Source organism: Neobacillus niacini, assembly GCF_048572935.1.
Lineage (GTDB): Bacteria > Bacillota > Bacilli > Bacillales > Cytobacillaceae > Neobacillus > Neobacillus niacini.
Genome location: NZ_CP183883.1, coordinates 5,562,687 through 5,793,372 on the forward strand (window position 1 = coordinate 5,562,687; position 230,686 = coordinate 5,793,372).

General features: G+C 38.6%; 207 protein-coding genes, 17 tRNA genes, 3 rRNA genes, 1 pseudogene and 2 riboswitches (1 of these 230 running past the window's edge). Of the genes and pseudogenes, 50 read left to right on the top strand and 178 right to left on the bottom strand.

The features are described from left to right. The 7 genes from ACN6MT_RS27290 to ACN6MT_RS27320 all read right to left on the bottom strand — a co-directional run. Positions 1–344, bottom strand: partial view of a glycosyltransferase family 2 protein gene (locus ACN6MT_RS27290; RefSeq protein ID WP_063255293.1) — the 5' end (the start) only. Its footprint begins 1,069 nt before the window's first position; the window shows 344 of its 1,413 coding nt (coding positions 1–344); the start codon lies at positions 342–344; its stop codon lies off the left edge, out of view. A 3-nt stretch (positions 345–347) separates the two neighbouring features. Next, complete coding sequence (locus ACN6MT_RS27295) at positions 348–1,385, bottom strand: HEAT repeat domain-containing protein (RefSeq protein WP_419953990.1); 1,038 nt, start codon at positions 1,383–1,385, stop codon at positions 348–350. Then, the gene (locus tag ACN6MT_RS27300) at positions 1,382–1,804 is read right to left on the bottom strand and encodes a response regulator transcription factor (RefSeq protein ID WP_419953991.1); all 423 of its coding nucleotides are present in this window, start codon (positions 1,802–1,804) and stop codon (positions 1,382–1,384) included. The genes ACN6MT_RS27295 and ACN6MT_RS27300 overlap by 4 nt, the downstream gene beginning before the upstream one ends. 228 nt (positions 1,805–2,032) lie before the next feature. After that, complete coding sequence (locus ACN6MT_RS27305; RefSeq protein WP_419953992.1) at positions 2,033–2,428, bottom strand: cytidine deaminase; 396 nt, start codon at positions 2,426–2,428, stop codon at positions 2,033–2,035. Between the two features lie 28 nt (positions 2,429–2,456). Further along, a complete protein-coding gene (locus ACN6MT_RS27310; RefSeq protein ID WP_034675180.1) occupies positions 2,457–2,624 on the bottom strand; it encodes a XapX domain-containing protein in 168 nt (55 codons plus the stop codon). Positions 2,625–2,646: 22 nt separating this feature from the next. Beyond that, on the bottom strand, positions 2,647–3,321 hold the full coding sequence (deoC, locus tag ACN6MT_RS27315) for a deoxyribose-phosphate aldolase (protein ID WP_034675200.1): 675 nt from the start codon (positions 3,319–3,321) through the stop codon (positions 2,647–2,649). A gap of 130 nt (positions 3,322–3,451) precedes the next feature. Next, positions 3,452–4,396, bottom strand: a complete 945-nt coding sequence (locus ACN6MT_RS27320; protein ID WP_419953993.1) for a sugar-binding transcriptional regulator — start codon at positions 4,394–4,396, stop codon at positions 3,452–3,454. Between the two features lie 266 nt (positions 4,397–4,662). Between ACN6MT_RS27320 and ACN6MT_RS27325 the strand changes: the two genes are divergently transcribed. Beyond that, positions 4,663–6,837, top strand: coding sequence for an MMPL family transporter (locus ACN6MT_RS27325; RefSeq protein ID WP_419953994.1), 2,175 nt, complete (start codon positions 4,663–4,665; stop codon positions 6,835–6,837). Between the two features lie 21 nt (positions 6,838–6,858). Here ACN6MT_RS27325 and ACN6MT_RS27330 read toward each other — a convergent pair whose 3' ends face one another. The 8 genes from ACN6MT_RS27330 to ACN6MT_RS27365 all read right to left on the bottom strand — a co-directional run bounded on the left by ACN6MT_RS27330 (position 6,859) and on the right by ACN6MT_RS27365 (position 11,366). Then, on the bottom strand, positions 6,859–7,200 hold the full coding sequence (locus tag ACN6MT_RS27330) for a cupin domain-containing protein (RefSeq protein ID WP_419953995.1): 342 nt from the start codon (positions 7,198–7,200) through the stop codon (positions 6,859–6,861). A gap of 168 nt (positions 7,201–7,368) precedes the next feature. Next, a complete protein-coding gene (locus ACN6MT_RS27335) occupies positions 7,369–7,566 on the bottom strand; it encodes a hypothetical protein (RefSeq protein ID WP_419953996.1) in 198 nt (65 codons plus the stop codon). Positions 7,567–7,611: 45 nt separating this feature from the next. Continuing rightward, entirely contained in the window at positions 7,612–8,163 is a 552-nt protein-coding gene (locus ACN6MT_RS27340; protein ID WP_419953997.1) for a 2-oxoacid:acceptor oxidoreductase family protein, read from the bottom strand. 2 nt (positions 8,164–8,165) lie between these two features. Further along, positions 8,166–8,918, bottom strand: a complete 753-nt coding sequence (locus tag ACN6MT_RS27345; protein ID WP_419953998.1) for a thiamine pyrophosphate-dependent enzyme — start codon at positions 8,916–8,918, stop codon at positions 8,166–8,168. After that, entirely contained in the window at positions 8,915–9,979 is a 1,065-nt protein-coding gene (locus ACN6MT_RS27350; RefSeq protein WP_419953999.1) for a 3-methyl-2-oxobutanoate dehydrogenase subunit VorB, read from the bottom strand. The genes ACN6MT_RS27345 and ACN6MT_RS27350 overlap by 4 nt, the downstream gene beginning before the upstream one ends. Before the next feature lie 19 nt (positions 9,980–9,998). After that, on the bottom strand, positions 9,999–10,229 hold the full coding sequence (locus ACN6MT_RS27355) for a 4Fe-4S dicluster domain-containing protein (protein WP_235847238.1): 231 nt from the start codon (positions 10,227–10,229) through the stop codon (positions 9,999–10,001). Between the two features lie 11 nt (positions 10,230–10,240). After that, positions 10,241–10,918 carry a hypothetical protein gene (locus ACN6MT_RS27360; RefSeq protein WP_419954000.1) on the bottom strand — a complete coding sequence of 226 codons (678 nt, stop codon included), beginning with the start codon at positions 10,916–10,918 and terminating at the stop codon, positions 10,241–10,243. A 127-nt stretch (positions 10,919–11,045) separates the two neighbouring features. After that, positions 11,046–11,366, bottom strand: coding sequence for a hypothetical protein (locus ACN6MT_RS27365; protein ID WP_419954001.1), 321 nt, complete (start codon positions 11,364–11,366; stop codon positions 11,046–11,048). A 201-nt stretch (positions 11,367–11,567) separates the two neighbouring features. Between ACN6MT_RS27365 and ACN6MT_RS27370 the strand changes: the two genes are divergently transcribed. Further along, on the top strand, positions 11,568–12,689 hold the full coding sequence (locus ACN6MT_RS27370) for a metallophosphoesterase (protein WP_419954002.1): 1,122 nt from the start codon (positions 11,568–11,570) through the stop codon (positions 12,687–12,689). Between the two features lie 246 nt (positions 12,690–12,935). On the opposite strand, the gene fabF is transcribed toward ACN6MT_RS27370, so the two are convergent. The 14 genes from fabF to ACN6MT_RS27440 form a co-directional block, all read right to left on the bottom strand. Further along, positions 12,936–14,177, bottom strand: a complete 1,242-nt coding sequence (gene fabF, locus ACN6MT_RS27375; protein ID WP_419954003.1) for a beta-ketoacyl-ACP synthase II — start codon at positions 14,175–14,177, stop codon at positions 12,936–12,938. Positions 14,178–14,342: 165 nt separating this feature from the next. Next, on the bottom strand, positions 14,343–15,830 hold the full coding sequence (locus ACN6MT_RS27380) for a UxaA family hydrolase (protein WP_419954004.1): 1,488 nt from the start codon (positions 15,828–15,830) through the stop codon (positions 14,343–14,345). A gap of 15 nt (positions 15,831–15,845) precedes the next feature. Further along, positions 15,846–17,315 carry a tagaturonate reductase gene (locus tag ACN6MT_RS27385; protein WP_419954005.1) on the bottom strand — a complete coding sequence of 490 codons (1,470 nt, stop codon included), beginning with the start codon at positions 17,313–17,315 and terminating at the stop codon, positions 15,846–15,848. A 27-nt stretch (positions 17,316–17,342) separates the two neighbouring features. Further along, entirely contained in the window at positions 17,343–18,743 is a 1,401-nt protein-coding gene (gene uxaC / locus ACN6MT_RS27390; protein ID WP_419954006.1) for a glucuronate isomerase, read from the bottom strand. Between the two features lie 25 nt (positions 18,744–18,768). Next, positions 18,769–19,626, bottom strand: coding sequence for a sugar phosphate isomerase/epimerase family protein (locus ACN6MT_RS27395; RefSeq protein ID WP_419954007.1), 858 nt, complete (start codon positions 19,624–19,626; stop codon positions 18,769–18,771). Between the two features lie 173 nt (positions 19,627–19,799). Then, positions 19,800–21,362 (bottom strand): response regulator, encoded by a 1,563-nt coding sequence (locus ACN6MT_RS27400; protein WP_419954008.1) that lies wholly within the window; start codon positions 21,360–21,362, stop codon positions 19,800–19,802. Beyond that, positions 21,355–23,160 carry a sensor histidine kinase gene (locus ACN6MT_RS27405; RefSeq protein WP_419954009.1) on the bottom strand — a complete coding sequence of 602 codons (1,806 nt, stop codon included), beginning with the start codon at positions 23,158–23,160 and terminating at the stop codon, positions 21,355–21,357. The genes ACN6MT_RS27400 and ACN6MT_RS27405 overlap by 8 nt, the downstream gene beginning before the upstream one ends. A 141-nt stretch (positions 23,161–23,301) precedes the next feature. Beyond that, a complete protein-coding gene (locus tag ACN6MT_RS27410; protein WP_419954010.1) occupies positions 23,302–24,423 on the bottom strand; it encodes a type I phosphomannose isomerase catalytic subunit in 1,122 nt (373 codons plus the stop codon). 93 nt (positions 24,424–24,516) lie between these two features. Then, the gene (locus tag ACN6MT_RS27415) at positions 24,517–25,629 is read right to left on the bottom strand and encodes a glycoside hydrolase family 88/105 protein (RefSeq protein WP_419954011.1); all 1,113 of its coding nucleotides are present in this window, start codon (positions 25,627–25,629) and stop codon (positions 24,517–24,519) included. An 84-nt stretch (positions 25,630–25,713) separates the two neighbouring features. Next, the gene (locus tag ACN6MT_RS27420) at positions 25,714–27,057 is read right to left on the bottom strand and encodes an ABC transporter substrate-binding protein (protein ID WP_419954012.1); all 1,344 of its coding nucleotides are present in this window, start codon (positions 27,055–27,057) and stop codon (positions 25,714–25,716) included. Positions 27,058–27,198: 141 nt separating this feature from the next. Next, positions 27,199–28,035 (bottom strand): carbohydrate ABC transporter permease, encoded by an 837-nt coding sequence (locus ACN6MT_RS27425; protein WP_034676409.1) that lies wholly within the window; start codon positions 28,033–28,035, stop codon positions 27,199–27,201. A gap of 8 nt (positions 28,036–28,043) precedes the next feature. Then, on the bottom strand, positions 28,044–28,985 hold the full coding sequence (locus tag ACN6MT_RS27430; protein WP_419954013.1) for a carbohydrate ABC transporter permease: 942 nt from the start codon (positions 28,983–28,985) through the stop codon (positions 28,044–28,046). A gap of 147 nt (positions 28,986–29,132) precedes the next feature. Beyond that, the gene (locus tag ACN6MT_RS27435) at positions 29,133–30,467 is read right to left on the bottom strand and encodes an ABC transporter substrate-binding protein (RefSeq protein ID WP_419954014.1); all 1,335 of its coding nucleotides are present in this window, start codon (positions 30,465–30,467) and stop codon (positions 29,133–29,135) included. Positions 30,468–30,623: 156 nt separating this feature from the next. Then, positions 30,624–31,928 (bottom strand): Gfo/Idh/MocA family protein, encoded by a 1,305-nt coding sequence (locus tag ACN6MT_RS27440; RefSeq protein ID WP_419954015.1) that lies wholly within the window; start codon positions 31,926–31,928, stop codon positions 30,624–30,626. Positions 31,929–32,140: 212 nt separating this feature from the next. On the opposite strand from ACN6MT_RS27440, the gene ACN6MT_RS27445 reads away from it, so the two are divergent. Beyond that, positions 32,141–33,151, top strand: coding sequence for a DUF1646 family protein (locus ACN6MT_RS27445; RefSeq protein WP_174524429.1), 1,011 nt, complete (start codon positions 32,141–32,143; stop codon positions 33,149–33,151). Positions 33,152–33,204: 53 nt separating this feature from the next. On the opposite strand, the gene ACN6MT_RS27450 is transcribed toward ACN6MT_RS27445, so the two are convergent. Further along, entirely contained in the window at positions 33,205–34,227 is a 1,023-nt protein-coding gene (locus ACN6MT_RS27450) for a diguanylate cyclase domain-containing protein (protein WP_419954016.1), read from the bottom strand. 221 nt (positions 34,228–34,448) lie between these two features. Between ACN6MT_RS27450 and ACN6MT_RS27455 the strand changes: the two genes are divergently transcribed. Continuing rightward, positions 34,449–35,111 (top strand): FMN-dependent NADH-azoreductase, encoded by a 663-nt coding sequence (locus tag ACN6MT_RS27455; RefSeq protein ID WP_419954017.1) that lies wholly within the window; start codon positions 34,449–34,451, stop codon positions 35,109–35,111. A 37-nt stretch (positions 35,112–35,148) separates the two neighbouring features. Here the strand turns inward: ACN6MT_RS27455 and ACN6MT_RS27460 are convergent, their stop codons facing one another. Beyond that, a complete protein-coding gene (locus ACN6MT_RS27460) occupies positions 35,149–36,150 on the bottom strand; it encodes a DoxX family membrane protein (RefSeq protein ID WP_419954018.1) in 1,002 nt (333 codons plus the stop codon). A 149-nt stretch (positions 36,151–36,299) separates the two neighbouring features. On the opposite strand from ACN6MT_RS27460, the gene ACN6MT_RS27465 reads away from it, so the two are divergent. Together ACN6MT_RS27465 and ACN6MT_RS27470 are read left to right on the top strand one after the other, a co-directional pair. Continuing rightward, positions 36,300–37,451: a diguanylate cyclase domain-containing protein gene (locus ACN6MT_RS27465; protein ID WP_419954019.1), complete on the top strand. Its 1,152-nt coding sequence runs from the start codon at positions 36,300–36,302 to the stop codon at positions 37,449–37,451. Positions 37,452–37,613: 162 nt separating this feature from the next. Next, positions 37,614–38,876: an ATP-binding protein gene (locus tag ACN6MT_RS27470; RefSeq protein WP_419954020.1), complete on the top strand. Its 1,263-nt coding sequence runs from the start codon at positions 37,614–37,616 to the stop codon at positions 38,874–38,876. 44 nt (positions 38,877–38,920) lie between these two features. Here ACN6MT_RS27470 and yhbH read toward each other — a convergent pair whose 3' ends face one another. The 6 genes from yhbH to queG form a co-directional block, all read right to left on the bottom strand. Beyond that, positions 38,921–40,087, bottom strand: a complete 1,167-nt coding sequence (gene yhbH / locus ACN6MT_RS27475; protein ID WP_034674467.1) for a sporulation protein YhbH — start codon at positions 40,085–40,087, stop codon at positions 38,921–38,923. A gap of 282 nt (positions 40,088–40,369) precedes the next feature. Continuing rightward, entirely contained in the window at positions 40,370–42,265 is a 1,896-nt protein-coding gene (locus tag ACN6MT_RS27480) for a PrkA family serine protein kinase (RefSeq protein ID WP_034674469.1), read from the bottom strand. 420 nt (positions 42,266–42,685) lie between these two features. After that, positions 42,686–43,435: an oxygen-insensitive NADPH nitroreductase gene (gene nfsA, locus ACN6MT_RS27485; RefSeq protein ID WP_419956539.1), complete on the bottom strand. Its 750-nt coding sequence runs from the start codon at positions 43,433–43,435 to the stop codon at positions 42,686–42,688. 55 nt (positions 43,436–43,490) lie between these two features. Continuing rightward, positions 43,491–43,964 (bottom strand): tRNA (uridine(34)/cytosine(34)/5-carboxymethylaminomethyluridine(34)-2'-O)-methyltransferase TrmL, encoded by a 474-nt coding sequence (gene trmL / locus ACN6MT_RS27490; RefSeq protein WP_034674475.1) that lies wholly within the window; start codon positions 43,962–43,964, stop codon positions 43,491–43,493. A 66-nt stretch (positions 43,965–44,030) separates the two neighbouring features. Further along, positions 44,031–44,897, bottom strand: coding sequence for an amidase domain-containing protein (locus ACN6MT_RS27495; protein ID WP_419954021.1), 867 nt, complete (start codon positions 44,895–44,897; stop codon positions 44,031–44,033). Positions 44,898–44,985: 88 nt separating this feature from the next. Continuing rightward, positions 44,986–46,119, bottom strand: a complete 1,134-nt coding sequence (gene queG / locus ACN6MT_RS27500; protein ID WP_419954022.1) for a tRNA epoxyqueuosine(34) reductase QueG — start codon at positions 46,117–46,119, stop codon at positions 44,986–44,988. A 315-nt stretch (positions 46,120–46,434) separates the two neighbouring features. Here queG and ACN6MT_RS27505 point away from each other — a divergent pair, with 315 nt between their 5' ends. Continuing rightward, entirely contained in the window at positions 46,435–47,106 is a 672-nt protein-coding gene (locus ACN6MT_RS27505; RefSeq protein ID WP_419954023.1) for a B3/4 domain-containing protein, read from the top strand. An 85-nt stretch (positions 47,107–47,191) separates the two neighbouring features. Here the strand turns inward: ACN6MT_RS27505 and ACN6MT_RS27510 are convergent. From ACN6MT_RS27510 to ACN6MT_RS27550, 9 genes are all read right to left on the bottom strand, one after another. Beyond that, positions 47,192–47,265, bottom strand: a tRNA-Gly gene (locus tag ACN6MT_RS27510). Between the two features lie 285 nt (positions 47,266–47,550). After that, positions 47,551–49,629, bottom strand: a complete 2,079-nt coding sequence (locus ACN6MT_RS27515; protein WP_419954024.1) for a DUF4179 domain-containing protein — start codon at positions 49,627–49,629, stop codon at positions 47,551–47,553. A gap of 145 nt (positions 49,630–49,774) precedes the next feature. Continuing rightward, positions 49,775–50,962, bottom strand: coding sequence for an MFS transporter (locus tag ACN6MT_RS27520; protein WP_419954025.1), 1,188 nt, complete (start codon positions 50,960–50,962; stop codon positions 49,775–49,777). Continuing rightward, on the bottom strand, positions 50,955–51,386 hold the full coding sequence (locus ACN6MT_RS27525; protein ID WP_419954026.1) for a MarR family winged helix-turn-helix transcriptional regulator: 432 nt from the start codon (positions 51,384–51,386) through the stop codon (positions 50,955–50,957). Before ACN6MT_RS27525 ends, ACN6MT_RS27520 begins: the two co-directional genes overlap by 8 nt. Positions 51,387–51,573: 187 nt before the next feature. Then, positions 51,574–53,115 carry a BCCT family transporter gene (locus ACN6MT_RS27530; protein WP_419954027.1) on the bottom strand — a complete coding sequence of 514 codons (1,542 nt, stop codon included), beginning with the start codon at positions 53,113–53,115 and terminating at the stop codon, positions 51,574–51,576. A gap of 164 nt (positions 53,116–53,279) precedes the next feature. Further along, a complete protein-coding gene (locus ACN6MT_RS27535; protein WP_419954028.1) occupies positions 53,280–54,371 on the bottom strand; it encodes a tartrate dehydrogenase in 1,092 nt (363 codons plus the stop codon). A 19-nt stretch (positions 54,372–54,390) separates the two neighbouring features. Next, on the bottom strand, positions 54,391–55,842 hold the full coding sequence (locus ACN6MT_RS27540; RefSeq protein WP_419954029.1) for an aldehyde dehydrogenase family protein: 1,452 nt from the start codon (positions 55,840–55,842) through the stop codon (positions 54,391–54,393). Further along, the gene (locus tag ACN6MT_RS27545) at positions 55,835–56,917 is read right to left on the bottom strand and encodes an aromatic ring-hydroxylating oxygenase subunit alpha (RefSeq protein ID WP_419954030.1); all 1,083 of its coding nucleotides are present in this window, start codon (positions 56,915–56,917) and stop codon (positions 55,835–55,837) included. The genes ACN6MT_RS27540 and ACN6MT_RS27545 overlap by 8 nt, the downstream gene beginning before the upstream one ends. A gap of 87 nt (positions 56,918–57,004) precedes the next feature. Next, the gene (locus ACN6MT_RS27550; RefSeq protein ID WP_419954031.1) at positions 57,005–58,030 is read right to left on the bottom strand and encodes an NAD(P)/FAD-dependent oxidoreductase; all 1,026 of its coding nucleotides are present in this window, start codon (positions 58,028–58,030) and stop codon (positions 57,005–57,007) included. A gap of 235 nt (positions 58,031–58,265) precedes the next feature. Between ACN6MT_RS27550 and ACN6MT_RS27555 the strand changes: the two genes are divergently transcribed. Further along, entirely contained in the window at positions 58,266–59,639 is a 1,374-nt protein-coding gene (locus tag ACN6MT_RS27555) for a sigma-54 interaction domain-containing protein (protein WP_419954032.1), read from the top strand. Positions 59,640–59,737: 98 nt separating this feature from the next. Here the strand turns inward: ACN6MT_RS27555 and ACN6MT_RS27560 are convergent, their stop codons facing one another. Continuing rightward, on the bottom strand, positions 59,738–61,102 hold the full coding sequence (locus tag ACN6MT_RS27560; RefSeq protein WP_419954033.1) for an amino acid permease: 1,365 nt from the start codon (positions 61,100–61,102) through the stop codon (positions 59,738–59,740). A 156-nt stretch (positions 61,103–61,258) separates the two neighbouring features. After that, positions 61,259–61,340: riboswitch (glycine riboswitch) on the bottom strand. Positions 61,341–61,577: 237 nt separating this feature from the next. Here ACN6MT_RS27560 and ACN6MT_RS27565 point away from each other — a divergent pair. Next, the gene (locus tag ACN6MT_RS27565) at positions 61,578–62,480 is read left to right on the top strand and encodes an EamA family transporter (protein ID WP_419954034.1); all 903 of its coding nucleotides are present in this window, start codon (positions 61,578–61,580) and stop codon (positions 62,478–62,480) included. A gap of 133 nt (positions 62,481–62,613) precedes the next feature. Here the strand turns inward: ACN6MT_RS27565 and ACN6MT_RS27570 are convergent, their stop codons facing one another. Further along, a complete protein-coding gene (locus tag ACN6MT_RS27570) occupies positions 62,614–63,528 on the bottom strand; it encodes a proline dehydrogenase family protein (protein ID WP_419954035.1) in 915 nt (304 codons plus the stop codon). 83 nt (positions 63,529–63,611) lie between these two features. Continuing rightward, positions 63,612–65,159: an L-glutamate gamma-semialdehyde dehydrogenase gene (gene pruA / locus ACN6MT_RS27575; RefSeq protein WP_419954036.1), complete on the bottom strand. Its 1,548-nt coding sequence runs from the start codon at positions 65,157–65,159 to the stop codon at positions 63,612–63,614. Positions 65,160–65,335: 176 nt separating this feature from the next. On the opposite strand from pruA, the gene ACN6MT_RS27580 reads away from it, so the two are divergent. Next, a complete protein-coding gene (locus tag ACN6MT_RS27580; protein ID WP_419954037.1) occupies positions 65,336–66,895 on the top strand; it encodes a sigma-54 interaction domain-containing protein in 1,560 nt (519 codons plus the stop codon). A 53-nt stretch (positions 66,896–66,948) separates the two neighbouring features. Here ACN6MT_RS27580 and ACN6MT_RS27585 read toward each other — a convergent pair whose 3' ends face one another. The 4 genes from ACN6MT_RS27585 to ACN6MT_RS27600 all read right to left on the bottom strand — a co-directional run bounded on the left by ACN6MT_RS27585 (position 66,949) and on the right by ACN6MT_RS27600 (position 72,383). After that, complete coding sequence (locus ACN6MT_RS27585; protein WP_419954038.1) at positions 66,949–67,485, bottom strand: DUF2179 domain-containing protein; 537 nt, start codon at positions 67,483–67,485, stop codon at positions 66,949–66,951. Between the two features lie 29 nt (positions 67,486–67,514). Further along, positions 67,515–68,648 (bottom strand): M24 family metallopeptidase, encoded by a 1,134-nt coding sequence (locus tag ACN6MT_RS27590; protein WP_419954039.1) that lies wholly within the window; start codon positions 68,646–68,648, stop codon positions 67,515–67,517. A gap of 102 nt (positions 68,649–68,750) precedes the next feature. Next, positions 68,751–70,799: a CocE/NonD family hydrolase gene (locus tag ACN6MT_RS27595; protein WP_419954040.1), complete on the bottom strand. Its 2,049-nt coding sequence runs from the start codon at positions 70,797–70,799 to the stop codon at positions 68,751–68,753. 45 nt (positions 70,800–70,844) lie between these two features. After that, positions 70,845–72,383, bottom strand: coding sequence for a BCCT family transporter (locus ACN6MT_RS27600; protein ID WP_419954041.1), 1,539 nt, complete (start codon positions 72,381–72,383; stop codon positions 70,845–70,847). A gap of 184 nt (positions 72,384–72,567) precedes the next feature. On the opposite strand from ACN6MT_RS27600, the gene ACN6MT_RS27605 reads away from it, so the two are divergent. Together ACN6MT_RS27605 and ACN6MT_RS27610 are read left to right on the top strand one after the other, a co-directional pair. Then, positions 72,568–73,251 (top strand): TetR family transcriptional regulator, encoded by a 684-nt coding sequence (locus ACN6MT_RS27605; protein ID WP_419954042.1) that lies wholly within the window; start codon positions 72,568–72,570, stop codon positions 73,249–73,251. 198 nt (positions 73,252–73,449) lie between these two features. Further along, entirely contained in the window at positions 73,450–73,722 is a 273-nt protein-coding gene (locus ACN6MT_RS27610; RefSeq protein WP_419954043.1) for a hypothetical protein, read from the top strand. Positions 73,723–73,786: 64 nt separating this feature from the next. Here the strand turns inward: ACN6MT_RS27610 and ACN6MT_RS27615 are convergent, their stop codons facing one another. The 25 genes from ACN6MT_RS27615 to ACN6MT_RS27735 all read right to left on the bottom strand — a co-directional run bounded on the left by ACN6MT_RS27615 (position 73,787) and on the right by ACN6MT_RS27735 (position 87,648). Continuing rightward, positions 73,787–74,731 carry an aminoimidazole riboside kinase gene (locus ACN6MT_RS27615; RefSeq protein WP_419954044.1) on the bottom strand — a complete coding sequence of 315 codons (945 nt, stop codon included), beginning with the start codon at positions 74,729–74,731 and terminating at the stop codon, positions 73,787–73,789. Positions 74,732–74,746: 15 nt separating this feature from the next. Continuing rightward, positions 74,747–76,135, bottom strand: coding sequence for a sucrose-6-phosphate hydrolase (locus tag ACN6MT_RS27620; RefSeq protein WP_419954045.1), 1,389 nt, complete (start codon positions 76,133–76,135; stop codon positions 74,747–74,749). Positions 76,136–76,180: 45 nt separating this feature from the next. Beyond that, positions 76,181–77,575, bottom strand: a complete 1,395-nt coding sequence (locus tag ACN6MT_RS27625; RefSeq protein WP_419954046.1) for a sucrose-specific PTS transporter subunit IIBC — start codon at positions 77,573–77,575, stop codon at positions 76,181–76,183. Between the two features lie 159 nt (positions 77,576–77,734). Continuing rightward, a complete protein-coding gene (locus ACN6MT_RS27630; RefSeq protein ID WP_419954047.1) occupies positions 77,735–78,724 on the bottom strand; it encodes a LacI family DNA-binding transcriptional regulator in 990 nt (329 codons plus the stop codon). 155 nt (positions 78,725–78,879) lie between these two features. Next, entirely contained in the window at positions 78,880–79,515 is a 636-nt protein-coding gene (locus ACN6MT_RS27635; RefSeq protein WP_419954048.1) for a YczE/YyaS/YitT family protein, read from the bottom strand. Between the two features lie 342 nt (positions 79,516–79,857). Next, positions 79,858–79,938, bottom strand: a tRNA-Leu gene (locus ACN6MT_RS27640). Positions 79,939–79,962: 24 nt separating this feature from the next. Continuing rightward, positions 79,963–80,048 (bottom strand) — tRNA-Leu (locus tag ACN6MT_RS27645). A gap of 38 nt (positions 80,049–80,086) precedes the next feature. After that, positions 80,087–80,157, bottom strand: a tRNA-Cys gene (locus tag ACN6MT_RS27650). A gap of 6 nt (positions 80,158–80,163) precedes the next feature. After that, a tRNA-Gly gene (locus ACN6MT_RS27655) sits at positions 80,164–80,238 on the bottom strand. 4 nt (positions 80,239–80,242) lie between these two features. Then, positions 80,243–80,317 (bottom strand) — tRNA-Gln (locus ACN6MT_RS27660). Between the two features lie 35 nt (positions 80,318–80,352). Continuing rightward, positions 80,353–80,428, bottom strand: a tRNA-His gene (locus ACN6MT_RS27665). Between the two features lie 15 nt (positions 80,429–80,443). After that, a tRNA-Trp gene (locus tag ACN6MT_RS27670) sits at positions 80,444–80,517 on the bottom strand. Between the two features lie 63 nt (positions 80,518–80,580). After that, positions 80,581–80,665 (bottom strand) — tRNA-Tyr (locus ACN6MT_RS27675). A gap of 24 nt (positions 80,666–80,689) precedes the next feature. Then, positions 80,690–80,765, bottom strand: a tRNA-Thr gene (locus ACN6MT_RS27680). A gap of 25 nt (positions 80,766–80,790) precedes the next feature. Beyond that, a tRNA-Phe gene (locus ACN6MT_RS27685) sits at positions 80,791–80,866 on the bottom strand. Between the two features lie 29 nt (positions 80,867–80,895). After that, positions 80,896–80,972 (bottom strand) — tRNA-Asp (locus tag ACN6MT_RS27690). A 3-nt stretch (positions 80,973–80,975) separates the two neighbouring features. Beyond that, a tRNA-Met gene (locus ACN6MT_RS27695) sits at positions 80,976–81,049 on the bottom strand. Positions 81,050–81,076: 27 nt separating this feature from the next. Beyond that, a tRNA-Val gene (locus ACN6MT_RS27700) sits at positions 81,077–81,152 on the bottom strand. A gap of 28 nt (positions 81,153–81,180) precedes the next feature. Continuing rightward, positions 81,181–81,255, bottom strand: a tRNA-Glu gene (locus ACN6MT_RS27705). A gap of 23 nt (positions 81,256–81,278) precedes the next feature. Then, positions 81,279–81,370: transfer RNA gene (locus ACN6MT_RS27710), tRNA-Ser, on the bottom strand. A 9-nt stretch (positions 81,371–81,379) separates the two neighbouring features. Further along, positions 81,380–81,454: transfer RNA gene (locus ACN6MT_RS27715), tRNA-Asn, on the bottom strand. A gap of 17 nt (positions 81,455–81,471) precedes the next feature. Next, positions 81,472–81,587: ribosomal RNA gene (rrf, locus tag ACN6MT_RS27720) — 5S ribosomal RNA — on the bottom strand. Positions 81,588–81,717: 130 nt separating this feature from the next. After that, positions 81,718–84,654, bottom strand: a 23S ribosomal RNA gene (locus ACN6MT_RS27725). 296 nt (positions 84,655–84,950) lie between these two features. After that, positions 84,951–86,500, bottom strand: a 16S ribosomal RNA gene (locus ACN6MT_RS27730). The 16S, 23S and 5S rRNA genes sit together here with 16 tRNA genes alongside, the layout of an rRNA operon. 272 nt (positions 86,501–86,772) lie before the next feature. Then, positions 86,773–87,648 carry a nucleotidyltransferase-like protein gene (locus ACN6MT_RS27735; protein ID WP_063255571.1) on the bottom strand — a complete coding sequence of 292 codons (876 nt, stop codon included), beginning with the start codon at positions 87,646–87,648 and terminating at the stop codon, positions 86,773–86,775. A gap of 148 nt (positions 87,649–87,796) precedes the next feature. On the opposite strand from ACN6MT_RS27735, the gene ACN6MT_RS27740 reads away from it, so the two are divergent. Continuing rightward, entirely contained in the window at positions 87,797–88,162 is a 366-nt protein-coding gene (locus ACN6MT_RS27740) for a YgzB family protein (RefSeq protein ID WP_063255570.1), read from the top strand. A 15-nt stretch (positions 88,163–88,177) separates the two neighbouring features. Here the strand turns inward: ACN6MT_RS27740 and perR are convergent, their stop codons facing one another. The 3 genes from perR to ACN6MT_RS27755 all read right to left on the bottom strand — a co-directional run bounded on the left by perR (position 88,178) and on the right by ACN6MT_RS27755 (position 90,506). After that, on the bottom strand, positions 88,178–88,615 hold the full coding sequence (gene perR / locus ACN6MT_RS27745) for a peroxide-responsive transcriptional repressor PerR (protein WP_063255569.1): 438 nt from the start codon (positions 88,613–88,615) through the stop codon (positions 88,178–88,180). A gap of 105 nt (positions 88,616–88,720) precedes the next feature. Next, the gene (locus tag ACN6MT_RS27750) at positions 88,721–89,275 is read right to left on the bottom strand and encodes a cob(I)yrinic acid a,c-diamide adenosyltransferase (protein WP_419954049.1); all 555 of its coding nucleotides are present in this window, start codon (positions 89,273–89,275) and stop codon (positions 88,721–88,723) included. A 268-nt stretch (positions 89,276–89,543) separates the two neighbouring features. Further along, a complete protein-coding gene (locus tag ACN6MT_RS27755) occupies positions 89,544–90,506 on the bottom strand; it encodes an MBL fold metallo-hydrolase (protein WP_419954050.1) in 963 nt (320 codons plus the stop codon). Between the two features lie 249 nt (positions 90,507–90,755). Here ACN6MT_RS27755 and ACN6MT_RS27760 point away from each other — a divergent pair, with 249 nt between their 5' ends. Next, a complete protein-coding gene (locus tag ACN6MT_RS27760) occupies positions 90,756–91,517 on the top strand; it encodes an IclR family transcriptional regulator (protein ID WP_419954051.1) in 762 nt (253 codons plus the stop codon). Positions 91,518–91,607: 90 nt separating this feature from the next. Here the strand turns inward: ACN6MT_RS27760 and bcp are convergent, their stop codons facing one another. Together bcp and ACN6MT_RS27770 are read right to left on the bottom strand one after the other, a co-directional pair. After that, on the bottom strand, positions 91,608–92,078 hold the full coding sequence (gene bcp, locus ACN6MT_RS27765) for a thioredoxin-dependent thiol peroxidase (protein WP_419954052.1): 471 nt from the start codon (positions 92,076–92,078) through the stop codon (positions 91,608–91,610). A 66-nt stretch (positions 92,079–92,144) separates the two neighbouring features. Next, positions 92,145–92,549: an ion channel gene (locus ACN6MT_RS27770; protein WP_419954053.1), complete on the bottom strand. Its 405-nt coding sequence runs from the start codon at positions 92,547–92,549 to the stop codon at positions 92,145–92,147. A gap of 176 nt (positions 92,550–92,725) precedes the next feature. Between ACN6MT_RS27770 and ACN6MT_RS27775 the strand changes: the two genes are divergently transcribed. From ACN6MT_RS27775 to ACN6MT_RS27785, 3 genes are all read left to right on the top strand, one after another. Continuing rightward, entirely contained in the window at positions 92,726–94,021 is a 1,296-nt protein-coding gene (locus ACN6MT_RS27775) for a glutamate-1-semialdehyde 2,1-aminomutase (protein WP_419954054.1), read from the top strand. 299 nt (positions 94,022–94,320) lie between these two features. Next, complete coding sequence (locus tag ACN6MT_RS27780) at positions 94,321–98,790, top strand: glutamate synthase-related protein (RefSeq protein WP_419954055.1); 4,470 nt, start codon at positions 94,321–94,323, stop codon at positions 98,788–98,790. Between the two features lie 191 nt (positions 98,791–98,981). Next, positions 98,982–100,055, top strand: coding sequence for an FUSC family protein (locus ACN6MT_RS27785; protein WP_063254543.1), 1,074 nt, complete (start codon positions 98,982–98,984; stop codon positions 100,053–100,055). 51 nt (positions 100,056–100,106) lie between these two features. Here ACN6MT_RS27785 and ACN6MT_RS27790 read toward each other — a convergent pair whose 3' ends face one another. The 5 genes from ACN6MT_RS27790 to fabL all read right to left on the bottom strand — a co-directional run bounded on the left by ACN6MT_RS27790 (position 100,107) and on the right by fabL (position 104,278). Next, positions 100,107–101,882 carry an ABC transporter ATP-binding protein gene (locus tag ACN6MT_RS27790; RefSeq protein WP_419954056.1) on the bottom strand — a complete coding sequence of 592 codons (1,776 nt, stop codon included), beginning with the start codon at positions 101,880–101,882 and terminating at the stop codon, positions 100,107–100,109. A 113-nt stretch (positions 101,883–101,995) separates the two neighbouring features. Continuing rightward, positions 101,996–102,526: a nucleoside tri-diphosphate phosphatase gene (locus ACN6MT_RS27795; RefSeq protein ID WP_063254541.1), complete on the bottom strand. Its 531-nt coding sequence runs from the start codon at positions 102,524–102,526 to the stop codon at positions 101,996–101,998. 192 nt (positions 102,527–102,718) lie between these two features. After that, positions 102,719–102,976 carry a YgaB family protein gene (locus tag ACN6MT_RS27800; protein ID WP_419954057.1) on the bottom strand — a complete coding sequence of 86 codons (258 nt, stop codon included), beginning with the start codon at positions 102,974–102,976 and terminating at the stop codon, positions 102,719–102,721. 161 nt (positions 102,977–103,137) lie between these two features. Further along, positions 103,138–103,452 carry a gamma-type small acid-soluble spore protein gene (locus ACN6MT_RS27805; protein WP_063254539.1) on the bottom strand — a complete coding sequence of 105 codons (315 nt, stop codon included), beginning with the start codon at positions 103,450–103,452 and terminating at the stop codon, positions 103,138–103,140. A 76-nt stretch (positions 103,453–103,528) separates the two neighbouring features. Beyond that, positions 103,529–104,278, bottom strand: a complete 750-nt coding sequence (gene fabL, locus ACN6MT_RS27810; RefSeq protein ID WP_063254538.1) for an enoyl-[acyl-carrier-protein] reductase FabL — start codon at positions 104,276–104,278, stop codon at positions 103,529–103,531. Positions 104,279–104,395: 117 nt separating this feature from the next. Between fabL and ACN6MT_RS27815 the strand changes: the two genes are divergently transcribed. Next, positions 104,396–104,620 carry a hypothetical protein gene (locus ACN6MT_RS27815; RefSeq protein ID WP_419954058.1) on the top strand — a complete coding sequence of 75 codons (225 nt, stop codon included), beginning with the start codon at positions 104,396–104,398 and terminating at the stop codon, positions 104,618–104,620. A gap of 134 nt (positions 104,621–104,754) precedes the next feature. On the opposite strand, the gene ACN6MT_RS27820 is transcribed toward ACN6MT_RS27815, so the two are convergent. Next, positions 104,755–105,441, bottom strand: a complete 687-nt coding sequence (locus ACN6MT_RS27820; RefSeq protein ID WP_419954059.1) for a YetF domain-containing protein — start codon at positions 105,439–105,441, stop codon at positions 104,755–104,757. A 184-nt stretch (positions 105,442–105,625) separates the two neighbouring features. Beyond that, positions 105,626–106,720: an A/G-specific adenine glycosylase gene (mutY, locus tag ACN6MT_RS27825; RefSeq protein ID WP_419954060.1), complete on the bottom strand. Its 1,095-nt coding sequence runs from the start codon at positions 106,718–106,720 to the stop codon at positions 105,626–105,628. 121 nt (positions 106,721–106,841) lie between these two features. On the opposite strand from mutY, the gene ACN6MT_RS27830 reads away from it, so the two are divergent. Then, positions 106,842–107,822 carry a metal-dependent hydrolase gene (locus ACN6MT_RS27830; RefSeq protein ID WP_419954061.1) on the top strand — a complete coding sequence of 327 codons (981 nt, stop codon included), beginning with the start codon at positions 106,842–106,844 and terminating at the stop codon, positions 107,820–107,822. Positions 107,823–107,912: 90 nt separating this feature from the next. Here ACN6MT_RS27830 and ACN6MT_RS27835 read toward each other — a convergent pair whose 3' ends face one another. After that, positions 107,913–108,182: a YfhJ family protein gene (locus tag ACN6MT_RS27835; protein ID WP_063254534.1), complete on the bottom strand. Its 270-nt coding sequence runs from the start codon at positions 108,180–108,182 to the stop codon at positions 107,913–107,915. A gap of 134 nt (positions 108,183–108,316) precedes the next feature. On the opposite strand from ACN6MT_RS27835, the gene ACN6MT_RS27840 reads away from it, so the two are divergent. Continuing rightward, a complete protein-coding gene (locus ACN6MT_RS27840; RefSeq protein ID WP_063254533.1) occupies positions 108,317–108,490 on the top strand; it encodes a small, acid-soluble spore protein K in 174 nt (57 codons plus the stop codon). 47 nt (positions 108,491–108,537) lie between these two features. Here ACN6MT_RS27840 and ACN6MT_RS27845 read toward each other — a convergent pair whose 3' ends face one another. Beyond that, positions 108,538–108,864 (bottom strand): YfhH family protein, encoded by a 327-nt coding sequence (locus tag ACN6MT_RS27845; protein ID WP_419954062.1) that lies wholly within the window; start codon positions 108,862–108,864, stop codon positions 108,538–108,540. An 85-nt stretch (positions 108,865–108,949) separates the two neighbouring features. On the opposite strand from ACN6MT_RS27845, the gene ACN6MT_RS27850 reads away from it, so the two are divergent. Beyond that, positions 108,950–109,627 carry an SDR family NAD(P)-dependent oxidoreductase gene (locus ACN6MT_RS27850; protein ID WP_419954063.1) on the top strand — a complete coding sequence of 226 codons (678 nt, stop codon included), beginning with the start codon at positions 108,950–108,952 and terminating at the stop codon, positions 109,625–109,627. 9 nt (positions 109,628–109,636) lie between these two features. Here ACN6MT_RS27850 and recX read toward each other — a convergent pair whose 3' ends face one another. After that, positions 109,637–110,446, bottom strand: coding sequence for a recombination regulator RecX (gene recX / locus ACN6MT_RS27855; RefSeq protein ID WP_419954064.1), 810 nt, complete (start codon positions 110,444–110,446; stop codon positions 109,637–109,639). A gap of 143 nt (positions 110,447–110,589) precedes the next feature. On the opposite strand from recX, the gene ACN6MT_RS27860 reads away from it, so the two are divergent. Both ACN6MT_RS27860 and ACN6MT_RS27865 read left to right on the top strand, forming a co-directional pair. Continuing rightward, complete coding sequence (locus tag ACN6MT_RS27860; RefSeq protein WP_082799616.1) at positions 110,590–110,724, top strand: YfhE family protein; 135 nt, start codon at positions 110,590–110,592, stop codon at positions 110,722–110,724. Between the two features lie 97 nt (positions 110,725–110,821). Then, on the top strand, positions 110,822–111,010 hold the full coding sequence (locus ACN6MT_RS27865; protein ID WP_063254529.1) for a YfhD family protein: 189 nt from the start codon (positions 110,822–110,824) through the stop codon (positions 111,008–111,010). Positions 111,011–111,318: 308 nt separating this feature from the next. Here ACN6MT_RS27865 and ACN6MT_RS27870 read toward each other — a convergent pair whose 3' ends face one another. The 12 genes from ACN6MT_RS27870 to argC form a co-directional block, all read right to left on the bottom strand. After that, positions 111,319–111,987 (bottom strand): GNAT family N-acetyltransferase, encoded by a 669-nt coding sequence (locus ACN6MT_RS27870; protein WP_419954065.1) that lies wholly within the window; start codon positions 111,985–111,987, stop codon positions 111,319–111,321. Between the two features lie 13 nt (positions 111,988–112,000). Further along, positions 112,001–112,669, bottom strand: coding sequence for a GNAT family N-acetyltransferase (locus tag ACN6MT_RS27875; RefSeq protein WP_419954066.1), 669 nt, complete (start codon positions 112,667–112,669; stop codon positions 112,001–112,003). An 18-nt stretch (positions 112,670–112,687) separates the two neighbouring features. Beyond that, a complete protein-coding gene (locus ACN6MT_RS27880) occupies positions 112,688–113,548 on the bottom strand; it encodes a carbon-nitrogen hydrolase family protein (protein WP_419954067.1) in 861 nt (286 codons plus the stop codon). Positions 113,549–113,641: 93 nt separating this feature from the next. After that, entirely contained in the window at positions 113,642–115,018 is a 1,377-nt protein-coding gene (gene argH / locus ACN6MT_RS27885) for an argininosuccinate lyase (protein WP_419954068.1), read from the bottom strand. A gap of 59 nt (positions 115,019–115,077) precedes the next feature. Further along, positions 115,078–116,289, bottom strand: coding sequence for an argininosuccinate synthase (locus ACN6MT_RS27890; RefSeq protein WP_419954069.1), 1,212 nt, complete (start codon positions 116,287–116,289; stop codon positions 115,078–115,080). Positions 116,290–116,367: 78 nt separating this feature from the next. Further along, positions 116,368–117,345: an ornithine carbamoyltransferase gene (argF, locus tag ACN6MT_RS27895; protein WP_419954070.1), complete on the bottom strand. Its 978-nt coding sequence runs from the start codon at positions 117,343–117,345 to the stop codon at positions 116,368–116,370. Beyond that, positions 117,329–120,565, bottom strand: coding sequence for a carbamoyl-phosphate synthase (glutamine-hydrolyzing) large subunit (carB, locus tag ACN6MT_RS27900; protein ID WP_419954071.1), 3,237 nt, complete (start codon positions 120,563–120,565; stop codon positions 117,329–117,331). Before carB ends, argF begins: the two co-directional genes overlap by 17 nt. Beyond that, positions 120,552–121,628, bottom strand: coding sequence for a carbamoyl phosphate synthase small subunit (locus ACN6MT_RS27905; RefSeq protein ID WP_419954072.1), 1,077 nt, complete (start codon positions 121,626–121,628; stop codon positions 120,552–120,554). The genes carB and ACN6MT_RS27905 overlap by 14 nt, the downstream gene beginning before the upstream one ends. Positions 121,629–121,633: 5 nt before the next feature. Then, entirely contained in the window at positions 121,634–122,833 is a 1,200-nt protein-coding gene (locus tag ACN6MT_RS27910; RefSeq protein ID WP_419954073.1) for an acetylornithine transaminase, read from the bottom strand. Then, positions 122,833–123,627 (bottom strand): acetylglutamate kinase, encoded by a 795-nt coding sequence (argB, locus tag ACN6MT_RS27915; protein ID WP_419954074.1) that lies wholly within the window; start codon positions 123,625–123,627, stop codon positions 122,833–122,835. The genes ACN6MT_RS27910 and argB overlap by 1 nt, the downstream gene beginning before the upstream one ends. 14 nt (positions 123,628–123,641) lie before the next feature. Continuing rightward, the gene (gene argJ / locus ACN6MT_RS27920; RefSeq protein WP_419956540.1) at positions 123,642–124,868 is read right to left on the bottom strand and encodes a bifunctional ornithine acetyltransferase/N-acetylglutamate synthase; all 1,227 of its coding nucleotides are present in this window, start codon (positions 124,866–124,868) and stop codon (positions 123,642–123,644) included. Between the two features lie 39 nt (positions 124,869–124,907). Next, the gene (argC, locus tag ACN6MT_RS27925) at positions 124,908–125,945 is read right to left on the bottom strand and encodes an N-acetyl-gamma-glutamyl-phosphate reductase (protein ID WP_419954075.1); all 1,038 of its coding nucleotides are present in this window, start codon (positions 125,943–125,945) and stop codon (positions 124,908–124,910) included. A gap of 313 nt (positions 125,946–126,258) precedes the next feature. On the opposite strand from argC, the gene ACN6MT_RS27930 reads away from it, so the two are divergent. Both ACN6MT_RS27930 and ACN6MT_RS27935 read left to right on the top strand, forming a co-directional pair. After that, complete coding sequence (locus ACN6MT_RS27930) at positions 126,259–126,564, top strand: hypothetical protein (protein ID WP_419954076.1); 306 nt, start codon at positions 126,259–126,261, stop codon at positions 126,562–126,564. Positions 126,565–126,580: 16 nt separating this feature from the next. Beyond that, positions 126,581–127,318, top strand: coding sequence for an Mrp/NBP35 family ATP-binding protein (locus ACN6MT_RS27935; protein ID WP_419954077.1), 738 nt, complete (start codon positions 126,581–126,583; stop codon positions 127,316–127,318). A 37-nt stretch (positions 127,319–127,355) separates the two neighbouring features. Here ACN6MT_RS27935 and ACN6MT_RS27940 read toward each other — a convergent pair whose 3' ends face one another. The 6 genes from ACN6MT_RS27940 to ACN6MT_RS27965 are packed head-to-tail and all read right to left on the bottom strand — an operon-like array spanning position 127,356 to position 132,241. Continuing rightward, positions 127,356–127,691: a group I truncated hemoglobin gene (locus ACN6MT_RS27940; protein WP_419954078.1), complete on the bottom strand. Its 336-nt coding sequence runs from the start codon at positions 127,689–127,691 to the stop codon at positions 127,356–127,358. A 14-nt stretch (positions 127,692–127,705) separates the two neighbouring features. Beyond that, on the bottom strand, positions 127,706–127,900 hold the full coding sequence (locus ACN6MT_RS27945) for a hypothetical protein (RefSeq protein WP_419954079.1): 195 nt from the start codon (positions 127,898–127,900) through the stop codon (positions 127,706–127,708). A 12-nt stretch (positions 127,901–127,912) separates the two neighbouring features. Continuing rightward, a complete protein-coding gene (locus ACN6MT_RS27950) occupies positions 127,913–128,416 on the bottom strand; it encodes a ubiquinol-cytochrome c reductase iron-sulfur subunit (protein WP_419954080.1) in 504 nt (167 codons plus the stop codon). Beyond that, on the bottom strand, positions 128,413–128,982 hold the full coding sequence (locus ACN6MT_RS27955) for a 4Fe-4S dicluster domain-containing protein (RefSeq protein ID WP_419954081.1): 570 nt from the start codon (positions 128,980–128,982) through the stop codon (positions 128,413–128,415). The genes ACN6MT_RS27950 and ACN6MT_RS27955 overlap by 4 nt, the downstream gene beginning before the upstream one ends. After that, the gene (gene fdhF, locus ACN6MT_RS27960; protein ID WP_419954082.1) at positions 128,975–131,137 is read right to left on the bottom strand and encodes a formate dehydrogenase subunit alpha; all 2,163 of its coding nucleotides are present in this window, start codon (positions 131,135–131,137) and stop codon (positions 128,975–128,977) included. Before fdhF ends, ACN6MT_RS27955 begins: the two co-directional genes overlap by 8 nt. Continuing rightward, positions 131,138–132,241, bottom strand: coding sequence for an MFS transporter (locus ACN6MT_RS27965; RefSeq protein ID WP_419954083.1), 1,104 nt, complete (start codon positions 132,239–132,241; stop codon positions 131,138–131,140). 166 nt (positions 132,242–132,407) lie between these two features. On the opposite strand from ACN6MT_RS27965, the gene ACN6MT_RS27970 reads away from it, so the two are divergent. Continuing rightward, the gene (locus ACN6MT_RS27970) at positions 132,408–132,971 is read left to right on the top strand and encodes a YdcF family protein (RefSeq protein WP_419954084.1); all 564 of its coding nucleotides are present in this window, start codon (positions 132,408–132,410) and stop codon (positions 132,969–132,971) included. Between the two features lie 422 nt (positions 132,972–133,393). On the opposite strand, the gene ACN6MT_RS27975 is transcribed toward ACN6MT_RS27970, so the two are convergent. The 5 genes from ACN6MT_RS27975 to ACN6MT_RS27995 form a co-directional block, all read right to left on the bottom strand. Beyond that, positions 133,394–134,710: a diguanylate cyclase gene (locus ACN6MT_RS27975; RefSeq protein ID WP_419954085.1), complete on the bottom strand. Its 1,317-nt coding sequence runs from the start codon at positions 134,708–134,710 to the stop codon at positions 133,394–133,396. A 125-nt stretch (positions 134,711–134,835) separates the two neighbouring features. Further along, entirely contained in the window at positions 134,836–135,600 is a 765-nt protein-coding gene (locus ACN6MT_RS27980; RefSeq protein WP_419954086.1) for a MerR family transcriptional regulator, read from the bottom strand. Positions 135,601–135,797: 197 nt separating this feature from the next. After that, a complete protein-coding gene (locus tag ACN6MT_RS27985; RefSeq protein WP_063254512.1) occupies positions 135,798–136,397 on the bottom strand; it encodes a response regulator transcription factor in 600 nt (199 codons plus the stop codon). A 16-nt stretch (positions 136,398–136,413) separates the two neighbouring features. After that, positions 136,414–137,535, bottom strand: a complete 1,122-nt coding sequence (locus ACN6MT_RS27990; RefSeq protein WP_063254511.1) for a sensor histidine kinase — start codon at positions 137,533–137,535, stop codon at positions 136,414–136,416. A 143-nt stretch (positions 137,536–137,678) separates the two neighbouring features. Then, the gene (locus ACN6MT_RS27995; RefSeq protein ID WP_419954087.1) at positions 137,679–138,710 is read right to left on the bottom strand and encodes a fatty acid desaturase; all 1,032 of its coding nucleotides are present in this window, start codon (positions 138,708–138,710) and stop codon (positions 137,679–137,681) included. Between the two features lie 278 nt (positions 138,711–138,988). Between ACN6MT_RS27995 and ACN6MT_RS28000 the strand changes: the two genes are divergently transcribed. Further along, the gene (locus ACN6MT_RS28000; RefSeq protein ID WP_419954088.1) at positions 138,989–139,354 is read left to right on the top strand and encodes a DoxX family protein; all 366 of its coding nucleotides are present in this window, start codon (positions 138,989–138,991) and stop codon (positions 139,352–139,354) included. Between the two features lie 126 nt (positions 139,355–139,480). Continuing rightward, complete coding sequence (locus ACN6MT_RS28005; protein ID WP_419954089.1) at positions 139,481–140,512, top strand: UvrB/UvrC motif-containing protein; 1,032 nt, start codon at positions 139,481–139,483, stop codon at positions 140,510–140,512. A gap of 38 nt (positions 140,513–140,550) precedes the next feature. Here ACN6MT_RS28005 and ACN6MT_RS28010 read toward each other — a convergent pair whose 3' ends face one another. From ACN6MT_RS28010 to hpt, 9 genes are all read right to left on the bottom strand, one after another. Then, positions 140,551–141,159: a methyltransferase gene (locus tag ACN6MT_RS28010; RefSeq protein WP_419954090.1), complete on the bottom strand. Its 609-nt coding sequence runs from the start codon at positions 141,157–141,159 to the stop codon at positions 140,551–140,553. A 33-nt stretch (positions 141,160–141,192) separates the two neighbouring features. Then, complete coding sequence (locus tag ACN6MT_RS28015) at positions 141,193–141,750, bottom strand: hypothetical protein (RefSeq protein WP_419954091.1); 558 nt, start codon at positions 141,748–141,750, stop codon at positions 141,193–141,195. A 3-nt stretch (positions 141,751–141,753) separates the two neighbouring features. Continuing rightward, complete coding sequence (locus tag ACN6MT_RS28020; RefSeq protein WP_419954092.1) at positions 141,754–142,386, bottom strand: SCO family protein; 633 nt, start codon at positions 142,384–142,386, stop codon at positions 141,754–141,756. Positions 142,387–142,456: 70 nt separating this feature from the next. After that, the gene (locus tag ACN6MT_RS28025; protein ID WP_419954093.1) at positions 142,457–144,139 is read right to left on the bottom strand and encodes a cbb3-type cytochrome c oxidase subunit I; all 1,683 of its coding nucleotides are present in this window, start codon (positions 144,137–144,139) and stop codon (positions 142,457–142,459) included. Between the two features lie 15 nt (positions 144,140–144,154). Beyond that, a complete protein-coding gene (locus ACN6MT_RS28030) occupies positions 144,155–144,622 on the bottom strand; it encodes a cytochrome c oxidase subunit II (protein ID WP_419954094.1) in 468 nt (155 codons plus the stop codon). Between the two features lie 15 nt (positions 144,623–144,637). Further along, complete coding sequence (locus ACN6MT_RS28035; RefSeq protein WP_169803730.1) at positions 144,638–144,787, bottom strand: hypothetical protein; 150 nt, start codon at positions 144,785–144,787, stop codon at positions 144,638–144,640. A 387-nt stretch (positions 144,788–145,174) separates the two neighbouring features. Then, complete coding sequence (cyoE, locus tag ACN6MT_RS28040; protein ID WP_419954095.1) at positions 145,175–146,086, bottom strand: heme o synthase; 912 nt, start codon at positions 146,084–146,086, stop codon at positions 145,175–145,177. 151 nt (positions 146,087–146,237) lie between these two features. Continuing rightward, a complete protein-coding gene (locus ACN6MT_RS28045) occupies positions 146,238–146,468 on the bottom strand; it encodes a hypothetical protein (protein ID WP_419954096.1) in 231 nt (76 codons plus the stop codon). Between the two features lie 30 nt (positions 146,469–146,498). Continuing rightward, complete coding sequence (gene hpt / locus ACN6MT_RS28050) at positions 146,499–147,002, bottom strand: hypoxanthine phosphoribosyltransferase (RefSeq protein ID WP_063255394.1); 504 nt, start codon at positions 147,000–147,002, stop codon at positions 146,499–146,501. A 257-nt stretch (positions 147,003–147,259) separates the two neighbouring features. Between hpt and ACN6MT_RS28055 the strand changes: the two genes are divergently transcribed. The 4 genes from ACN6MT_RS28055 to ACN6MT_RS28070 all read left to right on the top strand — a co-directional run bounded on the left by ACN6MT_RS28055 (position 147,260) and on the right by ACN6MT_RS28070 (position 151,395). After that, positions 147,260–148,627, top strand: a complete 1,368-nt coding sequence (locus ACN6MT_RS28055) for a spore germination protein (RefSeq protein WP_419954097.1) — start codon at positions 147,260–147,262, stop codon at positions 148,625–148,627. 32 nt (positions 148,628–148,659) lie between these two features. Then, entirely contained in the window at positions 148,660–149,718 is a 1,059-nt protein-coding gene (locus tag ACN6MT_RS28060) for a GerAB/ArcD/ProY family transporter (protein ID WP_419956541.1), read from the top strand. Beyond that, complete coding sequence (locus tag ACN6MT_RS28065; RefSeq protein WP_419954098.1) at positions 149,715–150,836, top strand: Ger(x)C family spore germination protein; 1,122 nt, start codon at positions 149,715–149,717, stop codon at positions 150,834–150,836. The genes ACN6MT_RS28060 and ACN6MT_RS28065 overlap by 4 nt, the downstream gene beginning before the upstream one ends. 130 nt (positions 150,837–150,966) lie before the next feature. Next, positions 150,967–151,395, top strand: coding sequence for a VOC family protein (locus ACN6MT_RS28070; RefSeq protein WP_419954099.1), 429 nt, complete (start codon positions 150,967–150,969; stop codon positions 151,393–151,395). Positions 151,396–151,452: 57 nt separating this feature from the next. Here the strand turns inward: ACN6MT_RS28070 and ACN6MT_RS28075 are convergent, their stop codons facing one another. From ACN6MT_RS28075 to ACN6MT_RS28095, 5 genes are all read right to left on the bottom strand, one after another. Next, positions 151,453–152,199 (bottom strand): amino acid ABC transporter ATP-binding protein, encoded by a 747-nt coding sequence (locus tag ACN6MT_RS28075; protein ID WP_419954100.1) that lies wholly within the window; start codon positions 152,197–152,199, stop codon positions 151,453–151,455. A gap of 15 nt (positions 152,200–152,214) precedes the next feature. After that, positions 152,215–152,874, bottom strand: coding sequence for an amino acid ABC transporter permease (locus ACN6MT_RS28080; protein WP_419954101.1), 660 nt, complete (start codon positions 152,872–152,874; stop codon positions 152,215–152,217). A gap of 64 nt (positions 152,875–152,938) precedes the next feature. Further along, entirely contained in the window at positions 152,939–153,715 is a 777-nt protein-coding gene (locus ACN6MT_RS28085; protein WP_419954102.1) for an amino acid ABC transporter substrate-binding protein, read from the bottom strand. 119 nt (positions 153,716–153,834) lie between these two features. After that, a complete protein-coding gene (locus ACN6MT_RS28090; protein ID WP_419954103.1) occupies positions 153,835–154,380 on the bottom strand; it encodes a GNAT family N-acetyltransferase in 546 nt (181 codons plus the stop codon). A gap of 13 nt (positions 154,381–154,393) precedes the next feature. Further along, a complete protein-coding gene (locus ACN6MT_RS28095) occupies positions 154,394–155,638 on the bottom strand; it encodes an MDR family MFS transporter (RefSeq protein ID WP_419954104.1) in 1,245 nt (414 codons plus the stop codon). Positions 155,639–155,739: 101 nt separating this feature from the next. On the opposite strand from ACN6MT_RS28095, the gene ACN6MT_RS28100 reads away from it, so the two are divergent. Beyond that, positions 155,740–157,386, top strand: coding sequence for an ABC transporter substrate-binding protein (locus ACN6MT_RS28100; RefSeq protein WP_419954105.1), 1,647 nt, complete (start codon positions 155,740–155,742; stop codon positions 157,384–157,386). A gap of 42 nt (positions 157,387–157,428) precedes the next feature. On the opposite strand, the gene ACN6MT_RS28105 is transcribed toward ACN6MT_RS28100, so the two are convergent. From ACN6MT_RS28105 to ACN6MT_RS28165, 13 genes are all read right to left on the bottom strand, one after another. Further along, positions 157,429–157,602, bottom strand: a complete 174-nt coding sequence (locus ACN6MT_RS28105; protein ID WP_169803753.1) for a hypothetical protein — start codon at positions 157,600–157,602, stop codon at positions 157,429–157,431. An 89-nt stretch (positions 157,603–157,691) separates the two neighbouring features. Next, on the bottom strand, positions 157,692–158,966 hold the full coding sequence (locus tag ACN6MT_RS28110) for a serine dehydratase subunit alpha family protein (protein ID WP_419954106.1): 1,275 nt from the start codon (positions 158,964–158,966) through the stop codon (positions 157,692–157,694). 147 nt (positions 158,967–159,113) lie between these two features. After that, entirely contained in the window at positions 159,114–160,904 is a 1,791-nt protein-coding gene (locus ACN6MT_RS28115) for an ABC transporter ATP-binding protein (RefSeq protein WP_419954107.1), read from the bottom strand. Next, positions 160,901–162,640 (bottom strand): ABC transporter ATP-binding protein, encoded by a 1,740-nt coding sequence (locus ACN6MT_RS28120; RefSeq protein ID WP_419954108.1) that lies wholly within the window; start codon positions 162,638–162,640, stop codon positions 160,901–160,903. Before ACN6MT_RS28120 ends, ACN6MT_RS28115 begins: the two co-directional genes overlap by 4 nt. 150 nt (positions 162,641–162,790) lie before the next feature. Continuing rightward, positions 162,791–165,175, bottom strand: coding sequence for a polyprenyl synthetase family protein (locus tag ACN6MT_RS28125; protein WP_419954109.1), 2,385 nt, complete (start codon positions 165,173–165,175; stop codon positions 162,791–162,793). Positions 165,176–165,315: 140 nt separating this feature from the next. Further along, entirely contained in the window at positions 165,316–166,524 is a 1,209-nt protein-coding gene (locus ACN6MT_RS28130) for an ABC transporter permease (RefSeq protein ID WP_419954110.1), read from the bottom strand. Then, on the bottom strand, positions 166,521–167,201 hold the full coding sequence (locus ACN6MT_RS28135) for an ABC transporter ATP-binding protein (RefSeq protein ID WP_063255391.1): 681 nt from the start codon (positions 167,199–167,201) through the stop codon (positions 166,521–166,523). Before ACN6MT_RS28135 ends, ACN6MT_RS28130 begins: the two co-directional genes overlap by 4 nt. Beyond that, on the bottom strand, positions 167,185–168,414 hold the full coding sequence (locus tag ACN6MT_RS28140; protein ID WP_419954111.1) for an efflux RND transporter periplasmic adaptor subunit: 1,230 nt from the start codon (positions 168,412–168,414) through the stop codon (positions 167,185–167,187). The genes ACN6MT_RS28135 and ACN6MT_RS28140 overlap by 17 nt, the downstream gene beginning before the upstream one ends. Before the next feature lie 113 nt (positions 168,415–168,527). Further along, complete coding sequence (locus tag ACN6MT_RS28145) at positions 168,528–168,620, bottom strand: hypothetical protein (protein WP_419956542.1); 93 nt, start codon at positions 168,618–168,620, stop codon at positions 168,528–168,530. After that, positions 168,584–170,062, bottom strand: coding sequence for a protein adenylyltransferase SelO (locus ACN6MT_RS28150; protein WP_419954112.1), 1,479 nt, complete (start codon positions 170,060–170,062; stop codon positions 168,584–168,586). The genes ACN6MT_RS28145 and ACN6MT_RS28150 overlap by 37 nt, the downstream gene beginning before the upstream one ends. A gap of 99 nt (positions 170,063–170,161) precedes the next feature. Beyond that, entirely contained in the window at positions 170,162–172,072 is a 1,911-nt protein-coding gene (gene abc-f / locus ACN6MT_RS28155) for a ribosomal protection-like ABC-F family protein (RefSeq protein ID WP_419954113.1), read from the bottom strand. A 468-nt stretch (positions 172,073–172,540) separates the two neighbouring features. Continuing rightward, positions 172,541–173,806 carry an MFS transporter gene (locus tag ACN6MT_RS28160; protein WP_419954114.1) on the bottom strand — a complete coding sequence of 422 codons (1,266 nt, stop codon included), beginning with the start codon at positions 173,804–173,806 and terminating at the stop codon, positions 172,541–172,543. Between the two features lie 159 nt (positions 173,807–173,965). Further along, positions 173,966–175,156 carry an NlpC/P60 family protein gene (locus ACN6MT_RS28165; protein WP_419954115.1) on the bottom strand — a complete coding sequence of 397 codons (1,191 nt, stop codon included), beginning with the start codon at positions 175,154–175,156 and terminating at the stop codon, positions 173,966–173,968. A 305-nt stretch (positions 175,157–175,461) separates the two neighbouring features. Here ACN6MT_RS28165 and ACN6MT_RS28170 point away from each other — a divergent pair, with 305 nt between their 5' ends. The 3 genes from ACN6MT_RS28170 to ACN6MT_RS28180 all read left to right on the top strand — a co-directional run bounded on the left by ACN6MT_RS28170 (position 175,462) and on the right by ACN6MT_RS28180 (position 176,966). Beyond that, on the top strand, positions 175,462–175,800 hold the full coding sequence (locus ACN6MT_RS28170) for a YmaF family protein (protein ID WP_419954116.1): 339 nt from the start codon (positions 175,462–175,464) through the stop codon (positions 175,798–175,800). A 222-nt stretch (positions 175,801–176,022) separates the two neighbouring features. Beyond that, positions 176,023–176,646, top strand: coding sequence for a DUF421 domain-containing protein (locus ACN6MT_RS28175; RefSeq protein ID WP_419954117.1), 624 nt, complete (start codon positions 176,023–176,025; stop codon positions 176,644–176,646). Between the two features lie 80 nt (positions 176,647–176,726). Further along, positions 176,727–176,966 carry a hypothetical protein gene (locus ACN6MT_RS28180; RefSeq protein ID WP_419954118.1) on the top strand — a complete coding sequence of 80 codons (240 nt, stop codon included), beginning with the start codon at positions 176,727–176,729 and terminating at the stop codon, positions 176,964–176,966. 246 nt (positions 176,967–177,212) lie between these two features. Here ACN6MT_RS28180 and ACN6MT_RS28185 read toward each other — a convergent pair whose 3' ends face one another. Together ACN6MT_RS28185 and ACN6MT_RS28190 are read right to left on the bottom strand one after the other, a co-directional pair. Then, complete coding sequence (locus ACN6MT_RS28185) at positions 177,213–178,163, bottom strand: carbohydrate kinase family protein (RefSeq protein ID WP_419954119.1); 951 nt, start codon at positions 178,161–178,163, stop codon at positions 177,213–177,215. Positions 178,164–178,296: 133 nt separating this feature from the next. Beyond that, positions 178,297–179,973: a M4 family metallopeptidase gene (locus tag ACN6MT_RS28190; protein WP_419956543.1), complete on the bottom strand. Its 1,677-nt coding sequence runs from the start codon at positions 179,971–179,973 to the stop codon at positions 178,297–178,299. Between the two features lie 380 nt (positions 179,974–180,353). Here ACN6MT_RS28190 and ACN6MT_RS28195 point away from each other — a divergent pair, with 380 nt between their 5' ends. The 4 genes from ACN6MT_RS28195 to pstB are packed head-to-tail and all read left to right on the top strand — an operon-like array spanning position 180,354 to position 183,805. After that, positions 180,354–181,193 (top strand): phosphate ABC transporter substrate-binding protein, encoded by an 840-nt coding sequence (locus ACN6MT_RS28195; RefSeq protein WP_063253108.1) that lies wholly within the window; start codon positions 180,354–180,356, stop codon positions 181,191–181,193. A 59-nt stretch (positions 181,194–181,252) separates the two neighbouring features. Further along, positions 181,253–182,152, top strand: a complete 900-nt coding sequence (gene pstC, locus ACN6MT_RS28200) for a phosphate ABC transporter permease subunit PstC (RefSeq protein ID WP_235847109.1) — start codon at positions 181,253–181,255, stop codon at positions 182,150–182,152. A 1-nt stretch (position 182,153) separates the two neighbouring features. Then, the gene (pstA, locus tag ACN6MT_RS28205) at positions 182,154–182,978 is read left to right on the top strand and encodes a phosphate ABC transporter permease PstA (RefSeq protein ID WP_419954120.1); all 825 of its coding nucleotides are present in this window, start codon (positions 182,154–182,156) and stop codon (positions 182,976–182,978) included. A 41-nt stretch (positions 182,979–183,019) separates the two neighbouring features. Next, positions 183,020–183,805, top strand: a complete 786-nt coding sequence (gene pstB / locus ACN6MT_RS28210) for a phosphate ABC transporter ATP-binding protein PstB (protein ID WP_419956544.1) — start codon at positions 183,020–183,022, stop codon at positions 183,803–183,805. A 299-nt stretch (positions 183,806–184,104) separates the two neighbouring features. Here the strand turns inward: pstB and ACN6MT_RS28215 are convergent, their stop codons facing one another. From ACN6MT_RS28215 to ACN6MT_RS28235, 5 genes are all read right to left on the bottom strand, one after another. Further along, positions 184,105–185,181, bottom strand: coding sequence for an ABC transporter substrate-binding protein (locus ACN6MT_RS28215; RefSeq protein ID WP_419954121.1), 1,077 nt, complete (start codon positions 185,179–185,181; stop codon positions 184,105–184,107). Beyond that, the gene (locus ACN6MT_RS28220; protein WP_419954122.1) at positions 185,178–185,978 is read right to left on the bottom strand and encodes an ABC transporter permease; all 801 of its coding nucleotides are present in this window, start codon (positions 185,976–185,978) and stop codon (positions 185,178–185,180) included. The genes ACN6MT_RS28215 and ACN6MT_RS28220 overlap by 4 nt, the downstream gene beginning before the upstream one ends. Next, positions 185,979–186,782, bottom strand: a complete 804-nt coding sequence (locus ACN6MT_RS28225) for an ABC transporter permease (protein WP_419954123.1) — start codon at positions 186,780–186,782, stop codon at positions 185,979–185,981. Next, positions 186,772–187,869, bottom strand: a complete 1,098-nt coding sequence (locus ACN6MT_RS28230) for an ABC transporter ATP-binding protein (protein ID WP_419954124.1) — start codon at positions 187,867–187,869, stop codon at positions 186,772–186,774. The genes ACN6MT_RS28225 and ACN6MT_RS28230 overlap by 11 nt, the downstream gene beginning before the upstream one ends. A 293-nt stretch (positions 187,870–188,162) precedes the next feature. Beyond that, the gene (locus ACN6MT_RS28235) at positions 188,163–189,143 is read right to left on the bottom strand and encodes a tRNA dihydrouridine synthase (RefSeq protein WP_419954125.1); all 981 of its coding nucleotides are present in this window, start codon (positions 189,141–189,143) and stop codon (positions 188,163–188,165) included. 338 nt (positions 189,144–189,481) lie between these two features. Between ACN6MT_RS28235 and ACN6MT_RS28240 the strand changes: the two genes are divergently transcribed. After that, a complete protein-coding gene (locus tag ACN6MT_RS28240; protein WP_419954126.1) occupies positions 189,482–189,991 on the top strand; it encodes a ferritin in 510 nt (169 codons plus the stop codon). A gap of 113 nt (positions 189,992–190,104) precedes the next feature. On the opposite strand, the pseudogene ACN6MT_RS28245 reads toward ACN6MT_RS28240, so the two are convergent. The 11 genes and pseudogenes from ACN6MT_RS28245 to cax form a co-directional block, all read right to left on the bottom strand. Beyond that, positions 190,105–191,566: pseudogene (locus ACN6MT_RS28245) on the bottom strand (alanine/glycine:cation symporter family protein). Positions 191,567–191,907: 341 nt separating this feature from the next. Then, positions 191,908–192,774 carry a GGDEF domain-containing protein gene (locus ACN6MT_RS28250; protein ID WP_419954127.1) on the bottom strand — a complete coding sequence of 289 codons (867 nt, stop codon included), beginning with the start codon at positions 192,772–192,774 and terminating at the stop codon, positions 191,908–191,910. A gap of 235 nt (positions 192,775–193,009) precedes the next feature. Continuing rightward, the gene (locus ACN6MT_RS28255; RefSeq protein WP_419954128.1) at positions 193,010–194,932 is read right to left on the bottom strand and encodes an FUSC family protein; all 1,923 of its coding nucleotides are present in this window, start codon (positions 194,930–194,932) and stop codon (positions 193,010–193,012) included. Positions 194,933–195,149: 217 nt separating this feature from the next. Further along, complete coding sequence (gene rlmD, locus ACN6MT_RS28260) at positions 195,150–196,529, bottom strand: 23S rRNA (uracil(1939)-C(5))-methyltransferase RlmD (RefSeq protein WP_419954129.1); 1,380 nt, start codon at positions 196,527–196,529, stop codon at positions 195,150–195,152. A gap of 100 nt (positions 196,530–196,629) precedes the next feature. Further along, entirely contained in the window at positions 196,630–197,436 is an 807-nt protein-coding gene (gene pdaA / locus ACN6MT_RS28265; protein WP_419954130.1) for a delta-lactam-biosynthetic de-N-acetylase, read from the bottom strand. Between the two features lie 63 nt (positions 197,437–197,499). Continuing rightward, positions 197,500–198,465: a nuclease-related domain-containing protein gene (locus tag ACN6MT_RS28270; RefSeq protein WP_419954131.1), complete on the bottom strand. Its 966-nt coding sequence runs from the start codon at positions 198,463–198,465 to the stop codon at positions 197,500–197,502. A 479-nt stretch (positions 198,466–198,944) separates the two neighbouring features. Next, positions 198,945–200,489 carry a fumarate hydratase gene (locus ACN6MT_RS28275; RefSeq protein WP_419954132.1) on the bottom strand — a complete coding sequence of 515 codons (1,545 nt, stop codon included), beginning with the start codon at positions 200,487–200,489 and terminating at the stop codon, positions 198,945–198,947. Positions 200,490–200,618: 129 nt separating this feature from the next. Then, the gene (locus ACN6MT_RS28280) at positions 200,619–200,816 is read right to left on the bottom strand and encodes an SE1561 family protein (protein ID WP_310193775.1); all 198 of its coding nucleotides are present in this window, start codon (positions 200,814–200,816) and stop codon (positions 200,619–200,621) included. 99 nt (positions 200,817–200,915) lie between these two features. Then, positions 200,916–201,674: a YfkD family protein gene (locus ACN6MT_RS28285; RefSeq protein ID WP_419956545.1), complete on the bottom strand. Its 759-nt coding sequence runs from the start codon at positions 201,672–201,674 to the stop codon at positions 200,916–200,918. A gap of 141 nt (positions 201,675–201,815) precedes the next feature. Further along, the gene (locus ACN6MT_RS28290) at positions 201,816–202,445 is read right to left on the bottom strand and encodes a YczE/YyaS/YitT family protein (protein WP_419954133.1); all 630 of its coding nucleotides are present in this window, start codon (positions 202,443–202,445) and stop codon (positions 201,816–201,818) included. 344 nt (positions 202,446–202,789) lie between these two features. Next, entirely contained in the window at positions 202,790–203,845 is a 1,056-nt protein-coding gene (cax, locus tag ACN6MT_RS28295) for a calcium/proton exchanger (protein ID WP_419954134.1), read from the bottom strand. A 189-nt stretch (positions 203,846–204,034) separates the two neighbouring features. On the opposite strand from cax, the gene ACN6MT_RS28300 reads away from it, so the two are divergent. Further along, a complete protein-coding gene (locus tag ACN6MT_RS28300) occupies positions 204,035–205,213 on the top strand; it encodes an MFS transporter (protein WP_419954135.1) in 1,179 nt (392 codons plus the stop codon). Positions 205,214–205,389: 176 nt separating this feature from the next. After that, positions 205,390–207,306 (top strand): heavy metal translocating P-type ATPase, encoded by a 1,917-nt coding sequence (locus ACN6MT_RS28305; RefSeq protein ID WP_419954136.1) that lies wholly within the window; start codon positions 205,390–205,392, stop codon positions 207,304–207,306. 206 nt (positions 207,307–207,512) lie between these two features. On the opposite strand, the gene ACN6MT_RS28310 is transcribed toward ACN6MT_RS28305, so the two are convergent. Both ACN6MT_RS28310 and ACN6MT_RS28315 read right to left on the bottom strand, forming a co-directional pair. After that, on the bottom strand, positions 207,513–208,349 hold the full coding sequence (locus ACN6MT_RS28310; RefSeq protein ID WP_419954137.1) for a YihY/virulence factor BrkB family protein: 837 nt from the start codon (positions 208,347–208,349) through the stop codon (positions 207,513–207,515). A 30-nt stretch (positions 208,350–208,379) separates the two neighbouring features. Continuing rightward, the gene (locus ACN6MT_RS28315) at positions 208,380–208,766 is read right to left on the bottom strand and encodes a YtxH domain-containing protein (RefSeq protein WP_419954138.1); all 387 of its coding nucleotides are present in this window, start codon (positions 208,764–208,766) and stop codon (positions 208,380–208,382) included. A 216-nt stretch (positions 208,767–208,982) separates the two neighbouring features. On the opposite strand from ACN6MT_RS28315, the gene ACN6MT_RS28320 reads away from it, so the two are divergent. Next, positions 208,983–209,210 (top strand): DUF1128 domain-containing protein, encoded by a 228-nt coding sequence (locus ACN6MT_RS28320; RefSeq protein WP_034676343.1) that lies wholly within the window; start codon positions 208,983–208,985, stop codon positions 209,208–209,210. 24 nt (positions 209,211–209,234) lie between these two features. Here the strand turns inward: ACN6MT_RS28320 and map are convergent, their stop codons facing one another. Beyond that, on the bottom strand, positions 209,235–209,987 hold the full coding sequence (map, locus tag ACN6MT_RS28325) for a type I methionyl aminopeptidase (RefSeq protein WP_419954139.1): 753 nt from the start codon (positions 209,985–209,987) through the stop codon (positions 209,235–209,237). Positions 209,988–210,193: 206 nt separating this feature from the next. Between map and ACN6MT_RS28330 the strand changes: the two genes are divergently transcribed. Beyond that, a complete protein-coding gene (locus ACN6MT_RS28330; RefSeq protein WP_063253114.1) occupies positions 210,194–210,523 on the top strand; it encodes a helix-turn-helix domain-containing protein in 330 nt (109 codons plus the stop codon). Between the two features lie 57 nt (positions 210,524–210,580). On the opposite strand, the gene ACN6MT_RS28335 is transcribed toward ACN6MT_RS28330, so the two are convergent. Continuing rightward, entirely contained in the window at positions 210,581–210,730 is a 150-nt protein-coding gene (locus tag ACN6MT_RS28335) for an anti-repressor SinI family protein (RefSeq protein ID WP_082799481.1), read from the bottom strand. Positions 210,731–210,762: 32 nt separating this feature from the next. After that, positions 210,763–210,850: riboswitch (cyclic di-GMP riboswitch) on the bottom strand. Positions 210,851–211,460: 610 nt separating this feature from the next. On the opposite strand from ACN6MT_RS28335, the gene ACN6MT_RS28340 reads away from it, so the two are divergent. After that, positions 211,461–211,625 carry a hypothetical protein gene (locus tag ACN6MT_RS28340; protein WP_169803681.1) on the top strand — a complete coding sequence of 55 codons (165 nt, stop codon included), beginning with the start codon at positions 211,461–211,463 and terminating at the stop codon, positions 211,623–211,625. Positions 211,626–211,650: 25 nt separating this feature from the next. Here the strand turns inward: ACN6MT_RS28340 and hutH are convergent, their stop codons facing one another. Both hutH and ACN6MT_RS28350 read right to left on the bottom strand, forming a co-directional pair. Continuing rightward, the gene (hutH, locus tag ACN6MT_RS28345; RefSeq protein ID WP_419954140.1) at positions 211,651–213,168 is read right to left on the bottom strand and encodes a histidine ammonia-lyase; all 1,518 of its coding nucleotides are present in this window, start codon (positions 213,166–213,168) and stop codon (positions 211,651–211,653) included. Between the two features lie 617 nt (positions 213,169–213,785). Next, positions 213,786–215,975 (bottom strand): DNA topoisomerase III, encoded by a 2,190-nt coding sequence (locus ACN6MT_RS28350; RefSeq protein ID WP_419954141.1) that lies wholly within the window; start codon positions 215,973–215,975, stop codon positions 213,786–213,788. A gap of 241 nt (positions 215,976–216,216) precedes the next feature. Here ACN6MT_RS28350 and ACN6MT_RS28355 point away from each other — a divergent pair, with 241 nt between their 5' ends. The 4 genes from ACN6MT_RS28355 to ACN6MT_RS28370 all read left to right on the top strand — a co-directional run bounded on the left by ACN6MT_RS28355 (position 216,217) and on the right by ACN6MT_RS28370 (position 220,234). Further along, complete coding sequence (locus ACN6MT_RS28355) at positions 216,217–217,488, top strand: MDR family MFS transporter (RefSeq protein WP_419954142.1); 1,272 nt, start codon at positions 216,217–216,219, stop codon at positions 217,486–217,488. A gap of 359 nt (positions 217,489–217,847) precedes the next feature. Next, positions 217,848–219,080: an aminopeptidase gene (locus ACN6MT_RS28360; protein ID WP_419956546.1), complete on the top strand. Its 1,233-nt coding sequence runs from the start codon at positions 217,848–217,850 to the stop codon at positions 219,078–219,080. An 80-nt stretch (positions 219,081–219,160) separates the two neighbouring features. Then, the gene (mscL, locus tag ACN6MT_RS28365; protein ID WP_063253119.1) at positions 219,161–219,535 is read left to right on the top strand and encodes a large conductance mechanosensitive channel protein MscL; all 375 of its coding nucleotides are present in this window, start codon (positions 219,161–219,163) and stop codon (positions 219,533–219,535) included. 63 nt (positions 219,536–219,598) lie between these two features. Further along, positions 219,599–220,234 carry a Bax inhibitor-1 family protein gene (locus ACN6MT_RS28370; protein ID WP_419954143.1) on the top strand — a complete coding sequence of 212 codons (636 nt, stop codon included), beginning with the start codon at positions 219,599–219,601 and terminating at the stop codon, positions 220,232–220,234. A gap of 34 nt (positions 220,235–220,268) precedes the next feature. Here ACN6MT_RS28370 and ACN6MT_RS28375 read toward each other — a convergent pair whose 3' ends face one another. From ACN6MT_RS28375 to safA, 11 genes are all read right to left on the bottom strand, one after another. Beyond that, positions 220,269–220,787, bottom strand: coding sequence for an RNA polymerase sigma factor (locus tag ACN6MT_RS28375; RefSeq protein WP_063253121.1), 519 nt, complete (start codon positions 220,785–220,787; stop codon positions 220,269–220,271). An 85-nt stretch (positions 220,788–220,872) separates the two neighbouring features. Next, positions 220,873–222,201 (bottom strand): oligosaccharide flippase family protein, encoded by a 1,329-nt coding sequence (locus ACN6MT_RS28380; RefSeq protein ID WP_063253122.1) that lies wholly within the window; start codon positions 222,199–222,201, stop codon positions 220,873–220,875. 109 nt (positions 222,202–222,310) lie between these two features. Beyond that, the gene (locus ACN6MT_RS28385) at positions 222,311–224,056 is read right to left on the bottom strand and encodes an FTR1 family iron permease (RefSeq protein WP_419954144.1); all 1,746 of its coding nucleotides are present in this window, start codon (positions 224,054–224,056) and stop codon (positions 222,311–222,313) included. 34 nt (positions 224,057–224,090) lie between these two features. Then, complete coding sequence (gene efeB / locus ACN6MT_RS28390; protein ID WP_419954145.1) at positions 224,091–225,383, bottom strand: iron uptake transporter deferrochelatase/peroxidase subunit; 1,293 nt, start codon at positions 225,381–225,383, stop codon at positions 224,091–224,093. Continuing rightward, positions 225,384–226,232, bottom strand: coding sequence for an iron uptake system protein EfeO (efeO, locus tag ACN6MT_RS28395; RefSeq protein WP_419954146.1), 849 nt, complete (start codon positions 226,230–226,232; stop codon positions 225,384–225,386). A 129-nt stretch (positions 226,233–226,361) separates the two neighbouring features. After that, positions 226,362–226,994: a response regulator transcription factor gene (locus ACN6MT_RS28400; protein WP_063253126.1), complete on the bottom strand. Its 633-nt coding sequence runs from the start codon at positions 226,992–226,994 to the stop codon at positions 226,362–226,364. Between the two features lie 18 nt (positions 226,995–227,012). Continuing rightward, positions 227,013–228,038, bottom strand: coding sequence for a sensor histidine kinase (locus ACN6MT_RS28405; RefSeq protein ID WP_063253127.1), 1,026 nt, complete (start codon positions 228,036–228,038; stop codon positions 227,013–227,015). Then, positions 228,035–228,769, bottom strand: a complete 735-nt coding sequence (gene liaF / locus ACN6MT_RS28410) for a cell wall-active antibiotics response protein LiaF (RefSeq protein ID WP_419954147.1) — start codon at positions 228,767–228,769, stop codon at positions 228,035–228,037. Before liaF ends, ACN6MT_RS28405 begins: the two co-directional genes overlap by 4 nt. A gap of 92 nt (positions 228,770–228,861) precedes the next feature. Next, on the bottom strand, positions 228,862–229,506 hold the full coding sequence (locus ACN6MT_RS28415; RefSeq protein WP_063253129.1) for a PspA/IM30 family protein: 645 nt from the start codon (positions 229,504–229,506) through the stop codon (positions 228,862–228,864). Between the two features lie 16 nt (positions 229,507–229,522). Beyond that, positions 229,523–229,870, bottom strand: coding sequence for a hypothetical protein (locus ACN6MT_RS28420; RefSeq protein ID WP_063253130.1), 348 nt, complete (start codon positions 229,868–229,870; stop codon positions 229,523–229,525). Between the two features lie 140 nt (positions 229,871–230,010). Then, the gene (gene safA / locus ACN6MT_RS28425) at positions 230,011–230,625 is read right to left on the bottom strand and encodes a SafA/ExsA family spore coat assembly protein (RefSeq protein WP_419954148.1); all 615 of its coding nucleotides are present in this window, start codon (positions 230,623–230,625) and stop codon (positions 230,011–230,013) included. Positions 230,626–230,686: the final 61 nt, after the last annotated feature.

The following is a 230,686-nucleotide window of genomic DNA, read 5'->3' on the forward strand; positions in this document are numbered from 1 at the left end:
TTCATATCGTACTGGGTAATCATTTTTTCTAAGGTTCGATCCGTTGACCCATCATTGACAACAATAATTTCAAAGGTGGGATAATTCACACTCAAAAGGGATCGTACACTCTGAATAATTCCTGCCTCCTCATTGTAGGCAGGAACAATGATCGAGACAGGTCTTGTGTAAAATTCATCCATATAATCCTCATATGCCTGTATTCGGTCTAATTGGTATTCTTTACGAAGCTGAAACAGTGAAATCATTAAAATAACAGAATAAAAAACAATAACAATTACCATATAAACAGCAATAAACCATCCGAAAACAGAAACAATATCCAGCCAATCCACATTTAACATTTTCTATACTCCTTTATGCAGCCAATCCCATGCCATGTCTCTTGCAAAAGCATCCTTAGATGTTTCTAAAACGGATTGCAAAATTGCCTTTCCATTTGGGAACTGACTAATAGATTGGCCAGCCTGTGAACGAACCCACCAAACCTGATCATGCAGCAGCTCAATTAATCTCGGAATTCCTTTTTCTTCCTTAACAGAACCTATTAGTTTTGCTGCCACCATCCTCTCCTGCCAGCTAGAAGAGTACAGTAATTGCAGATACGGCTCGATATTCCTTACATAGCCTATTTCAGCCAGAGCCTTTAGGGCCCTCAGCTTCACTTCACCTTTATAGGTTAAATAAATATTTTCGGTAAACACCCTATATTTTATTGCTTTATTCAATGAAATTACATCTAGAATGGCGAATTGAAGCGGGGGAGTACTTTTGTGAAAGCTTAATACGAACTGATCAAATAAATCTTGATTTAATCGCATTAATATACCTCGATTTTCATACTCGGATAAATAGTGATAATGATTTTGAAGCAAATCAAGTAAATCCTTAAATTGAAAGGAAGCAAGGATTCTCAAAACATGGATCATTTCTTGATGTGAGATTTTCTTCTTTTTACTTAAAAGAACAACTTCGTTTAAAAGCTTGGTCATATGAAAGTCCTCAATATGATAAAGTGCATTCATACGATAGCTCCACCTTTTGCTTTTAAGACGTCTTTGATAATATCCCTGTAAACAATGAGTTGCCAAATCTGATAATCTTTTTTTCTCTTCCTCCCCTTCTAATATTTTCACATACCTGCTCAGCAGCTCTTCCATTGCCCTTTGTTCTATAGCTGTTTCGCACCCCATTCCCCTGAAAACTTGCCCTTGTGCGATGATTGGAAAAATTTGGTTATTAATTTTATTCTTATAGCTTTCAATCTCTCTTCTTGTTTTAATTTCTCTACTCTTCCGAATGATCAAATACAGCAATAATAAAAATAATAAACACATAAGAGATGAAGTAAGAATAGAAAGAAACAAAATCTCTTGATTAATCATTGCGTGATCCTTTGAATGATTTGTTGTACTCTGATTTGCAGTTCCTTGATACTGAATGGTTTTGTCACATAATCATCTGCACCTAATTTTAGTGCCTTGTCTATTTCGGCTGGACTTTTTCTTCCTGAGAGCATTAATACATAAACGTGTTTCCCCAAGTCACTTTTCACTTTTTGCAATATCTCAATTCCATCCATAACTGGCATAATGCCATCAAGAATTAAAAAATGTTCACCAGTATTATCTAAACGTTGAGATTCAAAAAATTGTAAACCATCTTCATATGCTTTTATATCTAGTTCAAACTGATCAATATTCATCATATTAAGAATTCTTACCAGCATTGTTTGAATTATTGCGTCATTATCGATAATCGAAATAAACAGCTTCTTTTTGTTTTGCTCACTTGTAGTTTCCACTCTTCTTCCTCTTTCGTCTGCATTAAAATAAAAAAAATTTCTTCTATTTATTCTTTTAAATTATGCCCTTTTCAATAAAAAGCATGAAAAGATATAAATAGATTCTAATCTTAATTAACCAGAGGTACAATAAAATTAAATTCAAAAATGACGAAAAATGCAGATTTTTGTCGATTAACACGGTTCTGTAAATAAAAAAAGAAGCAGGATTCTTATCCCGCTTCTAATTTATTTTAAATCCTCCGGTGAAAACGCACCAGGAAGAAGATCTTTCACTAAGATTCTTTGAATATCTCCCTTTAGATTGGTAAGGATAACCTCCATATCAGAATCACAGAGCTCAGAAATTACCTGCCTGCAGGCACCACAAGGAGAAACTGGCCCATCGGTGTCTGCCACCACTACTAGTGAATCGAATTCAGTAACACCTTCAGAGTATGCATTAAATAAAGCTGTTCTTTCTGCACAGTTCGTCATTCCATAAGAAGCATTTTCTATATTACAGCCATGAAATACTTTCCCATCTTTTGCGATAAGGGCAGCACCAACTTGAAATTTTGAATACGGTACATAAGCATAATCTCGTGCTTTCAATGCTTCTTCCCTAAGTTGTTTTTCATCCATCTTATTCACACTCCGCACACAACTTTATTTATTGGAAAAATTTAACCATCCAGCTGGCAATAACTCCTCCAAAATATACCCCGAAAACACCAACTACTGCGGAAAATACAGGAGGTGCAGGCAATGGCAGCCTCATAAATTTAAAAATAATTCCTACAATTAATCCAGCAATTAAGGCCAATACTACTTCTTTCATTTCTTTTCCCTCAAATCGTTAATTAATAATTGTTTTGAGAAATTTCACCTTTACTAATAGACACTCCGGAACTAGCACCGATACGAGTCGCACCTGCTTCGATCATGGCAAGTGCATCTTCACGGCTGCGAACGCCTCCAGAAGCTTTAACACCAATATCAGGACCAACTGTTTCTCTCATTAAACGGATATCTTCAACTGTAGCTCCGCCTGTAGAGAAACCTGTTGAGGTTTTTACAAAATCCGCTCCAGCCTTAACGGATAGTTCACATGCACGTACTTTTTCTTCATCCGTTAAAAGGCAGGTTTCAATAATAACCTTAGTTAAGGCTTTTCCTTTCGCTGCTTCAACAACAGCTCTAATATCCCTCTCAACTAAATCATCTTGTTTATCCTTAAGTGCACCGATATTTATCACCATATCGACTTCATTTGCACCATTTTCAATCGCATTTCTTGTTTCAAAAGCTTTTGTTTCTGGTGTAGATGCCCCTAAAGGAAAACCAATTACGGTACATACTTTTACTTCTGGGGTATCTTTTAACATATCTGCTGATATTTTTACCCAAGTTGGATTAACACATACGGAAGCGAAGGAATATTTCTTGGCTTCTTCGACTAACTTTACGATTTCATCCTTTGTTGCATTTGCTTTTAATAATGTATGATCAATCATGCTTGTTATATTTTGAGTCATCATGTACATCCTCCCTGTTTTACAAATCCGTATAGAATCTTTTATATTGACAAATTAACTATATCAAACCAATTGAACAATTGTAAATATAAAAATGAACAAATGTTAAAAATGTGTCACATAATAAAACCTATGAGTTTTTATCAAGTAAAAATTTGGCGGTGAATTGGTCGGTTATCAAGACATTAGCGTAGTTTCCTTTTAGTGCGCCATAAATGCCTTCAATTTTATTCGGACCACCTGCGACTAGTATTGAATATTCCTTTTTTCGTAAGTCGTCGAGTTTCACACCTAATGTTCTCTCATTAAGGCTTTCATCACATACTTCGCCATTTTTATCAAAGAAACGTGAACAAATGTCACCAACTGCTTTTTCATTTAGGGCCTTTTGGTCACTCTCTGTAAAATAGCCCATCTGAAATAATAACGAATCCGTCTTGATGGAACCGATGGTAAACAGTGCGATATTTGCCTTTTTACCCAATTCAAGAATTTTTTTAATATGGCGGTCTGCTTCCATTGCCTGTTTTACCACAACATGGTCAACAATGGCAGGCAGCGGAAGATTTAAAGGTGTTGTATTGTATGCCTTTCCGAATAAATACAAGATTTCTGAAGCGTAATTGTTGGTTTCTGCGTGACTGACCCCGCCTTTTAGCTGAACTACCTTTACATCTTTAACAAATTTCTGTTTTAGCTCTACTGCGATGTGATATAACGTTGTTCCCCATGTGACACCGATAATGTCCTGATCTTTCACTATTTCATCGAGGAATAATGCCGCTTTTTCTCCCAAATAATTTTTGATAATATGATTTTCAAATTGTGGAATAGATGTGACGATTGCTCTTTTTAAATTGAATTTTTTTTCTAGCTTAGCAGCTAGATTTTCAACATCTTCCGTTGGGTCGATGATATTTATTTGGACGATTCCCTCTTCTTTTCCTAGCTGCAATAATCGGGACACTGTAGGACGAGAAACACCCAAAATTTTCGCAATTTCGTTTTGATTATGATCCAATAAATAATATAATTTTGCTGCTTCAATCACTTTACTTAGTTTCTCTTGATCCACTGTTCATCACCCTCTTCCCTAACTTTTTTTTATTATAGCAAGTAACGATCTTAAATCTCCATATATTTTTTACATTTATAAAATGTATCATGAACAATTTTTCATAGTTAATCACTTCTTCTATATTTGTATTTTCGTTATTAATTGAGGGAATCATTCTTATCATATTTAATCCATTTCATTTGCCACGAAATAGTCAACCAAAACTTTCTATGAGTTCTGATATACTATGGTAAGGGAATTATTTCCTAAAAGGAGGTCTTAAAATGGAGAAACTTGGAGGAATTATATACCGTTATCGAAAATGGGTACTCGCCATTTGGATACTGATCATCATACTATCAGGGATTTTTGCCTTAAAATTACCCTCTGTATTAAGTGGAAATGGTTTTGAGTATAAAGGGGAGTACAATGAAACAAGGAAACTGCTTGAAAAAGATTTTGGGCAGGCGAAATCTTCGATTATTCTTGTTTTCCAAAGAGAAGGCAGCGTGAGTGACACAGAATGGAATCATTTTATCCTGGAAACCTTCGATGACCTTAAAGAATTCGATGGTGCCAAAAGTATCACCACTCCTTATGAGCGTGATGGAATGATAAAAGAGAACTATGCTTATGGGCTTTTGTCCTTTGATAAGAGTGCAGAAGGATTAAGTGATGAAATACACCAATTAAAGAAGATAATAAAAAACAAGAAGGGATTAAAGGTTACAATGACAGGTGAGCCCATCATTGTTCAAGACCTTAATATCGCAAGCCAAGAGGATTTAGCAAAAGCCGAAATGATTGGATTGCCTATAGCCTTGATTGTCTTAGTACTAGCCTTCGGAGGGTTAATCGCTGCCTCCATTCCGATTGTCATCGGGGTTGTCTCGATTTTAACTACCATGGGTGCTGTTTACTTTTTTAGTTATGGTACCGATTTAACGATCTTTATTTTAAATATTGTACCGATGATAGGACTCGCTTTGAGTATTGATTTTGCCCTTTTATTAATAAACCGTTACAAAGAGGAATTACATACCAGGTCCATTGAAGAAGCCATTAAAATTAGCATAGCAACCGCTGGACGTTCCATTATTTTTTCTGGCCTTTGCGTTTTTATTGGTTTATCTGCTTTATGGTTTATTCAAATTGATATATTTCAAAATGTTGCACTAGGCGGCATGGCAGTGGTTTTTATTTCTGCCTTCTGTGCCTTAACCTTTCTCCCTGCTTTACTAGCTGTTCTTGGCGCTAAAATTAATAAGTTCAGTGTCCTACGAATAACCAATAATAAAACTAGTATTTGGCATACATTTGCAAAGTTTGTGATGAAACGCCCAGTAGTTATGGCTGCGGCAGCACTTGCGATACTTCTCGCTGGTCTTATACCTGTTGCTCAGATGACGCTGTCGATTCCAGGGACAGAATCTCTTCCGGCGAAATATCCATCTAGAGTGGCTTTTGAAGCCTTCGAGGAACATTTCATTCCTAAGGATAAACGTAGTGAAAAGAAAGTATCAATCGTACTTGAAACAAATGGAAATGTATTAGAAACTAGTAATCTTGAGAAAGTCAGCAGCATTCTTGATCAGCTTTCAAAGGATGATCTGGTCGATTCTGTAGATTCTGCTTTTTCTGCTACAGGGATTCAGGATGAAGAGAAGTTATCACAACTCCTCCGGTTTGGACAAAAAGAACAGACTGCGCCCATACTTGATTATTTTGTTCGAGACAATAAAATGTTGATCGAAGTTTACTTAAATACAAATGATCATTCCGCGGAAGCGAGAGAGTGGATTCGAGATTGGTCCAGCAGGGACTTAGACTTGTCTGTCCATTTTGGTGGAGCAATAAAATTTGAGCAGGAAATCTTTGATGAGATTTTTGAGAAGGCGCCTTATGGATTGTTGTTAATTGTTGTCTCAACCTTCTTCATACTTATGGCGGCTTTTCGGTCAATCCTAATCCCATTAAAGGCGATTTTAATGAATATATTAAGCCTAAGCTGTACGTTCGGAATTGTCGTCTGGATTTTCCAGCAAGGGCACTTAGAAGTAGAACCTGCAGATATTGCCCTAATTTTACCCGTTTTTGTATTCACCCTCGTATTTGGACTGTCAATGGATTACGAAGTATTTCTGATTTCAAGAATTCAGGAGTTTTATTTGAAAACAGGAAATAATACTGAAGCTACGATATCCGGCTTAACGTATACGAGTAAAATTATTACATCCGCTGCTGCTATTATGATCGTGGTTACAGGAGCATTTGCCTTTACAGGTGTTATGCCAATTAAGCAGTTAGGTGTTGGAATTGCTATTGCTATTTTTATTGACGCCACGATAGTCAGGATGGTTCTTGTTCCTGCTTTAATGAAGTTATTCGGGGATTGGAACTGGTGGTTCTTTGGCTATAAAAATAAAGGCTTAACAAAACAAAAAAAGGAGCCAGTCTAAATTTTAGGCTGGCTTTTGAATCTAGATATTTTTAGCGTATTGTTCGCTTGGTACTTTACTTAAAATAACATATAAGCTTACAGGTTCATTGCCTGTATTATTAAAGGCAAGCTCTTCTTCCCCGCCTACATGTACTATATCTGCTTCGGTTACCTTCGTTTCCTGACCATCAATAATGAATGTCCCACTTCCGGTAACTACATAAAGATATACCTCTGTTCCTGGGTGCTTATGAACTGGAAGCTGCTGTCCAGGCAAGAAATTCAATACAAAAGCTGTCGTTTCACCCTTTTTGTAAATGACTCTTTTAGTGAATCTATCTTCACTGAATTCCTGAAAGGCTTTAATTGAAATTTTCTCCATCCTTATTTCCTCCTAGCAATCTGATACTTATATTTTAACTGAAAATCATTTTCAATGAAGTGAAGCATATCACTATTTATTGTTTCTCATCGCTCCTGGAAAAATTATTGAGATGTTCATTTATGTACGACTCAGATCATTAGAATTGTTAAGCCACTTTTTGTATTCTTAACGTTTCTTGCTGCTGGGAAGCCTTTTAATGCCCTCGGTACAAACAAGACTTCCTAAGAATCCAACTATAATGCTTGATGTAATGATTTTTAATGTATAAAAAATTCCTGTACCCGTAAGACAATCTAGTATTATAAATTTCTTAATCGTTGAACCCTTAATTGAGTAGAAGACAACTTGTTTTTGTTTTTTCATATTTACTAATCACACCCAAATTATTTTTCCTAAAGATATGATTTCTTAAGATTGTCTTATTACAGGAATCACGGAGGCTCCTTTATTGAGTGCTTGTTTATTAACCTCTATTAAATGGTGCTTTTCTTCTGGCAAGACTTTTTTCAATGATTCGATAATGGAATCACAGGTAACTACCTTAGTAAATTCAAGATAGGCACCTAACAAAATCATGTTCGCGACCCGTGTATTCCCCAGGTCAGAAGCCATATCGGTTGCGGTTATTTCAATGATTTCAATATCACGGCGTTTTGATGCTCTTGTCACCAATGATGAATTACTAATCAATAATCCCCCTGGTCGTACGCGGTGCTCGAATTTTTCAAAAGAAGGATTATTTAGAACAATCGCTGTCGAAGGACTTGTGACCAGAGGAGAACCCACGGGTTCGTCGGACACGACGACAGCACAATTTGCCGTTCCGCCGCGTTGTTCCGGACCATAGGATGGCAGCCATGAAACGCCTTTCCCCTCGAGCATACCAGCATACGCTATCAGTTGACCCATTGACATGACACCCTGACCACCGAATCCTGCGATAATGATTTCCTCCAACATGTTTAATTGCCCCCCTGTTTATTTTTGTAAACGCCTAGAGGATAAGCAGGAATCATATTATCTTTAACCCATTCAAGGGATTCATAGGGATCAAGCCCCCAGTTAGTCGGGCAGGTTGACAATATCTCAACCATTGAAAAGCCAAGCCCATTCTTTTGTGCATCAAACGCCTTCCGAATCGCACGTTTTGCCTTTTGTATATGGTGCACATCATGTGCAGAAGCTCTTTCAATGTATGCAGTACCGTCTAAAGTTGCCAACATTTCACAGACTTTAATAGGTGAGCCCTGAATACTTTCATCTCGTCCAAAAGGTGTTGTAGCTGTCTTTTGACCAATCAAGGTAGTCGGCGCCATTTGTCCCCCTGTCATTCCATATATAGCATTATTAACAAAGATGACCGTAATTTTTTCCCCTCTAGCTGCTGCATGAATGACTTCGCTTATGCCGATAGATGCAAGGTCACCATCACCTTGATAAGTAAATACAAAACGGTCAGGCAGCACCCTCTTCACACCTGTTGCCACAGCAGGAGCGCGGCCATGAGCCGCCTGGGTCATGTCACAATTAAAATATTCATAGGATAAAACTGAACATCCTACAGAAGCAACCCCAATGGTATTCTCTAAAATATCCATTTCTTCTAAAACCTCTGCGACAAGCCGGTGAATGATGCCGTGGGTACAACCAGGACAGTAATGTGTAGGGTTATCGGTTAAACCATTTGTTTTGGTAAAAACGGTCTTCATTGTCATACCGTAATCCCCCCTGATACAGATAGTATCTTTTGATAAATCTCTTCCTGTGTTGGTACAACTCCACCGGTTCTGCCAAAAAAGTCAACTGCTGCATGACCGTTAACCGCTAATCTAACATCCTCAACCATCTGCCCGGCACTCATTTCTACGGCAATATATCCTTTTACTCGATCCCTTGTTTCTACGAACGGTTTTTCAGGGAATGGCCACAGTGAAATTGGACGGATTAACCCTACCTTTAAACCTTGCTGTCTTGCTTTATTAATGGCATTCAACGCAATTCGAGCAACTGTACCAAAAGCTACGATTATATAATCAGCATCATGAATTTTATAAGTTTCATAGCGTACTTCATTTTCTTTTATTCTCGCAAATTTCTGCTGGAGTTTATGGTTACGCTGTTCAAGTGCCTCAGCATTAAGTTCAAGAGATGTAATGATCTTAGGAGCTCCATCTCCACGTGTACCAGTAGTTGCCCATTTCTTTTCTGGTAGTTCAGATTCGTTTCGCTCTCCAAATTCAACTGGCTCCATCATTTGCCCAAGCATTCCGTCCCCCATAAGAATAACAGGTGTCCGATAACGGTCAGCAATATCAAATGCTTCACTTGTTAATTCGACTATTTCTTGTAAAGAGGCTGGTGCTAACACTGGAATATTATAGTCGCCATGACCGCCGCCTTTTGTAACTTGGAAATAGTCCGACTGCGCAGGCTGGATATTCCCTAAACCAGGGCCGCCTCGCACAACGTTTACGACAACTGCAGGAAGCTCTGAACCTACTAAATAGGAAATCCCCTCTTGTTTTAAACTGAATCCAGGGCTTGAAGATGAAGTCATTACCCTCACTCCCGTTCCAGCAGCACCATAAACCATATTTATGGCAGCAATTTCACTTTCCGCTTGAAGGAATAATCCTCCAACTTCAGGAAGCCTTCTTGCCATATATGCTACAAGCTCACTCTGTGGTGTAATAGGGTAGCCAAAAAAGTACTTACAACCCGCTTGGACCGCTGCTTCCGCTATTACTTCATTTCCTTTCATTAAAACTTTCCCCATACATAAAGCTCCTTTCACATTAAACAGATTGCAGTACCTTTACCGGTCTATACACTGATATAACAGAATCAGGGCATATTTGCGCACATTTAGCACAGCTAATGCAGTTTTCCTGATTGGTTACAGATGCCGGACGATATCCTTTTCCATTTAAATAGTCTGTTAGAAAGATAATGTTTGTTGGACATACCTGAACACAAAGCCCGCAGGATTTACATATTTCCTTGTTAAAAACTACTCTCTTTTCCACTTTTTTCACTCCTATCCTTCCCAAGGTAATTTCATATAGCGTTTGATAAACATTACCCGATGCTTTTTAGCAAAATAAGAAGCCTCTTTTTCTATATCAACAGAAATAGATGTATAAAGTAGTGGTATTGAAAGCAGATCAGATAGTCTGATGCTAAATTCATAACCTTTATGTATATCCTCCATACTCGTTTCAAATCCAATATTGGTGTTGTTAATCATTCCAGTCACCTGTAAGCGGGCTGCTTGTTCAATCTGTTCAATCGTATCCCTCGCTCCTTCAAACGTACTAACATATGGACGATTAGCATTTAAGACGAATATAAGTTCAGGTTTTAATTCTTTCCACTCATGATAATACTGCCCTAACGCCATTGCTCCGTCTTTATCGCCGCCGGCGTCAATTATCACTCGATAACGCTGATCATGTAAAACACGATAGATTTCTCCCGATACAATGGGTAAATCTGAGGTTGCCAGGCGGTTGGCAGGGGCTATTAATTCAATATCTAGCTGCTCGAAAGTATCCGAAACATCTCTTGAGCGAAAATAGGGGTTAATAATATCTAAGTCGTTAATCGCTATTTTGTTATGTATCTTTTTCTCATTTAATGCAAGATTAATCGCAATTTCAGTTTTTCCGCTTCCAAAATGACCGGTTAGAATGGTTATCCTTTTATTCATTTCCACTAGAAAAGTACCTCCTCGACATTTGTAAGCGTTAACAAAAATATAATTCTCATTTTTATTATAAAGTAACCTATGGTACATCCGCGTTGACCAATATCACAGAAAAAAAGAAGTTCATTGAACTTCTTTATGACATATAGGATATGATAACTTTTTGCGGAACTTCAGTCTCATCTTCATTTTTTGTTTTCAGTCGTCCGCAGGAAGGCATTTCAAATGAGAAATCCTCTACTCTTGAAGGGATAATACCTTCTTGCTTTAATTGTGAGAACACTAGCTGCATCCCATCCTCTGTCGAAAGGGTTTCGTTTGATCCTTCTACCTGAAAACATTCAACACAGGTTTCAATAATATTCTCAGAAATTTGTTCCTCTGCAAACACCAATTTTGCACCGGCAATCTTCTCTACTTCCATATTTTCTAATTCAATGATTGTTGTAATATTCATCTTTCAAAACCTCCACCTTTTGTCTCTTTTATTATAAGTAATCTCCTCAAAGTATTTTTTTGAAACACGCTTTATTCACTTTTTATTCATATGTTTTTGACAAATTCATGTCACGTTTCAAGAATCTTTTACCAATGAATCAACAAGTCAAAATTTCCAAATAATAACACAGGATAAGAATTTTAGGAGGCTGACATCATTATGAAGAATAAAAAGTTATTCCTTTTACTTTTCATTAGCACGATTATATGGTCCCAGTTCCCATCTATTATGTTTGCTGAAGAAAGCAGTACAGTGAACAACAATGGAATAATTGATTTGAGAATCCTTGAGACGACAGACCTCCACGCAGCTTTAGTGAATTATGATTATTATCAAACTAAACCCAACAATAATATCGGGCTTGTAAAAACTGCAAGTCTTATTCATCAAGCAAGAAGCGAAGCAGTCAATTCATTATTGTTTGATAATGGGGACCATTTAAAGGGGAATCCTCTAGGTGAATACTTAGTAAGAATACGCGGGATTCAAAAAGGGAATGTACATCCTGTTTACCGTGCATTTAATTACTTAAAATATGATGCCATTACAATTGGAAATCATGAATTTAATTATGGTTTAAAGTTCTTAACTACTGTCCTTAAAGGATTAAAAATGCCGGTTGTAAATGCAAATGTTTATTCCGTTAAAAAGAATAAACCCTATTTTAAACCTTATGTTATTTTAAAAAGAAGTGTTGTTGACAAGCAGGGGTTGGAGCATGAATTGAATATTGGTGTCATTGGATTTATGCCGCCGCAAATTATGAAATGGGACAAGGCAAATCTAGAGGGAAAAGTGATAGCTCGACCAATCGTCGAAAGTGCAAAGGAATTTGTACCGATTATGAAGGCAGAGGGTGCTGATATTATTATTGCGCTGGCCCATACAGGAATAGACAGTGAACCTTATCACCCTGAAACGGAAAACGCCGTTTATTACCTTAGCGATATTCCAGAGATTGATGCCATTTTAGCTGGACACTCTCATAGTGTATTTCCAGGGCCTGCCTATAAAGACTTACCGATGGCAAACATTGACGAAGGAAAAATCAAAGGAAAGCCAGTTGTAATGGCAAGTGCCTTTGGAAGCCGTCTTGGAATTATTGACCTTCAGCTTGAGGCTAAGGATGGAAAGTGGAAAGTGTTAAACAGCAAATCATTTACTAGACCGATTGCAGATGAATATGGAAAACCTCTTGTAAAAACTGATAAAAAGTTATTCAAACTGATTAAACCTGAGCATCAGGAAACGGTTGATTTCTTAAAGAAGCTTGGTATATAGCAATATTAATTAATCGTTGAGAAATCCAGTTGGATCCTCATAATGACCATAGATCTTACCTTTTTGGGGTTTCGGTCACTATAGAGCTCTTATAGTGACCATGGCTCTTGCCTTTTTTGGGTTTCGGTCACTATAGAGCTCTTATAGTGACCGTGGTTCTTACTTTTTTGGGTTTCGGTCACTATAGAGCTCTTATAGTGGCCGGGACTCTTGCCTTTTTTGGGTTTCGGTCACTATAGAGTTTTTTTACTTAGCAAATTTTTTAAATATTAAAGTCGCATTATGGCCGCCAAATCCTAATGAGTTGGATAAAACTACTTGAACATCCTTATTTTTTGCCGTATTAGGGACATAATCTAAATCTAGTTGTTCATCAGGAGTTTGATAATTGATGGTTGGCGGGATGATTCCATCCTTGATTGCTAATAAAGAAAAAATCGCCTCTATCGCACCAGTTGCACCTAACAAGTGGCCGGTCATCGATTTTGTGGAACTAACAGATAATTTATAGGCATGTTCCTTGAAAACATCTTTAATCGCTAACGTCTCAAACAAATCATTATAATAGGTGGACGTGCCGTGAGCATTGATATAGTCAACTTGTTCAGGGGTAATACCAGCATCGGCTAATGCTAATTTCATTGCTCTGCCTGCTCCTTCTCCTTCGGGTGCAGGAGTAGTTATATGATGGGCATCACCTGTAGCCCCATACCCAACTAATTCTCCGTAAATGGCAGCACCGCGAGCTAATGCGTGTTCTAATTCTTCTAATACGATGATACCTGCGCCTTCCCCAATGACAAATCCATCACGATTCTTATCAAATGGTCTGCTCGCTGTAGCCGGGTCTGGATTTTTTGAAAGTGCGGTCATATTTGAGAAGCCCGCCACCGTCATCCCGGTAATGGTTGCTTCCGTTCCGCCGGCAATCATCACATCCACATCCCCCTTTTGAATCACGCGGAATGCATCACCAATGGAATTAGCACCGGACGCACATGCTGTAACCGAACAATTGTTGATTCCTTTTGCACCAAGTGAAATGGATACTTGTCCTGCCGCCATATCAGGAATAAACATCGGTATCGTAAACGGGTTGACCCTTCTTTGACCTTTTTCAATAAACTTCCGATGTTGTTCCTCGAATTCGGCCAAGCCGCCAATTCCTGATCCAATCCAAACTCCGACCCTTTCTGGTTGAATCCCCTCTCCAATTTGGATTCCTGCGTCTTTAACCGCCATTTGACTTGCTGCGATAGCAAACTGGCTATAACGCCCCATCCTCCTGGCTTCTTTTTTGTCTATAAACTCTTCTGGCGCAAAGCCCTTAACTTCCGCTGCAATCTTGACGTCGACCGTATCTACATCAAAAAGGGTTGCAGGGCCGATCCCGGAAACACCATTCTTAATTTGTTCCCATGATGTATGAGCATCATTTCCCAAAGGAGTGACTGCTCCAACACCTGTAACCACTACTCTTTTATTCATTCAATGCTCACTCCTAAATAGATTTTCGGATGATTCTTACACTCTTTCTCTAGTTTAACGAATTAAGTGTGTCCGGACAAATTAATTTACTCCCGCAAAGTACAATCCATTCACTAGCATACAAAAAAACGATAGGTGTCACCCAATCGTTTTTTCCTCGACCTCCTATAAAGTAACTCCTGTTTTAAAAATAGCAATTTCTCTAAAATCATTTTTTTCGTTGTTCACCCATTCACCGCTTGCCACTTTGATAATGTAATGAATAAATTCCCGCAGTACTTCATTTGCTTCTTTTTCCAACAGTACGCCTGCATTAAAGTCAATCCAATGCGGCTTCACCTCGTAGATTGGAGTATTGGTGGAAATCTTTACTGTTGGAACAAAGGCGCCAAACGGTGTTCCGCGGCCCGTTGTAAATAGTACCAATTGACACCCGGCCGCAGCTAATGCGGAAGATGCTACAAGGTCATTTCCTGGAGCGCATAATAAATTTAGACCCTCTTTTTTGATCGTTTCTCCGTATTTAAGAACATCCGTTACAACCGATGTACCTGCTTTTTGCGTACATCCAAGTGATTTATCCTCCAGAGTAGTAATACCGCCGGCTTTATTTCCTGGTGATGGATTTTCATAGACTGGTTGATTATTTTGTATGAAATATTCCTTGAATTCATTAATTAATTCAACGGTTTTTTCAAATACTTCACCATCTGCCGCCCGTTCCATCAAAATCGTTTCTGCACCAAACATTTCAGGTACTTCTGTCAACACCGTCGTTCCGCCTTGGGATACCAAGAAATCGGAGAATCTACCTAATAACGGATTCGCTGTAATCCCAGAAAATCCATCCGAACCACCGCATTTTAAACCAACCTTTAATTGTGATAAAGGTACTGCTTCCCGCTTGTCGTCCCTTACATTCTCATAAATTTCCTTAAGCAGTTCAACACCGGCCTCAATTTCATCCGTCACTTCTTGAGAGACTAAAAACTTTACTCGATCTTCATCATATTCTCCCAAGCTTTCTTTGAATTCATATAAATTGTTGTTTTCACAGCCTAGACCTAGGACTAATACTCCGCCAGCATTCGGGTGCATCACCGCGTCCCTAAGAATTTTCTTCGTATTTTCATGATCGTCACCTAATTGTGAGCAGCCGTAATTGTGCTTTAAGACTAAGACATTTTCAAAAGGGCTAATATCGCCTACTTCTTTTTCAAACAGCTTAATCATTCTTTCGGCGACACCATTTACACAACCTACTGTCGGGACGATCCACAGTTCATTTCTAATTCCTACATTACCATTTTTTCTTTTGAATCCATTGAATGTTAGGTTTTCTTTTTCATATAGAGTGGTGTTTAGCTTTTGATTATATTGATATTCCTGAATACCATCTAAGTTCGTTTTTGTATTATGTGTGTGTATATATTCCCCTGCAGAAATGTCTTTCATGGCATGCCCAATCGGATAGCCATATTTAATGATATGTTCATTGATTGAAATGTTATTAATGGCTACCTTATGTCCTCTTGGCACATCTTCTTTTAGTGTGATCGCTTCCCCACCTATAGTAAAGGTTTGACCTGCTGATAAATCTTTTAAGGCAACCACAACATTGTCTTGTTTATGGATCTGGATGATATCCAACATTAGATTTCCCTCCCGCTAGTTGGCTGCTTTCTGTCCTAATACGGATTCAAGGGCCTTTTTCATTCCCATTGTTTCAATATCGAAGAGATCCTTCGTTATAGCAGCGGTTAGTCCAGGAACTTGGTTTAAATCCATCTCCCAAACCTTCTCGTACCTTAATACATTCGTTACAATGTCCTTAATGCTGTCGATTGTCCCATTGTATTGACTCCATTGTAAGTTGAATAAATCAAGTACATCCTGGTCATCTGCTAAAGGAATCTCTTCTTCCCCTCTTTTTCCTTTATAAAAAGAAATAAGAGCTGCTAGAGAGAAAACAAGTTTTTTGGGTAATTGACGCTTCCAATTGTAATAGTCCAATAAAGAAGGCAAATCTCTTGTTTTAAATTTAGACATCGAATTAAGTGAAATGCTTAATAGAAAATGCTGCATAAATGGGTTCCTAAAACGTTCTAACACAGCCTCTGTAAATGAATGTAATTCTTCGATTGGAAGGTCCAGCGTCGGAATGATTTCATCATAAATAAGCTCTTTTACAAATTGCCCTGTCACTTCATCTTCAATCGCTTGGGCTACAGTATCAATCCCGTATAAATAGGAAACTGGTGTCATCGCCGTATGCGCACCGTTTAATATACGCACCTTTATTGTCCGATAGGGTGTCAAGTCATCAACCACCAAAGTATTTAGTCCCGCCAAATGTGCTGGAAACTCTTCCGCAATCGATTGCGGACCTTCGATTACCCATAAATGATATTGTTCACCCACCACTAGTAGATTATCTTGATATCCAAGCTCTTCTGTTATTTCCTCAATACTATCCCTTGGGAAGCCAGGAACAATTCGATCAACAAGACTATTACAGAATGTATTACACTCATGTATCCATAGAGCAAAATCATCTCCAAGATACCAAAGGTCTGCATATTTTAGGACGATTTCTTTTAACCTTTCACCATTTCGCTCAATTAGTTCACATGGGATAATAATCAAACCCTTGTCCTTATCGCCTTGAAAAGCATTGTAGCGCTCATATAAAAAGGCAGTTAATTTTCCAGGAAAACTTCTTTGTGGGCGATCATCTAAACAATCATTTTCATCAAATACTATTCCCGCTTCTGTGGTATTTGAAAAAATAAACCTTAACTCCTTATTCGCTGCTAATTGAAGATACTGATCATATTCGTTAAAAAGATTTATGCCTCTACTAATACTGGCAATAATAGAATTCTCCTGTACCGCTGCACCATTTTTCATCCCCTGTAAGTAGAGTGTATACAGTCCATCCTGTGCATTTAATTTCTCAATTTTCTCTTGCCCACGTGGTTGGACAACGACAACACTGCCGTTAAAGATCCCCTTCTTATTCATGACATCAATTTGCCAGTCAACAAAACCTCGTAAAAAATTCCCCTCACCAAATTGCAACACTTTCTCAGCGTATTTTTGGCGTTGCTTTACTAAATTATTAGTTAAAACTTCCATGAATGCTCCTCCTTATAATTGGGGCATTTAAAATTGAAAATACTCTTTTGCATTATCATAAGAAATTCCTTGGACAATCTTGCCTAAGAATTCGGTATCATTCGGAACTTCGCCATTTTCTACCCATTCACCGATGAGATAGCAGACTAATCTTCTAAAATATTCATGTCTTGTGTAGGAAAGGAAGCTTCTGGAATCTGTCAGCATTCCAATAAAACGGCTAAATAATCCCACATTGGCTAATGCCTGCATTTGGTCCAGCATCCCTGATTTATGATCATTGAACCACCATGCGGTTCCAAATTGTATTTTCCCCGGAATGCCGCCGCCTTGAAAATTACCAATCATTGCTGCAATAACCGTATTATCATTTGGATTTAACGAATAAATAATCGTTTTAGGAAGGGCATTGTCCTGCTCCATCGCATTTAATAATTTCGCCAATGGCTTCGCTATTTCTTCATCATTAATAGAATCATAGCCTGTGTCTGGTCCTAATTGGTTAAACATTCTTGAATTATTATTTCTTAAAGCATTTATATGGAACTGCATGGCCCAGCCTAGTTCGGAATATAGTTTTCCGAGGAAAGTTAACGTGTAGCTTTTATATTTCTTTTCATCTTCAATTGAAATTTTCTTACCCTCTAAGGCGTCTTTAAAAATCCGTGCCGCTTCTTCTTTTGTTGTATCAGCATACATCATGACATCAATCGCATGGTCCGAAACTCTTCCGCCAACGGAATGGAAAAACCGAACTCTTGATTCAAGTGCTTGTAAAAAACCTTCATACGTATCAAACAAGCTGCCAGAAACTTCTTGGAGCTTATTCACCCACTCTAGATAGCCATCGCGATTAATTTCAAGTCCTTTATCTGGGCGAAAACTTGGCAGTATCTTTACATCAAAATCGGACTCTTCTTTTAAAAGTTGATGAAATTCAAGGCTATCAATAGGGTCATCAGTGGTACACACCACTTGTACATTCGATTTTTTGATAAAATCCCTAGCACCGTAGCCTTCACTATTAAGTAAAGCATTCACTTTCTCCCAAACAGCCGGTGCACTATCCTCATTCAACAACTGGTCAATTCCAAAGTATCGTTGTAATTCTAAATGGGTCCAATTAAACAATGGATTTCCAATTGTCATTGGAACCGTTTTTGCCCAAGCTAGAAACTTATCATAATCACTGGCACTGCCGGTAATGAACTCTTCATCAATTCCATTGCTGCGCATTAACCGCCACTTGTAGTGGTCTCCAGATAACCAGATATCGGTAATGTTTTTGAACTTCTTATTTTCATATATTTCCTTCGGACTTAAATGGCAATGGTAGTCAATGATTGGCATATCCTTTGCATATTCATGATACAAAATAACCGATGTTTCATTGTTTAGTAAGAAATTATCATCCATGAAGCTTTGCATCGCGGCACCCGGCTTTCTATGTTTTTTATTTTATTTCTAACTTTGCAATTCCGTATTTTTCGATTAAGAAATCAACACTTCCATCTATGTATGGTTCCTGTGTGCTTTCCATTAAAATATTGATAAATGGTTTTTTCTTTTTTAATAAGTTAAATAGAAAATCATAATTTAACAATCCTTGACCTACCGGAACGATTTTGACCTGTTCATCTTCAATGACAAAATCCTTCGCATGTAAAATCACCATTCTGTCTCCAAACAGCTCAAATGCTTCTTGGATAACTTTTTCTTGATTAAGAAAATTATCAATGGATATGAAGTTGGCAGGGTCATATATCACCTGAAGATTATTAGATGGAACAGTATCTAGTAATCTCTTCATCCGCTCAGGCGAATGAATTGGATGATTGATTCCTCCCTCGATACCTACCATTACTCCAAATTTTTCTGCTTCTTCTACGAGCTCCTTGACACTCTCGACTACCTCCAGAAACGGCTGTTCTGTAAAGTTCTCTTCTGTATAAACGATTTCAGCCTGCACGTTTCCTGTCTCTGTTCCGACAATACTACAGCCAAAATCTCTTGCAAATCTAAGGTGTTCCTTGAATCGCGCTATCCCTTTTCTTCTTTCTGTGTGGTCAGGATGAATCATGTTGAAATAGCAGCCTAAAACAGCTATTTGAATACCCTTCTTGTCAAAAAAACGTCGTATCGTTTGAGCAAAACCGGGACTTAAACTTCCTAATTCAGAATTGGTATCCTTTAGGGATTTACCTAGTGCTAACTGAACAGAGCTGAGCCCTTTATTTGCTATTATAGTAACTACATTCTCGATTGATGGGTCTTCAATATCATGTGCCCGGATTCCTATATTTGCAGCCATATCCATCCTCCAGTCATATACCGTTCATTAACTTACAGGTTGATTATATTAATCTATGAAAGGGGTTACAATTCATCTCGACAAAGTCCTTAAAATCTTAAACAATTTTCTTAAAAATTTTATAATGTTAAAAAAATCCGAATGGGATTTTCCACGCGGATTTTTTTGCGCCGTTATTTAAATTTTTTCTTAAATTCAGCTGGTGTAACACCTGTATATTTCTTAAAACAGATTCCAAAATATTGTGGGTTACTATAACCTACTTGTTCACAAACTTCGTATGTTTTAATATTGCCCTCTCCTAATAGTTCCATTGCTTTTTTCATTCGTAACTCTAACAAGTAATCCCCAAAATTAAACCCTTTCTCCATTTTAAAAAGATTACTTAAATAGGGGGTACTAACATGAATTAACTCGGCCACCTTTTGTAGCGTTAAACTACTGTCATGAAAATTTCCCTGCATATACTTGATTGCCTGGTCAACATGACTATAATAATTTTTTTCCTTCTTTTTAAACATGGCCGTAGACCATTGTTGAATAAGACTATTTAGAATATCTGTCATTTCTGTCAGAGCTGATAACTCCATGATATCCTTATAAACATCGGATGAATTAAAGCTATTTGTTGTATCTTCTTTTTTCCATTTTTCGATTTCAAAAAATAACATGGTGCTAAATTTGAAAGCTAGAACTTTTAAATCCGATAAAGCAACACTTTTTCTATCCACTATCGCGGTACTTAAATCTATCAGTGTTTCTTTAGCCTTTTCTGGTAAACCAGCCTTGATATGATTTTCTAATTTCATCTCTAAATCATGGACAAGATTTTCTTTTTTATCACACTTAGAAACGGTTTCATCCAAAGAAATTACTCTGCCCGTACCTATAATATGCCTCATATCCATAGCTACCCTGGCTTCTAAAAAAGATTTACCGACTTCAAATAGATTAGGATATGCTCGTCCATGTGTAATGGTAATAGACTGATCTAGTTCTTTTTTTAGAAAATTAAACAAAGCTTGGGCTAATTCTCCTTTCCTTAAATCATGGTCGTTTTCTAAGGATAAAAGAATTGCATATTCACCTACATCCGCATTCATCACCAAACAATTTAATTCATTAAAATAGGAAGAAGTAAAACTCGTAATCTTTTCTTTAAAACAATGTCCCTCAAGATCGAGTTCAATTGTATTCTTAACAAGAATAACGGCATAGAATGGACCCTCGATTTGAACATCAAGCCTTAGCAGCTCATTTTCAATATCAACCCGGTAATCTCCCTCTCGAATCAACTTTTGAAAAAACTTCTGCTGCAGTAAAGGCATAGACTCTATGATTCTTTTTTCTTTCACTGATTCTTTTTCCCAATCAGCTGCTGCTTCCTTGGCTTTTTTTAGCAAGTATGCCGAATCCACAGGCTTTAACAGATAGTCAAACGCCTTCAACTTAACTGCTTCTTGAGCATATTTGAAATCTTCATACCCCGTCAGAAAAATAATTCTTGTCTCAGGGCTCTTTTCTTTAATCCGTTTCGCCATTTCTAAACCGCTCATAAAAGGCATATTTATATCGGAAACAACGACTTGCGGTTGTTCCTTTTCAATTAACGTTAGTGCCACCTCACCGTCTCCTGCTTCTCCCGCTACAACGAATCCATGCTCTCCCCATGGGATTGCCTGGCATATGCCCCGACGAATAATTCTATCATCTTCTACAACTATTACTTTATGCATACTCATTAATCTCCCCTTTTGTTTTGGGAATCGTAATGCTAACGACTGTCCCATTACCAGGTTCACTTGCAATCGTTAAACCGTATTCGTTTCCGAAGTGAATTTTAATTCGTTCATTTACACTTTGCAGACCAATACCAAGATACTTCTTTTTATCCTGATACGCTGCTTGTATTTCCAGCAAGATATCCTTTAATTTTTGTGGTTGAATTCCATTTCCATTATCACGAACCTCTAAATGGATGGTATCTCCAACTTGATATCCCCGAATCGTTATTTTACCCTGGCCGCGTTTTTGCTTTACCCCATGGTAGATGGCATTTTCAATCAGAGGCTGCAATGAAAGTTTAATAATATTATAGGAAAGAATTTCTTTGTCAATTTCAATTCCATAGGAAAAATCATCACCATAGCGCATTTCTTGAATAAACAAATAATGCTGAATATGCTCCATTTCTTCATGGATTGAAATGATTTCCCTTCCTTTACTAATTCCGATTCGAAAAAAGCTGGCGAGGGCACTAATCATTTGACTAGCGTCTTTATTCAATCCCATATCACATAATCCTTTGATTGAATACATCGTATTATAAAGAAAATGAGGATTTATCTGAGCATGCATGACCGCAAATTCCAATTGTCGTTTCTCTTCTTGTTCTAATCGAATTTGATCCATTAGTGTATGAATTCGAATAATTAATTCTTTAAAGCCCGTATGCAGGATTTTCATTTCTTCAGGACCCGACATTTCAACATCAAAGTCCAGATTTTTTTTATTAATCATTCCCATTTGTTTGGCCATCTTTTTAAATGGATCCGAAATATATTTCCCTACTATGTTTGTAATTATAATCGCACATAGGATCATCAACACGACCAATAGAATGGTGAAATCTTTGATGTAATTTACCTTATTTAAGATTTCATCTTGTGGAATTACAGCTGCTATTTTCCACTTATTTGAACGTAATGTATCGTATATGACAATCATATCTTCCCCAGCGGTATTTTCGTAAGAGAACTCCCCTGCTTCGTCTTTAAGATTTTGCAGCGAGTGAAGAGTTGGGTTATCCAACTTGAATTTCTTTTTTACAGTTTTAGATTCATAGATTCCATCTGGACTTATAAGTGTCAGGTATCCATTCTCTCCGATTAACGATTTATTCAATACCTGTTCAAAAAACTCTGCCCGTAAATTAAATAAAACAATCCCTTTTGAGGATGACTGATTCTTTTCAATCAATCGAAATATTGACATTACCTGATTATTTTTATTAAATTCCTGGTCATCATGAATGTTTCTCCAATAGAAACCTTCTTTGTTTCCATGAAAATTTGTAAAATACTCTTCATAATTTATCGATGGATTAGAATTATAACTGGTATGGTAAAGTAAAAAACCATTTTGCTTATGGTTAACAAGAACGGACTCGAGGATGACATTGTATCTTGAATAAATAAGCTTTAGGTTATTATCTATCTCTACGTAAGATTCCGGATTAATTTCAGAGACCTCTTTATCTACTAATGATAAAATTCTAGGATCATTCGATAAGGAGACTAGCTGCTGAAAAACATCTGCCAGCATGTTATCTAAATAATTCTTCGTTTGAAAAATCGTATCATTTACGTTTTTATAGGCATTTTCTTCTATTTGTGCAGTTGCTAGCAAAGATGAAACCCATCCTGTAATCAATATAAAAAGAATCATGATAGGTAAATAGAGAGTATTAATGGTGGATTTAAAAGAATAGAAGAAATGTTTGCGAATAAAGTTTTTAATCTTTACAGCTGTCATAGAAGAAACTCCCTGCTAGTAAGTAAATTCTCAATATTCTATTATTCTATTGTAACCGTTTTCCGCATTTTATCATAATACGAAATTATCGGTCAATTGGATAAAAAAACAGCAGCCAGATAAAAATCTAGCCGCTAGAGTCTAATTTACATCTGGACCAAATAATCTTAATGCTTTAACTGCTTCCATACCATTATTTACAATAGAAAAACTGGAAACTTGGGCAGGAATAAACAATTGGTCACCTTTTTTTAAAGACAGATGTTCTTCACCTGCTTTGACGGCGGCCTTGCCAGATACTATATATAATCCTGAAAATACTCCGTCCCCCTGTACTTCAGTTTCAGTTTGAAATTCCAATTGAGTCATTCTGAAATATGGTGTCCGATTATAACCAATGAGTTCGATTTCTTTACTGCCCTCTAAATCTGTAACCATTTCAGGAACTACCTGCCAGTTTTCTAGCGTTTCTTCTCTAGTAAATGTGTCGTACTTAAATAGATCAAACATCTTTTCAAATCCCAGGCCTTGATGTATTAAGAACTCATCAATTTTTAATCCTGAAGGTGATGTTTTTTCCAAGCGGATGGTAATATCTGAAGGCTCTTGGATTTCTACCAATAAACAGCCAGAACCAATCGCATGTGGAATACCGGCTTCAATTAAGAACGTATCTCCAGGTTGGACATAGTATTTATGTAAACAAGCAAGCATGCCTTGAACATCTTGTTCTTCAAACAATGCCTTCCATTGTTCTCTCGTGACACCTGGTTTAAAGCCCATATATACATGGGGAGGTTCGCCGTCGATTTCTCTGCCGCCCACAAAATGCCAGCATTCTGTTTTTCCATACAAAGAATGAAAAAGCTCTTGAGCTTGATTTCTGTCGGGATGGGTCTGAATAATTAAACGCTCTGCGGTATCAATCAACTTAACCAATACTCCAGTTTGTTTACCGTACTTTTCGAGATGTTTTTTCCCTAAGAACTCTACAGGATTATTATCCACTAAATCCTTCAAGTAGATGTCCCTGTCAGGCAGGTCTACCTTGCTCAATCCTTCATCTATTAAATGTTGTCGGTCCGCATTTCTATTGGTAGAAATAATCGACATCATCCATTCTTCAGGGTAACGACTATCCTTTGGGTCACTAATTCCATGCAGTTCATCTAATAGTTTTCCACCTAAGTAGGTCCGCCATGACCTAGTAGGCGATAACTTGATTGGCTGAGAGCCATCCATCTTCATTGAAGTAACATCCATAGTAATAAACCTCCTTAATGTAATAGGTTAAAGAGTAGAAAGCTCCCATTTTTTAAATGGAAGCTTTTATTTTATGGCTTTTCTATAAATCTATTAATTTTCTTTATAGAGATCATGTAACGCCATGCTGCCTAAAATAAAGGCACCCATTCCATGAAGGTCATTTTCAGATGTTGGGCGTGATACATAGTAATCGTATGTGCCTGCAGAAGTTCCGATCACAATTCCTTTTAATGTGAAAGAAGAATCATCACTTTCAACCATATGCTCTATTAAACCTGCATAGGCCTGATCACAAACCTCACGATAAGACTCATCTACAATACCATGCTTAACAGCCTTTGCAATAAAGTACAAGAAGAGAGCTGAACATGAGGATTCTAACCAGTTATCTGGACGGTCTCCTTTATCGATCACATTGTACCAAATTCCAGACTGTTCATCCTGGAATTTCACGATAGCAGGAATGAAACTTTGCAGGGAATGAATCCATTCTTCTTGACCACGTTTCTTTTCACCCAAAACCTCTAACAGATCAATCAGTGCAGCCCCGTACCAGCCAACTGAACGACCCCAGAAATCCGGTGAACAGCCTGTTTCTGGATCAGCCCATGGCTGGACTTTTTTCTCATCCCAAGCATGGAATAGCAAACCCGTCTTTGGATCTGTCATATGTTTTCTCATGAGCTTTTCCTGAAGCAATACATGCTGAACCAATTCTTCTTCTTGAAAATGCTTGCTGTACATAAGCATAAATGGTCCACCCATAAAGAGGCCATCTAACCACATTTGATAAGGGTATTTTTCCTTATGCCAGAAACCATTTTCAGTGGTTCGATTGATGGTATCTAAGGCGCTTCTTAATTTCTTTGCCGCAATCATATATTTTGGATTCTTCGTCTTTTCATATAGAGGAAACAAGAGAATCCCCGGCATGATAGAGTCTAATTGATCTCTTTCAAAGACGACATTTCCTTCCTCATCAATTAAATGATCAAAATATGCTTGGATGTAGTTAAAATACTCTTCCTTACCTGTTTCTTGCCATACTCTATACATTCCATATAGGAAAACACCTTGGTGATAATGGAACCAATTTACTGGAGGTAAATCCTCAGCACGGAAAGTCTTCATTAATGTCTGGCATGCTTTTTCGGCCATCATTAGCGGTGTTTCTGTTCTGATTTTATCTGTAGTTTTTCCCATTCTCTTAATCTCCTTCTCTATTTTTTTCTTTTATATAAGGGAACTGGGTGTTAATAGAAATCAACACCCAGAATGTGGATTAAATTACTTTTTAAATGTTTTGTCGTACTTTTCTTTAGAATCTTCAATCGCTTTTGCCCATTCATCTAGGAAGTCTTTTGCTGACATTTTTCCACTCATCACTGCTTGTACCCCTGGGTCTACGACACCATCAAGAATAGCACGATAATCTGGCAGATAGAACGGCGGCTCATATAGTTTTGTATCAGGATCATTGTAAACTTCAAATGCTGTTTTGATATGCTGTGCGTCTTGTACCCATTCATCATCTAACACATCAGAGTTTGTAGGAATTTGACCAGTTTGTTGATTCCAATAACTTTGTGCTTCTTCTGAGTTAACAAATTCTACGAATTTCCATGCTTCATCAGCATGTTCTGTTGATTTGAAGATTGCTAGGTTAACTGCATTGCCACCTTCAGCAACATATTGACCTTTTTCTGTTGTTGGCAGTGGAATTAACTTGTAAGAACCTGCAGGTAATGCTTTATTGTGCTCGCCATAAGAACCTGGATTGTGGTGTACCATTGCTACAACACCAGTATCAAAGCCGGCAATCATTTCTTTATAGCCATTTGTGATATCACTTTTTGGCGTTAATTTGTCATAATAAGAGAAATATTTCTCAACAAATTCTACGTGTTTAGGGTCATTGATGTTTGTCTTACCGTTTTTATCAAAAAAGTCTAAACCGCTATAAGCAAACATTGCTCTTTGAATGGTGAAGGACGCACCTGCACCGCCGCGGATTGTAAATCCATAACGATTATTGGCTTCATCTCTCATCTTTTCGATCACTGTAAAGAATTCATCCCATGTTTTAGGCTCCTGTACACCAGCTTGTTCAAACCAGTCTGTACGAACCCATAAGGCATCTAAATTCTGTGCATATGGAATACCATATAGCTTTCCATCTTGGGTTATTTTCTTATTTACACCAGTAGCACTTGGGTTAATTTTCTTGCTGATTTCAGACTTCTTGAAATAGGAATCTAGTGGCAGCAAAGCCTCTCGAATCGAGAATTCTGGCAGCCAAGTTGTTTGCATAGAGCCAATATCCGGAGTATCATCTGCTGCAATAGCAGCGTCATATTTTGATTTAGCTGAGCTATTCGGAATCCCAACATACTCAACATCAATATTAGGATTCTTTTCTTCAAATCGTTTAATGACTTCTTCCCAAACTGGAGTACGTGCTGGACCAGCATTTTCGTCCCAAAATTGAAGTGTTACAGGTTCCTCAGATTTGGTTTCTGCTTTTTTAGTCGTTTTTGTTGCACCTTTTTCTTCACCACCGCACCCTGCAAGTAACATACTTGTTCCCAGTGTTAGTGCAAGCAACGAGGTTGTCATTTTTTTCTTAAACATGGTAATTCCCCCTTAAATATTTTTATAAGTCTTTGTTTCTTATAATGTTGTTAAAATCCTAAAGCCGATTTTAACGTGGAATAAACTATTTTGATTCATGACATCAAGATTGCAAGCTCTTTTCTAAAGAGCCTTTTATAATTAACCTTTTACAGCTCCACCCATTCCATTTACTAGGTGCTTCTGTGCATAGGCAAATAAGATAACTGCAGGAATTAAAGCGATTACACTTCCAGCTGCCAAAGCTCCATAATTGATACTAAATTCTCCCAGCATGGTACTTAATCCAACAGGGAGCGTAAACTTTGATTGTTGATTTGTCAGCATGAGTGCGATTAAAAATTCATTCCAAGTGTAAATGAAAGTAAATACGCCTGTTGCCACAATACCAGGCAGCAACAATGGGAATACCACATGCCGGAGTGATTGAAGTTTCGAGCACCCGTCAATCATCGCCGCTTCTTCTAACTCCTTCGGAACATTTGAGATAAATCCACTCATCAAGATTGTTGTAAACGGAATTTCAATTGCTGTATAGGTAATAATCAGTGAAAGTGGATTACTGATTAACCCTAGATTTTTGAAAATAACGAACAAAGGAATAATCATCATGGCTCTTGGAATGAATTGAGTACATAACAACATAATCATAAAACTGCGTTTTCCTTTGAACTGATATCTGCTTAATGCATATCCTGACAAAGTCGAACAGATAAGTACAACCAAAACCGTAGAAACCCCAACGATTAAACTATTTTTAAAGAAGGTAGCAAATCCGACATTTGTCCAAGCAGTGACAAAGTTTTCAGTGGTCGGGTTAACCGGCAAGTACTGCAGCGGACGTTTAATGATATCCCCTTCAGGTTTGAAAGCTGTATTTATTGTCCAGTAGATTGGAAAGATGGTAAAACTCAACAACATTGTTAAAGGAAGATATAGAGTTAATAGTTTGTCGACTTTTTTATTTGCTGTTAACATCCTTCAAATCACTCCTTTTCATATCGTGATAGTTTCAGATAAAGGATGGCGAAAACTAGTAAGATTCCAAATGAAACGACCGTTAATGCTGATCCGTATCCAAAATTGCTTCCGTGAACTGCTAAATCTGCAATATACATGGTAAGTGTTGTGGTTGAATGTGCAGGACCACCACCCGTTAAGTTGAACAATAAATCGACGTTATTAAACTCCCACACTACTCTAAGTAATGTTGTGAGAACAATGGTATTTTTTAATTGTGGTAATGTTACATAAATAAATGACTTCCATCTGCTCGCACCATCTACTTTTGCTGCTTCATATAGTTCATTCGGAATACTAGATAATGATGCTAGTAAAGTGATCGCAAAGAACGGAATACCCCTCCACAACTCAGCTATAATCACCGATGTAAAAGCTGTTGAAGTGCTTGCTAAGAATGCCTGCGGCTCATCAATAATCCCTATTTTCATAAGTAAATCATTAAGTACACCCATATGTTCGTTAAACATTAATGACCACATAGTTGAAGCCAGCACCCCTGAAATTGCCCAAGGGATAAAAGCCACCGCACGTACTAACCCTCTAAACTTAAATGTTTGGTTCAACAACAGGGCGAGGATCATACCAAACACTAATTGTAAACCAACTTCCGTTACAACCCATTTCAAACTATTTATTAAACTAGGTATGAACATCTTGTCATTCGTGAATATTTCTTTAAAGTTCTCTAAACCTGCAAAGCCATTATAATAGGGCGCCGACACATCATAGTGTTGAACACTGTAATAGAATACAGTCGCTATCGGATAAAAAAGAAAACCTAAGATAATAAGAAATGAGGGTAGAATAAACAGGTAGGGAACCCATCTATCCTTCTTGATATTCTTTCGTTTTACCATCTTTTCACTGTTAATAACCGTTTCAGTAACACCTTGTGATAAACTCATCTAGTTTCCTCCTCTCTGTTTTTTATAATAAATGAAAACGGTTTCTTAAATAATTAAAGATTTTAAGATGATTGATTAAAATTTTAAGATATTTCAAAATATAACTAAAAAAAGGCACCCGCTGCTTTATTGCTGCGAGTGCCTAAATTAATCTTGACTTAACAAATCATTATCGTATTGTTCCTTAGCCGCTTCCATTGCTTCTGCCCACTTCTCTAAAAACTCTTCCACGGTCATTTTTCCACTTAGTACCGATTGTGTACCCGTATCAACAATCGTATTTAGTATCGTACGGTATTCCGAGAGGTAGAATGGCGGCTCAAAAAGAATGGTATTGGGGTCATTATAAACCTTCTGGGCAGTCCGAATATGCGGTGAGGTCTTAATCCAGTCCTCATTTAGCACATCTAAATTAGTAGGAATTTGACCGACACTTCGATTCCAAAAGCTTTGCGCTTCTTCCGAATTAATAAACGCAATAAATTTCCATGATTCCTGCGGATACTTGGTTCCTTTAAAAATACTAATACCAATGGTGTTGCCGTCTTCTGCTACATAATGACCTTTAACTGATTTTGGTAAGGGAATCGCTTGAAATTGGCCGGAATCCAATGATTCGTTATGTTCCGCAAAAGATCCAATGTTATGTTGTAACATCGCAATTGACCCTGAATCAAATCCAGCAATCATTGCCTTATAATCGTTTGTAATATCGTTAATGGGGGTATAGTGTTGATACAAGGCAAAATATTTCTTTAAGAATTCCACATGCTTCGGGTCATTGATTGTGCTTTTCCCATCTTTGAAGAATGTTCCAATGCCCGAATAGGCATACATCATCCGTTGTAACTGGAAAGAACCACCTGCTCCCCCACGTATAGTATACCCATAACGATTATTCGTTTTATCTGTTAACACTTCAACGGCATGAAAGAACTCGTCCCACGTCTCAGGTGTGTTCAAATTGGCCGCTTTAAACCAATCCGACCGAACCCAGAGGATATCGAGGTTTTGTGTATATGGAATTCCGTATAACTTTTGATTACTCACCATGCGTTTATTAAACCCTATCGCACCTTTATTTATTTTATCCTTTTCACTCCATTTGGAAAAATAAGTATCTAATGGCAACAATGCGTCACGCATCGAAAACTCCGGCAGCCAACTGGCATAAACACTAGCCACATCAGGTGTTTCCCCTGAAGCGATAGCCGCGTCAAACATCGCTTTTGCTGAGTCCTTAGGCAATCCGATGTATTCGACATCAATAGTGGGATTTTCTTCTTCAAACCTAGTAATTAATTTTTCCCAAATCGGCGTCCGTTGTGGTCCTGTATTATCGTCCCAAAAAACGATTTTAATTCGTTGATTTTCATTCGAGTTTGACTTTTGGACTGAGTTTTCACCTCTGCAACCCGTAAGCAACAATCCAAATACTACGATCACAGCCATCACAGAAGTTCTAAGATTCTTCCTAAACATGTTTTAGTCTCCTCTTTCCATAGCCACTATCTAAAAGTATAAAATCATTCTACTCATTTTGAAGCTGCGTGCAAAGGTCATCTCGTTGAAAAATTGAAAAAAACATACTAAAAAGTTCAAATGAACGAATAGTATGTTTTTCTCTCCATTATCGTTCTAAGAATTGGTTAGTTGTTGGTCGGATTGAAACAAGATTTCTTTTATATTAACCGGCTTCTTTTCTGCAACTGAACGCCATACTGCTTCACCGACTGCGATAGAATAGGCACCTGCCTCTGATCCTGCTAATATCTCATATTTACGGGCCGGGTCTGGACCGAGGAATAGGTCGGCTAAAAGAATAGGGTCTCCTCCTCCATGTCCGCCGGGTTCTTTGACAAGTTCTATCGTTTCTTTTCCGCCAAACAGAGGAAAATAATCTATCTTTTGCTCAGGATATTCAAACGGAATACGAGAAGGTTCGTGGTACTCGGTTGTTTCAATTCTTCCTTTGGTACCGTTAATAGTCAAGCGATATCCTTCATATGGTGCTGAAAAATTAATCGAGTAACTCAGCATACTCCCGCCGTCATATTTCACTGCAGCTACATACGTATCCTCAATCGAAATTTCTTCATCAAAAATACATGAGTCCGGTCGATAATTTGTATACGGTACTTCTTTTTCATATACACCTGCTAAAAGGTGGTCGTCCCTAACGGTGGTGGAACCGATTCGGGGATTCCATCGCTTAAAATAACTGCAGTCATTCCTAACATCGCAAGTCCCGCAAAAACGACCAGATTCCTTCTGAGGATTCAATTCACCATCTTGTCCATAGTAATTCAAAGCACCGTAAGCGAATACCTCTTCTGGTTTTTGATTTAACCACCAATTAATAAGATCAAAGTGATGGGTAGATTTATGAATAGATAAGCCACCAGAATTTTCACGGCTCCGATTCCATCTTTTAAAGTAACTAGATCCATGGTACGTATCTATATACCAATTTAGGTCAATAGAAGTGATTCTTCCCACTTTCCCTTCAAGAATCATTTCCTTAATTTTTCGGTGAAATGTACTATACCGATAATTAAATGTAACAATGACTTTCCCTTTGCTTTGCTCTTCAGCCTGCATTACTTTATAGGCATCCGCTGCATTTGTCACCATTGGCTTTTCTGTTATCACATTCACCTGTTTTTGAAGTGCTCTTAAAATATATTCGACGTGCGTATCGTCCCTCCCCGTCACAAGGACATAATCTGGGTTCGTTAGATTGATCATCGTATCAAATTGTTCCGGATTGAAGGTAGGTACATGGTCTAGCTGCGGATATTTTTCTTTACAAATGGTAAATCGCAACGGGTCAGAATCTAGTAATCCAACAATTTCATTTTCTCTTGAAAACTCATTAACGAGTGGTTTAATATACATTTCTAATGCCCGATTGCTGACACCGCAGATTACATACTTTTTCATACTAATATCCTCCAATTTTTAATAAAGGCAAATTTACTTGCCATCATTTTATATGAAAATGATTTCTATCTTAATGGAGAATTTTTAGACTTTTGTGTAAATATTTAAGATAATATAGTTAGATATAATATATAATTATTAATATCCTAGTATTTCACGAGAAGGTTTATAATAGATTATACATATTAGAAAAAGAAAAGGGATTGGTTTGGATGATTGGATTAGTAATTATTTTAATTCTGGTTTTATTTTTGCCTTTTTCTGTAAAAAAGGTTGAACACAATTTAGAAATCTTTTTGTTTGTGATGGGTATTGCAGCGGCTTTGGTTAGTGGAATGATGAATCTCCATTTAATTGAAAAAGCCCTGATTGATCCTATTACTATTACTTTAGCTGTCTTAATCGCAGGATTAGTCTGTAAATGGGGGCAGGTACAGCTGGAAAAGTCTATTTTATGGGTGAACCGAATTCTTTCTCCTAGGATTTTCTTCGGGCTAACCGTAATTATTTTAGGTCTTGCCTCTAGCATCATTACGGCAATAATCGCAGCAATTGTACTCGTTATTATCATTAACGTACTTCCCCTTGACCGGAAATCTGAGATTCGCTTTACTGTTTTAGCATGTTTTTCAATAGGGCTTGGCGCCGCTCTCACCCCCATCGGCGAGCCTTTAGCTACCATTACCATTAGTAAGTTAAATGAAGACTTTTTTTATTTGCTCAAATTAATTGGTCCGGAAGTAATCTCAGCCGTAGTTATCTTAGGGATTTTGACAATCCTTTTAGTTAAACCCCAAGAAAGCACTGACGGTTTAACGTCTGAACAAAAAGTAGAAAGCTATAAAGAAATACTGATTCGATCTGCTAAAATTTACTTGTTTGTCATGGGATTAACATTCTTAGGACATGGTTTTGAACCATTAATAAATGAGTATATTCTTGGGCTTCATCCAACGTTGTTATATTGGATTAATATGATTTCCGCTATTTTAGATAATGCTACACTCGCGGCAGCTGAAATTAGTCCAGCAATGGACCAATCAACCATCCAGGCTGTTTTAATGGGTCTTATTATTAGTGGGGGTATGCTAATCCCTGGGAATATCCCAAATATTATCGCAGCAGGAAAACTCAACATTACTAGTAAGGAATGGGCAAGTTTCGGGGTTCCCGTTGGGCTTATAACCATGGCTGTGTATTTTGTTATTTTGTTTGTAATTTAATAAGGACAAATAAAGAAAGAATCGATTCACTTAATTGTGTGACCGATTCTTTCTTATTTTTTCAGTACATTCATGCGAATAATAGCGCTTTCCCTCATCTCAGGTGTAAATAAGGAATAGCCGTTTCTTCCCCGCTCCTTAGAGTGATACATCGCAAGGTCTGCATTTTTTATTAATGTTTCCAAGTCTTCTCCATGCATAGGATGCAAACTGATACCGATGCTTGGTGAAATCATAAAATTTTGCCCATAAATATTAAAGGGTTCTTTCATTCCTTTTATTATCTCGTCCGAAACATCATATGCCTCATTTTCTGAGAGTAAGTGAGGAAGTAGAATAATAAATTCATCACCGCCTAATCGAGCTAAAACATTATCATCCCTAATGACTTCTCTTAATCTAGTTGCCACAGATATTAATAACAGATCTCCTGCTTCATGTCCCAGACTATCATTAATTAATTTGAAATGATCTAAATCAAGCAGTAAAACACCTTTCATCAATAGGCTATCATTCGTATCAGGGTTTTTAAAACAGGATTTTATAAACCAGCGATTAGGCAATCCGGTTAAGGGATCGTGGTAAGCCATATGTGAAATTTTCTCTTCTGCATGTTTTAAATCCGTAATATCCACTCCAAATCCAAGCAAATAATCTTCATTTGATTCTTCAAGATGGATAATTGTTTTTCCAGTATGCATATACCCTTTTTTCCCTTGAAATTCCAAAGCTACCTCATTCGTTTGAAGGGTACGCTTCTTCCATACTTCTAAGTCTATTTCCCGTTGTCTCTCAGCAATATCATGAGGAAAAAAGTCAAACACCGTTTTTCCAACAAGTTCTTCAGCCTTAACACCGTGGGCATTACAAGTTTGTTTATTTGCAAATATCGTTCGCCCTTCAGAATCCTCTAAAAAAACATTTATTGGTAAGGCATCAAGAATCTTGGAATGCAGAGAGTGATTTAAGCGAAGACTCTTTATTAGTTGTTTTTCTCTCGCCTCCAATTCTTCTACTTTTCTGCGTAATTTCTTTAATTCACTTTCATTATGCATGTGAGAATCATGCAGATTCATGTTTATTTCCGCCTTTTAGTAATAATTTCTTTAATTGATCCTAACATAATCATATTGTATTCCTACTTATATATCTCTATAAAATTCTAACAATTTAATGAATTTGTATTTGTTTTTAGACACTTAATGTTCAAGAACTTCACTTATTGTTCAAAAATGAACAAGTAATTTTACTTATAATTGAAGTAATGATGTTATCAAGTTGGATTGGATGTGTTAGAGTGGGAAAATTATTATATATTACTGCTAATCCTAAAGGGATAGAGAAATCAAAAGGATTAAAAATCGGTGAGGCTTTTATCAAAACGATACAAGCAGAAAGTCCGGAGACAGAAATTAAAACAATCGACTTATTTAAATTAGAAATTGCTCACATGGACGCGGAATTAGTATCTGCAAGAGGTAAATTAGCGGGGTATGGCTATACGCTAGATCAGTTAACCGAAGGTGAAAGAGAAAAAATTCTTAAAATGCATGCAATTGCTGACGAATTCCTTTCTTTTGATTATTTTGTTTTCGTCTCACCTATTTGGAACCTCAGCTCCCCAGCAGTCTTAAAAGCATACTTAGACAATTTGTTTATTGCTGGTAAAACGTTTGCTCATACAGCAACTGGTCCAAAAGGACTCCTGACTGGTAAAAAAGCTATTCATATCAATACCCGCGGTGGTCTATACACTGGAACACCAATGGCTGAGTTAGAATCTGGGGATCGTTATTTAAGAATTGCCTTAACCTTCTTAGGTATTGAGGTAATGGATACCATTATTGCAGAAGCGTTAGACTTATATCCTCAAAAGATTACTGAAATTGTTGAAAAAGCGAAAGAAGAAGCCATTGTTGCAGCCAAGGAAATGATAAAATCACCCATTTTACTTTCATAGCATAATCAAAAAAGCTTCCATAAAGGAAGCTTTTTCGTTAGGCAAATCGATAATAAATCAGTAGGAAGGTTGCAAGTGTAAATACAAAATTTAAGAATACAAATACCATTTGAGAAATTTTTGTTCTATGTATGTTAATTGGCGGGTCATAAAACGATACTCCCTCTATAATGAAGATAATTAAAACGATATGAATCATGAGGTGTCCAATAATCTCTGTTACACCGAACAACATGGTTGTTGAAATAAAGATCAATGTCAGGACAAAAGCTAACAGACGATTTAGAATTCCTACGATTAGCAAATAACCCACAACAAATTCGATAAATGCAGCCAGTACTATAAATGTAGCTGCGGGAAATCCAAAAGTGGGAACACCGTGCTGATGAATGATATCCATACTCATTGAAGGATAAACCCATTTCTCAACAGCGACCCAACATAGTGACAATCCTGTCCCCAAATAAAGAAAAGGAAATCCCCAATCTTCGAGTTTCGTTTTGCCGACTAATAGTACACCAACAATAGCTAGATAAAAGCCATAATCCAGCATATGAAATAAACCAGAATGGGTTAATTGGTAAATAAATAACCCCAACAAGATAAGAGCACCAGCTTTTGTCGCATAATGTATAGGAATCAATAGGAGGATAATAGTTACCCACATTAAAATTCGTATCACATCGTTTGTGATAGCAAATTCGGGCGCAAAAATGGTCCCTGCCACAACCTGAATGATTAACGCAATGGCTGTACCATATTTTAAAATATATCTAGACGATTTTCTGTATTTATCCAAAACCCTGTCAATTTTTTGTGTAATTGGAATTTTATCAAGTACTGGCAACAGTTGTGTCAATACAGCTAGCAATGTCGCAACCAAAACGGTAATGGTCATAAACATTGGAGATAGGATGTGTTCGATATCTTCTTTTTCTGGTGTAACTTCTGTAAACCACTTTACATGTGCATCAACAAAAAAAGGTGAACATATGATAACAATAACCAACAAGGTAAAGATCGTAGCTCTACTATTCATTAGAACCTCCCCAATAACTTACTTATCATTATAGTTTTCGGATGTTACCACAAATATACTTTTTTAAGAAATATCTACACCTGCTCGTTCACAGAATAATATTTTTCTTCTATAATAAGTTGATGGAAGAAAATTATTAGGAGAACAGAATGTTAAAAGACTTTTTTTCAAATATAACTATACTGATTGCTTCATTTACAGTTATGGGTCAAATTCTAAAAAACAAACCATTACATCCATCCTCGTCATTTAAGTCAAAACTCTATTGGGGTATTTGCTATGGCGTTTTAGGAATTATATTAATGCTATTTAGCTTTCAAATTAATGCCACTACCATAGCTGATTTACGTCATCTTGCAATCGTCATTGCAGCTGCTTTCGGAGGATGGGTTCCTGCAATCATTGCTTCTAGTTTAATTGCTATAGGAAGAATAGTACTCTTTGGTTTAACTGACACAGCAATTGTGGCGGCAATCAGTGCATTACTAACTGGTATAGTGTGTGGCGGATTTTCTAAATTAAACTTTCATCCCACCTTAAAAGCATTATACATGAACCTAATCGGTTTATTTTTTGTTTCCATTGTCTTTACCCTTTATATAGAAGATACAAACACGCTTTTAAATGTTTTAATGATGCATTATCTTATCTCCTTATTTGGTGGATTCTTCTCCTATCACTTATCCATTTACATCGCGAACTCAAATTCAGCTGTAAGAGAATTACATCTTAGTCTAATAAAATTACAAGAAAGTGAACAGGAACTAAATAAAGCAAATCAGTTTCTAAACCGCCTTTCTTATCTGGATGGACTTACGGGAATTGGTAACAGAAGATACTTTGATGAAGTTCTGAGCAAGGAATGGTCGAACCTGCTTACAACTAACTCACCACTAACTCTTTTAATGTTTGATATTGATTATTTTAAAAAGTACAATGATACGTACGGGCACCTTGCTGGAGACCAATGCCTGCAAGTCATTACTTCTGCAATAAAAGACCTTATTGCTAATAACCCATATAGCACCTTTTGTCGATATGGTGGTGAGGAATTTGCCATTATATTCACTAAGACGAAGCTGGATCAGGGCGTCGCTATCGCTGAATTGATTCAAAATAAAGTCCAATCTCTTAAAATTGACCATAGTAGTTCTGAAGTAGCGGATATCGTAACAATCAGTATTGGTCTTGCCTCAATGATTCCAAGCTCGGAAACGCAGCCAAACGATTTAATTCATATAGCGGATACTTGTTTGTATATCTCAAAAACAAAAGGGCGTAATACCATTTCAACTACATAAATAAAAAAACGGAAGGATTGTTATCCCTCCGTTTTTATACATATTTCTACATTTTCTCTTCTCATTTCGTTATTTATTCAAAATAATTAGTAAATTTAGTTGTAATAGGACGAAGTTAAATGTAAAATTTTTCTTATAAGCCCTTGGGACGGTGAAAAATAGATGGAAATTACTAAACACCTTTTCTTGAATCTTTCCATTTTAATAATATTGCTCCTCTTTTGCTTAATTTGGCTAGATCGAAGCAGGAAATTTACGTTATCTAAAACCACTATGATTATCATTTCTGTCCTAATTTTATGGATTTGTATTCAGTTCGCCTATAATCCCGTTCCCTACGCACGATATGATTTAAGGATTATTCCAATCGTCATTGGCGGTTTATATCTTGGAATCGGACTTATTACTGTTATTGCCATGGTAATCATTAGAACCTTTTATGGCTTCGACACAGGTTTGGTTGCTACAATCCTTCTCTATGTTCCACTTGCAATCGTATTTTTTCGATTAACTCCTTGGTTTTGGAAACAATCTTCCAATCGCCGAATCTCTGTAGCTATTTGTTTAGGAATAATACTTGGGATCCTTACCACCGGAGGAGAATTGATTAGATATACGGGCAGTCCTTGGTATGATGTTTTGCTTGCCTACTTTGTGATTCCCCCGTTAGGTATTGGACTCATTGCCTATTCGATTGAATATATCAAAAAAAGTGTGGAGCTTAAGTCTGAATTAATAAAAGTAGAAAAACTAAAAGCTGTAGAACAAATGGGTGCGGCTATTTCTCATGAAATACGGAATCCGCTGACCGCTGCAAGCGGGTTTGTCCAATTACTCAACGATGATTATTTACCGAGACATAAACGCAGAGAGTATCTATCGATTGTAAAAGATGAACTAAATTCTGCCGAAAGAGTCATTCAAGATTATTTAACATTTGCGAAGCCATCTTTAGTATCCATTGAAGAACTGAATGTTAAAAATGAACTAAAGCAAATCATTAGCATCCTAACTCCGATGGCAAATCAAAATTCCGTAGAAATTATCACTAATTTTTCAGTGATTGGATTCATTAAGGGTGATCGACAAAGATTCCGCCAGTGCTTTATTAATATTCTCAAAAATGCTGTTGAGGCAATGCCGAATGGTGGGCAATTATCTATTGAAACGGACTTTAGTCAAGATTATGTCACGATTTGTATCAAAGATACAGGAGTTGGCATGAATTCCGAACAACTTGAACGGCTCGGTGAACCGTATTATTCAACAAAAGGAAAGAACGGTACCGGGCTCGGAATGATGGTCGTTTATAGTATCGTACGTGCTATGCATGGTTTCATCCGAGTAGAAAGCGAGCTTAATGCCGGCACAACCTTTTATATTAAATTCCCTACCGTTACCTCGTTAAAGAAATATAAAATTTAACCTAAATAAAAGAAATCGACAGGCGTTGTACCTGTCGATTTTTGTTAAGCATACATCTTATTTTCTTCTTTTTGGAAAAAGCTTTTCATCGCATGGAATACATCCGCTTTTTGCTTGAGAATATAATAGCGGAACTGCTCATCCTTGATATTCTTATAAGCTGACATTAATGTAGAATGACGATTATACTGATTTACCTCTCCGTAGCCAAACATGTTTGAAACTTTCATGAGTTCTTCAACCAGCTTGACGCAGCGAGCATTATCAGATGTTAAATTATCACCATCAGAAAAGTGGAATGGATAGATGTTGAACTTACGTGGATTATATTTAGCATCGATGATTTCTAAGGCTTTTCGGTATGCAGACGAACAGATCGTTCCTCCGCTTTCACCCTTGGAGAAGAAATCCTCTTCTGTTACAACCTTAGCTTCTGTATGATGGGCAATAAATTCAATTTCAACTGTTTCATATTTTGTACGTAAGAAACGGGTCATCCAAAAGAAAAAGCTTCTAGCCATATACTTTTCCCATATCCCCATAGATCCACTCGTATCCATCATGGCAATCACGACTGCCTTGGAATCCGGTTTTATTATTTCATTCCAAGTCTTAAATTTCAAATCTTCCTTATAAATAGGATGGAATGCAGGTTTCCCAGTCATCGCATTTCTCTTAAATGCAGACATCATGGTACGCTTTTTATCAATATTACCCATAAGTCCTGTTTTGCGAATATCATTGAATTCAATATTTTCAACTAAGTGCTCTTGCTCTTCTTTTCTTTTAAGATTTGGAAGCTCTAGTTGTTTAAACAAAGCTTCCTCTAATTCCATTAACGAAACTTCTGCTTCAAAGTAATCTTCACCTGCTTGATCCCCAGCACCTTGCCCTTTTCCTGGACCCTTTTGCTGACTTGATCCGTCACGAGCAATTACGTCACCTACTTGGCTCTCACCGTCACCTTGGCCCACGTGTTTGTTCTTATCATAATTGTAGCGGATTTTATATTCGTCTAGTGAACGAATTGGAATTTTCACCACATCACGTCCATTAGACATTATGATGCTTTCTTCTGTAATTAAGTCAGGAAGATTGTTTCGAATTGCCTCCTGGACTTTTTCTTGATGCCTTTGTTGGTCATCGTGGCCTTTGCGGTGGAGGGACCAATCTTCTCTTGAAATCACAAATTGATGGTTGTTGTCAGACAATGTAAACCCCTCCTTATAAATTTTTTATTTTCCAAAGTCACATTTTTTTTCAACTGTCATAAAATAACCCGAGTGTAAAAATACATATAATATTGATTACTTTATCCTATGCAGAAACCGCAAATAATTTACAAATTATTTTGACAATTAGGCTTATACTCTTAAAAATGGACGAGCATTCGTTAATTTATCTTCCATACATTTCGCCTTTTGCTGGGTGTCCGGATTGAAAAAAACAGACTGGCAGATTCCTTCCGCCAGTCCCTCCTATTTTCTATCTCTTTAACGGTTTAATAAGCTGCCTACATACCGTAATAGCTCATTAGCTGATGTTGAATTATAGCCGTGTTCGTCAATTAATCTAGCAACAACATCGTTAATCTTCTTTAATTGCTGTTCATCAGGTGTCTTGGAGGAAGTGGTAATCTTCACAACATCTTTAAGGTCAGCAAATAATTTCTTTTGAATCGCTTCTCGAAGCCTGTCATGTGAGTTGTAATCGAATCGTTTCCCTTTTCTAGCAAATGCAGAAATTCGAATCAAAATTTCTTCTCTGAACGCTTTTTTGGCGTTTTCAGAAATACCAATTTGTTCTTCAATGGATCGCATTAATTTTTCATCTGGATTGATTTCTTCACCAGTTAATGGATCACGAAGCTTAGCTTTATTACAGTAAGCCTCAACATTATCAAGGTAATTATCCATTAGCGTTTTAGCGGATTCTTCATACGAATAAACAAATGCTTTTTGAACTTCGTTTTTAGCGATATTATCATACTCTTTTCGAGCAACCGAAATATAATTCATATAGCGCTCACGAAGTTCCGCTGTAATAGAAGGATGTTGATCCAATCCGTCTTTTAATGATCGCAGCACATCCAAGGCATTAATAGAAGGTACTTCCTTGCGAATGATGGTAGATGAGATTCTATTAATTACGTAACGCGGATCAATACCACTCATACCCTCATCCGGATATTCTTTCTTTAGTTCGCTGACATCAACCGCGTTGAAACCTTCCACATTTTCACCATCGTACAGACGCATTTTCTTAACTAAATCGATATCACCCTTTTTTGGCTCCTTCAGACGAGTTAAGATGGTAAACATCGCAGCAACTCGTAATGTATGCGGGGCTATATGAACATCCGATACATCACTTTCACTAATCATCTTTTCATAGATTCTTTCTTCCTGTGAAACTTTTAAGTTATAAGGGATTGGCATTACGATAATCCGCGAATGCAAGGCCTCATTTTTCTTATTCGAGATAAAAGAACGATATTCCGTCTCATTCGTGTGGGCAACAATGAGCTCATCTGCTGAAATAAGTGCGAACCTTCCAGCTTTAAAGTTGCCTTCCTGTGTTAATGACAGCAGGTGCCAGAGGAACTTTTCATCACACTTCAACATTTCCTGGAATTCCATCATCCCACGGTTCGCTTTGTTCAATTCTCCGTCAAAGCGGTAAGCACGCGGGTCTGACTCAGATCCGAATTCGGCAATCGTTGAAAAGTCAATGCTCCCTGTTAAATCGGCAATATCCTGTGACTTCGGATCCGAAGGGCTGAACGTTCCAATTCCGGTACGCTTATCTTCGGAGAAAAAGATTCTTTCTACTAATACATCTTCAATTCTTCCACCATACTCCTGTTCGAGGCGCATCATATTTAATGGTGAAAGATTTCCTTCAATTCGAATACCGTACTCCTCATAAAAATCTCGACGTAAGTGATGCGGGATTAAATGAAGCGGATCTTCATGCATTGGGCAGCCTTTAATGGCAAATACCGATCCCCTATCCGTATGAGAATAGGCCTCTAACCCACGTTTTAGCATGGTAACAAGAGTAGATTTCCCTCCACTTACCGGACCCATTAATAGCAAAATTCGTTTTCTTACGTCCAGTCGTTTGGCTGCAGGATGGAAGTACTCCTCCACGAGCCTTTCAAGTGACTCCTCTAAACCAAATAGTTGATTACTAAAGAAATTGTATTGCTTTGTTCCCTTAACTTCCTCAATCCCAGAGTCTTTGATCATATTGTATACCCGTGAATGTGCCGACTGTGCAACCCATGGCTTCTCTTTTAACAACTGTAAATAATCCCCAAATGAACCTTCCCAACGAAGCTTTTCTTCCTCTTCTCTAAACATCTCGATTTTTTTTAGAATATCCATAAGGCCCTCCCCCTGTAGCGTTATCAGAGACGATTAATATACTCTATGCACTTGGTCACTTGAACATGCGTCTCGATGAATGATTCCTGCCTATCTTTTTTGTTTTATGAAAAGAATGGAATATTGTGCTTTTCATTTTTTTAAGATAGGCTATAATAAAGTATATGTGTCTAATTAAAGAAATATCTTAAAATTAAGGAGGCTTTACATAAGCATGGGAACATTTCTAATTGTTTTGGTTATGGTGGCGTTTCTAGCAGCTATCTTTACAGCAGGTTATAATGATAAGCCAGGTTCAAATAAATAAAGTTTGAGATTAAAATAGGCTGCCCATGGGGCAGCCTTTATTATTTTAAAAGAACGGTATGCGATTTGTGGGATTTTTGTAGAAGCTGTACGCTTCACTGTAAAAACTGTACCTTATCTCAAGTTCATTTTATTTTTTTGAACAAATTCCTTCATATACATCCTCGTTTGTTTTTCTAGCATGTTCGCCATCTGCTCTGACCAGCGATCTTTTCGTTTTCCACCTGTCCTCTCTTCATAATAACTTGAAATTACTTGATTATATTCTTGAAGTTGACGCAGGTAAGTATCCTTATCCTGTTCATATTCATCCTCATGATAGATATGTTCAAAAGGTAGTCTTGGCTTTTGGTCATTTATTTTCTCCGGATAGCCGACTGTCATTCCAAACAGAGGAATTACTCTCTCTGGTGTTTTTAATAATTCCTGAACTGCCTGCAGATTATTACGGATTCCACCTATGTAACAAATTCCTAAGCCCAGCGATTCTGCAGCAATAGCAGCATTCTGTGCAGCTAACGATGCATCAATGACAGCAACCATAAATTTTTCTGTACTTTCAATCGAAGCCTGAACATCTTTTCCTTCCATTTCCCCAATAAATTCATGTCGGCTTAGATCGGCGCAGAAGACAAACAGATGACCATTTTGAGCAACATATGCTTGGTTTCCTGCTAACTCAGCAAGCTTTTGCTTTTTATCCTTATTCTTTATGCCTATAATCGAATATGCCTGTATAAAACTAGATGTAGACGCAGCTTGTGCACAAGAAACAATTGTTTTAATTTGTTCATCACTTAACTGCTTGTCCTTAAAATCACGGATAGACCGATGATTTAATATAGTAGAGATCATTTCATTCATTTCTATTACACCCTTTCTAGTTAACAAAAAGAGGCCTCTTTTGGCCTCTTATGACTTATTTTAACTGACGATAGTCTTGCTGGCGCAAAGCTTCATAAATTAGAATTGCAGCTGTGTTCGATAAATTCAAAGAACGAATATTTTCGTTCATCGGAATCCTCAAGCTGACATCCTTATTATTTTCAATCACGTCTTTTGGAAGCCCGGTCGTTTCACGGCCAAAAATGAAAAAATAATCTTTATCACGATTGCTATAGTCAAAAGAACTATAAGCCTTCTCACCAAACTTCGTGATATAGAAAAACTCTCCGCCTTCATTCTTCTGGTAAAAATCATCGAGAGAATCATAATAAACAATGTTTACAAACTCCCAATAATCCAATCCTGCTCTCTTTAACATTTTATCATCTGTAGAAAACCCTAATGGACGAATCAAATGTAAGGATGTATCAGTTCCAGCACAAGTTCTTGCGATGTTCCCTGTGTTTGAAGGTATTTGCGGCTGATATAGTACTACATGTATTGCCAAGAATCTCACCTCATAAAAAAAACTCTCTCAACATTATACCATTATCCATCATCCAAACAAATTTTCTCACCCATCCACAATCGTAAAAAACTTATATTTAATATTTGGAGTGTACGCCGATGAATCCTCATAGGCCCAGTACCGCATACGGCTGTTGTACGTGTTTGCATTAACAAGCGGCATTCCATAGGCATCCTTACCGGTTACAATCGTATTGTGGTTATATCGGCCGTCTCCTTCAAAATCATAGCAGATGACATCCCCCAATAGTAATTGATCAGGGCTGCTGACTTCTATTGCCCGTAGGCCACTTTTCGAATTACCCAAATACAAACGCAGTGAATTGGCGACGGTCCAACTATAACTCCAATTATTATTTCGGAGCCACCAGCCTGTTCCCCGGTTAGGATATCCCCTCATCGGTGCTTCACCAGCGTGAAGGCATTGCGAGATATAATTCGTACAATTGTTTTCAAATGTCTTATAGGCGGGATTGTAGCTATTCCACCAGCGTTCCGCATATTGAACAGCTTTTAAGCGATTGTACTGGTAACTAATGCGCTCTTCCTGCTCTTCCTCCTCAGTAATTTCCAACTCTGGCTTCTTCGTATAAGGATTTATTTCTTTATCCATAATCAAATCATTTTTAAAAAACTTGCACATTCGTACTTCTACTTCTTCCTCTTGATACAGCGTTCCCTTTTGTTTAATCAGATATTGGTAATGAACCTGGTAGGTGGTTGTTTGAAAATCGCCATCCACTGATTGATTTATAATGTCCCCTCGTGCCTTGACCTTTACAATTTCTGCGGAACGTTTCGCAAAAGACTCCATCTTCTGTTCTGCCTTTTCGTAATTCCCCGATTGCCGCTTACTCTTTGAAACAAATTGTTCAACACGTCCTTCAAACAATTCTTGGAGTGATTGATCCACCTTCATCTCCCCCTTCTGATTCATACATATGTACAGAAGGGCATTTTAATCAAAAAAAATGAGCATAGACAGAATGTCCAATACCCATTTAGTTCTTTAGTTTTAGTAAGCTTTTTTCAATCTCACTCTTCACTTCTAAATCATTTTCTTTTGCTGCTGCTTTTTCCAGTGCTTCAAGTGCTTCTTTACTGCCAATTTTGCCAAGTGCCCAGGCCGCTGTTCCCTTTAGAACCTCGCTGGTTTCATTTTCTAAAACACTTAGTAAATCTGGAATGGCACTTTCGTCCTTAAAATGTGCCAGTGCGATAATCGCATTGCGCTGAATCGGCTTTTTACCTCTCCACGATCCCGCTACAGATCCAAATTTGTTCTTAAACTCACGATTGCTCATTTTTAGGATTGGTTTTAGTAATGGCTTGGCGATCTCCGGATCAGCCTCCATTTCCTCATGAAAATGAAAATCCTTTCCTTTATTGACTGGGCAGGATGTTTGGCAGGAATCACAGCCATATACCCGGTTACCGATTTTATCCCTAAATTCCTCAGGAATGATAGATTTTGTTTGTGTTAGATAGGCGATACAGCGCTGTGAATTAATTTGTCCGCCTTGTACCAACGCTCCTGTCGGGCAGGCGTCGATACATACGGTACAGGAGCCGCACTGATCCTCCATCGCTGCATCGGGAGCAAAGGGGATACTGGTAATCATTTCACCGAGATAAACGTAGGAGCCAAACTCCGGTGTCATGATAGCACAGTTTTTACCGCTCCAGCCAATCCCAGCCCTAACTGCAACCGCCCGATCCGAAAGTTCACCGGTATCAACCATGGATTTGAGTCTAGCCTCTGGTACCTTGGTGAGGATAAACTCCTCCAGTTTCTTTAGTCGATCACGTAAAATATGATGATAATCTAATCCCCATGAAGCCCGGGAAAAAAAGCCCCTTCGCTCCCCTTTTTTCCCTTCTACACGAACCTTCATTTTTGCAGGATAGGCCAGAGCAATAGAAATAATCGAGCGTGGTTCAGGAAGAAGCAGGGCAGGCGTCACTCGTTTTTCTATATCTGGCTCTTCAAATCCGGATTGATACCCAAGCTCCTGCTGGCGGATTAATCTATTTTTAAGCTCAGTAAAAGGGTCTGCCGTGGTAAACCCAATTTTATCAATGCCAATCATTTTACTGTAGGCGATAACTTCCTCTTTCAATTGATCAATGTTCATTCGGTGTGAACCTCCTTTCATCTATGCTGTTTTAATATGTTGATTTATTTTAAAAGGGTCCTTATGAAGGTCGAATCTCTCTGGTAACTTTTCTGATTTGTCCTTCATCAACCCTATGAAGGACGAATCTCTCTGGAATCTTTTCTGATTAGTCCTTCATCTACCCTATGAAGGACTAATCTCTCTAGAATCTTTTCTGACTTGTCCTTCATCAGGCATTTTAATTAGAAATCAAAAATCAAATCAAGCCGTTAATTTCTCGTTCTACATCTCATTATGATAAACTATTTTTATTATATTTTGGAGGTGGAATCATTGGAAATTCAGCTTTCTCCGGAAATCATTAGCAGGATTCCAAATTTCAAGCTTGGAATCATCGAATACAAAGGTATTACTGTAGGTGATTCCCCACAAATGGTAAAAGGAAGATTGCAGCTGTTTCAAGAGTCCATTTACTTTGATTTAGAAACGAAAAATTTAACCGATCTGCCTGGAATTCAGGAGTGGCGCCATATTTTCAAAGCATTTGGCAGGGACCCTAACCGGTACCGGCATTCTGCAGAGGCATTATATCGAAGAGTTCAAAAACAGAATTATCTAACCACGGTGCAAAGTGCTATCGATATCAATAACTTTTTCTCCCTCCAATATCAAGTCCCAATTGGCATTTATAACACCGATTCCTTAGCGGGACCCGTTACTATCGAGGTAGCAAAGGCAGGAGAAGAATATATTGGACTGAATGGCCGTTTGAACTCATTAGAAAACCTGATTGTCTCCTCGGACAAGCATGGACCATTTGGAAGTCCTTTTGTCGATTCTAATCGTGCGCCAGTAACGGAAACAACCAAAAATGCACTTCAGATCATCTATTTACAGCCGACAACATCCCTAAATAGTGCTGAAAGGCTGACTGAGTCATTAATGAAAATGTTTACCCAAATTCACGGCGGTGACGCTAGCTTCTATATAATTGGGAGCGATTAGCACCGCCTTTTTAAATACAGTAAAAATATAAAAAAACGCAATGCATCGTTCTCATGTAACGATACACTGCGTTTGGTAATATGTATGGAGCGGGTGATGAGAATCGAACTCACGACATCAGCTTGGAAGGCTGAGGTTTTACCATTAAACTACACCCGCATGTATAAAATTATGAACAAAAAGTGAAGAACTTAAACACAGTTATTATAATACAAAGTTTTTTTCTTATCGTCAAGAGGATTTCGCGTTTTTTGTCGAAAAAAATCATTAAACAAAAAAATCCCTAGACCTTTTTGTTTAATGATATGCCATTTTATCAATAAAAGTACAATTTTATTAAATTTTTTTACTAATTCTATATAATTAAACGAATGTTGACCTACCAACGCTTGAATTTAATCCCCAGAGTTATTATTTTTTTCGAATATTATAATCAATCCTCACTTATTTTTCCACCGAAATCTTGATAACATCATCCAAATATTTCATGGCATAATACCCATAGATCTCAAGCCTTTTTGGATTTACTTTTTCTCCGGAGCTTTCATTTTTTAACTTCATGTTAAACACAGTCACTAAATTGCGAGGCTGCTCAATTTCTTCATAGATGACAGGAGTTTTATTAACATCGTAAACTACCCCATTTTTATCCATGAGTACTCCCTCTGTATGGATCTCCATAGAATTCATTTCGTTTTCATCCTCACCAAAGATTTGGAAGTGAAACGCATCATATACACGATTCTTAACTTCATGATTGCTTATGATTACGTTAGCCGGCTGCCCAGCTTCTACCTTATCAATGGATAGGGAACTGCCAGCATATTCAAAGGTTTGAGGATAATTATTAGAAGCATCCAGTTCAATAATTTTATGGTCATCAAATGTTAATTGAGCCGATTCGAGTTGAACATTAACATTCTTTGGCTTCTCTCCAAATAGAGGGCCAAAGTATCTTTGAAAAGATAGCCAATTTTCATCAAGTTGTGTATCGAATAAATATCTGCTAGTCATATCTGCGTTCACTTTTTTATCATTTACTTGGAGATGATCAAAATTTAGATTATCGATCCGCTTGTTTGGCTGGGTCATATTAATATCATAGTGCAAAATGGTTGCTGTGGGCGCAATGGTTAGTTTTTCAAATCGAACCGGTATTCCCTCAACCTCTGTTTCACCCTTCAATACATATTTAACGGAAGGCTTTTTGGTTACAGGGATTTCGAAGGTCCACTTCCCTATTTTATCCCCCATGATTTGGAAACCCAACCCACCATCTTGGTTAGCGGAATCACGAATTATTCTCTGAAGCTTGGAGATCTGCAGTTTAATTGTCCCGTTATCCTTATTAATTGGCTGCAGACTGATTTTTCCGTGATAAACGTTCTTTTCCTCTTTATTCATATCCGCTTCAAGGTCAGGAGGATAGTACCCTTGGTATCCATCTCCATCCATGATTTCATGTTGGTTCTCCACATAAACTCCTTCAAAATTATTGATCACATATCGATTGTCTTTTTTCATATCTTCGATTTCATAAAAAACAAGCGTCTGAACCTCATCGGATATCGCACTCTTAATCTTAATTTTTACCCCGTCGCTCTCATCTTCCAGATTCAGCCTCTCTCCCAGATCCTGATGCAAAAAGGCGCGCAATTCCTGATTTTTTTCTGTCCAATTATAGTATAGGTTCGAAAACACCCCTGTAAAAAAATCAATTCCTATTACTAATGCAATTACACCTGCAAAGGCTAGTCCTTTTCTTATCTGTCTCTTGTTCTTCCGTTTTCTCTGATTTTCCTTTACTATTAATCTGGTTTTGATGTTCTCAATGAAACCAGGCGGCACATGCAAATCATCGATCTGGTCTGGAAGATTTACCAAGGTTACCATGACTTCCTGAAAGGAAGATAAATCCTCCTGACAGTTTTGACAATGATAAAGATGTTTTTCTAACTCAATCTTATTCGGCCGATCAAGGGTTCTTTCTAAGTAATCAATATAATCCCTCTGGTACTCCATACAACCATTAAAGGCTGAGCCGAATCCCATTTCTCCTCTAAGTGACTGGATTCCGGTAAACAATAGGTCATTCATCTTTTCCGCTGAAACTTGAAGCAGATGTCCTGCTTCCTCCTTAGAGATCCGCACTACATATATAAGGACCATCGCTTCTTTTTCGTTCTCTCTCAATTGATCAAGTGCGTTAAATAACCTTTTTTGTTGTTCACTTTCCTTTGAAGCTTGTAAACTTCTACTTGGAGCAATTTCTTTGCAGTTGTGCATGAAAATCGATGTAACCCACGTTTTGAATGATATTTCACCTTTAAATCGAGACCATTCCCTGTGGACTTTTATAATGGACTGGTAGAAAAGCTCTTCAACTTGCTGCTGATTTCTAAGATAGGACCAGCCAAGGGTATAGAACGATTGTTTATGCTGATCAAACCAGTCGACGATGGATTCTATCCCTTTTTCCCTTATTGGGGCGATTTCAGTGGAATTTATTTTTGCTGGGATCATGGAAGTGTTCCCCCCTTTAACAGTCTTTTAAACATTCCTGAATTTAAAAACTCCCTTCATGCATTATTCGACAATTTACTAAAATTTCCTCTTATTCTAAAAAAAAGAAGGAACATCTCATATAAAAGATGTCCCCTTTTAATTATTAAACTAAAGCTTTTGTACTTGTTCTCTCTTTCTTTCCGTGCAGTAAAAAGTAAATACCCGAAGCTGCCAATACGATAACGCCTAAGATCATATAAAGAGTACTGTAGTTTGAAAAAGGAAGGAAGAATCCAAGCAAGTAAGGACCGAATCCAAGCCCAGCGTCTAGAAATATAAAGAAAGTCGACGTTGCCAACCCCATTCGATGAGGAGGAGTCAATTTAACAGCGATTGCCTGAGTGCATGACTGCATGTTCCCAAATCCGAGTCCAATCAATATACCCGCTGCTAACAAAGTAACGCTGCTGTGAGCTGAGCCTAAAAGCAACATTCCAGCTGCAAAGAGAACAAAGGCTGGATACATCACATAATTTGCCCCTTTCACGTCCATTAACCGTCCTGTGAATGGGCGTGAAATCAATACTGCAATGGAATAAACTAGGAAGAAAAAACTTGCAGCACTAACCAGGTCAATTTCAATGGCATAGAAATTTATAAAAGAAAGAACGCTTGAGTAACAGAAACCAATAATTAAAGTAATGAAAGCAATGGGAATCGCCTTTGGCTCAATAAAATGAGAGAGTTTGACGCCTATTCTTTCAGTTGTCTTTGTTCCGCCATCTATTGCCGGCACATACACAAAGAATGCCGTGATCAAACTAAATATTGCTAGAGCAAAACAAAGGCCAAAAATTACGAGAGTGCTTGTATGTTGGCTCATATAAAGTCCAATGAATGGTCCGATTGCTGTAGCCAATGTCGAGCTCATACTGTAATAGCCAATACCTTCTCCTTTTCGTCTTTTAGGGATAATCTGAGCCACAATTGTACCGGTTGCTGTGCTGGCAATACCCAGTGTAATACCATGTAAAAAACGAGTAATTAGCAGGAAGGTGATACCCCAATGGATAAAATATAAAGAAGTTGTTAATAAATAAAGAATTAATCCAATGAACAACGTTTTTTTACGGCCAATTGAATCGATACTGCGGCCAATAAAGAGACGCCCAAATAATGTCCCAACAATAAAAATTCCGGTAACAAGCCCGGCTTGGCTTGTGGTAGCATGGTATTCTTCTACTGCATAAACACCGATAATGACGATTAATAAATAAAAGACCAACGTTAGTAAAAAATTAACGCCGGAGACAATGATAAAGTCCTTAGTCCATAATTTAGGTTTACTCACTTTTTCCTCCCGCTCCTTTCAAAACATTTTCCTGTATTTTAGGAAGAGTTTGAAATGTTATCTGTTGATCTTCATTTGTTATACCTTCCATAATACTGTTTTCTATTGCCGTAATTTTTTTTCTGCATGCTTGGTAGACTTCTTCTCCTATTTCGGTTAACTGAATAACCTTTTCTCGCCTATCCACACCAGGGATATGCTTTACTATTTTGAGGTCTTCCAAACGTTGAACCCTCCTGGTAATCGTTGGTTTTTCAACATTATATTTATTTGCTATATCTACAAGTGTCGAAGGGCCATTATTTTTTATATAAAAAATAACTTGCCATAAAGAATATGAAAGCTCATAAGTACTCATTAGTTCATTTAATTTTGTTATAAGTGGTCGATACAGACTTAAATAGCGCTGAAAAAAACCTTCCATTTCCTTCCATCCCTCCAAATTAAAATAGTTACTATAGGTAACCATTACCCTTGATAACTATATTTTTTTTTGACAAAGATGTCAAGGGAGACAACTTACTAGCATTCTATATAATAAAATAGCCCAACGTGCAGGATCACGTTGGGCTTGCAGATAGTAATCGTTTATAGGGCGCTATATCGAATCCCTAAGCTTTCTTTGAAATAATTTTATTCTTTAAAGTGACTGCTTGTTCTTTTTTTACTGACATGATTTTCAATTCGTCTGACAGCCCTTTATAGGTGGAGTAACACATAAATAACATTAAAATGGCAAGTGGTATCGATGTTGCGACGAGGGCTGATTGCAGTCCCGACAAACCACCTGTCATAATTAATACAGCAGAAACTGCTGCGATGATAACACCCCAAATGATTTTAGTAGTATGAGTCGGATTCGGATTTCCGTTTTCACTAATCATCCCAAGGACAAAAATGGCTGAATCCGCAGAAGTAATAAAGAAAATAAGTACCAGTACCATTGCTAATATACTTAAAAATGTACTCATAGGGAAATACTCAAAAAATTTAAAGAGTGCAGACGTTACATCCGAGGATACCGCTTCTGCGATGGCTGTCTGACCTTGATTTTGGATAAGATCAATCGCTGATCCTCCCATAACCGCAAACCATAAAAAGGAGCCAAGTACAGGGATAAAGATTGCCCCCATCATAAATTCTTTAATGGTTCTCCCTTTAGAAATCCTCGCCACAAAACTTCCTACTAATGGTGCCCATGCAATCCACCAGCCAAAATAGAAGAGTGTCCAACTTCCGATCCAGGATCCATCATTGTATGGCTCGGTTCTAAATGACATACCGATAAAGTTTTGTGCATAATCGCCAATTCCTTGGAAAAAGATCTTTAAAATCGATTGCGTAGGTCCGAGTACTAGCATAAAGGCTAATAAAAGAAATGCTAGAAGCATATTCAGATTGGATAAGTGTTTCATGCCACTTTGCAGCCCTGATACCGTTGATCCAAGATAAAGTACGGTTACGACACCAATGATAATGACTTGAGAGAGAAACCCAACTGGAATCCCCCATAGGTAATTCATTCCGCTATTCACTTGTAATGTTCCAAATCCTAGTGACGTAGCAATTCCAATTACGATTGAAAGAATAACAATGATATCAATAAACTTGCCGAACCTACCTTTAATTTTGTCTCCTAATAATGGGTGAAAAACGGAACTTAAAGAAGCAGGTAATTTTTTTCTAAATTGAAAGAATGCTAGAGAAACTCCTACCACTCCATAACATGCCCATGCGGAAACACCCCAGTGCAGATAAACAAATTGCATCGCGAGCTTTGCTGATTCTTCGGAGGATGCCTTTCCGAACGGAGGATCAATATAGTAGGATACAGGCTCTGCAACTCCCCAAAACACTAGACTAATCCCGATAGAAGCACTGAAAAGCATGGCAATCCACGTACTCGTTTTAAATTCAGGGCGATCTGCATCATCACCTAATCGAATATGTCCAAACTTTGAAATCCCAATATACATACAGAAAGAAAAGAAGATAAAAACACTGCCTAGAATAAACCAGCCTAAATTATTATAAATAAAACTCAGAGATGAGTTGGAGAAATTCTCTAACTGCTTTGGTGCAAATATACCGACACTGATTAAAGCTAAACTAATAGCTAACGAAATATAGAATACTGTTTTCTTACCGTTCATACCAACACTCCTTTTATAATAGTCTGTATGGAGACATCCAGGATGTAAGCGATTTCTAAACAAAGTAAAAAAAACGCAGTTACACATCGTGGGAATATTTTGAATTTTTAAATCAGTATGGTATCGCATGAAAGAAAGCTCCTTCATATGATACCACACATTTTTTACACGTTTAACTTATTTGAAGAAACGGTTGAAGCAATGATTTCAATAATCCTGTCAGCTACTTCGTGTGTTGCAGCCGTTCCATTCATATCTGGCGTTAGGACTTGCCCTTCTATCAAAAGTTGCTCAATGGCGTCAAGTACTAGTTTTCCATATTCCTCATAGCCGAAAAAGTCTAGCATCTGACTTGCGGACCAAATCGTCGCTAATGGATTCGCAATGGCTCGTCCCGCGATGTCAGGTGCAGAACCATGAATCGGCTCAAACATGGATGGAAACTCTCTTTCAGGATTAATATTTGCCCCTGCAGCGAGCCCAATTCCACCAGCAATCGCTGCACCTAAATCGGTCAAAATATCACCGAACAAGTTAGAGGTTACAACCACTTCAAAACGCTTCGGATCTTTAATCATCAGCATGGCCGCTGCGTCGACAAGGTAAGATGCGGTTTCCACTTCAGGATATTCGGCACTTACTTCTTCAAAAACTTGATCCCAAAAGACCATCGAATAATTCAATGCGTTTCCTTTCGATATACTTGTCAGGGACCTTCCTTCTTTTTTTGCCGTTTCAAAGGCATAACGAATAATTCGTTCCGTTCCCTTTCTGGAAAAAACACTGTTTTGTAAAACCACTTCGTGATCTTGCCCTTTAAACAGCCAATCTCCAGCCCCGGAATATTCCCCTTCACTGTTTTCACGGATGAACAACATATTGATGTCTTCCCGTTTCACATCATTTAAGGCTGTTTTTGCCCCTTTTAATAACGTCACGGGACGTATATTTACATATTGATCAAAGCTTTTTCGGATTTTCAGCAATAAATCCCATAACGAGATATGGTCGGGAACGCCAGGAAATCCGACTGCCCCCAAGTAGATCGCGTCAAATTCTTTAAGCTGCTCGATTCCATCATCATCCATCATTTTTCCATGTTTCGTGTAAAATTCGCAGCCCCACGGAAAATAGGTGAAATCAAATTGAAAGGTTGAATCGATTTCGGCCACTTTATTTAATACTTTAATCCCCTCGTTTATTACTTCAGGACCAACGCCATCACCGGCAATTACAGCAACTTTTAGTTTTTTCACGTCGATTACTCCCTTTTTTTCAGCTATGATTCCAGACAATTAATTTCATTTCGGTCATTTCTTCTACAGCATACTTTATGCCTTCACGGCCAGTACCGCTTTCTTTTACTCCTCCGTAAGGCATTTGATCAACACGATAGGTTGGAACATCATTAATCATAACACCACCAACGTGTAATTCCTGTGAGGCAAAAAGAGCATTTTTCACACTATTGGTGTAAATTCCAGCTTGGAGTCCAAAGCGAGAGTTATTTACCTCTCTTATTGCTTCCTCTACTGACCTTACTTTGTTCACCACGACAACTGGTGCAAAGGCTTCCTGACAAGAGACTTTTAAATTGTGTTCCGCATCGGTAATAATGGTTGGCTCAAGAATGCCGTCATTCAGCTTTCCGCCGGCAGCGATGTTTGCCTTGCTCCCTTTCGTTTCCTCAATCCACCCTGCTACACGTTCAGCTTCTCCTTTTGAAATTAACGCTGAAATATAGGTTTCCGGATCAAATGGATCACCCATTCTCAATTGCTTCGTTGCTGCCGTGAATTTCGTTACAAATTCCTCATAAACCTCTTCATGAGCATAAACACGCTGTAAGGAAATACAAACTTGACCTTGGTTAGAGAAAGCGCCCATGATACAACGATCGATAATTGGATCAATCTCAATGTCTTTATCAATAATTAGAGCTGAATTGGAACCAAGCTCCAATGTCGTCTTTTTTAATCCAGCTTTATTGCGGATGCCAATCCCTACACTCGGGCTTCCCGTAAAGGTTACCATGTTCACTCGTTCATCTTCCACGATTGCTTCACCTACGGTACCACCAGGACCAGTCACAACATTCAATGCGCCTGCTGGAAGACCAGCATCAGAAAAGAGTTCAGCGATAAAGAGCGCAGAAAGCGGTGTCTGGGATGCAGGCTTTAGGACAATCGTGTTTCCTGCCGCAATCGCCGGCCCTACTTTATGTGCTACTAGATTCATAGGAAAGTTAAACGGTGTGATGGCCCCGATTACTCCAATCGGTTCTCTCACCGTATATCCAATGCGGCCGACCCCGCCAACTGCTGCATCGAAAGGAATGGTTTCACCATGAATTCGTTTTGCTTCTTCCGCCGCAAACTTATAAGTTTCAATGGTTCTCGCCACTTCTGCTTTAGAGAACATAATTGGTTTTGCAGATTCACGTGTAATGATTTCCGCTGCCTCATCTGCTTTTTCTATTAAAAGAGCAACCACCTTTTCCAAAATTCCTGCCCGCTTATAGGCTGGCATTTTCGCCATTACCTCTCGTGCGTTGTAGGCAGCCTCTATTGCTTTTTGTGTAATCTCTTTATCTGCCATGGCAATTTGGGCGATTTCCTCTCCTGAATAAGGGGAGAAAAGTGGTGCGTATTTCGTTGTTTCTATTTTTTCGCCATTAATCATTAAGAACTGTTTCGCAGACTGTAATTCACTCACATTTTTACTCATTTAGGGCCTCCAATACCATTTCATGAAATTGTAATATTGCTTTTTCAGAAGATGAATATCTTCCATTATTAAATGCACGGGAACGGAAACCAATTTGCTCCAACTCCACGAGCTCGATATCTTCCTGACGAACTTGTTCCGCAAATGCCACTAAGTCTTTTTCATCTTGAGTCAAGTTCTCATCCCGGAAATAATAGGTATAAACAGCCAAAGATGTTTCGTGATCAATTGGTATCATTTGAATCGTAGCCATATTACCAGGCCCTGGGTAAATCGTTACCATCAAATTAGGCCATAACCAGTAGAATGAACCACCTTGCATTTCGGCTTCATCTAGATTAACCTCTCCATATTTTTTGTCTGGTTTTACAATGGTACCTTGAATCGAATAATTGTCACAGGTAATGATTTGATAATTATTCATATCCAGTGCTGCTACAAAACTTGGATGGGCAACATGGCAATGGTCACATTCCAAATAGTTGTCAATATAAGCCTTCCAGTTTGCTTTCACCACACGTGTTCTTTGGTGAGTTCTTTTTAACTCACTTAAGAATGGGAACTTGCTCAATTTTTCAAAGAAATCACCATATGACTCGCTTAACGGCTTTGCATTATCATCAAGATTTACAAAAATTAAGGATTCCATAATCCCGATGCGAACAGACCGTAAACAAGCATCCTTCACACACGCCTCGTCTTCTCCTCTAAAGTTGGGTGCTTTATTCAACTGCCCATCAAGCTTGAAGGTCCATCCATGATACCCGCATTGCAAGATTTTCTTATTACCAGCCTCTGTTCTTTCAAGCTTTGTGGCACGATGCGGACAAACATTGTAAAAAGCACGTATCACTTCGTCTTTTCCGCGATTTACAAGAATAGGCTCACCCGCTACATCAACAGTAAAAAAGTCCCCTGGCTTTTCTAGCTGGCTAACATGTCCAACTAGCTGCCATGATTTTGAGAAAACAACATCCATTTCTTTTTCCAAAACTTTAGGATTTGTATATTTGTCATATGGTAACGTTCTTTCAAATGTACGGTTTGTTGCATTTTGCACTTTGTTATAAGCCATTATTTTTTCCCCCATAAATAAATAATTTTTGATATAAATTTGGCGTTACTAGTCTTACAGCTCATACATTTTCCAATAAATTGAATCCTAATTAGGAACAACTGAAGGGCTTTTGTCTTTTTTATCCATAATGCTAGTACTGTGAAGCGGCTGTACTTTTGATTTTGGGTCAAGATAGACCTTAGCATTACTGACCGCAGTCGGTGCCTCCCCAAACCCACTGGCAATCAGCTTCACTTTTCCTTTATACGTACAAATATCCCCTGCAGCATAAATCCCAGCGATAGAAGTTTCCATTTGGGAATTGACAACAATTGCATTCCCTTCGATTTCTAACCCCCACTCTTTTATCGGACCGAGCGAAGAGACAAACCCGTAATTGACAAGGACATCATCCACCTCGAGTTCCAATGACTCTCCAGTGTTTGCTTCTGTCAAAACTACCTTTTCTACTCTGTCTTCACCAATTAGTTCAGCAGGAACAAACGGTGTTAAAATCTCTACTTTTGATTTTTTCAATAATTCCACACTGTGTTCATGTGCTCGGAATTTATCTCTTCTGTGAATTAGTGAGACCTTCTCTGCTATTGGTTCAAGCATTAATGCCCAATCAACGGCGGAATCACCACCTCCAAATATCGCCACTTTTCGTCCAGTAAATTGATTCATATCCTGAACAGAATAATAAAGGTTAGCGTTTTCAAAGTTTTCTTCACCCTTTAATTTCAGCCTCCGCGGTTGAAAGGCACCATTTCCTGCAGTAATAATGACTGCTTTCGTAAAATGAGTTTCTTTGTTTGTGTGGATAGCAAAGGACTGATCTGATAGACGGGTAATACTCTCCACTGATTCCTCTAAGCAAACGGTCGGTTCAAACTGATTCATTTGCTCAATTAAATTGTCAATGAGCTCACCTGCTCTCACCTTTGGGAGCCCTGCAATATCATAAATATATTTCTCAGGGTACAAAGCAGACAATTGTCCACCTAATTGAGGCAGACTTTCAATTATTTTTACCGAAGCTTGGCGCATTCCCGCATAAAACGCGGTAAATATGCCAACCGGTCCTCCGCCTATAATGGTAATATCAAAAGTTTCTAGCTGTTCTCCCATATGCTACCTCCCTTTTGTTTTTATGGTAAGACCGTTAAAGGTTACCAATTAAACAAAATAATAAATGACTCATACCTTTTCTAATGCAAGTACTATGCCAATGTTGTTAACCTAAGAAAATTAAGTAAAAATAATAAAAATATGCTGAATATTACGAAATAATGAGTTACTATTAACTCAGAATTATCTACTTTGAGTGTAAAATAACTCACTTTCTAATAGAGGGGCGTTTTCAATGAAATTATCTAGTCATACGGGCAATGTAGAAATGACACTGCAGACACTATTAAAAATCCTAGATCATTCCTCTGACGAAATCTTCGTCCTTGATGGCGAAAAGAGAATTCTTTATGTCAACCAGGTTTGTGAGAAGCACTATGGGCTTAAACCAACCGAAGTCATCGGAAAATTTAATGTCGAACTGTTTGAAAAAGGTTATTGGAAGCCTTCGATTGTACCGGAGGTGTATAAGAGAAAAGTACCGTGCTATATGAGGCAGGTAACAAATATTGGGGCTGAGTTAATGACCTCGGCTGTCCCTATATTAAATGAACAAGGGGAAATTGATTTAGTCGTTATTACTTCGACGCAGGTACAAACCATTAAAATGATGAGGGTGAAGGAAGAGGAAGCTGAGTCAAAATCCACTCACGAGTTTCATGATGAATCTCATATCGTGACAAATAGCAGCAAGGTCAAGGGCATTTTAGAATTTTGTAAAAAGGTCGCTCCGACAGATTCAAACATTCTTATTCTTGGGGAGTCTGGAACAGGAAAAAGCGTCCTAGCCCAATATATTCATAAAATAAGTAAGCGGAAAAATGGGCCCTTTTTAGCCATTAACTGTGCGGCCATTCCCGAAGAACTATTAGAGTCAGAGCTATTTGGCTATTCAAAAGGGGCGTTTACCGGTGCAAGTAGTTTAGGGAAACAAGGACTAATCGAAGCTGCAAACGGCGGTACGATATTTTTAGATGAGATTGGGGAAATGCCTTTATCTGTGCAGGCAAAACTTCTACAGGTCATTCAGGAAAAACAGTTTATCCCGGTCGGAAGCAACAAAATTAAAAAAGTTGACATTCGGATAATGGCTGCAACCAATAAAAACTTAGGAGATATGGTGAAAGACAAAGCATTTCGTGAGGATTTATTTTACCGTTTAAATGTGATTGATATTCATTTACCACCACTTTCTGAAAGAAAGGAAGATATCATTCCCCTCATCTACAATTTTTTAAATAAATTTAATCAAAAATATAATGAAAATAAGGTTATATCTGAGGAATGTCTGAACATTCTTGTCCACTATTCTTGGCCGGGCAATATCCGTCAGCTAGAAAATTTAATTGAACGATTAGTGATTGTGAGCAATTCAATTATTCAAGTATCCGATATACCGGAGATTATCAATGAAAATGTCGGACAGGTTACACAACTTGCTCTTCCCACTTCATTAGATAAAGCACTTGATGAAACGAAAAAAACCTTTGTTAGAAGATCTTATCAAACTTACAGGTCTTCTAGAAAGGTCGCAAACGACCTCGGCATCAGCCAAACGAAAGCATCAAGCCTGATTAGAAAATATTGCTCGGATTTGATTAACGGCTAAAAAGAAAGTCACTGCTCTAAATGTGATGTTGTTAGGGTACTTAAGTGTAGAAAAGGCGATCTCTAGAATATTATGAGAAATCGCCTTTTTACTGTTCCTTATGCTGATATTCTGATATTTTTATCCTTCTTTTTTTTATTTGGATACAGCATAAACAATAGAATAAACCATAGTGGTGTCAGTAATAAAGCAGGACGTGTTTCTTCCGCGACCAGCATTATGATGAGAACCATAGCGAACAACGTTAAGACAGCATAATTTATAAATGGTGTGAATGGTGCTTTAAATATTGATTTTGCATGTAATTGCGGCTGAGTTTTCTTGTATCTTATATGGCAAACGAGAATGACACCCCAAACCCAAATAAAACAAATGGCACTAATGGTTGTTACGATTCCAAAAGCTTGTTCTGGAATGAGTTTGCTTAAAAGTGCACCCGCTGATACGACTAGTGTGGAAGTAAATAGTGCGTTACTTGGCACATGATTTTTATTCAGTTTTGCCAGATTGGATGGTGCCTGGTGATTTTTGCTTAAATTAAAAAGGATGCGGCTTGTTGAGAACATCCCGCTGTTACAAGCAGAAGCCGCTGATGTTAATACTACAAAATTAATAATGCCTGCAGCAATTGGAATCCCGACTAAACTGAACGTTTTAACAAACGGGCTTTCTCCTGCATTTAGCTGCGTCCATGGGTTCACACATAATAGAACAATCAGTGCACCAACGTAGAAAAATAGAATTCTTAAAGGAATTTTATTAATCGCTGATGGGATATTTTTTTTAGGATTGGATGTTTCCGCTGCCGACACCCCCACTAATTCCACACCCACATAGGCGAATATGACCATTTGGAAGGAAAGTAAGAAACCTGTAACGCCGTTTGGAAAGAGTCCTCCATGTTCCCAAAGATTTTGAACCGTAACACTTCCTGCATCGGTTTTGAAACCCATCACCAGCATAATAACCCCGATGGCAATTAATACGACAATCGTGATCACTTTTATTAATGCAAACCAAAACTCTAATTCTCCGAAAAGCTTTACCGTTAGTAGATTGAATCCTAATAAAATGATTAAGCAGATGATGGCTGGTATCCATTGCGGGATATCAAACCAATATTGGACATAGACACCAACCGCAATCACATCTGCCATCGCCACCATTATCCAGCAAAACCAATAGGTCCATCCGGTTACAAATGCTGCCCGAAGTCCAAGATAATCTTCAGCAATGTCAGTGAACGATTGATACCCTGCTTTAGACAACAATAGTTCCCCCAGCGCCCGCATTACGAAAAAAATAGCGATACCTACTAGTAAATAGGCAAAAATGATGGATGGTCCTGCCAATTGTATCGCTTTACCGGAACCTAAGAATAATCCGGTACCAATGGTGCCGCCAATAGCGATGAGTTGAACATGCCGATTTTTTAAATCCCGTTTTAATTCTTGCTGTGCCATACCAAATTCCTCCTATAACCAATCTTTAATGTGAAACGATAAGCAATAAATTTACCCATTAAAAAAAGAGATTGGAAGTTTTCCAATCTCTTAGGTCATAAGAATAGCAAATAATAGTTGTGATGCTAACGGAAATCAGCATCTCAACTAAATATTTAGTACTCTTCTGTCCTTTTGCCTGAGATAGTGAACCCTTCGGCGCCGTGGAAAATCCAGCGGTCTCTCCAGAAGCTGCTCCTGCTATAGTGTGATCCATAGCATTCATAGCTGCTAAATTATTAAATTTTATTAGTGAAAGTTATTTCTGAATATTTTTTAATAGTAATAGCAGTTAAATATTTTGTCAACAAATTTTATTATTGTACTTCTGATAAAGTTCATCTAAACCTCTTTCTTAAAAGAGTTACAAGGAACACCCTTTTTCTATTTATGATATAATAGTTTGATAGTTTTTGGGCTTCAAGGAGGTATTATCATGAAAGGGAATAAAGGGATTATATTTGTCTTATTAGGTGCTGGATGTTTTGGTTTTACACCGATATTTGCTAAATTGGGATTTAGCTTCGGCTACTCACTTGGCCAAATTAATATCGTTCAAATGATCATTTCCTCGTTTTTACTGTGGTCTTTGACTCTACTTAAACGCAGCAGCTTTAAGGGGATTAACAGGAAGAATGTTCCTCAAATTATGGTAACCGGTTGTTTTATCGGCTTAACCAGTATTTTTTATTATGGTGCGATGCAATATCTTCCGGCTTCATTGGCCATCATTTTAATGTTTCAATTCGTTTGGATAGGAATTATTTTAGAATGGATATTTAGCAAAATAAAACCTGCACCTATCACCATATTGTCCATTATTTTAATTTTGGTCGGGGTCTTTTTTGCTTCCAATTTATTAAATGGCGACATACAGGGACTACCTTTGAAAGGCTTCCTTTTTGGAATTTTATCCGCATTCACTTATGCAGGTTTTATTTTTTTAAGCGGAAAGGTTGCTGTAAATGTAGATCCATTGACTAGGACTTCTTTAATGGCAATAGGGTCAACTATCTTAGTACTTGCCCTATTTATGCGTGATATTCCATCCATACTGCCATTGGAGGCAAATTTACTAACTACTGCACTTGGTGTTTCGCTTTTTGGAGCAGTCCTTCCCCCTTTATTTTTCGCTGTTGGCGCACCATTAGTTTCAGGTGGAATCGCCAATATACTAACATCGATTGAATTACCAGTCGCTATTCTATCAGCCAGTCTTATTTTGTCAGAGGAGATAACGCCGCTTCAGTGGTTAGGTATTACTATTATTCTAGCAGCCATTGCGTTAAATGAACTTGGCAGTAGTCTATTTAGAGTTAGGAAACAAATTAATGGGTAGAGTTTCAAAATCAACTCTATATTAAAAAGTGCCTGGCACCTTCCAATTTTTATGGATGGTTCCAGGCACTTTCTTTGTTCTAATCATCAGCATGCATAAGCTTTTCCATTTATTTATTTATTTATTTATTTATTTATTTATTGAAAAATCCTCTAAGTGCAAATCCTATATTTTGCGGTCTTTCAGCCAAGCGTCGCATAAAATATCCGAACCAGTCATTACCAAATGGTACGTATACACGAACGGTGTATCCCTCTTTTACAAGGCTTAACTGGAGTTCGTTACGGAATCCATATAGAAATTGAAATTCAAATTGACTGTTTGGTATGTTTTCCTGCTTTACAAACTGCTTCACATTTTCAATGATTGTATGGTCATGACTGGCAATTGCTGTATAACTCCCGCTTAACAAATGTTCTTTGATTATCTTCAAATAGTTATCATTTACTTGCTGTTTCTCTTGAAATGCAACATCGGAAGGCTCCTTATATGCTCCTTTTACAAGTCGAAGCGGGACTCCCGCTAAGTCCTTTATATCCTTTTCAGAGCGGTAAAGATAAGCCTGGATAACGGTGCCTACATTATCATATTCTTTTCGCAATTCCTTTAAAATATCAAGAGTAATCTGAGTGCGTGAAGAATCTTCCATATCGATTCGTACAAAATTGCCATATTTTTTTGCCCTTGAAACAATTCTTTTCATATTCTCTAAGCAAAATTGATAATCGATATCTAGTCCTAGCTGGGTCATTTTTACGGAAAGATTACTATCAACCTTTGACTTTTCCATTGCATCAAGAGTCCTGAGGCAGTAATCTGCTGCCGCACTTGCTTCTTCCTTGCTCGAAACAAATTCACCTAAATGATCTAACGTACATTTTAGGCCTTTTCTATTTAATTCATTAACTTTTACAATTGCAGTTTCCAAATCATCACCAGCAACCACTTGGCTGGCACCGAACCGCAAGCCCCATTTTTGAGCTGCTTTATTCAATTGTTTACTTTGTGAAACCCGAAGGAAAAAGTTCTTAGAAACAGCTTCAATCATTATGACTCCTCCAATTATCATTAATCGCCAACAAAAATTTGGCTGGGGAGGCAACCCCTCAATCGCGCCTGCGTAAATCTAATTTAGAACATTTCAGAAGTAGTTTTTGCCTGCATATGAAGTAAAAGGTAATCTGGTCCACCTGCTTTTGAATCAGTACCGGACATATTGAATCCCCCAAATGGCTGGTAACCAACGATTGCTCCTGTACATCCTCGATTAAAATATAAGTTTCCTACATGAAATTCTTTTCTAGCTCTTTCAATATGGCTGCGATTGTTAGAGAGTAAGGCTCCTGTTAATCCATAATCGGTATTGTTTGCGATTTCCATCATATGATCAAAGTCACGTGCCTTACAGAAAGCAACAACTGGTCCAAAAATCTCTTCCTGCATAAGGCGGGCATTCTCCGCTACATCCGCAATAATCGTAGGTTCAATAAAGTACCCCTTTGAGTCATCCCCATTACCGCCGGCCGCTAACCGTCCCTCTTCTTTCCCGACCGCGATATAACTCATAATTTTGTCAAAAGCAGCCTTGTCGATAACTGGCCCCATATAGGTGGAGGCCTCTTCCGGATTTCCAACTGTTAAGGTTTCGGTTAACGCAACTGCTTTTGTAAGCACTTCTTCATAAACATCCTGATGAACAACAGCCCGGGATCCCGCCGAGCACTTCTGACCTGAGAATCCGAACGCAGAATACACGATGGAGGCAGCAGCAAGATCTAAATCCGCATCGGAATCTACGACGACCGTGTCTTTTCCGCCCATTTCTGCAATCACACGTTTTAACCAAATTTGTCCAGGATGAACCTTAGCAGCACGCTCATAAATCCTGCAGCCGACTTCACGTGATCCTGTAAATGAAACGAAACGAGTTTTTGGATGGTCGATTAGGTAATCCCCAATTTCTGAACCACTACCTGGAATGAAATTGAGCACACCTTCTGGAAGACCTGCTTCCTCCATTAATTCCACAAACTTAGCGGCAACTACTGGTGTGTTATTTGCAGGCTTTAATAGAATCGGATTTCCAGAAACAATTGCTGCTACAGCAGTCCCTGCCATAATCGCCAACGGGAAATTGAATGGAGAAATAATAACACCTACTCCTAGCGGAATGTAATGGAATTGATTAAATTCCCCTTCACGGCTTTGAACAGGTACGCCAGTTTGGAGCTTCACCATTTGCCGGGCATAATATTCGATAAAATCAATCGCTTCAGCTGTATCGGCATCGGCTTCTTTCCAAGGCTTTCCTGCCTCTTTTATAAGATAAGCAGAAAATTCATGCTTTCGTCTGCGCATAATTGCAGCAGCGCGAAACAACACATTCGCACGGATAGCCGGACTAACTTCCTTCCAAGACTGAAATGCTTTCAAGGCTTCCTGCATAGCTGTTTCAGCCAGTTCCTGGCTTGCCTTTGAAACCACTCCAACGACTTCTTCTTTGTTTGCTGGATTATAAGAAGTGATTTTTTGCTCGGTCATAACCCTTTCTCCGCCAATTATTAGCGGATATTCCTTTCCAAGCTGTGAATTTACAAGTTCTAATGCACTTCTTAGAGCACGGTAATTCTCTTCCTTTGAAAAATCAGTAAATGGCTCATGTTTATAAGGTAACATCATAATCCCCCTCAATAATGTTTATACCATTAAACTTGCAATTATCGTGCCAAATGGAAACATCCATTATTAACGACTTTTTCAGAAGATTATGTACACTTTTCCTTAACAAAAGTGTAAACTTAGTGTAAAGGGTAAACATAGTTGTAAACCATTAAACTGTAAAAAAGGTGAATTCAATGTTAAAGGAGAAACGGTCTCTTTACTCACTATCAAAACCTATATATGAAGGTGGATCGATCGAAAGGATGAAAGCTTACTCTCTTAACAGTATGCTTTCTGATTTAGAGGAACTTGTCCCGCAACAAGACCTTCTTTTAGTCGATGAAAATGGTGCACCTTCACGATTCGTTCCTTTTACTAATTTAATAGAAGTTATCTTTCAAGAGTGGAAAAGCCTTGAAAATGTCTATCAAACCTTGCTCAGAGCCGTTGATGATGCGATTACCATTGTGGATAATAATGGAAAAGTAGTGGCGTGGAATCCAAAGGCGGAAGAACTCTACGAAACTTCCGCAGAAAAAATTATTGGCTCACAAATTACAGACTTTTTTAAAGAGGAATCTGTGGTATTAATGGCGACGTTACAGGAGGGCAAGGAGGTCCTCCGTCAATATAACCAGCCAAAAGAGGATGTTCACGTATTGATTAACACCCTGCCGGTTGTTGCTCGGGGCAGTGTCATCGGCGGAATTTCTGTTGAACGAGAGATTACCAATATCGTTAAACTCAACAATGAATTAACAACCACCACCGCCTATATTCAAGACCTTGAAAGTAAAATAAAAATCAGGCATGAGGAAGACCCGTTTCATAAAATTAAGGGCCGCAGTCAAGCATTAAATTCGGTCATTACTTTGGCTAAAAAAGTGGCTAAAACAGATGCTCCCGTCCTGATTACGGGTGAAAGCGGGGTGGGGAAGGAATTATTTGCTCAGGCAATTCATAATGCGAGTGCCCGGTCAGCCGGACCGTTCTTCGACCTTAACTGCGGGGCTATCCCATCTGCCCTATTCGAAAGTGAATTATTTGGCTATGAAAAAGGTGCCTTTACTGGTGCCATCAAAGAAGGGAAACTTGGAAAGATTGCAACTGCTGAAGGCGGAACATTATTTTTAGATGAAATCGGTGAGCTCCCACTTGAGCTCCAGGTAAAACTGCTCCGTGTCTTACAAGAAAAACAATATTACCGGGTTGGCGGAAACAAGCCGATTCCAGTGGATGTACGCATTATTTCTGCCACAAACCAGGATTTGGAGGAAATGGTGGAAAACGGAGGGTTTCGCGAGGACTTGTACTACCGCTTAAATGTTGTCTCGATATCGATTCCGCCGCTTCGTGATAGAATAGAAGATTTACCGGAGCTTGTCCAAATGTTTTTAAAAGAATACTCTATTAAATATCAAAAGCCTGTTCCTGAGATTGCCCCTGAAGTAATGGTAACCCTTATGCATTCCCCTTGGAACGGCAACATTCGCCAGTTGAAAAACACCATGGAACGGATGATGATTTTATCAGATGATGATAATAAAATAACCACTTTTCAATTGCCGAAAGAACTGTTTAAAAGCACGCAGCAGCCACAAGTAAATATCCTTAGGGAGGAACTTGTCGAGGATGAGCCATCAAAAATCATTCATGCACTAACAAAAACATACGGAAACAAATCAGCAGCTGCAAAAATGCTTGGAATGTCCCGTGTAACACTCTATAGCAAAATGAAGAAATACCGATTATAAAAAAGGGATCGCTGGGTTTAATCCTGCGGTCCCTCCTTCAACATTATACAGCATTAAATGACTTTTTTTATATGATTGGGATTTATTCTTTTTAGTAAAAAACCGCCATCAAAATGCGTTGGTTCGTAGGATATCATAAAAGCCTTAGGGGCAAACGTTAAGACCTGCTTTCTTAGCTTTTGCTCATTGTTTCTCTTCGTTAAAACTTTCATGGCTAAGCGTTTCCCATCTTTTCCATCAGCCAGCCACGAGGTTACCCCATACCCTTGCTCCCTGATTTTATCAGGCAGATTAAAGTCCACCGAATCAACGATAACCTCCAAAACCGTGTAACCAAGTGCTAGATAAGATTCAATTTTACTGCCAATATACACGCCAAGCCCCCAGCCAAAACAGTAGGCTGCGATATTTAGAGGTTTATCTAGATTATCGAGAACAATGGTCAACCCCATCAGATAAACAAATACTTCCCCCATAGAAAGGATAGAGGCTAGCACCTTGAATCCTTTAATGACAAGAATGACACGTAATGTAAATAATGAAACATAGACAATATTGATCCCAATAATAACGAGGATGATCGATGGCATTTCTCCGCCTCCATAAATGGCAAACTTCTTTAAAACGTGAGAGAGTCAATTTCTCTTGGATACTGGGTAATAGAATAGCTGCCATCTTTCGTTAAAATGACCGTATCAGAATGCCGGTATCCCCCTAGTCCTGGGACATATACCCCAGGTTCTATGGTATAGACCATCCCTTTTTGTAAAATCAACTCATTATCAAAACGCAGGTAAGGTTCTTCGTGCTCGGACAATCCCAAACCATGGCCGACCCGATGGTTTACATACTCACCATAACCAGCCTTTTTAAAAACTTCATAAGAAGCTAAATCCACTTCCCTTGCCGTGATTCCTGGCCGAATTAATTCCATTGCAACCCTCTGTGCTTCAATTGCTAACTTTAATAGATCTTTTTGTTTTTCAGAAGGCTGGCCTACAAAAAATGTCCGTTCATTTTCAGCCCTATAGCCATTGAACCATACCTGACGGCTATGAATGACCACATCACCCTCTTGAAATTTTCTAGTACTTGAATACAGATGCGGCATTTCACTCCGCTTTATTCCTGAACACGTCCAGTTTTCGTAGCCAATAATCTCCTCTGGATATTTCGCTGAGGCAATCTCCAGCAGTAATCGATCACCATAAGAGTCAAATTCTAACTCGCTAATTCCAGCCCGCACGTGTTTTAGCGATTCTTCGATTGCATAATCGGATAACTTACCGGCAACTTTGAGCCTTTCAATTTCATCCTCATCTTTAATCGCCCGCATATTCACAACCTTTTGACCGATATCCACTAACCTGAATCCAAATTGCTCCAGGTACAAAGATACGCTTGAAGGCAGGATTTCCATTTCAACCCCAAGCTTCGTTCCAGAAGGGTATTTCTTTAACAATCTTGATAAATGGTCAAGATATGAAACCTCTCGATGTCTCATATCTATTTGTTCATAATAGACATAGAGTTTATCAACTCTAGCTTTCTCAGCAGCATGAACCTCTTCTAGTCCGGGAACAATGAGCTCTGTTCCCTCATGACTAATGAGTGTGACAATGGGGCGAGAGTAAGTAATCGCCCGAAAACCACTTAGATAATATTGATTGTCCGGCTCCCAAATCACGCTTAACTCAATTTGTTTTTCAGACATAAAGCCTCGAAATGTCTCAAGTCGTTTTTTAATGTTCATCGAAAAAACCTCCCTTTTCTTTTTTCAAGCAGAGAAAAGCCCCCTGAAAAAACACTAAAGTTTTACAGAGGACATATCAAAACCTATTATTCATTCAAACTATTAAACAAAGTCTCGGGGGATCTCAGTATTCCACTTTTTCGTAAAAACCTGTTTCTCACCCTCAAACGCTGTAAGTTCATTTGTTATAAAAAATCGTTCCGCATCTGCTTTCATCGTACTGACACTTTCCAGCCGGGTCTGCCACTTGCCGCGTCCTACATCTAACGTCCATTCACAACACACCTCTGCTGATAACGGATCACCCTCAGCAATTGTATAAATATTGCGGTTGGTGCTTCCATACTCGACCCCATTGCCCAAGAGACGACGTGCACCTTCATCAGAAAAGTCCTCAAGCACCCATTCACCTTTAATAAGATCGTGGTGAACCTTACGGGTACGGCTTTCTTTCCGTAAAATCTCCCGTTCTGCAACCCTTGCTGTCTCTGGTGCACCGAAAACTGGAAGTTCTTGGTCCCTTTCTTGCGGCGGACGAACTGGCAATGTAAGACGAGTTTTCTCACTGCTGAATACCTTTAATGTGACAGGTTCAGGTGATGGCCACGCATGCGGCCAGTAGTTTGGCGACAGCGCTACCTGCCAGCGGTGCCCTGCTGGAAGTACATGCCCGATTGCATTGAGGCGAACATTCACTGTGTAGCGTTCCCCAGGTACTAAAGGAGTTGGATGCTCATGGCTCTCACGATGGGTGAGATTCAGCATACCCCAACTGACCAATGTTGCTGCCCCGTCAGGAGCAACATCACATAGGCGTACTGCAAGTAGTGCATTTTGCTTGTCGGACTCTAGCTCAACCGTAATCTCTGGAAACCCGAGAATCTCCATTGGTGATTCTAGTTGCTCCGATGTAAAGCAGACAGACTGCCCATTTTCAAGGCGCTGGTCGGACGCTAAATCACCCGGTTGCCCAAAAGGACACCAAACGCCCGCATAAAGTCCATGAGTTTGTACACTTGGTACGGTAATCTCCTGCTCTTTAGTTGGTTTTTCTATTAACTGCTGACCGTTTAACCAGAATTCTGCCGGAACAATATTCGGTGACGGCCATTCTTTTTCTGCCACCCAGCGCCCTGGGCGATCTGGATAATCGACCTGTGGCGGGACACTATCCTGCATCCACGCTCGGAGCATCGGTTCCTCCATAATCCCGGTATCTATGCCTTTTAGCCACTGATCCCACCAGCGTAAGCATTCCTGAAGGAAGCCGATTGCCGGACCTGGCACCGCGACCTCCGGATACTCATGTGCCCATGGTCCAATTAATCCTTTGCGGGGACCCGTCAGCCCGCCAAGCAGCCTGAGGATTGCATTCGTATAGCCATCTGCCCAGCCGCCGACGGCAAAAACAGGAATATTAATATCGGAATAGTTTTCACATACTGAACCGTGTTTCCAGTAATCGTCGCGACGCTGGTGCTTCACCCATTCTTCAACAAATGGCGGTGTTTTCTCAAGTCGTTCCATCCATGTGGTGCGCCACTCTTCACCGACAACATTAGGGTCAGCCGGCCGGCCATTGTAGACCAGCATAGTCGACGCCCACCACTGCATATCCGAGGCAAGCAGACAGCCGCCCATGTAATGGACATCATCCGCATAGCGGTCATCTGTGGAACAAAGGGTTATGATGGCCTTTAAGGCAGGGTGACGGCGTGCCGCCACCTGCAGTCCATTAAAGCCCCCCCAAGACTTCCCAATCATTCCAACAGAACCAGTGGACCAAGGCTGCGACTCAATCCAATTCAACACGTCCAAAGCATCATCTTGCTCCTGTGGCAAATATTCATCGTACAAAATACCATCCGAATCACCACAACCACGCATATCCACACGGATACTGGCATATCCATGACCTGCAAAATACGGATGACGGATCGAATCCCTTAAGGCTGTAAAATCATTTTTACGGTAAGGAAGATATTCCAGAATGGCAGGGACTGGATTCTGCTCCGCATCCTCTGGAAGCCAAATTCGTGCTGCAAGCCTAGTCCCATCTGACATCGGAATCCAAACATGCTCGATTTCACGAACTTTACGTGGAAACTCAGTCTTAATCTTCAGGAATGAATCACGTACATTAAAAACCATTGGTTAACCTCCAAACTTTTGTCACACCTTCTAATTTAGCCAGTATCACCCAGCCTTTTCTTCCAAGTCCTTTTCCGTCGATGAGACCTTCTTGTGATCTTGCTTCAACCATCTCAATAATGACACTGTTAATAAGATATAGATGATAATAACTGGTACTGACACGATCACCGATGAGGTTTGAATGACATTTAATCCGCCAATCATGAGTAGCGCTATTGCCATTACAGCTAAAATTCCACCCCATAACAGCCTGTGCCAGCGGGCAGGTTCTTGCCCATCTTTTAGTTCCTTAGTTGCAATCGCAGATAGAATATAAGTTGCAGAATCCAAGGATGTTGCCAGGAAGATAAATCCTAAAATGACAAAGAATATTAATACGACCGTGCTGAGAGGAAGCGTTTTCAAAACTTCAACCACAACAGCTGGACCACCCTGAGAATCTAGTATTTGTGTAATTGGCAGAATATCATTTAATTGCAGGTGCATAGAATAGCCACCAAAGACAGCAAAATAGAGCCAGCTTCCTAATGAACCCCATAAGAGAACGGAACTGATTAATTCTCGAATCGTCCTGCCTTTTGAAATACGGGCAACGAATAAACCCATAAATGGTGCTGTTGCTGCGAACCAAGCCCAGTAGAACACAGTCCAAGCTTGCGGGAAGCCGCCTTTATTGATTGGATCCGTATAGAAGCTCATTTGGACAATATTCTGAAGCATAAGGCCTAAACTGTTTGTAAAATAAGATAAAATGAATAGCGTTGGACCAGCAAGTAGAACAAATATTGCAAGGGCCAATGCAAGGTAAACGTTAATGTCGCTTAACTTACGAATGCCTTTGTAAAGTCCCATATAGGCACTTGAACAGTAAATCACAGTCCAGATTAAAATGATGATGATACTTAAACCAAGAGATTGCTCCATCCCTAAAATTTCACCAATAACGGCAGAAATCATCGGAACACCTAATCCTAAAGAAGTACCAAGTCCGCCAACTAGGCTCCAGATCACGAGGATATCAATGATCTTTCCAACCCAGCCATCTGCATATTTACCAAGTGCCCCGCGGCAAGCAGTACTGATTTTTAACGAGGATTGTTTTTTTACAAAAAAGGAATAGGCAATTGTAACCGTTGGTAAGGCGTAAAGCGACCATGCCGATATGCCCCAATGGAATAACCCATATGTAACAGCCCATTCTGCCGCTTCATTGCTATTCGCTTCGATACCAAATGGCGGTCCAATATAATAGTAGATTGGTTCCATAATCGACCAGAACATGATACTGGTTCCCATCCCGGCACAAAACAGCATTGCTCCCCAACTAAAGGAAGAAAATTCAGGTTTCCCCTCACCCAATTTAATTTTTCCATAACGGCCAAATATCAGCCAAACTAGGACAATAAATAAACCTACCGTTAATAATTGAAAAGCCCAATCCAATTTAAAGGTGATGTCTGACATCAAGCTGCTTAACACCGGTTCTGCGGTTTCTCGGTTCACGACCAACAACAATGTGGCTGCAACAATTACAATCAATGATGACCAAAAGACGACAGGATCAATTTTTACCTTATTCATTTACCTCAACCCCTTTTTAATAGAAAATATTTTTCAACTTTCCCCTTTTCGTGGTATGATTATTTTACTAATCATGATTATTTATTAACTATGGTTATATTATCATAGTGATTATTTTCTGACAATATAAATTTTCTAAACATTCGCTATATACTAAAAGACTTTTTTGGGAGAGGGGATTACTATGAAAAAAAAGGAAATTCAAATGAGCCGGATGTGGACTTATTTTGTTGATGCAACCGCTGAAATTATCGAGGAAGAGGGAATGGATAAAATCACCATCAGGAAGGTAGCGGATCGTGCGGGCTATAATAGCGCCACGATTTATAACTATTTTACTGAACTTTCCCATCTAGTCTTTTTTGCCTCAATGAAGTTTTTGAAAACCTATACGGAAGATGTTGCTATCTATATGGAGAAAGGGAAAACTCCATTAGAAAAATACCTATTGGCCTGGGAATGTTTTTGTAAGCATTCATTCAAATCCCCGCAAATTTTTCATGCTATTTTTATTATGGATTTGGGTGAACATCCAGAAGCTCTATTAGAAGAATACTATAAACTTTATCCAAATGATTTAATAAACATCCCGGACGAATTAAAACCCATTCTCTTTGAACGAAATATGGACAAAAGGGGTTTGAGCCTATTACAGGCAGCTGCAAGCGAAGGCCAGATAAAAATAGAAAATATCGATGGAATCAATGAACTGACCAACCTAATTTGGCAAGGAATGTTATCAAATATCTTAAATAACCGGACGCACTACAACCTCGAAGAAGCAGAAAAAATAACCATGAATTATATAAATGAAGTTGTTCGAAATCATCAACTATTTCACTTTCAAAAATCCAATTTAAAAATGTAATTTTTCTTGTACACAGCCTTTTTTATGGCTCATAAGAAAAATGGCCTCCAAGTTGGGAGCCAGTTCCTCGCTGAGAGATAAATAATTAAAAGTGCTTTTGGTAATAAAGCAGGATAATTATGTATATATGTTAAATTTATTTTTGAAGATATTTAACAAGACGAGAAGCCTTCGCGTAGAAATGGGGATGTAACAAACATGGGGTTCGTTATTATTTTCCTGCTAATGTACTTTATTGTAAGAGTAATAGGTATTTATAAAAAAGAAATCATTCTTTTCTTTCGTAAGTTTTCTAATGGAATTCTTACCTTAAACCTAAGCATGGACAGAAAGTCATTTTTAACAAACCTAGAGGCATTGGGATTTTATAAACATACCGATACCAAGCTTGTCGAAGAACTGAAAAAACTTATTGCAAAAGCAGAAAAACCTGTTGAGCCAGTAGAAGGTCCGCTGCCTCAACCGCTATAAATTTATGATTCAAATAAACATTAAAAGGTGTGTACTTATATGTACACACCTTTTAATAACATTTTTAAGCCTTTTCCTTTAATCTTTCTCTAATTTCATCTAGTGCAGGCAAACCCGTCATGGCGCCTTTTTTGGTGGTAGCTATACTGCCGGAAACACTTGCGAATTGGATAACCTCTTTCATTTCCTGTTCCGAAAACTCAGCCAGGTTTTTTGCAGAATCATTGATAGAAAAAAGAATTCCGGAAACAAACGCATCCCCAGCCCCAGTCGTATCAACCACCTTGCATTCTAACGCAGGAACTCTTCCAATCTGCCCTTTAAATCGGTATAAACATCCCTTATCGCCTAATGTCACCAATATCAGCGGCAAATCAGGTAATTGACCTAGTCCTTCTTCCACGTTGCTGCATCCTGTTAAAAAGATGAGTTCCTCATCGGACACCTTTAGAATATCTGCATAGGAAAGTGTTGCAAGGATGGTCTCCCTTGCCTGATCTTCAGATTCCCACAAACCTAAGCGGAGATTCGGATCATATGATAGCAGCATACCCTTTTCTCTCGCCAGCTCGACCGCCCGAAGTGTGGCTGATTTAGCAGGCTCACTGATTAATGAGATTGAACCGAAATGAAAAATCTTATGCTGTTCAAATAGTGCAGGATCCAATTCCTCTTTTTTTAAGAATCGGTCCGCGCTTGGATTGATGTAAAAACTGAAACTCCGCTCCCCGGAAGACTCCAATGTAACAAACGTGAGGCCTGTTCTAGCTTCGTCTGTAGACTTCATCGATTGCGTATTAACACCGTAATCTGTCAAAGTTGCCTGAAGGAAGTTCCCCAGCACATCATTTCCGACCTTACCAAGAAACGTCGCCTTCCCTCCAAGTTTTGTAATTCCAACTGAAACATTAGCCGGTGCACCGCCTGGAGCTTTTTGATAAGTTAAATTGTCAGACTCGAGCGGGATAAAATCAATAAGGGCTTCGCCCAAACATAATACTCCGTTCATGATCATCACCTCTATCTAACCAAGATTCCACTTGGTCCATGTAAATTCAACATCTCCTTGAATACTGATCGTCACGTCCTCAGGATTGGGAAAATACCGTGCCGTAAATACTTCTTCACCGTCATTAACAAAAATCTCTAAGGAGGAATGGTCCATTAAAATTTGCAACTTAGAAACAGAAGCTATTTTGCATGATCTTTTTTCGAATTCACCTGTTTTAAAATTTCTTCTTTTTAACGTAAACTTGTCAGAATCAAATTTTAAGTATGCTTCGTTCCGAAATGAGATTTCAAATGGACCGGCTTTTTCGAAATCTACGAGCAACTCCATTGAAATGCCTTCGCATATATTTCCTTCCACAACTTCTTGATCTTTTCGCAGCTTCTTTAGTTCCTCCACTGGTTTCTGTAAAATCTTCCCGTGTTGAAGTTCTAATTCTCTTGGGATGGTTAGGGCATGTACCCAATGATTCACGATGGTCGGCTGATAGGCTTCCTGCTCATCGGTGATTCCCATCCAAGCGTACAGGATCGTTCTCCCAGACTCATTCGTAAAGGTTTGTGGTGCATAGAAGTCAAAGCCACGGTCTAGCTCGGTAAATGGTCCATGCTGAAACTTCACACTCTCCAAATCTAACTCGCCAGTAAAATATCCAGATTGAAACAAATTATGATAGAAGTCCCCGTCTGGCTCAAGTCCCTGCGGCGAAACCAATAAGACATCTTTACCATTCAAATGAATCAGGTCTGGACATTCCCACATATAGCCAAAGTCCTCAAGCCCATTCATTCCAGAGCCGGCAATCGGACCCGCTTCCTCCCAATGATATAAGTCTTTTGAGTGGAATAATACCACTATGCCCTTTTCATCCAAAGTTTGCGCACCCACAACCATATACCAGTTTTCATCTTTTTTCCAAACCTTCGGGTCGCGAAAATGGGCTGTGTACTGTTCCGGAAGCCGCAAAACCGGACCATGCTTTTCAAAATGGATTCCATCTTCAGAAACCGCAAGGCATTGATAGGTTTCCCGGGTTCCATCTTCTTGCTTCACATTTCCTGTATAAAAGAGATACAGTTTTCCATCCGCTTCTACCGCGCTGCCAGAATAACAGCCATTTATTTCATACCACTCACTTGGAGCCAAGGCAATCGGCTCTTCACGCCAATGGACCATATCCTCAGAAGTAAAGTGTCCCCAAAACTTAGCGCCATGCGCCGTATCAAATGGGTTCCACTGATAAAAAACATGATAAACCCCTTTAAATTGGATCAATCCATTGGGATCATTTAATAATCCAACGGGCGGCATGAGATGGTAGTCTAATCGGTAAGGATCATTGATTACCTTATTCCTATATTTTTCTATTTCTTTGTATGCTTTTTGAATAAGGATTTCTGTCATGTTCAGAACCTCCTATATAAAAAGAAAAGGCAAGTTCAACCTTGCCTATTTCTCCACTTCTTTATCTGAATAGCCAAACATCCAAGTTAAAATGAAGGCTACGGCAATCGCAACGACGTTTACTAAAATATATTGTAAAATCTGCCCATTTAGATAAAGCAGTATTCCAGGAATAACGGTAACGGCCATACCTGTTGCCTTTAATCCAAGAATGGAAGCTAAGAATCCGCCTGCTGCACCACCGATCAATGCCATGATAAATGGTTTACCGTAACGGAGGTTTACCCCGAAGATCGCTGGCTCGGTGATACCTAAAAATGCTGAAAATGAAGATGGAAGTGCCAATGCTTTTAATTTTGCAGACTTTGTCTTTAATCCTACTGCCAAAGCTGCTCCACCCTGTGCTGCAACCGCACACGTTACAATCGCGTTATAAGGATTGTTTTTGAATTCAGCCAGCAGTTGAATTTCTAACATATTGAATACGTGGTGAACACCTGTGATAACAATCAGTTGGTTTAATCCACCGATTAATAGACCTGCCAATCCAAATGGCCAAGACAGTACATTTGTCGCAACATTCAAGATTCCTTGCTCAACTGTATGGAAGATTGGGCCGATGACTAACAGTGCTAGAGCACTCATCACGAGCAGTGTAACAAAAGGTGTAACAATTAAATCCAATGCTTCAGGAACACGTTTTCTAATGGCTCTTTCAAGCTTCGCTCCAATAATACCGGCAATAAAGGCTGGAATCACTGAACCTTGATAACCAACTACCGGGATAAAGTCGAAAAAACGCAGCGCATCTGCACTACCGCCTGCAACTGCATAGGCGTTAGGTAAGGCAGGTGAAACAAGCATAAGTCCGAGTATTAATCCAATAATCGGAGTTCCGCCAAATACTCTAAACGTTGACCAGGCAACTAGTGCTGGCAGGAAGATAAAAGCTGTATCCGTTAATACCTGTGTAAAGAGCAGAAAGTTTTGTGATACATCCTCCGGCTTCATTCCAAATAAAGCTAAAATTTGGTCTTGCATCACCAAGCCGCGAAGACCCATAAAAAGTCCAGTCGCTACTAGAACCGGAATAATCGGTACAAATACATCACCAAAGGTACGAATTGCTCGTTGAAATTTCGTTCCGCTTTTTACTGCTTCTTTTTTCTGTTCAGTTGCGGATTTTGTATCCAGACCTAAATTTGATACTTCTTCGTATATTTTATTAACTGTACCAGTACCAAATATAATTTGGTATTGACCGGAATTATAGAATGCTCCCTTTACTTTATTGATTTGTTCTACCTGTTCTTGATTGATTTTTTCTTTATCATTGACCATGATTCTTAGCCTTGTGGCACAATGGGCTACTGATTGAATATTCTCCTCGCCCCCAACAGCTTCGATCACTTCTTGTGCAATTTTGCGATTTTCTGACATCGTATTCACCTCAGTTTTTATTGTGGAATCGATTCCAGATAGAAGAAAAAAAAGATTTCTTTTATTTTGTGGAATTAATCCTAAATTTATACTTTGTGGAATCGATTCCCTTTTTTAAAAAAATAAAGTGTAACCGTTATGGAATCGATTACACATTGATTATATACTGGAACGTTCAAGAAGTCTATACTTAATTGTCTTAATCGCTTCGTGGTATTTTCCACCATTTATCTGCTCTAATAATAAACTTGCCGCCTCGCGTCCTGCCTCTTCCACTGAAAAATCTATCGTGGTCAAAGGAGGAGAGATATGTCTTGCCAGCTCCGAGCCACCCATTCCGGCAACAGCAATATCCTTTGGGATAGAAAGGCCTTTATCTTTAATATATTGGGAGGCACCAATTGCAAGTCGGTCGGTCACAGCCAACACCGCATCAGGTGTTCGTTTGGTTGTTGCCATAATGGTTTTCATGCATTCATAACCAGAATCGACATTAAAAATTCCTGTCTGCACCCAGCTGTCCTCAACCTCTAACTGATTCTCTTTCATCGCGTCCAAATATCCTAACTTCCGCAAATACCCTACAGAACGGTCTTCCTCAGTTACACCAATAAAGGCAATGTTCTGATAGCCTTTTTGAATCAAAAATTGAATCATATCTTTAGATGCCTGATAATCATCAAACAGAACGTTGGCCATACCGGAGACATGCTGACCTACCATTACAAATGGAATTTTTAACTGATAAATTTCTTCCACTAATAACTGGTTAATATTGGTCGCCGACAGGATTATCCCATCGACATGCCTGCTTTTTAACAGCTTTAAGTATTCAATCTCTTTTTCCGGATTGAGATTGGTGTTAGCTAGTAGGATTTGATATCCCTCTTTTGCAAATATTTCATCCAGGCCTTTTACAAGCCGGCTCGATGTTTCCGTACTAATTTTCGGGAGAATCACACCAATAACCTTTGTTTTTTTCGTACGTAATGATTTAGCATTTTCACTAGGGATATACCCCGTTTCTTCAATTACCTTTAATACTTTTCTTTTTGCTTCCTCACTAACGTAACCAGCATTATTTATGACTCTGGAAACGGTTGTACGTGAAACATTTGCCCTTTCGGCTATTTCTTTAATTGTTAACATCTATGGGTCCTCCTGGACTCAAATTATCATATACCTATTTTACACAATTATTTTAACAGACAGAAATGAAATATTCGTAAACAGCGTATATCTTATTCTTTACTGGAAAAATTAACTTAGAAACCAGGTTCGGTGTTCTTGGGAGAAAAAATTATTTATACAGCTAGTTTATTATCTACTTTTTCCTCAAGAATAAACTTTAAAAGTTTTTTAGACTGCGGTAAGGCAACCCCTACAATTGGTCCTAATAGGAAGGCAATGATTATTGTTCCAATTCCTACTGGTCCTCCCAATGCCCAACCAAGCATTAGTACTATTACTTCCATTCCGCTGCGAACCCGTTGGATACTCCAGCCTGTCTTACCGATAATCAAAAGCATAATTCCATCACGCGGTCCAGAGCCCAAATCAGCCGACATGTAGATTCCTGTTCCACCCCCCATGAGAACTGCACCTATGCAAAAGAATATGACAGCACCTATTACACTATTGATACTTGGTAATAGCCAGATAAAGAAATCCGTAAATAAACCAATCAACAGCATATTTAAAAAGGCACCAATCTTAGGCAGTTTTTTCGTTGCAACGGAGGAAACTGTTAATAATAGAAAGCCCATAATGATAGACCATGTGCCAATCGATAGACCAATTCGCAAAAACAATCCATAGTGAAAAACATCCCAAGGACCGATTCCTATTAACTTTCCTTCAACTGTTAAGGCAATGCCCAACCCAAATACGATTAATCCAAAAATAAAAAAAGACCAGCGGCAAATCCATTCTTTTCTCATGACTGCTCCTCTAAATACAATATTTTCTCCTTGGTACTATACCATAACTAGTAAACTAAAAATATATAAAATATATGGAATCTAGCAGAACTTTAACCGATCGTGATTCCAGCGTAATATAAGGAAACCCAACTTGCAGAGACATCTACGGATAAATCTTTCACATTTACTAGGTAACTACAAAGATAAATGTGATTGATCCAACGGGAACGAAATGCTCGAAATATCCAAATAGCGTAAAGCATTATCTCATATCAGAAAAACTTTAAGACCAGAGCCTTTAATAACAAGAAAAAGCACTCACAAACGTTGATTGAACAACATTTGTGAGTGCTTTTTAGATACCGGTGGTCGGGGTCGAACCGACACTCCAGAGGAACACGATTTTGAGTCGTGCGCGTCTGCCAATTCCGCCACACCGGCATAATAAAATTTTTGTAAAGGTAATGCCGAGGACCGGAATCGAACCGGTACGGTAGTCACCTACCGCAGGATTTTAAGTCCTGTGCGTCTGCCAGTTCCGCCACCCCGGCGCAATAAAATGCGCTATTAAATCTAAGTAAAATTTGAAAGGCGGCAACCGGATTCGAACCGGTGGTAAAGGTTTTGCAGACCTCTGCCTTACCACTTGGCTATGCCGCCATATTATGGAGCGGAAGACGGGATTCGAACCCGCGACCCCCACCTTGGCAAGGTGGTGTTCTACCACTGAACTACTTCCGCAAATTGGCTGGGCTAGCTGGATTTGAACCAACGCATGTCGCAGTCAAAGTGCGATGCCTTACCGCTTGGCTATAGCCCAATGTAAATCAATGTTTTATTAAAAATAAAATTTCATGGGGCGACTGATGGGAATCGAACCCACGAATGCCTGAACCACAATCAGGTGCGTTAACCACTTCGCCACAATCGCCATAATCAAATAAATTGGCAGGGGTAGTAGGAATTGAACCCACACCAAAGGTTTTGGAGACCTTCGTTCTACCTTTAAACTATACCCCTATAGATGGAAAGTTATTTTCACTATCGTGAAAAAACATTGGTTATTTTCTTTAGAAAATAACTTGGTGGAGGGGGACGGATTCGAACCGCCGAACCCGGAGGGAGCGGATTTACAGTCCGCCGCGTTTAGCCACTTCGCTACCCCTCCACATAATATGAAGTTTCAAACTAATGGTGCCGGCTAGAGGACTTGAACCCCCAACCTACTGATTACAAGTCAGTTGCTCTACCAATTGAGCTAAACCGGCAAGCATATAATCAATAGAATAAAAATGGTGGCTCAGGACGGAATCGAACCGCCGACACAAGGATTTTCAGTCCTTTGCTCTACCGACTGAGCTACTGAGCCACATTATTATTGCCTTTTCAAAAAGAAAATGGCGGTCTGGACGGGACTCGAACCCGCGACCTCCTGCGTGACAGGCAGGCATTCTAACCAACTGAACTACCAGACCAAATTGCGGGGACAGGATTTGAACCTGCGACCTTCGGGTTATGAGCCCGACGAGCTACCGGACTGCTCCACCCCGCGACAATAAAATTGAATCCAAAACATATATGGTGGAGGATGACGGGATCGAACCGCCGACCCTCTGCTTGTAAGGCAGATGCTCTCCCAGCTGAGCTAATCCTCCATGCTATAAAACTTTGTTAAATTAATAATGGTGACCCCTACGGGATTCGAACCCGTGTTACCTCCGTGAAAGGGAGGTGTCTTAACCACTTGACCAAGGGGCCATACAATATAGATAGTGTTTTTATGGCGGAGAGCAAGGGATTTGAACCCTTGAGACAGGGTTACCCGCCTACACGATTTCCAATCGTGCTCCTTCGGCCACTCGGACAGCTCTCCATAAAAGAATGGCTCCGCAGGTAGGACTCGAACCTACGACCGATCGGTTAACAGCCGATAGCTCTACCACTGAGCTACTGCGGAATAATTATAGAATTGCAGCCTGGCAACGTCCTACTCTCACAGGGACAAAGTCCCAACTACCATCGGCGCTGAGAAGCTTAACTTCCGTGTTCGGTATGGGAACGGGTGTGACCTTCTCGCCATTATTACCAGACTGTTTTTCTCAAAGACAATCTTTATTATACTGTCTTTTTGAGATTTTTCAAGAGGTTTTTGAAAAAAATTCATTCCCTCAAAACTAGATAATTTCAGAAGAAGTTTGTAAAACGAGTTCGCATTAAAAATTGGTTAAGTCCTCGAACGATTAGTATCAGTCAGCTCCACATGTTACCACGCTTCCACCTCTGACCTATCAACCTGATCATCTTTCAGGGTTCTTACTAGCTTGACGCTATGGGAAATCTCATCTTGAGGGGGGCTTCATGCTTAGATGCTTTCAGCACTTATCCCGTCCGCACATAGCTACCCAGCGATGCCTTTGGCAAGACAACTGGTACACCAGCGGTGCGTCCATCCCGGTCCTCTCGTACTAAGGACAGCTCCTCTCAAATTTCCTGCGCCCACGACGGATAGGGACCGAACTGTCTCACGACGTTCTGAACCCAGCTCGCGTACCGCTTTAATGGGCGAACAGCCCAACCCTTGGGACCGACTACAGCCCCAGGATGCGATGAGCCGACATCGAGGTGCCAAACCTCCCCGTCGATGTGGACTCTTGGGGGAGATAAGCCTGTTATCCCCGGGGTAGCTTTTATCCGTTGAGCGATGGCCCTTCCATGCGGAACCACCGGATCACTAAGCCCGACTTTCGTCCCTGCCCGACTTGTAGGTCTCGCAGTCAAGCTCCCTTGTGCCTTTACACTCTGCGAATGATTTCCAACCATTCTGAGGGAACCTTTGGGCGCCTCCGTTACTCTTTAGGAGGCGACCGCCCCAGTCAAACTGCCCACCTGACACTGTCTCCCACCCCGATAAGGGGTGCGGGTTAGAATTTCAATACAGCCAGGGTAGTATCCCACCGACGCCTCCACCGAAGCTGGCGCTCCGGTTTTTCAGGCTCCTACCTATCCTGTACAAGCTGTACCAAAATTCAATATCAGGCTACAGTAAAGCTCCACGGGGTCTTTCCGTCCTGTCGCGGGTAACCTGCATCTTCACAGGTACTATAATTTCACCGAGTCTCTCGTTGAGACAGTGCCCAGATCGTTACGCCTTTCGTGCGGGTCGGAACTTACCCGACAAGGAATTTCGCTACCTTAGGACCGTTATAGTTACGGCCGCCGTTTACTGGGGCTTCGATTCAGAGCTTCGCTTGCGCTAACCCCTCCTCTTAACCTTCCAGCACCGGGCAGGCGTCAGCCCCTATACTTCGCCTTGCGGCTTCGCAGAGACCTGTGTTTTTGCTAAACAGTCGCCTGGGCCTATTCACTGCGGCTCTTCGAGGCTATTCACCTCAAAAAGCACCCCTTCTCCCGAAGTTACGGGGTCATTTTGCCGAGTTCCTTAACGAGAGTTCTCTCGCTCACCTTAGGATTCTCTCCTCGCCTACCTGTGTCGGTTTGCGGTACGGGCACCTTTTATCTCGCTAGAGGCTTTTCTTGGCAGTGTGGAATCAGGAACTTCGGTACTATATTTCCCTCGGCATCACAGCTCAGCCTTAATGGTAAGCGGATTTTCCTACTTACCAGCCTAACTGCTTACACGCACATATCCAACAGTGCGCTTACCCTATCCTCCTGCGTCCCCCCATCACTCAAACGATAAAGAGGTGGTACAGGAATATCAACCTGTTGTCCATCGCCTACGCCTTTCGGCCTCGGCTTAGGTCCCGACTAACCCTGAGAGGACGAGCCTTCCTCAGGAAACCTTAGGCATACGGTGGATGGGATTCTCACCCATCTTTCGCTACTCATACCGGCATTCTCACTTCTAAGCGCTCCACCAGTCCTTACGGTCTAGCTTCAACGCCCTTAGAACGCTCTCCTACCACTGACACCATATGGTGTCAATCCACAGCTTCGGTGTTACGTTTAGCCCCGGTACATTTTCGGCGCAGAGTCACTCGACCAGTGAGCTATTACGCACTCTTTAAATGGTGGCTGCTTCTAAGCCAACATCCTGGTTGTCTAAGCAACTCCACATCCTTTTCCACTTAACGTAAACTTTGGGACCTTAGCTGGTGGTCTGGGCTGTTTCCCTTTTGACTACGGATCTTATCACTCGCAGTCTGACTCCCACGGATAAGTCTTTGGCATTCGGAGTTTGTCTGAATTCGGTAACCCGATGAGGGCCCCTAGTCCAAACAGTGCTCTACCTCCAAGACTCTTACAACGTGAGGCTAGCCCTAAAGCTATTTCGGAGAGAACCAGCTATCTCCAAGTTCGATTGGAATTTCTCCGCTACCCACACCTCATCCCCGCACTTTTCAACGTGCGTGGGTTCGGGCCTCCATCCAGTGTTACCTGGACTTCACCCTGGACATGGGTAGATCACCTGGTTTCGGGTCTACGACCACATACTCAAACGCCCTATTCAGACTCGCTTTCGCTGCGGCTCCGTCTCTTCAACTTAACCTTGCATGGGATCGTAACTCGCCGGTTCATTCTACAAAAGGCACGCTATCACCCATTAACGGGCTCTAACTACTTGTAGGCACACGGTTTCAGGATCTCTTTCACTCCCCTTCCGGGGTGCTTTTCACCTTTCCCTCACGGTACTGGTTCACTATCGGTCACTAGGGAGTATTTAGCCTTGGGAGATGGTCCTCCCAGCTTCCGACCGGATTTCACGTGTCCGGCCGTACTCAGGATCCACTCAGGAGGGAACGAAGTTTCAACTACAGGGTTTTTACCTTCTATGACGAATCTTTCCAGATCGCTTCATCTACCCCGTTCCTTTGTAACTCCATGTTGAGTGTCCTACAACCCCAAGAGGCAAGCCTCTTGGTTTGGGCTATGTCCCGTTTCGCTCGCCGCTACTCAGGGAATCGCGTTTGCTTTCTCTTCCTCCGGGTACTTAGATGTTTCAGTTCCCCGGGTCTGCCTTCAATACCCTATGTATTCAGGTAAAGATACTGCTCCATTACGAGCAGTGGGTTCCCCCATTCGGAAATCTCCGGATCAAAGCTTACTTACAGCTCCCCGAAGCATATCGGTGTTAGTCCCGTCCTTCATCGGCTCCTAGTGCCAAGGCATCCACCGTGCGCCCTTTCTAACTTAACCTAAATGGTTATACTCTTAATAAATAAGAGAGAAAAACTAAAATGGCGATTCTCGGTTTTACTTTGACTTCTTCTTACGATTATCTAGTTTTCAAGGAACAAGGCTTCTGGTTTCAATCACTTCGTGATTAAACATCAGAGTTTTACATCATGCTGCCTTGCGACGAGCTGAGGGATTACTTCCTCGAGCTACTGCGGCGCAGGAGCAATTATAATGAGAGAAATTGCACTCTCAAAACTAAACAAACAAGTAACCATCAACGTTTTATCAGTCCACAAGGACTGCATTATCCTTAGAAAGGAGGTGATCCAGCCGCACCTTCCGATACGGCTACCTTGTTACGACTTCACCCCAATCATCTGTCCCACCTTAGGCGGCTGGCTCCTTGCGGTTACCCCACCGACTTCGGGTGTTACAAACTCTCGTGGTGTGACGGGCGGTGTGTACAAGGCCCGGGAACGTATTCACCGCGGCATGCTGATCCGCGATTACTAGCGATTCCGGCTTCATGCAGGCGAGTTGCAGCCTGCAATCCGAACTGAGAATGGTTTTATGGGATTGGCTAAACCTCGCGGTCTTGCAGCCCTTTGTACCATCCATTGTAGCACGTGTGTAGCCCAGGTCATAAGGGGCATGATGATTTGACGTCATCCCCACCTTCCTCCGGTTTGTCACCGGCAGTCACCTTAGAGTGCCCAACTGAATGCTGGCAACTAAGATCAAGGGTTGCGCTCGTTGCGGGACTTAACCCAACATCTCACGACACGAGCTGACGACAACCATGCACCACCTGTCACTCTGTCCCCCGAAGGGGAAAGTCCTATCTCTAGGAGTGTCAGAGGATGTCAAGACCTGGTAAGGTTCTTCGCGTTGCTTCGAATTAAACCACATGCTCCACCGCTTGTGCGGGCCCCCGTCAATTCCTTTGAGTTTCAGCCTTGCGGCCGTACTCCCCAGGCGGAGTGCTTAATGCGTTAGCTGCAGCACTAAAGGGCGGAAACCCTCTAACACTTAGCACTCATCGTTTACGGCGTGGACTACCAGGGTATCTAATCCTGTTTGCTCCCCACGCTTTCGCGCCTCAGCGTCAGTTACAGACCAGAAAGCCGCCTTCGCCACTGGTGTTCCTCCACATCTCTACGCATTTCACCGCTACACGTGGAATTCCGCTTTCCTCTTCTGTACTCAAGTCCCCCAGTTTCCAATGACCCTCCACGGTTGAGCCGTGGGCTTTCACATCAGACTTAAAGGACCGCCTGCGCGCGCTTTACGCCCAATAATTCCGGACAACGCTTGCCACCTACGTATTACCGCGGCTGCTGGCACGTAGTTAGCCGTGGCTTTCTGGTTAGGTACCGTCAAGGTACCGGCAGTTACTCCGGTACTTGTTCTTCCCTAACAACAGAGCTTTACGACCCGAAGGCCTTCATCGCTCACGCGGCGTTGCTCCGTCAGACTTTCGTCCATTGCGGAAGATTCCCTACTGCTGCCTCCCGTAGGAGTCTGGGCCGTGTCTCAGTCCCAGTGTGGCCGATCACCCTCTCAGGTCGGCTACGCATCGTCGCCTTGGTGAGCCGTTACCTCACCAACTAGCTAATGCGCCGCGGGCCCATCTGTAAGTGTCAGCGTAAACCGACTTTCAACTTTCCCTCATGAGAGGAAAAGGATTATCCGGTATTAGCTCCGGTTTCCCGAAGTTATCCCAGTCTTACAGGCAGGTTGCCCACGTGTTACTCACCCGTCCGCCGCTAACCAAGAGGTGCAAGCACCTCAAGATTCGCTCGACTTGCATGTATTAGGCACGCCGCCAGCGTTCGTCCTGAGCCAGGATCAAACTCTCCAAGAAAGTTGATATAGCTCATTTTGTTACGTTGGCTTAGCTTTTATAAAAAGCTAAAAAATTGTTTGTTGACGTTCTTGTTTGTTTAGTTTTCAAAGAGCAATTTATTACTTTCGCTCGTAAGCGACCTTTATAATATAACACAAGTCATTTTACAGTGTCAATATTATTTTTTAAAAAGAAAACCGTCACCTGCAATAACATTAATTCATTCGTTCGCAGCGACGGTTATTAATATATCAAGTAACTCCAAAAAGGTCAATAGGTTTTATTGTTTTTTACAATAATTTTTTACTAACCTGGTAACATCGATGAAAAATACCATGTCCTTTTGTTTCTAGATTAACAACATCAACTAGTCCTTTATCAATTAAATACTCAATAAGTACGGCCAGATCAACAGAATAAGGGATCAATTCTTTCTCATTCTGAATCTCATTGAAGGACCAGTATTCTTTGGTACTTAGAACTTCTAGAAGATGAGCACATCCCACTTTCGTACGAGAATGAATTAGAAACTCGCTAGCTAAAAATAATAATTCCAGTCTCTTTTCAATGGGCTCTTCACTGTTTACAAGCTCTTCATATAATTTTACTATTTCAGGTTCAATTTGCTTAACCTGCTGCCAAACCGTTAATTCCGGGTGTAGTCCATTTTCAATTACTGCTAGTCGTGCTAAGTGGTGGAGTGAATGAACAACATAATTATAGGCGTCAAGGTATTGTTTATTTTCAAAGAGGCCCTTTCCATCGACATACCTTCTAATTAACTTCGCAAACTCTAATCCCATTTTAATTTTACGTCCATTGAAAGGAAATTCGCGCAGCTCTGTTTTCAGATTTTCTATATATTCATTACGGTCAAATATAATTTTCGCGGTATGAAGCCATTCAAATATTTTTCGATTCGTACCTAATAGAAGCCAATCTTTTAATTGACTCTCCGTAATAATATGCATCGCTGCTTTGCTGTCATTATAAGTATAATGCTTTATTAATAACGGCTGTTCTCCCTCTTTTACAATGATTAAAAGAATTACATCAAAGGTGTCCGTAGAATAACTTGATTTATGTCTCTTTTCTATCATCAATACCCCAAGTGTATTGGATTGACTAGCCCGTTCCTGATAAATGGGCCGAAGAATGTCTTTCATTCATCATTCCTCCATTTTTCTCGATAACTATATGTTCGACAGTAATAAAGAATTTCCTTCTAATATAGAAGACAAATTTCGACATTCTTTAACATAACATTTTTTCAGGAGAAGTAAATATGTTATAGTTTGTCTAGGAGGGAGAAATATGGCTAAATATTCAAGTAAAATAAATAAAATACGCAGCTTTGCACTATCCTTAATATTTATTGGCTTTATTGTTATGTACGGTGGAATATACTTTCGCAACTCTCCACTTATTATGACCATCTTTATGCTTTTTGGACTATTATTTATTATTGCAAGCACCGTCGTTTACTTCTGGATCGGGATGTTATCAACGAAAACGATTCAAGTAAAATGTCCAAGCTGTGGAAAACACACGAAAATGCTTGGGAAAGTGGATATGTGTATGTATTGTCGTGAACCTTTGACCCTTGATCCGAATCTGGAAGGCAAAGAGTTTGATGAATCCTATAATAAAAAGTCAAAAAATAAAAAGCCGATAGCTTAATCGGCTTTTTCAATATTAATGCACTTCTTTACTGGTACACTCAGGACAAGTCCCGTAAACTTCCATACGATGATTATTCACTTTAAATCCGGTAACATGTGAAGCAAGTTGTTCCACTTCATTTAATCCTGGGTAATGGAAATCAACGATTTTTCCACAGCTCTCACAAATCACATGGTAATGATGTGATGTTACAAAATCAAACCTTGCTGAAGCGTCACCATATGTCAATTCTTTTACTAAACCTACCTCACGAAATACTCGTAAATTATTGTAAACTGTCGCCACACTCATATTAGGGAATTTTCCTTCAAGGGCTTTATAGATATCATCTGCTGTAGGATGTGACATCGAGTTTATTAAATATTCAAGTATCGCATGACGTTGTGGAGTTATACGTACTCCAGTTTCTTTTAATGTTTCCAATGCTTCTTTTAACTGATTCATCGCCATGCACCTCTATTCCAAAAATATTCTTAAATTATAATTGTTATAATTAGTTTACTAAGTAATTATTACTTTTGTCAATATTGTTATATCATTATTAGGCAATTGTTATTATTTTTCTTGGTGCAGGGTCTGCTCTTTTATCCCTAGAGTATGATTAACAAAACGAGCCGTAACAAATAATAGGTCTGATAGTCGGTTTAAGTAAGCCAATACAAGAGAATTAACATCTTCCCCCAACGAAACTGCACATCTCTCCGCTCTTCTGGCTGTTGTACGAGCAACATGGAATGCTGCACCAGCGGAATGTCCTCCAGGAAGGATAAAATTAGTGAGTTCTGGAAGGGATTCATTTAATTCGTCAATTTGCTTTTCCATTTCTTCAATATCACTGGCATTGAGAGACCACTTTACTTCCTTCCCCTTAGGGGTTGCCAGCTCCGCTCCAACATGAAATAGATTTGTTTGTATTTTATGATACATATTCTCTATTAATTCTTTCTTTTGAAAAGATTCATCTCTTAAAAAACTTATCGCTAGTCCTATCATTGAATTCGTTTCATCACAGGTCCCATATGCCTCAACACGTAAATCATTTTTCGCGACCCTCTGACCATATATTAATGATGTAGTCCCTTTGTCACCCGTTTTTGTATAAATCTTCATATTTTTCCCCCATCCGTGTTTTGTGATATGTATCCTATTTGTTTACTCCCATCATAACATTTAAAAGACAGCCAATAAATTATGAAATAAAGGGGTTACAATCAATCCATAAAAAAAAGGGTCGATTACCGACCCAACAAGTTTTATCTGAGGAGGTATGCCCTAATAAAATGATATTCAAATTGCTTTCTTTTGCATTGGACAAATGCCTTTTCTATAGAAAATAGGCTGGATTTAAGTTTAAAAAATACCATATATTCTTTTTGATTTATGGATTAATCGCAAGCCCATCCTCAGCAGCAATAATTTCTCCTTTATAGCCTGCAGCTGAAAATACTTTTGAAATACTAGGTATGTCTACCTTACCTAGACCAATATGGGTTAAGACAACTTTTTTAGCTTTAGCATCTGCTGCCATTTTGGCAAGGTCTTCTAGTGTAGCATGCGATTGCTTTAAACCATTCTTTAGACTTTCCCGCGCCTGTTCTGGGACGAAGGAAAAATCACTCGCTAACATTCCATCTATCACTAGAATATCAGCATTCTTTGCAAACTTTGCAAATTCCTCAGAATAGGTTAAATCACCTGATACCACTACACTTTGTCCCTTTGCATCAAATCGATAGGCATAGGTTGGAACAGTATGTGGGACAGGAATAGATGAAATTTTCACGCCATCGAGCTCGAACTTATATTTATCCTCTGTAAAATCTTGAATACTTACATTTGTAAAAATTCCATCCTTTGGCCAGCCTAAACTAGAACGATACTCTAAATCCGACTTAAAGAAATTAACTGTCGTATTATATAGTTCTTGGACTTGAGGTCCGACTAGATTTAGGGAACGTCTTCCTGTAGGTCCCTGCCAGCCATCAATGAAAAAGTTCCAAAAGCCTCCATTATGGTCAACATGCTGATGTGTAAACAACATATTTGTAATTTTTTCTGCAGGCAGACCAATCTTTAATAGTGTACTCGTTGTATTTTCTCCGCTGTCGACTAAGAAAAATTTATCTTTATATTGTACTAATGTACTTGGAGCCCCACGGCCAACCTCCGTTTTTGGATTGCCTGAACCAACAATCACAACTTGTAAACCAGCAGGTACTGTATCAAATGTGGAGTTGCCATTTTTATTTTGTGACGGCTTTTTATCAGCTGACTCTTTCGTACCACATCCACTAATTACCATAACTATTAACAAAACTAAGAGTAAAAGTTTTCGCGACATTTATCCTGCTCTCCTTCTATACATTAATACTATACTTGGAAACTAGTTTTAACATCTGATTTGGAGTTAACTGAACTTTAGATGGTGCTGTTTCCTTATATAGAAATGCTAATATGAATGCAAGGGCACCAGCCGCAGCAGCAAATTAATAATCCAGTATGAAATTTCCATATTTCAAGGTATTGACTATGTTTGTTTAAAACACGCTCTATGATAATATAGAAATTAAGGTTTTTAGGAGGTTCAAATATGGAAATGATAAAAAAAGGAACGACCATCCAATCACTAGAAGTCGGGATGGGCATTGTTGATTCAATCGCCAAACAAGGCAGACCTTTAAAGTTTTCTGAAATTCAAGAATTAACACAGATTACCAAAAGTAATCTTTATAAATACTTAAATACCTTTACACAATTAGGCCTCCTCTTTCGTTACAAGGATACAGGAGAATATGTATTGGGGAGCAAGTTAATTGAATACGGAATGGCCGCTGTAGATCAAGAAAATGTTATCGACCGTATTTCTCCTTATCTGCATGAGATAAACGATAAATTTTCGAGCACCGTCCTATTCTCAAGCTGGACCCATAACGGTCCTATGATCATTAAAGATTATAATAAAAATCGCGGGATAAATATTGGTGCTCAAATAGGAACCATACTTCCTATACGATCTGCCTCAGGCAAAGTGTTTATGGCCTATATGGAGGAGCAAATGATTCGTGAGTGGAAAGAGAAAGAATTTATGCAAATTCCTCTAGAAAAGCTAAGTCAGCTTGAAGCAGAATGTAAAATCATACGTGAGAAAGAAATTGCCTTTGCAAGGGAACCGCTGGTACCATCTGTATCCTCGGTATCCATCCCTGTTTTAAATTATCAGAGAAAACTCCTCGGCAGCATAACCGTTGTTGGTTTTTCCGAAACTATCCCACAAGATGAAAATAATGAGCTGTCACAATTCTTACTTTCTATTAGCAAAGAACTATCGGCCGGCTTCGGCTTTAAAAAATAAGCGGGTATCTCCCGCTTATTTTTTTCTATATAGAAAGCCTTACTTCTAATTGAAGTAAAGCTCCTATGTGTGCTGTGCTATATGACTCTTTTACACTAGATTCTCTTTCACATACTGTAAAGCTTCTTCCACATGCCCTTTTACTTTAACCTTCCGCCATTCTTTCACCAGTTTACCTTCTTTATCAATAACAAATGTCGATCTTTCGATTCCCATATATTCTTTACCAAAATTCTTCTTTAACTTCCATACCTCATACAATTCAGAAACTTGATGATCTTCATCAAATAAAAGTACGAACGGTAAGTTATACTTTTCTATAAATTTTTCATGCTTTGCTACAGGGTCAGGGCTAACGCCAATAATAACAGAGTCTAACTTTGAAAAGTCACCGTGATAATCCCTGAAATCACATGCTTGGGTCGTACAACCCGGTGTCATATCCTTAGGATAAAAATACAATACAACATTTTTACCTTTTAAATCTGACAACTTCACTTTTTCACCATTACTTGCTAACAATTCAAAATCAGGAGCCTGTTTACCTAACTCTATTGTCATACCTTAAACCACCTCATGGAAAGTATTCTCTTCCATAAGCCTAACCAAACATGATAAACAATACAACTATTTAATATCCTTTACTTCACGATCCATCAATGCCCGAGCTACAAATGCGGCTGGCAGTGTATAGCCAATTAATGCTTCCACAACAGCAACCATTCTCCCTAAGCCGTGTGGAATAACATCTCCATTTCCAACGGAAAATAATGTCATTGCACTAAAATAAAAGCTTGTTTCAAACAAGTTATAGTTGTTTTCACCATTTACCTCAACAAGTAATGAAATTCCTTTTAATTCAAATAATAAATAGATGAGCCCAAACCCAAGAATAACAGTTAGATAGATAGATCCCAAAAAAAGTGCATTTTCAATAGAAACAAACTTTCCTTTTACGGTGTTTGGAATAAATAACGTTCTAATACTCATAAAAATACAGAAGATTACGATTGGTAATAAGAAATAAAACATCAGCGTACACCTCGGGTAGAATCAGTTAGTCTCATTCTATGCCAGCTTGGACAATAAAATATCAACAATCATAGCTAAAGTATCAGGACCGAGAAATATTTCAAAAAGTAAAACAAATAAAAGTCGATTAAAAAAGTGCTATTATAGGAAGGAATCCATTTCAAGGAGGAAAAGAAATGCAATTTACTAATTCAGAACGAATACATAATGAAGCGTTAAAACATATTGTTGGTGGTGTAAACAGCCCCTCCCGCTCTTACAAAGCCGTTGGCGGCGGTGCCCCAGTGGTTATGGAACGAGCTCAAGGAGCCTATTTTTGGGATGTCGACGGGAACCAGTATATTGATTATCTAGCTGCTTACGGTCCGATTATCACAGGTCATGCCCATCCTCACATTACAGAAGCGATTAAAAAAGCAGCTGAGACTGGTGTTCTTTATGGAACTCCTACCCCGCATGAGGTAAAGTTTGCAAAAATGCTAAAGGAAGCCATGCCCTTTTTAGAAAAGGTTCGTTTTGTGAATTCAGGTACAGAAGCTGTCATGACAACGATTCGTGTAGCACGTGCCTATACTGGAAGAGATAAGATTATTAAGTTTGCAGGTTGTTACCATGGTCACTCTGACCTTGTTCTTGTTGCAGCCGGGTCAGGTCCTTCTACTCTCGGCACCCCTGATTCTGCAGGAGTTCCCAAGAGTATCGCCCAAGAAGTGATTACCGTACCTTTTAATGATATTGAACCTTTTAAGGAAGCGTTAGAAAAATGGGGCGACCAAATAGCTGCTGTCCTAGTGGAACCGATTGTCGGGAACTTCGGAATTGTCGAACCAAAGCCGGGATTCTTACAGCAGGTAAATGATCTTACTCATGCTGCAGGTGCACTCGTTATCTATGATGAAGTCATTACAGCTTTCCGCTTTATGTATGGTGGAGCACAGGATTTATTAGGAATTCAGCCAGATTTAACAGCTTTAGGGAAAATTATTGGCGGCGGTCTGCCAATTGGAGCCTATGGCGGACGCAAGGAAATTATGGAAGAAGTTGCGCCACTAGGCCCAGCCTATCAAGCAGGAACAATGGCAGGTAATCCAGCCTCCATTCTTTCGGGGATTGCCTGTCTTGAAGTGCTAAAGCAAGATGGAGTTTATGATTACCTTGATCGATTAGGAGCTATGCTTGAACAAGGAATTTTAGCGGCAGCTAAAGAGCATGATATTCAAATTACCATCAATCGTTTGAAGGGTGCACTTACGGTTTATTTTACAAACGAAAAAATTGAAAACTATGAGCAGGCAGAAAATACCGATGGTGAAACGTTCGGAAAGTTCTTCAAGCTAATGCTGCAACAAGGAATAAATCTTGCACCTTCTAAATATGAAGCATGGTTCTTAACCATTGCTCATACTGAAGAAGACATAGAGGCTACACTTCATGCTGTAAATAATGCATTTTCTGCGCTTAGAACCGAATAAATATACATTTTTTATTCAAATATAGAGAGTGAAAACCACTCTCTATATTTTTTACTTTGTTTTGAAAACGTTTTCAATTCAACACTTTTTTCCATTTCTCTTCCTTATTGTTTCCTCAATTTTCTATCCACTTTTTTGTATATTTATTTGATTTCTGAAAATTCATATGATAATATAAAATTATTATTTTTCTAAAAATTTCTATAACTCCCCGTTTTTTATGGCAGCAAATCTTACACTAAATACCTATATAGGAGGTGAATCGGCTTTAGATGGACATCCGCTGAAGCCAAATTTATATGACAGAAAGATGGACTCCTTCCCTTTTTAAAGATTTCCACAAACATGAGCACGATGCCTGCGGAATTGTCGCTTGTCTCGAAAAAAACAAACTTCCAACAAGAAAAAACATTTTTGATTGCATAGATGCCTTAGTTACCATGAATCATCGTGCTGGTTTCATTAATGGTGAAGGGGATGGGGTTGGGATTCATGTTGATATCCCAACGGCACTTTGGAAGGAAAAATTACAAAGTGCTGGTGTAGACCCGTCTCATACAGATCATACTAGCTTTGCTGTAGGTCATGTTTTTATCAGCCAAAAAGCTGACTGGTTATCTACTAAACAAGAATTACTAGAGAAACTGCAAAACTATGGTTTAGAAGTCATTTTTGAAACGAATCAAGTCACAGATTCAAGTGCTTTAGGTCCCATTGCGATCCAAGAAAACCCTGTCTTCTGGCAATTTGCCTGCCTTTCTGAACAAGCAGGGCAAGAACTGACGAAAGTCTTATTCGAAGTAATTATCGATTTCGAAACCAATGAACATGTGCATGTTGCATCGCTAAGCCAAAATCATGCAGTATATAAAGTTATGGGCGCTGGCGATATTCTCTCTCGTTACTATAAGGATTTAGCTAGTCCCATTGTTGCCTCAACGATTACTCTCGGTCATAATCGTTACTCTACCAATACCCTTTCCAGTTTTTTCCGTGTACAGCCTTTTAGTGTGCTCGGTCACAATGGAGAAATTAATACCATTGCCAAACTTCGTGATGAAGCAAGGATGATTGGTGTTCCACTCGTAAAGGACGGCAGTGACTCACAAGATTTAAGCCGGACAATGGAAACCTTAATATGCCGTGAAGGATATACATTATTCGAGGCAATGGATTTGTTATTCCCGCCTATTATCAATGAAATTAAAGCCTACTCTCCTGACTTACAAGACTTATATACTTACATTCGTGAAGCTTGGGGTCATTATGCGCAAGGTCCTGCTGGCATTATTTCTAGATATGGAGATGAAGCAGTGTTTAGTGTAGATGCATTAGGTCTACGCCCTCTTTGGATGCTTGAGATCGAAACTTCTTATTTATTTTCATCTGAACCAGGGATCATCCCTTCTAGTGAGTATGTCAACGAACCTAAGCCTTTGGCTCCTGGAGAAAAAGTCGGCTTTAAGTGGAACAATCATAAATTAGAAGTTTACGAGCAGAACCGCTTTCAAAGAGAGGTTTATAACCGCTTTTCCAACCGCTTAAATCTTGGAAATTCTAGATTACGTTTACAAGTGCCAACGTTTGAAAAAACGATTACCATGAATTATCCCGACAAAATTCATAATGGACAATATAAAGCGTTTGGCTGGGAAAGAGACCACATTCAATTTATTGAGCAAATGGCTGAAAAAGGTGTCGAGCCAATTCGCTCCCTTGGTCATGACGCACCATTGGCTGCACTGAATCCTGAACGCAAAAACATTGCGGATTATATTAAAGAAAGTGTAGCAGTTGTTACCAATCCAGCCATTGACCGCGACCGTGAAACGGAACACTTTTCAACAAGGGTAATTATCGGAAAGCGTCCTGGTTTATTCAAAAAAGATAAAATAGAAAGTATTCTTGAGTTGACCACTCCCCTCCTACTAGAGGGCAAGGCTGGTTTTAGCTGTTCAGAAACGATTGGGCAGCCGAGCTTTGATCAAGTCGTTCAGCATTTCCAAAAGCAAAAGCTTGTCGCGTTTATTTCGGCAACCTTTAGGAAAGATGAAAGCATTGATAAGGCACTAACAAGAATTTCGGATGAAGCCGTTCAAGCGGTTACTTCAGGAAAGTCATTAATCATCCTTGATGACGCAAACGCCCATCAGGAAGACTTTTACTGGATTGATCCACATTTAGTTACATCTGCCGTCGATCAAGCATTGGTAAAGGCAGAATTAAGAAGAAATAGTTCATTAGTACTTCGTTCAGCTGCGATTCGTTCGCTGCATGACATCGTGACAGTTTTTGGATTAGGTGCAGATTTAATCAGCCCTTATTATATGTTCATGACAGTGCTTGATGAAGATAATAAACCTCTGATTAACCTCTATAATGCATTATCGAAAGGACTTGAAAAGGTAATTTCAACCATTGGCATTCATGAATTACGAGGATACGGCCGGCTATACTCAAGCATTGGCCTACACGCTGAAATTGCCAATATATTAAATATAGTTAACTTTTTTGGCTCCACAGAGATTGAGAATGATTTTGAAGCAATGAAGAATGACGCTTTTGCTAGAGCTGTAGATTATCAGAATGAGAAGGAAAGAGTCGGGAAAACGTTCCACTTATTCCCACGTATTTGGAAGGCGATAGGTGAAGTTGCTGCAACTGGTGACTACAGTGCCTACCGGGAAAAAATCAGCGAACAAGAAGAGCAAAATCCAACAACAATCCGTCATTTAATTCAATTAAAGCAGAGCAATCAAACAATCTCGCCAGAAAATGTTAACATTACAGTTGGTGAACATGATTTACCATTTATTATTTCTTCTATGTCATTTGGTTCGCAGAATGAGATTGCATTTAGAGCTTATGCTGAAGGTGCTGACCGCTTAAACATGGTCAGTCTCAATGGTGAAGGCGGAGAAATCAAGGATATGCTTGGTAAATATCCAAAAACTAGAGGACAGCAAATTGCCTCTGGACGTTTTGGCGTAAACGCTGAGCTTTTAAACTCATCTAATCTATTAGAAATTAAAATTGGTCAAGGTGCAAAGCCTGGCGAAGGCGGTCACTTACCTGGTTCGAAGGTTACAGCTAAAGTTGCTGCTGCACGTAATGCCACACTTGGATCTGACTTAATTTCACCATCAAATAATCATGATATTTATTCCATTGAGGATCTTGCACAAATGATCCTTGAGTTAAAAACAGGCAATGACCAAGCGAAAATTGCTGTAAAGGTACCAGTTGTACCGAACATCGGCACCATTGCTGTTGGTATCGCTAAAGCTGGCGCTGATATTATAACATTAAGCGGTTTTGATGGCGGTACGGGTGCTGCCAGAATCCATGCGCTTCAGCACGTTGGACTTCCAGTTGAAATCGGTGTAAAAGCAGCCCATAATGCCCTTCTTGAAAGTGGACTCCGCAATCAAGTAGAAATTTGGGCAGATGGCGGCATGAAGAGTGCTCTGGATGTTATGAAGGTTATGCTCCTTGGTGCAAACCGTGTTGGTTTTGGAACACTATCAATGCTTGCAATTGGCTGTACTACTTGCCGTGGATGTCATTTAGATACCTGTCATGTCGGGATTGCTACACAAATTGAATCTGAAGTTCAAGCGAAGGAACATGGACTTCGACGTTTTGTACCACGTCAACTTGACCTTGCTGTTAATGGTATCATGAATCTATTTTCATCCTTTGGAAACGAATTGAAAGCTCTGGCGGCTTCTGTCGGTATAACTAATTTGCAGGACGCGGTAGGACGCTCTGATTTATTAGAGCAGGTTAAAGGAAAAAATCGGCTTAACCTATCGTATCTATTAAAGCCATTAGAGATTAGCCAATTCACCAAAATAGAAGAATCTAAGGCATTACAAGAAGTTCAATTGCAAGTGGCCGTTGGTGCTGAGTATTTAGACGCCAGCGTAGATCAATTACACTCTTCTCGTGAATTCAGTAGCGTCACTTCTGAACAGCGTGTCTTAGCAAGCAGAGTTTCTTGTCATCGTGTCCGTGGAAGACTTGATGGTTCTTACCAGCAACTCCCTCCTGTACAGCTGAAGTATAAGAATGGCTCCATTCCTGGTAATGGATTAGGAGCGTATAATAGCGGCGGAATTGAAATTACGGTTAACGGCGGAGGTCAAGATGGAGTTGGTAAAACTTCTTTTGGTGGTAATATCTATATCCTGAAGTCCAAAGGAAAAGACGGCAATTATTATAATGGTTCTGTTGGAAAAGGTTTCGGATATGGCGCACAAAAAGGTCTTCTTGTAGCTCAAGGTAATGCTGACGCCCGTGCAGGAATTCGTCTTTCTGGTGCTGACCTAATCATCGGGGGCTTTGTGAAGAAGCCTATTCCTGAGAAAGAAACAGGTAATATCGGTGCCAATGCAAATATTAAGGGTTTTGCCTTTGAATACATGACAAACGGCCGCGGCTTAGTTTTAGGAGATCCTGGTCCATGGATTTGTGCAGGAATGACTGGTGGAGTCGTTTATGTCCGCCAACAGCCTGAATTAGGTTTAACAGCAGAAGCGATCATGCGAAGGATTGCTAAAGGTGCTAAAGTCTCCGTCATGAGCTTAACCGACAATGGGAAAAAAGATGTGAATGAGCTTCTTGGTAAATATACAGATGTACTGGCCAATGATGGTCAGACAGAAGAGGCAAATCAGCTTCGTGCGTTGCTCTCTAACCCAGAAGATCACTTTATTCAAATTGTTCCAGTCAAAGAACAAGCTGACCCAGCTGTTTCTACAGAATGATATTAGAAGAATGTCCGCTTACTAAGTGGACGTTCTTTTTTTACGTTTAAACAAATATCTTTAACTATTGCTGATAAAAATTCATATAATATCTCTTGATAAAATTGTTTAATCCATGATATAGTACGTACTTGTTCATTAATGACGTAAACTATATACAAATCACTCAAATTGAAAGGAAACTATTTGGAATGAAGTTAGGTGCCCGCATCTTTAAAACGGGAATTGCAATTGTCTTATCCCTTTACTTAGCCCAGCTGCTGCACTCACCCTCTCCTGTATTGGCAGGCATTGCTGCAATTTTTGCAATCCAGCCAACGATTTATCGGTCCTATTTAACGATTGTTGAACAAATACAAGGAAATTTAATCGGTGCGATTCTTGCGGTGATATTTGTTCTTCTACTAGGAAATCACATTATCATCATTGGCTTAGCTGCAGTAATTGTTATTATTATCAACCTTAAATTAAAAATTGAAAATACAATCGGACTATCTCTTGTAACGCTAATTTCAATTATGGAAACCCCTGGTACCGATTTTATACCGTTTGCCGGAATCCGTTTCTCAACCATCATGATTGGCGTCTTTTCTGCCTTTGTGGTAAACCTTGTTTTCCTGCCGCCTAAATATGAAAACAAGCTGTATTTTAAAATTACAGGGACGACAGAGGAAATTATTCGCTGGATTCGATTAAGTACTCGGCATGACTTTGACCACAATTTGCTAAAGGCAGATATTGAAAAATTAAAAGATAATTTAATTAAAATAGAACAGTTTTATTTAATGTATAAAGAAGAAAGAAGTTATTTTAAAAAGATTAGCTTAGAAAAGTCAAGAAAACTAGTAGTCTTCAGGCAAATGAGTTCTAGTGCCAAAAAGGCACTGGATACATTAAAAAAACTTCACCGATTTGAAAACGAAATCCTTCATCTGCCAGAAAATTTTCAACAGTCGATTCAAGAACAGCTCGACAGTGTGATTTACCATCATGAGCAATTAATGCTTAGATTTATTGGCAAAGTTCCAACACCTTTGGACAATGAAACAAATACTTGTATTAATAATAAGGAATTATTCGAGTTATTCTTGAGCCATCAAAAGCTCTACAGTCATCAAGACGACCCGCATTTGTATCATACTATGCAAATAATCTCCTCCATCATTGATTACGGGGAACAGGTTGAACATCTAGATACATTAATAACTAGCTTTCACTCCTTCCATCATAATGAGGTATCGATTGAACAGAAGGATATAGAATAAAAGAGAACAAAAAATGACGTATACCAATACGTCATTTTTTGTTGCTTTTTTCTATGCCTCCAGCGGAGCCTTTTCTTTATGCTGTTCTAACTGCTGAACTTGAAATAATTTATAATAATTTCCCTTTTTCTCCATTAATTCATCATGTTTACCTACTTCAACAATTTGGCCATGTTCGATTAAAACAATTCGATCAGCATGGGTGATGGTCGATAAACGGTGGGCTACCACAAAGGTGGTCCGATCCTTCGCCAATTTATCAAGTGCTTCTTGGATTAGATGTTCACTTTCTAAATCAAGAGCTGAAGTTGCCTCATCTAAGATTAATATCGGCGGGTTTCGTAAAAACACGCGGGCAATAGCGACTCGTTGCTTTTGACCGCCTGAAAGTTTAACGCCTCTTTCCCCAACCTTGGTATCGTACCCATTTGCTAAATTTTCGATAAAATCATGGGCATTGGCTGCTTTAGCGGCTTGATAAACTTCTTCATCCGTTGCCCCGGGTTTACCTAATAAGATATTGTTCTTAACAGATTCACTAAATAAGATATTATCCTGAAAAACCACTCCTATTTTATCTCGGAGGGATTGGACCTGGAAGTGGCGGATATCCACTCCATCTAAGAGTATTTTTCCTTTAGTGACATCGTAGAAACGAGGTATTAGGCTGACAAGTGACGACTTGCCTCCACCGCTCATCCCAACAAGGGCAATCGTCTCACCTTTTTTTACATTAAGGTTGATATTTTTCAGGATCATTTCCTCTGATTCATTGTAGCTAAAGTGAACATGGTCAAACGTAATGTCCCCCTTCACATCCTTGCATTCGACGGCATTTGGAGCATCAACAATATCATATTTTTCATCCATGAATTCAAATACCCGATCCATCGACGCGAAGGACTGCGTCAAGGTTGTGGAAGAGTTCACAAGCCTTCTTAACGGATTGTACAATTTATCAATATACGCAAAAAACGCAATCATGGTCCCCAACGATAAATCTCCTTGTATAACAAGGTATGCAGAGTATCCGATCACAAGCAAAGGAGCAATATCGGTAATGGTGTTAACCGCTGCAAACGCCTTTGCATTCCAACTGGTGTGCTCTAACGCTTTATCTAAAAAGTTTTTATTTTGTTTATCAAACTGTGTCTGCTCAAACTCTTCGATTGCAAAACTTTTTATGACAGGCATTCCTTGCACACGTTCATGAAGGTAACTCTGAACCTCAGCAAGCGCTTGAGAACGAGACTTTGTAAGTTTACGCAAGTTGCCAAAAAAGTATCTGATTGAAATCGCATAAAGTGGAAATAACAAAATCGAAACCAACGTTAAACTGACATTCATATAAAACATAATGATGATGGCGATAACAATTGTGGCGATATCCAGCCACAAATTCATTAAACCGGTCATTACGAATGTTTTTGTCTGCTCAACATCATTTATAACTCGTGAAATGACTTCTCCAGAACGTGTATTAGCATAATACTTAAAGCTGAGTTTCTGGATATGGGTATACATACGGTCACGGATATCATATAAAATTTTACTTGATGTCCATTGTGCGAAATATTGGCGATAATATTCAATTGGTGGTCTTAAGAAAACAAAAACAACAATCATTACCCCCATTATCAGAAGTAGTTTTTCTATTTTCTCATCATTGGTTAAACCACCTTTTCCAATAATATCATCCACAACATACTTAATGAGCATGGGTATGATTAGAGGAATGGCAAATTTTACAATCCCGATAATAATCGTCCCAAAGATTTGAAGACGATATGGCTTAACAAATTCAAGATACCTGCGAACACTGCTCAAGATTGCCCCTCCTTTCTGCTGTTACATCAATAGGAACATGGAAAAATGATGAAGGCAGCTACTATACCGTGTAGGTGCCTTCATCATCTTTCCATGGCGTTGGACATTTTCCATTAACGTCTGTAAGTTAAGTAACGCTCATACCAGATATCAATAAAATCTGGTGCAAATGGTCCTTTCCGCTGACGGATCCATTGAATGAGCTTATCAACATTTCGTTTTAATATTTGGTCAATCACTTCGGGATATTTCATCTCACGACGGTGACGTTCATACTCATCTTCATCCAACAAATTAAACGTCATATCAGGGAATACCTTGATATCGAGGTCATAATCAATATATTTAACTGCTTCGCCATCAAAGATAAATGGTGAGCTGAGATTACAATAGTAGTAAATACCATCTTCACGAATCATACCAATAATATTAAACCAGTATTGTGAATGAAAATAACAAATTGCTGGTTCCCTTGTAATCCACGTTCTTCCATCTGATTCCGTTACAATTGTGCGATCATTCCCGCCAATCACTAAATTTTGGGATCCCTTTAAAACGGTCGTTTCTTCCCAAACGCGATGGATGTGCCCATTGTGTTTATAGCTATGTATTTGTATTGGTTCTCCTTCGATGGGTACGCCCATGATTCTCCCCTTCTTCCTTCCTAAACGCTTTGTAACCTTTATTCCTGTACTTAATCGACAAATGGTAACAAATCATTTACTATTTCTTATTATTATAACGGTTGAATAAAGAATTTAAAACAAAAGAGCCATTGATTTCAATGACTCTTTGAAAAAAATTACCTATTTTTCACTATTTTTTACATTTTTGGCCTATATGGAAGGTTCTAAGTCACTTTCACGATAGGATTGAATCACTTCTTCTGTTTGTTTTTCAAAAATTTCCTGAATTTCTTTTAACTCTTTTTTCATTTGATTGATATCAAATTGAACACTTTCTAACTCGGTTTCGTTTTGAATAGTCTGTAGTTGTTGTTCGATTTCTTGACAACGTTCAAGTTCTCCCTGAAGGTATAGTAATTTTTCCATTGTCAACATCTGCTCAGATACTAAACGGTTAAAATGATCCATTTACCACACCGCCTTATTTTTTCTATCTAATATGTATTCTTTAATCAGCAGTTATATCCTTTGACTACTTATGTAAACTTGGGAGAAGTTTTGTCGAAAAAGTTTTTTTCACAGAAAGAAGACGCTCTTTCGAATGAGAGCGCCTTCTGCTTACGAATTTATTAGCTTTGACCAAATTGACCAGAATTTCCTTGGCCTTTGTTAGCTTGAGATTGCTGGTTTTGTCTTCTTACTTCAGCAGCATCTGTTTGGCTAGCGAATTCAGTTCCGAATTGACCAGCTGAACCAGCAGCGCCAGCAGAACCTTGTTGAGATTGCTGATTTTGTCTTCTAACTTCAGCAGCATCTGTTTGGCTAGCGAATTCAGTTCCGAATTGACCAGCTGAACCTTGAGATTGTGCATTTTGTTGTCTAACTTCTTGGATGTTAGTTCCAGCAGAAGTTTTGTTTGGTTGTTGGTTGAAGTTGTTTGCCATTTTAATCACCTCCACAAAAATTAAGATACCCAGGAGGTGAAAAGACTATCCAAAAAAGTTTCAAAAAAATTTACTCTTAGACCAATAACGAAATCCCGCCATCGACAATAATGGTTTGCCCTCGGATCATACTAGAGTTTTCAGACAAAAGGAACATCACACAATTTACCATATCCTCGATTTCGACCATTCGTCCCGCTGGAGTTTTCTCCTTGGCTTCCTGGAGAAGCTCCTCACGATTTGGAAAATGTGTTAAGGCCTCTGTATCAACGGCCCCTCCAGAAACAGCATTAACCACGATATTTTTCGGAGCTAATTCTACTGCTAAATATCTTGTTAAGGCTTCTAAGGCTGCTTTAGACACCCCTACGACCGTGTAATTTTCTAAATAACGAATAGATCCTAAAGAACTTATGCTGACAATCTTTCCGCCGCCATTTTTCTCCATTAATTTGGCCGCTTCTTGCGCACAAAATAGTAAAGCTTTACTGTTAATATTTAAGGTCCAATCCCAATGGTTTTCTTCTAATTCCATAATAGGGCGTTGAACTCCTGAGGCTGCATTATTAACAAAAATATCCAGTCTGCCGAATTCTTCTTCGATTTGTTGGAACATGGCTTTAATTTTACTAACATCACCGACATTCGCCTTTACTACTAATACTTTTCTGCCTAAAGCTTCAATCTCTTCTGCAACTTTTAGTGCGGAACTTTTACTTCTTGCATAATTGATGACGATGTCATATCCCTCTTGAGCCAGCCTTAAAGCTGTCGCTTTCCCAATTCCTCTGCTGCTTCCTGTTATGAGTGCTACTTTTTGTGTCATTTTATTCAAATTCCCTTCTAAAACAAGTTTTGTATTCATTTTAGCGTTTTAATGTATAGTTGACAATTGATTACAAAACCTAAGGCTATTAAATGAGAATGAGAAAGGAAGAAGATTATGTATGTAGGACGGGATATGACAGAGCTTTCTATGGTCTCTAAAGCTGAATGGAGGGACAGCGAACTAGCCTTCTTTCACCACTCATTGCAGCAAATTGCACCATACTTAAATAGTGAAGGTGTTACGATTCATCGTGAAATCATAGAGGAAATTGAAAATCGCGGCGGAATAAAGCGTCAAGAAGCCGATTACACACATGGAACACACGTTAGTTACGATTAATGTAACATCCCACCTTTGTTACACGTGTTACGTTTCCTAACGAAAACATTGAAAATGCAATTCAAAAATGACTATCAATTTGTTGATAGTCATTTTTGATTGATATATCCATAATTTTGATATTAACTAAAGTGTTAATTCATTTTACTATCAATAAAAAGTGTACCGTCCGGTTGAATTTCTGCATAAAAAACATCAGATACCGAATTAACCCCTGCTTTTAGAAGTTCTTGGTGCAACCAGTCAGTACTCAGGTGTAATTTGGTTAAATTTTCAGTGTTAATGTTTCCATCCAAAACGATTCCAGTTGGAAGAGGGAATTCTTTTTTCTTATTATTTACGTTCATATCCCCCTTCGTTAAAGGCTCTCCAGATTCCTTTTTCATGACTGAAAGTTTACCATCTGTTTCAAATATTGCATACTCTACTTCTGCCATAGAAAAAACGTCCTTTTGTCTAAGCATAGCCCTTAAGGAATCCAAATCTAATCTGCTCTTTTGGAGGGCTTTTTCCATAATCTTTCCTTCCTTTACCAGGATTATAGGTTCACCTACTAGAAACTTTCTAGCGTTTACAGATCTAATATCTATATAACTCATTAAAAGTGTGTAAATACTCCATCCTGCTAGAGCAATAAGTCCATTACGAATACTTAATTGATGGTCAAGTACAAGGCTTGCAGCTATTTCACCAATAGCAATAGCTGAAACAAAGTTGAAAAAAGTCATTTGACTAATCTCTTTTCTACCCATCATTCTAGTTAGTAAAAATAATACAAAAAAGCCTAACGTTATCCTTAGTAACAAAGTGTGTATTTCCATGCTTTCACCAACCATTGCAATTTTTCACTCAAGAGAATCATTCTTGTTGAGTTATCGTCGTAATGCTTTTAACTTGCCAATTTTAACCTGTATATATTCGTTAGCTCTAGAGGAAATAAAAATACGTTTTTGGAAATCAAAAAAACACCGCAAAATGCGGTGCAATTTTAGGAAGTGATACTTTTTATATGGATTCTTTATAAAGCTTAAGCATTTTATGAAAAGAAACTGGAAAAGCATGCTCTTCTATTTCATCTAAAGTGATAAATTTCCATTCACTATTTTGCGAAAAATCTGAGTCAATTTTGCCTATATATACACGGATATTCCAGACTAGGTGGGAAAAAACATGTTCTATTTGACCAATATTCTTTTCTATCTTAATATTCATATCAAATGATTCTCTGAATAACCCGGCAATTTGGGCACGTTCGATTACAAATGGTTCATGAAGTTCCACATTTGGAAATTCCCATAAATTCGCTAGCAGCCCATTTTCAGGACGTTTATGAATTAATATACTTCCAGTTTCATCCTTCACAATAATTGCTGCAAGCTCAACACTTCTTTGTGAGTTCTTTTTCGTTTTGACAGGAAGTTCAGTCTCGACTCCCTCATGAAACCCTTGGCAATGATCCCGTACTGGACAGAGTAGACAAGATGGGGATGTAGGAGTACAAATTAATGCACCCAATTCCATTAATGCCTGATTAAAAGCAGAAGGATCATCATGGGAGATAATCTGCCTAACAGCGTTTTCGAATACCTTCCTTGTTGATGGCTTCGCGATATCCTCCCAAATCGATAGGATTCTTGATAAGACTCTCATCACATTCCCATCTACCGCTGGTTCAGGAATACCATAGGCAATACTTAAGATTGCACCTGCAGTGTAGGGACCCACTCCCTTAAGGTTTGAAATCTCCTTTGGTGTATCCGGTACCTTACCGTCGTATTTGGCGTTTACTTCCTTAACAGCTGAATGTAAATTTCTGACCCGTGAATAATAACCTAGCCCTTCCCACGCTTTTAGAACTTTTTCTTCATTTGCGGTGGCCAGATCTTCTATAGTTGGAAACCATTCTATAAATCGATTAAAATAAGGAATAACCGTATCCACTCTTGTTTGCTGCAACATGATTTCGGATACCCATACTTTATATGGATCCTGATCTTTTCTCCATGGCAAGTCGCGTTGTTCGGCTTTAAACCAGGATAATAAATCTTCCTGAAAATTTTTTATTGAGATATTTTCTATGTTTTTCAACTCATTTACCATTACAAAAGTTCCTCCAGCCTGTTAAACAAAACGAAATAAGGGAATATAATAATAAGCATTTTTTAACGATAAGCCAATTTAAGTATTTTGACAAGAACTTATTAAAGGAGGATTTTTCCTTTTGGATACTGGAACTCATGTTGTTATGGGAATTGCCCTTGGCGGTCTTGCGACTCTTGACCCAGTGGTTGCAAGTAACTCAGCAACTGCCACGAGTGTTTTAATTGCTACCATCGCTGGCTCACAAATACCTGATATTGATACCGTTCTAAAGTTAAGAAATAATGCGATTTATATTCGTAATCATCGTGGTGTCACTCATTCAATACCGGCTGTGCTTTTATGGCCCCTTATTCTACTAGCGGTGATTTTCCCCTTCTTTCCAGGGGCAAATCTTCTTCACCTATGGGGCTGGACCTTTGCAGCGGTTTTCATCCATGTTTTTGTAGATATTTTTAATGCTTATGGAACACAAGCACTTCGACCTTTTACATCTAAATGGGTGGCGCTGGGAGTAATTAATACCTTTGACCCTATCATCTTTGGAATTCATGTGGCAGCCATCGTTATTTGGGTTATCGGCGCACATCCTGGATATACCTTTTTAACAATGTTTGTCGTTTTATTTGGGTATTATTTACTTCGTTTTTATGCCCAAGCGAAAGTACGGGCAGCCGTTAGAAAAATGATTCCCGATGCGACTGATATCATTACGTCACCAACCATGAAGTTTAACTTCTGGAGAATAGCTGTTATGAATGAAGAGGAATTTTTTGTTGGCAGGGCAATGGGAACAAATATTGTTATATACGATCGTTTCAAGCGGGTACCTGTTCCCAAAACGCCAGTCCTCGAGGCAGCTAAAAAAGATAGTAATCTTGCGGCCTTTCTATCGTTTTCTCCAGTGTACCGTTGGGAATTAGATGAGTACGATGACCATTACGAAGTTCGATTCATTGATTTAAGGTACCGCAGCAACGGGCATTATCCTTTCGTTGCAGTAGTCCAGTTGGACTTGGAGCTAAACCCAATAAGCTCTTACACAGGCTGGGTGTTCAGTGAAAAGAAACTACGAAAAAAGCTCAGTATTATACCGAGTTGATAAAAAAGAAGCGGAATCAGAGTAGATTTCGCTTCTTTTCGTTGCTATTTATACATGTGGAAGAGCCTTGGTTTACCGGTACTGTGGTCATTAGTTCAACGATGTTTTGTCTGGTTTGAGAAATTCTTTATATTTTGGATTTTTAGCCACAAAGTCATGGAGTCTTCCGCCATAATTTTCTATCCATTGTCTCACAATTCTTTCGGTCATTTCACTGCCAAGATAATCTCTTCCTGCCTTTGCAGCGGTTGTTTCGAAATCCTCCCACATTAATTCAACCCACGTCCTTGCTTGATTATAGGAGAGCATATCGTTTTTTTCTAACAATAGTTTTGCTAATTTTTCATGATAATCATTCATACATTCACCTCATTGCCAATTTCTTATAACATAACCTGCTCCTAAAATTCGAATACTATTATCACGTGATAAGCACTGGTGTGACGACACTTTGCTATTCATGGTTTCTCATTCCCTTTTAATGGAGGTACAGCATGAGAAATAAAGAAACCAATTTCCCTAACCAAAACAACAACAAGTTAGAGGGAGAGCCTAGAGCAAAAGCAGAATATGCTTCTAGAAGAGCCGATGGCACAATCAATACACACCCGCAGGAGCGGATGCGTGCTTCTGGTCAGCGTGAAAAGGATACACCTGAGTTTATGTAGTCCTCAAACAGGAGCAAACCAGAGACTTGTTCTCTGGTTTGTTTTATTTATTTAAGTTCTTTTAACATTGAAATGGGTAAGGCTTCCTCTTTCCCATCACCTTTTAAGCGGTATCCCCAAGCAAATACACCATTTAGATAGTCTATTTTAAAATACTCCCCTGGGTCACCCTCCAGTTCATAAATTTCTCCTGGCTTGAAATTGGATGGCTCCAATAGATAGGCTCGTGCCATAACAGCCTTCCTCTCGAGCACAGCATACTCACTAACCATCCCCATTTGCTCTGCTTTTCGCGCTTTCTCTAGCAGCTGAGCGATTTCCTGCTTTAATTCTTGCTCTGTCATGGAACTATAGCGTCTCTCCTGTTGTTGCATTTCTTCCCACTCCCATTTTCGTTTTTTCCTTTATTTTAGTATAGTTATTTTTATGCAATTAATAAAGGATGAAGGAGAGAATTCAATGAAAACCATCATTGTTACCGGCGCTGGTTCTGGATTGGGGAAGGAATTATCCTTATTATTCTCACAGCAAGGCTATCACGTCTTATTGACAGGAAGATCGGGCAATAAGCTTTCCTCAGTTAAAAGCGTGATTGAACAAGCAGGCGGTAAGGCAGATTTTGTTGTGCTTGATGTGCAACAAGAATCCGATATTACAATGAAAATGGAGGAAATAGGCAAAACCTACAAAATCTTTGGGTTGGTCAATAATGCTGGTGTCGGACATTTCGGTCCTTTTGTGAAAATTACACAACGAGAAATTAGCGAGATGCTTCACACGAATATTCTAGGTACCATCTTAATGACAAAAGCTGTATTGCCTTTACTTCAAGAACAAGGTGAAGGTCTGCTGATTAATATTATTTCAACCGCAGGATTAAGAGGGAAGGTCAATGAAGCTGTTTATGCCGCTAGTAAATTTGCTGTCAGAGGCTTTACTGAAAGTCTGCAAAAAGAATACGAAAATAGTCCGATTAATATTAAAGCTGTTTATATGGGTGGCATGGATACTCCTTTTTGGGAAGGCAGCAATCACGTAGCTGACTCTTCACGCTTTCGTTCAGCTAAAGAAGTAGCGGAAATGATTATCGAGCAAATCCACCAGAATGAGATTATTATTGAAAGTAAAAAATCATGACGACCAGTGTCATGATTTTTCACTTTCTCCTAGATATTTTTCAATCAATTCGATTGAAAACCCTTTTCGATATAAGGTTTGTTTCATTTTCTGTTCGTATTCAAAGCCGCTATATTTACTATACTTCCGCTTCGCTTTTTCGCCTTGATACCTAATGGCTTCCATTTCCTGATCTTGTTCTTTATCCATATTAACTTCATTTAGTGCTGCATGAATAATTTCAAAAGAATAGCCCTTCCTTAACAACAATTGTTCCGCTTTTTGCTTAACAATCCTCATCGAATCCTTTGTGCTTTTTTTTATTAATTTTTCGGATACCTTTATTGCTTTTTCAACTTGATCCTCTTTAGAGTACTCGGCCATAGCCTGTTTAATGAGAGCCTCAGTGATACCTCTCTCTTTTAACTCCGTTATGATTAAGTCTGGGCCTTTATCTGCCGTATTCATTTGAGTTCTTACAAAGGAAAATGCATATTCCTCATCATTAATGTATTTTTGAGAATCCAATTTATGTAGAACTTCAATAATGATAGGTTCTTCTACTTCCTTTTGTGTCAGATATTCCTTTATTTCTTTTTCAGATCTCATTCTTCTGGCCAAATAATTAACAGCGAGATGATAGGCCTTCCGGATATCGTCTTGATACTGTATTTCCTGAATGGAAAGTTCATCAATCTCCAGCCCTTTTTTTAAATGAAACCTTACGAGTACATCGCTATCGACACTAAAGGCATATTCTTCACCTTTTCCATAATCCATAAAAATATTAAAGCGGTCTTTATTCTTCTGCTGTGTGGTGATTTTTGTAATAACAGCCATATCCGTCACCTCACCCTTACTTTACCATATTTTTTTCACATTTGAGTATCATTCCATTCTTATAAGGTAAAAATGGAGAATGTGCTTAAATTTTTCCATAAGCTTTATAACGATTAACAATAATGTTGAAAGGAATGAGCAAAATGGCAGGAAAAAAGAAGAAGGATATGGGCAGGGGTAAATACAGCTTAACAAGTACACAAGAGGTACTGTATCAACGTGACTTTAAATTAGCAGATCGTGCTGGCGGATTTAACGACAGTAAAACTAAACTTTAATATTTTTCCACTAATGGACCTCTTTCTAATGGTAAAGCTAATAGAGGGAACTTCTTACGTTGTTCCTTAAATGCTAACATTGAAAGGGGTTTTTCTAATGGGTCGTGCGCAGGGACATAAAACTCGTGATAAAAACAAAGCATCACTTCCACAGGTTCCTAAAAACATGAAATCAGATGGTTATGATGTGGAATATTCCGCTGAATTTGCTGATCATGCAGACCTTGAAGCAATGGCACGAGCAAATGCAGCCAACCAGCGCGTGAAGCGTAGAAAAAACAAATAACCCTTTTGAGAAAAATCGCAGTAGTTTTGCTGCAAAAAAAAGAGAAGCAGGTTTATCCTGCTTCTTAAAAATTTATAAGGGGGAAAAATGTTAAATCATCGTGTCCTATAGAGAGATTATCGCCATTGTAGGCAAACAGGACTCGGTAAAACTCATTAGGTGATTGTGAATTGAATCACTATCTCCTTACCTCTTCACTATACCCTCGTCTTCCTCCAATAACAACGTCATTCACACTTTTTTAACATATTAATGTTAGAAATATGAATAGCATGTGAACTTTATAAGCTGGTTATATTAGAAACTCATTAAAGCGGCAATAATGAAATGGTTTCTTTTGATTTTATGTGTGCAATCATATCTAACCATTCCTGCGGCTTATTTGAAAGAATGGAATAATAAGTGGTCAGAAAGTCAGCCACAAGGGAGGCAGGAATATATTCAAGATCATCGTTCATTGGCATAAAGCAAAAGTCCAGTCCTTTAACACCCTCGCCATTATTCTCCCATGACGGATGTACGTAGTCTAAATTGATTCGTTTATATCCTAAATGGGAAAGAACTTCACGACGCACATAAGGGTCCATGACCTTCACACCGCCAAATTCGTGACCTACCCGATATGGATCATAAATTTCGGCAAACATACCGAAAAGCTCTTTACCATTTTCAGCTGCAAGCTTTTGCAAGTCCTTTAGACGGTTCTGTGCTAAAAATCGTCCAAGGCTAAGACCAGGCTTACTAATGATTGTGAAATCTGTCATCGCAATATTCCATTTTGGATAATAGCGATACTCAGTTGCTCCTACAACTTCATCTCCGTTAACTGCAACGAATACGCGAATACCCGGATCTTCTAAGGGCTCTCTCCATAGGTCATACTCTAAGACTTCCTCAGGCGGAAAAATTTCTCCCATTAGATCATGAAGTTTTTTAAAGTTTGGATCTTCAATACTCGTAATTCGGTTATATTCCACTTTTACACTCTCCCTATGTTCGATTAAATGGATTCTTCCATTCCATTAAGGCTGCGTAATTACACGATTCCTCATCTTCTAGATAATTTTCTACTATGCCAATCGGCACTCTTCCACAACGAAGCAAAAATGTAATAACAGGGTCTTTCAAATCCCCTTTTATTACTTTATTTAAATATTGTTGAGGTGTCAGGGTATCAGCTACCTTATGATAACCAGGCATTCTTCCGCCGCCCAGCAGCCTCACAAGCTTTTTCTGAATCACAACATGGTACATCGCCTGCATTATCAATTTTCCCAGACCAAACTTTCTGAACCTTGGCCTTACACTGATATCCACAATATAGAGTGTGTCACCACTAGGATTATGATTTTTAATGTATCCATGGTCCGTGATCTCTTCCCATGTATGCTCCATATGGTTAGGATCAAAATCCACACAAAGCCCTGTAAGGGAACCGGCTAAAATACCATCTACTTCAATACATATAGCTCCCTCTGGGAATCTCATCACATGGTTTGATAATTGTTCTTTATTCCACCATAGTTCTGAAGAAAATGGAGGCGGAAAGCATTCAGACTGTATTTGAATAAGTTCGTCAAAATCGTCTTGAGTGTAATTGCGAATGATTACAGGAACTGGCTTATCTTGGTCAAATACGTAGAATTCGCTCCGATACATGGCCAATCCACCCTTCCATTAGTTTTCCCAATCAGGATATAAATCTGTTCTCCGGTCACGCCAAGTTGTTACCGAACCACGTTCTCTAACTTCATATAATAACTCTAAATCAAGGTCTGCTGTTACTACCATATCGTTGTTCATTTCACCCTCCACGAGAATACCTTTTGGCGGGAACGGGATATCATTTGGTGTAATAATAACTGCTTGCCCAAAATTAGCCCGCATGAAATCAACGGTTGGCAAGGCTCCGACAGTTCCGGTTAAAACCACATATACCTGATTTTCAACAGCACGTGCATGGCTTGTATAGCGAACACGATGGAAGCCATGGCGGTCGTCGGTACAAGATGGACAAAAGATGACATCTGCCCCTTTGGCTTTTGCCATGCGGACGATTTCAGGGAACTCAATGTCATAGCAGGTAAGCAGGGCGATTTTTCCTTTTTCTGTTTCAAAGATTTGGAAGCTGTCACCCTTCTCCATGTTCCACTCATTTACTTCCGTAGGGGTAATATGAAGCTTTGCCTGCTCGCCAATTCTTCCATCTGGATAAAATAAATGAGCCGTATTATATAGCTTGCCGCCCTTTTCAATAACATGGGTACCGGCAATAATGTGCATGTTGGTTTGTTTCGCATAATTAGAAAACAATTCTCGGTATTGTTCGGTGAAACCTGGCAGATCATTGATGGTGAGACTCTGGCCCTTTCCATTTCCAATGGATAGCAGCTGTGTGGTAAAGAACTCAGGAAAAAGGACAAACTCTGCTCCAAATTCCTCCGCCGTTTTTATATAATGCTCGCATTGTGCGGCAAATTCTTCAAAGGATTGAATGGTATGTAAGTGATACTGTACAACCGAGACCCGTAATTTCATCGTTCTTCCTCCTTTTTAAAAAATCATATGAGGAAATTATCTACTATTTTGGATAGTAATACAAATAAAAAACCACCCTCCGGTGGTTTTCACTTATTTACCTAGTTTTCCTTCGCCAAGCTGGATTTGTTTTAGGACTTGTTCAGGAGATGTTCCACCGAAGCTATTACGAACGGCAACAACATGCTCTGGTGCTAGAACCTCATAAATATCCTCTTCAAATAACGAACTGAACTCCTGATATTCTTCAAAGCTCAAATCAAGCAAGAACTTTTGCTGCTGTATTGCATATAAAACAATTTTCCCAATGACTTCGTGTGCATCTCTAAATGGAAGACCTTTTCTCACCAAGTAGTCAGCAATATCAGTTGCATTTGAGAAGTCATTATTAATTGCTTTTCGCATAATCTCTTTATTTACCGTCATCGTTTCAATCATGGGTGCTAACAGCATTAGAGACCCTTCCAATGTCTCCACTGTATCGAACATTCCCTCTTTGTCCTCTTGTAAGTCCTTATTGTAAGCAAGAGGTAAACCCTTTAGGACAGTCAGTAATCCTATCAAATTTCCAAAGGTACGACCAGTCTTTCCTCTTAATAGTTCTGGAACATCAGGATTCTTCTTTTGCGGCATAATGCTAGAGCCGGTACAGAAGGAATCATCAAGTTCCACAAATTGAAACTCTTGGCTTGACCAAATCACAAGCTCTTCTGATAATCTTGAAATATGCGTCATGATGATAGAACCAATTGAGAGGAATTCTAAGATAAAATCTCGATCACTAACGGCATCCATACTATTTGGATAAATCGTCTCAAAACCAAGTATCTCCGCAACACGCTCACGGTTGATAGGGAATGTCGTCCCTGCTAAGGCACCAGAGCCTAATGGCAGCCAATTCACACGCTTTAAACTATCGATTAGTCTCTCTTTATCACGTTCAAACATCCAAAAATAAGCCATTAAATGATGAGCAAATGAGACCGGCTGCGCACGCTGGAGATGAGTATAACCTGGAATTAAGGTATTAATATTCTCTTTTGCCTGCACAAGCAGTGAACCTTGAACATCCTCAAGAAGTTTTATTAATTCCGTTGTCTTTGTTCGTAAGTACAGGTGCATATCAGTTGCTACTTGGTCATTTCGACTTCGCCCAGTATGAAGCTTGCCACCTACAGAACCAATTTTTTCAATTAATAACTTTTCAATATTCATATGAATATCTTCATCTTCAACTAAAAATTCAACTTCGTTATTGTCAACCATCGTTTTAATTTCAAGCAGTCCCGCTTTAATTTTTTCCGCGTCTTCAGCTGGAATAATACCGCACTCACCTAACATTTGAACATGCGCCAGGCTGCCGGCAATATCCTCTTTTGCAAGCTTTTGATCAAAGGAAATCGAAGCTGTAAATTCCTCAACTAACTTATTGGTTTCTTTCGTAAAACGTCCGCCCCATAATTTGGACATTGTTGCCCCTCCTCGAAAACTAACAAGTTTGCCCTCGAAAAGGTTTCGAGGGCACCCGCTTATTTCATTATTGTTTCTTTATTATTTACCTCAGAATATACTTTTGTTGGAAGTCCCCAAATTTTGATAAAGCCAACAGCAGCATTGTGGTCGAACGCATCCCCTTTAGAATAGGTTGCCAATTCTTCATTATACAGACTGTTCGGTGACTTACGACCGACAACGGTATGGTTTCCTTTATGAAGTTTCACACGAATAGTACCTGTAACGACCTTTTGTGTTTCATCAATAAAGGCATCAAGAGCTGGCTTTATTGGTGAATACCAAAGTCCTTCATAGATGATTTTTGCCATTTGCTGTTCAACTTGAGTTTTAAACTGAGTTACTTCACGTGTCAGTGTTAAAAATTCTAATTCTTTGTGAGCATTAATTAAAATTAACGCAGCAGGATTTTCATACACTTCTCTGGATTTAATTCCGACTAGACGATTTTCAATATGATCGATACGGCCGACACCATGCTTACCGCCAAGTTCGTTCAAAGTTTCAATTAATTGCACCAATGGCAGCTTCTCACCATTTAACGCAACCGGAACACCTTGCTCAAATTCAATTTCAAGATATTCAGCTTGATCTGGAGTTAATTCAATTGGAGCTGTCCAATCAAATGCAGCTTCAGGTGCTTCTGCCCAAGGATCCTCTAACACACCAGCCTCACAAGCACGTCCCCAAATATTAGCATCAATCGAGAAAGGATTGTCTAAATTCACAGGAATTGGAATACCATTTTTCTCGGCATATTCTATTTCCTCGTCACGAGTCATACCCCATTCACGTACAGGAGCCACAACCTTTAAGCTTGGGTTTAATGCTTGAATAGAGACTTCGAAACGAACTTGGTCATTTCCTTTTCCAGTACAGCCATGTGCTACAGCTGTAGCTCCCTCTTTTTCTGCAACTTCTACTAATAGTTTTGAAATTAACGGACGTGAAAGTGCAGATGATAATGGATATTTTCCTTCATATAAACAATTAGCCTTTAAAGCTGGTAAAATATATTCTTTCGCTAATAATTCTTTTGCATCAATCATATAGGCTTTAACAGCACCTACATTAAGTGCCTTTTGTTTAATTGCTTCTAGATCTTTTCCCTCACCAACATCTAGACCTAGTGCAATAACATCATATCCATATTTCTCCTGAATCCATTTCACTGAAACGGATGTATCTAAACCACCTGAATAAGCTAAAACGATTTTTTCCTTCGCCATTATATATATCTCCTCGCATATATGTGAATTAATATTCAATCAATAGAATTATTATACAACATAATTCAAAAAAATCTACTACTTTAGTAAATTTTTTAAAATTGCTTTTTGAGCGTGGAGGCGATTCTCCGCTTCATCAAACACCACAGAGTGTGGCCCATCAATAATCTCAGCTGTTACCTCTTCTCCTCGATGTGCCGGTAAACAGTGTAAAAAGATATAATCAGCTTTAGCATGCTGACAAATTTCTGTATTTACTTGATATGCGGCAAGATCCTTTAATCTTTTTTCCGTTTCTGCTTCCAGACCCATGCTGGTCCAAACATCCGTTACGACAATATCAGCATTTTTTATAGCTTCTATCGGATCATGTGTAATGGTAATTTTGCTTCCAGTTAATTTTGCTGATTCAATCGCTTTTTCTGTAATCTTCCCATTTGGTAAATATCCTGGCGGACTGGCAATGCTGATATGCATTCCAACCTTTGCCGCTCCCTCCATTAATGAATGAGTGACATTATTGTTGCCATCCCCTAAATAACACATTTTTAATCCTGCCAATTTTCCTTTGTGCTCTTGAATGGTTAGTAAGTCTGCCATTACTTGTGCTGGATGATGTAAATCTGTTAGAGCATTAATAACAGGTACTGTTGCATGTTCCGACAGTTCTTCAACCGTGCTATGTGCGAATGTCCTGATCATTATGCAATCAATATAACGCGATAAAACTTTAGCTGTATCCGAAACACTTTCACCCCTGCCAAGCTGCATATCTCTTGGACTTAGGAAAATCGCATGGCCTCCTAATTGGAGCATCCCTACCTCAAAGGAAACTCTAGTACGAGTAGAAGCTTTTTCAAAAATCATCCCTAGAACCTTTCCGCTCAAATAAGGATGTGGTTTTCCTTGTTTTTGAAGGCTTTTCAGTTCCTTTGCTTCCTCTAAAAGGTAAAGAATCTCATCTGTTTGAAAATCGGACAAGGATAAAAAATCCTTGCCTTTTAATTGTGGCTGCTGTGACACAACCTTCGCGTTCCAGTTAATCACATTTGACATGTTCCACACCGCTCTCTTTGATATTGTAATATTCCGTTACTGTACGTACCTCTGATTGAGTAATCGTTTGAGCCTGAAGGCTGACCATTGCTTCCACTGTATCTAAATGAGTAAATACTGGTACATTGTAGCGGGTCGCTTGTTCACGAATGTAAAAACCAAACTTAATTTTATTTCTGCCTTGGTTTGGTATATTGATGACAGCTTGAATGGTATTGTTTTTGAATAGTTCATTTACATCTTCGTTATCTTTAATAACCTTTTCAATTATAAAGCCATTTTCTTGTAGGAATTTTGCTGTCCCTTCCGTTGCAGTTAGCTTATAATTTTCATTTACAAACTGCTGAAGAATTGGAAGGCTGGCTTGTTTTTCCCGATCAGATATGGAGCAGAACAAATAGTTCTCTGTTTCATCGCTTGATGTAGGGAACGCTTTTTCAAGCGCTTCATGGAAGGTTGCTCCTAAACCTAACACTTCACCTGTTGATTTCATTTCCGGTCCTAAAACGTGGTCGACTCCCTTTAATTTGCTTCTTGAAAATACAGGTGCCTTAACCGAATAATAATTCGGTTCTGTTAATAAACCAGTTTCATGCGACAGTAAATCCAAAGATACTCCTAATTGAGCCATTACCGCCCATTCAATCATTGGGACGCCTGTCACTTTGCTCATTATTGGAACCGTACGTGAAGAACGTGGATTTACTTCTAAAACAAGGACTTGATCCTGGTAAATAACAAATTGAATATTCATTATGCCTACGATTGGTGCCGATTTGGCGATCTTTTCAGCATAATCAATCAATGTTTCTTTTATTTCTTTCGCCAATGAGATAGGTGGAAAAACACTAATACTGTCACCAGAATGTACTCCAGCTCTTTCGATATGTTCAAAAATTCCTGGGACGATTACATTCTTTCCATCACTAATGACATCCACTTCACATTCTAATCCAGGCATATAGCGATCCACTAATAATGGCCACAATTTTTCCTGTGATGAGTTTTCTTCAAGCTGCTGGATATAATAGTTTAATTCTTCTTCTGTAAAAATAGTAAACATTGATTGGCCGCCAATTACATAAGATGGACGAACCAGCACCGGATATCCAAGTTTTGCAGCAGCCTCTAGTAATTGATCTTTATGGGAAACGGTCTCGCCTACAATATGCGGAATATTTAGGTCTTCAAGCAACTGATAGAATTCTTTCCGATCTTCAAAGCGGTCCACATTTTCTACCGTTGTACCAAGGATTTTTACTCCTTCTTCTTGAAGAGCATGTGCTAAATTAATGGCTGTTTGGCCGCCGAATTGAATTAATACGCCCTCAATATTTTCTTTTTCAATAACCGTTAGAACATCTTCAGCCGTTAATGGTTCGAAATACAGGCTGTCGGCTACAGAATAGTCTGTACTTACTGTCTCAGGATTATTGTTAATGACTACTGCCTCATAGCCCAGCTTTTTAATTGCTTTTGCTGCATGGACTGAGCAGTAATCAAATTCGATTCCTTGACCAATTCGGATTGGTCCTGAGCCAAGAACAAGAATCTTTTTACTGGTTGTTACTTCTACCTCATCCGCTCCAAGCCAAGTGGAATAGTAATATGGGGTAACGGCGTCGAACTCTGCAGAACACGTATCAACCATCTTATAACCAGGTTTCCAGTTAAGTTCTTTCCATTTTTGTCTGATTTGTTTTTCATCTATTTGGTAGATCTGTGATAGCAGTTTATCAGAAATATTGTGTCGCTTCGCTGTTTTTAATAAAGAAAGAGGTACATCGTTCCAAGTATAAGAAGCTAATTCTACTTCTAATGCAACAATAGTGTTGATCTTATATAAAAACCATGAATCAATTTCCGTTATCTGCTTAATTTGTTCAAGAGAAATCCCTCTTCTGAATGCTTCAGCAATCATAAATAGTCTTTGGTCATTAGGTCTCTCAAGTTTTTCAAATAAAACTTCAGTTTCGATACCTTTGTTGGATTCCAAACAAAGTCCATATATATTTAACTCCATTGAGCGAATTGCCTTATTTAGTGCGCCTTCAAAAGTACGGTCAATTGCCATTACTTCACCAGTTGCTTTCATTTGTGTACCTAGAGTACGATCCGCTTCAGGGAATTTATCAAATGGAAAGCGTGGGAGCTTCACAACAATATAATCAATTGCTGGTTCAAAGGATGCAAAGGTGTTACCTGTTATTGGGTTCACAATCTCATCTAAATGATAACCAACTGCACATTTAGCTGCCATCCTTGCAATTGGATAACCCGTTGCCTTGGACGCTAATGCAGATGAGCGGCTTACCCTTGGATTTACTTCGATAATGCAATACTGGTTGGATTCTGGATTAAGAGCAAATTGGATGTTGCAGCCGCCAATAATCTCTAATTCTCTAATAACTTTTAGAGAAGAATTTCTAAGCATTTGGTATTGCACATCTGTTAATGTTTGTGATGGAGCGACAACAATGGAATCACCTGTATGAACGCCGACAGGGTCAAGATTTTCCATGTTACAAACAATAATACATGTGTCATTGGCGTCTCTTATAACCTCATATTCAATTTCCTTCCAGCCTTTAATACTTCTTTCGACTAGTACCTGGTGGATGGGGCTTGCTGCTAATCCCTTTTTCAGAACATTTTCAAGTTCTTCACCATTATGGGCAAATCCGCCGCCGTGTCCGCCTAATGTATAGGCTGGTCTGATGATAACGGGAAAACCTATTTCGTTAACGAACTCTACACCTTCCTCATACGTATGAATAATCGCTGATTCAGGGATTGGTTCGTCAATCTTTATCATTAAACTGCGGAACCGATCACGGTCCTCGCCATTTTTTATCGATTCTACAGAGGTTCCTAACAGGTCTACATTGTATTTTTTTAGAATGCCTTTTTCATAGAGTTCAACTGTTAGATTTAAACCAGTTTGACCGCCTAAAGTTCCAATAATCCCATCAGGCTTTTCTTTTTGAATGATTTTTTCAATCGTTTCAACATTTAATGGTTCAATATATACTTTATCTGCAACGGTTTCGTCCGTCATAATCGTTGCTGGATTGCTATTGATTAAGACCACTTGTATTCCTTCTTCTTTAAGAGCGATACAAGCCTGTGTTCCAGCATAATCAAATTCAGCTGCCTGCCCGATTACAATGGGACCTGATCCAATTACTAATACTTTTTTAAGGTTTTTATTTAATGGCATAACGTTTATCTCCCACGGAATTGATCTGATATACAAAATTTTCAAGAATGTATTGGGTGTCACTTGGTCCTGGGTGTGCTTCCGGGTGAAATTGCACGGTTTGAATTGGCAAGCCGCGATGCTTTAACCCTTCAATCGATTTATCATTAACGTTTCGGTACGTGATTTGGAATACCTGGGTATCAATACTTTCATCGACCACAACATATCCATGGTTTTGAGCTGTAATTTTTACTTTGCCTGTTGCTAATTCTTTAACGGGATGATTGCCGCCGCGGTGTCCATAGGCAAGTTTTTCCGTTTTGGCTCCATAGGCAAGGGCAATTAACTGATGACCTAGACAAATACCTAATGTAGGAAAGTTCTGGGTAATCTTTTTGATTTCTGGAAACCATTGTTTTAGCGCCATTGGATCTCCAGGGCCGTTGCTTAATAACACACCGTCTGGCTTTAAGGCTTTAATCTTTTCGAATGATGTATTAAATGGAACGATGGTAACCGAACATTTTTCATCTAACAGTGCATTGAGTATTGACTTTTTATGCCCAAAGTCGATTAGGACAACGTGGGGTCCTTCGTTATTGAAATATTGAATATTCTTCGTTGAGACCTTCTCTACCCAAAGTGGAGTTGCTGTGCTATCTGAAAAAGATTCTTGCTTCGTTTTGCTTAAGTAACCCTTCACAGTCCCGCGGCTGCGAATCGTTTTAACAAGTAATCTTGTATCCACTCCTGCAATTCCAGGAACGCCGGCCTGTATTAGCTTTTCAGAAAATTTATTAATAGATTGATAATGACTCGGAGTTTCACATAAATCACCAATAACCACTCCGGCTAAGGAAGGTGAAATGCATTCATCGTCCATTGCATTTATTCCATAGTTTCCAATGATCGGATAGCAGAAAGTAATGAGTTGACCTGCATAAGAAGGATCGGTAATGATCTCCTGATAGCCAGTCATACTCGTATTAAATACAACTTCTCCGATTGAATCCTTATTTGCACCTATTAGTACTCCTTCAAAAACTTCTCCAGTTTCCAAAGTAAGATATCCTAGTTCCAAAACACTCACTCGCCTTTCTCTATGCTTTGGAATGTTTTTTCCAACGCTTTGATAAATTCGTTCATTTCCTCTTTTGTTACCGTTAATGGTGGAAGCAGTCTAACAACAGATGGCCCCGCTGTTAAAATCAAAAGTTGATTTTCAATCGCTTTTTGAACGATTTGAGGAGCCTTATCTCCGACAACCATCCCTTTTAAGAGACCTTTTCCTCTGATATCTTCTATAAAGGTGTACTTTTCTTTAAATTTAGATAATAGTTCATCAAAGTACACTGAAATTTCCTTAACATGCTTTAATAAATCATTTTCAATAATATGGGATATCGTTGCGACTCCCGCTGCCGTTGCTAGTGGATTGCCTCCAAAGGTACTTCCATGTGTACCAGGTTCAAAGGCTTTCGCTGCCTTCTCCTTCGCAATAATGGCTCCGATCGGAAAGCCTGATCCAAGCCCTTTTGCTATACTAATAACATCCGGTTCTATACCGTATTGTTCGTATGCAAACAGTGTGCCGGTCCGCCCGATTCCTGTTTGAATTTCATCAACCATTAAAAGGATGTCTTTCTCCGCACAAATTTCTGCGATTTTCTTTACCCATTCAGGATTAGCAGGAATAACGCCGCCTTCACCCTGAACCAGCTCTAGCAAAATCGCTGCTGGCTGAAGTGTATTTAGTTGATCAAGTGCTTCGATATCATTAAATGGAAGATAACTAAAGCCTTTAACAAGCGGAGCAAATCCATTCTGAATTTTTTCCTGTCCTGTTGCTGATAATGTTGCCAATGTTCTGCCGTGGAAGGATTGCTGAAAGGTAATGACACCGAATGAATCTGTTCCTTTTACCTTCTGGGCGTATCTTCTTGCCATCTTAATCGCTGCCTCATTTGCTTCCGCACCACTGTTACAAAAGAAAACTTGGTCTCCACAGCTATTCGCTGTGAGAAGTGCAGCTAATTCCTGCTGATTAGGAATGTGATAAAGGTTGGAACAGTGCCAAAGATTTTGAAGCTGCTCTTCAAGCTTTTCTTTCACCACGTCCGGTACATGCCCTAAATTACATGTCGCAATACCGGAAGTGAAATCTAAATATTTTTTCCCTTGATCATCCCATACATAGCTTCCTTTCCCCTTTACCAACGTAATGGGAAAGCGGCTATAGGTTGCCATTACCGGCGAAAGTGGGGAAACAGAAGTGTTAATGGTCATTAGGCAATCTCCTCATCTAAAACAATTTTTGTTCCAATATTTTTGCCGTTCACGTATTCTACCAAGCTATTTTTTTCAAATCCATCTATGATACCGACCATGGGGATTTTATGAACTAACCCATCAATGGCAGCTTTAACCTTTGGAATCATCCCGCCATAAATGGTTTTATTTTCAATCAGTTCTTCGACTTCAGTTTTGGTAACCAGGTCTAATTTAGACTTTTCACCATTTTTCTCTACTAGAATTCCAGGTATATCACTAATAAAACAAAGGTTTGCTCCTAGTGCCTTAGCAACAGCACTTGCGGCAACATCTCCGTTTATGTTGTACCGCTGTCCGTTTGCTCCAATCCCTACTGGTGAGATGACTGGAATGTGTCCTTGTTTTACAATGCTGTCGATGACTGCAGTATTTACCTCAACCACTTCTCCAACAAAACCTAAACTTTCATCTGAAGCGGGAACAGCTTTTAACAAACATCCATCCACACCACTAACACCGAATGAACTGCCGCCTGTCTCAAGAATATTCCGAACTACTTGTTTATTCACAGTACCGCTTAACACCATTTCTACAATATCTAATACCTCATGATTGGTTACTCTTAATCCATTTACAAAGGTAGTTTCTACATTTAAGTTTTTTAATAATTTATTGATAAGCGGGCCGCCGCCATGGACAATAATCGGCGTCCATTCTCCTTTTTGATGGAGGGAAATCACATCTTCATAGAATGTCTTTGGCAGATTTTCTAACACACTTCCGCCACACTTAATGACTATATAGTTCATTTTTCTCCCTCCACTTATGTGCGGTAGGATGCGTTGATTTTCACATAATCATACGTTAAATCGCAGCCCCAAGCCGTTGCACTTTCATCACCTTGATTTAATTCAACAAAAATTTTAACTGTTTCAAGTTCTAAGTACTCTTTTACTTCTTCTTCCACAAAGGGACAAGGTAAGCCATTTTCAAATACTTTGTAGGGACCAATTGCCACTTTCAATGCATTGGGCTCAACAGGTATTCCTGAATATCCGATAGCTGTAACAATTCTTCCCCAGTTCGGGTCCGTACCGTAGATAGCTGTTTTTACAAGATTAGAAGAAATTATAGATTTTCCAACTGCTCTAGCTGCCTCATGGCTGTAAGCTCCGTTTACTTGAACTTCAACAAGCTTTGTTGCCCCTTCACCATCTCTGGCAATTTTTTTCGCAAGCTCTTCACTTACTAGCTTTAAGCCAGCTTTGAATAAATCCCAATCAGGATGGTCTTTTGTTAACTGGTCATTACCCGCTAACCCGTTTGCCATAACTAAAACCATATCATTCGTACTTGTATCTCCATCAACGGTGATCATATTGAATGTTTGATTTGTTATATCTTTTAATGCACCATGTAAATCCTCATGGCCGATATTGGCGTCTGTTGTAATAAAACCAAGCATTGTCGCCATATTAGGATGTATCATTCCGGATCCTTTTGCCGCACCGCCAATGCTGACTGTTTTTCCATCGATTTTAATTTGGACACCAACCTGCTTAATACATGTGTCCGTTGTTAAAATTGCATTTTTGAAATTTTCTTCACTTGCATATTTGGTCTGAAGAATTTGATTGATACCTGTTTTTACTTTATCCATCGGTAAGAGCTCCCCAATAACTCCTGTAGAAGTTACTGCAACAAGGTGCTCCTCGATGCCTAGTTCGTTGGCAAATCCCTTTTGCATTTCAAATGCGTCTAACAATCCTTGTTCCCCTGTACAAGCATTGGCATTACCTGAGTTGACGATTACCGCCTGGATTTTATTTTCTTTAGCTATGCTTTCTTGAGTAACTAAAAGGGGGGCTGCTTGAAAAATATTCGTTGTATATACGCCAGCAGTTATTGCTGGAACATCTGAAACAATATAACCAAGATCAAGTCGTTTTCTTTTTATCCCGCAATGCATACCGCCTGCCACAAACCCTTGCGGCAACGTAACACTTCCTTCTTCTACTACAACGATTTCTTTATTTGATACTACTGGCAACAAATTAATTCCCCCTTATTCTAGGTAACTAGTAAAATATTATGGATACATTGGTATGCTAGTAAGTCCCGTCCTGACATCCCAATCGTTCATTATGTTTGCATTTTGTATTGCCTGCCCTGCGGCACCTTTAACTAAATTATCGATGACAGAAATAATTGTAAGTCGATTCGTTCGCGGGTCCACATGCAAGCCGATATCGCAGTAGTTACTGCCGCTTACTTCTTTTGTAGAAGGATAAGTCCCTGCTGGACGAATCCGTACGAAAGGATGATTCTCATAAAATTTATTGTACAAATCATTAACTGTATTCGTTGAAATCTTTTCCGTTAAGTTAACGTATGAAGTAATCATAATTCCCCGTGACATCGGTACTAAATGTGTTGTAAATGTTACGGTGATTGGATTACCCGTTTCATCCGTTAGAACCTGTTCTATTTCAGGAATATGCTGATGGGCACCAAGTTTATAGGCTTTAAGATTTTCATTTATTTCAGCATAATGAGCTGTTAACGAAAGGCCCCTTCCTGCACCAGAAACACCTGATTTGGCATCAATGATTATCGAATTTTCATCCGCTAACTTCGCTTTTAAGATTGGTAATAAACCAAGCGTAGTAGCTGTCGGATAACATCCCGGATTAGCAATTAGCGCTGAATTTTTAATTTCTTCTGTATATATCTCACTTAATCCATAAACAGCTTTACTTAAATACTCCTCTTTTGGTGCGGTATGCTTATACCAGGTTTCATATTCATTTTGCGACCTTAACCGGAAATCTCCTGAAAGGTCGATTACTTTCATTCCTTTATCTACAAGCTGCGGCACCAACGAGCTACTAACACCAGACGGCGTTGCAAGAAAAACAATATCGTTTTGCCTACTTATTTCTTCAACATCAAATATTTCGAGAGATAAATTTACAATATTTGAAAGATGTGGATAACTGTCACTAAAATTAGTACCTGATTGTGAGTTAGAAACAACTGTTCCAATCTCTATATGTGGATGATTTTGAATCAAACGAATCAATTCGATTGCTCCGTATCCTGTTCCACCGATAATGGCTGCTTTCATTTAATTCAACTCCTGCGTTTCCATTTATAATGAATCATTATACATACAATGTAATATTTATTCAAGAAAAAATTTAGCCCAATTTTCAGTTTTTATAGAATTTTATTACCATTATTTTTGCAAACGCTTACATAATAAGTCGTATAAATATCCAATTACTGTGCATAATTAATGCATATCAAACCCTCCCTCTATTATCGATGTTTTTTATGATGGTTATTGGTAAATACTGTTATAGAGTGTAAAGGAGGTATGCAGACTGTTATCTACAACATTAACATTTCAAAAAAAAGTTGACTTGGTGAAATATGACTTGCCATTTCTAAAAAAAAGGACGACTAGCCATTTCGAAATCTATCTTGAGAACTCCGACAAATCTCTAGGCGATGTCCATATCGAAAATAACGGAATTAAGCTTGTTTATTCAAGTGAGTTATTGTTAGAGGAATACATCATTATTCATGACATAATCAATCGCTTGCGTAAAGGAAATGATGTAACTGTCGATGATTCTAAGAGTTTTTTAGGTTATCTGTCCAATGGGGAGTCTGTATATATTGTTAAGAACTGGGAGCCTTGGATCGAGTATCTGCAAAGTTCGATGAAAAATTGTCTATAAACAGAAAGGTGATCGTATGCTATCTGGAAAAGTTATATCAGTAATCTCGGGTAAAGGCGGGGTTGGTAAATCCACTGTATCTGCGAATCTTGCTGTCTCCTTAAGCAGACAAGGTAAAAGTGTAGGATTGATTGATTTTGATATTTACGGAAGCAGTATCCCTAATATGATGAATATCAGTTTCGGTCCAAAATCAATGAATAATAAGATTATTCCTGTTGAATCTCATGGGATTAAAATCATGTCCATGGGTTTTATCGTTAAAAATAATGATCCGGTTGTTTGGCGTGGTCCCATGCTTGGAAAAGTCATCAACCAATTTATTAATGAAGTAATTTGGGGACCATTGGATTATGTGGTAATCGATATGCCGCCGGGTACGGGAGATGTTGCTATGGATGTAAATCGCCTAATTCCGAGCTCCCACCAGATCGTCGTCACAACTCCACATCCAACAGCCTCACATGTTGCAGAAAGAGCGGGTAAAATGGCTGCTATTAATAATCACAATATCTTAGGCATTGTAGAAAACATGGCTTATTTTCAGCCGCCAGACCTCGAGCAAAAATATTACCTATTTGGTAAAGGCGGTTCCGAACAATTAGCAGCAAAATTGGGTACTGACCTAATTGCCCAGCTGCCAATATTAGCTCCTAGCGAAGATGATTTTGAACCGTCTATTTATAAAAGAGGTTCCTTGCTCTTTGATAAATACAACGAATTAGCCGATAGAGTGCAAGATTCCATTGCATAAGAAAAAGGTGGTGCCCAAGTAACGGGGCACCACCTTTTTACTTTCCTATAATATTTCCTTTGTGACCCTGTAAAATTTCATGTACTTTTTGTTTGTCTTCCTCACTAAACTCATGTTCGTTCAAGGTTGCCATGAAATTTCCTATCATCGCTTCAAAATGCTCGTCGTTGATGGGAAGATCTTTATGTGCGTTTGCAATCTGTTCATTGCTGTATTTCCCTCCACCCAAACCATGCTCTAGAAATGTCTGAGGGTGATGCTGGATTCTCTCTTGATCATGATCCTTAAAAAACTTGCTCATCAGATCATCTGCATGGATTTTATGAAAGAATTCCTTTACGACAGAAGTTATTTTATCCTCATTGATATGCAAGATCCCGTCCTCCTTTAATGATCCATTACCTTGTCTATTCTTCTAAACAACAGATATGTTATAACCGTCAAAAGAAACATAAAGCCTAAGGCTAATACATAGTAAAAAAGATCTTCATAGTGACCAGCTAGATATTCCTCTACCATGTATTGAATAAGGATAATTTGCACGGTCATCAGACTCATAAAAACCCACCATGCCATTTTCATAGTACTCGCCTCCTAATGTTGAGCCTGGGTGATTCCAACAGCATATATTTTTTTGTTCTTATGTTTTAATTTAATCGATGGGAGTGCCCGCGGCGGAGGGCCAGCCAGAACAGAACCATCCTCAACATTAAAGAATCCATTATGGCATGGACAGGTTAGCTTGCCTGTATCCTTTTCCCAATAAACAGGGCACATTAAATGAGTACATTTGCTGTTATATGCCCTATATTCCTTTTCAGAGATTCGGACCAATATGGCTGAGTCATTATCTTCTGGGTAATGAAAGGTAACACTCTCTCCTACCTCGATATCTTTTTCATCAATAATAAATACTTCACTATTATGGCTTTCTTCTTTTCGATTCTTAGATAGCACCGCTAAAGGGGTGGCACTTACAAAGAACACACCCATTAGCGATAATGTAGAGGCAATAAAGCCCCTCCTATTCAAATCTAATTCGCGATCTCTCCTGATATTAAAAGACAATTTACGAAGAAATTCTTCTATCTTCTTCATGATTGAACACCATCGCCTTCTCTATATCCAAATCTATTTTCCTCTGTATCTGGCAGCCCAATAACTGTTCGTGTTTCAATGATTGTGCCTCCAAAATCCCATTTAAATTGAACAGGTTTCGGAGGGTCATTTTTAAGATCACTCTGATCCACAAAGCGAATCGTATCAGTTGGACAAACGCTTGCACACATCGGTGGTCTGCCTTTTGACGTACGGTCATAACACATGTCACATTTATACATCACTTTTTTCACATCATCCACTTTTGGTATCCCAAAAGGGCAGGCATACGTACAGTTTTTACAGCCAATACATTTTTCAATTGAGGCAGATAAAACGGTACCATCAGCAGTGATAGAAATCGCTTGTACTGGACACGATTCCGCACATGCAGGGGTCACACAGTGCATACATGGTGTGGGAGACGCCGCAACCGTTTCACCGGGATTCAACTCATCAACAAACATCCTTGATAAATGATCATGCCCGCTGCATTCCTCACATCCAATCACACATGCCCTGCAGCCTATACATCGTTCATAATCAATATATAAAACCTTATCCATGCATTTCACCTGCACTTGAAGCTATCTTTTCAAGCTTAACCGCGCACACCTTGAATTCAGGAATCTTTGATTTCGGTTCAAGGGCCGGATTCGTTAAATGATTGATAGCCAAAGATTTCCCCCAATGATACGGAACAAATACCATATCTTCGCGTGTTATTTTAGTGACTTTGGCTACGAGTTCAATGCTGCCCCTTGGGCTCGAGACTTTAACAGTTTCACCATTGGAAATGTTATATTGTTCTGCTAATTTTGGATGAATTTCTACGTATGGATCCGGGCAAAAGTTTCTTAGCGTGTCAATTCGGCGTGTTTGATTCCCACTTAAATAATGGTACACGACTCGTCCTGTTGTAAGAATGATTGGGTATTCCTTACTCGTTCGCTCATTAGGACCTTTATACTCAAATGCTAGGATTCTTGCTTTTCCGTCCGGAAAATTAAATTTCAAGTCTTCAAACAATCTTGGCATTCCCTCTGATTCCTCTGTTGGACATGGCCAGAATACCCCTTGCATTTTATCAAGCTTCTCATAGGTGATTCCGTAATAATCCGCAATCCCGCCTTTACTTGCTACACGCAATTCATTGAAAATGTCCTCTGGCGAGTTAAATTGGAAGTATTGCCCCCTGCCAAGACGTTCAGCAATATCACAAATTACCTTCCAGTCGCGTTTCGATTCCCCCGGAGTACGATCAACCCCTTTAACTCGCAGCACGCGGCCTTCTACATTTGTCATGGTTCCATTATCTTCAATCCATACTGTTGATGGAAGAACTACGTCCGCCAACTCCGCAGATTCTGATAAAAAGAAGTCCATACAAACAAAGAAATCAAGGCTTTTAAGATACTCACCTACATCTCCCACAGTTGGAGACGAAACAATTGGGTTGCTGCACACCAATAATAATCCTTTTATTTCCTTACCAAGAGACTGAAGCATTTCAAAGGCTGATAAACCAGGTCCGGGAATCTCAGATTCGTCAACACCCCAAACACCTGCAATATATTCTCTTGCTTTCGGGTCCGTAATTTTCCGGAAACCAGGAAGCTGATCGGTTTTCTGCCCATGCTCTCTTCCGCCTTGCCCATTTCCTTGGCCGGTGAACGTAGCCACGCCAGAACCCTTTCTTCCAAACTTGCCCGTTACCAAACATAAATTCACATAGTTAGAAACTGCATCTGTTCCTGTCGCATGCTGCTCCACCCCGCGTGCAAACATGGCAAATCCGTTCTTAGCCTGACCAAAAATTCTTGCTGCGGTGATAATTTTATCAGCAGCAGTTCCGGTTATTTCCGAAACATATGCCGGATTATAGGAATGGACCAATTCCTTTAATTCCTCAAAACCAGTCGTATGGTTCGTAATAAAATCCTGATCTATTAGATCTTCTTTAATCATGACATGCAATAATCCATTCACTAAAGCAACGTCCGTACCAGGGCGGATATTCAGATGAACGTCCGCAACAAGTGCTGTTTTTGTCTGGCGTGGATCGACAACAATTAATTTCGCTCCGCGGTCTCTCGCACCCCAAATATAAGGCATGGATAATGGGTGGCATTCAGCAGTATTGGAGCCCGCAATTAGTAAAACATCAGCAAACTTGATGTCAGACCATGGATTGGTCCCACCTCTGTCGATTCCAAGGCTTTGATTAAACCCTACAGATGCAGACGACATGCAATAACGGCCGTTATAATCAATATTTTTCGTACCCAGCCCAATCCGAGCGAATTTACCCATTAAATAACACTTTTCATTGGTCATCGATGAGCCGCTGTAAATTCCAAAAGCATCTTTTCCATGCTTCCCCTGAATTTCTTGGATTTTTGAGACGATTAAGTCCATTGCTTCTTCCCAAGTGGCTTGCTCCAGCTTGCCATTTTTCCGAATAAGCGGATGAAGGATACGTTCTTGGTGCTCAGCCTGCCGGTAAGCAGCGACACCTTTTGGACAAAGCCTTCCCCCGTTCATTGGAAAATCATATCGCGGCTCCACTCCTACGACAGATTGGTCTTCTTTTCGGACGCGGATGTTCATACCGCATTGCATCCCGCAGAAGCAGCAATGTGTTGAAATGAGTTCCTCTCCATCTCTTAAAATGGCGTCGTAATCTCTTTGTGAATAATCTTTATTTTGAGCATGACCCATCTACTGTTTTCCTCCCTTCTTCAGCTGTAGTCCATTTCTTCCAGTTGGTTCTAATATAAGGTGTGCCTGACCTAGCTCAATTTTTGCTCCATAACCGCCTAATCGGTGACTAACCCTTCGGCATTCGGCACACATATCAGAGAAATGTAAGTTCGTATGTTCAATGGGTACAGACAAATGCCTTTTTTCTAATGCTAATTGAACATCTTTTATTTGGGTTGCAGTGGCATATTCGCGCCCACATCGTGCGCAAGGCTTTTGTTCAGCCATAGAATGGTACATAGGAACCATCACAGCTAAAAATCTAAGCGGTAAATGCCAAAACTTACTAAAAGGAAAATAAAGTAAAAAGATAATGACAGTTACTTGATGGGCAAGACCAATCCCTAAATAAAAAGCCCCTTCCATCCATAGTGCCGAAACGGTTAATAAGGAACCTGTAATCGATATTGCAATTAATAGAAACAGAGGAAAGAAATCGTATTCCTTTGATTGTTCTACTAGTTTTTTTTCATCTGTTACTCTTCGATATAGAGCCATTCCGCACCCAATAATCGTTGCAATTCCAGTCCAATTTAATCCGTGATAGATGGCAATAGCTAGTGGCGAATCTACTCCCATTCGAAATAGAGGTATTCCAAAGACAACTGCAGCATAGGTTTTTGGCTCTACCAATTCAAAGTGCAGCCAATTTAGAACAAGCGCAAACGTGATGGCAAAAGAAAACAAAACTCCCCAAGAAATAAACATGTGCTGTGCCCAGCGGTACATGGATCTTTTTCTAATAAACTTTTGCTCTCCAATATTGGTATAAAGAGTTTTCAGGACGAAAGCTAAACCCTTGGCACTAAACATCATCTTAATGCCCTGTTTCCACAGCCTTCTCGTTGGCGGTCTTAATGTCCATGAAGTGATTCTTATTGTTAATAGAACAAAGCATAAAATCGTTGCCCATAAATACCCGTATAAGGCCATATCGAAATAACCAAATTGTTCTGAACCAATATAAACGGAAAAGAATAAAATCACTAACACGATGAAAACATTGCGTGCTGATTTTTTTGAAAAAAGCAGTGAATCTTCTTCATATGGATAAAAGTTCATATGCTAACTCCTTTACTCTTTGTCTCGCTTAGTATGCCAAGGGACTATAAAAAAATTCCCAGTAAATTAGCATAAATAGGTAAAGTGATTGTGTTAAAATAATAGGAAGAAAGATTATAATTTGAGGATTTGATTGGAAGTTATGAAACAAAGGAAGCCCATTCTCATGGCTATAGGAGTCATTACACTTTTTCTGTTACTATACTTTGCTTTTTTACATACTAAGATTAGAGACCATGCAAATACACAAGTCCCTAAACATGCTGATTTTATCATTATCCTTGGGGCACGGGTTAAAGGGGAAACACCTTCGCTGGCTCTTCAATATCGGATTGACGCGGCTGCTGGCTATATGAAGAAAAATAAAGAAACCATTGCAATCGCATCAGGGGGACAAGGACCAGGAGAAGATATTACTGAAGCGGAAGCGATTAAAAGAGGATTAGTTGCACATGGAATTCCTAGTAATAAAATATTACTAGAGGATAAATCAACAGACACCGTTGAAAATATCCGTTATTCAAAAAAACTCATTCCGAAGCACCTCAAAACTGGATTGATTGTCACGAATGATTTTCATCTTTATCGAGCTAAGTCTATTGCTAAAGACCAAGGTTTGAGTTTAGAAGGTATTCCTGCAGCAACGCCGGCCGTAGCCATTCCAAAATCATACGCAAGGGAATATCTCGCAATAACTAAATATTATTTAGTTAAAACCTTCAAAAAATAAGCAACCGGCCCATTTTATAACGGGTTTACTTTAACCAGTGATATTTAAGTTAAGCGGAGATTTTTCGGTTATTTGGTGAATTGAGCTCGTTTCGGGGTATATAAGCGACAGTTTTCCGGTTAAGCAAAGCAGAATTAACCATTTTCATGTTTTCAGAGTCAATAGTCGGATTCTTTCCGTCTATTCAAGCTATTTTCAGTGCTATTTCTTAATTAAGAGAAAATTCTCCGCTTATTTATCAAACTCGCTTTAGCATCTAATTAACTTGTTCACAAAAAGAAAATTCAAAAAGGCTTAGAGATATTTGCACCTCTAAGCTTTTTTGACTGTGAAATATACTGTATAGTTTATTTAATTTGGTCTCCGATTTACAGTTTTGCACCTCACAAGTAAACCCGTTACCATTTTCATTAGCCGGTTTCCTATTCTTTATAAATCTGATAATTATTCTTACCTTTTTTCTTAGCTTTGTATAAGGCTAAGTCTGCATGTTTGAATAGTACTTTTTCATCTATATTAAAATCCTCCAATAAAGAAATACCAATACTCGATGTAATGTGTATCTTCTCGTTGGCAATGATCCATTCAGCATGCAGACTCTGTTGAATTCTATCTGCAATTTCCGAAACATTATTCTCTTCTGTCAAATCCGGCAATAGAATGACGAATTCATCTCCACCAATTCTAGCTAAAATATCATTTTTTCTTAACGCACTCTTAACACGCTTGGCAAATACCTTTAGTACTTCATCACCAATGTCATGTCCAAAGGTATCATTTATTTCCTTAAAGTGATCAATATCAAGAACAAATACAGACAGGGTCTGCTTCGTTCGTTTTGCTTTTTCCATTTCTGCTATCAAACAGTGTGAAAAGTAGGTTCTATTAGCAAGACCTGTTAACGGGTCTTGAAGTGCTAACTGTCTTAATTTTTCTTCATATTTTTTTCTTTCCGTGATGTCTTTATAGACGACTACTCCTCCATTCCAATCACCATTCTGATTATAAAGAGGTGAATAGGAGGCAAGAAAATGTATCCATTCTCCGTTTTTCTTTACACGTTTTACCTCTTGGGTAGAGACTGTTTCTCCCATTTTTATTTTTTCAATGATGTTTCTGAATTCTTCCTTACTGTCCTCAGGGAGAATACTTATCAAACGATCGTTTAAAACTTCTTCCTCCGTCCACCCGAATAATCTTTCGAATGCTTTATTCACCGAAACAAAATATTCATTTTTATCAAATATATACATGGCGTCTGCGACACTATTCCAGACTAGCTCAAAACGTTCCTTCATTTCTTTTATTAGGTTCTCTCTCTGTCTTTGATCCGTTAAATCACGGACAATAGCTAATAAATGGGTACACTTACCTTCTTGATTAAACACAGGAGTAATCGTTGATTCCCAATAAATGAAGTCACTATTTTTTGAGGAGTTTGGAAAATATGAACCACTCACCTTATCTTCATATACAATAGGTTTTTTCCTATCCATGGCCTCTTGATATTTTCTCTTAATCGTTTGGTAGGCGCTTTTTGGCAGAAGTTCCTCTATTGGTTTGCCAAAAGATTCATTTGTTAATCCGTATAGATCTTTCGCAGGTTTATTTAGAAGAATGTAACTAAAGGATTGATCACTGTTTACTTTTGTCAAGAAAACTAAATCAGTCATATTATTAAACAACTCTAAAAACAAGTCGAGGCTATTTAAAGTCTCAAGTTTAGATTTTTCAATCATATACCTAGCGCCTTTCCTTATTTTGATTATATCCCGTTTATCTTTCCATATAATGTTGGCTTCTACACTCATGAAGAGTATAGAAAAACTCACCCTAACAACACTTGATTGGGTGAGTTTTTCCATTATTTTGTTTGACCAGTGTAAATCTGAATCGCGTTTCTTAGGAACTCTGCTGTTCCTGGTTGTTCCTTATCATAATAAGCTGTAAATCTTTCGTCATCTACATACATTTGCGCTAGACCTGCATGGGCTTCCTTGCTGTATTCTTTCCAATAAAAAGTGAGCCATTGTTTGTGTAAGTCTGCTGCTTTTTGGGCCAGCTCACCTGCGGGATCTCTCGTTTTAAAAGCTTCAGCAAGTGTACTGTGAATTTGCTCAGCTAATGCTGTTACTTCTTCATACTGTTCCTCTGTCATATTCATAACTTTTGCATTAGAGGCTTCCACTTTATCCTTACCATAATTTTCACGGACTTCTTTTCCGTACTTCTTCTCGTTCTCCTCAATCATCTTTTTCTTAAAACCTTCAAATTTTTCTTTATTTGACATCGTAATTCTTCCTTCCGTAAGTGCAATCGTTTTATCGACATTGGCGATTAATTTATCTAGTTGTTCTCTTTTTTCGAGGAGTTTTTCACGGTGCTCACGCAGTGCTCTTGCACCATCAAAGGTCGGCGCAGTTACAATGTCCTTGATGCTGTCTAATCCCACTCCAAGCTCTCTATAGAATAAGATTTGCTGCAAGGTATTCACTTCTGCTTGACCATAGATCCGATATCCAGATGAATTAATTCTTGCCGGCTTAAGAATTCCAATTTCATCATAATACCTGAGTGTGCGGGTGCTGATACCTGCGAGATTCGCTAGTTTTTGTATGGTATATTCCATGTGATCATCTCCTCATAAATAACGATACACCTTTACGCAACGTCAAGGTCAATCCCTAGTTTGCCTATTTTTATAAATAAAAAAGAAACAGGAACACCGTCCTGTTTCAACTATTTTCCAAATTGTCCATATGGGGTGGACAGTGTCCACGAGTGGTGCCTGTCACCGATATTGTCACCGATATCAATCTAACCAGTCTATTTAAACCAGCCTTTTTCTTTGGATTGTTTTATGGCTTCGATTCGGTTTTTGACGTCTAGTTTGTCTAGGATGGTTGAGATGTAGTTGCGGACGGTTCCTGTTTTGATGCTGAGTTGTTCTGCGATTTCTTGTGTATTTTTGCCGTCGGCGACGAGTTCTAATACTTCTTTTTCTCGGTCTGTTAGAGGATTTTCTTCGCTGTAGACATCGTCCATCAGTTCAGGGGCGTATATGCGCTTCCCTGCCATAACGCGTCGGATGGAGCTTGCAAGCTCTTCACTTGGACTGTCTTTCAATAAATAGCCTCGAACTCCAGCTTTTAACGCACGTTGAAAATAACCTGTCCGTGCAAAGGTTGTTAAGATAATGACTTTACAAGTTAATCCTTTTAACTCTTCGGCCGCTTCCAGTCCCGTTTTTCCTGGCATTTCAATGTCCATAATACATATATCAGGCTGCTGCTTCCGAACCAGGGCTACGGCTTCCTCCCCATTAGTAGCCTTGCCAACTACTTCCATGTCCTCTTCTAAATTTAGAAGAGACCCGAATGCGCCCAACAGCATTTGCTGGTCTTCAGCTATAACGATTCTAATCATTACATTATGCCTCCTCTTAAAGTGACGGCTTTACGTCATTAGGCACTCTAATTATTAAAGTTGTGCCTTCTTTTGTCTGAAGCTCTAAGCTGCCATTAATAAATTCAAGGCGTTCTTTCATTCCTAAAAGTCCGCTTCCCCTTATGTCTTTGTCACCTTCGTCTTTAAACACACCATTATCATGGATGGTCATCACCAATTCCTTCCATGATTGTTGAACCGAAATGGAACAGGAGCTGGCGCCGCTATGTTTAACTACATTATTAACTGCCTCTTTTAAACACATGCTAAGGATGTTCTCCGTTAATAACGGAACATTTTTCATTGAAATTTCCTGATTAGCTTCAAAGTTTATTTCAGCTGCTTTCAGAATTTGTTTTACACGGACCATTTCATCCTTTAATCGAATTCCCCGCATAGAAGACACCATTTTTCTTACTTCACTTAACGCCGTTCTTGCGGTTTGCTGCACATCCTTTAACTCATTTCGTGCCTGATCCGGATCTTTTGTAATTAATCTCCTTGCTAAATCACTTTTTAAACCAATGAGTGAAAGCTTTTGCCCTAAAGTATCATGAAGATCACGGGCAATCCTCTGACGTTCTTCCAACTTAACAAGTTCTGAAATTCGCTTATTTGCATCCTCTAATTTCTCTTCGAGCTGCCCCATCTCTTTCTTGTTATGAATATTAAAAGGAAGCAAAATGACACTTATCCAAATGATGATAACAAATGGCAATTGCTTTAGAAAAAGTTCATCCATCTGGACAATGCTAAAGTTAATAGACGCAGATGTACTAATCAAATGAATAAAATATAAGGTTAAAAACGTCACGCGCTCCTTTATATTACCGATAAAATAAGAGAGAAAAAATGCGAAATACACATAGCTGAAAAGACTCGTGGATGTAATTGAAATACCGATTAAGATAAAGGTCCAGAGGTATACTGGCCATCCTTTCGCAAAGAATGCGATTCGGTAAAATACGAAAAAGAGAATGGTTAAGATAATACCAATAATAATTTTAATCGGTGAAGCGGTTTGAAAAATAAAATAAAATGGCAATATGCATAGAATGGTCCATATATAAGGTGATATGCCGCTATTTTTCTGGAATGTCAAATACCTTTTTATCATGAAGGAACCTCATTTTCAGCTTTTAAATAGTAATAAATTTAATTTTACCACAATTAACTGATATCTTCATTTACTACTATGTATTCAAACTACTCTATTCTAGAACAAAAATACGACAAGCCCAATCATAAGGCTTGCCGTTTCTAAGCTTTCTCCGGTCGAAGAAACTCTTTCTGTTTTTTTACCAAGACCTTTATCTCTTTAAAACCAATAAACTTTTTCTCCTTCTCATCCCATAGACGGAATTTGAGTGAAGTTAAACTTGTTGCTAACGTAATGGTAGGTACATTTTGCAATGGCAGGGTATTATTATGTGCCTCTTCCAGCTTATAATTTGGGACTCTAGGGCTTAAATGGTGAACATGATGGTAGCCGATATTTCCTGTCAGCCATTGTAAAATTTTTGGGAGCTTATAAAAGGAACTGCCCTCAACCGCTGCTTTTACATATTCCCAATGCTGATCTTCCTCAAAATAGGAATCCTCAAAGGTATGCTGTACATAAAAAAGCCAAATTCCTAAAGAACCTGATATGAGGAAGATTGGAGCTTGTACTAGTAGGAATGCCTCCCAACCAATAGTTAAACAAAGTATGGCTGCCAAACCTGCGATTCCGGCATTAGTTATATAGGTATTCATACGTTCATTGAAGCGGGCACCTTTTCTATTAAAGCGATTTTTAAGTAGAAAGACGTAAATTGGACCGAGCCCAAACATAACGATTGGATTACGATAAAGCCGGTATTTAAATTTTTCCCAAGTTGAAGCAGCTAAGTATTCATCCACTGTCAGTACCCAGATATCACCGGTTCCCCGCTTATCTAAATTGCTGCTTGTTGCATGGTGAACAGAATGATCGTGCTGCCATTGATGGTATGGAAAAACCGTCAATATTCCGGTAATCGTTCCAAGAATCATGTTTGCTTTTCGATTTTTAAAAAAGGAGTGGTGGCAGCAATCATGAAATATAATGAATGTTCTCACCAAAAATCCCGCAGCAAGTACAGTGATCCCTATTGTAAGTAAGTATGAAATAGAAAGGCTTTGATATGCCAGAATCCATAATGAGAAGAAAGGGATCAAAGTATTTATTAGCTGCCAAATACTCGCCCTAGCATTTGATTTTTCATAAATTGCAACTTGTTTCCTCAAACTTTTTTGATTATGTTCCATCATAACTTTCTTCCCTTCTATCGTGTGTTATTAAAAGTATAGCCCTTAGTAAATCCTCTCTTGTAGATATAGCCGTCATGTGCCAAACATGATAAATGTCATAGTCCCCCATTACGCAAAGAGAGGAGAAGCTCTAAGTTTTGAGCCTCTCCTCCCCTTTTGGGCAAGATTATTTTTTGCATTCAAAGTAATAATTAACCCTGCTCTTACAAAATTTTTAAGTCGAAAATAATAATTGTTTGTCCCACTATTTCATACATATTATAAAAGGGGTGATGGACATGATTAATTCGTTATCAACAGCAAATTTAATCCGATATGTTGTGGCATATGTATTTATTACTTCAGGTGCTATGAAATTAGTTAGTTCCGAATTGGCAAATGTTTTTATCAATTTAGGGTTACCCTATCCACACATCTTATTGAATGTTACAGCCTTTTTAGAAATTATTTGCGGTATACTCATTTTATTAAACCGTAGTGTAAAAAACGCAGTTATCCCTTTAATTGGAATCATGATTGCAGCGATTATACTAACAAAGCTTCCCGTCATTAACAGTGGAATTTTACCATTTGCTTTTAGTGCTAGATTGGATTTCGTCATGTTAGTATTTCTCTATATCTTATATAAAAAAACACCTGCATAGCCTTTGACCAGATAAATCTGGTTTATTTTTTTGTGATAAAATAGAATAAATCAGCAGAAGGGAGTGAGTATTATTTTTTTAAAAGAAAAAGTAAAAAATCTTCCCTCAACACCTGGAGTCTATTTAATGAAAGATTCCAAAGGTACTATTATTTATGTCGGTAAAGCAAAAAATCTTAAACGGCGAGTTCAATCATACTTTCAACAGTCAAAAGCCCATCCTCAAAAAATAAAAAAACTTGTAAGTAATATAGAGGATTTTGATTTCATACGAACGGACACAGAATTTGAAGCATTTATGCTGGAATGCAAATTAATTAAGGAATTAAAACCGTTATTTAATAAAATGATGAAAAACCCGCAATCCTATTCGTATATCTTGATTGAAATGGATAAAGCCTTTCGGACTATTGAAATAACAAATACCAAAGAAGAAAACGATGGAAGACTTTATTTCGGTCCATTCCCTAGTAAGAAAAGAGTCGAACAAGCGATTATGGGGATAAAGGAATCCTTTAAAATCCTTTGCAGCAGCAACAAAATAAACAATGCTCCCTGCTTAAATTATTCCTTAGGCTTATGTATTGGCATGTGCCGCGGGGATTCTGCTATTTCTAAGTATAATAAGATACTAGACAACATCATTGGATTACTGTCTGGAACGAACATGGAGATCCTCGTAGAATTGAGGCAACAAATGACCTGCGCTTCTAGGAATTTCGATTTTGAAGCAGCTGCTAAATATAGAGACAGGATTGAAGCCATTAATTTTTTAATTAAGAAGGAAAAGGTCATTGAATTCACAGAGCAGGATCATAATCTAGCTGTTTTAGAATATTTAAGTGATGAAACCTGCAAACTCTTTCTCATTAAACGGAACAAGATCCTCTTTAGTAAAAATTTTGATGTTGACGGTATATCCGTTGAACAACTTGGCTCACTGATTTTAACTAATTTTACTAATGATTCATTTCAATCCTTTAAGGAATTAGGCAGAGATGAAATCGACGAAGCCCAAATTATTTATAACTTTATTAAAAGCAGCGATTGCCGTTATATCACCATACCGAAAAAATGGATTCCCCAGCAAAACCGAGTAAATGTCGAAAAGGCACTTCAAAAATTACTCTCGGATAAAATTAAAGCGCAAACCACATAAATAGCCCTCAGGATGTCTCTAGGACACCGAGGGCTATTTTAGTATGACAAGCGGTATATTAAAAATCGCTCGTTCTGATTATGTTCATATAAACCCGGAAGATGGACCTCTTCCTTTAATTCAAATAAGGTGTGGTTTTCTAAAAAATAGATATAATCTTCAGATGGATAATACAAAATCACATCTACCTCACGTTTGGACTTTTCGACTGAAGCTAAAATATTATTTATGATTTTCCAAAATATAGGTATTGTAAAAGGATTGAAAAAATAAAAACGATTATCTAGGGGGGCAATTTCATATTTCTCTGCTAAGCAGCAATGAAATTGAATTTTCCCTTTTGCACTCTTATATTTCTTCAAATAACTCGTTTGGTTTTCAACTGCTTCCTCATAGAGGGTCTCGTTCATTTCTACGCCTGCTACAGAAGCCTGGAATAAGTAATGAATATAGAAATTTAACCTTCCTTTACCACAGCCAAAATCTACAATATGATCGGTACTTTTTAATTCATAATTCTTAAATAATAGTTCTAGTGCGCTATATGGCGTTGGCTCATATCTGTGATAATGGAAAGACTTATTAAAACCCTTTTGGTCTCCTCCAGTACGTATGTTCAACAAATCATCATAATACTGTTCCTTCATTTCTATACTCCTGCCTACCCCATACGTTCTTCATCATTCATATGCCGATGGGTCGATAAAAAAATTGTACCCCAAGTAGACGACCAAACCAATCGCTGTTGTCAAAAATGCCCAGCCCAGAGTTACTTGCTGTATTACCAAATAATTATTACATAATTGTACGGGGGACCAAATATATAACCAACCCAATCCCAAAAACATAATCGTGAAACTAATAATAATTGAATTCTTACCAAATGAACTGAGTTTTTTCCAACTATCTCTTAACGAAACTCCAGCCAAAAATGGCAAACTTATAAATTTAAAAACTTCTACGCTCTGTGTCGTCAACGCTTCATCCATTGTTCGGGGTAACATCCAGTATACCATGATAATGACAAATAATAGAATCCCAGGAACCCCATTACTATTCCACTTTTCAAAAAATCCCGGAAATCTATTTTTAAAGAAGCATGCCATTAAAAAGCCAGCAATCACCAGCATCGGCATTTGCATATGCATATGAATCACCATGACTGTTTCCATGAAATTTGCAACGGGAGGAACAACTAAGAAAATAAATAGCAGGAAGCCATAAAATGACTGATTCATAGACTATTCCTCCGTTCCGTTCTCTAGTATGTTACTAACTGTTTTTGCAGCTTCGTTGATTTCTTTGTAGTCCATAACATTTACCAAGCTGCCTTTCTTATCAACTAAATAAAAAGCAGAATTATGTGCGAAATTTCCATATTCATCAGGAATCACGATAACGCCGAATGCTTTTAATAACTGGTCTAATTCTCTTTGATCTGGAATTCTTGCCATCCTCCAGGTTTCCCCATCACTCTTAAAAAAATCTTTATATTTGTTTAATGTGGCAGGGTCATCTCTTTCGGGATCAAAGCTGATACTCAGAAAAACAATGTCTTTACCTATATACTGGCTAGGCACCTTATCGTACACTTGCTTCATGTTATATTCTAATTCAGGGCAAACGGTTGTACAGGATGTATATAAAAATGTAATAAATACATATTTGTCTTCAAACTCAGATATTGAATATTTACGGCCATTGCTATCTTCCAGCGTAACGTCCGGGAATTTTGGTTTATCATCAATCAGCTGCTTTACTCTAGCAGTTTCCGCTGTAAAGGCACTAAATCCGTCCGTTCCTATAAAAAATAAGACGAATCCAAACACAAGAACTAAAGCCAACGAGATGATGTTATGTTTATTTTTGATCATGATCGATCACATCCAACTATAATTTAATAAAGAGATAGCCCAAGAACTTGAACTATCTCTCTCATTTGAATCACCAAGTCTTATACGGCGGTGATCCTGGCGGTGCGTTTACGATAAATTCAGTTAATGGTATTACATATGCCATTGCAACGACGATCAACATAACAACAATCCAAATGCCCCAGCGTTCAGTCCAATAAGGAGTTTTTGTTGCATTATCTTCTTCTTCTGCAATTGGAAATTCTGTTTCTCCTTTTGGTGCAAAGAACATCATATTAATAACGGCATACACTTGAAGAATAACCCCAATGATTAACAATGTTCCTCCCACTGCCAAGCACATTAAGTATGGGTCCCAGCCTAAGGCAGTAGCATGGTCGCCATAAGTTGTGTAAGAAGTTCTTCTTGGTGAACCTAGCAATCCTACCCAGTGCATTGCACCAGCCATAAAGATCATACCGACGGTCCAAATCCATGTTTGAATTACACCTAATTTATTAATCTGAGGAGTTAATACACGTTTTGAAATATACGGAACCAACCAATAACTGATTCCAAAGAATGTCATAACGACAGTCATACCTAATGTTAAATGGAAGTGTCCAACAATCCACATGGTATTGTGAACCACTTGGTCTAATTGGTTCGTGCTTTGTGCAATACCGCCTGCACCTGCTGGAATAAAGGCTACCATGGCAATAAATGGTGCTAGGAAACGAACATCACCCCATGGCATTTTCTTCCACCAGCCAATTAATCCTTTTCCGCCTTTTCTTCTAGCCGTTCTTTCAAATACTGCAAACAATGCGAAGGCTGTCATTAAAGATGGGAATCCAATCGCTAAGCTCATAAACACGTGCATAAATTTAACGAGTTCATTGATACCAGGATCAATGATTTGGTGGTGGAAACCGCCAGTAATATTCATGACAACTAGGGCAATAATGACGACACGAGTTAAAAGGTCACTCCATCGTCTGCCGCCAATAATTTTTGGTACTACTACATACCACGCAGATACTGCTGTTAAATACCAAATATTAACAAGTGTATGTCCAAAAGCCCAAAATAGTGTCCGAGCCACCATAACATTGATGGTTTCAACCCAGCCTAGGGTCCATGGTAAAATCATCACTAAAACTTCGATTGCAACTGGGATAAGCGCGAAGAACAAGAGAACGAATACACCTGTTGCAAAGTAAGCAAGAATTGGAACGTGTTGTCCTTTGTTGTTCTTTCTCCAGTTTGCCACTTGAATGAATGAGCCAATACAGCACGCCCATACACCTAATACAATAAATACTAAGCCAAGATAAAATACCGGATGAGCCGCCATTGGCGGGTAGAATGTATACATAACGGAAGCTTCATTCATCAAGATCGGAATCACTGCTAATACAAATCCAACCATCTTCAACCAAAAACCAACCCATGCAATTCTTCTAACCTTTGGAAGAAGTCCTCCTAAGGTGTGCGAAAGTGAAGCATAAAAGTATCCAATCGTAAAGAAAGCCGTTAATACAAGAATTAATAACAAGCCATGTGCTGTTAGAACTTGATAGTAATTAAGCCATGATGGAAGTTCTAAAAGTCCGGCACGGTTTAAACCTTGAATCAATCCTAAAAATCCGCCAATCAGTAGTGCCATGAATGCTACAAATATATATGATTTCGTTATTTTAGCGTCCTCTGGGCTAATTCCCATTGCTTTATTTGTTGTTTCCATAATTTTCTTTGGAATTGCTGCTGCCATTTTAGCTTCCCCCCTTTACTTAACCGTAATGGTTGTACTCATAAGTTGGTGACCTGCGCCACAATATTCATTACAAATAACTAAATAATTACCCGGTGTATCAAATGTTTGTGTAATTTTTTGGATATGTCCTGGCATAACCATTGCATTAATATTAGTGCCAGCTACTTCAAATCCATGGACTACATCTTTTGAAGTCATAATAAACGTAACTTTCGCTCCAGCTGGTATTTCAATGTTGTTTGGAGTAAAGCCGAATGCTTGTAATGTCATAACCACTTCATATTCGTTATCGCCTATTTGTTTTAATCCAGGTTTATCGAAAGGAGCAGTTTGATCCACTTTCTGAGGATCGATGGTTTCCATATTACTTGGCGGTCCCATTTCTAAAGCAAACGCTTGGTATCCTGTGATCAACATGAATCCCATAATGATACCAAAACTAATCGTCAGCCATATTTTTTCATCAAGATGCATTTTCATTGTTTATCCCCCCCCTTAGATTCTGGCCATATAAAGCCCATATAGTACTAGATACGTAGCAACAATTACGACACCGACCACTGTGACGGAAACCCATGTTCCTTTTAATGGTGCTTCTGTTTCTTTACTGCCTTTTTTATTTTGATTCGCTTTTACAGCTCCCATTTGAAATCTACCCCCTTATTTGTTCTTCATTTGTTTTTACCTTGTTTATACTCCTATCATAATTGCGAATTGTTCTCAGTGTAGTGAACTGCATCACGGGCATGAAAATTTTTAAAAAAATGGACGTGAAAATTAGTACAGGAGTAAAGAAGGTAAATGAGGGGCAAATCAGGTGAATTTTTAATGGGGTTCGTCCTCATAGGTGTGATGAAGCACAGATCAGGAGAGTTTTTAATGAGATTTGTCCTTCATTTGCGTGATGAAAGACAAAACAAAAGATTCTACACCGAGATTTGTCCTTTATAAGGATTTTCGTTTGCTCTAACAGTGCAAAAAAAACTGCCCCTGGCCTGCAAAATTAATGCAGGTCAAGGGCAGTGCTCTTTTTTAAAAAAGGGTCACAGCAACCATCAATAAAAATAGGACTGTTATATAATTTACTGAATACAAAAATATTACATGCGCCCATTTTAGATCATTTTTCACAAAAAAGCCTTTAATACTTACTGCCAGCCAGCCGACATTTAACAGTGTGGCCATCACAATAAATACTGAACCAAGCTGCCCTAAGAAAAATGGCAATGGAAGTAAGCAGGCGACATAGATTAAAATTTGCACTTTGGTATTTTTAAATCCCTTAACTACTGGAAGCATCGCCACACCGGCAGCTCGATATTCTTCACACTTTTTCATCGCAATCGCAAATGTATGTGGCATTTGAAAAACAAATAAGATGAGAAACAAAATAATCGGAACAATATGCATGCTTGACTCAATTGCTGCCCACCCGATTAACGGTGTTACAGCCCCTGATACACTCCCGATGATTGTATTAAACGTATATCTCCGTTTTGACCACATCGTATACAAAAGTACATATGTGAACCAACCAACGAAACCATAAAAGGCCGCTTCGATAGTCGTAAATAATAACATAATGAAACCGATTATGGTAAAGGCAATCCCCATTATTAAAACTACTTTAAGAGGAATATTCCCTGTTACTGTTGGGCGTTTTTTGGTTCTTTCCATAATTGTATCAATATCCACATCATACCAATTATTTATGATTAATGCTCCTGCCATGACCAATGTGCTGCCGATGATCGTTAAGAGGAATACTCCCAGGTTATCTACTAAAGATTTTCCAGTAAAGTGAAGGGCTAACCAGAATCCAGAAAAGACAGGCAGGACATTAGCAAGCAATACACCAGCCTTAAAAAGTGCTTTTAAATCCTTCACTAAGGTAGAAGGAGGTGAATTTTCTTTTTCACTAGAAGGTATTTCATTCATACCCATTGACTTAATACCTCCTAACTATTCCTTACCTACATTAAATCACACTTTTAAAGCCATATACATGATTTGAATCACTTTTTATTGCTAACACCTATCATCCTGTCGGAATACCAAAAACTGTGGGAATATTTTCATTTCCCACAGCTTCCGTTTATCTCTCTTTACTTTCGTTCAATTCATCCATCAGCTGTTTTGTTCTTTTTGCATTTCCTTCTGCAAAATTCTCAAGCCGCTCTTTTAATTCATCATCATCATGAATCCGCTCCGCTGTAATCAGGTACGTCCTCATAAGATCTTCTTCTACTTCAATTGAATGTTCCAGAATTTCTTCAAGGTTATTTTTCTCTTCTTCATTCTTTCCTTTAAAAATATTTGCCGTCAAAACAGAAAACCTCCTCCTGGATTTAGGAAACTAAACCTCTTCCACGGTCGCAATATAAGGTAAGTTTCTATACTTTTGTGCGTAGTCAATTCCATATCCCACGATGAATTCATCTGGGATGACAAATCCAACATAGTCGACTGGTAAATCCACTCTTCTTCTTTCAGGCTTGTCTAAAAGTGTGCAAATTTTAATCTGCTTCGGTTTATGCATATTTAAATGGTCTCTCAAAAAGTGCAACGTCAAGCCACTGTCAATGATATCTTCAACCACCACAACATTTTTATTCGTGATATCTTCATCAAGATCTTTTAAAAGCTTTACTTTTCCAGTTGTTTCTGTTTGGTCGCTATAACTTGAAACGGATATGAAATCTACGTTAATAGCTCCTTTCATCTCACGAATCAAATCAGCTGCAAAAACAAACGAACCTTTAAGCACAACAATTAACATGATAGCTTCATTGTTAAAATCCCTTTCAATTTCCTCTGCTAATTCTTTTACTCTTTGTTTAATTTTTGTTTCTGAAATCATCGTATCTTTCACTCGATAAGCCACTACTCATTCCTTCTTTCTTCACATTCCAGATAGAAAATCATTATTTTCAAAATAACACTTGATGTCACTGTTACCATTTTCACCTTAACAAAAAAGCGTGCCCCTAACAACCTAATCGTAATGTGTATGATGATTGCCAATGAGGACAAGATAAACCTAAAATTCCCTTCTTCTACGGAAACATGCAAATTGCTGGTAACTGAGGGATAAACCGATTAGGAGGAGAGGTTTGAATGAGTTTAATAAAAAATAATAAAGGGAACATCCGTAAGACGTTGGACTGGTTATCAGACCAAATAAAGCCTTCCTTTGATTTAGTGTACAAACCATTACATATTGATGATAAACATGCAGAGCTTTTATACATCAAAACCGTTGTGGATGGCGCACAACTCCAACAGCTAGTCATTAAGCCTTTCTTTGAATTGGGAAACGACCGGCATATAGAAGCCTATCTCAACTCGCTTCCAAACCTACAGGATATAGAAGTAAAAGAACAAATTCTGCTTGAATTGACCAAGGGTAGTGTGATTGTTGCAATTCGGAACCAACTCCTATTATTGGATCTAAAAAGGGTCAAATCTGATACCGTTTTAGAAACCATGATAGAGCCGACGATTCAAGGACCTCAATTATCTCTAAGTGAGGATATTGCTACTAATATAAATCTTATTCGCCAGCGCTACCATAAGTCTTCACTTAAAGTAGAGACGATGGATATTGGTGAAAAAACACATCTAACCTTAGCCATTCTCTATGATGAAGACGTTGTCCTCGACGCAGTCTTAGATAGTATTAAAAACAAACTAAAGTCAATTAAACCGCAAACAGTCCAATCAACCATGGAGTTGAACCGTTTATTAAACGATAAAAAACGCTCCTTAATGCCCATCATGATGATGACAGAGCGCACTGACCGTGTCGTTTATAATCTCGCAGGAGGTAAAGTTATTCTTTTACTAGATGGCAGTCATACTACCGTCCTAGCACCTGCAGTCTTTTTTGATTTTATGTCATCAATGGATGATAAATACGGATCCTATTGGATTACGAAATTCTTAAAACTACTCCGCTATTTTGGATTGTTTGCCTGTCTAATCCTTCCAGGATTATACGTGGCGGCTACATCCTACAATCCCGAGGTTTTCCGAGTAGAGCTTGCCCTATCTGTAGCAGGAAGCAGAATTGGTGTCCCATACCCCTCGTTTATTGAGGTTCTCTTTTTGCTTGTTTTCATGGAACTTTTAACAGAGGCCAGTATCCGCCTGCCAAAGGCGGTAACTGGTACTGCCACAACTGTTGGAGGACTCATTCTGGGACAGGCTGCAACAGAAGCAGCTCTTGCATCCAATATTATGATTATTATTGTGGGTGCCGTGGCGATATCAACCTTTGTCATACCAATTAATGAAATGAGTTTTGCCATACGCGTGGTTCGTTTTATTCTCCTTGCCATCTCCAGTTTTGCTGGTCTAGCAGGTTTGTTATTTGGGTTAATCGGATTACTTATGTATTTGGCACAATTGGACAGTTTCGGAGAACCATATTTTAAAATCTACCTTCAGAGCAAGCGAACAGAAACGGAGAGGACTTCCACATGAACCGTTACTTTTTTTACCTTGTCTTTGTCAATATGGTAGCCAATGTTGTCGCCTCCGTTCCTAAGATTCTCATATCACACAGGACAGGGGGAGCACTCGTTTCCATGATGATTTCCTTTTTTTTAGGATTGGTTTTCTGCTATCTCTGTACCCGTTTTTTTAACTTATTCCCGGGTAAAGGCCTTCCAGACTTGACGAAAAGGTATCTGCCCCGGTGGTTATCCTTTATGATGATTTTTGTCACTTCGCTCACTTGGTATATCGCGGGTCTTATTACCTTAGTGACGTTCTCCTTTTTATTAAAAAGATTTTTAACCCCAGATATGCCTTTGACCTGGATTACAGCCACCTTCTTGGCTTTTCTCTCCTATGGCATTTTGATGAAAAGCAAGAGTGTCCTTTTTACAATTGAGACCGTTCTGTTATTCTGTCTGCCATTTATTTTTGTTATTACACTCAAAGCATACACAGCACCTGAGTTGAAGTTGGATTTTATTAAAGAATCGCTAATGTATATCAATCACTATCCTAGTTTTTCAGCAATCGCCGCTTCTATCTATTTATTATTAGGCGGATTTAATCTCGTCATCTTTAATCGCCTTTTTAAAAGAGAACAGCGAATCAACTGGAAAAACATGCTCTTTATAGGGTTCATTGGGGGTGCGACGTTTGTTACTACATTTTTTATTCCAATTGGAATGCTCGGGTTTGATGCAGTCGAACACGTGGTTTACCCATGGATTACAACCAGCGATACTCTTCGATTAGAATTTTTTATTGTAGAACGTGTGCTTTATATCTTCCTGCTCCTATACTTGGCCATTTCTTTTCTGAGCGTTCTGATACACTGGCATGTTACCTTGGAGCTGCTGAAAAGCATTTTGTGGTTTAAAAACATGACATTGTACAAACATAACCTTACCCCTTATCTTTTTATCGTGCTTTTTTGGCTGGGAGGCTTAAAAAGTGTTACCTACTTGACTGAATACCAACTTATTCAGTTTTCAAGCTATTTTCTGAATTACCTGCTCTGTTCATTTGCTGTGATGTTTGGCCTTTTTTGGATGATTAAAAGGAGGGCTAAGGTTTGAAGATACCCGTCCATCGTTTAGGAAGACCCTTTACTGCTACAGTACTCGCACTATCACTGATTATTCAATCAGGATGTGGATTTAAAGACATCGACAAAAGAATCTTCGTCCTATCTGTCGGGATTGATCATACAGATAACGAAGAGAAACCTTACAAGATTATCCTTAAACTTGCGGTTCCCTCTGGTTCCCTAAAGCAATCAGGAACTGAATATACTTACCTGACAAAGGAAAGTGAATCAATCGCGTCAGCCATTCGCCTGTTAAAGACACATGTGGATAAAGAAATTGATTTTGGCCATGCAAAGGTGATTGTACTAGGAAAGGAGATTCTTCACCATGACTTAACAGAGGTGTTGGACATTTTTGTCCGAAGAAGGGACATTCAAAGAATCTCCTGGGTAGCCATTGGGAAACCAAATGCTGAAAGTGTTTTAAAGGCAGAACCTTCGTCCGAAATGGCAGGCTCCCATGCTTTATTTAATCTTTTTGATCAAAATGGGGTTGAAAGTTCCTATATCGTGACTACTTTTCTTTTTGACCTTAGGCGGAGAATGCTAGAGACGGGAATAGATCCAATTCTACCAGTTTTAACTTCTAGTAAAGACAAGAAGAAAATTATTGTAAATAGTTCTGTCCTTATTGCTAAAAATAAAGGTCCTTTAAAACTGAACCCTCAGGAGACTAAAATATATAATCTGTTGGCGAATAACGTTCAAAGGACGGATTTAACGGTAAAAAGGGATGACCTGCAATATACCGTTTCCATTGATACAGCAAAAACCAGTTTTAAAATCATCACAAAGCCAAAACAGAAACCAGTCATAAAAATGGATGTTACGATGGAAGGTATTATTGAGGAATCGAACCAAGGAATGAATATAAATGCCCTTAAAACCTTTAGTAAGCAGGCGAGTGAAGAAGCAAACAAAGACATCACCGCCCTGCTTAAAAAGTTACAGGAAAATGAAGTAGACCCTTTAGGTTTTGGTGTTCGGTATAAAGCGACCAGGCTGCATTCTAAGTATACCGATAAAGAATGGTTAAAGCTTTATCCTACTATGTCCTTTGATGTAAATGTTAAGGTCTCTATCATGAGCACTGGTATTATAGAATAGCAAAAATCACATAACCCTCAAAATGCCTATCAATTAACATACAAATATTGAAAAAAGAAGGGATAGAGAAGTATAATATAGAATTTATCTGACAGAATGGATTTTGTACAATAACGAAGGAGTGAAGAAAATGCCAATAAATGCTTATCTTGTTTTTAATGGTAATACCCGTGAAGCAGTGGAGTTTTATGCGAAGGTTTTTAAAACGGAAGCACCGCAAATTATGACCTTTGGTGATCAACCGCAGCATCCTGATTACCCTATGCCAGAGGAAGCAAAAAATTTAGTCATGCACACTCGGCTGAATATTGATGGAAGTACTGTTATGTTCTCTGACAATTTCCCTGGATCGCCATTTGTAGAAGGCAACAACGTGACAATGGCACTAGTAAGTAAAAATTTAGATGATATCCAATATTGGTATGATCAACTAAAAGACGGCGGAAAGGTTACCATGGAGCTGCAAGAAACCTTCTGGGCAAAACTCTATGGACAGGTAACTGATAAATTCGGAATCCATTGGCAGATAAGTCATGATACCGGAGAATACGGAAGTTAATTTGTACAAACAAAAGGGATACAGCTTCTAATGACTGTATCCCTTTTTGCTTTCTAATTATTTCAAACTTCTGCTTAAGAAGGCTTTTGTCCGTTCATTCTTAGGATTAGTAAACAATTCTGAAGGGTGCCCTGATTCAATAATTTCTCCGTTATCCATGAAAATAACCCGATTAGCAACTTCCCTGGCAAAGCCCATCTCATGAGTAACGACTATCATCGTCATCTGCTCTTTGGCAAGTGCCTTAATTACCTCTAGAACTTCCCCAGTCAATTCAGGGTCCAGCGCTGAGGTTGGTTCATCAAACAAAAGGATTTCAGGGTTCATCATTAAAGCTCTAGCAATAGCCACCCGTTGTTTTTGGCCGCCTGATAGATTTGCAGGATAAGCATCCGCTCTCTCAGTAAGACCAACTTTCCTCAACAGATCATTACTTCTCTGCTGAATCATTTCTATCGGCTCATTCTTTACTAATTTAGGAGGCAGTTCTAAATTCTCTTTAACCGTCAAGTGTGGAAATAGATTAAAATGCTGAAAGACCATCCCCATTTTTGAAGTAATCTTTTTGATTTCCTGCGGTTTAGCGTAGACTCCATCTTTAACGAATGAATCACCATCAATCGTAATGCTTCCTGCATTTATTTCTTCCAAGTGAATTAAACTGCGGAGCATGGTGCTTTTCCCGGAACCAGACGGTCCAATTACCGCTATTACATCATTTTTATTTACATCAAATGTTATCTGTTTTAGCACATCCAGCTTGCCAAACGATTTTCTAAGGTTGGAAACCTCAATGATAGCCACATTTACCAATCCTTTTTATTCAAATTTGTATCTTTTTTCAATCCCTTTAAAAATAAAGGTTAGAACGAGTGTCATAATGAGATAAATTACTCCAGCGACAAAAAATGGAACAATAGTAAAGTCACGGTTTACGGCAGTTTGAGCGTAGTGCAGCAACTCTGGTACTGCAACAGCATAGAGCAAAGCAGTATCTTTAACAAGTGTCACCGATTCATTTGCAATAGCCGGCAGTGTGACCCGAAACATTTGGGGTAAGATGATTCTTGTTGTTGTCTGCCACTTACTTAATCCAAGAACCTGTGAAGCTTCATATTGTCCTTTATCAATTGCCAGGAGTCCACCGCGGAAAATTTCAGCAAAGTATGCAGCGTAATTTAAGACAAACCCTAAACAAGCTGCAACAAATCGGTCTAAAACTAAATACTCGCCAACTACAGGCAGCATCGGAAGGCCGAAGCAAATTAGCAGTAATTGCAGTAACAGAGGCGTCCCCCTCATGATATAAATATAACCCTGAGCAAGTAAGGATAAAGGCTTCAAGCTGCTTTTTACAGCAAGCGTAAGCAAGAAACCAAGTGGAATTGAGACGATAATAGCAATAAAAAACAATAGAACGGTCATCTGTGCACCTTCAAGCATTGGTACCAGAATGGACGTAAAATAGTCTAACGTCATTGAAAACTCCTCCAAAAACAAAACAGGGTTCCCAATGGAAATCCTGTTTCACCTTATTTTCATATTACTTTAGTACTTTATCTTCTCCAAACCACTTTTCAGAAATACTAGCAGCTGTTCCATCCTCGTTCATCTCATCAAGTGCCTTTTGGAGGTTTTCAAGCAATTCTTCATTTCCTTTTTTCACACCAATTCCATATTCTTCTGGAGCCAGTGATTCATCAAGTACCTTAAATGTACCTTCTTCTTTAGTCATATAATAATCAATAACAACTTCATCAATGACCACCGCATCTAAGCGACCACTCTTTAAGTCTGTCAAAGCTTGTACATTATCTGCAAATTCAGTAACCGTCTTAAGTTTATCTTTTACTGGAGAAGCATTCAAGGCATCTGAAGCTGAAGAAAGTGACTGAAGTCCAACTACTTTACCATCTAAATCGTCTAGCTTTGTAAGTTCAGAATCAGCTAGGGTCACAAGTACCTGTGCATTTTTCAGATAAGGTTTTGTGAAAAGGACCTTCTCTTTCCGTTCATCCGTGATTGTATACCCGTTCCAGATTAAATCAATTCTACCGCTGCTGAGCTCTGCTTCTTTTGTTTTCCAGTCAATTGGCTGAAATGTAACTTCCTTGCCCATTTTTTCTGTTGCAGCTTTAGCATAATCAATATCAAAACCTACAATATTATTATCCTTATCACGGAACCCCATTGGCGCAAATTTATCATCGATACCAATGACAAGTGTTTCTTCCTCTTTACTTGTTGATTTAGAGCACCCTGTAAAAATTACAAGTATTGCACTTACTATAAGAATCATAATTGCTAATTGTTTCTTCATTTGTATATACCCCTTTTATTATTAAATTCACTTTAGCGCGTTACCATATTATCATACTACCACATTATAACACTATAATATTATGTAGTACAACATAATAATAAAAAGAAGCCTATTTTTTAAAAACTGGCCCCATTCGTTGCTATTTTCCATATCATATGATCTTGTCCTTGTCCCCAATAATCCTTCAGTAAATATTCAGGTTCTCCGAATTTCTTATACCAAATCGTTTGGGCAGTTTTAAAGCCGCTGTCAAGACAGAACTCTTGAATTCCCCGGGCTATTAATATCTGTAACATCTCCGCTAGGAGTCTATTCCCGACACCCTGTCTTTGATAAACGGGGTGTACGTATACCGTCCCAATTTCAACCATCGTCCCGAGTTCTCCATTGGTACACTCTTGAATCAGTTCATTTGCTGTCCCACATGCTATTGTCCCAATAATTTTGTCTCCAGCCAAAGCTATTAAAAAATATCTTTTCTCTCCTCTAGTCTCAAAATCCAATTTCAAATACTTTTTCTTACTTTCAATATCAGCTTCAATATCTTCGACTAACTCCGCTAATCCTTCTCTTGCAAAGGTATCAGTTAAGACCGTCTTAAAAAATTGGTTAAGTTCCTCTGTATCTTCAATTTTAGGTCTTCTAATCTCAACTTTTAGCACCTTAAACCTCCAATTATGTTGACATATTTTTTTGAACGCGTATTTTATTTACGACAAAAAGTCCACTATAGAGAAGGAATGTCCCAGCCATTAAAATGATTCCTAAGTAAACCGACATCATCGTCGGCACTAAAAATGCCCCCAAAACAATCGCACCACGAGCGATTAAATCAGCTCCACTAAAACCTAAATTAGAAAAGGCAGAATAAGAGCCGCGCTTATCCTCCGGCATCATATTTGCTTTTTCAGCATTGGCAATCGGAGAATAAATAAGCTCACCAATTGTCGCTATAGCATTAAATAAAATCAAAACATACCATATATTGGCCGAAGTGACGATGGTATAACCTGCACTATACAGCAAAAGTCCTAATAGCAGCATTTTACGCGGAGAAAATTTATCTGTCATTTTCGTTACAAAGAATGTTAGGGCCACAACCATCAGCATATTTTCGATATTTAGGAAACTGAGCATTCTTACCCCTGCCACTTCAAAGTTTCCGATGAATATTGATTTGAATTCCTTCGCTAATCGCACCCCGATATAACTGTTAAGTGAGAATTCGGCTGCAAAGATAAACATTGAACCCGCAACGGCCATAACAAATGGTTTATCTTGAAACGCAACTTTATAATTTTGGAACAGATCCATAAAAATATTTTCATGCTTTTTTTCCAGTAATTTAACTCGAGTATCCTGCAGCCATATTCCATAGGCAATCGGCAAACTAGTTGAAACGACCGTTAGCGTGATAAAAAGCTCTAATTGATGACCCACATATAAAAGTCCGCCCAATGCAGCCCCGATAGCCATTGCTAAATTAACCAGCCAATAATCAAGAGCATAAACGCTTTTTCGATTTTCAGGTGTTGTCGAATCAATAATAATTGCGTGCACAGCAGGACGGCCGAGACTGCTGGTAATCGTGAAAATTACATAGCTGGCCGCAAATAATACAATCCATTTTTGGTCAGGCAATAAGCTAACTGTCATTAGAGCAAACATTAGTGCACTGGACGCCGATGATGTGATGATAATTTTTTTACGAGGGAAGCGGTCTGAAATATAGCCCCCGATAAAGTTAATAAAAAAGCTAATAATGACCGTAATAGCTAAGAAAATGCCCGCCCAAACCGCTCCCTTGTGCTGTGCAAAGAAGAGTGCCATAAACGGCATTACTGAGCTGGCAATTGCTCGGTTAAAAAAAGAAGTAATCAGTCGAACCTTAATATTTTGGGGATAGTCTTTCCATGCCATAAAATACCAACACCTTTCATACTAAATATAGTAAACTAGACGTAGGAGTTTAAAAATGACCAATTTTCAAAATAATGTCTACTTTTAAAAGGAATGAGAATATGGACCATTATCTACTAACATTATGGAATTCAGAAGCTGCTGGAGAGGTAAAAGTACAACAGCTTGCAGAAATAATTACTCTCAGTACAAAACAAACTCGACGAAAACTAAAACAATGGCAAGAAGAAGGCTGGTTAACATTTCAAGCTGGCGTTGGTCGGGGGAACGAATCAACACTAAAATGGATTAAGGACGTGGAATCAGAGTATGAACAACTATTCTTATCAAAATTGGAAAAATACTCGATTGAGGAAGTAAGTAAATTATTATTATATGAATGGTCACTAGGAACTAAACAGCGTTTAATGACGCGATTTCAAACTAAATTTGGGTTTCATCAAGAGGAGCAGGATCGATTAATCATTCCCCGATTTTACCGCTTTTTAACGTATCATCCTTTAAAGGCTGCAGATGTACATAGTGCAAACTTAATTGCAAACATTTATAACCGTGTTGTAGCTTTGGAGGAAGATAATACAATCATTCCCGAGCTTGCTCATAGCTGGGAAGTCACGGAAAAGAAGTTAACATTATACCTTCGAAAAGATGTAGCCTTTCATGATGGTTCCATTCTCAATGCGGAGGACGTCGTCCAATCGTTCTCTATGATGAAACAGGATGAAATATATGCTGATCTATGGAAACCTATCACAAAGATATATTCTTCTGCACCTCTAATCGTAGAAATTGAATTTCCAAATGGCTGTACCTATATTTTGCCGCTTCTTAGTATGATAACCGCGAGTATTTATAAGGAATCAAACGGTCAGGTCATTGGGACAGGCAGCTTTTATATGGGGGAAAATACAGATGAGAAAACCGTATTACGCGCCTTTAAACAATATTACGGTGAGCGCCCGCTATTAGATACTGTAGAATTTATCCAGGTTTCGAGAGAGTTTGGAAATGTATATTATGGGGCCCATGAATCAAAAGAGGTTGGAACCTTTAAAGTGGAAAGTGACTCGGGCTTTGGTATTGTTGTGATGAATAGTAATCGTCATACCGATATTGCTAGAAAGGAAGTTAGGGATTACATTCATATGTTGATAGACGAAAATCGTTCGCAAATATCGACAGTTAATGCCCTAATTTCTGAAAATTGTTCTGGTTGTTTAATCGGTTTTTCCAAGCCATATTCAATGCCAAAAATAGTAAAAGCATCACTATCAGAACCATTACAAATGAAGTACACAAGCTATGCAAAGGATGTATCCATTTGGCTGAAAAACATACTTGAAGCAGCAGGGATTAGAGTGGAGTTAGAGGAAGTCTCGTTCCACAATGCCGTGTATGATGATGATTTAAAAGTAAATGCGGATTTATTTATACATGGAGAAATATTTGAGTTAAATCAAAGCTTTTCCTTTTTTAATTTTTTGAAAAATAACTTTTCACCACTGCGAAATTTAATACAATCTGATTCTTTTTTACAGAATTCTATCCTAGCCTATGATCATTTGCCCTTTGAACAATGGATGGATCAGCATTTAAAAATAGAAGATTATCTAATAACAAATTCCCACTGTATCCCGCTCTATTATTCAAAGAGGCAAATACCTTTTTCCATTAATTTAATGAACATCAAAATGAAGCATTTTGGTTATGTAGATTTATCGAAAATATGGATGAAGCCCAAATATTAGTACAAAAACAGTGCCTGACATCTAGATGTCAGGCACTGTTCATTAATCTTGATACCCTGATAATTGTTGCTGGACTTCGTTTAGGGAATTAATTGCTTGTTGGATCTTGTTTTTGTTATCTGGTTTTTCAGCGTTACTTAGTGCTTGTTGCAGTGTATCAACCGTGTTTTGCACCGATGACATACCTTGGTCAACATATTGTTTAGCTTTTGGCATATGTACACCTCCTTCATTATTTCAGAAGTAGTATCTGCACATATTCCAAAAATATTAGAAATTTTACTTGAAGCCTCTGGCGAATCTCTTTATTTTTCCATCATCAGCTTTAAGATTAGTTCGTCCGTATGCCTTGTTCCTTCGTTTCCTAGCTTACAAAAGCTTTCAATACTTTTTTCTACATCATCATGGATAAATCCGTCAGTAGATTTAATTTCTTGATCGTTTAGTGCCAATAGAGCTGATTGTACGGCTACATTCGAACAGGTAGATACTTTCATCGCACATCCAGCCTTGGCGCCATCACAAATCATTCCCGAAACATTACCAATAGTGTTCTGTATTGCAGCTTTAATTTGATTTAGTTGACCCTCAAGTAAATAAACGATTGCCCCACTTGCACCCATTCCCGCGGCGGTGACACCACATAATGCTGAAAGGCGTCCAAATTTTGATTTAATATGAATGGTAATCAAATGGCTCAGCGCAACCGCTCGAATCATTTTTTCTTCAGAAACCTGCAGTTTCTCTGCGACTGCCACAACTGGTAGTGTCACGGCAATTCCTTGATTGCCACTTCCAGTGTTCGCCATGACTGGGAGTGTTGAACCTGCCATTCTAGCATCAGAACCAGCTGCAGCTAGAGACATCGCTGCAGTAGCTATATCATCAGATAGAATTCCCTTTTTTACATTTTCCCTAATGGTCTTCCCTACTTTTAAGCCATACTCGCCCGAAAGACCTTCTTGTCCAATTATTCTATTCAGTTCAATACTCTTTTTTACGAGAGATAAGCTATTTATTTCGACCTGTTGAACCCATTCAACAATTTCATCGATTGTAAGTGAGACTAATTCTTCTTCATCAGACTGAATGCCGATATTTTCGCATCCACCTTGAAACACAGCCTTACCATCAACTTCGATTAACGTAATATTACTATGATTATCAGAAATAACCACTTTAGAAGTATGCTGATTGGTTGTTAGGGTTACTTCAATATATAGTCGTTTCGGTGTATCTGCTTGACCAGATGTTACTTTTCCTTCTTCTATTAGTTTTAAAGCGGACTGCTCATCCTCAAAAGTAAGTCCATTTAATACTTCTAATTGTTTCGTTGGATTCCCCGCAGCAGCACCAATAGCAGCAGCGAAATCGAGACCACTTGAAGTCATCCCTGGTATCCCAACAGATTTAGCATTCTTGATTATATTTCCACTGGCTCTTAGACTTATCTTTTCTATCTGCCCTTTGGCGTAGCTTTTTGCCGTTGCTGCAGCCAATGCAATCGCCACAGGCTCCGTACAGCCGAGTGCAATAACTAATTCTTTTTCGAGAATGGCTTCTATTTTATGCTTCTCCATTATATTCCACACCTACTTTTCTAAAATACCTTATCTAAGATATTACCATAGCAGAGCAGATATAATTTGGGGTAATTTTACCAATTAGTCCATATCGTATAAAAAAGAGTCTTTCTTGGGAACTAAAGACTCTTTTAAATGACTTTATTACATTGAATGGCTGATTGTTTCTTCTCCAATTTCTACTTCTCTTCCAAACAGTCTAGCATAGACTCCGTTGCTATTTTCCAGTAAATCTGCGTGTCCGCCCTGTTCGGCAATTTTTCCATTTTCTAAAACAATAATCTTATCTGCTGAGAGAACGGTTGAAAGACGGTGAGAAATAATAAGAATCGTTTGTTTCTTACCTGTTTTCAAAACAGACTCATTGATTTTCGTTTCGGTGATAGGGTCAAGAGCAGAACTGGCTTCGTCTAGAATTAATATGGGCGCATCTTTAATAATGGCTCTAGCGAGCGATAAACGCTGCTTCTGTCCTCCAGAAAGAAGGCTTCCTCGTTCTCCTACCTTTGTATTCAAGCCTTCCGGCAGACTTTCCACTAGTTCATCCAGACCGCTATCATGTAAGGCTTTAAATAATTCTTCATCCGTTGCGTCTGGCTTTCCGATTCTTAAGTTATCCGCCAAGGTACCATTCCGCAATTGAACATCCTGGGTCACGATTGCTATTTGTGAACGCAGCCACGCTGTGTCCCATTCAGTAATATTTCTGCCATCCACTTCAATCCGACCATTGTTCGTCTCATAAAATCTAAATAGCAAATCTACGATGGTAGACTTCCCTGAACCACTTGGTCCGACTAGTGCCACTTTGTCACCAGCATGGATATCAAAAGTAACCCCTGACAGCACGTTTTCTTCTTTTTCTGGATAAGCGAACGTTACATCTTTCAGCTTAATACTGCCGCTAGCCCTTCCACCTTTTATGCCTTCCAGTATTTCAGCTTCCGCTGGCTGGTGAGAAAGGAGTATATCTGAACGGTCTAGCGCTGGTCCAGTTCTTCTGACAGATAGCCAGTTACGCAGCAATCGCTGCATTTCGTTAGCTGCAATCGTGACCAATCCACCCGCGGTAAGCATTTGTCCGCTTGTCAAACTATTGTTCCAAATTAATAATGTACTAATCAAATAAACAATAGCTAACGCAAATCCATTATAGCTGGCAATCACCACGACTGATTGCATTCTTGCCTTTAATTCCTTAATAGAATGCTTTACGAAAGAGTTTCGGATGGCAATAACACTTTCCACCTCATTTTCAGAGACTCCCATCACTCGTGATAAATGAATTCCCGTAACCGATTCTCTCAATCTTTCTAGATATCTGGAAGCTTCGTGTCTCGCGTCAGCAGAGGCAGCTCTGGTCCTGGCCCCCACATAATTAGAAGTCCAATAAAAGATAACACCTAGGACCACACTAGTAATCATTAAATAAGGATGAATCCAAAGCAGTACCAGACTGTAAATAAATACCCCCTGGACACTTGCCATGAAGGTCGATCCTTCCCAAGCAAGAAAATTGTGGAGAGTATCAGGGTCATCCGAGACTCGTGCCAGCAGTTCCCCAGAAGAATTGTTATGGTAAAAAGAATAAGGCAATATCTGCAAATGGCTAAACAGCCTCAGCTTTTGCCAATTCGTTACTGTCTTAGCTGTCTGATGGCAAAAATATTCATCGATGACCATCATAACTAAATCGAAGATGGCGGAAAAGATTAATAACCACATTAAGCCCCAAAGCCAAGAATGGTTTTCATTCGGGATGATTGTATCCACAAGCCAGCTAAGCGCTAATGTAGGGATTAAAGCTGAAAAAACCTGACTTATTGCGATAACAACTGAGTCAGCAATTACCCACTTTTTATAGGGTCTTAAAAACGCCAGAACTCTGCGGCCATCGCGATTTTTGTTTTGCCCGGAGACAGTGTTTGCGCTCATCCAATCATCTCCTTTTCCAACTCGCTGTATTGGGCTTTATATAATTCATAATACTGCCCTTTTAATGCCAGCAGCTCTTCATGTGTTCCTTCTTCTGCCACCATGCCCTGATCTAAAAGGAGAATCTTATCTGCATTCCTGACTGTGATCAACCGGTGGGCGATTGTGATGGTTGTTCTGCCTGGAATTAATTGTTCAAGTGCTTCCTGGACCTTTTCTTCTGTTTCCCCATCCAAGGAGGATGTCGCTTCATCGAAGATTAAAATTGGAGGCTGGCGTAGAATGGCTCTAGCAAGTGCTACCCTTTGCCTCTGTCCACCGGATAGCTTTAATCCGCGTTCACCGACCACCGTTTCATACTTATCGTCCAAAGATTGTATTAATTCAGTTAACCCCGCAGCTTCAACCGCTTTATCTAATTCTTCTTGAGTTGCTTCCTTTTTTCCATATAAAAGATTATTTCGCAGCGTACTGTTTAAGAGAAACGTTTCCTGAGAAACGACCCCTACCTGCTGCCTAAAGCTATTTCGGTTGCAGGCAAAAAGATTCTTTCCATCGATATGAACCGACCCTTTCTCAGGTTCATATAAACCAAGGAGAATCTGTATAAGTGTACTTTTCCCGCCTCCGCTTGTTCCAACAATTCCAATGTGATTCCCTTGGTCCATTGAGAGTGATACGCCTTTTAGGATTTTTTTATCACTGTTAGGATAAGTAAACCAAATATTATCTAAGTTAATCTTACCCTGAACTGCACCAAAGGCTGGCAGGTGTTCTTCATGCTCTTCCGGCAAATCGAAATATTCATAGATTCTTTGTAGTGCTGGAATTGCCTGTTGAATCGTTAAAGCATTCTCAGCCAACGACCGGACAGGCAAAAACATAATCGGAATAAAGTTAAGACAAGCAATCAAGGTTCCAATGGTAAGATTGCCTTTCCAAATGGAGAAGCCCCCAATTAACATAACAACACCGGGAGTTGCTATATTAAATAGATTGCCTAACCGCCAATTGACCTTTCCAATTAAAGCTGCACGGATCGAGTAGTTTTTCCATTCTGTCTGTTTTTTCTGCTGCGTTTCAATTTCCTTTTTCTGCGTCTGAAATGTCCTAACAAGTCTAGTACTTTCAATGCTTTCCTGTAGGTGCTGATACATGTCTGCGCTCATCTCTCTTTGCACAGCGCTCATTTTCCGCATCGTTATCCCTAGTTTAAATGAAGGAAATATGTAAATGGCAAATACCGCAAACATGACAATGGCTGCCGGCCAGTACAATGCGAATACAGCTGTAAAAGCAGCAATCGCACCAATAACTTGCTGTAATATACGAGGAACGACCGTATTATTTAAGTTTTGAACGGACTCGACATCATGAGTTAACCTGTATAACATATCTCCTCGAGGTGTTGTAGTAAAAAAAGACATCGGTGTTCGATGCAGCTTTTTAAATGCACGGATTTGCATGTCTGTTATCACATCTAGACCGATTTTTACCTGCACATACTCTTGCAAGGTTTCAAACGAAGACTTGCCTAGAAAAGCGATTAGTACACCACCAACAATCCATAGTAAAAAGGTTGTATCTCGGGCACCAATTACTTCATCCACTAGTTTACCTGCCAATATTGGAGGCAAGATGGTAAATGCTCCGCCCATTAACGAAAAGGCAAGAGCAAGCAGTAACTTTCTCCAATATGGTTTAAAATGACCCAATGTAGTTTTTAATAAATTCATAATAATCCCCCTCGCGAGATATTATTTTATTACAAATAATAGAAATATTCATTACTATTTGAAAAAAATTTTCATTTTCTTCCTTTTTTCTTGCTGACACACAAAAAGGTAACATCCCTGGGGGTGTTACCTTTTTGGTCAATACATCGATTAATGTTCACGGTGGACCATATAGTTGAGTAAATGCTTGAGAAAAGCGGTATTTCGCGGTATCTCTTGAAGGGTCTCCATTGCAAGACAATAATGTTCCCACATCGCTTTTTTAGCTCCATTTAAGCCTAAGATTGATACAAAGGTCGAATGATTATTTTCTGCATCTTTTCCAACGGATTTTCCAAGTGTGTTCGTATCCCCTTCAACATCAAGGAGGTCATCTTTAATTTGAAATGCAATTCCGGCATGATAGGCATACTTTTTCAACGCTTGCATTTCCAATTCTGTTGTATGGGCAAGAATAGCCGGCATAATGAGAGCAGCTTCAAAGGCGATTCCGGTTTTATAAAAACACAACATATTCAATTGTTCCAGTGTTAATGGTTTACCTCTAGAACCTAAGTCCATCGCCTGGCCTTTACACATCTCTGCCGTCATTTGCGCCGAATATTGAATCAAACTTAGTACTGTTTTCGAATCAAAATCTTCTAGCATTGATTGTTCCTCTATCGCCTTCTGGGTAAGAAAAAGGGCTGTAAGCTCGGCAATTGCATTGTTATAAACCATGTGAAGAGTTGAACGTCCTCTACGGATGGACGCATTATCTTGGGATGGCAAGTCGTCAAAGATTAGGGAAGCAGTATGCATAAATTCCAATGATCGCAGCAGCGGCACAATGGCCGATTTACTTAATTGATATTCATTTATACCCATTATCCATGTAATGATTGGCCTCAGCCGTTTTCCATCGCCTTCAAGACTATAGTTTGCTGCATCAGTAATTGGCTCTATTAATAAAGTTGCAGTTTCATCTTTAGCGATAGGTAAGAGCTGGTTAATTTGTTCCCTTACATTGTCAATACTCTCTTGAAATTCTTCTTGTTCTTTCCGATCCTTTTTAAGACTGGTAATCATATGATCTCGGAGAAGTTTATCAAAGAAGTCAACATCATCGGCTTTATTGACCATTTTTTGAATTACAGAATTAAATTCCGGAACCCCAGAAGCAAATATCTCCATTACTTGATTGTATTTTTTGGTGCCTAAACGTTCTTTATATCTTTTTAATCCATTTATCGCTCGATTTAAAATGATCTCACAGGCCTTTTTATCTGAATGATAAACATGATGTATTAAATTGGATATGACACTCCAATATAATTCAAATGGGTTTATAAGATCATTACGCTGATTATGATATTTCAGATAATAGGTATAGGGTGTGACCGCACCATTTTCCAAGTCATCAAACATATCTGCAAAGTCATCTGCGAGTTGATTGTATATACCATAAAAAAAGGTTCGTTTGTCAAAGCCCTCATCTTCCTCTGCAGTAATGACGGAGCGGACAATCAATCGTGAGGAGGCAGATTTAAGAATGACCGGGATGTAGAGCTCTTCATTGGTGTATTTTTCATTTGTTAAGTCCTTTTCTCGGTCCACTTCCTGTGAATGAAAAAATACATACGATTGTTCAAAGAATGATCGTATGGTCTCTGGCCGCTGTTGCGCTTTTATATACTCAAATCCCTCCCGAAGCTCAGAATGAATGAAGGTGATTAAAGCTTTATTCTCTTCTTCCCAATCACTGCCCAATTTCGGTACTGCTCCCGTGGTAAGCGTGGTACGAATTAAATCGGAGTATTGTTTTTTCTCTTTATCAGATAGAACTTTGGAGTCTAGAAGATCATCAATAAAGGGATACGTCAAACCATAGGCATAACCTAACCGAATGGCTCTATCAAGTCTATGAGCACGTCCATCAGCAGAAGTTCTATCACCCATTTCTTCCATCTCGTGCAAAATAACTCCAGCTATAATTTTAATTAGCTTTCGCTGTGCATGATCCGCATCCATTCCCTGAGGAATATGGTTAGCTACACTCTTTAGTTTGTTCATTAACCAGATTATCGTCAATTCAATTGATTCCTGCTGTGCCCATCTGTACAGCCAAGCCATTGAAAAAGTCTCATTTTTATTTTTTTTATTTTCCTGGGATTGAGTAAGATTATTTTTTAAACTAGTAACAACACTTTGAATCCTTGCCTCTGTCTCTTTAGAATCGAGTGCTTTACCTAAATCACGCATAAAAATATAAGAGATGCTTCTATCTAGGTAGTTATCTAATTTACCTGTATAATCGAGCCATTGGAGATAACTATGATACTCAAAGGAAGTCGGTTTTCTCTTTCTGCGAGAAAGGAAAGTTACGATTGAATGATGGGGAATATGATTGTGCTTCCAGGATTGTATATCACTTGTAAGCGTAGTAACATAGCTTTTTTGCAGCACTTGCTGATACAGCGACTGAAAATAATTACTTGCCTTTTGCTCAGCCATTGCATAGCAAGTATCTTCATTTATTAATACCGTCTTCATCATTTAAACATTACCTCAACTTCACGTTCGCTTTAGTATGTATATTAATAATACACGTAAGCTTTCGCTTTATAACTATTAAACTGAAAATTATATAAAAAAATCCCTTCAGACCTTTCAGCTGAGGGATCATTCATTTTCTGTTATTCGTATCTTAATGCCTCAATCGGACTAAGCTTAGAGGCTTTGTTCGCGGGAAGCAATCCAAAGATAATACCTATTATGGCTGAAAAACTTACCCCAATTAGAACGATCAACGGACTAACGGTTGCAGTAATAGGCGAAAACTCTGAAACAAGTATACTGCCTATCGCTGCCAAACCAATTCCAATCACCCCTCCTAATGAGGTTAATGTGATGGACTCAATAAGAAACTGTAATAAAATCTTCCTTCTTGTCGCACCAATGGCTTTCCGCAATCCAATTTCTCTTGTCCTTTCCGTTACCGAAACAAGCATAATATTCATGACACCAATTCCGCCTACTAATAGAGAAATACCTGCGATACTTCCAATTAGCAGTGTTAGTAACGATATCATTGTGTTTAATTCTCGTTCATAATCTTCGAAATCATTTGTCGAATACTTGCCGTTTTCAAGACCTTTTACTGCAGTTAACGTTTCAGCAGCGCGCCTGCCTGTTTCAGAGATGTTTTCAGGGTCGCTTGCAATCACTTTTAATTGTTCAATTTCTCGATTTCCAAACATCATAGAGATGACAGAACGCGGCATAAGCATTTCACCCGTTTCCTTATTTCGGAATTGTTCTGGCAGCGGTGATTCATACACACCCACGACTTTATATGGATTATCATTTAGATTAATAATTTCCCCGATTGGGTTTTCGGATTCCTTAAAGAACTTTTCTCTTGCTATTGTATCAATCAGCACTACCCGATTCAAACCATCGTTATCTGCTGCATAGAGAGATCGTCCTTCAACTACTTGAATATCTCTAGCAGGGAAGAATTCCGCTCCAACGCCGGTAATTTGCATTTCACCCTGCTCATCATTATGTGTCATCATTCCCCAGCCTTGATTCGTTGCAACCACTGCCTTTACTCCCGGAACTTTAGAGAGTGTTTGGACATCTTCAGACGTTAATTCTGGTTCTTCCCAAAACATCATTTCCGGGTCATCTTCAGGGGGAATATACTCATAATAAATATCAATCGCATTCTTGTCGGTACTAAACAATTCATCCGTCATTTGCTTTTTTGTACCTTGACCAATTGCTACGATAGTAATAACAGCAGCTACACCTATGATAATACCAAGCATGGTAAGAATGGACCTTATTTTATGATTCCAGATTGACGAAAGGGCGATTTTAAAACTATCCCATATGTTCATGTGGTTACCCTCCGGTCATCCGTGATCAAACCATCTTTAATCGTGATGATCCTTTTAGCATAGGCCGCTATTTCTTCTTCATGCGTAACAATGATGACCGTTTTTCCTTCTTCATTAAGCTGTGTGAACAGTTTCATTATTTGTTCGCCTGTATTCGAATCAAGTGCACCCGTCGGTTCATCAGCTAAAAGAATAGTAGGATTATTGACTAGCGCCCTTGCAATCGCAACACGCTGTTTTTGGCCACCCGATAATTGATTTGGTAAGTGTTTCATCCGGTCTCCTAAACCAACTTTTACAAGTAGTTCCTTTGCTCTTGCTGTTCTCTCCCGTTTGGAAACCCCAGCATATACAAGCGGTGAGGCAACATTTTTAATTGCATTGTCTCTAGGGAACATGAAAAATTGTTGAAAAACAAATCCCACATGCTCATTTCGAAGCTTCGCGAGGGTGGTTTCTTTTGCTGCAGCGATTTGTTCTCCGTTTAGTTCATATGTACCTGAAGATGGATAATCAAGAAAACCTATAATATTCATTAACGTAGATTTTCCTGATCCAGAAGGCCCCATAATCGCGACAAATTCTCCATCTTCTATGGTTAAATCAATACCATGAAGGACGGGAACCTCTAATGAACCCTTACCATATACTTTTCTAATATTACTTAACTTCATCATAGTCGGTCACTTCCATTCCATCGTGCATTTCTTCAGTTGGTGTAAGGACCGCAAGCTCTCCTGGCGAAACTCCTGATGTGACTTGAATGAAAGCGTCGTTCATAACTCCGGTTTGCACTTCGCGCCTTTCTAATTTCCCATCCTTTAAAATATAAACAACCTTGATCCCCGCTTCATCGATTAAAGCAGGATGTGGGATTGCAATTTTTTTTGCGGCATCACCTGCTTTTATTTCTAAGGAAACATGGAAGCCCTGACGTAACTCGGATGTATCGTCTGTAATGACAACCTTAAAAGGATACATAGTCACGTTACCAGCTCCACCGCCGCCTTGAAATCCTTCTCCCCCGCCGCCATCGGCATTTGGAAATTGTGAAACAGATTCAACCGTTCCTTTCCATTCACGATCTTTAAAAACTTTTGGACGGATAATAACTGGTTGTCCTTCCTTAATCTTGACTGTGTCAAATTCACTCATTGACCCAATCACTTTATAGGGTTGGCTAGAAATAATGTGGATGACAGGTTCTGTTGCACCAGCCTCCGTATTTACTGGATTTTGATTAACCTTTACAATAATCCCATCCATTTTACTAACAACCGTCATTTGATTTTTCTGTGCATTAAATTCTTTTATTCGATCCTCAGCCGATGTAATTTCCGTCTTTGTATTTTCATACTGCATTTCTTGTTGAACCTTTTCATTCGATAGCTGATTTATGTCTTCTTGTGTTAGCAAGCCCTCAGGTGCCTCTTCTCCTGTACTAGTACCCTGCGTTTCCAACTTTTTCTTCGCCTCGGCTAGGCGCTTCGTACTATCAGCAATCTGGCTTTGTTCTGTTTTCCCTCTACTTTGCAGCAATTCTTTTTCACGAACAGCTCTCTTAAGTTCACTCTCTATTTTTGAAGAATCATAGACTACTAATGGGTCCCCAGCTTTGACAGCCTGGTTCTCTGTAACTTTAAATTCAATAATTTCTCCTTTTTCAGGTTCTAAATAGACTTTTTGTTCACTTTCGGGGACAATTTTACCCGTAACAAGAATCGATTCTACCAATTCTTGTTCACTGACTTTTTGTACGCTAATATTCATTACACCCTTATCATTACTTACCTGTTTTGTTCCTGCATTTGCATATAAATATGTACCCGTGCTCGCAATGATAAGTATTCCCACAATAGCTGCTACCCAAATCCACACCTTTTTCTTCACCCATATACCCCCGTTAATTCTATTATTTATCACACTAATATCTACTATAAAGGTACTGGAAAAATTTTCAATAGATTTAAATGGGATATTTTTTCATTTACAATCGATGGAATCTATACAAACAAAAAGCCCTTCTGCTGAAGGGCTTTTGCTTTTTCATATTGCAGTCTCAAGTTCCACAAAAGGTTCGATAAGGACGAGGTGATGGTCCAGGCAGCGTTGTATATTCTAGCTGTTCTTCTGAGTAAGCATATGGATTGGATAAAACCTCTAGAAGCCTCTCCATAACACTATAATCCCCATTATTTGCTGCTTCCAGTGCTTCCTCAACACGGTGGTTCCGTGGAATAACAGCAGGATTACTGTTTCTCATTAATTGAATGGAGGATTCCTTCGATTCTTCCTGTCTGTCCCGTCTGGTATTCCACCGTTCTAGCCACTCAGTAAATTCCGGTGTTCCATGTAGAATAATTTCTTCTGGTTTATTCAAAGTTAACGCTCTGAATGTGTTTGTATAGTCAGCATTGTGCTTTTGCATCATGTCTAAGAGGTCTTTAATAAGGGGGTTGTCTTGCTCCTCCTCATTAAATAATCCTAGTTTCGCTCTCATTCCCTCAAGCCAATTCGATTCAAAAAACTGAGCAAAGTCGGACAGCTTATCTTGTGCGAGCGTAACTGCCTGTTCCTGATTTTCATGCAGAAGCGGCAAAAGAGCTTCAGCTAACCTTGCTAAATTCCAGACACCTATATTTGGTTGATTCCCATATGCATACCGACCTTCTCTGTCAATAGAACTGAATACAGTAGCCGGGTCATAGGTATCCATGAAGGCACAAGGACCGTAATCAATCGTTTCTCCGCTTATGGTCATGTTATCTGTATTCATGACTCCGTGAATAAAGCCAACAAGCTGCCATTTAGCAATTAACATTGCTTGGCGCTTAATCACTTCTTCTAGGAACATGAGATACCGGTTTTCCTCATCTTGAATTTCAGGATAATGGCGTTTTATGGCATAGTCCGCCAGCTCCCTAAGTTCCTCTTGGCTTCCCCACCTTGCGGCATATTGGAAGGTGCCAACGCGAAGATGGCTAGCAGCTACCCGGGTTAAAATAGCCCCTGGTAAATAGGATTCACGGGCAATTTCTTCACCGGTTGTTACCACTGCTAAACTGCGAGTGGTAGGAATACCTAATCCAAACATCGCTTCACTGATAATATACTCACGAAGCATAGGACCTAGCGCAGCCCTGCCATCTCCCCCACGTGAGTAGGGTGTTCTTCCTGAACCCTTTAGCTGAATATCAAATCGTTCATCCTGTGGTGTAATCTGTTCTCCCAGAAGTACAGCCCGACCGTCACCTAACATCGTAAAGTGCCCAAATTGATGACCTGCATAAGCTTGGGCAAGTGGTGACGCCCCCTCAGGGATTTTATTACCTGCTAACACAGCTGCCCCATCTTCACTTTCCAAGGTTGAGACGTTCAAACCTAGTGATGCTGCCAGCGGTTTATTAAAGACAGCTAGCTTGGGTGAACGCACTGGTGTTGGATTCTGGCTAGTAAAAAACGTTTGTGGCAAACGAGCGTAACTATTATCAAAATTCCATCCAGTTTCACTTAATTCTTTAGTCATTGTATCCCCCATTTCCAAATCCCCTTATGCCGATTCAATAATACTTTGCAAATACGGCTAAGTTTTACTGTCTGCCCATTCATAGTTATTATACCCAATTAGATACTCCTATTAATTACTAATGCTTACCCACCATTCTAAAGCAGTATCTAGTTCCTGATTTAAGTCTCTCTTCCGGATGAAAAGTTTATTAAGCTCTTCGTACTCAATTGAGTTTTGGGCCATCGCTAAATCGATTATTAGGAGTTCTTTCTCTAGACTTTCAATCCTAGCGAGTACTTTTGCCAATTCAACTTCCACGTTTTCATCTTGAGAATTGTGGCTCTGTTTCTTGCTTTTTTCACGCTTTACAATTTGTTCCTCCTTGGGCTGCTGACTTTTATAATAATCATAATTTCCCGGATAGCTATTAAAGCGATAATCCTCCAAAGCAATAACTTTTTCTGCGATTTTATTAATAAAATATCTATCATGAGAGATGAAGAATATTGTACCTTTAAAGTCTTCGAGTGCTTCCTCAAGAGTTTCGATGGAGTCAATATCAAGATGATTCGTTGGCTCATCCAGGATCAATAAATTAATGTCTTGATATAACAGCATAGCAAGCTTAAGTCTAATCCGCTCGCCGCCTGATAAATGCTTTACTCTTTTAAATGGGCTTTTCTTATAAAACATGAATTTTGCTAAATATTCTCTAGCTTTTCCCTCGGGTATTGATATATCTTCTCTAAAAGCCTCCAGCACTGTTTGCTCTTCATTTTTGAACGTAATTTTTTGAGGTAAATAGGCTGCCATTACTTTAGCACCTAATTCCACCACACCTTGATATGTCTGTTCTTCTCCTAAAAGCATCTTTAAGAAGCTGGTTTTGCCACTTCCATTTGGACCGACCAGTCCGACGCGTTCACCATAATGAATCATAAGGTTTGCATCTTTAAAAATCACCTTATCTTGGTAACTTTTGAAAAGTCCAATTGCCTTGATGGTTTCCTTTCCCGACCTTCCGGCAACCTTTAAATCAAGTCTCATATTCCGCCGCTCAAAAACAGGTCTATCAATACGCTCCATTTTTTCGAGCTTTTTTTGAATACTTGCGGCTCTTCTAAAGAACTTATTATTATCAGCCCTCATCGCCCAATCTCTCAGACTAGTCACTTGATTTTCCATGTTATTAATCTTTTTCTGCTGTTCTCGAAAGTGCTCATATTGAATCCGCATATTCTCTTCTTTCTGACTTACAAAAGAGGAATAATTGCCCTTGTAGGATATGGATTGCATATCTTCTATTTCCACAATTTTATTTACTACATGATCCAAAAAGTATCGGTCATGGGATACAATAATGACAATTCCCTTGTAGCTTTTTAGGTAGCCTTCAAGCCATTCAATGGCTTCCATATCTAAATGATTGGTTGGTTCATCCAATAGCAATATATCTGGATTATGAATCAAAAGCTTCCCAAGGACTACGGTCGTTTTTTCACCGCCGCTTAATAAATGAAAATCCTTGTCTAAAAAGCTTTCGGAAAAATGAAGTCCGCTACAAACCTTGCTTAATTTCTCTTCTCGTTCGTATCCACCTTTCACTTCAAAATGCTGGACCAACTCACTATATTTATTTAATGTCTTCTCAAGGTTCGTACCTTCAAGCGTTTTCATTTGATTTTCTAATTCTCGCATTTGACTCTCAATGCTGACAATCTCTTCAAACGCCAAATTAAGCACATCTATCACTTTTAAATCCTCCCTATACACAGGGGATTGTTCAAGATATGCGGTAGTTGCTCCTCTTGGCAGGTTAATTAAACCTTCATCATATCCAGGACTTGAGGTTTGCGGGTAACCTGGATAGTAATGCATCTTTTCGATTCCTGCTATCAGCTTAAGAATCGTACTTTTTCCGCTTCCATTGGGACCGACAATGCCTACCTTGTCTCCTTCATAAGCTTCAAATGTTATATTTTCAACCACAAGAGTGGCTTCCATAAATTTTTTAACGCCATGCAATTTCATTTCTAACATACGATCTCCTTCTTTCATCCATAATCCAGTTACACCTTTTATGGATAGGCAAAGAAGAACCTGCATTACCTATTTATTTGTAAAATAAAAAAGACCATAAGAAGATGTTTCTTCTTACAGTCTAGTTATCAGTGATTTAAATTATTTGAAGGAGTTTAATCGAACGTGCGCACACAAAAAAGCGCATGTTAATGCCCCGCCTTAAAAAAGCGGTGATCTTCAAATAAATGATCATCTTGATTCAGTAAAGTAAGTTACCTTCTAAATTGCCATAATTCCATAAAGAGCATAACAAATAAACCTAATTTTTATAGGCAAATTGACACTCCATACAAAATCAATATTAATTTTAAAAATAAATTAATATTAGCAATTAGTTGGTTCCATAAACTTACTTTCCCCCTTCAAAATTTTCCTTATTATCTCATTTTTCCATCATTTTGTAAATACAAATTTTATGTTTTTCATCTATTCTGTTTGTTTTGAATTTTGCCTGCGCTTTTCCTTAATAGATATTACGCCTGACAAACCAAGTAATGAAAAGATAACTGGTGTTATAAATCCGAAGAAGTATCCATTCACCCCGCTGCCTGAGGCAGTTTGAAATTGATCCAATACCACTCCAAAAATACTCGGCAACAGGACAGCACTCAAAAATCCACCTGTGTTTGCAAACCCTGATACAATACCAGACTCCTTTAAAGGAAAGGATTGACGAACGACAGCAAAGGTGAGGGCACTTGCTCCATATCCAAAGCCTATAATAAAGAAAAGTATGATTAGCATGACAAATGGAGGAGTCCCATTAAATAAAAGAAAAGCTGCCCAGCACAATAAAATAATAATATGAATAACCACATAGGGCCGTTTGATGGTTCCCAACCGGCTTGAAATCCAACTAGATACTGGAGCGCCTATAAGTGCTCCAATAAGTCCAATCATGATGAGTTGGCTTGCGGTGGAACGTGTCATTCCATATACATCCATCCCATACGGCACTGCCCACGAACCGATAAATCCAACATACGCACCTACAATTCCAAAGTGACAAAGAAATAAAGCCCATGCCTGCCGATTTGAAAAGATCCTTTTTATTAAAAACAAAGTCTTTTCATGTTGAACCACTTTTTTCAAAGAAACTATTTCATTAACAAAGATTTGATTTGGTTTTTTTATCAGAACAAAATAAAGAAGTACTCCACATAAACATAATAGTATTCCAGCTAAAAGGAACGCCCCTCTCCAGCCAAGAAAGTCAATCAATAGAGAGAAAGGGACGGTTGCCAGTAAGAAACCTAGACTCCCTGTCATTCCCGCAAATCCAATCAATCGTACAAATTCCTTTACTTTAAACCATTGACCAAGAATTAACACCATATTAACCCAGATGGTCGCATCGCCTGTTCCCGTTAGTATCCTTGCGAAAAACAGGACAGATTCATGGGTCCCAAGACTATAAATAATGGTTCCTGCGCCCGTAAGAATAGCCCCTATAATTAGAAAAAAATTAGGTCCATAACGGTCAGCCAATATCCCCATTGGAACTTGTAAACCAGTGTAAACAAAAAATTGTATACTTGTCAGTAATCCAATTGTTGACGCTGTAACGTGAAAATCCCTCATCACCTGGTCTGTAATCAATCCTGGTGCGGTTCGTTGACTTGCCATTAAAAAGTAAGTAAACAATACAGAAACGAATACAATCCATCTGAATTTGCTATTTTGTTTATCCAATGTTTAATCTCCTGATGGCTTTTACTCCTATATATATGAAAGACTTTATAAAGTAGGATTATGAATTGCAGGGAATAGTTAAAAGCTAAAACAAAAAAAGCAGCTCCCATATCAAGAAGCTGCCTTTATCAGTATATTCACTTATCACAAATGCTGAGCTTAACGTAAAACTCTAGAAGCAGTTGAAAACATAGACGGCTTAAAAGTAGCAATTTTCACAACATCACCCGTTTGAGGCGCATGAATATATTGTCCGCCCCCGATATAAATCCCGACATGATAGGCAGGAGAACCTCTGAATACTAAATCTCCTGGCTGTAGTTGATTTAATGGGACTCTTGTTCCAACATTTTGCTGAGCGCTTGACGTCCTTGGAAGACTAATGCCAACGGAACGATAGACATATGAAGTAAATCCCGAACAATCAAATCCGCTTGGTGTTGACCCACCCCATACATACGGAACACCCAAATATTGTTTAGCATTGGCAATTAGTGCATTTGCACTTGCCGGGCTTACTGCATTTGGAGCAACAACAGCAGGTGTTGATGGTGATGGTGATACTGATGGTGCTGGTGTTGCTGGTGCTGGTGCTGGTGTTGCTGGTGTTGTTGGTGTTGTTGGTGTTGATGGTGCTTGGGCGGCTACTAAAGTTTGCGGTACCGATTGTTGTTGGGCTTGTTCTGCAGCCTGCTGGGCTATTAAAGCCTGTTGTTCAGCCGCTTGTTGGGCAAGTTGAGTTTGTAATATGCCCTGTGCGTCGGCTAAATCCTTTTGAATTTGCTCTTTATCTTTTTCAATCTGTTGTTGTTTAGCGGCTAATTCCACTTGGTTCTGTTTTAATTGGTTAACCTGATTATGTAATTCTTCCTTTGCTTCTACTAAGGCCTGTTCTTTTTGATTTAAGCCGTTTAGTAATTCTGTATCACTTTCGATAAACTGCGAAATGGCTGTAAACCGATTAAAAAAATCAGAAACGCTGCCAGATGAAAGCAAAAGCTCTGCGTAGGTAATGACAGATTGATTTCCCTTTAATTGAATGCTTTTAAGGCGCTCAGAATAAACTTCTTTATGATTTTCTAAAGCAGTTTCAGCTTTGACAATTTCCGCTTCGGTTTTCTCAATTTTACCCTGTTGATTTACAATCTTTTCATTTAGTTCTCGACTTTTCTCCATTGCTAAGCTAATAGAGTTGTCCAATTGTTGAATCTTTGTTTCAAAGTCATTAATTTGTTCCTTGGTAGCATCGATTTGTCCGTTTGTTATTGGATTGGCATAAGTAGGTGTTACTTGTATTGTGGCAGCAAGGATGGAAGCGGTTACTAGATATTTTATGTATTTTTTTAACATCACAGAATCTCCTCTTGTTAGGGCACATTTATTTAAACTTTTAATATATTACTAGTTTATATTGCAAGAGGACTAAAAAACAATGATATAGTCGGAAATGTAATTAAATTGTAATTTATTGTAGAATAATCTATTAATTTCTCAGCCGGAAATCTCAAGGGGAAAGCAGGATCTTGGGTATTTTTGTCGTTACGTGTATAAGAGAATAAATAAAGCAGCCTTTTTCATACCTTAGGAATATTTCACAAGTCTATAACATAACTGATTAGTTGAGAAAATATTATGAATTAAAGGGGGAGTTTGTTATGCCTAATGTAGGAAAAGATGATTTTGTAAATGGCTTTGTACCGCACCATAATCATGGATCTGTTGATTATACTTCGGTGGAAGCCGGTCATGTCCACCAGTGTTTAGATGTCACTTCACCTCCCATACCAACACAGGATCAAAATCACATTCATTACACAGAGGGATATGTAGTTTTTGAGGATGGGCATACCCATCATTATCAGGCGTATTCAGGTCCTGCTATACCAGTAGGCAATGGGATGCATGTTCATTATTATGATTTTTACACCTCCGAAGATAATGGGCATAGGCATCATGTAAGAGGGGTTGACAAGCCGGCGCCAGGTAATAGATAAATAATGTAGATCTAGCACCCTTATTGTTGGACACTTTCTAACAATGAGGAGTGTAGTTTTTTTATTCTGGTTTAGAGAGGGAATAAATGTTAAATACTATATATTATTTCTAGAAAATTCTTATAAGGGAGTGCAAATTTGGAAGCATTTTACCGTACTTTCTTGGTTTTTGTGGTAGGATATTTGTTTATAAGATTTACTGGAAAAAAAGCAGTCGCTCAGATGCATACATTTGATATTATCTATATCCTCATTCTTACCAATATCATTAGTGCTCCTGTTGAAGATCATAATATGGGTAAAGCCCTTATCTATGCTGGAATAACAGTAATTTTATATAAGATTTTTATTCGATTATCGTTACATAATAAATTGAGATGGATTATATATGAAAGTCCTACAGTGTTAATTCAAAATGGTAATATTGACAGAAAAGGCTTAAAGAAGGTAAGAATGCCTATGAACGAATTATTATCACATCTAAGAGTAAAAGGGTACACAGACATTCAAAGTATATCTATTGCAGTAATGGAGGAAACAGGAGATATTAGTGTGATCCCTAAGTCAGAATATCGGCCTGTTCAACCTAATGATTTAAATTTACAAGTAAAGAAAGAATTTATTCCAATACCATTAATCATGGATGGACAGATCATAGACCATAATTTAAAATATCTGCAATTAGACCGTGGATGGCTAATGAATGAGCTTGAAAACAAGGGAGAACGAGTAGAAAATATTACATTGGCAACTCTTTTAGGAGATGGAAAGTTATTTATTGATAATAATGAAGAAAAGGACCATAAAAGTAATCCTTTTTACTACAATCCAGGGAAAGATAACTAACATGAAATAGGCAAATATCCATTCCTCTTTGAATATGGACACATACACTACTTTGAAACAATTTGAGGAGGAAAAAAATAATGGATAGACAATTCTTTGGCAGCGGTATGGGTTATGGTGGTTTTCCTGGATATGGCATGGGTTATGGTGGTTTCCTTGGTTACGGTATGGGCTATGGTGGCTTTCCTGGTTACGGCATGGGTCATGGCGGTTTTCCTGGTTACGGCATGGGCTATGGTGGTTTTCCTGGTCACGGCATGGGTTATGGCGGCTATCCATTTCACCATCATCATGGATTCCATCACGGGTCCTGTTGTTAACTTTCAAAACGGAGCCCTTGGAGCGATGTCTTCAAGGGTTTAGATTTTTCATCCCGCGGAAACATTTACATTATGCTATGGTTTCTTCTCTTTTCACAGTTCGGTATTTGCACCCATTGACTGTATCATGCTTAGTGCAAAAAAAAAACGACAGAAATCCCTAATCGGATTCTGCCGCTTGCCTCCGTTTAAAACAAGTACAGAGACACAATGAATGATAGATATACAGGAAAATGGTGCTTCCTCTTAAATGCTTCCTTGCATAAAAATTTTTTTCAACTCCATTAAATCCATTCTGGAAGATAAAGATCCAATTTGTGTTGTTGCTTGAGCACCAACACAGTTAGCAAACTGAAGATACTCCGTTAATTCCGTTTTCCCCGAAGGCATTCCCTTTTCGTGAAAGCAATATAAAAGTCCGGACATAAAAGCATCCCCTGCACCGGTTGTATCAACTGCGTCCACCTTCGGAGCGAGGCTGGTAACTTTGTTACCATTCATTACTCCACAAGCACCTTCCCCTCCCATTGTGATAAATAGGTAAGGAATGTCCCATTTTGATATTTTTTCCAATCCACCCTCAAGTGAATTAGTTTCCATTAAGAAATTTAACTCCTCCTCAGCCAACTTGACGATAGTAGCATGTGTAAGGAACGATATCACTGTTTTACGACAATGGTCTTCACTTTCCCACCGTTTTAAACGTAGATTGGCATCAAAGGCGATTAGATTGGAAGATTCCTTTGCATATTTTAGTGCAGCCTCGGTGGACTTTTTGGAGTTTTGTTGAAAAAGGGTACCAGAGCCAAAATAAAAAATTCGAGTTTTTTCAAAAACCTCTCTTCTTATTTCTTTTTCTGTTAAAACTTCTTCTGGTGTATGGTTTAAATAAGAATGGAAGTTTCTCTCGCCACTTTCTGTCAGATGTACATAGACTCCACACATTCTTTTTATAGCAGAACGAACAGAAAATTTAAGATTAACTCCTTCCTTCTTTAATTCTTGTTCTACAAATTCACCAATTGAATCTGTCCCCAATTTACACAAAAAGTAAGTAGGCAACCCAAGTCTACTGGTACCTACTGCTAGGTTTACAGTAGCCCCTCCTAACAGCTGCCGAAATTTCGTATTCGTGCTATCCGTTGATATATAATCTACAAAAGGTTCTCCTAATGATATAACTCCTTGTTTACCCAACAATAGCCCTCCTTCTTGAAACACTATTATAAACTATTTTTACTTTTTTCTCGTTAACGTACAGAAAAATCCCTCAAACCTAAAGTTCGAGGGAACATAAACAATATTAAAATAGGAGTATTTTCTAAAAATATTAGTCTATACCCACTGCATCGAATCCAGAATTGGTTGCAGCCACTTCTGCACTTCCTTCACCATAAATATCAATTGCGGACTGAATGATAGCTTGACGTGCGTCGCTGAAGTCAGAATTTGGAGTTAGATAGACTGTCAAAGCACGATAATAGATTTGCCCTAATTTCTCTCTTCCGATTTCTTGGCCAATCAAGTATGCAGCATGATTTGTAATGGAGGAGTTTACATGAACACCCCCGCCATCAACAGAAGTTGGCATATGATAAAACTCGTCCATATGATCTGGATAAACCCCGCCATTTGTGCTGTACGCCCTTCTTTGCTCGTTGCTGACAACCACGCTGTTTGGATTACTTAAACTGCGCAATACAGTTACACCGTCAGCTTTAGCAGCCGGGGCCATAATATCCTCGCCCATTTCCCAATCACTATCATCAACGAGTGCACCAAACACGTCGGCAAACGATTCGTTTAATGCTCCAGATTGATTGCGATACACTAAATTAGCAGAATGAGTGATTACGCCATGTGTCATTTCATGGGCAGCAACGTCAAGGCCAGCGGATAGAGAGGTCATGAACACACCGTCACCATCACCATAAGTCATCCAACGCCCATTCCAGGAAGCATTGTTATAATTATTGCCATAGTGAACTTTTGAAATGATTGCCATTCCTTCCCCATCAAGAGAATTACGGCCATGCTCATTTAAGTAATACTCATAAACCTTTTCGGAATTGTAGTGTGCGTCTACCAGCGCCCGATCATAGTCCCCGATAAATGCAGCTGAATTTCCTACATAGAGAGTATCATTACTCGATGTATTATCATTTTTAGCGTCATACGTCACGATTCCACCAAGGTTTTCATGAGAGTAATCAGCTAACGCAAACTTCGTTCCTGCATTCGGTTCCTTTACTTGAGTAATATGTAATTCCCTGTGCTCACCATGTACACCCTTTCCAGCACCTTTTTGTGTTGTCATTTCGTCTGCATGCATTAATCCATTGTACTTATCGATAACTTCGCCTGTTTTCGCGTCCACAAAGACAAACCAGTTTCCAGGTTCATCCCCCATAAAGTTAACATTCACTTTATAGGTTGTATAATTTTTTCCTTCAAACGGTAGGACAACAAGCTCAGCAGTTGGCTCATAGGTCAGTTCTTCAGGGGCACTGACAGAGGATAAGGCCGTCTTTAGTGCAGACTCACTACTTAAAGAAACAGCCGTGTCAACTGCGTCATCGGCAATCGTCTGATTTACTCTTCCGTTAACCGAGACCACTTCATTATTCTTATTAAAATGGACAACAACCTCGGATCCTTCAACACTCACTCCATTAACTGCCTGATTAAAGCGGACGTGTGTCATACCGAGTTTATCTTTTTGTACACTCTTCACTTTTAGATTCTTATCAGGATTATTTATTCCGGTTTTGCCTTCGTTTTTCTTCAAATAATTTAATGCTTCAGAAGAGTTGCTAGATGAGTATTTATCGGAAAATCGCTCCTTTACAAATAACGGAACATTTGCTTTCTCATTCCAAGCCTTAATAGCTTGTACACTATTAGTGACTTTAGTATCAGCTGTCTGAGCAAAAACACTGCTAACCGGGATAGAGCCTGCTAACATCACTGTTGACAAGGCTACAGGTAAAATTAACTTTTTCTTCATCATTCTCTACCTCCTATTATTTTCCACATCTCTCATTATAGTTTAGTAGAGTTTAAACCACATGAATAATTGTAATTATTTTAATATTATGAAAACTAAAAACATTTTCCTATTTCCTATATTTAACTAGGCATAATTTACCAATATACATTTACCTTTATCAAAAAACAAACACACTACATATATTCTCAAATGAAAAGAGATTAGGGACACTCACGGGTTCTATGTAATGGTAATAATGGATGGATTTACATTGTTTTAAAACTTAATTAATAAAATTTACAAAACCTTTACAAAACATCTAATTAATCTTTACAAATAGCGTTTATTCTTTACATGTCGAGTAGATGTAGCAATCGATCACCTTGGAGGTTAAAAAAATGACGTTAAAAAGAAAGACAATGCTTGGATTATTGGTACTATTTTTAACTGCCATTCTATCAGCATGTGGAAATAGTAGTAATGAAGGTGCAGCATCAAATGATGGTTCAGCTACCGTTTCTGTTTCAGGATCTACGTCTGTAGGGCCTCTAGCAGAAAAAATTGCAGAAAAATTTAAAGAGAAAAGCAATGTAAAGGTTGAAATAAATCAAATTGGATCTTCTGCGGGAATAACCAATGCCATAAACGGAGTATCAGAAATCGGAATGTCCTCTCGTGATTTAAAAGAGGAAGAAAAAGCTAGCGGGCTCGTTGAGACCATTATTGCTTATGATGGGATTGTTGTCGTAACACATCCTAGCAACAAAGTGAAAAACCTTACGATGGATCAAGTGAAGGCTATTTTTACTGGTGAGGTTACAAACTGGAAAGAGCTAGGGGGCGCTGACATGGAAATCGTCGTTGTTTCCAGAGAAGATGGTTCCGGATCACGAGACGCCTTCCAAGAGATAGTAGGGTACTCTTCAGGTGAATTAGTAAGAAGCGCAATCATTGCGAGTGGTAACGGAAATATTAAAACGACGGTTGCAACAAATAAGCATGCGGTAGGTTTTATTTCATTCGAATATATTGATTCTTCTATATCAACTGTAGATATTAATGGAGTGGAGGCTACAGCCAATAATGTTTTGCAGCAAGAATATAGCCTGTCACGTCCATTTTTATTTGTTCACAAAGAGGATCAAATTACCGACGCTGGAAAACAGTTTATCGACTATATTTTGAGTCCCGATGGGCAAGCAATTGTTGGTGAAACTGGAGCTATCCCGATTAAATAACAACAGATATACTGATCCACTAAGCAAGTAATAGAGAAGAGATTCATGGAGGAATGCGTATGCCGCGGCAGACCGTCGAGATTAAGAAATCAAATAAGAGGAAGTACATGTTAGAGAAGCTGTCATCAAGATTATTTCAGTTTTGTGCACTACTATCTGTTATCAGTTTATTATTGATCGTTGGATTTGTTTTTTATAAAGGATCACTCCCCTTTTTAGTAGATGGATATAGCTTTTTTGACTTTCTTTTTGGAGTGGATTGGGTTCCAAGTGAAGAGAAATTTGGCATTTTGCCGATGATAGTAGCCTCCATCTATGCAACTATTGGTGCATTAGTGATTGGAGTTCCAATAGGTTTGTTTACAGCCATTTTCTTAGCTGAAATTGCACCCAAAAGGGCAGCTAAATTGATTTCTCCAGCAGTACAGCTGCTGGCTGGAATTCCGTCCGTTTTATATGGTGTATTTGGACTTGCACTTATCGTTCCTTTTTTACAAAATCAATTAAACCTAGTAAAAGGACAAAGCTTGATTGCGGTTATCCTAGTGTTGGCAATCATGATGCTTCCAACCATTGTAACAGTTGCTGAAACAGCAATCCGTGCCGTCCCAAAAACATATCGTGAAGGTTCATTGGCTCTAGGTGCTTCTGAGATTGAGACCATCTTTAAGGTGGTTGTCCCATCAGCTAAGTCAGGGATTATGGCAGCAATTGTTTTAGGTTTAGGCAGAGCAATCGGTGAAACCATGGCTGTTATCTTAGTAGCCGGCAACAGTCTTATTCTGCCTACAAGCCTTACAGACAGTGTGCGGCCATTAACAACGAATATTGCATTAGAAATGGGTTATGCATTCGGAACTCACCAAGAGATGTTATTTGCTACAGGGATAGTTTTATTCTCGTTTATCTTAATTTTAAATTTTGTATTAGCAAAAATTAGTGCGAAGGGTGGTAAGTAAGTTGAGAAAGCAAAAAGATAAACTGTACCGTACACTTCTGTGGGGATCAGCTTTCTTGACGGTTGCCATACTTGTCATGATTGTTGGCTATATCTTTTTCAAGGGGTATCGTTTAATTAGCTTTGATTTCATCTTTGGTGACTACTCCCCTGCTGGAGGCGGTGGTATTTGGCCGATGATTATTACGACCATTTATACCATTGTGATTTCATTACTCATTGCAACTCCAATTGGAATTTGTGCTGCAGTATATATGCAAGAGTATGCAAAACAAGGTCGATTGGTAAATCTCATTCGTTTTGCAACCGAAAGCTTAACAGGGATACCATCGATTATTTATGGATTATTTGGCGCAGTTTTCTTCGTTACGACTTTAAAATTAGGGATGTCAATCATAGCTGCTTCCTTAACATTAACCATTATCGTTTTACCTGTAATTATCCGAACAACCGAAGAATCGCTAAAAACAGTCCCTCACTCCTATCGGGAGGGGTCACTAGCATTGGGTACCACTAAGCTCCAAACTTTATATAAAGTCATTCTACCTAGTGCAATGCCTGGTATCTTATCCGGAATAATCCTATCGATTGGAAGAATTGTCGGTGAGTCCGCTGCGATATTTTTAACGGCTGGAACGGTTGCAGCCATGCCTTCAAGCATCTTCTCATCAGCACGTACATTAACGGTTCATTCGTTTTTAGTTACACAGGAATCAGGTGACATTGAATTAGCTTCAGCTGTTGGAATCGTCTTAATCGTCATTATCCTAGTGTTGAATCTATCGGCAACGTTCATCTCGAAAAAACTAAATAAAGCTGACTATTAAAATGAGGTGTTGACATGAATACAAATGGGATAAAGGTAAGGATGAATAATTCAACGCTGGTACAGGAACCAAATAAAGAAGTGAAAATCAGTGTTAGAGATCTTGATTTGTTCTATGGAGAAAAACAGGCACTTTACTCCATATCACTTGATATACATGAAAATGAGGTTACCGCACTAATAGGCCCTTCAGGATGTGGTAAATCCACTTTCCTGCGAACATTAAACCGCATGAATGATTTAATTGATGGCGTAAAAATTACTGGCAATATTATGATTAATCAAGAAGATATATACAAATCAACTGATGTTATAAATTTAAGAACCAAAGTAGGTATGGTGTTTCAGAAAGCAAATCTTTTTCCAATGAGTATTTATGATAATGTGGCATATGGTCCAAGAATGCAAGGCATTAAAAATAAACAAGAGCTAAATGAAATTGTTGAAAGCAGCTTACGAGGTGCAGCCATTTGGGATGAAGTGAAAGATCGTCTTAAACACTCGGCGCTTGGTCTATCTGGCGGTCAACAGCAGCGTATATGTATCGCACGTGCCATCGCGATGAAACCGGATATTATTCTAATGGATGAACCTACTTCCGCATTAGACCCTATCTCTACTTTAAAAGTGGAAGAACTGATAGAAAAAATGAAGAAGGATTATACCATTGTCATTGTTACCCATAATATGCAACAAGCAGCGAGAGTCTCAGATAAAACTGCATTTTTCCTAAGCGGGGAAGTCGTGGAATATGATGTAACCGGTAAAATCTTCTCGATGCCAAGCGATCAAAGAACGGAAGATTATATTACTGGCCGATTCGGTTGATTTTAAATCGAACAGTACCCATATTACCAATATCACAGAAGGTAAAGTCTATTTAATAAAAGGTCAGATGTATGATTTGAATTCGTAAAGTAACTAGGTGAATCAAATTTAAGACCGCATAGAGAGGCACAGGGATTTCGGTATCTTCTGTGTTTTTCTATGCGGTTTTTTTTGGGAGGTTATATTACTTTTCCAATTCAGTTAGTCTTTTCTATAATATTGTGAACGCCTTCTTTCCTACATTTGAGTACAAAAAGGACCAAAATTCCTTTATGAATTTTGGCCCCTTATTGAGGGAATTACTCTAGTGACATTTTAAATTCTAAAAAGTATTCGTTATATTTTCCCAGCAGCTCAAGACCTAGGTTTTCATATACTTCTAAGTTTTTCCGACTTTCTTCGGGTGGGTAAAAACGTTCATCGTTTACCACTTCATCATCTAATAGTTCCCACGCTGCTTTATTTGGAATCGCATATCCTACATAATCAGTATTTTGTGCAGCCACTTCTGCATCTAGCATAAAGTTTATGAATTGATGAGCGCCATCCACATTTTTTGATGTTTTAGGTATAACCATGTTATCGAACCATAAGTTTGAGCCTTCTTGTGGGACGGCGTAGTCCAACTCTTCGTTTTCGTACATCATGTCTGCTGCTTGACCAGAAAATGTTACGGCCACTGTCGCCTCATTATTAATCATTAGTGGCGTAATTTCATCACCAATAATCGCTTTGACATTTCCATTTAGCTGCTTTAATTTTTCTAAGGCTTCATGTAATTCCTTTTCGTCACGTGAATTTAACGAATAACCTAAACTGTTTAAGCCCATACCGATGACCTCACGTGCACCATCTACTAAAAATACTTTATTTTTTAGTGCTGGGTCCCATAAATCGTCCCAAGAATCAAAAGTGAGATGTTTTGGGACTTCATTAGGATTATAAACTACACCAACCGTTCCCCAAAAGTATGGAATGGAATATTTGTTTTTCGGATCGAATGGTAAATCTAGAAAGTAAGGATCAATATTTTGCAAATTGGGAAGTTTCGAATGATCAATTTCTATTAACAAATCTTCTTTAATCATGGTTTCAATCGTATATTCTGATGGGACAACGACATCATAGGATGTGCCGCCTTGTCTAATTTTCGTTAACATTGCTTCATTTGAATCATACGTTTCATAAATAACAGAAATACCTGTTTCTTTTTCAAACTGCTTGATCAGTGCCGGATCAATATATTCTCCCCAGTTGTATACGATTAAAGTGTCCTTTCCCCCAGCTGTGCTTGCTGCTTCAAGTTTTGACGCCACAAACGAAAGGATACCACATGCTATAATGATTGCTAACATTATTTGAATTAAAGATTTCATCGAGTAGAGCCCTCCGTTTTTCTCGACCTCATTGTTATGAAATAATACATAACGACAATGCCGACTGTCACGATAAACACTAGTCCCGAGATTGCATTAACGGTTAACGTAATACCTGCACGTGCCATGGAATAGATTTCAACAGACAATGTACTAAATCCGTTACCAGTAACAAAAAATGTAACAGCAAAGTCATCCAATGAATAGGTTAAGGCCATAAAGAAACCAGCTAAAATCCCAGGTTTAATATATGGAACAATAACACGTGTTAATACAGCGCGGCGGTTCGCTCCTAAATCAAGTGCTGCATCAATTAAGTTCGTATTCATTTCCAATATCTTAGGCAAGACCATTAATACGACGATGGGGATACTGAAGGCAATATGTGAAATTAATACGGAGGCAAAGCCAAGCTTAACCCCAATCATTGTGAATAATATTAAGAAGCTTGCTCCAATGACAACATCTGGGCTAACAATCAAAATATTATTTAATGATAATACAATGTTACGTATTTTGTGATTTCTTAATGAAACAATACCAACTGCTCCAAGTGTACCGATAATGGTTGCTATTAACGCAGATAGGAGTGCCACAATCACTGTATTGATTAAGATAACGAGTAACCGGTTATCATCAAACACTGCTTGATAGTGTTCTAGTGTAAAACCTTCAAATGACCCCATTGAACCGCCGCTATTAAATGAATAAAAAATCAAGTAGAAGATCGGTGCATATAAAATAATAAACACGATGGCTAAATATACTTTAGCTAGAGGTGTTAACGTTGATCTCATTTATGCTCGGCCTCCCTTTTTCTTTGTGCGTGTAAATCTCATGATTGCAAACATAATTAAGATTAAAAATACAGCAATGGTTGAACCCATTCCCCAATTTTGCGCAACTAAAAATTGCTGTTCTATCGCTGTACCAAGCGTAATTACTTTATTCCCAGCAATTAAGCGCGTAATCATGAAGAGGGAGAGAGCAGGGATGAACGTTACTTGAATCCCTGATTTTACACCTTCAATAGTTAAAGGAAAAATGACGCGTCGGAACGTCGTAAGCGGTGAAGCACCTAAATCACGTGCTGCGTAAATTAATGACGGATTCATTTTGTCTAACGCGTTGAAAATAGGGATAATCATAAACGGTATAAAAATGTACACCGCAACGAACACGAAACTAAAGTCGGTAAATAGAATTTGCGCCGGGTCAAAGCCAAACAGTTCCACTATTGCATTGACCGGTCCGTATAAACCGAAAATACCAATAAATGCATACGTTTTTAATAATAAATTAATCCATGAAGGAATAATAATGAGCATCAGCCACAAATGCTTATGCTTGGTTTTTGTTAATAGATACGCAGTAGGATAAGAGATTAATAGCGTAAAAAACGTAATGATTAATGCATACCAAAAGCTCGTTAACGTCATCGTTAAATATGCCGATGTAAAGAAGTTTTTATAGTTCACGAGCGTAAATTCTCCGTTCAAATCGAGCATCGAATAATACAAAATAAGCCCAATCGGTGCAATAACGAAGAGTGCAATCCAAAGTATATATGGGACGAATGCTGATTTTGACTTAAACTTCATTCGTATACGCCTCTATGCGTGCATCAAATTCTTCTTCAGTTTCATTTAGACGCATAATATGAATCGCCTCTGGATCGAAATCAAGACCTACTTGTGCACCTACTTCAGCCTTTTTCAGCGAGTGTACAAGCCACTCATTTCCATCTTTGTCATATGTCGACAACTCATAATGTACGCCGCGGAATAACTGCGTATCGACGGTAACACCTATTTTACCTGCTTCTTGTGATGTAATTTGAAGATCTTCTGGACGAATGACAACATCGATTTTTTCGTTGTTCTTCATTCCGCCGTCGACACAGTCAAATACTTTCCCAGCAAACTTAACTTTATAATCTTCTAGCATAACACCCTCAACGATGTTTGACTCCCCAATGAAGTCCGCAACAAACCGGTTAATTGGCTCATCGTAAATATCAACTGGCGTACCAGATTGCTGGATGATCCCTTCGTTTAAAACGAAAATCTCATCACTCATCGCCAAAGCTTCTTCTTGGTCATGCGTCACGAAAATAAATGTTTTACCAAGTCGCTGCTGCAGTTCTCGCAATTCGTATTGCATTTCTGTGCGCAGTTTTAAATCAAGTGCTGATAATGGCTCATCTAGTAGTATCACTTCAGGGTCATTAATTATAGCGCGTGCGATTGCAACCCTTTGACGCTGACCGCCTGACATTTCTGTAATTTCACGGTTTTCATAACCTGCTAAGTTTACGAACTTTAATGCCTCTGCTACACGTACTTTAATCTCAGACTCTTTAACTTTTTTAATTCGTAAACCGAATGCCACATTTTCAAATACATTTAAGTGCGGAAATAGCGCGTAGTCTTGGAATACAGTGTTTACTTGACGGTCATTTGCTGGTACGTCGTTTACACACTCTCCATTAATGTATACATTCCCTGTAGTCGGTTTTTCAAAGCCTGCAATGATACGTAAAATTGTCGTTTTACCACAACCCGAAGGACCAAGTAATGTGTAAAATTTCCCACGTTCAAGTTCAAAGCTCACGTCTTGTAAAACTTTCGTCTGACTGTCATAAAATTTTGTTACGTTATCGAATCGGATAATAATATCGTTTGCCATGAAAGCCTCCTATGAATAAGAATAAAAATTTGTAGCGGTAACATATAAATTATTTTAAAAGTAACATTGATGGAAACAGGAATAGCAAGTGCAAAACAATTAGATTATATGGAAAGGTATCGAATTGAGTGTAGTCATAGAAAGGTAAAAAAATCAATTGTTTTCCTTGTATTTACTCAAATGATGAGATGACTATGAGTGGATGCCCTGTGGAGAATTCCCCTTAATCATTTCCGCTTTTCATTTCTTTTCACAAAAAAAACCCGTTTTTTTCGGGTTCTTTTCGCAAGTTATTACTTATTTATTTCATCGAGATTGTTCGAAGCAAAGTTATCAAGTAATGTACGGACTTCATCAGTTGACTTAGTGTTCATTAATTGATTTCTTAATTCACTTGCCCCCGGGAAACCTTTAACATAAATTTTGAAGAACCGATGCAGTGCTGTGATTGAACGTGGCAATTCTTCTGAATATTTATCTTGAAGGTCTAGTTGCAATCTTAGAAGATCAAGGTACTCCTTCGTGCTGTGCTCTCTTGGCTCTTTCTCAAAAGCAAACGGATTTTTAAAAATACCACGCCCAATCATAACCCCATCAACACCGTATTGATTTGCCAACTTCAAGCCAGTTTGACGGTCAGGAATATCCCCATTGATCGTCAAAAGTGTATCTGGTGCCACCTGGTCACGAAGTTTCTTAATCTCCGGAATTAGCTCCCAATGAGCATCTACTTTGCTCATTTCATTCCTTGTACGCAGATGAATGGATAGATTGACAATGTCTTGTTTCAATATATGTGTCAGCCATTCATGCCATTCGTCTACTTCTGTGAAACCAAGCCTTGTCTTTACACTTACTGGCAATCCTCCTGCTTTGGCTGCTTGTATTAACTCTGCTGCAACATCTGGACGAAGGATTAGGCCGCTTCCCTTCCCATTCTGTGTCACATTTGGTACAGGACAGCCCATATTGATATCAATACCGCGAAAGCCAAGTTCCGCCATGCCAATACTCATTTGCCGAAAGTTTTCAGGCTTATCCCCCCATATATGGGCAACGATTGGTTGTTCATCCTCTGTAAAAGTCAAACGCCCGCGCACACTCTGCATCCCCTGTGGGTGACAGTAACTCTCACTGTTTGTAAACTCAGTAAAAAACACATCCGGTCTGCCTGCTTCACTTACAACATGGCGGAAAACAACATCCGTCACATCTTCCATTGGTGCCAGTATAAAAAAAGGTCGTGGTAAATCACGCCAAAAATTTTCTTTCATATTACTTCAAATCCTCTCATTAAGGGATCAGGAAAACCCCCTTCTCCCAAAATTAAAAAGCAGAATGTCTCTGCTTCTTCTACACTTATACCATGCTTTAGTACTTTTTATCAAACAGAGGGCATGTTATATTCATTTAACAGACTCTTAATAAGCAATTACTCCTGCTAAAATCCACGCTATAACTAGTATTCCACTGTTTCTAAACCATTACCAGAAAACTTGAAACATCACATCTCACTGTCATTTTTCACAACAGAAATGGGCCAAGGTACCTTTCTTTGTTTTGTTTATACAATAAAATTGAATGGATATTTCGAAATAGGAGTGAAAAAAAAATGAATGAGGAACTTCAGAAATTGTTCAATAATTTAATTCAAATTGAACATGTATCAACAACATTATATCTTGCAATGTCTGCTTATATGGGAAGACAGAACTTAACAGGGATGGCCCATTGGCTAAGGTTACAATCTGAAGAAGAGAGAACCCATATGCTTAGATTAATTGATTTTGTTGTAGATCGTGATGGTACTGTACAACTCAGTAACCTTCCTGCTCAACCAAGTAACTTCGGTACACCATTAGAAACCTTTCAAAAGGTATTAGCACATGAGCAATTTGTTACAAACTCTTACAGACAGGCCTTTAATTATGTCAATCAAGTAGATCCTCAAGCTGCTATTATTATACAAGACTTTTTAAGAGAACAAATAGACGAAGAAGCACAAGCTAAAACGATTATCGATCGTCTAAAATTAGCTGAAAATAACCCATCTGCTCTTTTATTATTAGATCAAGAGTTAGGCAGGAGAACTGCTACTGTCACTCCCCCAGCAGCAGGTTAATCAACGACAAATCCCCCTCAAAATCTGTTTTTTTAACTTGATTTTGAGAGGGATTAAATATTAACTAAGGTTCTAGGACAGTATTAATTTTATATAACAACTTCAGCTATATTTTAGGAGGCGATAGAGCCGCTCTTCTTTTTCTGTTTCGTTTCCCAGAACTCAGCCCCGTCGATTCCAAGTTTGGCAGGTTTAAATACTGGGTCTTTGTTTGCTTTTCTCTGTCTTGTATAGTCTTTCAAGACTTTAAGTGCCGGTTTCGTAAGCAACAGGATTACCGTAAGGTTTATCCATGCCATTGTTCCCATTCCTAGATCGCCCATTGCCCAGACAACCTCTGCTGTTCGAATACTTCCATAAAATGTAGCAACTAATAAAGTGACCTTCAGTATATGGTTCGGCCAATCGAATTTTACCTTTTTACTTCCTATCAAAAAAGCAAGATTTGTCTCTGCTTTATAGTAATAAGATAATAAAGTGGTAAAACAGAAAAAGAATAAGGATACAGCCATAAAGGCAATTCCGAATGACGGTAATGCAGATTCCACAGCAAGCTGTGTGTAAACAGAGGGTTCTACATCTCCGAGTCTTTCAGTAATAGGAGCTTTTCCTTCCGGTTTCACGTCATACATTCCTGTAATTAGGATCATAAAAGCGGTTGCCGGACAAATAATCAATGTATCGATGTAAACAGAAAATGCCTGGACTAAACCCTGTTTTGCGGGGTGTGATACTTCTGCTGCACCTGCTTCAAATGTTTCACTTCCTATGCCAGCTCCACTTGAGTAGACCCCTCTTTGTACTCCCCAAGCTACGGCCGAACCCATTAACCCTCCAAAAGTGGAGTTTAAATTAAAGGCACTAGTGAAAATAAGCGAAATGGACATCTGGCAGTACGGTGTAATTCATGCTGAGGATAATAATACAGACTAATATATAGCCAATAGCCATAAACGGAACTATGATTTCAGCCGTTTTAGCAATCCTCTTGACACCACCAAAAATAATAAAACCAAGCAGCATAGCCATTGCTATTCCAGTCACTTCAGGTGACACTCCAAAAGCATTATTCAGCGTTAACGCTACTGTATTTGCCTGAACACCTGGCCATAAAAATGCCATAACTAATAATGTTACAACGGCTGATAAGACTGCAAACCATTTTAGCTTCAATCCTTTTAAGATGTAAAAAGGGGTACCCCCTCGGTACTTCCCGTTTATTTTACTTTTGTAGACTTGAGAAAGAGTCGTTTCAATAAAAGAAGTAGCACTTCCTAAAATGGCCGCTACCCACATCCAGAAGACAGCACCAGGCCCACCAAATGCAATGGCAGTTGCGACACCCGCTACATTCCCAGTACCAATCCTGCTGCCCAATGACATTGCCAGTGACTGGAAAGAACTAACACCTGCCTTTGAACCTCCACTTTGAAATGTCAGCTTAAACATGTCTTTAATATATCTAATCTGAACAAATCGTGTGAGAATGGTGAAAAGCAATCCTAATCCTAAAAATGTATAGACCAATACTGAACTCCAAACATATCCATTCAACCAGTTTACTAAATCCCCCATAAAAACTCCCTCATATTTAAATTTTTTTAGCCATATGTACAGTAGGTTACACATTGTGTATACCCAAAAAATGTTTCGCAAAACATCAGCCTAAAAACCCGGATTCTCCCTTCGAGTTATAATAAAGTTTTCTACTGAAAATAAACCCAAGAAAGCCAAAAAGACCCAGAAATCAGAAAAGTTTAGTTTACCGAAACTTGAGTCTTGATCATAAATGTTTATTTTTATTGAGAAACGGTACGTACTTTCATGTGATTTAATGAAAAGCTCGTTACACGTATTTAAGGAAATAAAAATAAACCTTAGGTGGGCAAACCTAAGGTTTTACATAGATAAGTTGATTAGCAAAAACAAAAAGAATTGCTGCTGTCACTCGAAACTACCAATTGATTTCTACCATTCGCTTTTGCCTTGTATAAAGCCTGGTCTGTTTTTTCAATAAATTGGTCAACTTTTTCTGATTTATATTCGTTTAATCCCAAACTAATGGTGATCAGTACTTGTTGATTGTTGTAAATAAAATTTGAATCTTCCACAGCTTTACGGACATGTTCCGCAATTTCACTACCTTCTTCTAAACTCGTTTCTAGCAGCAGAATGGCAAATTCCTCGCCTCCCATTCTAATAACCACGTCGGTGTCTCTAACGTTCCTTTTAATAACGTTCGTAATATGCTTAAGTGCATAATCACCGCACACGTGACCATAAGTGTCATTAACACTTTTGAAATGGTCTATATCAAACATGACTAGAATTAAAGACTTACTCATCCTTTTACTTAAGGGGATTGCTTGTTCAATATATAAATCAAAATATCTTCGGTTGTATACTTCTGTTAATGGATCCGTAATAGACATTTCTTCTACTTTCCGTACCAATTTTTCAGTTTTTATTCGTAAGTATCCGACTGTTAAAAGAATTGACCAATTCACTATTATACCTAAAACAAGGGTTAGTAAATCTAGAGAAAACTGGGTGAAACCCTCTTGGTTTAACTCAATCGTAAGTTCAAATAGGCTATAAAAGATTGCTGTTCCAATAACGACATTCCAACTTGGATATCTAAAGATGATGATGATACTTGGAATTAGAGCTATTGACCATATAAAAGGATAGTGGTCCCCATGGTTATCTGCAATGGTATCAATAATAATGGGTAAAGCAGTCCCAACCAAAATAATAATCCAATTTAAATACCTGTATTTCATAAGTTTCTTCTCCTTTGGAATCCCATACGAACGTATCTTACTAGTAATTATAGGTCGAGACATTTGTATAGTACCAAAACTTCTCAATTTAAAATTCATAAAAACCTAAGAAAAATAGGAACAGATTCCTATTGTTATTTTTTGTCCTAAACATGTTCTTCTGACATGTAAAAAAGCCCAGTCATATTAACTTGGCATAACAGAAAGAAGGATTATTGACACAAGAATAATCCTTTTAATGATATATCGAATTCTGCAAAATCATCAATTCCTTTGTTATAGTTGGGTATCCTTCTATTTCCGGAATTGCCTTTTTTGAGGATGAACGTTTCAGACTAGCTGAGTTTGCCATCATTTCACAAGCGTAAAGCAATTGTGAAAGTACTTTATCTGAAAGAAGCGGACGGCTCTTCACTTTTGAACATTCCTCCAGGAGATAAGCTAAATGCTCCATTGAAAATACAATGGACCAATAATATTCCAAGGTTTCACGTTGTACTGGGATTTCACCCAGAGCTGTATTATACAATGTTTTTAAATTGGTTAAATTAACTTGCATCTTTCTCAATTCCTTACTTTTTCTCGCATTAAAGCCTTTTCTTTGTTCAGAGAAAAGTACCAATAATAATTGTGCCTGACTCCGGATTGTTTTTTCAATAAAATGTGGAATACGGCTTGATGCAGACTTTCTTCCAATCAACCAAACACCGATTAGACCAATCACACTCCCGATTACTACATCGATCATTCTCGCTGAAGCAAAATAAGAAAAGCTAAAGCTGCCTGTTGATGTACTTTCAGCCATCAAGAGAGCATTCGGAGTAAAAAACAGAGCTGCCAGACCATAATTTTTCACAATAAAAAGTTCTGTAATGAAGGTCAATATAAGTATAAAAAATGCAATAACATACCCGGATGGCTCCAGGGCAAGAATCAAACTGGCAATGATAATTCCAGTGACCGTACCAATCCCTCGTTGAATAGCACGATGATGTGTTGCCACAAGGGTAGCACCTGACATTACAGCTACACAGGATAAGGGAACCCAATAAGAACGAGCCAATTCTAGTTCAAAAGCAATGATTGCAGCAATGATTGTAATAAAACCAAAACGAGTAGCGGTGATAAAAATAATGGAGTTTTTATCAAAAGCCCCGCCAAATATTTCCTTTACTGATAATTTGGTTGGTTGAATGGCTTGATTAATTTTTGTAGTCGGTTCATTCATAATCGCATCTGCATCATAAATTTTCGCAAATATCCGACCTACCTCTTTATTCATTTCACTAGGCTGAAGAATCTTTCCATAAACACCCTTATTTTTCTGATCAAACGAATCGGCAAGTTCCCTTACCGACTGCCCTAACTCCTGTGGTAATTTTTCCTCCGCAACCATAAAATACTCGTTGATGTACATAAATATAGTATTTGCATGTTGATTTAATAGAAACAACCGTTTAAATAAATCCGTTTCCCGCCACGGTATATACCCTGCGGCAAGCGTTTCATCTGCCTCCCTTAATACTGACATCATATTATGTCTTAATTCATTAACATTGTTCGTACCAACAGAGTCAATAAATTTCGCTAACTCTATATAAACCCTTTTTACGACACGTTCTTCTGGCGCATGAGGGTCAAATAACCAACCACTCATGGCAATTATCCATGATAGACTCCCTCCTAGAAAAACGAGTGCAGCCCGTAAAGGAGCAAGTCCCTGGTCCACTGGCATTCCTGAAACCATCGCAAAAACTAAGACAAAAAAGATTGCAGACGGCCCTGCAATACGTAAGGATCCAAAAATAAAAATGACTGCGGCTCCAATCACCCCCATTAAAATAGCTACAGCTAGAGGGTAAGGAGCTGCAAGCGTTCCTAATACAGTGACCAAAGACATTCCAATCACAACCCAAAATAACTTTTTAGCCCGCTGTGCATAGGGAATATCAAACACATACAAAAAAGTAAAGCCACCCAATCCGGCCATTAATCCATATTCCAGATTACCGAAGAGCAATCCAATCATAACGGGTAGACTTGCAGCTAATCCAGCAGAAAAGGCTTTTACCCATGGAAAAGGCTTTCTGTTAACCTTTAAAGCCTGTTTTAAAATAGATAAGGTTGCAGAGTTTTTATTTTTTTGGCTTTCTACCAAAACTAAATCACTTCTTTCTAAAATAAACCCATAAACTGTTTATCTTCATAACCTCTATTTTCCCACCTCTCTGTATCAAAATATACTTTTTGTCGCCTAGTTTTCACCATTATTAAATGAGCAAAAATATTCCTATTGAAACGGTAAAAAGGACCAAATCATTGGCCCTTTCAATTTTTTATGATTATTTTTTCTACATGGATAATAGCATTGAAGACTATTTCAATACTAACTGTGACACGCACTCAACATGTGCCGTCTGCGGGAACATATCTACTGGCTGGATAAATTTCACTTCGTATTTTGCACTTAACATATTGATATCTTTTGCCAAAGTAGACGGGTTGCATGAGATATAAATGAGCTTTTCTGGTGCTGTTTGTAGAATCGTTTGGATTAACTGCCCGTCGAGACCGGTTCTTGGCGGATCAACCACAATGACGTTTGGCTTCCACCCTTTTTTCACCCATTTAGGAAGTACCTCTTCTGCTTTACCTGGTACATATTTGGTATTGGTAAATCCGTGACGTTTGGCATTTTTCTTTGCATCCTCTATCGATTCCGGAATGATATCCATCCCACGGACTTCAGCCGCCTGGTCTGCTAACCATAAGCCGATTGTTCCTACACCACAATAAGCATCGACTATTTTTTCTTGGCCAGTCAGTGCTGCTGCTTTTTTTACTTCATTGTAAAGCTTTATGGTCTGTACAGGATTTAACTGAAAGAAAGTCCTTGCCGACAATTCAAACTGGAGGTCTCCCAATGTTTCTTGGATAAACTCTTCTCCCGCCATTGGCAAAGTTTCTTCTCCAAAAATGAGCGAAGTTTTTTGTTCATTTATATTCTGAACAATGGATTTCACTTTAGGAAGTCGTTTTTTGATTTCCTCAATAATCTGTTCTTTCTTTGGTAACTCCCTCTGATTTGTGATGAGAACAATTTGCAACTCACCGCTTTGCACCCCCACACGGGTAACAATGGTCCGAACGATGCCCTTACGAGTTTTTTCATTGTAAATCGTGATTTTTAACTCTTCAAGAATCTTTTTCACAGCATTAACCGCTTCATTTGTTTGAGAATGCTGAACCGCACAATGTTCAATATCGATTAATTGGTGAGAGTTTAAGCCATACAATCCTGCTAAAACCTTTCCATCTCTACCTGCGAGTTGAAAACTACTTTTATTTCGATATCCCCAAGGATCTTCCATTCCAATCGTTTCTCGAATATCAAGTTTGTCTACCGCAAGACGGGTATGCCGTTCAAGCGATTGAATGACAATATCCCTCTTTTCTTTTAATTGCTGGCTATATTTTAAATGCTGCAGCTGACAGCCGCCGCATTCCTGATAAACTGGGCAAGGAGGCTGAACGCGATGTGGGGATTTAATACGAATTTTCTTTATTTTGGCCTCTGCAAATTTAGGATTAATCTTTGTTGCCTCAACCACAACCTCTTCTCCTGGAAGTGCACCTGGCACAAAAACTACCTGCTTTTTAAAATAACCGACACCTTCCCCATTAATGCCGAGTCGTTTGATTGTTAATGGAAAGGTCTGTTTTTCTTGTATTTTAATTGATTGATCTGTTTTCATTTTGTTCACTCCAAATTCCGATTCCTGTTTGATTTCACCGTATTATAGCATTATTAACAGAAAAAAGCCGAATTCTTCTCGAATCCGGCTTTTGAACGAATTATTTTCTCCAGAAACTCGGAATAATCTTTGATAAACCTTTCTTTTCTGGTTTGAATTCATCTAGACTTTTGAATTTATAGCCTTTCTTTTTCAGATCCTTAATCACTTTCTCAAGTGCATCGGCATTATCCTTGGAAACAGTGTGCAGAAGTAATACACTTCCAGGGTGGATTTGTCTCATTATGTTAAGGTAAGAGTACTCCCAGCCTCTTTGAGCATTCGTATTCCAGTCAACAAAAGCCAATGACCAGAAAACATGTGTATAACCTTCTTCCTTCGCAATCTGCATTGTTCTCTCGCTAAAAACGCCTCTTGGAGGACGTAAATACTTCATTTTCTTTTGACCCGTAATCTCTTTTGTTTTATCCTTCACTTTTTGAAGTTCCTCACGAATCCGCTCATCACTGATTTCTGTCATATTAGGATGGTGCCATGAATGATTGCCAATGAGATGACCTTCATCCACCATCCTCTTCGTCAATTCAGGCTGCGATAATAGATAATGTCCCGTTACAAAAAAAGTTGCTGGAACTTTTTCCTTTTTCAACACATCCAAGATTTGACCGGTATATCCTGCTTCATACCCATTATCAAAGGTTAGATATAGAATTTTTGAATTTGGATCTCCCTTATAAAAAGCACCATACTTCTCAAGGATTTTTTCATACTCAGCCCCTGCATCAGGCGGCTGTTCATCCACAGCTTTCTTAAAACCCCAATGGATTGGCTTATTGGGAACGTACCCATATGTAACCTGAGGCACCATTAACAGCAGCAAACTAAGGATGCAAACTAATTTCTTCATCCATGTTCCCCCTATTTTGTTTTTTATAGTATTTGTTTGTCATTGGGAAACATGATTAGTATTTTAAGGAAAAAGGGATGGTTGGTGGTAGACTGTGTCGCTTTTGTAACCTACACGGGTAAAATCAATTGTAGATAACAAATAAGAGGCGATTCTCTGAGAAGGAATGTGGAGGAATTTTCTTATTTCTGAATTAGTAAACCATGGCTTATAAATTAAGCAATAATCATCAATTGCTCTTATATGCGCATCTTTTGAAACGCAGTTACATATAGGACACATCCATTTATGTCTGTAATATTTCATCGGCGCCAATAAACATGCGGGGCATTGAACACCAGTAATAATATCCGATACAAGTATATTGAACGTTTCTAAAATGTCTATTCTCTTTGGCGTGTGTTTTTTTAATAAAAGGTCGCTTACATTGAATAAATCCTGTTCATTCATATGGAGCTTTTTGCTGTACCTTTCTAAATCCTCAATTTTTCTTAGTAAATCATGTGATTTACAAACCTTATTTTCTGCCTCTTTGTACCCTGGAGTTATAATGATTTCACTTGAAAATCTGGTGAAGACAACTAAGTTATCCATAAAAATCTTAGGTAGATTATTTTCCTCTATCCAATTTCTCAATAAGATTTTGTGTCGATTAGTCTGGGAGACAGGATTCTCATAAACCTCTCTTATATCAGTCGTTTCTTGTATCATTTGATTTTTTTCAATGGTTATTTTGCCGGAATGATTCTTCCCATCAAGATTAATAAGAATATTGGGTGATAGAAGAATGACGTCAATTTGAAAAAACACTTCACCTATAGGGAGCCGAAGATCGTGGAATATGTGGTATTTATGCTGAGGTATTTGCCCCAATTGATAATTTAATTCTTTCTCGCCATTATAGCCTGACTTTAAAATTTTTATATTCGTTTTAATCTCTGGTATTTTTTCATGATCAGGACATAATCTTCTCTCTAAAGCCTCTGCTTGAAGTAAGGGGATCGGGACGCTTAAATTTTTATCAAACAAACAAGTTCCTCCTCTTATTATTTGTTGTTACCTTTCTATTTAAATTATGTTTTCCCTGCTTAGAATACTAAATCATTTTGAACCTTTTATAACTTATAACCTAATTTGCTTGATAACCGTACAGTTTGTACAAAAAACCGTACAGTTTATACAATAAAGTGTACAGCTTAAACAAAAAACCGTTCAGTTTATACAATAAAGTGTACAGCTTAAACAAAAAACCGTTCAGTTTATACAATTATCTGTCTAACTTTTATATAAACCGTACAGTTTGTACAAAAAACCGTACAGTTTATACAATAAAGTGTACAGCTTAAACAAAAAACCGTTCAGCTTATACAATTAACCGTCCAACTTTTATATAAACCGTACAGTTTGTACAAAAAACCATACAGTTCATACAAAACAAGCCCCAGCACAGCACCCAACCCCAAAATAAAAAAAAGCAGACCCCAAAATAGAGCCTGCACTCAAAAATCTTAACTAAAAACCTTATCCTTAAACTGTGCCAATTTCTCCAAAGAAGACTTATCCACATCAGCATGCAAGCTGTTACCATGTGAATCCATCGTTACAACAGCAGTAAAGCCTTCTACACGCAGGTGCCACATAGCTTCAGGAATACCAAATTGCATCAGGTCGACACCTTCAACGCCCTTGATACAATCTGCATAATACTGAGCAGCGCCGCCGATGGCGTTCAGATACACACCACCATGTTCTTTAAGCGCAGCCAGTGTTCGCGGTCCCATTCCGCCTTTTCCAATTACTGCTCGGATACCAAACTTCTTCATAATGTCGCCTTGATAAGGCTCCTCACGAATACTTGTGGTTGGGCCGGCAGCTTTAACATGCCAAACTCCATCTTTATCCTTCAGCATAACCGGACCACAGTGGTAAATCACTTGTCCATTTAAATCTACTGGCGAATCATGATCAGAAAGGTATTTATGAATGGCGTCACGACCGGTGTACATCATACCGTTGATTTGAACAACGTCGCCTACTTTTAATTCGCGAATTTGCTCTTCAGTAATTGGCGCCTGAAGCGTAATAACGTCATTAGCACGCGCAGCTGCAGTTTCTTTTTCAGCTTCAGTCTCCTCAAAATCAATAAATTCACCATCTTGGTACATCCACTCATTAATGTCCCCTGACACAGGATCCACACTTACACCTAAGCGGCGGAATGCCCAGCAATTGTAAGCAACTGAAACATAGAAGCTTGCAGGAATTCGATTCATAACACCAACCTTGCATCCTAATAACGTAGCTTCTCCGCCAAAGCCCATTGTCCCGATACCCAATTTATTTGCATTTTCTAGCACATACTCTTCTAAAGCACGCAAATCCTCGTTTGGATTAACATCATCCAACGAACGGAATAACTGTTCTTTCGCTAAATCATAGCCAGATGAACGGTCGCCGCCGATGCCTACTCCAATGAAACCAGCGCTGCATCCTTGGCCTTGTGCTTGATACACAGAGTGCATAACACATTTGCGAATACCATCAAGGTCACGTCCTGCTCTTCCTAATCCTTCTAATTCGCATGGAAGACTGTACTGAATGTTTTTATTTTCACAGCCGCCGCCTTTTAAAATCAGACGAACGTCAATATAATCTTTTTCCCATTGGTCAAATTTCATTACCGGCAAACCTGCACCAAGATTGTCGCCGCTGTTTTCCCCTGTCAATGAATCAACAGAGTTTGGACGAAGCTTTCCTTCTTTTGTGGCGATAACAATCGCATTTTTAATCGCTTCTTTTATTTCTAATTGGTTTACCCCAACAGGAGTTTTAATTTTAAAAGTTGGTAATCCGGTATCTTGGCAAATAGGTGAAACTTGATCATCTGCCATTTTAATATTATTGGTAATTGTGGCGAGGCTCATTGCTGCACTCGTACCTGCGTTTTCCTTCTCCTTAGCCGCTTTCACTGCACGGCGTACATCCTTTGGAAGCTTGGTAGAAGTTTCAACCACTAACTTGTACATGCTTTCCTGAAATTTCTCGATATTCACCTAAAGTTCCCCTTTCCCCTTGTCCGTTTCATAATCTATTTAAAAATTACAACTATTTGACGATTATTATTATACTCCTATAAACAAATCTTTTAAAGGTAAAGGTTTTCAAAAAAATAGAGCCTGTATTTATACAGACTCTGGTGCTTCACGATGATTGAATTCTTTACATTTTGATTCTAATTCATCAATCATTTTGATTAAGTTGTCAATATCATCAAGATCCGTATCCTCTGGATCAATTGCATCCAAAACATCTAGAAACATGTTTAAACGTTGCTTTAAAAAACTAACTTGTGAATTTTTATCATGAGTCGGACTACCCAAATCTGATCTCCCCCTTCTATGTCAATTTATCTTACACTTTCTGCAGCACTTTTTCAAAAAAGAACCCCTACGACCTTGGTAGGAGTTCTTTCTCCATGATCATCTTGGTCTCTCTGAGGCAGCAAAACCAAATGAAACATGGTCCTGAACCGGAATCCATGCTCCGATTCCTTGTGACGTTACATTTTTAATAACAATGACTTTTTTATTTCCCTTAAGCATTAAATACACTTCTCCGTAGGTGACTTTCCCTTTTTCATTCACTGCCGGTGCATAAGCATATAAGTATCCTAAACGGTTGACTGGTATATTGTAGACATGATCGTTTTTCGTACCTGCACCGATAATCGTATCAAAGGCAAGCGGTAGACGTGTTTTTTCCATCGCCTTCAATAACATCATTTTCTTAACCTCTTCGGCATTTGCAATTTTTGCTGTTAATCCACCGCGGATAACTTTTTGTGCTTCCTGAACATAATGAATCTGGTATGGTACCTTCCCGCCGCGATTGTCATAGTAGTTCGTATTAATTTTTTGATATTCCCAGTTGGGTGCGGTTTCTGTCGATTCATAATTTAATGGCCACTGACCTAGGTATACGATTGCTCGATAACCGAGGGCAAATGGAGTACTATTGATGCTTGATTCATTTAACATACGGATTAAATCCGGATTTTCAATTTTCACCTTGGAAGAGTCAATCAGCTTCTTCGTTAATTCACTAGGCTGCAAAGTTGGCAGGTCCTGAGTGGAATTTGGATACGTATTTTCCTTCGTAATATTACGGACTGATGAAGGTATTTGATAGTTAACAGGTTCTTTTTTAGCAGTTTTGTTTTCAGCAGAGGCTGTCGGCATGAAAGTTAACAGTAAAGCCAGCGTCACTACGACAGGAAACAATTTTTTCACAAAGAAAAACTCCTTTCACAATATAGCAGTAATAAGTCTGCTCATAGTGTTTTCGGAGTTGAAAAGTTTTATCCATTTACAAAAAATATTTCAATATTTCTCCTGAAATGTACTGTCTAACAGTCGATTCATTCGTTTTTCAAAATAAGGAAAACACAGTTGAATAAAAGGACCGATTGTAAACGTTATGATGATGGTACCAATACCAATAGGTCCTTGGAGAATAAGCGCAGGAACCAACGCAATCAGTTCTCCAATCGTCTTCGCTATCATTAAATTAACGCGAAATCGTTCTCGAATGGCCATCATAAAGGAATCAATTGGACTTGAAGGAAACTTTGCTTGTAAATAGATTGCAGCACCGAAACCAATAATGAATATTCCCAGAAGTAACGTAACTATTTTAAGAGATAATCCGCTGACTTTCATGGACTCAAACACAAAAAACATCCATAAGTCAACTAAAGATCCAATTAAGATAATGGTTAGTATCGATAAAATTTCAGGTCTTCTCTTCACCAATAAGGAATTTATTATAACTAACACTGCCCCATCGATGATAATCCAAGTACCGATCGTAAAACCAAGCCACTCCGTTAGGGCAACATTTAGCGCATCCCAAGCACCAGCCCCGAGTTCTGCTTTTATGGTCAAGCAGACACCAAAAGTCATAATGGTTAGCCCTATTAAAAAGAAGAGAAACCGATAAAATAACGCCATAATTATCTCCTTAAAAAAATAATCAGAACATTTACAAAATTAAATAAATCGATTATACTATACTTAACCTTTAAAAAAGGAGGGCAGTGATCAATCGACGAACCATTTACTTTAAGGAGGTTGGGATTCCACTCATATATGAAAATTCAACACTCGTGTTTTTCAAGTATAAATTAAACATGAAGGTTGGTGATTGATGGTCCCAAGAAACGCGATTGGTTTTTTCCCGATATAACATAATGCTTAAATAGTATAGCACAGTTAAAGGATATACCCTTACATCTAATTAAATATTTATAAAAGACTCTGTGCCTTTTGGCTCAGAGTCTTTTTCGTACCATTATTTATAATAGGAAAAATCCTATGCCCATAATCAAATAGGCAGCAAGTAAAGTGAGTCCTTCAAACCAATTAGATTCACCGTCATTTGAAATGACAACCATTAAGAGGACTGAGGTTACCATTGCAATTAACTCTGGCATGGTAAAAACAAGCGGCATCGTTTCTGTAAATAGAAGTGAAATGAGGACGAGCACAGGTAATACAAACATCGCGATTTGCAGAGTAGAGCCGATGGCAATTTCGACCGCGATATCCATTTTATTTTTATAGGCCATTAGAATGGCAGAGGCATGTTCGGCTGCATTACCAACAATAGCTACAATGATGACCCCAATAAATAATTCCGACCACCCAAATGATTCTGCTACATATTCAAACGTATGAACAAGATTCTCTGAAATATATGCAACGGCTAGTGTTGCAGCCAATAAGACACCAATAGCCTTCCCCTTGCCCCATTCTGGTTCTTCTTCATGATGAGCGGTGCCAGACTTCTCACTTTGATAAACGCCGCGATGAGTGACCAGTTTAAAGAACAGTGCTGCAAGATAAAGCAGGATTAGAATCACTGAAATCCCTATACTTAACGTTAAGGTTTTCGTATCATTCATTTCCATTGAAAACACTTCCGGAATCACGAAAGCAACAATAACAGCAAACATTAGAAGTCCTGAATTATGTCGTGCATCATGGACGTTAAATGCCTGCCGTTTGAATTTGAGGCCGCCAATAAAGAACGATAAACCTGCAACAAGAAGTAGATTTCCCAGTACTGATCCTGTTAAGGAAGCAAGAACCACTCCAACTAATCCAGCTTTTAAAGCAAAAACGGAAATAATTAATTCTACTGCATTACCGAATGTTGCGTTGAGTAGTCCGCCAATTCGAGGTCCGGCAACAATCGCCAAACTTTCAGTTGCCCTTCCCATATAACTAGCCAGAGCGATAATGGTAATACAGTAAACAATAAAGAGGATCATGGTTGGCCAATGCATTAATGTCCCAATTACTGAAAGCGGGACTCCAATAAAAGTGAGCAGCATAAATATTTTTCCCATTGTTTTCCTCCTAAATGCTAACATAGCAAATAAATATGATATAAGTGTATAAAAATTCCTCTCGTTATGAGAATTCCCTATTTTTCTTCTATCTAACATGATTGAAAGATATTTTTCTTGCAAATGGTTTATTTTCCCGATACCATCGAATGGGTATCGAATACTAAACAAAACTAACGAGGTTTATGTATGAATAATAATAACTTTCGGTTTTGGGTCCTTGTCACCATCGTTGCAATTTCTGGTTTTTCACAAGGAATGCTTCTTCCTCTCATTGCCGTCATATTTGAAAAAGGCGGAGTTTCTTCCTCCCTTAATGGATTAAATGCTACTGCACTTTATATGGGTATCCTGCTCGTCTCTCCTTTTATGGAAGCACCACTGCGAAAGTATGGCTATAAACCAACAATTATTATCGGCGGCGGGATTGTGGTTTGCGCACTGGCATTGTTTCCTTTGTGGAAATCCTTTTGGTTCTGGTTTTGTTTACGGGCTCTAATCGGGATTGGTGACCACGCCTTACACTTTGCCACCCAAACATGGATTACCTCCTCTTCTCCAAGAGAAAAAAGAGGACGTAATATTTCCCTGTATGGATTATTTTTTGGAATTGGCTTTGCAAGCGGGCCTTTGATGACACCTTTGGTAGATGTTAATCAGGCATTGCCATTTATCGTTTCATCTATATTATGTTTGGTTGGCTGGGTGTTTGTATTTGCCTTAAAGAACGAGTTTCCAGAACAGGAAGTAGAATTTAATTCTTTTTTCAACACGATCAAGCGCTTTAGAAAAACGATGAAATATGGCTGGGTCGCTTTTTTACCACCTTTCTGCTACGGTTTTCTGGAATCCTCTTTAAACGGCAGCTTTCCTGTATATGCTTTAAGAAGTGATATCGACGTAGCCAGTGTATCCTTAGTGTTAACTTCCTTTGCCATTGGAAGTATTATCACCCAGCTGCCATTAGGTGTCCTAAGCGATCAATATGGGAGAAGAAATATTTTAATGATTGTATTACTACTGGGTTTCTTAACCTTTTCAGCCGCAAGTATATTCGAACAATCTTTTATAGGGTTATTTGTCTCCGTGCTTTTATCAGGAATGGTGGTGGGATCAACCTTTTCTCTTGGAATCAGTTATATGACGGACTTAGTGCCTAAGAATTTGTTGGCGACCGGAAATTTATTATGCGGGATTTTTTTTAGCTTAGGAAGTTTAAGCGGTCCGATTATCGGTGGTCTTTTCATTCAATTTTTTGAAAGAATAAGTTTCTTTTATATTATCAGTACCATGCTGTTATTCTTATCCATCGTCATTTATGTCTTTGGGAAAAAGACATTTTCTATAGCTGAGCAACACCATTCTTAACTTATAAATTTGGAGCATTTATATATATTAAACATAAAGTATATGATAAAATAGAATTAAATTAATCTAATAATTGTTTTTGGAATACTGCTGTCATCTTAATTGATGACAGCTTTCGTGTTTTTTAGGGGTATTGATTTTGATTATTTTTCTCAATTAGGGGGAGGGAACTGAAAATGAGCACAGATGCTAAGAGATTATCAAAAGGGCTGCCAAAGGTAGGCATGTTGGAAAAAGTCAAACCGCATGCAGAACTAATTGCTGCTGGTTTAAGCGGCGTTTTCATTGCAGCAGGATGGATTACGGACAAAACAAATGATCAGGTGGCTTCTATTATCTTTTATTTATTGGCTTTTATGATTGGCGGCTTTGCGAAAGCCAAGGAAGGAATTGAAGCAACGTACGAAAACAAACAGTTAAACGTAGAAATGCTGATGATTTTTGCTGCAATTGGGTCTGCGATTATCGGCTACTGGACAGAAGGCGCCATTCTCATCTTTATTTTTGCTGTTAGTGGGGCCTTAGAGACATATACAATGAACAAAAGTCATAAAGAGATTTCCTCACTAATGAAACTTCAGCCTGAAGAAGCTCTTCTAATTAACAACGGGGTGGAACGGCGAGTACCTGTGTCCGAGTTAACAGTCGGCGACCACATTCTTGTTAAGCCTGGTGAAAGAATTCCTTCAGATGGCGTTATTATGAAGGGTCATACAAACATTGATGAAGCTGCTATTACAGGTGAATCAATGCCTGTCTCAAAAGGGCTAGAGAAGGAAGTTTTTGCAGGGACAGTAAATTTAACAGGCGCTATTACTGTTCAAACCACAAAAACTAGTAATGAAACACTTTTTCACAAGATCATTGAGCTTGTACAATCTGCTCAAAGTGAAAAGTCTCCATCACAACTGTTTATTGAACGCTTTGAAGGTACCTATGTAAAAACCGTATTAGTTGTTGTTTTATTGATGATGTTCCTGCCCTATTTCTTACTTGATTGGACCTGGAATGAATCCTTTTATCGTGCCATGATTTTACTAGTTGTTGCTTCCCCTTGTGCCCTTGTTGCTTCTATTATGCCAGCAACTTTGTCGGCCATTTCAAATGGTGCAAAACGCGGAATTTTAGTAAAAGGCGGTGTACACTTAGAGAATCTAAGCCACTTGGAAGCTATTGCCTTCGACAAAACTGGTACGCTTACGAAAGGAAAACCTGAGGTTACTGAAATTATCATCAATGAGAACTTTGTTGAAGCAGATCTATTATGGAAAACAGCTTCGATTGAAAATCAATCTAATCATCCTCTTGCACAATCGATTGTCAAATATGTGAAAGCTAATTTTGAACGTGACCTTCTTCAGCCAGAAAAACTTGAAGATGTATCTGGATGGGGCTTAAAGGCAGAAATATCTGGAGAACAGTGGAAAATAGGAAAGGCTGATTTTGTTGGGAGAGAGGCTGCCCTAACATTCGCTGACGGCAAAGCAGCTGACCTTGCTAGTCAAGGGAATACACTTGTATTTGTGCAAGTAAACGATTGTTTAGCTGCGATGATAGCTTTAAAAGATGTTGTTAGACAAGAAACAAAGCTTGCTATCGATCATTTAAAGAAACAAGGCATTTATACGGTTATGCTAACTGGTGATAGTGAGAAGACGGCAAATGCGATTGCAAAAGAAAGTCATGTGGATCAGTACTTTGCTGAATGTCTGCCTGAAGAAAAAGTCGAGCATCTTAGAAAGTTAAAGGAGAAATATAGAACCATTGCGATGGTGGGGGATGGCATTAACGATGCCCCAGCATTAGCAACTGCAAATGTTGGCATTGCCATGGGGGAAGGTTCAGATGTTGCACTTGAAACGGCGGATGTGGTTCTCATGAAAAATGATTTACCAAGGATTGCCGAAGCCATTGATCTTTCACAACGGATGAATCGTATTATTAAACAAAATGTTATCTTCTCCATCACGGTAATCATGGTATTAATTGCCTCTAACTTTTTTCAATTGCTTGATTTGCCATTTGGTGTAATTGGGCACGAAGGCAGTACAATTCTTGTGATTCTAAACAGTTTAAGGCTGCTAAAAAATTAAAGAACCGGGCTTTATGCCCGGTTTTATTTAATGATATCCATTGCTTCCGTTTGCAGATCCTGAAGTTTTATTTCCTTTACTGCCCTTACCCTTTTGTTTTGTACCGCCATCTTTTTTTGTATGTTTAGTCATGATAAGCCCCCCTATTTATGATCTGTTCCCCATCTATATTGTTTGCAATTGAGAATTTTTCATAAAGAGAATTTTTAACAGTTTGATTTATATTTCTCACTATAGAAAGCATTTATCTCTCCGCCGATAATGATAATAAACCCGGATATGTATAACCATATGAGTAACACGATAATGGCTCCAATACTTCCATAGGTCAGTGAAAAGTTGTTAAATTTACTTACGTAAAAAGATAACCCATAGGAGGAAAGAATCCAGCCAACAGTCGCAAAACCTGCTCCTGGGAAAGCACTTTTACACCGTAATTTAACATTGGGGGCAATCCAATACAATCCAGTAAATATTAGAAATAATATTAACGCACTCACGACTAATCTTAACATTTCCCAAATACGAAGGAATTCCATTTTAAAACCTAAATAGGAGAAAAGAAAAATTCCAATTTCTCTTCCGAATATTGGAAGTAATACAGCAACGATAAAGACAAAAATCATTCCTGCCGTCATTAGGACTGCCATACCTCTAGAAACAATAAAAGAACGGCTTTCTTTCACGTCGTAAGCTTTGTTAAAAGCCCTTACCAATGCATGAATCCCATTGGACGCAGACCAAATCGTACCAATAATCCCAAAGGATAGTAATCCTCCATTGCGATTATTCATCACATGGTTAACATTTTTTTCAATTAAATCCATTGTTTGTGGGGGTGCAAACTCTCTGATACTGCCTAAAATATCAGGGTATGGAATAGGCAGATATGGCAGTAACGTAAAAATGAAAATAAGAAGTGGAAACAGTGAAAGCAGAAAAAAATAGGCAAGTTGAGCGGATAAACCTGGAATATCATCTTCTTCAATCCGGTGCCATAACAGTCTTAATAAGGATTTTCGGACATCTACTACCTTCTCCATTTTCTCACTCTCCTTTTATTCAATCTAATGTTACTTTTTCTCTATTGGTTCTTCTTCTACAACAACTTCTTTTAATAACTCTTCGACAAGTACTGAATCTTCATTCTTTGAGAAAGTACTTTTCGTTTCCTTGACCACTTCCTTTACTTGCGGAGTTAACTCTCGGAGTTCGTCCACTTTACTGGTAATGTAAGAGATATCCTCGCTTACCTGCTCAATCGTGTTCCTAATTTTTTCAGCAGTTTCCTTAACATTTTCGGTAATTTCCTCTGGATGGTGAACTACATAAGAAACTTGCTCGTACACTTTTTTCACATTTATTTTCATTTCCTGTCGTGTTTTTTTATCTAATAAACTAAGAGCTCCACCTGCTAAGGCACCAAAGAATATGCCTTTCAAAAATAAATTTTTACCCATTTTTTAACCTCTCCCTCAAACATGTTTTTATCATTGTTTTCATCACTAAGAAAAAAATACCAATATACTCCACTTTATATATTGCTTTATGCTTGCGGTCAAATGCAAGCGTCTATTATTTTATTACCCATCATTAGATGTATTAAAACAAGTTTAGATTGACATCTACGAATGAAAATGGAAAGATAAAGTTACGAATACTGAAAGGGTGACGGGATGAATTTATCAGAGAAAACAATTGAAAATGTAGAGTATATGATTGAACAAATAAAAGAGAAATTAAAGGTATTAAATCTCGGAGCCATAAAACCTTCACACTTTGATGAAGACATGTATGAGGAATTAAAGGAAATTTACGAGATGGTTATGAAAAAACCTTCTTTTAGCCCTAACGAAATGCAAGCGTTGGTCGAGGAATTAGGAAGCCTTCGAAAAAATAAGTAAAACAGATCTCTAGGATCTGTTTTTTTATTTTTCCTGTTCAGTTAAAATAATTGGACCATTCTTGGTGATTGCAATGGTGTGTTCATATTGGGCAGAATATTTACCATCAATCGTTCTAGCAGTCCATCCATTATTATCCATCTTTGTTTGGTACATGCCGATATTAACCATTGGCTCAATGGTAAATACCATCCCTTCTTTAATTCTTGGCCCTTTTCCAGGCAGCCCGTAATGGGGTACATCGGGTTTTTCATGAATAACTGCCCCAATTCCATGACCAATAAAATCACGAACAACCGATAAACCCTCCCCTTCTACATAGGTTTGAATAGCATGACCAATATCCCCAATCCTATTTCCAGGAACAGACTGCTCAATTCCTTTATAAAGTGCCTCTTTGGTAACCTTTAATAAATGCTCTGTTTCCTTAGAGACATTCCCTACAGCATATGACCATGCTGAGTCGGCTAACCCGCCGTTATAATTGACAACCATATCTATGGTCACGATATCGCCTTCTTTTAATGGTTCCTTTCTTGGAAACCCATGACATACTTCGTCGTTAATGCTCGCACAAGTGGCATATTTATAGCCTTTATATCCCTTTTGCTGTGGGGTAGCATCATGCTTTAAAAGGTAATCATCAACAAATTCATCAATTTCCCATGTTGTAATACCAGGTTTTATTCGTTTGGCAATTTCTTTATGGCATGAAGCTAGAATTTCCCCTGCTTTTTTCATTGCCTCAATTTCTCGCTGTGATTTAAGAACAATCATGATCTTCCCAACCTTTTTATATTATTTTTATGTATTCTTATAGAATTGGAAACACACTTTAATATTATCGCTAAGCTAACATTTTTTCAAAAAGTTTTCGATATTGAGGGGTATTTTTGTACTAATAACATGTTCTTAATATGGAACTTTCTCAGCTTTTCTGATAAAATTATTACAGCCATAATAAAAATAGGTGTGTGAGCCCAATGATAGGTGATCGTGTTAAAAAACTACGGTTAGAAAAAAGGATGTCATTATCAGAACTTGCGGAGCAGGCTGGAGTTGCTAAATCTTATTTAAGCTCTCTTGAAAGAAACCTGCAAAGAAATCCATCTATTCAATTCCTTGAAAAAATTTCTTCTGTATTAAACGTTCCTGTTGATCATTTAATAAATGAACACATTAATAAAGAAGAATTAGATAGTGATTGGATGAACATTGTAAAAGAAGCGATGGAATCAGGTGTTTCAAAGGAACAATTCCGTGATTTTATTGAATTCAATAAGTGGCGAATTGGTCAAAATAATAACGAATAATAAAACAAAGCATACTACTTGTTTTTTTGTAGTATGCTTTGTTTTTTTTTATGTAAATCAGCGATTCTTAAGTACGCCCTCTCTGACTTCGTTCTGATGGAGGAAATTAAGAATTGTCTCCTTTGATATTCCTAGCTCCTTTGCTTCTAAAATAAGAGCTAACCATTCTGCGTCCATTCCATTGTTGATACTATCAGCTATTGCCACTCTCGCTCACTCCCAAAATACATATTCGTATTCCAGGCAGCCCGGCCATCATAGTAAAAGTTATACCTTAGATCCTCGGCTTTGCGTCCCAATTTTTCAATAGGTTTGCCCTTTTCTGTTTCATATTACACATAAATCATTGATTATTCAGTATATTAAATAGACAAGTATTCCTAATTCCTCATTACTTTATTTATTATATATAGTACTTTTATAGTATATTGTTGTTTTTTGTCAGATATTTCAATTTTTCTAACCTTTTTTTAACACAAAATAATTCAATTTTCTACAAAAAATCAATTGAAAATTTTCCATACGTTCGAACTTCAACTAATCAGATGGAAGTTTATTGAAAAAAAGAAGTGCTTACAGTCGAAATTAGGTTATTGTACCTATATGAAGTTTATTTAAAATGCTACAAAAGAAAATACAGTGAAATTTGTCTATTTTGTGACAATTGACAACTTCTATTATTACCTTTAAAATATACTAAATATTATAAATATTCAAATAATGGTGGTGATCCAGATCAATGACAACCATTCATGTGTTGAATTACGCTATTCCAATTGCCTTTATGGTGTTTTTTGGTTACCTTCTAGATCGTATGTGCAAGCCTGCAAAGTCTGATGAAAAAGTAGAAGATAAATAATCCTCTCTCCTTCTATCTTCACTAATAAATTTCCTTCGTTTGGGAATGATACATTCGAAGACGAAAGGAGTGTTTCATTTGGCACGTGGAGAACATTTTAACCATAAAAAGAAAGGTCATCCTGGAAATTTGCCTAAAGATAACTTAGTTGAAAAACATTCTAAGGATGCCATTGGGGATGAGGAGTTTATTGTAGTTCAAGAAGCATTTAAGAATAGAGTGGAAACGAAAGACGTAGAATAAGGCGTGAATTTCACGCCTTTTTTACTTATTTTACATTATCCGCTTTTTGAAGGAGCTTCCTTAAGTTCCATTCTTTTAGACCTGCCGCAGCCATTTCGATATCTTTAGAATAAATCCGATCCTTCTTTATCGAAGGAACCAGTTCCCTTCCTTTCTCGTACACCTTCTTGGTCTGGCTGGCCATTTTTTCTATTCCGCGAATTTCAACCGCCTGCATGGCACAAATTAGTTCAATCGCCAGCACTCTTCGGGCATTTTGAATAATTTGATAGGCATGTCTAGAGGCAATCGTTCCCATACTTACATGGTCTTCTTGATTTGCAGAAGATGGAATGGAATCGACACTTGCTGGGTGTGCTAGTGTTTTATTTTCTGATACCAACGAAGCCGCAGCGTATTGCATAATCATCGCTCCAGACTGCAAACCAGGCTCAGGGCTTAAGAAAGGCGGCAAATCGTTCAACTGTGGATTTACTAATCTCTCAATCCGTCTTTCGGAAATATTCGCAAGCTCGGCAACTGCGATTTTCATAAAGTCCATCGCAAAAGCGATTGGCTGCCCATGGAAATTCCCGCCAGAAATAACCTTTTCCCCATCATCGAATATGAGTGGATTGTCTGTAGCAGCATTCATTTCAATTTCCAATTTTTCTTTTACATAATCAAGCGCCTGCCAGGATGCCCCGTGTACTTGTGGAATACACCGTAAGGAATAAGCATCTTGAACACGGTATTCTCCTTGAACGCTGGTTAATAAACTATCACTTAAGTAACCACGGATTCTTGCTGCTGTATCTATCTGCTGCTGATAACCCCTTGCTATATGAACTTCCTCTGCGAATGCATCCATGATTCCATTTAACCCTTCCATTGTCATAGCAGCAATGAGTTCACTTTCAAATGCCAGCTGTTCCGCTTCAAGATAGCCAACAACTCCCATGGCGGTCATTGCCTGTGTACCATTAATTAATGCAAGACCCTCTTTTGCCTCTAAATTTATGGGAAGAATGCCCTCCATTTGAAGCGCGTGGATTGATTCCAATCGATTACCTTTGTAAAAGACCTCCCCTTCTCCAATAAGTACTAAAGCTAAATGGGAGAGAGGAGCCAAATCACCGCTCGCACCCAGTGACCCCTGCTGAGGAATAACTGGGATGATTTCTTTATTAACCAACTCTAATAATTTTTCAATGACGATCGGCCGGACCCCTGAATACCCTTTTAAAAGCGCATTAGCACGTAACAGGACCATTGCTTTTGAAACAATTTCCGGAAAAGGTTCACCAACACCACACGCATGTGAGCGAATTAAATTAAGCTGTAAATCTCTAACGTGCTCTTTATTGATTAATACATCACTAAACTTTCCAAATCCAGTATTAATACCGTAAACTACTTTGCGCTCGGAAACGATCTTCTCTACGGCTTCACGGCTCCTTTTTACAAGTTCCATACTTTTTTCCGAAGCCAAAACCTTCTCTTTTCGATATAATACTTCTTTCATTTGGTCCATTGTTAATCTTTGGCCTGTTAGCATAATCATATTTCTCGCTCCTCTACCACTTTATTAGAATAAAGAAAGAGGCTGGATTCCATCTCAGTTAGATTTGGAGTCCAGCCTCTTTTATAAACATATTTTGATATAATTTTGTTTTGTGGTGCCTCATAATTATCATTCCATTCTAAAATTCTATTAGATTAATAATTATTGTATGTGATATAAAGCTTGATTGTCAATACAATTGTCAGAATTTTAGCACGATATCACTTTAGTGAGATAATATAGGAAAGGCTGCTGCTGTTTACAATAAGAAGACAAAACGGTTCACCGGTACTAATAAAAATAACCGGAGATTTTCCGGTTAAATGCAGTATGGGGCCCGTATCGGGGTATATAAACGGAGGCTTTCCGCTTAATCCAAGTAAAATCCCTCATTTTCGAATTTTCCGAGCCAATAAACGGAATTTCTCCGTCTAATTGAGCCGTTTTTTATACTAATTTCGAATTAAGCGGAATTTCTCCGCCTGTTTAATTACTCAGGTGTTCAACTTGATCTCCAACCGATAAGTGATAAGAATTCACCCGAAAACAGTTCGCTTTACAATATAGGCTTTATATACAAATTAGTATATAAAGCCTCATTCTAAAGGATAATTTCCTTACTTCAGATTCAACTTCTTTAAGGCATCCGCCAAAGCTGTATTAATGGGCTCTTCTTCCTTGTTTTGGTTCTTCAAATACTTTTGCACCGTACGTTTATCCACTTTTCCAGTAGATTCTTTTTTACGGCGTGCTTCAAAAGCAGTTAGTTTCTCTCTGTGCCCGCATTTACAAACGAAAATTTGTCCTTCCCCTTCGCCGCGAAGCTCCAGCTTCTTTTTGCATTGCGGGCAGCGCGCATTAGTGACGCGCGAAACATTTTTGCGATGTCCACACTCACGGTCTTGGCAAACAAGCATTTTACCCTTTTTCCCATTTACCTCAAGCATAGGTTTTCCACAGTCTGGACAATTTTTTGTAGAGATATTATCGTGCTTATACTTTTTATTACTTGCTTTAATTTCTGTAACAATTTCTTTTGTATACTTTTTCATTTCGCTGATAAAAACGTCTTTTTTCAACTTTCCATGAGCAATTTGTTCAAGCTTCTGTTCCCACTCGGCAGTTAATGCAGGAGATTTTAGTTCTTCAGGCACTAAATCCAGCAATTGACGTCCTTTCGAAGTAAGGTGAATGTCCTTACCACGCTTTTCAATTAAAAAGGAATTAAAAAGCTTTTCAATAATATCCGCACGTGTAGCTACAGTTCCTAATCCACCAGTCGATTTTAACGTTTCTGCCAGCTGTTTATTATTGGTTTCCATGTACTTACCAGGGTTTTCCATTGCTGATAATAATGTCGCCTCATTAAAACGGGCAGGCGGGCTGGTTTGCCCTGCTGTTTGAACGATTAACTTCACGTTAAGGGTATCGCCTTTTTCAATCCGAGGCAATATCTGTTCCTTTAAGTCGTCAGCTGCATCCTCGTCTTCAAAGCGGTTCTCATACACTTCTTTCCACCCTGTCGATAAAATGGTTTTCCCCCTTGCAACAAAGTTCTCTTCACCAATTTTTGCACGAAGAGTTAACTGTTCATACTCAAATGCCGGGAATAATACGGCTAGGAATCGTTTCACCACTAGGTCATAAATTTTCCGCTCTTTATCTGTGAAGGCTGAGAAGTTCACATAACTTTCTGTTGGAATAATTGCATGGTGATCGGAAACCTTGCTGTCGTCTACAAATGCCTTCGATACTTTTATTTGCTTACTTAAGATCTTATTGGTTAACGGACGATACTCTCCTACTCCACATGCTCTCAAGCGTTCTGGAAGCGTTCCTACAATATCAGAAGAAAGGTAACGAGAGTCTGTACGAGGATAGGTTAAGACTTTATGCTGCTCGTAGAGCTTTTGCATAATATTTAACGTTTCCTTTGCAGAATAACCAAAGATCTTGTTCGCGTCGCGCTGCAATTCGGTTAAATCATAAAGCCCGGGAGAAAAGGATTTTTTCTGCTTTTTCTCAATTTCTTTTACAATGGCGTTTTGTTTGCCCAGTTTTTTCACTATTGCTTCGATTTTCTCTTTATCAAAGCTTCGGCTATTTCCTTTTGTATCCTGCCAAGTCAATTTTAAATTCTCTGTTGTTTGTGCTTCGATCCCGTAAAAGTTTAGAGGTTTGAAGTTTTTAATTTCATCTTCCCGCGCTGCAATGATGGCAACCGTTGGGGTCTGAACCCGGCCACAGTTTAGCTGGGCATTAAAACGGGTTGTTAATGCACGGGTTGCATTAAGACCGATATACCAATCCGCCTCCGACCGTGCAACAGCAGATGAATATAAATTTTCATAGGATTTGCCTGGCTTCAAGTTGGCAAAGCCATCTTTAATTGCTTTATCTGTAACTGAGGATATCCACAGACGTTTTAGTGGTTTATTAACCTTTGCCTTATCGAGTATCCATCGTGCAACCAGCTCCCCTTCACGGCCACTATCTGTTGCAATAATAATCTCTCCGACATCAGAGCGTTGTAGTTGGCTTTTCACCGCATGAAACTGTTTACTGGTTTGCTTAATGACAACAAGCTTTAGCTCGTTTGGCAGCATCGGTAAATCTTCTAATTTCCAGGATTTATATTTATCGTCATACACTTCCGGATCTGCAAGGGTAACTAAATGTCCTAGTGCCCATGTAACAATATATTTATCTCCTTCTAAAAAACCGTTTCCTTTCTTATGACAATTCAATACTCGTGCTATATCACGAGCGACAGAAGGCTTTTCGGCTATAACTACACTTTTTTTCATTTATAAACATCCTTTCGGTAAACCATTGATTAATAATATAGCATATTTTAACCTCATTTACAGAATAGCACTGTTTAAAACAAGCTTTGAAAGATTAGGGCTAAATACCATTAGGTTCATTGGTTTGTACATTTGTAGGGTAGGTTACATATCTATGTACCTACTTTTTTCTTGTAATTATCTCTTTATGGATAGTATGATGAAAAAGCGCTATCATACATATTGGTTTCGGGGGTACAACATGAGGATTAGAGATTGGGATCCGAATTTAAAGGTTCGCTTATTTAGCGAAGCCATGATGAACATTACATTTTGGATGTTCTTTCCTTTTCTGACGATCTATTTCGCAGAAGAATTTGGTAAAAGCAAAGCAGGTTTATTATTGGTATTTTCACAGATATTTTCTGTTATCGCGAACTTAATGGGCGGATACTGTGCCGATCGCTTCGGGCGTAAAAGGATGATGGTTCTTTCTGCTTTTGGCCAAGGTCTTTCTTTCTTAGCTTTTGCTATGGCAAGTTCTCCTTGGCTTCAATCACCTTGGCTGGGATTTATCGCATTCGCTATTGCTGGTGTTTTTGGTTCGTTTTATTGGCCTGCCAGTCAAGCAATGGTAGCAGATGTCGTTAATGAAAAAGATAGAAGTAATGTATTTGCCATTTTCTACACTTCCATTAATATCGCCGTAGTAATTGGTCCTATTTTAGGGGCAATTTTTTATGTGAACTATCGTTTTGAAACGTTGCTCTTTGCCGGTATTGTTTGTATGTTGCTTGGGTTAATCTTAGCAAAATGGACAAGGGAAACAGCACCGTTGCAAAAAGTGGATCCATTGAAAGCTGAGCGAAAGTGGTACTATTTTCTCCAAAACCAGCTGAAGGATTACACCTTAATCATAAAAGATAAAACCTTCCTGCTTTTTATCATTGCGGGTGTCTTAGCTGGTCAAACTTTTATGCAATTGGATTTATTATTTCCTGTTTACATGAAAGATGTAATCGACCTTCAAACTCTGTTTTCAATAGGAGACTGGTCATTTACCGTTAAAGGGGAGCAGGCATTTGGAATTGTGCTTGCTGAAAATGGCTTTCTTGTTGCTTTGCTAACGGTAGTCATTACGAAATGGATGGGAAGCTATAAAGAACGAAATGTGTTTGTGTTGTCTTCTGTTATATATGCGATTTCGATTTTCCTCTTTAGTCAAACTCATTGGATTTGGGGATTTATCATCGCGATGGCGGTGTTTACTTTTGCAGAGTTAATGGGGGCAGGCATTCAACAAAGCTTTGTTTCGAAGCTAGCTCCTGAGCATATGAGAGGCCAATATTTTGCTGCTGCCAGCTTACGATTCACCATCAGCCGTACCATTGCTCCATTATCTATACCATTGACGGTTTTGATAGGGTATGAGTGGACATTTTTTGTACTATGCCTTCTAGCACTTGCAAGCGCAGGGCTATATTGGCTCATGTTTTATTCATTTGAAAAGAAAACCGCATTGGATCCTAATTAGGATCCTTTTTTTGTTCAAAAAAATGTCAATAAATTGTGCTAAAATGTACACATTTTAGTGGTTTAGATTTATAATTAATTTGAAATCGTTTTCTACTATAAGGAGGTTGTTTTTGATGGAATTGTCCCAATTTATGTCTCCTACATCATTGTCTGGAATTGTTACATTTCTCGTATTATTTTCAGCAGGTGTTTATTTTAATATAAAAGTTTATGGAAGCAAATTACAGTAGAGATTCACATCCCTACTGATTTTTTTTCTAATTTTAGAGTGCCCGTATTAAACTGCTATCAGTTTCTTTTTCCTATTAAAAGGGCTAAAATAAAAAAGGAAGATTTTGAAAAAAAGGAGATTATATGATGAGTGATTTTCTAAGAAACCTTGAGAAATATGCAGAGCTTGCCGTGAAGGTTGGTGTAAATATTCAAAAGGGTCAAACTTTGGTGATAAATACGACTATAGACGCAGCAGAATTTGTCCGTCTTGTTGTGAAAAATGCATATACAGCAGGTGCAGATAACGTGGTAGTTAACTGGACTGACGATGTAGTATCTAGAACAAAATATGATTTAGCACCGGATGAAGCTTTTACTACATATCCTGTTTGGCGTGCAAAGGAAATGGAAGACTTTGTTGATCAAGGGGCAGCTTTTATGGCGATTGTTTCTTCCACCCCTGACTTATTAAAAGGAGTTAATCCTGAACGTATTTCTAACTTCCAAAAGGCTGCTGGAACGGCGCTGGCTAAATACCGTCAAGCTGCACAATCTGATAAAGTGAGCTGGACAGTGATAGCCGCTCCATCTCCAGCTTGGGCTGCAAAGGTTTTCCCTGATGCACCAAGTGACCAACAAGTTTCATTACTTTGGGACGCCATCTTCAAAGCTGTTCGTGTCGATACTGAAAATCCTGTGGAAGCTTGGAAGAAGCATGATGAAACCCTACATGAAAAGGTTAACTACTTAAATGAAAGACGCTATCAAAAGCTTCACTATACAGCACCAGGAACAGATTTAACCATCGAACTTCCACATAACCATCTTTGGGTTGGAGCTGGCAGTATAAATGAAAATGGTTTTGAATTTATGGCGAATATGCCAACGGAAGAAGTATTTACCGTTCCTCATCGTGATGGTGTAAATGGGACAGTTGCAAGTACGAAGCCATTAAGCTACGGTGGAAATATTATTGACCGCTTCTCTGTGACTTTTGAAAACGGTAGAATTGTTGATTATAAGGCTGAAGAAGGTGAAGAGTTCTTAAAGCGTTTAGTGGAAACAGATGAAGGCTCACATTACCTTGGCGAAGTAGCACTAGTTCCTTTCAATTCTCCAATTTCACAATCTAATGTATTATTCTATAATACTTTGTTTGATGAGAATGCTTCAAACCACTTAGCTATCGGAAGCGCTTATGCTTTCTGTATTGAAGGCGGTAAGCAAATGTCTTCTGAAGAACTAAAAGAAAATGGTCTTAATGACAGTATTACACATGTTGATTTCATGATCGGTTCACAGGAGATGAACATTGACGGCATTAAAGCAGATGGAACAAGCGAACCAGTATTTAGAAAAGGCAATTGGGCATTTTAATGGTATAATAACAAGAGCAGCTTCTGAATAGGAGCTGCTCTTTGCTGATTATTCAAATTAAAAATTGGAGGTTTTTATTCATGTTAAATGAGTTTAAGAAGTTTGCCATGAGAGGCAATGTGATTGATCTCGCTGTCGGGGTTGTGATTGGCGGAGCATTCGGCAAAATCGTTTCCTCACTGGTAGCAGATATTATTATGCCAATTGTTGCGATGCTCGTGGGAAGAGTTAGTGTCGCGGACCTAGCGTTTGGAGAAGTAAAATATGGGGTATTTCTACAATCAATAATCGATTTCTTAATTATTGCTTTTTCTATATTTATGTTTATTAAATTCCTTTCTCGTTTTAAAAGGAAGGAAGAAGAAGTTAAAGTGGTGGTTCAAATTGATAAGAAAGAAGAACTTCTTGCTGAAATACGAGATTTATTAAAAGCAGAAAAAGATTTTTCTAGATAAATGAAACATCTTGACCTTTTCTTCGTATATTCTAGATATAAACTATTTTCGAGGTGAAGTAAATTGTATACTCAAACATCTACTGAATTTATGCCATCTGTCATTAGGACATTCGCTCTTTCTCTAGCCATCGCCTTCGTTGGAACTATGGCAGGAACCTTTGTACCGCCGGCACTATTCCTACCATTAGCCATTCTTGAATTCGTTTTGTTGATGATTGCCTTTTTCTTTAGACGCAAAAAAGCAATTTCTTATACGTTCCTCTATATCTTCACTTTTATTTCAGGGATTACGTTGTACCCAATTGTTTCTTATTATGCAATGACTGCCGGAGCAAACGTGGTGTTAATGGCTTTTGGAAGTACTACAGTCGTGTTTACGGGCGTAGCCATCTATGCAACGGTATCAAAACGAAACTTCTCTTTTTTAGGCGGATTCCTATTAGCAGCGTTACTTGCTTTAGTTGCCATTTCTATTTTTAATATCTTCATGCCGTTAAGCTCAACTGGTATGCTTGCATTCTCTTTCATAGGAGTATTAGTTTTTAGTGGATATGTATTATTCGATTTCAATCGGATGAAGCAGTATGGTGTAAGTGCTGAAGAGGTTCCTTTAATGGCATTAAACTTATACTTAGACTTTATCAATCTATTCGTAAGTATTTTGCGGATCTTTGGAATTCTTTCATCTAGGGATTGATAATAGAAGCCGGGAGTCCTCTCCCGGCTTTTTCTTATGCAAAGGATTGGAGTTTCGGTCTAAGGTGCTCTTTTCCCCTTTTCATCCTCGTTTTCACTGTGGATATTGGGATATTACTTCTTACTGATATCTCCATTAATGTAAGGTCTTCAAAATAATATAAAAAAATAGCAGACTGATAAATCTCAGGTAACGTCTTGACACTTTCCGCCATTTTTTCCGCTGAATCTTTATGTAAAAACACTTCATCCGGAAGTGGAGGCACTTCTACTGCAGCAGAATAAGAATACACATCTTCCTTCCAAAACTGTTTTGTTTTATTTTCCTTCCGCCAATAATCCCGACACTTATTTCTTGCTATGGTAAATAGCCAGCCCTTTAGTCTTGATGGTTCCTTAATACTATGAAACGCTAAATAGGCAGAAATCAAAACCTCCTGGTATAGGTCCTCTGTAAGTTCCTTTTGTTTAACTAACGAAAATATATAGTTAAAGATGGCATTCCCATGTTCTTTTACCATCCATTCAAAAGAATCAGTCAATCTATCCCGCATTTTTTAAACCTTCTTTCCTATTAACACTTATCATATTAATAGACGGAAGAAAACTGCCTAACCCCTACACCCTACTCTCACCTTTTTAATTATTTTTTTGAATTAAGCCCCTCATAAAAATCGATACGCCGATTTTTTTACAAATACTTAAGTAATGCATGAGTGCCAATAACACTGATCCTGTATTCATCGCAATAATTACGCCGTCCATCCTCCATTCGGGACGCGAGGCAAGAAGGATAATAATAGAAAAGGAAACAATTGTCGACCAAATTCCATGAATAAACGTTTCCTTGATCAGTCCTAAACCAATTAAAAATGCCTGCATGGGCATGACAAAAAAGTGAAATAAAAAGAACGGCCATAGCATTTGTAAGTAAACAGCAGCAATTGATGAACTAAAGAAAATGGAAGTAAGCGGCTGAGCAAAAAGATAGAAGAGTACTACCGCTGGAACTCCATACAAGAATGTCAGGCTCATTACCTGTGTTAGCATTTTTTGCAGTGTGGAATAATCTCTCATGGAATAGGTTTTAGAAACTGCGGGTATTAAGACCGTCATTAAGGAATGAGCAATAAATGCTGGGAAAAAACCAATTGAAGCAGCAACCCCCATAAGCATGCCAAAATGTTCAGTAGCAATTGTTTCAGAGAGTCCAGATTTAACCAATGCTGCCTTGATTAAAAAGGGTTGTATTGCCCCAGTTAATGCTGAGAATAAACGCAATCCTGTTGTGGGTACCGAGACAGCCATTAAATTTTTACGGACAGCCTTTCGATTCAAATTTGAAAAGGGCATACGTTTTAATTGTTGGAAGTGAATGATTAACATGTAACATAAATAAAGAAATACAGCTATTTCACTGCCAATAAATGAGGCAATCGCAATTAATACTGCGGTTTCTGAGTCAAATTGGAAAAAACGAAATAAAGCAAATAACAAGACTAGCTGAATAGACTTTCTTATGAAATTAGCAATGGCGATCTTACCCATGTGATGCCTTCCCATGAAATAGCCTCGCGCTACAGAGGTAAAAGAAATGACAGGAACTAACAGAATAATCAGCCAGCGTGTATATGGATGGTATCCATTAAAAACTGAAATAAATGGAAGGAGGACCATAGCAACCAAAAAGAGGATACAAGTAAAAATAATGGTAATCGTAATCGCATGATAAAGAATATTCCGATGAAACTTTTCCTCTTTCTCAGCAACAAATTTTGATATGGAAACCGGCAGTTCAAAACTCGACAACAGAACGAGAAGATAAATCGATGGAAGGATAGACATATATAAACCTAATCCATGCTTGCCCAGTTCTTTTGCTAGTATTAGATTAACTAAGAACTCCACACCTTCCCCTAAAAAGGCGGATAGAGCTAAAAATAATATTCCTTTGTAAAAGATAGCCATCACGAACTCCCCTTTAAAACAATCTCACTTTTAATAAGCTATGAGACAAGTTCTTTGAATAGTAGAGAGAAATAAAAAAAGCATAAAAAAAAAGGGCTCTTTGCCCTTTCTAAACATTTTTTTCTATCGTCTGTTTTCTAACTGCCCAAGTCATAAAGAGAATGATAACCACTAACAATAATTGGGGGACAGTGGTTTCCCAGGTTGGGTACAATCCAATCCAATCAACAAACGGGAAGTTAATCACTGTGCTCGTCGAAAAGACCTTAGAAATCTGTAAAGCGTGGATACTAATTCCGAGCATTTTAAACGCTAGGAAATAAATCACAAATGTTGCCACTTTAAAAAATACATGAATGGGAATTTTTACACTGTAGTAAATAATTGCAAAGCCGAAAATCACTAAAATGATTACTGCTAGGACAATACCTAGCACAAGCTGCTGCATGCTTATATACGGTGTTATTCCGGTGTAAAAAATAATCGTCTCGGCCCCTTCACGAAAAATCGAAAGAAAACTGATGACGGCAAATGAAAAGAGGCTTCCTTTTGCAATCGCCTGCTGCATCTGTTGCTTTACATACTTATTCCAATTGTCAATACTAGATTTTTTATGAAGCCATGCTCCAACGGATAGCATCATAACCACAGCCAATATACCAGTTATTCCTTCAATATATTCTCGACTGGATGCTGCAGTTATCTTGGAAAAGATTATATTGATAAAAACTGCTAGGAAGGCACTTGCTAAGATCCCTCCTGCCACGCCTGTCCAAATCCATTTTTGTTGAGAAGACTGGCCCATTTTCTTTAAAAAGGCAAGTAAGGTAGCAATGATTAATAATCCCTCTAGCCCTTCCCTTAATAGAATAAGTGCAGAATCCCAAAAAGAATAATTGGTTTTACTAATTAATGGTTCTAAATTCGCATTTAATTCCTTAACGATAGCCAATGCCTTTGAACCATTCACCTTTTCAGAACTTAGAATACTGATCGCTGTTGGAATTTTTGTTTCCATTTCACTATATAACTTACTGTCTCTCGTTTGTACTTCCCCTTCTACGATTGGCCAAATGTTGAGGATTTCATTTAAATGCTGAATAGAATTCTTATACTCCTTGTTGGCTATCTCTTTTTCAGTTTTCTTTAATAGTGTCGAAAGGTCAGTTAAAGAAAAATCACCTTTAACCTGGTTTGAAAATTTACCGGCTAAAAAGTTGTCCACTTCTTGTTTTAATTGATCTACATTCGTCTCGGCCTTGTTTAAATCCACAGGGTTTTGCGTAATTGAAATTCGAATTAAAGCCATGTATTTTTCAATATTTCCGTAAGAAGCAATACTTTCATCATGAACGATTTTCTCAGAAGCATTCCATTGATCCATTAGATTTTGATACTGAATCTTTATATCCGCTACATTCCCATCCAAAATAGCTGCTTTCAAATTCTCTAGAAGCGGGAGCATTTTTTTTACTTTGACGGTTTGTTTTGTGCGATCTACAGGGTTTTGTTCTGCATCATACTTTACCAGAGAACTTGATAATGCTGAGAGACTACTAGAGAGTTTCTCTTTTTCTATTTCCCCTTTTGCTAGTATACTTTGAACCTTTACTAAATTTTGATCAACCAATTTTGTCTGTTCACTATTAATATTCTTGATTTTATCCCATTCCTTAGTAAACTGTTCTATGTTATTGGAAACGGTTTCCTTATCACCTGATTTAGCTTTCATTAAACTATCACCGATTAATACAAACAGTTCGTCATGGTTTTCTGCTGCCGCCACGTGATGGGCAGTTTGAAAAATAATGAATAAAGATAAAAATAATATAAAGGGCTTCCATAACATTTGCATCTATCTATCTCTCTCCTCTTTAATAGGAAAAACATTACATAAAGAGTGTCTCCCCTATAAAACCTCCCTGTTTCGTTCCTGGTAAACAGGCGAAAAGGGCGCTGCCTCGATGTGAAATATACTCATTCAACTTATCCATTTTTGAAAGTCTCTTTTGGATGGGAATGAATTGTTTACTTGGTGAACGTTGAAAACTTAAGAAAAGAAGACCTGCGTCAAAGCTCCCCGTCTTCAGATCCATTCCATTCGAGTAAGAATATCCTCTGCGGAGAATTTGCTGCGATCCATCTCCATGTGATAACCGAACATGCGAATCTACAGGGATTGTATCCTCTCCGTCTGCTTGTTTGTGATTTAAATCTAGTTTGTCAAATTCATTTTTTTGCCCAAAGGGTGCACCACTGTCACGATATCTTCCAAAGGTATTTTCCTGTTCCTTTAAATTGGTACGATCCCAGACTTCTATAAACATTTGAATCCTTCGAACAACAAGATAACTGCCGTTCTGTAGCCAATTCGGACCATCACCCGGCTGAACCCATACGTGTTCATTCATCTGTTTTTCACTTTTTACATCAGGATTGACACTTCCATCCTTGAAGCCAAACAGGTTCCTAGGTGTTCCTTCTTTTGCATCAGCCTGCTTCGTTCGCTGAAATCCCGGCTGTGCCCATCTTAAAACAGCCTTTCCCCTCGCAATTCGAATAAGGTTTCTTACCGCATGAAATGCTACTTGCATATCATCCGCACAGGCCTGAATACATAAATCTCCTCCAGTCCATTCCTCTTCTAATGCATCTAATGAAAATGCGGGAAGGTCTATTAACTCCTTAGGCTGCTTACTTTTTAATCCAAAACGATCTTGGTTCTCCTTTACGAAAAGACTAGGACCGACCCCAAAAGTAATCGTTAAATTAGAGGCTGATAATCCCTCCGCCTCTCCCGTATCTTTTGGCGGAAGAAATTCATTACTAGAGAGTTCTCCGATCGGTTTCCCCTCAGACATTAATGCTGCTGCCTGCGTCCATTCTTTAAAAAGCATGATTAAATCTTCTTTTCTAGTAGTTGTCACATCCAAGGCAGCAAAATAAACATGGTTTTGTGCTTTTGTCGTAATTCCACTTTGGTGCCTTCCATAAAATGGGACAACGTCACTCGCCTTCACACTGGATGCCTTCCCTTCTGTAACAGACAACAAGCCTCCTATTCCAGATGCACCAATTAGAATCCCAGCACCGCCAACTCCAGCTGTTTTCAAAATATCCCTTCGTGAAATTTTCTTCACTCCAGGAGATTCCCCTTTAATGATGTACTCATTCTTAGACATTTATAATGCCTCCGTTACAATTCCGATTTCTGAAAGTGGTTCTGCAAGCGCATCAATGGCTTGACTAAGTTCCTTTATCTCAGGTTCCGTCAAATCCGTATAGACCTTGTATCCTTCATCGTTTTTGTGCTTATTTAATAAGCTAAAAACGTCATCGAAGCGGATTTGAATTTCCTTTGAAAGTTCTTCATCCTTTTCCTTTAAGGCAGGGTTTAAAAGTTGAAAAATTTTGTCCGCACCTTCTACATTTGCAGCAAAATCAAATAAATCAGTATGAGAATATCGATCCTCTTCCCCCGTTACTTTTGAAGTAGATACCTCATTTAAGAGGTCTACCGCCCCCGTAATTAATAGGTCAGGCGTAACTTCGACTGTATCCACCTTTGCTCGTAAAAGATTTACATCCTTCATCAACTGCTCGGCATATTGTTCATAGCCAATAGTTGTGTTTTCGACCCATAACCCCTTTTCAATACGATGGTAGCCTCCCCATTCAGCCTCTGGGACATCTCCTTCACGGGCGTCGATTTTTGGATCAAGATCTCCGAATACTTCAGCTATCGGTTCTGCACGCTCATAGTGCACTCTTGACGTGGCATATAGTGCTTTAGCTTGGTCAACATCTCCATTTTTTACTGCAGTCGTAAATGCCTCCGTTGCCTTTACAAATTCTTCAATTTCTCCTATAGCATACTTTCGGTATTCATCCGTTACTCCAGAAAATGATTCTGATACTGTATTCTTTGTTTCTTTCACCGTCTCTTTCGCTGAATTTTCATCTGAATTAGCACAACCAAATAATAGACTGCTAGACAATAATAAACTTCCTGAAACCTTTAGTAATTTCATATATATATATCCCCCATCACCGATAATAATGATAATCATTCTCGTTAGTATCATAACAGCAATTGATAATATTTTTCAATAGTAAATAAAAAACTTTCCAACTATTCAGATTGGAAAGTTTTTCTGGAGTTATTTTTTTAAAGAGTGTTTAAATGCGTAAATGACTGCTTGTGTTCGGTCTTGGACGTTTAGTTTACTCAGTATATTACTTACATGAGTTTTTACTGTTTTCAATGCAATATATAATTCGTCAGCAATGTCTTGGTTTGTTTTTCCATCTGCCATTAACATTAATATTTCCATTTCGCGGGTGGTGAGTTCTTCGTGTGGCAGATGCTGCTGTTTCTGGCGCATTTTCACCATCATTTTTCCTGTTACTTCGGGCTCAAGGACAGACTGTCCATGGTATGTAGCACGAACGGCATTAGCAATTTCATCTGCCTTTGATGTTTTTAACATATAGCTAGTGGCACCGGCTTCTAGTGCGGGATACACCTTTTCATCGTCCAGGAAGCTAGTAACGATAATAACTTTTGCTTCTGGCCAGTTTTCAATAATTTGTCTAGTTGCTTCAATCCCGTCCATTTCCTTCATGACTAAATCCATTAAAATGATATCAGGTCTGAGCTCAAGTGCCAGCTCCACTCCCCTTTTACCATCAGCTGCCTCACCTACGACTTCAATATCTGGCTGTGCTGATAAATAAGCAGAAACGCCTATTCTCACCATCTCATGATCATCAACAAATACGACTCTAATCATTTACACCATCTCCATTTATCAAACCGGTACCTTTACTTCCAGTCTTGTACCTTTACTTTTCACACTGATTACCTTTAAAGTTCCTCCAACCTCAAGTGCCCTCTCATGCATATTCTGCATTCCGTATGACCCTGCCTTCATGTTATCAACTTCAAAACCGATCCCATCATCGACAATTCTTAAAATGACAAGGTCTTCCCGCTTTATCAATAAAACTTCTAGTTCGTTCGCCTTTGAATGCCGAAGCGTGTTGGATACAGATTCCTGAAGGATACGGAAAAGATGATCCTCAATTCCTTTATCAAGTGGAAAGGCTTCTACCTTCCATTTAATTTCCATTGTTACTTTCTGTGATAATTCGATTAATAACTCTTCAATTCCTTCTTGCAGTGTTTTATTTTTCAAGGCAACCGGACGCAAATGAAGAAGCAGGGCACGCATTTCAAGTTGTGACTGATGAATCATTTCTTCCACCATTTTCAACTGCTTTGCTTCCCTATCCTCTTCATTCACACCTTGCCTGGTTGTATTAATGGCTGACATCATCATCGAAGCAGCGAATAATTGCTGACTGACGGAATCATGTAATTCACGGGCGAGACGGTTTCGTTCTTGTTCAATGATTTCTTGGATCCTCGCTTCCTGATCTTCCACCTTTTCTGTAGCCAATCGTTGTGAAAGCTTGGCTTGTTCCGACATTTGCCTGCCTATTCTATCAATCTGTTCAGCTATACCTTGCATTTCTGAAGTGGCTTGCTTTCCATCCGTGACAATTTGTTTTCCCTGCTCTAAATGGTGCAGTGAATGCTCAACAGCCTGAAACTGTCTTCTCCAGTAAATACCGGAAAAAATGCCCAATAGGATACCTAGAGCAATACTAAATGCGGGAATAAATATTACAAATGGGATATCCATAAAATGCCGATTCCATAGTTCTGACCATTCTGAAATCGGAAAAACCATGATAAAGGTTGCCGTAATAACGAGTGCAATCATCACAGAAGAAGCGATATTCCAAATAACCTGCCTTTGTATTGTGCTCATATCCGGCTCACCTCTAAATTGCCTACCAACAAGGAGGTAAAGATTTTCACCTTTTGCTCTGCCTGGTCATAGTCTGCTGTCCTAAGGTGAAATGCTTGGTTAAAAACCTGAGCCTGATGATTCTCAAAAACCTTAGTGGTGCCAACAACGGACGTGTGATGTACACTTACTTCTATTTCATAAGGTATTTGGATTTGGATATTGCCAATGACATTTCGGATAAAGATAATCGTTTCACCCTTCGGCAAAACCGTATAGCTTAAATCTATGATTGTATCTCCAATTCCAGATTGGATGTTAATATCATTCCATTCATAAACACTGCTTGGTGTTTTTTGTTGTCCGAAAAATATATTTTCAAAGAGCGGCTTTGTCTTGATCAGCGTCTCTTTTTGCTGAGCCTGCTCGGATTCTTTGATATCTAATGTAATCTTATTTGGATTTTTTTTAGAGCTAGAATATTGAATGATAAAATGAAGGAGAATCGCCAACAATAAAAATCTAAAGGTCATCATACTAAACACACTAATTAAAAGGAAAATGATTCCTGCTAGGAAAAGAACCTTACCACTCTTCTTCCCCGCTTTTCTTCTTCCTATATAAATGAGTCCGCCAGAAAATATAAGAGAGAAAATTAGACCACTGTTAAAAAATAGAATTTCTAGCAGCAGTACGACAACCCCAATAACGACCAGCCATCCCGTATAATCATTTTTTGCATTTTTTAACATTTGGCCTATCCCTCCCTTGTTGGTTTTCGTATCCATGATATGGCCAAAAAGGTGCAATGGCTGCACCTTTATAGAATACCATGTTTTGGTTATTAAATGGACTTGCTTTCTTCTAATTTCATTTCTTTTTCCAATTGTGCAATTCTAGCGTCAATGGTATCACGGTAATATTCACTTTTTACTTGATGATCTAAACGATCTAAGTAAGTATCAATTTCTTGAAAACGTGTGTTTGTATTGTTAGATGTCAGGTTTGAGTCCAAAACTTGATTCATACGATGATTGGCACGGGTTACATTTTCACGACCCATCAATTCCAATCGTCGGATTTGCATATCTTTTAATTTATGTTTCATTTCCTCATATTTTCTTTCTAATTCACCTAGCTGACTTTTTACTTGTTCTAGTGAATTAGAAAGTCGTTCAACACGGCTTGAGTATTGCTGATGTTCTGCTGCCGCAAACTCATACAGCTCGGTTTCACCCGCTTTAGAAGCGATTTGGGCCTGATACTTTCTTTTCTCTGCCAATTCTACAGCTTGAGAATATTCTCTTGTAAATTCATCTTTTAGTGCATATTGGCGTTCGACAAGTTTCCTTACCTTTTCAGTCTCTTGCTCACATTGACGAAGATATTGGTTCAGAAGCGCAATTGGATTTTTCTTTTCTTTTTGGTCAACAGCAGCATGTAAATCTGCCATAATCGTATCTTTAATTCGTGTTAATAGGTTCGTCATATTTTATCTCTCCTAATTAGTTTTTGTTTAGTTCATTCCATTGCTTTTCAAAATTTATAAATGGATCATGATCCTCTTTTACCACCGTATTTTTGCTTTTACTCCAGTTTTTGTAAACAAGATAAAGTACATATGCAGCAACAACACCAATAATAGCAGGAGCATTATGAATGGAAGCCATTAGGACAAAAAATCCGATAATCCCAAGAACAATCTTGCTTCCCGTCGAATCAGCCTTTAAAAATTGCTTGAAGATGAAGTATAGGATCCCAAGACCAACTAGTAACCCTACCAGCGGACCAATAGTTGATAGTAAGATGATCGCTGCAATTCCTCCAACTAAAAGTAAACCAAATTTTTTCATTTTGTATTCCTCCTTTCTTTATCTTGATTTCATCTTACCTCTATTCCAAATTTCTCATAACGAACCAGCGCTTTATTTTCATCTCGGTCTTGAGACGTAGAAAGGGTCAGTCCCCTTTCAGGAACTGACCCTTCCATTGATTATTTTGAAATAAACATTTGTGTCCAATAATGTCTTTGTGATCCGCCTTTTGCGTACCCAACACCTATATGCGTATAATTTCCGCTTAGTATATTTGCACGGTGGCCCGGGCTGTTCATCCAAGCTCGAACAACTTCCTGTGCCGTTGTTTGCCCTGCAGCAATATTTTCGCCTGCCGAACGATAGGAAATCCCAAAATTCTTCATCATGGTAAATGGACTGCCGTAAGTCGGACTATCATGGCTGAAATAGTTTTTATCCCTCATGTCTATAGACTTATAACGCGCCACTCTTGAAAGTTCCCAATCTGGAGTTAGGGCTCTCAATCCATTTTTTGCTCGTTCTTGATTGGTTAATTGAACGACTTGGCTTTCAATGCTTTTCGTTGCATCATAATTAGGAATGGTAACTTTATTTCCTGGATAAATCAGGTTTGGGTTCCTAAATTGGGGATTTGCAGAGATGATTTCAGATATCCCAACTTGGTAACGAACTGCGATTTTCCAAAGTGTATCCCCTGGCTGAACAGTATATATTTGCTGGGCAAAGGATACATTTGGAATGCTAATAAGTGATAGTAAAAACAGCAAACTAAACCAAAATGATTTTTTCATTTTACGCCTCCTCCGATATATATATTTTTGATTTAAGGCTCAAAATATACAGATGGAAATA

Excerpts from the sequence above, each read along its gene's own strand:
- ACN6MT_RS27820 (WP_419954059.1), bottom strand. The coding sequence starts at position 105,441 with ATGGAAATACACACTTTGTTACTAAGGATAACGTTAGGCTTTTTTGTA.
- cyoE (WP_419954095.1), bottom strand. The coding sequence starts at position 146,086 with ATGGGTATGAATGAAATACCTTCTAGTGAAAAAGAAAATTCACCTCCT.
- ACN6MT_RS27815 (WP_419954058.1), top strand. The coding sequence starts at position 104,396 with ATGTATGTAGGACGGGATATGACAGAGCTTTCTATGGTCTCTAAAGCT.
- ACN6MT_RS27460 (WP_419954018.1), bottom strand. The coding sequence starts at position 36,150 with ATGAATAGTAGAGCTACGATCTTTACCTTGTTGGTTATTGTTATCATA.
- ACN6MT_RS27605 (WP_419954042.1), top strand. The coding sequence starts at position 72,568 with ATGAAAAAAAAGGAAATTCAAATGAGCCGGATGTGGACTTATTTTGTT.
- efeO (WP_419954146.1), bottom strand. The coding sequence starts at position 226,232 with ATGAAATTACTAAAGGTTTCAGGAAGTTTATTATTGTCTAGCAGTCTA.
- fabL (WP_063254538.1), bottom strand. The coding sequence starts at position 104,278 with ATGACACAAAAAGTAGCACTCATAACAGGAAGCAGCAGAGGAATTGGG.
- ACN6MT_RS28175 (WP_419954117.1), top strand. The coding sequence starts at position 176,023 with ATGCATACATTTGATATTATCTATATCCTCATTCTTACCAATATCATT.
- ACN6MT_RS27760 (WP_419954051.1), top strand. The coding sequence starts at position 90,756 with ATGGAAATGATAAAAAAAGGAACGACCATCCAATCACTAGAAGTCGGG.
- perR (WP_063255569.1), bottom strand. The coding sequence starts at position 88,615 with ATGGCGATGAATCAGTTAAAAGAAGCATTGGAAACATTAAAAGAAACT.
- mutY (WP_419954060.1), bottom strand. The coding sequence starts at position 106,720 with ATGGTAAATGAGTTGAAAAACATAGAAAATATCTCAATAAAAAATTTT.
- ACN6MT_RS27835 (WP_063254534.1), bottom strand. The coding sequence starts at position 108,182 with ATGAATGATTATCATGAAAAATTAGCAAAACTATTGTTAGAAAAAAAC.
- ACN6MT_RS28180 (WP_419954118.1), top strand. The coding sequence starts at position 176,727 with ATGGATAGACAATTCTTTGGCAGCGGTATGGGTTATGGTGGTTTTCCT.
- ACN6MT_RS27465 (WP_419954019.1), top strand. The coding sequence starts at position 36,300 with ATGTTAAAAGACTTTTTTTCAAATATAACTATACTGATTGCTTCATTT.
- deoC (WP_034675200.1), bottom strand. The coding sequence starts at position 3,321 with ATGACTCAAAATATAACAAGCATGATTGATCATACATTATTAAAAGCA.
- efeB (WP_419954145.1), bottom strand. The coding sequence starts at position 225,383 with ATGTCTAAGAATGAGTACATCATTAAAGGGGAATCTCCTGGAGTGAAG.
- ACN6MT_RS28220 (WP_419954122.1), bottom strand. The coding sequence starts at position 185,978 with ATGAGATCAACGTTAACACCTCTAGCTAAAGTATATTTAGCCATCGTG.
- argH (WP_419954068.1), bottom strand. The coding sequence starts at position 115,018 with ATGTCCAAATTATGGGGCGGACGTTTTACGAAAGAAACCAATAAGTTA.
- ACN6MT_RS27955 (WP_419954081.1), bottom strand. The coding sequence starts at position 128,982 with ATGGATAAGGTTTTATATATTGATTATGAACGATGTATAGGCTGCAGG.
- ACN6MT_RS28015 (WP_419954091.1), bottom strand. The coding sequence starts at position 141,750 with ATGAATCAGTCATTTTATGGCTTCCTGCTATTTATTTTCTTAGTTGTT.
- ACN6MT_RS27550 (WP_419954031.1), bottom strand. The coding sequence starts at position 58,030 with ATGGGAGAACAGCTAGAAACTTTTGATATTACCATTATAGGCGGAGGA.
- ACN6MT_RS27295 (WP_419953990.1), bottom strand. The coding sequence starts at position 1,385 with ATGATTAATCAAGAGATTTTGTTTCTTTCTATTCTTACTTCATCTCTT.
- ACN6MT_RS28060 (WP_419956541.1), top strand. The coding sequence starts at position 148,660 with ATGGTAGCCAATGTTGTCGCCTCCGTTCCTAAGATTCTCATATCACAC.
- ACN6MT_RS27865 (WP_063254529.1), top strand. The coding sequence starts at position 110,822 with ATGGGTCGTGCGCAGGGACATAAAACTCGTGATAAAAACAAAGCATCA.
- ACN6MT_RS28230 (WP_419954124.1), bottom strand. The coding sequence starts at position 187,869 with ATGGCAAACGATATTATTATCCGATTCGATAACGTAACAAAATTTTAT.
- ACN6MT_RS28125 (WP_419954109.1), bottom strand. The coding sequence starts at position 165,175 with ATGATGAAGACGGTATTAATAAATGAAGATACTTGCTATGCAATGGCT.
- ACN6MT_RS27800 (WP_419954057.1), bottom strand. The coding sequence starts at position 102,976 with ATGGATCATTTTAACCGTTTAGTATCTGAGCAGATGTTGACAATGGAA.
- ACN6MT_RS27985 (WP_063254512.1), bottom strand. The coding sequence starts at position 136,397 with ATGATTAGAATCGTTATAGCTGAAGACCAGCAAATGCTGTTGGGCGCA.
- ACN6MT_RS28240 (WP_419954126.1), top strand. The coding sequence starts at position 189,482 with ATGAATGAGGAACTTCAGAAATTGTTCAATAATTTAATTCAAATTGAA.
- ACN6MT_RS27335 (WP_419953996.1), bottom strand. The coding sequence starts at position 7,566 with ATGAAAAAACAAAAACAAGTTGTCTTCTACTCAATTAAGGGTTCAACG.
- pstB (WP_419956544.1), top strand. The coding sequence starts at position 183,020 with ATGAATAATTCAACGCTGGTACAGGAACCAAATAAAGAAGTGAAAATC.
- ACN6MT_RS28375 (WP_063253121.1), bottom strand. The coding sequence starts at position 220,787 with ATGCGGGATAGATTGACTGATTCTTTTGAATGGATGGTAAAAGAACAT.
- ACN6MT_RS28010 (WP_419954090.1), bottom strand. The coding sequence starts at position 141,159 with ATGAAGGAACAGTATTATGATGATTTGTTGAACATACGTACTGGAGGA.
- ACN6MT_RS27430 (WP_419954013.1), bottom strand. The coding sequence starts at position 28,985 with ATGAGTTTATCACAAGGTGTTACTGAAACGGTTATTAACAGTGAAAAG.
- ACN6MT_RS28005 (WP_419954089.1), top strand. The coding sequence starts at position 139,481 with ATGAAAGATTCCAAAGGTACTATTATTTATGTCGGTAAAGCAAAAAAT.
- ACN6MT_RS28405 (WP_063253127.1), bottom strand. The coding sequence starts at position 228,038 with ATGAGCACAATACAAAGGCAGGTTATTTGGAATATCGCTTCTTCTGTG.
- rlmD (WP_419954129.1), bottom strand. The coding sequence starts at position 196,529 with ATGAAAACAGATCAATCAATTAAAATACAAGAAAAACAGACCTTTCCA.
- ACN6MT_RS28225 (WP_419954123.1), bottom strand. The coding sequence starts at position 186,782 with ATGAAGTTTAAGTCAAAATCAGCATTCGTCCCATATATACTTTGGATT.
- hpt (WP_063255394.1), bottom strand. The coding sequence starts at position 147,002 with ATGATTTCAGAAACAAAAATTAAACAAAGAGTAAAAGAATTAGCAGAG.
- ACN6MT_RS28055 (WP_419954097.1), top strand. The coding sequence starts at position 147,260 with ATGAGTTTAATAAAAAATAATAAAGGGAACATCCGTAAGACGTTGGAC.
- ACN6MT_RS27385 (WP_419954005.1), bottom strand. The coding sequence starts at position 17,315 with ATGGAAGTTTTAACTAATAATTTAGTAAAGCAACGCCAAAAATACGCT.
- ACN6MT_RS27750 (WP_419954049.1), bottom strand. The coding sequence starts at position 89,275 with ATGAAGATTTATACAAAAACGGGTGACAAAGGGACTACATCATTAATA.
- fabF (WP_419954003.1), bottom strand. The coding sequence starts at position 14,177 with ATGAATAAAAGAGTAGTGGTTACAGGTGTTGGAGCAGTCACTCCTTTG.
- ACN6MT_RS27340 (WP_419953997.1), bottom strand. The coding sequence starts at position 8,163 with ATGTTGGAGGAAATCATTATCGCAGGATTCGGTGGTCAGGGTGTCATG.
- uxaC (WP_419954006.1), bottom strand. The coding sequence starts at position 18,743 with ATGCAAAGCTTCATGGATGATAATTTCTTACTAAACAATGAAACATCG.
- ACN6MT_RS27975 (WP_419954085.1), bottom strand. The coding sequence starts at position 134,710 with ATGATTGAAAAATCTAAACTTGAGACTTTAAATAGCCTCGACTTGTTT.
- ACN6MT_RS27965 (WP_419954083.1), bottom strand. The coding sequence starts at position 132,241 with ATGAACTTTTATCCATATGAAGAAGATTCACTGCTTTTTTCAAAAAAA.
- ACN6MT_RS27875 (WP_419954066.1), bottom strand. The coding sequence starts at position 112,669 with ATGTATCGGAGCGAATTCTACGTATTTGACCAAGATAAGCCAGTTCCT.
- ACN6MT_RS28305 (WP_419954136.1), top strand. The coding sequence starts at position 205,390 with ATGAGCACAGATGCTAAGAGATTATCAAAAGGGCTGCCAAAGGTAGGC.
- ACN6MT_RS27525 (WP_419954026.1), bottom strand. The coding sequence starts at position 51,386 with ATGGAAGGTTTTTTTCAGCGCTATTTAAGTCTGTATCGACCACTTATA.
- ACN6MT_RS27380 (WP_419954004.1), bottom strand. The coding sequence starts at position 15,830 with ATGTTGGATATCATCCAGATCCATAAACAAGACAATGTTGTGGTTGCC.
- ACN6MT_RS27590 (WP_419954039.1), bottom strand. The coding sequence starts at position 68,648 with ATGAACATTAAAAAACGACTTGAGACATTTCGAGGCTTTATGTCTGAA.
- ACN6MT_RS27470 (WP_419954020.1), top strand. The coding sequence starts at position 37,614 with ATGGAAATTACTAAACACCTTTTCTTGAATCTTTCCATTTTAATAATA.
- safA (WP_419954148.1), bottom strand. The coding sequence starts at position 230,625 with ATGAAAAAATCATTTTGGTTTAGTTTGCTGTTTTTACTATCACTTATT.
- ACN6MT_RS27805 (WP_063254539.1), bottom strand. The coding sequence starts at position 103,452 with ATGGCAAACAACTTCAACCAACAACCAAACAAAACTTCTGCTGGAACT.
- ACN6MT_RS27945 (WP_419954079.1), bottom strand. The coding sequence starts at position 127,900 with ATGAAAATGGCATGGTGGGTTTTTATGAGTCTGATGACCGTGCAAATT.
- ACN6MT_RS27450 (WP_419954016.1), bottom strand. The coding sequence starts at position 34,227 with ATGAATCTGCATGATTCTCACATGCATAATGAAAGTGAATTAAAGAAA.
- ACN6MT_RS28000 (WP_419954088.1), top strand. The coding sequence starts at position 138,989 with ATGATTAATTCGTTATCAACAGCAAATTTAATCCGATATGTTGTGGCA.
- ACN6MT_RS27445 (WP_174524429.1), top strand. The coding sequence starts at position 32,141 with ATGATTGGATTAGTAATTATTTTAATTCTGGTTTTATTTTTGCCTTTT.
- ACN6MT_RS27620 (WP_419954045.1), bottom strand. The coding sequence starts at position 76,135 with ATGACAGAAATCCTTATTCAAAAAGCATACAAAGAAATAGAAAAATAT.
- hutH (WP_419954140.1), bottom strand. The coding sequence starts at position 213,168 with ATGATTATGCTAACAGGCCAAAGATTAACAATGGACCAAATGAAAGAA.
- ACN6MT_RS27990 (WP_063254511.1), bottom strand. The coding sequence starts at position 137,535 with ATGATAAAAAGGTATTTGACATTCCAGAAAAATAGCGGCATATCACCT.
- nfsA (WP_419956539.1), bottom strand. The coding sequence starts at position 43,435 with ATGAATGAAATGATCTCTACTATATTAAATCATCGGTCTATCCGTGAT.
- ACN6MT_RS27540 (WP_419954029.1), bottom strand. The coding sequence starts at position 55,842 with ATGAGTAAAAATGTGAGTGAATTACAGTCTGCGAAACAGTTCTTAATG.
- ACN6MT_RS28350 (WP_419954141.1), bottom strand. The coding sequence starts at position 215,975 with ATGAAAAAAAGTGTAGTTATAGCCGAAAAGCCTTCTGTCGCTCGTGAT.
- carB (WP_419954071.1), bottom strand. The coding sequence starts at position 120,565 with ATGCCATTAAATAAAAACCTTAAAAAAGTATTAGTAATTGGATCAGGT.
- ACN6MT_RS27770 (WP_419954053.1), bottom strand. The coding sequence starts at position 92,549 with ATGTTTTATTTCTTATTACCAATCGTAATCTTCTGTATTTTTATGAGT.
- ACN6MT_RS28290 (WP_419954133.1), bottom strand. The coding sequence starts at position 202,445 with ATGGCGTTATTTTATCGGTTTCTCTTCTTTTTAATAGGGCTAACCATT.
- ACN6MT_RS27400 (WP_419954008.1), bottom strand. The coding sequence starts at position 21,362 with ATGCATAAAGTAATAGTTGTAGAAGATGATAGAATTATTCGTCGGGGC.
- ACN6MT_RS28095 (WP_419954104.1), bottom strand. The coding sequence starts at position 155,638 with ATGGCATGGAAAGACTATCCCCAAAATATTAAGGTTCGACTGATTACT.
- ACN6MT_RS27435 (WP_419954014.1), bottom strand. The coding sequence starts at position 30,467 with ATGTTTAGGAAGAATCTTAGAACTTCTGTGATGGCTGTGATCGTAGTA.
- ACN6MT_RS27330 (WP_419953995.1), bottom strand. The coding sequence starts at position 7,200 with ATGGAGAAAATTTCAATTAAAGCCTTTCAGGAATTCAGTGAAGATAGA.
- pstC (WP_235847109.1), top strand. The coding sequence starts at position 181,253 with ATGCCGCGGCAGACCGTCGAGATTAAGAAATCAAATAAGAGGAAGTAC.
- ACN6MT_RS27595 (WP_419954040.1), bottom strand. The coding sequence starts at position 70,799 with ATGGTTTTTAATGTACGTGATTCATTCCTGAAGATTAAGACTGAGTTT.
- ACN6MT_RS28120 (WP_419954108.1), bottom strand. The coding sequence starts at position 162,640 with ATGAATTTATTAAAAACTACATTGGGTCATTTTAAACCATATTGGAGA.
- ACN6MT_RS27310 (WP_034675180.1), bottom strand. The coding sequence starts at position 2,624 with ATGAAAGAAGTAGTATTGGCCTTAATTGCTGGATTAATTGTAGGAATT.
- mscL (WP_063253119.1), top strand. The coding sequence starts at position 219,161 with ATGTTAAATGAGTTTAAGAAGTTTGCCATGAGAGGCAATGTGATTGAT.
- ACN6MT_RS27580 (WP_419954037.1), top strand. The coding sequence starts at position 65,336 with ATGTTAAAGGAGAAACGGTCTCTTTACTCACTATCAAAACCTATATAT.
- ACN6MT_RS27365 (WP_419954001.1), bottom strand. The coding sequence starts at position 11,366 with ATGAATATTACAACAATCATTGAATTAGAAAATATGGAAGTAGAGAAG.
- ACN6MT_RS28415 (WP_063253129.1), bottom strand. The coding sequence starts at position 229,506 with ATGACGAACCTATTAACACGAATTAAAGATACGATTATGGCAGATTTA.
- ACN6MT_RS28150 (WP_419954112.1), bottom strand. The coding sequence starts at position 170,062 with ATGGGGGATACAATGACTAAAGAATTAAGTGAAACTGGATGGAATTTT.
- queG (WP_419954022.1), bottom strand. The coding sequence starts at position 46,119 with ATGAACATTGATCAATTGAAAGAGGAAGTTATCGCCTACAGTAAAATG.
- ACN6MT_RS28355 (WP_419954142.1), top strand. The coding sequence starts at position 216,217 with ATGAGGATTAGAGATTGGGATCCGAATTTAAAGGTTCGCTTATTTAGC.
- ACN6MT_RS28165 (WP_419954115.1), bottom strand. The coding sequence starts at position 175,156 with ATGTTAAAAAAATACATAAAATATCTAGTAACCGCTTCCATCCTTGCT.
- ACN6MT_RS27845 (WP_419954062.1), bottom strand. The coding sequence starts at position 108,864 with ATGCAACAACAGGAGAGACGCTATAGTTCCATGACAGAGCAAGAATTA.
- ACN6MT_RS27785 (WP_063254543.1), top strand. The coding sequence starts at position 98,982 with ATGAAGTTAGGTGCCCGCATCTTTAAAACGGGAATTGCAATTGTCTTA.
- ACN6MT_RS28330 (WP_063253114.1), top strand. The coding sequence starts at position 210,194 with ATGATAGGTGATCGTGTTAAAAAACTACGGTTAGAAAAAAGGATGTCA.
- ACN6MT_RS27775 (WP_419954054.1), top strand. The coding sequence starts at position 92,726 with ATGCAATTTACTAATTCAGAACGAATACATAATGAAGCGTTAAAACAT.
- ACN6MT_RS28360 (WP_419956546.1), top strand. The coding sequence starts at position 217,848 with ATGAGTGATTTTCTAAGAAACCTTGAGAAATATGCAGAGCTTGCCGTG.
- ACN6MT_RS28070 (WP_419954099.1), top strand. The coding sequence starts at position 150,967 with ATGCCAATAAATGCTTATCTTGTTTTTAATGGTAATACCCGTGAAGCA.
- ACN6MT_RS28080 (WP_419954101.1), bottom strand. The coding sequence starts at position 152,874 with ATGACGTTAGACTATTTTACGTCCATTCTGGTACCAATGCTTGAAGGT.
- ACN6MT_RS27740 (WP_063255570.1), top strand. The coding sequence starts at position 87,797 with ATGGCTAAATATTCAAGTAAAATAAATAAAATACGCAGCTTTGCACTA.
- ACN6MT_RS28320 (WP_034676343.1), top strand. The coding sequence starts at position 208,983 with ATGAATTTATCAGAGAAAACAATTGAAAATGTAGAGTATATGATTGAA.
- ACN6MT_RS28315 (WP_419954138.1), bottom strand. The coding sequence starts at position 208,766 with ATGGGTAAAAATTTATTTTTGAAAGGCATATTCTTTGGTGCCTTAGCA.
- ACN6MT_RS27560 (WP_419954033.1), bottom strand. The coding sequence starts at position 61,102 with ATGGCACAGCAAGAATTAAAACGGGATTTAAAAAATCGGCATGTTCAA.
- ACN6MT_RS28170 (WP_419954116.1), top strand. The coding sequence starts at position 175,462 with ATGCCTAATGTAGGAAAAGATGATTTTGTAAATGGCTTTGTACCGCAC.
- ACN6MT_RS27995 (WP_419954087.1), bottom strand. The coding sequence starts at position 138,710 with ATGATGGAACATAATCAAAAAAGTTTGAGGAAACAAGTTGCAATTTAT.
- ACN6MT_RS27950 (WP_419954080.1), bottom strand. The coding sequence starts at position 128,416 with ATGAAGAAGATAGAAGAATTTCTTCGTAAATTGTCTTTTAATATCAGG.
- ACN6MT_RS27440 (WP_419954015.1), bottom strand. The coding sequence starts at position 31,928 with ATGAAAAAGTATGTAATCTGCGGTGTCAGCAATCGGGCATTAGAAATG.
- ACN6MT_RS27935 (WP_419954077.1), top strand. The coding sequence starts at position 126,581 with ATGCTATCTGGAAAAGTTATATCAGTAATCTCGGGTAAAGGCGGGGTT.
- ACN6MT_RS27565 (WP_419954034.1), top strand. The coding sequence starts at position 61,578 with ATGAAAGGGAATAAAGGGATTATATTTGTCTTATTAGGTGCTGGATGT.
- fdhF (WP_419954082.1), bottom strand. The coding sequence starts at position 131,137 with ATGGGTCATGCTCAAAATAAAGATTATTCACAAAGAGATTACGACGCC.
- ACN6MT_RS27415 (WP_419954011.1), bottom strand. The coding sequence starts at position 25,629 with ATGGGAAAAACTACAGATAAAATCAGAACAGAAACACCGCTAATGATG.
- ACN6MT_RS27735 (WP_063255571.1), bottom strand. The coding sequence starts at position 87,648 with ATGAAAGACATTCTTCGGCCCATTTATCAGGAACGGGCTAGTCAATCC.
- ACN6MT_RS28310 (WP_419954137.1), bottom strand. The coding sequence starts at position 208,349 with ATGGAGAAGGTAGTAGATGTCCGAAAATCCTTATTAAGACTGTTATGG.
- ACN6MT_RS27345 (WP_419953998.1), bottom strand. The coding sequence starts at position 8,918 with ATGACAATGAAGACCGTTTTTACCAAAACAAATGGTTTAACCGATAAC.
- ACN6MT_RS27860 (WP_082799616.1), top strand. The coding sequence starts at position 110,590 with ATGGCAGGAAAAAAGAAGAAGGATATGGGCAGGGGTAAATACAGCTTA.
- ACN6MT_RS28025 (WP_419954093.1), bottom strand. The coding sequence starts at position 144,139 with ATGGCAGCAGCAATTCCAAAGAAAATTATGGAAACAACAAATAAAGCA.
- ACN6MT_RS27515 (WP_419954024.1), bottom strand. The coding sequence starts at position 49,629 with ATGATCCCAGCAAAAATAAATTCCACTGAAATCGCCCCAATAAGGGAA.
- ACN6MT_RS27630 (WP_419954047.1), bottom strand. The coding sequence starts at position 78,724 with ATGTTAACAATTAAAGAAATAGCCGAAAGGGCAAATGTTTCACGTACA.
- ACN6MT_RS27615 (WP_419954044.1), bottom strand. The coding sequence starts at position 74,731 with ATGAACGGAGTATTATGTTTGGGCGAAGCCCTTATTGATTTTATCCCG.
- ACN6MT_RS28115 (WP_419954107.1), bottom strand. The coding sequence starts at position 160,904 with ATGAGCGCAAACACTGTCTCCGGGCAAAACAAAAATCGCGATGGCCGC.
- ACN6MT_RS27585 (WP_419954038.1), bottom strand. The coding sequence starts at position 67,485 with ATGCCATCGATCATCCTCGTTATTATTGGGATCAATATTGTCTATGTT.
- abc-f (WP_419954113.1), bottom strand. The coding sequence starts at position 172,072 with ATGTTAGAAATGAAATTGCATGGCGTTAAAAAATTTATGGAAGCCACT.
- ACN6MT_RS28400 (WP_063253126.1), bottom strand. The coding sequence starts at position 226,994 with ATGATTAGAGTCGTATTTGTTGATGATCATGAGATGGTGAGAATAGGC.
- ACN6MT_RS27840 (WP_063254533.1), top strand. The coding sequence starts at position 108,317 with ATGAGAAATAAAGAAACCAATTTCCCTAACCAAAACAACAACAAGTTA.
- ACN6MT_RS27410 (WP_419954010.1), bottom strand. The coding sequence starts at position 24,423 with ATGGATGTTACTTCAATGAAGATGGATGGCTCTCAGCCAATCAAGTTA.
- ACN6MT_RS27890 (WP_419954069.1), bottom strand. The coding sequence starts at position 116,289 with ATGGCGAAGGAAAAAATCGTTTTAGCTTATTCAGGTGGTTTAGATACA.
- recX (WP_419954064.1), bottom strand. The coding sequence starts at position 110,446 with ATGGCTGTTATTACAAAAATCACCACACAGCAGAAGAATAAAGACCGC.
- liaF (WP_419954147.1), bottom strand. The coding sequence starts at position 228,769 with ATGTTAAAAAATGCAAAAAATGATTATACGGGATGGCTGGTCGTTATT.
- ACN6MT_RS27625 (WP_419954046.1), bottom strand. The coding sequence starts at position 77,575 with ATGTCAGAAAATCGCAAAATTGCACAAGAAGTGATCGAAGCTGTTGGG.
- ACN6MT_RS28195 (WP_063253108.1), top strand. The coding sequence starts at position 180,354 with ATGACGTTAAAAAGAAAGACAATGCTTGGATTATTGGTACTATTTTTA.
- ACN6MT_RS27980 (WP_419954086.1), bottom strand. The coding sequence starts at position 135,600 with ATGGAATATACCATACAAAAACTAGCGAATCTCGCAGGTATCAGCACC.
- ACN6MT_RS27610 (WP_419954043.1), top strand. The coding sequence starts at position 73,450 with ATGGGGTTCGTTATTATTTTCCTGCTAATGTACTTTATTGTAAGAGTA.
- ACN6MT_RS27880 (WP_419954067.1), bottom strand. The coding sequence starts at position 113,548 with ATGAAATTACGGGTCTCGGTTGTACAGTATCACTTACATACCATTCAA.
- ACN6MT_RS27350 (WP_419953999.1), bottom strand. The coding sequence starts at position 9,979 with ATGGGGAAAGTTTTAATGAAAGGAAATGAAGTAATAGCGGAAGCAGCG.
- ACN6MT_RS27795 (WP_063254541.1), bottom strand. The coding sequence starts at position 102,526 with ATGGGCGTACCCATCGAAGGAGAACCAATACAAATACATAGCTATAAA.
- ACN6MT_RS28110 (WP_419954106.1), bottom strand. The coding sequence starts at position 158,966 with ATGGAGAAGCATAAAATAGAAGCCATTCTCGAAAAAGAATTAGTTATT.
- ACN6MT_RS28135 (WP_063255391.1), bottom strand. The coding sequence starts at position 167,201 with ATGATGAAGTTAAGTAATATTAGAAAAGTATATGGTAAGGGTTCATTA.
- ACN6MT_RS27600 (WP_419954041.1), bottom strand. The coding sequence starts at position 72,383 with ATGAATAAGGTAAAAATTGATCCTGTCGTCTTTTGGTCATCATTGATT.
- ACN6MT_RS27405 (WP_419954009.1), bottom strand. The coding sequence starts at position 23,160 with ATGACAGCTGTAAAGATTAAAAACTTTATTCGCAAACATTTCTTCTAT.
- ACN6MT_RS28130 (WP_419954110.1), bottom strand. The coding sequence starts at position 166,524 with ATGAACATATGGGATAGTTTTAAAATCGCCCTTTCGTCAATCTGGAAT.
- ACN6MT_RS28250 (WP_419954127.1), bottom strand. The coding sequence starts at position 192,774 with ATGAAATACAGGTATTTAAATTGGATTATTATTTTGGTTGGGACTGCT.
- argC (WP_419954075.1), bottom strand. The coding sequence starts at position 125,945 with ATGAAAGCAGCCATTATCGGTGGAACAGGATACGGAGCAATCGAATTG.
- ACN6MT_RS27555 (WP_419954032.1), top strand. The coding sequence starts at position 58,266 with ATGAAATTATCTAGTCATACGGGCAATGTAGAAATGACACTGCAGACA.
- ACN6MT_RS27530 (WP_419954027.1), bottom strand. The coding sequence starts at position 53,115 with ATGAACGGTAAGAAAACAGTATTCTATATTTCGTTAGCTATTAGTTTA.
- ACN6MT_RS27780 (WP_419954055.1), top strand. The coding sequence starts at position 94,321 with ATGACAGAAAGATGGACTCCTTCCCTTTTTAAAGATTTCCACAAACAT.
- pdaA (WP_419954130.1), bottom strand. The coding sequence starts at position 197,436 with ATGAAGAAATTAGTTTGCATCCTTAGTTTGCTGCTGTTAATGGTGCCT.
- cax (WP_419954134.1), bottom strand. The coding sequence starts at position 203,845 with ATGGGAAAAATATTTATGCTGCTCACTTTTATTGGAGTCCCGCTTTCA.
- ACN6MT_RS28420 (WP_063253130.1), bottom strand. The coding sequence starts at position 229,870 with ATGAAAAAATTTGGTTTACTTTTAGTTGGAGGAATTGCAGCGATCATC.
- ACN6MT_RS27395 (WP_419954007.1), bottom strand. The coding sequence starts at position 19,626 with ATGGCTGCAAATATAGGAATCCGGGCACATGATATTGAAGACCCATCA.
- ACN6MT_RS28020 (WP_419954092.1), bottom strand. The coding sequence starts at position 142,386 with ATGATCAAAAATAAACATAACATCATCTCGTTGGCTTTAGTTCTTGTG.
- argB (WP_419954074.1), bottom strand. The coding sequence starts at position 123,627 with ATGAACTATATAGTCATTAAGTGTGGCGGAAGTGTGTTAGAAAATCTG.
- argF (WP_419954070.1), bottom strand. The coding sequence starts at position 117,345 with ATGTCAAATGTGATTAACTGGAACGCGAAGGTTGTGTCACAGCAGCCA.
- ACN6MT_RS27325 (WP_419953994.1), top strand. The coding sequence starts at position 4,663 with ATGGAGAAACTTGGAGGAATTATATACCGTTATCGAAAATGGGTACTC.
- ACN6MT_RS27755 (WP_419954050.1), bottom strand. The coding sequence starts at position 90,506 with ATGTCGCGAAAACTTTTACTCTTAGTTTTGTTAATAGTTATGGTAATT.
- ACN6MT_RS28285 (WP_419956545.1), bottom strand. The coding sequence starts at position 201,674 with ATGCCGACAGCCTCTGCTGAAAACAAAACTGCTAAAAAAGAACCTGTT.
- ACN6MT_RS27370 (WP_419954002.1), top strand. The coding sequence starts at position 11,568 with ATGAAGAATAAAAAGTTATTCCTTTTACTTTTCATTAGCACGATTATA.
- ACN6MT_RS28030 (WP_419954094.1), bottom strand. The coding sequence starts at position 144,622 with ATGAAAATGCATCTTGATGAAAAAATATGGCTGACGATTAGTTTTGGT.
- ACN6MT_RS27480 (WP_034674469.1), bottom strand. The coding sequence starts at position 42,265 with ATGGATATTCTAAAAAAAATCGAGATGTTTAGAGAAGAGGAAGAAAAG.
- ACN6MT_RS27425 (WP_034676409.1), bottom strand. The coding sequence starts at position 28,035 with ATGTTAACAGCAAATAAAAAAGTCGACAAACTATTAACTCTATATCTT.
- ACN6MT_RS27850 (WP_419954063.1), top strand. The coding sequence starts at position 108,950 with ATGAAAACCATCATTGTTACCGGCGCTGGTTCTGGATTGGGGAAGGAA.
- ACN6MT_RS27545 (WP_419954030.1), bottom strand. The coding sequence starts at position 56,917 with ATGGCTTATAACAAAGTGCAAAATGCAACAAACCGTACATTTGAAAGA.
- ACN6MT_RS27970 (WP_419954084.1), top strand. The coding sequence starts at position 132,408 with ATGGCTATAGGAGTCATTACACTTTTTCTGTTACTATACTTTGCTTTT.
- pruA (WP_419954036.1), bottom strand. The coding sequence starts at position 65,159 with ATGATGTTACCTTATAAACATGAGCCATTTACTGATTTTTCAAAGGAA.
- ACN6MT_RS27910 (WP_419954073.1), bottom strand. The coding sequence starts at position 122,833 with ATGACCATTAACACTTCTGTTTCCCCACTTTCGCCGGTAATGGCAACC.
- ACN6MT_RS28035 (WP_169803730.1), bottom strand. The coding sequence starts at position 144,787 with ATGGGAGCTGTAAAAGCGAATCAAAATAAAAAAGGCAGTAAAGAAACA.
- bcp (WP_419954052.1), bottom strand. The coding sequence starts at position 92,078 with ATGACAATAGAGTTAGGTAAACAGGCTCCTGATTTTGAATTGTTAGCA.
- ACN6MT_RS27570 (WP_419954035.1), bottom strand. The coding sequence starts at position 63,528 with ATGATTGAAGCTGTTTCTAAGAACTTTTTCCTTCGGGTTTCACAAAGT.
- ACN6MT_RS28085 (WP_419954102.1), bottom strand. The coding sequence starts at position 153,715 with ATGAAGAAACAATTAGCAATTATGATTCTTATAGTAAGTGCAATACTT.
- ACN6MT_RS28380 (WP_063253122.1), bottom strand. The coding sequence starts at position 222,201 with ATGGCTATCTTTTACAAAGGAATATTATTTTTAGCTCTATCCGCCTTT.
- ACN6MT_RS28215 (WP_419954121.1), bottom strand. The coding sequence starts at position 185,181 with ATGAAATCTTTAATTCAAATAATGTTAGCAATCATTATAGCATGTGGT.
- ACN6MT_RS28105 (WP_169803753.1), bottom strand. The coding sequence starts at position 157,602 with ATGCCAAAAGCTAAACAATATGTTGACCAAGGTATGTCATCGGTGCAA.
- ACN6MT_RS28300 (WP_419954135.1), top strand. The coding sequence starts at position 204,035 with ATGAATAATAATAACTTTCGGTTTTGGGTCCTTGTCACCATCGTTGCA.
- ACN6MT_RS28100 (WP_419954105.1), top strand. The coding sequence starts at position 155,740 with ATGGACCATTATCTACTAACATTATGGAATTCAGAAGCTGCTGGAGAG.
- ACN6MT_RS28385 (WP_419954144.1), bottom strand. The coding sequence starts at position 224,056 with ATGCAAATGTTATGGAAGCCCTTTATATTATTTTTATCTTTATTCATT.
- ACN6MT_RS27635 (WP_419954048.1), bottom strand. The coding sequence starts at position 79,515 with ATGAGAAAAGAATGGATTTGCCGCTGGTCTTTTTTTATTTTTGGATTA.
- map (WP_419954139.1), bottom strand. The coding sequence starts at position 209,987 with ATGATTGTTCTTAAATCACAGCGAGAAATTGAGGCAATGAAAAAAGCA.
- ACN6MT_RS27305 (WP_419953992.1), bottom strand. The coding sequence starts at position 2,428 with ATGGATGAAAAACAACTTAGGGAAGAAGCATTGAAAGCACGAGATTAT.
- ACN6MT_RS28190 (WP_419956543.1), bottom strand. The coding sequence starts at position 179,973 with ATGAAGAAAAAGTTAATTTTACCTGTAGCCTTGTCAACAGTGATGTTA.
- ACN6MT_RS28235 (WP_419954125.1), bottom strand. The coding sequence starts at position 189,143 with ATGAAAGAAAATTTTTGGCGTGATTTACCACGACCTTTTTTTATACTG.
- ACN6MT_RS27420 (WP_419954012.1), bottom strand. The coding sequence starts at position 27,057 with ATGTTTAAGAAAAAAATGACAACCTCGTTGCTTGCACTAACACTGGGA.